Raw genomic sequence first — 162900 nt, 5'->3', positions numbered from 1 at the left:
TCGTCAAGGGGTTGATGGGTTAGACTCTATTTTTGAGTTTAGATTTTCGTAGTAGATGGTGGCGGCGAGGAGCGCCGCCATAGGAGTTTCTTATGCAACTAAAGGGGCAGGTTAATTGAAGAAGGTATGAACGATAAAGAGAAAATCTATTATGAACGAGGAACAGAGGAACTAAAATTAAAAAATATTCGTGCTCATAAACTTGTTCAAGAATTTAACAATAGTGCTATAGAAGATTTCTCAAAAAGAGAAGAAACTATAAAGAATTTGTTTGGTACTGTAGGTGTTGATCCTAGTATTGAACACAATTTCCATTGCGATTTGGGCTACAATATCCACGTTGGCGATAATTTCTATGCTGGCTATAACTGCACTATTTTAGATATGGCAGAAGTTAGGGTTGGTGACAACTGTATGATAGGTCCCAATGTAGGGATATATACGGCTGGTCATTCAATCGAACCCAAGGATAGGAACAAGAGTGGATATGGAATACCAATTATAATTGGAAACGATGTATGGATTGGTGGAAGTTGCATAATCCTGGCTGGAGTCACTATTGGAGATAATTCAATTGTTGCTGCTGGTTCTGTTGTTACAAAAGATGTTCCTGCCAATACAATAGTGGCTGGAAATCCAGCAAAGATACTAAAAAGTATTTAATTTTCCAGTTGTTCTTTGTTGAACTAACGGGGCAGGATAGTTGAAGAAGTGTTTCTGGGTTAAATTGGGAGGAAAAAACTTACTGTTTTAATTCTGTTGTTAAAATAAAAGGTAAATCACGAACAGAGAGATAGATAGCGATAGTCATTTAAATACTCCCATTTTATACAATTAGCCAAAATTTACAGCGTTAGCCTAGCATAGAACGCTATAATTATCTGAATAATTAAACATTATGTTATATTATTTTCTAATTTTTTATATTCTTTGTCCAATGTAAATTAAGCGCCTTCATGTTAATATAAACCAAATTTAAAAAATGTTTAACTAATTAAACAACTATAAGGGGGGCATTTTATGGTAGACCAGGATAAAAGTCTTCAGCAGGGATTAAAGACACGTCATATGAGTATGATTGCTATTGCTGGGGTAATTGGTGCAGGGTTGTTTATTGGAAGTGGCGCTGTTATTAATGCTACTGGGCCGGGGGCGATTATTTCCTACTCTCTTGCCGGTTTAATTGTCATTTTTGTTATGAGAATGCTGGGAGAAATGGCTACTGTTAATCCAACTAGTGGATCCTTTTCTCAGTATGCCTCTGATGCCATTGGAACATGGGCAGGGTTTACGATTGGCTGGCTTTATTGGTTTTTCTGGGTAGTCGTTATTGCCATTGAAGCAATAGCAGGCGCTGCAATCATGCAATATTGGTTTAGCGATATTCCTCTTTGGCTGACTAGCCTAATTCTCACTGTATTATTAACATTGACAAATGTTTTTTCAGTTAAATCATTTGGTGAATTTGAGTACTGGTTTTCCTTAATCAAAGTTGTCAGTATTATTTTATTCCTTCTAGTTGGTTTTTCCTTTATTTTCGGACTTGCACCAGGTACTGGGTCAGTGGGACTAGCCAATCTTACAGGAAATGGCGGATTTATGCCGAATGGCTTTGGATCTGTTCTATTAGGTATAGTAATTGTCATATTTTCCTTTATGGGTACGGAAATTGTAGCTATAGCTGCAGGAGAGTCTTCAAACCCGAGAGAATCTGTCACGAAGGCAACAAATTCTGTAGTTTGGAGAATTCTTGTCTTTTATGTTGGTTCAATAACAGTAGTTGTTACTCTCCTACCATGGAATTCTGCTAGCATTTTAACCAGTCCGTTTGTTGCTGTTTTAGATCATATCGGAGTCCCTGCAGCAGCACAAATTATGAACTTTATCGTTTTAACTGCTGTTTTATCCTGCCTTAACTCTGGCCTTTACACTACTTCTAGAATGCTATACTCATTAGCTCAAAGAGGAGAAGCTCCGAAAAGGTTTATGAAATTAACTAAAAAAGGAGTACCGCGGAATGCTATTCTAGCTGGAACTTTCTTCTCTTATATAGCTGTAGTAATGAATTATTTTTCACCAGACACTGTCTTTTTATTTCTAGTAAACTCTTCCGGAGCCATTGCACTACTTGTGTATTTAGTTATTGCAGTCTCTCAATTGCGGATGCGCCGAAAAATGGAGCGAGAGAATCCCGAAGCTCTTAAACTTAAAATGTGGCTGTATCCTTACTTAACGTATCTTACTATTACCGGAATTTTGTTCATTCTAATATCAATGGCTTTTATCGAGTCTATGAGATCTCAGCTTCTTTTGACAGGATTAATTACAGCCATAATCATAGCATCTTATCTCATATTTAAGCCAAAAGTTGAAACTGAAGTGAGTGAAAAAAATGTTATTAGTGGTATAGAAAGGAATTTATAAATACATTTTCACACACTAGTGTTGCATAAATAATGTAATAAGTCAGTTTAGTTATCTTCCAATCAAGGAAAAACCTTAGAAATAGATTACGATTCAAACATTTAATCGCCGAGACAGCTGAGAAAGAAATAAAAGGTAACTACTTATTCATATAACAAGTGCTTTACTTCAATAAGGGAGTTGCTTTTGCAGCTCTTTTTCTTATGGAGCTAAAGGGGCAGGTTAGTTGAACAAGCTATGAAGATCCAGCTGAATACTTATGGAAAAAGAAGTTTTTGACAGTTATGTGAACTGGTAGGATTAGCGACTAGAAATACAGAATACCTTTTTTATCAAAAGGGGGCATCTTTAATGGAAAAAGAAAACTTACTTGCTGTAAAATGTTCGTGCTGCAAAAAGGAATTGGACGCAATAGACTTGGTCATCATCAATGAAGCACTTCAGCTGACGCATATTCAATGCCCTGATAAAGGAGAAAAAGCAATTATTGATGTAGGATATTTTAATGCTGTATCCCGAAAATACCTGACCTGTACTCGTGAAGAAGCCCCTATAAGTTTTTAGTGGAGCGTAAGTCCATGGCTATAAAATCCTTCTACAACTAACAAGTGTGTAAGCTGAAAATAAAAGCTATCTTTAAGTGAGTTTTTTTACTATAATTACCTTTTATTTAGATTCAGCATGAAATCGTTCCAGGATTTATTTGCATTGTAATAGGTTACGATATTAGTAATTTATCTATTTTAATTTTTATCATGATGAATTAAAGGTTATATATCCGAAATAATAAAATTAAAGTATACCAATTAATCTGTTTCTTTCACATATGGTTGTCTGGCTCCTGTAAGACACAATGTATTCTTTAGGGTATAATTGTCATATGACAGCAGAATCTTATTCCTTTTAGGACATAACTCCATATTAGTTAAATCCCAAATTTAATAAATCGGAGGTATGAATATTGAAAGACAAATTTAAAAAATTAATAAATGATCCAAAAGTTCAAAAGGCAGTAAAAGAAAAGGTAATTCCTTTGGTGAAAAAAGAAATTGAAAAAAGAAAAACAAATAAAACATAATCCTTATGAAGGACCTAGGCTGCACCGAATGGTTTCGATGTGATTAACTACGAACACACGGATGTTTCCGACATTAGAAAGATACCATTTGAAGCCAATTAAAATATAAACACATTATTAACTAACGAGTGTGTTAGTTATTTAGAAGGCCACCAAATTGGTGGCCTTTTGAATGTAAGATTTTTATACAAATCATACATTCAAATTAGAGAAGAAAGTACCCATATGCAACTAACGGGGCAGGATAGTTCTATAAGAGTAGTGTAGTCTCCTAGAGAAGTTACTTTAAAACTACTTTCATATGTGCCATCTTCCCAAAGAGTAATTTTATGACCATCTAGCCGTGCTAAATCTAATCTTTGTCATCATCATGCAATATATGGGGATCGGGGCGTAGAGGCGCTGTCTTCCCTGTTAGTGTCGCGGACGTTACTCCTCTAAAAATACCCGATATAGATTGTGAATTCTGATATGTCTTTGTTTTTTTGGGTGCTTGCGTCATTGTTAACCTCCTAAGTTGTAGTTTTAGTTTTAGCGATACAGTAATATTGTTTACAAGGAGAATGTTAGCTTATTCGATTAATTTCTTTAGGGACATATTCCCTATAAATTAAGAACTGATTTTCGTGGATATTTTGATTAAACTTTATTTTAAAAATACAATAGTTCAAAATTTGATAACAGTACTCTTCTCAGCCGGATTGCTTTTTTAGAGTGTTTCTATGTTTAATCTTTAAAAAATTTTACAGAGATTATTCCCTTTTCCATTTAGGTAAATTTTGGTATTGTGAGGGGGGTGAGGTTTTGGAAAATACAAGAAAATCGAACAAACAAGAAGCAATACCTTTGATATTGACTGTTGTTTTAGTTATAGCTGCATTACTGGTTTTTTTTATCGGCAGATCGGTACCGAATTTAGATTTAAGGATATCCATTTTTTTATTTTTTTTAATTGATATTGGATTTTTAGTGGCTTTGATTTTGGGAACCAAGGCAAAGCAATTTGGTATAAGAGTAATCAGCGTTTTGTCAAATGGCCTATTTTTTATTGCTTTATCTTTTCTTACTTTTGCCCTAGCTTTGGCCTATGGGCTTTCGGGACCATAAAGCAGGTTTAGCCATAATAAATCCAAATGATTAATTTTAGGTGCTTTAGGAGCTGTCTTTAAGGCAGCTTTTTCTAATGCAACTATAGGGGCAGAATAGTAAATAAGATATTAAAAAAATTATTTAATAACCGGAGAATTTATGAAAATAATGACTATTGGCATAATATTGGTTGTTGTTGGATGTAGTATTTTAGGGTGGCTAATTAAAGAAGCCTACAAAAATAATAAGGATGAAAGTACAAAAAATAAGATTCTCTATTTATTTTGGGTAATATTAGGTGTCTTACTAGATACAAGTGGATTAATCATTATCTATGGTCTTATTTTATTAGGAGTTCTTTTAATAGTCTATTACCCACTCTTCAACTAACGGGTGCGTCATTAAGGATAACCAAAACTAATCAAAATATATTATAAAAACTGGATACTAATCACAAGAAAAGAATAAGGGCTGTTAGGTATTTTTTTATCAAACTTATTTTCAAAGCTACACAGGCGGCTATTTCTAACAAACATTAAAGAACTGTCAATAGACCTGTTTTTTTGTACGAAAGAAGGATATTCACCAAGTTTCGACGAATATATCAATATACTTTTTGGAGGTGTTGATATGGCGATTTGTTGTGGAGAGTGTCACGTTGAATTAAAGAGTGATGATTATGTCACATTAGATGAATTTAGCACGATGAGGCACACATATTGCGGTTATGATCTTATTGCCGATCTGATCAAAGACATTGGGACTTATCGAAATATCAAAACAAAGTATTGGTTTTCCCGTGAGCGCACTAAATGAAAATCGGGGAAATCTTGGAGTTAATTAAAACTGATACACCAGCGAATATTGACAAAAAGGCTGATGTTCTTCTTTCAGAAAAATTACTAAGAAAAGCATTGAAAAAAGCTGGTTATGAGTATAGAAATTCAGGCGAAAAAGGCTGGTATTTCGTTGGTGAAGGTGACGAGGAAACGGTACAAGAGCAGCTTATTTATGACTTTGCAACAGCAGGAAAAGCAAAGGAGAACGTTTCAACTAATGTAAATAAAGAACCTATTAACGATACCAACCAACGTTCTAACGTTGGCATAAAACGTGGTAAAGAACTGGTCAAACAAGCGAACGAACAATCAGCACCAACCATAGAACGAACCAACATTATAAGAAAACGTTCTTCATTCGATATGGATGTTGAACTTATGAAGGAACTAAAAATACAAGCAATCATTCATGATAGGACGGTTTATGAACTAGTTGAAAGTGCCGTAAGGCACTATTTAGCTGAATTAAAGGGAAAATGATATGGCTGTGAAATAAAGTCACGATGTTTATAATAAAGTTACACCGTTTTACCCCTTTGGATAATATCCTCTAAAGGGGTGTTTTTATGTCCAAAAGATAAAGTACATCTGAAATTTAAAAATGGATCAAGGGTAATAGAGTTGTTCCGCTAAAGGGCGCGATTCTTTAATAAGAATTACTTTTCTTATAGAACTAACGGGTGCTTTACTTCAATGAGGGAGGTTGGTGAAGCAACCTTTTTGTTATGCAACTAAAGGGGGCAGGTTAGTTTAAATAGCGTACTTTATTCGAACTATGAGGCATATCAAATTATCCACTATGTTACAATTAAATTGGGTGTTTTAATGAAAAACCCACTGTTTTAATAAGGTTCTATATCTTACGTAGCAAGAAACGAATACGAGTTCTCAAATTAATTTTTCTGAAAATCAATAAAATCAAAGCTAAAAAAAAATTACCTTTAAGTTAAAAGTAATAATGGAAATATTTATTATCGTCATAACCACAAATAGAACGGCCAACCATCTTAGGGGGACAAAACACTTGATAGCATTACTATTACTTCTAATTTATATCGTATATAGAATTTATAAATCAAAAAGACCTTTAACAAAGTTTGGACATTTCTATGACAAAGCTTTTTATCTAGAAGAAAAAAAGGAATATGAAAAAGCCCTTGATCTAAGAAAACAAGCATTAGAATTAGATACACTTACTAATCTGGAACGTGCTGAATTAAATTTAGCTAATGCCAGAATGTATTTAAGGTTAGAACAATATAAAAAAGCAACTGACTACTTTGAAATATCATTTGAACTAGCAAAAGAAGAAAAGTTCCCGTTTTCTAAAGGGTTTGATGAGATAGTTGAAGCTTATTTACAGGCAAATCGCAAAGAAGATGCCATTGAATTAGTAAACAAGATGTTAGAAAGACAAAGCTACGATAAGAAATTTAGAAAATTACAATCCATAAAAGAAAAACTAAAATCAGTTTAAAAGAATACCATATTCATTTCCTAATTCAATTAGGGAGGAGCTAAGGCAGCCTTTTTATTATGGAACTAAAGGGGCAGTTTAGTTAAAGAAGTCTAATAAATAAAAGGCACAATTCCTTTTTATTTTATATATAGCAGAGGTATGTTAGAGGTGGTGGTTAAATGAAGGAAGATTACCCACGACAAGGATTAAGAATAAGATGTGAACAAGGCGTCTATCCAGAAGTTAGAAGGGCTTGTCTAGAGTTTGCAAAGTGGTTAAGAAAAGAATTTGAATTTCCCATTCGAGTTGTTGTATATCTAAAAAAAGATTATCAAATTAAAAGCAGGTTCGATAAAGAATTAGTATCGGGTACATTTTTTGGTCCTTTTGACAAAAGTGAAGAACCATATATAAGAATAGCTACTGGTGACTATTTAGAATTATTGGCGGAGAATGGGCAAGATGATGCACTTGCAGCTATTCTTGGTACTATTGCCCACGAGTTGGGACATTATTATCAATGGATTGATGACCTTGAACTTGATGAAGAAGGGGCAGAAAATAATAGTGAATATATGATGGATTTGTATGCTGAGACTAGAGACCATCCGTAAACGATTTAAGCACTTTGTTATTAAGCTAACGGGTGCTTTACTTCAATAAGGGAGTTGCTTTGGCAGCTCTTTTTTCTTATGGAACTATCGGGGCAGGATAGTTCAACAAGGATAATGGGTATTTGTGGTAAAATCTAAAAGGAATGATTGTTTAATTTACAAGGGGTGTTCAAATGAGTGAAGATAAAGAAACTCCTGAAAGAAGAAGAGAAAAATTAAGACAAGAAGAATTAAAAAGTAATCCTTCTAGCAGTGTTCACGGTGGAGGTCTTGCTGATTTAGTTGGTAGCTTAGGTTGGAAAGGTACGGGAATTCTTATTCTTGTAATCATAATTGGCTTTTTTTTTGTATCACTCTTCTTAAAGTAACGGATGCTTTAATTCAATAACAGGGGTTGCTGTGGCAGCCTTTTTTATGGAACTAACGGGGCAGGCTAGTTGGATTGCCTGCCAAAGAATAGGAGTGCTTTGTATTTATGGCAATAACAAAGAAAAGATTTTTCATTAGTTATATAGTAGGTTTCATACTCATGTATATTGCAAGCTCTGGTCTGCAATACTTCAGGGGGCAATCGATAAATTGGTTAGAGAATTTAGCATACGCATTCTGTTTCGTAGCATTTCATTCCCTTTTTAGTTGGTTATGGGGAGATTTTGATAAGAAAAAAGCCGATCACTAATACATAGTTTGTGTTAACTCTACAATAAGTCTTATAGAACTAAAGGGGTGCGTTAGCTTAAGATCGGAGCTGTCTTTAAGGCAGCTTTTTCTTTATGCAACTAACGGGGCAGTTTAGTTTAATAAGGATTCTTTTAATATGGTGAATTTTTTATCTAAAAAGGAAAGAAGCTTACTAATCTAAAAGACGATAATAACACTATTCCAATTTAAAAATAGCCTTCGTGTATATATTTAAAGTTCAATGTTCCTATAACTTCAAAATCATCTTGATGAATTTTCATTAATATTTCTTCAACACCATTTTGTTCATAACCTCTTCTAAATTGTACATTCCACCATTCTTCTTTGGAATTAGATATAACTACACCTATCTGTCCGATTAGTTCTTTTGAGGTAAATCTACAACTTTTCACTACAACTATACTATTTATCATATCTTACTTCCCTCCAATGATATTTCACAGTCCAATAGAAATGATTTAACACTTTTTCTAAATCATTCGTACCTTTTATAATAATATTTTTATAATATTCTTTATACTATGTGAAATCAATTTTTTTAACAAAGCAGATAAGAGAAAACTTCCCATGGAGTATGTAATTGAAAATGGTTGATATCAACGGTCAGGGGTGCTGAGGCAGCCTTTTTCTTATGTTTCTTTGAAATAAAGTTTGATCAAATTGCTACTTATAACCTTGATAAACGAACAAAAAGAAAATGCGTGTTTTGAAGTGACAGACAAGTGCTTTTAGATACAGTAGGCATATCAGAGATAGCAAGCACATATGACATAGCAACACATGATATGTCTTTTTTTCTTATTTCGTACTCTGTTTCAAACAAATGATGTGTTCATTTCAAATATCAAATCGATATTTTTGTTGTTATTTCCTAAAAACACTCTACTATTATAGTAGGAGGTAGCATTTGCCATGAAAAGAATACTAGTGTTTCTAGCTACATTTATGTGTTTGTTATGGATTCTTGCACCATTTGTAAAAGGTCAATTTCAAGAGGAACCAAAAGTCTCGGAAACAAAGGCAGAAAATAAAAAGAAACTTAAACCCGAAAGCGCTTCATCTCACGCTCATACACCTGTTCCGAAACAAAAAGTAACTGCGGCAACCATAGGCGCTGTGGGAGATATTTTGATTCACGATAGGGTGTATATACCCGCCCGCAAGTCAAACGGCTCATATGACTTTAATCCGATGTTCCGATTTGTGAAACTCTATCTGGGAAAAACGGATATTACGGTGGCTAATCAGGAAACGATGATTGGAGGGAAAGAAATAGGGCTTTCCTCATATCCTTCCTTTAATTCACCGGTTGAGGTGGGAGATGCTCTAAAGGAAAACGGGGTTGATCTCGTGACAATCGCCAATAACCATACACTTGACCGAGGAGAAAAGGCCATTTTGAATGCGCTTAACCACTGGAACAGTATTGGGATGCCTTATACAGGAGCTTATCAATCGTCTGAAGACCAGAAGATCATTCGAATATTAAAAAGAAACGATATTACCTTTTCGTTTCTCAGCTATACGTATGGAACGAACGGGATTCCTGTTCCTGAGGGGAAGCCACATCTTGTGAATTTAATTGATACCACGAGAATCCAGAAGGAAGTTAAAGAAGCAGAGAAAGTTTCTGATGTCGTTGTGGTCAGTCTGCATTTCGGCAAAGAGTATGAACGGTTGCCTAATGATGAACAAAAGCTGCTTGCTCAAACGACAGCTAATGCAGGCGCTGATATTATTATTGGCCACCACCCACACGTTTTGCAGCCTGTTTCATGGCTTACAAAACCAAACGGCGAACGGGCATTTGTTGCTTATTCGCTTGGGAATTTCTTATCCGGCCAGCAGGGAGATTACAAAGACATCGGCGGTATTATGCAAATTGGCGTAAAGAAAATCCAAACCGGGGATGATGTGAAAATCGAACTACAAAATCCCAAGTTCCTGCCAACCTGGGTCAACCGGCCATATGAGATCATTCCAATGAAAGCCTTGAGTGATCAGTCTGATAAATATAAAGAAATCCAAAAACATATGAATCAATTCATGCCTGAACTTTCATTTGATTTTTAATAAAGGTACGGTTTTTGGCATTGGGAAAAATTGTTTTACATAATGAAAAAGCCACCGGCTATGTAGCCGGTGGACCGCATATTCCTCCTAATAAGGTAAACACTATTCACCATGTTCCAGCTAAACGGCTTGAACCAACAGACGAACACGACTCATTGACAAAGAACCTATTTCCGTAAAACATACACGAAAAACTGTCATATGAGGTTATTTCTCTTATATCTAAAGTTGAAAAGTTGAAGAGTGGTGGAATTTAGATAAAATAGTCCGTTTTTTAAGAAAAAAGCAAAAACAAGATATTACCCCCTTGTTCAACGAACGGGTGCGTTAGCTGAAGATCAGAGCTGTCTTTAAGGCAGCTTTTTCTTTATGCAACTAAAGGGCAGATTAGTTCAACAAGGAATAATGCATTTGAAATAGAATTTATATAGTACGTAAATTAAGGAAGAAGGTTGAACGATTTTGATTAATACAGTTTTTCATATGTTCTTCTCGGTATAATAGTTTTCTACGCCTTGGAATGGGCAGCTGTTGGTTCAGGTTTTAAGGTACTAATTGGTGGGGCTTTTGGTTTACTTTTATATATAGCTGTTCATTTTAGTAAGAACCAAAAAATAATGAGTGATATGGAAGAGCACTATGACAGGCAATAAATATTATTTCAATACCCTAACAGGTGCCTTACTTTAATAAGGGAGTTGCTTTGGTAGCTCTTTTTCTTATGGAACTAACGGGGCAGGTTAGTGGTAGTAGAAGGTAATCAGGTGTTAATTAGAGAAAAAGGTAGTAATAAATATAAAATTAAATACTTGAGGAGAAAAGGATGGCTCATAATGGGATAGTTTTAGTAGTTAGTGTATCAATATTCAGAGATGATGAAGTCTTAATAATTAGAGAAAATAAACCAACTGCTATTGATAAGTAGAACTTTCCAAGTGGACGCATTGAATATGGTGAAGACATTCTCTATTCAGCTCGTAGGGAGGTAAAAGAGGAAACAGGCTTTGATGTAAAACTTAATGGTACAACGGGTGTATATAATTTTATCAGTAGTACAAACAATCAAGTTATTCTATTTCATTTTACTGGTGAGGTTAATGGTGGTTCATTAAATCTTGAAGAAGATGAAATTTTAGACAGTAGATGGATTAAGGTGAATGACCTTGTAAAATTTGATAATGAAGTACTACGTGAACCCAGGGTACTAAAGCAAATAATAGATAACTTATTAAAAGAGAAGGTACATTCAATTAGTATTTATAATGAACAACTAAGTAAATAATTCTTATTAAGCTAACAGTCCTTTACTTCATTACCAGGAGCTGATCAGCAGCTCCTTTTCTTATGGCACTAACGGGGCAGGTTAATTTAATAAGAAGATAAAAATAAGGAAAATGATTCCAAATGTTATGCTATTATGAAACTAAAACTATTAATAAACTATAAAAATAGTAGGATGTGTAAAATATGGTTGAATATAAAGGTGGTAAAGAATATTGGAACGGAAGTGAGTGTGATTATAATTTTGTATCTCGTACATTAGCAGATAGTTACCCTCAAGATTATGAGCGATATATAAATGAATCAATGGAATTCATAAAAAAACATACAGTTCTCCTCTGCTCGACTTGCCATTATAAGTGGGTACATAATGAAACTCATATATCTACCGCACAATGTCCTTCCTGTAAATCATTGGAGTTAAAAATTATAAGCCTTAATAAGAGTTGAATACGTACTTTTGTAATCGTGCAAGAGTAACAAATCAAGCTGTCATTTTGGCAGCTTGATTTGTTTCACTAACGGGGCAGTTTAGTTTAAGTGCAATATTTCACAAATTAAAAGCTGAGGCGCCTTATAGTACCTCGGCTTTTAATTCAAAATTTTATTTAATGAACACCAGGAATATTATTTTTTTCCCATTCACCAGGATTAGTGTTATCAGGAATCACCTGATTTATAATATCTCGGTAATGCTTTTCTTTATTTGTTATAAATTCTACCATTAACCTAGCTTCCTCTAATTGGGCTAGCGCCGCCTCCTTAGTCTTCAGTATTATTTCATAGCGTTCTAAGATGGACGAATCGCCTTCCGAACATAAATCTACATATTTTTTGATATCTTCAACAGACAATCCGCATTTTTTTAATTTTTTGGCACCTATAAGCCATTTCATGGAGTCTTCATCAAACACACGATTATTATTCTTATCACGCTTTAAATTTGGAACTAATCCCTTATCGGTGTAGTAGCGAACAGTATGTTCGGTCAGTTCAAGTAGTTTAGCCACTTCCTTTACAGTATACATATTTATACCTCCTTAAAAAAATAAAAAAAATAGAAATATCTTGCTTTCGTGCTACACGAAGGTGGTAGGGTTATAATACTTCAAGTTAATGAAATTGTAAATTCCAATAAGGAACTTACTAATGAAAGTGGATAGCAATTGAATTTGAACTTGATATTTAATTTTTAAAAAATGGAGGGAGCTATATTGCATAAAATAATTACTAATTGGAATAGGAGAGGATCTTTTTGTTTAAACGAAATAATTTAATTATATTAATTTTATCTTTGGGGATTTTTGGAATCATGAACACTGAAATGGGTGTAGTCGGCATACTTCCTTTAATTGCTGATCACTATGGGATTTCAGTTACTCGGGCAGGTTTGTTGGTGAGTGTGTTCGCACTTGTGGTGGCAGTATCAGGTCCAATAATGCCAGTACTATTTTCTGGATTTAATCGTAAAAAGGTGATGCTTATTTCATTGGGCATTTTCGTATTGGGTAATATCGTCTCCATATTTGCTTCAAGCTTTAATATTGTTTTGATTGCCCGTGCCATTCCGGCTATTTTCCATCCAGTCTATTGTTCATTGGCGCTGACGATAGCAGCTATGTCGGGTAATCAGGAACAAGCTCGTAAAGCAATTTCTACAGTCATTATGGGAGTCTCTGCAGGAATGGTACTAGGTGTGCCAATCACGACTTTTATTGCAAATGCTACTTCAATTGAAATGTCACTTACATTTTCTGCTGTCGTGAACGTAATTGCATTTTTGGCGACATTGTTGTTTGTCCCTTCCATGCCTGTACAAGAAAAAGTGTCCCACGGAGCACAATTAAGTGTATTAAAAAGGCCTCTTACTTGGTTAGCGATTGTAACAATTATTTTTATGTCTGCTGCCGTGTCTGCGCCAAATAGTTATCTGGCTGAATATTTAGGAGAAGTTACTCATGTTTCCGGTCAAACTTTAAGCATCATGTTATTGTTATTTGGCGTTGCAAGTATCTTAGGAAACCTATTAGCCGGAAAGCTGCTTTCCAAAAATGCGATGAAGACTGCTGTATTTTACCCTATTACAATGGGAGTCATATATGTTATTTGGTACTTCACTGGGGAATCGCTAGTTTCTATGGTAATCATTATGGCACTCTTCGGGATTATGTTTTCCATACAAAATAATATTAATCAATATTGGATTACCTCAGCTGCTCATGAAGCACCGGAGTTAGCAAACGGGTTATTTGTGTCCTGTTCCAATTGGGGAATAAGCAGTGGTACTGCAATTGGAGGGTTATTGTTATCAGGTATGGGAATCAAATACATCTTATGGGGAGGAATACTTTTTCTCATTTTGAGTTTGGTTTCTATTTTGCTTAGAAGTTTCCTTTATAGTGCACGCAGACATTCTGTCAGTAAGGTTATTTAATAAGTAATAAAAGCAGATTATTAGAAAAAATGGGCTATGAGAAGTGTAAATACCAAGCCTTTCTAATAATTTCTGCTCTTATAAATTAATTTAAAAAATGTCAGGAAAAACTGGAACTATGGGGTTCAGTCATGGGGATGGGCCTACCTGGCTCTAGTAAAATCGAACGAATTAAAGAGAACTTAGGCGTAGCTGACGTTTTCCTTACGAAGGAAGAATTTGACCAAATAGAATCTCAGTTGGTAAAAGCACGGGAATAGAACAGATGAAGATATTGCTAAGTTAAGATCTTTAAAATAAATAAAAAATGAAAATTTCATTATTGACTTCGTGTTACTCGAAGGTTATATATTTTATTATTGTTCAAGGATCAAAATTAAATACCCATTATGAGTTATGTAAAGTATGAGGGATTTATTTCAAGGAAAAACAAAGTATAAAAATAGGAGGATTTCATATGCAAAAGGTTATTTTAAATAATGGTGTTGAAATGCCTATACTTGGCTTTGGTGTTTGGCAGATTCCAGATGCAAATGAATGTGAACAGGCAGTTTACGATGCACTCATGGCTGGCTATCGTCTGATTGATACCGCAGCAGCTTATGAAAATGAAGAAGCTGTCGGCAGAGCAATCAAACGTAGTGGCGTGCCAAGAGAGGAAATCTTTATTACAACAAAACTTTGGATTCAGGATGCCGGTTATGAGAGTTCAAAGAAAGCATTCGCAAAATCACTGGAAAGACTGCAATTGGATTATTTGGATTTGTATTTAATTCATCAGCCATTTGGTGATGTATATGGCTCTTGGCGTGCGATGGAGGATTTATACGCACAAGGGAAAATTAGGGCAATCGGAGTGAGTAATTTCGAACCCGATCGTCTAGTAGATTTGATACTCCATAACGAAATAACTCCTGCTGTAAACCAAATAGAAACACATCCTTTCTTCCAACAGCTAGAGTCTGCTCAAGTTATGAAGGAGTATAATGTTCAACATGAGTCATGGGGACCTTTAGCACAAGGTAAAAATAACATTTTTCAGAATGAGGTTTTAGTATCCATAGCTGAAAAATATGAAAAATCAGTTGCTCAGGTGATTTTACGCTGGTTCACACAAAGAGGAGTCGTTGCAATTCCAAAGTCTACTCACAAAGAGAGAATAATTGAAAACTTCAATATCTTTGACTTTGAAATAAGTGGAAAGGATATGAACGCAGTTGCGGCAATAGATACGAAAGAGAGTTTAATTCCTTCGAAAAGAGATCCTAAAGTCGTGAAACGATTTGCGAACTGGATATTTGATATTTAATTCATTTAAAAAAAGTATAAGGAATACTCCAAGATATTAGACAGTTCTTCCCTAAACTTTATTGTAATGTACTGGTACTACTTTGGTTTTAGATAATATAAAAAGGCTCAAGGGAAACTTATTTCATTCTGTTTTATGCCTTGAGCCGAAGGCGGAAGGAATGGGTATAATCATATGAAGGCAATGATGTTAAGAGAAATAGGTGGGCCAAATCAACTGAAACTGGAAGATGTAGAAATGCCTAAGCCTAGTTTGAAAGAGGTCGTTGTGCGATTAAAAGCGGCAGCTCTTAACCGACGGGATTTAATGGTCGTACATGGGCTATATCCTGGTATTAAGCTGCCGTCTATTCTCGGTTCCGACGGTGCAGGAGAAGTTGTTGAGGTTGGAGGCGAAGTCGAGGATGTCTTAATTGGTGACGAAGTGATTATTAATCCTGGTCTAAACTGGGGGAACGATACGAGCAAAAAAAGAGCTGGCTTCACAGTTCTTGGCAATCCAATTGATGGAACTTTTGCCCAATATGTAAAGGTGCAAGTGGAAAATGTCTATTCGAAACCGTCCCATCTATCTTGGGAAGAAGCGGCAGCACTCCCACTTGCTGGTTTAACTGCCTACCGTGCTCTTGTGACGAAAGGTAAAGTGAAAAATGGCGAAACCGTTCTGATACCTGGCGTTGGCGGAGGCGTAGCCACCTATCTCGTTCAGTTTGCAGCAGCACTAGGGGCGGAAGTTTTCGTAACATCCAGCAAAAAAGAAAAGATCGAAAAAGCAAAAAGATTCGGTGCAACCGGAGGTGTTCAATACACATCAGATGATTGGTCGGAGGAACTGGAGAAATTAACGGGCGGTATTGATCTATCCATCGACAGTATTGGTGGCGAAGTGTTCAAAACACTGATATCACTTGGCAAGATTGGTAGCAGAATCGTCAGCTTCGGTGCAACGAGAGGCCCAGTACCGAATCTCCTCCTGCCAAGCATTACTGTAAAAGAAATGTCTCTGATAGGCTCAACGATGGGAAGCCCGCAAGATTTTGCCGAAATGGTGAAACTCGTAGAGGAACACGAAATTCACCCTATATTGGACGAAACTTTTTCGTTGGGGCAGGTATCCGAGGCACTGTTCAGAATGGAAAAGGGAGAAAACTTCGGGAAAATCGTTTTGACCATTCCACAAGATTAACGAATTATCCAGAATATAGATTTGGTATTAGTGAAATATAAACCAAGTGACAAACAAATTATTCTTTAAGAGATAATAAAATGAAAACGTTAGTTCTTATTTTTCACCCAGACTTAACTGCTTCTCGTGCAATAGACCTTTGACGGTAGAAATGGAGAAGCAAGCCAATGTTACTGTTCACCGTGTTTATGAGGCTTACACCGATGAGAAGATTAATGTCGTATCCTAGCGGAGTTTAATAGAGCAACACGATCGTAACATTTTGCAATTTCCTTTCTACTGGTAAAGCACACCTACGTTGTTATAACAATGGTAGGATTAAGTCGTTACCTACGGCTGGGCTTTTGGAAGTAATGGAGAAAAGCGGCATGGAAAAGCATTGCTTATTGCCGTTACAACTGGTGTAGCTAAAGAAGGATATTCACCAGAAGAGGATGTTAAATACACCATCTCAGAGTTGCTGTGACTTCTCCAAGCATCCAATAACTTGATTGGCACACGCTATTTGACACCTTATGTACTATACGGTGTGGCTCAGACGAGGTACAAATCCTTTCCTGGATGGCGGAAGAGGAGAGGGACCGTATACGAAAACGGCAACGTGAAGGAATTGATGTGGCTTTGCAAAATGGTGTGCCCTTCGGTCGGCCGAAAGCTACTGTAGCAGAAGAGTTTAAACAAGTCTATGATTTATGGAAATCCCTGCCGGTATGGAGAGTCTGCTAATTTAAGGTTTTAATAAGTTAAGGAAGCTTCCCGCCCATCTCAAATAAGAAGTTTAAGAGGTGGAATTATCCAATATTAAAAGCCCCGTTTCTCAGTGCCACAAGAGGAATGGGGCTTTTTTAATACCGATTAGCATGCTTCTTATTCTAATCGACCCTTTTTCACCCTGGGTCGCTTCCGGTTTTTTAAACAAGATACTCATATATCGCTAAAAGCATGATCATTTTTTAACGTATTCAAAATATACTTTGTCAGATTTGATGCATCCGTGTTTTTCCAAACTGCCGATATGGAACTTGATAATTCCGAGTTATCGATGTTCAAGGCTTTGACTTGGCGTTTTCCCAACAAACTCACCATATCTTCCGGCATGAGGGCTACGCCTAAGTTATTGGATATTAGATTGGCGATCGTCAGTAATTCAGAGCCTTTACATAACTCTTTAGGTGAAAATCCAGCAGTCAGACAAGCCTTTTCCAAAAGGAATTGAAGGGAGTGTGCCTGGACGGCATCATAATGGATAAAAGGTTCGTCTTTTGCTTCGTATAAATGTATAGCATCTTTTTGGGCTAGTGGATGATCAATGGAGACGACTAATTGTAAAGGGAACCTCATGAATTCAATCATGCTTAATCCTTCATTGGCAATGATGTTACTGTGAATGGGCGTCCGGATGAAACCGATGTGATAATTTTGTTGGTTTAAGAGTTTCACTGCCCTTGAAGATGTTGTTTCATGCACGTAAAATTCTGTCTCCGGGTATTCCCCCACTATCTTTTTCAATAACTTCGGGATATATATACTGGCTGCAGAAGGGACGGTAGCAATCTTCAGTTTAGGCTTGGGGATAGCTTTATTTTCAACTATGTAATTCACTGTTTTCTCAATATCTTCAAAGGAAGGAGCTAGTTTTTTATAGATGTATTCTCCTTCGTCCGTCAATGTAATTTTTCTTGTCGTTCGATTCAATAGTTTAAAGCCTAATTGTTTTTCGAGGGATAAAATCTGTTGGCTAAGTCCGGGCTGGGAAATATGCAGGGTTTTGGAAGCCTCACTGAAACTAAGATGGTTAGAAACCTCTATGAAATAGCGGAGGGATAGGAAATTCAAACAATCACCCACTTCAGTTGGATTTGAAAATACAAGGCTAAAACCGGCTGGTAAAAGAAAGGGTGGACTTTTAATTCCCTCTCTAACAAAAGCTGGAAATAACGATTAAAGGATAGAAATGCTAGGATGTTGATTTTATAACATAGTCTTATAAGTTTATAACAATAATATATTTCTAAATTGGAAGAGTCAATATTATCCTTAAAGAAAGGAAGAAAAGGTAATAAAAGGTAAAATATCCCTATTAAATAGCTGATTTTTCTTGTTTTTAATAGGTGTTATTACACATTTATGCTTGTTGTTTTGATTTATATAAAACTTTTTTATGTATTACTAGTGCCTTTGGAGGGTGTTCCTAATTCTGTTAAAAAAGGGAAAGTGAGGTTGTGGGCAGAATAATAACATTATAATTTTTTGCAGTTGATGAAAACACATGAGGTGGAGTTTTTTTAACAAATTTATAAGTGTTTTTTTTATTGATTATGATTTTGAGGTTAACCGGTATTATCTCGGCAATCGGGAGGGGAGGGGGGGATTTTTGAAGTGAAATATCAAAGAGAGCAGGGAATGTGCCGACTGCTATTATAGCGATCGACCAGCATATTCCCACTTGCAAAAGTAGAGTCATTTGCTCGTATATCCAGTTGGCTTATGTTGAAACCCAATTTGTTTTATTTTGAAAGGAGACTAATTCATGAAATTTTTAAAAAGTTTTATTTTAGTTACTTTCAGTTTCTTTTGTATGATCACACCAGCTTTTGCAAGTGTCCCTGGAGTGGATGGGTCAATGGGAAAGGGAGCAACAAAAGGAATCGTATCAGTTTCCCATCCGTTAGCAGCCGAAGCGGGCATAAAGATATTAAAACAAGGTGGAAACGCAGTCGATGCAGCAGCAGCCATACAATTATCGCTAAATGTGGTTGAACCAATGATGTCTGGAATCGGCGGCGGTGGTTTTATCATGATTTATAATAAAAAGGAAAATAAAATAACGATGATTGAAAATCGCGAAATGGCACCGCAAAATGTTACGCCTGAACTTTTTTTAGATGAAAAGGGAAAGCCTATTCCTTTTAGTAAGCGGCACACATCTGGTAAAGCGGTTGCTGTTCCTGGAACTCTGATGGGTGTAGAGACTTCTCTTGAGAAATATGGAACATTGAAATTATCACAAGTCATAGGACCGGCCATTAAACAAGCTGAACAAGGTGTTAAAGTCAATTGGGCAACAGCACAATATATCGATGAAAATGTAACAAAGCTTAAAAATAACCAAGCGGCTGCAAAGGTTTTTGTACCAGACGGAAAGCCATTGGAAGAGGGAGACACCCTAGTTCAACCAGATTTGGCAAAGACTTTTAAGTTAATAAAAAAACAAGGTTCCAAGGCTTTTTATAAAGGTGAAATCGGGGAAGCCCTTACCAAAGAAGTTCAAAAGCGTGAAGGAACGATGACAACTGAGGATTTGCAAAACTATGAGGTGAAAGAAAGAGAGCCGATTAAATCGGAATATAGGGGATTTGAAGTGGTAGGGGCAGCTTCACCAAGCTCAGGCAGTTTGACCGTTCTACAAATCCTAGAGCTTATGGAAGGATTCGATGTACAAAAGATGGGGGCGAACACACCTGAGTATCTTCATTATCTCACGGAAGCCATGCATCTTGCTTTTGCCGATCGAGCTGCCTATATGGCAGATGAAGATTTTTATGATGTACCTACAAAAGGATTATTGGATGAAGATTATATTAAAGAAAGGCGAAAACTCATCAATCCAAATAGAGCAACAGCTGATGTCAAGGCAGGCGATCCGTGGAAGTATGAGGGCAAAGAACCCACTTCAATGAAGAAGGTAAAAGAGGAGAAAACACCGATCGGTCAAACGACCCATTTTTCTGTAATGGATAAATGGGGAAATATGGTTGCTTATACGACTACAATCGAGCAAGTATTCGGTTCGGGTATCATGGTACCTGATTATGGATTCATGCTAAATAATGAAATGACGGATTTTGATGCAACACCGGGTGGAGTTAACCAGGTGGAACCAGGAAAAAGACCAAGAAGCAGTATGTCCCCGACCTTCGTATTAAAAGATGGCAATCCCTTCATGGCCATTGGTTCACCAGGGGGAGCGACGATAATAGCATCTGTATCTGAAACGATTATGAATGTGTTTGATCATAAAATGTTAATTCAAGATGCCATATTAGCGCCACGTATTTATTCTGCTGGCTATCCGACAGTTAGATGGGAACCTGGAATTGAACAAAATACAAGGTTGGAGTTAATGGCAAAAGGCCATGTTTATGAAGAAAAACCCCAGCATATCGGAAATGTGCAAGCTGTTATTTATGATTATGAAAAAGGGAAAATGTATGGAGGAGCCGATAATACGAGAGAAGGAACTGTTCAAGGAGTGTATAATGTTTCCTATAAATCGAAAAAGCCAAAAGAAATAAAAGAAGAAAAAAAGGGACCGTTTACCTTAAAAGTGAATGGAGCCGTTTATCCTTATACGGCTGAACAAATGAAACTGATAGATGAAAAACCCTATATCCAATCAGACAAATTGTTACTTGGTTTGGGTGCAATTGGAACAGGGGACTTAGAAATATTTAAACCAGATAAAAAATCGTATCTACCTGTGTTAAGAGTAGCGAAATCATTAGGATATAAAGCAAAATGGAACGAAAAAGACAAAGAGGCACTATTGGAAAAAGATCCGGCGGATATTGAAGATCCAGACGATGATGGCAGTGTCACGAATTAATTTTGCCCTGATGAATTTTTGACTGAATTTCCTCCAGCAAGCTGTTAAAAAGGAAGTCGAGGAAAATGGCCAGAGCAATTAAATCAAACATTCCCCTTGTGCGATGTGCATATGGGGAATGTTTTTTTGTCATTACCGCTGGATTTTTTTTAGTCACCGTTCCTAACATCACTCTTAAAAAAGCTATGTATGTCCTCGATTAACCTACATACCGCAGGAGACAGATATCGATCTTTCAAATAGGCCAGGTAAACAGTCCTTTCCAAATAATTCGAATCGATTGCGCGAATTGCAGTATTGGGGGTTGCAGCGGATCTTATATAGTTTTCCGGTAAAATTGTCACCCCAAGCCCTGCTTCCACCAAACTGCAAGCCGTTTCAAGCCTTTCTATTTCGTATAGGATATTAGGAATTACATTTTCATCCTTAAATGCTCTTAAGATATCATCTCTTGTTTGAAATCCAGTTGTACTGATGATCAATTCTTTCTTTGCAATGTCTTGGAAAGTGATGGACTCTTTTTCGTTTAACTCGTCATCTTTATGGATCAAAAGCATGAATCTTTCTTTATAAAGGGGAGTGGACAAAATTTCATCGGTGTTGATGGGCTGGTTTGTGATGGTGAAATGAACATCATACCGATTTAACGAATCGAAAACCTTCTCTTCCCCTAATATTTCCCTGACTTTTAGATGAATATTAGGATAATTGATTTTAAAATTCCTGATTATCTTCGGGAACCAAAATTTGAATGATTCTATGGAACCTATTGATACTGTTCCGCTTCCAACATCCTTCATTTCCTTAAGCTCCACTTGCATATTATCGAATCTTATTAACAGATCAACAGATCTCGTATAAAAAATCCCTCCTGCTTCCGTAAGCTCAAGCCCCCTTGTATTGCGTTCCAAAAGCTGAAAACCAACTTCATTTTCTAATTTCATTATGGCATTACTTAGGGAGGGTTGTGATATATGCAGCATTTTTGCCGCTTTTGAGAAATTCTTTTCCCGGACAATGGTAGTGAAATATCGAAGTTGACGTAGATCCATATATTCTCCTTGCTATAGCTTTAAACTATAGATATATTGATTTTTTGTATTGGTAATTATATATTATCTCATTTATAATTTTAAAAAAAGATATTTCGGAATTTTTTAAATAAAGGAGAAACTATGTATACAAATCCGACTATAAAATATTGGAACGGAAGAATTGATTCCCAATCTGACATGGACAGCTTCAGATACCACCAAAGAGTACGTTTGGCACCGATTTCGGAATTAGCCATCTCTTCCAATGCATCAAGGACCTTTGGGTTGATTGGCTTCAAATGTGATGAAGGCGTCAAAAGGAATAAAGGCAGGATTGGTGCTGCAGAGGGCCCTGATCATATTAGGCAGTCATTGGCGAAATTACCCTGTCATTTACCTTCTCAAACCGAGCTGGTGGATGCTGGTGATGTAATATGTGAAGGTACAGAGATGGAGGACGCCCAATCCCAACTGGGGTCAGCTGTTACCCGTATATTGGAGAGTGAAGCGATTCCTATCATACTTGGGGGAGGGCACGAAACCCTGTATGGCCATTATCTTGGGATTAGGAAATCCATTGGACCAAAGGCTAGATTGGGAATCATTAATATTGACGCTCACTTTGATATGAGGCCTTATGAAAAAGAAAGTTCATCAGGAACGATGTTTAAGCAAATTTTGGACGAAGATAAAAGTTGTGGTTATTTATGTGTCGGAATTCAGAAGCAGGGGAATACGAAGGCACTGTTTGAAACTGCCGAGAGAAGTAAGGTCGACTACATATTGGAAGAAGATTTGTCATTGAACGAAATGGATGAAACTAAGCGGCGGATAAATGAATTCGCTAAGGAATATGACTACATTATTCTTACATTATGTACGGACGTTATTGATTCAGCCTACGCACCTGGGGTAAGTGCTCCATCGCCGTTTGGACTGAATCCGAAATTGGTCCGTGCCATTATCAGGCATATCGTATCGAATGAAAAGATCCTCTCCTTTGATATATCGGAAGTGAATCCTTCGTTGGATGAAAATAATAAAACCGTTACATTGGCAGCACATTTAATAAATGAGGTTTTACTGCATTTTAAATAATGAATGGCTTTCCTAAAATGCCATCTCCGTAATCAATTATCAGTATTGAATCGAAAAACCTTTGACAGCGCTTGACTGTCCATGAATCATTCATGGACAGTCTTTTTTACGCCGCCAATAAAAGGAGTTATGGTCCCGGGCATTGTTCGACTAACCCTTTAAAGTATAAAGGAACCTCCATACTGTCTCTTCATTAGTAGATTAACCATGACTCTGCAAGAGTTCAATACTGATACTTGTGTTTTTTTGGTTTATAATAACAAGCATCTAGCCTTTTGAGGGGGGATTCCATGAATGAATATAAAGTAACGGTAAGGAATGGCAGTACCTTAATTTTGTCGGAAATCATTAAAGCTGAAGATGAAAGAGAAGTCCTTGGCACCCTTTTGATTTCCAGTGAATTATTTAATCAGCCATTTACCGACATCAGGATTTTAGAACGTTGATTTGTACCTTCCTGTTCCATTTGATACACTGTAATAAATCTTAATACGGTAGGCGATATTATGTGTGGACGTTTCACCCTTTTCACTGACATTGAAGATATAAAAGATCGGTTTGGTATTCAGGGATCATTTGATGAGGAATACCAATTCAGCTACAATATTGCTCCCTCCCACTCCGTGCTATCCGTCATTAATGACGGGACAAGGAACCGACTTGGATATCTTCGGTGGGGACTTATTCCTTTCTGGGCAAAAGACGAGAAAGTGGGCTATAAAATGATCAATGCCAGAGCGGAAACCATTGCAGAGAAAACAAGCTTCAAGAATGCGTATAAGAAGAAGAGATGCTTGATAATCGCCGACTCATTTTATGAATGGAAGAAGACACCAGAAAGAAAAATACCGATGCGAATAAAACTGAAGAATCATGCTCCATTTGGAATGGCCGGTATATGGGAATCCTGGAAATCTCCTGAAGGCCTCAGCATCTACTCGTGCTCCGTTATAACAACCGTTCCTAATGAGCTGATGAAAAGCATTCATGATCGTATGCCTGTCATCCTTAAACCAGAAGATGAAAAAGATTGGTTGAATCCTTCAATTAATGATCCTGCATATCTGCAGCAGTATTTAAAGTCATTCGATTCGGAACAAATGGAAGCTTTTGAGGTATCGACTGATGTGAACTCGACTAAAAAAAATTCACCTAACCTAATACAACAAATTTGATGAGAGGTCATTAGACCTCTTTTTATATTAATTCCGTGCCGATTAACTGAACATGTCAAGATTTCTAAATAATCATTAAGAAGTGCATGTGAAATACTTTAAAACTAAACCTTGCGAAAATAGACAAAATGCTGTACTCTTATATTTGCTTTTCAAAACGACTTCGATGTCACTTCACAAACTGAGATGGTTTCAGCAAGTCTCCAGCCTGGTACTTTTCTGGCAGGCATCGTAATATTTGATAAATTATATAAATTTGATCTTCTTATCAAGAGAGACGGAGGGACTGGCCCGAAGATGTCTCGGCAGCGGACTTAATAGGAGTGCTGTGCCAAATCCAGCAGGCTGATTTACGCCTGAAAGATAAGGAGGGTGTTTTTTATAAATTAAAAGACCTCTTCTTGCTGTTTAATAGAAGGGGTCTTTTTTATGCCGACAGTTTTTTAGCCATAGCTCCATGACTGGAGAATCAAATTCAAATTGGTGCTAATTGCGAAAACTGTTAAAAGAATAAAAGCTATGACACATGTCATGGGAAAAATAAAAAGAGGTGTACATCATGAGTGCAAACAATAAAGGGAATCCATGGGCATTGATTCCATTTGTCGTATTTTTAATTTTATTTATAGGGTCCGGAATCGTCACTAAAGATTTTTATTCATTTCCGGTGATTGTAGCCATTTCTATTGCATCAGCAGCTGCATTGGCAATGAACCGGAAAGAAAGTTTAAATCAAAAGGTTGATATTTTCTGTAAAGGTGCCGGTGACGCCAATATTATGTTAATGGTTATCATTTTCCTTTTAGCCGGCGCTTTTGCCGAAGTTGCAAATGGCATGGGGGCAGTTGAATCAACAGTGAATCTTGCTTTAGCCGTTTTTCCGCAAAATCTTTTAATGGTAGGGATATTCATTATCGCTTGTTTTATTTCTCTATCTATGGGGACGAGCATGGGAACGATTGTAGCCCTAGCACCTATCGGGGTGGGAATTAGCGAACAAACCGATATTTCGCTTGCCTTTTCAATGGCGGCCGTTATTGGTGGTGCGATGTTTGGGGATAACCTATCATTCATTTCAGATACGACAATCGCTGCAGTTCGAACACAGGGAACGAAAATGAAGGATAAGTTTAAAGTGAATTTTTTCATCGTTTTACCTGCTGCCATCATAACATGTACTATCCTAGGAATATTAACGATGGGTGAACAAGCCGATATCACCCAAAATTCTTATAATTGGGTGAAGATTCTTCCATACCTTTGCGTATTGATCACTGCATTGGCGGGAGTCAATGTGTTCCTGGTCCTTTCCATCGGAATCGTCTTTGCCGGAATCATCGGCTTGGCTGATGGAAGTTATCAACCGTTGGGTGTCATTCAAAAAGTTGGTGAAGGAATGGCGGGAATGTATGAAATATCCTTCCTTGCCATTTTAATTGCAGGTATGGTTGCTGTAATCAAACATAATGGTGGCATCGATTATCTACTCCAACTCGTAACCCGAAATAGCAAATCAAAAAAAGGGGCGGAATTCAGCATTGCCGGGCTTGTTGGCTTGACGAACCTTTCAACGGCAAATAACACGATTTCGATTATCATTGCTGGGCCACTTGCCAAAAATATCGCTGAAAAGTATGGGATTGATCCGCGTAAATCGGCGAGCTTACTTGACGTTTTTGCCTGTTGTATCCAAGGGTTAATTCCATATGGGGCACAACTGCTTGTTGCAGCAGGGGTAGCAAAGATCTCTCCGATAAGCATCTTGCCGTATTCATATTACCCAATACTGATTGGACTTTGTGGAGTCGTGGCCATCTTGATTGGTTATCCACGTTTTCAGTCGGGAAATGATGAAACGAAGAAACGGACTTCTTAAAATGAGAATAGGAAATGAAAAACACCCTGGATCATTGGATACAGGGTGTTTTCTTTATGGGTGAAATCTTCGCACCATATGTCAGTATCAGTGTTCAAAAAGTAATCAAGGCAGTTTTCAATTTATCTGTTTGGTATTTCTTATGGTAAACAATTTTCAATAACCAAAATAACTGCTTCATTCTGGTCCAAAATGATAATGGTTTTTCGTGCGGCATTTGTCATGAATAGAGGACAACCCCAACTAAACCAGAAAGAATAATTACATAGACTGGGTGCCAGCGTAATTTCATCAGGGCAAATAACGATAATCCAAAAACGAGTAATAAGCTTATCGTATGCCATGAAAAGTTCGGGGCTATCATATGATTGGAAAGTGCTAAACTGATTGCTGCAAAGAGGATTAGACTAGTGACAATGGGTCTTAATCCATAAAACATGGATTGAATAACGGGATAATGATTCAATTTGCTGAAGAAGGTGGCTATAACGGTCACGAATATAATAGCAGGTAGCAAGATTCCGAGAGCGGATGATATGGCTCCAGCTAATCCAGCAGTCGAATAGCCAACGAGAATGGCACTATTGGCTGTGACAGGTCCTGGGGACATCCCGGAAATGGCGATTATATCGGTAAATTGTTGCGTCGTCATCCATCCATTCTGTGAGACTTCCGATTCTATTACGGGAATCATGGCGTATCCGCCTCCGAACGATACAAAGCCGATAATAAAGAAGGTGCTGAACAACTCCCACAATACCATCATTCTATCACACGCTTTCTTGAAAATTAGTTAGACCCTTTTTGATTTGACTATATGCCAGCACCCATGAAAGGTTCGAAATCATTTTCTACTTTTGTCAAATCTTTTCTGTCCAGCTTGACATCGTATCCTAATTTTCTCTTAATGGAGATTGTCACGATACCCACTACAGCTCCTGCTACTATAACTATCACAGGGTGAAGAAAGAAGAGGACTGGAATTCCTGCTAATAAAATACAGAAAGTTGATTTGTCAACAACAGCCGTTTTTCCTATCTTGATAGCCGCATAGGCGATGATGGCTACTATGGAAGCTCTGATCGATATGAATGCGGATTCTATCTTCGGATTATCCTGAATGAAAAAATACAAAATGCCTAGGAGCAGAACAATTAAAAAGGTAGGTAATGAAACACCGATCATGGCTGCCATTGCCCCCCTCATTCCGGCAATTCGATGGCCGATAAAGGTGGCGGAGTTTATGGCGACAGCTCCCGGTACGGACTGAGATAACGCAAAAACATCCGTAACTTCTTCGCTTTTCATCCATTTCCTCTTTTCGACCACTTCTTTTTCGATTAAAGGGATCATCGCAAACCCGCCTCCGAATGTGACAGGTGCTATTTTAAAAAAGGTCCAAAATAAATGGAATAGAGTTTTCCATTGTCCTTTCATTGACATCAGTCACTTCCTTTGCCGCTAAGTTTAAATCTTATTACTAACATATCAAAGAAAAAGGAATGGGTAAATTGCAACAAAATCATCGGGTATAACAAAACGTTATACCCAGAAGATTTATCCGTTTTATAAAGAATGTCGCCAATAATTTAATAGCCTCGCTTATTAAGGGATGTGGCACACTTTTTTCATTTCACCATTTACCATTATGATGCTATCATTTTAATTAACTATTTAAAAACATGGAGGTCGTTTTCTTGAAATTAGAAAATCTAAAAATGTTTTGTTTAGTGGTGGATGAAGGAAGCATAAGCCAGGCAGCGAGGTTAAGTTTCCTATCTCAACCCGCTGTAACCAGACAAATCCATCAACTGGAAAATTATTATAACACTTTGTTATTCGACCGTGAGGAAGGAAGGCTGAGAGTTACAGAGGCAGGAAAGTTGTTATACCCTTTTGCAAAAGCTATTGTAAATGACTTCAACCATTCAAAAGAAGTGATTCAGCAATCCACTGGCAAGTACAATGCAAACCTAATAGTAGGGGCATCCTTGACTATCGGTGAGTATTTGTTACCGAGCTTGCTTGGGAGATTCAAAAAACAACAGCCTGAAATAAAAGTGACATTAACGATAAAAAATACCCCCCGGGTTCTTGAGGATCTTTCAAACGATGTCATTGATTTGGCCTTGGTGGAAGGACTTGTGGAAAACGGCGATTTTATTGTAGACAAGTTCGCAGAGGACGAATTGATATTGGTATGTCCGTCCGATCACCCATGGAAAGACAGAAAAGAAATCCAGCTTGAGGAATTGGGGAATGAAAGGATGATATGGCGTGAATCCATTTCAGGAACACGGCTTATAGTAGAAAACATGTTAAGGGAGCATGGAGTTTTAGAAAAAATAGACAGCTACATGGAGATTGGCAGCACACAAGCGATAAAAAGTGCGGTTGAAGCTGGACTTGGAATCAGCATTTTGCCAAGGTTGACAGTGGCCAGGGAATTGGAGCAAGGCTTTTTGCGGGAAGTGGGTATTTCCAGGATAGATATAACAAGAAATTTATGGCTAGTCAGGAAAAACAATCGTTTTAATAAAATTGGGGTGTCTAAATTTGTTAATTTCCTTCAATAAGAAAGGAAAGGCATTATCTTTTTTATACACTAACCTTTCTTTCATTTAAAAGAGATTTTCAATCGTTTTAGGTTAGACTATTATGGATCGTTTTGTGGTAAATTTAAGGTGAAAGTAATTCTTTTAAGCAGGTGACAAAGTGTTAAAACTATTTTTTGAAAAACCAACTTCGAAAAAACAGGAGTTAAAAAAATTATATTTACTAATACATAAATATGGACCAATTAATAAAAATGAATTAATCGAGATGACAAACATCAAAAAAACAACGTTAGTTCGTATGATAGATGAGCTTTTAAAAAACAATTTAATCAAGGAAAGCGGATTTGAGGAGAAATCAATTGGCCGCCCACCTATATTGTACGATGTGGAACAAGAAAGTAATTTTATCATTGGTATACACATTTCTAGAATGAAGACTAATGTTGTACTGGTGGATTTAAGATACAATCAGATAGACCAAGAGTCGTTTGCCATGACCTCAATCCACACACCAGAATTTGTTATTATGAAAGTGGAAAATATAATTCAGAGATTTATGGAGATGTTCGATATTGATGAGGAAAAACTTTTGGGAATCGGTATTGTCACAACCGGCCCTCTGAATCGGAATGATGGGATTATCTTGAAACCCGAATCGCTTCTCGAAGCAAACTGGGGTAATGTTCACATTGTGAAAATGATACAGGAAAAATTCCCAGTAAGAGTAATACTGGAAAAAAGTTCAAATGCGGCTGCAACAGCTGAGTATCATGCGGCAAATTCTGTACATAAAAACATTCTTTTTTGCGTTAGTGGCGGCTGGGGTATGGATTGCGGAATCATTATGAATGGGGAAATTCTGCAGGAAAATTATGTGAGTACAAACGGCTATGGCCATATGATTATTGATGTGGATGGCAATGTGTGTTCCTGTGGTAAGCGGGGTTGCATTGTTGCATACACATCATTTAAAGGTATATTGAATGAATTGAATAAAGTAAAAGGATTAGTAGGAAACATGAATGATGAGCTTTTTCAGAAAGCATCGCTTAATGATATGATGGAATACTTTCTGCAAGGGGACAAAATAACTGAGGACGTAATAATACGGTCTTCCCAATATTTAGGGATTGGTCTTTCTAATTTAATTAATCTTTTCAATCCTGATTTAGTTATCTTAAATGGGCCGTTTATTTATGACTATAAGGATTATTTTATAAAAGTGATTGAGTATACGAAAAAAAATATTCAGAAAGAAAAAGAGGTGATATTCACACAGGGGAAACTCAAAGAAAACGCGGCAGCTGTAGGCTCAGCCATTTTGATCTTTGATTCATATTTCCTAGATTAAATATAACAGCTCAGAAAAAAGATTGATTTTTTAAAAAATTCAAGATAAAGTAACAATATAGATTATTTAAAACCAAAATGGACTAAAGTTGATGATTAACGTTAGTCCATTATATATATATAGCCACTTTAATCCATTTTGGTCAAAAAGAAAAGAAAGGGAGAGGAATATGAATAACTCAGTAATTATGCTTGGTACAGGAAGTCCTAGATTAAATTCAGAAAGGATACCATCGGCACAACTGTTAATCATGGGCAATTTGCCAATATTGGTTGACTGCGGTGAAGGAGCAACGATGCAATTAGTTAAATCTGGGATTCCTCCGCAGGAGGTGAAGTATGTGTTTTTTACACATCTACATGCTGACCATATTTTGGGATATGCCAACTTCTTAATTAGTGGTTGGGTTGAAGGGAGACGTGAACTGACAATTGTTGGGCCTTTAGGTACAAAAAAGATGCATGAATTGTTATTAGATATGCTAAAAGAAGATATTGCTTATCGCATGTCACTCGGAAGACCTGAAGCAGGAATATACGATGTGAAAATCATTGAAATTGAAGTTCCATCTACTGTCGCTTTAGATTTACCGATTGAAATTACCTGCGCCCGTATGAATCACAATGTCCCGACATTTGCTTACCGGTTTGAAAAAGATGGAAAATCAATTGTTTTTTCTGGTGATACGGCACCTCCGACAGACGGTCTTGCCAAGTTGGCAGAGGGAGCTGACATGATTATTCATGACTCAGCTCTCACATTAATTGAGGGTGATCAAATGGAAAATGCAGAAAAAATATGGGCGAACCTGCAAAAAGAACACTGTACACCTGCACAGGCAGCTTCAACGGCAGAAAAGGCTAAGGTCACTTCATTGGTATTAACTCATTTCTTGCCTAAGATGAACCCTAAGAAAGTACTAGCTGAAGCTGAAAACGTATTCAGTGGTGATATTTTTGTCCCGAATGATTTAGACGTAATCAAGTTTTAATGACTACCAAAAAGTTGGGTGAAACCCAGATTTTAGGAATTTTATAAATTCATCCGACAGAAATTGACTGAATAAAAAGAGTATTTTATTTGTAGTAGGCCTGCACTTAAGTGTTGATTATAAATTTCATCCCGTCCCTTTTAATACAGTGAATTTTTCGTACACATCTATTTGCTCTTCCGAAAATAAAAAAGGTTCATTTGTTTTGTAAGCGCTTTAACCGTGTGCCGACAGAATTTCATAGAGAAAGGTAAAAATCTTGTTAATGGATTTTGTATTTTATAGGAGGGTGAAAAAAATATGCGCTGGTATGTATTAGTATTTTTATTTTTTACCATGGCCATTAACTTTGCAGATAAATCAATCATAGGGTATGCTGCAGAATCTATTATGAGTGAATTTAATCTCACATATACACAGTGGGGGTTAATAGGAAGTAGTTTTTTCTGGCTCTTTTCAATATCTGGCATCTTAGGAGCAGCATGGTCAGATAGAATTGGAACAAAAAAAATTATTGCAGTAATGTTAGCAAGTTGGTCTATTTTACAATTTGGAGCATTTGCCATTGCAGGCCTCCCTATGTTGGTTGCCTATCGTGTTTTGCTTGGTATAGGGGAAGGTCCCTTTGCTCCAACAGCTATAAGTCACGTAAGTAAATGGTTTAAGCCTGAATCAAGAGGTATGGCTATTTCAATTGTAAACGCTGGAAGTATGTTAGGTACCTTAGCATCAGCCCCTATTTTAGTTATGCTTATCGAAAAATTTGGATGGCGTATTGGATTTGCTTCTCTTGGATTACTCAGTGTGGTTTTTCTGATTATTTGGATGCTATTACCTGAAACTCATTCTTTAAAAGTGGATGTAAATCATGTAAAATTAGCTCCACCCAAATTTGCATGGTCAGAGTTCTTTGTCATTTTAAGGTCGCCTACATGCCTATTTACATTATTGGCAGCGTTTTCAGGTGTTTGGTTAACGATGTGGCTGGGACTATGGATGCCTAGTTATCTTACTAAAGTCGTAGAGATGAAACCGATGCAAATGGGATATACCGCATTGATTATTGGAATTGGCTCTGTTATCGTATCAGTTTTTATTTCAACTCTTTCGGATCGTTTATATAAAAAGAATCACAATTTTCGGACATCACGTATATACTTTGCAGGAATTTCATTAATAGTAGCAGGCATGTTTCTTGCTTCCATCACGATTTTTCATTCTCCTATCTGGATAACAATCGCTCTTAGCATGGCTAAAGGCTTTGCTTATACAATTTTAGCGATTAGTCCGCAGGTATTAATGCAGTTGCTGCCTGACCGTTCAGGATTAATGACGAGCCTTGGCACATCGTTTATGAATATAGCAGGGATGATTGGACCTGTTATCACTGGTGTGCTTGTCCAGTCAGCAGGAGAAAACGTATCGCTTGGTTTTGCATATTCCATCTTATTAGCCGCGGGCTTACTTCTAATTTTCGGAATCTTGTTCTCAATCTTCGTTAAACCAGATACAGGGTTATGTTATTCAAATGAATTAATAGATAAAAAAGCAAAAACTTCTACAAGTTAAATAGTTAAAGGTTATACAGTTTATAAAAGCTCTTCTCAATCGAGAGGGGCATTTTTGTATTTGGGTATCCAGCTAACTCACCTTTTTTAGTAATGTATAACTAAATGGGCATTACGAATACACTTTAGAAATTTTCATTTAACAAGAAAAACTATCTCAAAGGGTTCTACTTATATTGCAAACTACATTGCTTAAATAGCCTAACAAACGAATTTCATTATGGAAACAAGCAGTTTATATATAAATAAAATTGAAGTTACTATTAGAAATAGGAAATATACTTAATGGCTAATTAATTATAAAATAAATTCATATTATTCTAAAAATTTCTATAAAAAGAGAAAGTTTACTTCTTCGACAAACGGAATATAGACATGATATCTGCTTATTCAATCGAGAAAGGGGTATGAGATGTCCAAAGTATCTATTATTAAAGGAATTGTTTCCGTTCCCATTGTTTTTGCTATACTCGCAGGATCTACTATTACAAATGCATCATCTGATGAGCCAATGCCAGCAACAAATGCAACTATTTCAGCAAATAAAGCTTTTTATGAACAGTTGAATTTTAAAGACAAGGAAGATTTTAAGGATGCACATAAAGGATTCATTGCACCCTTGAACATGAATCCAATAAAGAATTCAAAAGGTGACGTAGTATGGGATAGTAATCGATATTCATTCATCAAAGAAGATCAGCCGGCAAGTAATACTGTAAACCCTAGCTTGTGGAGGCAGGCACAATTACAAAATATAACAGGCTTATTTAAAGTGGTAGATGGCGTTTATCAAGTTCGGGGCCAGGATTTATCAGTACTTACCATTGTGGAAGGAAAAACTGGATTAATAGTTTTGGATACACTTTCTACAATTGAAACGGCCAAAGCAGCGATGGAGCTTTATTTTGAACATCGACCCAAAAAACCGGTAAGTGCCATTGTTATTAGTCATAGTCATGCGGATCACTTTGGTGGTATAAAAGGCATTGCTCAGTACGCTGAAAATCCAGCTAAGGTGCCCATTATTGTTCCCGAAGGTTTTAACGATGAAGCGCTAAGTGAAAATATTCTTTTAGGTAATATAATGTCTCGCCGTGCAGGTTATATGTTTGGAAATCTTTTACCCGCAAATGATAGAGGGTTTGTTACTTCTGGTATTGGCCCGGGATTAAGTAACGGAACTTTTAGCTATTTACCTCCAACAATGGAAGTAAAGGATGATATTCAAACGGTGGAAATAGACGGAATAGCATTTAAGTTTTTATTGACGCCGGATTCAGAAGCTCCATCAGAGATGCATTATTATATCAAAGATTACAAAACTTTAGTGGTAGCCGAAAACACCGGACACACGTTACATAACATTTATACATTAAGGGGAGCTAAAACCAGGGATACCTTGAAATGGGTGAAAGCACTTGATGAAACAGTCGATCTGTTTGGAAATGAAGATATAGATGCTATGGTTACCGCCCATACATGGCCCATATGGGGAAAAGACCATGTTCTGGAGCAGTTGGAAAGTCAGCGTGATTTGTATAAATATATTCATGACCAAACCATACGATTAGCTAATTTAGGACTCACACCTGATGAAATCGCGGAAAAGTTAAAGCTTCCTGAAAAGTTGGATAAAGTTTGGGCCAATCGGGGGTATTACGGAACATTGAAACACAACGTAAAAGCGGTGTACAACTTTTATTTAGGATATTTCAACGCTAATCCATCCGACTTGGATACTTTACCACAAGAGGAATCGGGCGCTAAATATGTGGAGTATATGGGTGGGGAAAAGAAGGTCATTAAACGGGCAAAACTTGATTATAAAAAAGGGGAATATCGCTGGGTGGCTCAAGTCTTAAAGCATGTAGTCATGGCTAACCCCAAGAATACAGAAGCAAAAAATTTACTGGCTAATGCTTATGAACAATTAGGATACACAGCTGAATCTGCTGTGTGGCGTAATTTCTATCTTACCGGCGCAGATGAGTTAAGGAATGGTGTGGCAGACTCCAAGGGAACTGGCGGAATGATGAGTCTTGATACGCTGCTCAATATGCCAATGGATGATTTCCTGAAATTCTTGTCCATTAAATTAAACGGAACAAAAGCGGAAAATAAAAATATGACATTCAATATTACATTTAAGGATTCGAAAACCAATTACATGATTGATCTAGATAATTCAGTATTGAATTTCAAGAAAGGGAAAATGGCGTCCAACCCTGATGCAGCATTAACAATGGATAGACTAACCTTTTATCAAATTGCTCTAGGACGTGAAGATTTATCCAAGATGGAAGCAGCAGGTAACGTTTCCATTTCCGGTGATAAAGAGCAGTTTGTAGATTTCTTGTCTTTGCTGGATCAATTTCAACCAAAGGTTAATATCGTTACTCCGTGATAATCAACTACTTTATATTCTGTAAACGGGATGAATCGGTGACCAATGTTTGCACCCACGAGTCAAATTTTTAGTCTCGTGGGTTTGAATGTATCAAATAATTTTGTAGGCATCCAGTTTCGTTTTAATAAATTCATTCATTGTTTTTAATGAATGAAACGCTCCTAAAAGTCACAGAACAAAAATCAATCAGTGAAAAGTGAATATTCAAGCTTTGGCATTTTGAAAGAAATTGTAAGCGCTTCCCTTAAGTGGATTCAAAAGTTTTGTGAAATATAAAAAATGGAGTGATGAGGAATGCAGCTGTATGCAAGTAAGAAACGAAAATTAATGATTAGCGGCCTTTTATTTGTTGGAATGATTTTAAGCTTTTTTGATCGCGTTGCCATAAATGTCGGAATTATTCCCATTGCAGATGAGTTTCATCTCAATACGTCCCAGACAGGTTTTTTAATTAGTATATTTTTTGTTAGTTACTCGCTCATGCAACCGCTTGGCGGATGGATGACCGATAAATATGGAGCCAGGGTCATGGTTACTGTTTCTTTGTTTAGTTGGTCTTTGTTCACTGTTATGTCTGGGTTTGCTTGGTCATTTATGTCTTTATTATTCATTCGTTTTCTGTTCGGTTTAGGGGAAGGGCCTTTCTATCCTGCCAGTATGTCCACTATAAGAGATAACTTCCCGGAAGAAGAACGGGGCCGGGCAAATTCATTTTTCCTGTCTGCCCAGAATATTGGCGGGATATTAGGTACCGCTCTTGCCGCTTCGATGGTTGTAGCTTTCGGGTGGCGGGGCATGTTTACCATTGCCGGGATTCTAGGGATATTAATTTCTTTCGGTATTTGGTTCATTCTAAAGCCTCAAGGAACTCAAGAGGTTAAAAAAGACAATCCGAAACAAAAAAAGGTAGCTCTGAAACTATTATTTAAAATCGAAAATATTTGGAAACTTATAACTTTCAAGTTTATCTCAAATATTATCAACTATGGTCTGATCACTTGGATGCCTATATATTTGGTTAAGGAAAAAGGGGTTGATTTAATAGCCGCCGGGGGTTTATTGGCAATCCCTTATGTTTTTGGTTTCTTGATGTTTAATGTAAGCGGATGGCTACTGGATAAGCATATGGCTAACCGGGAGAAGTATCTTGCTGCTGCAGGAGCTTTATTATCCGCAATTTTTCTCTTTTTAATGTCTAACGCCACGTCCATAGCACTTTTCATCACTTATCTCACTCTCAACTCCATAGCACTGTCTTTCTTTGGGACCGTTCTATATACGATTATCATAAAATACTCACCAAAGGAACTTACGGGCTCTGCCTCCGGACTCGTAACTTTTGCTGGTCAAATTGCAGGTGCGGTTTCTCCTTTAGCCCTCGGTTTGATTATCAGTTTGTTTAATGACTCCTATGACGCAGCTTTCCTGTTTTTGGTGATAATGGCGTTGTTGGGTACGGTTGTTGCCGTTTCTATTAAAAATAATCGGGCACAACCGGCTAAAGAATACGAAAAAACAACTACCATTGTATAAAACTGGCACTCTGCTTTTGAGGAGACAGTTCGGGGAGCCTGATTCTTCATCTCTAAAATTGAAAGGGCTTTCTGTTCGAGGTATGATATTGGTAATAGGCTAGAAGGAGAATGAACCATGAATATAGAACAATTGGAATATATCATAAAGGTGGCCGAGGTAAACTCGATTTCCACGGCTTCTGAGAGCCTCCATATCTCTCAATCCGGAATCAGCATGGCCATTACCAGTCTGGAGAAGGAATTAGGTATAAAAATCTTCAAACGGTCACGGTTAGGAACCATACCTACAGAAGACGGAAAGGAAATCATCCAGAAGGCTCTTGAAGTATTAAGCAAATTGGAAGAAATAAGAGACAGTGCGCAAATACATTCAGATACGATGGAAAAAGAGTTACGCCTATCCTCTACACAAGGTTTATTTCTTACGGTTTTGCCTAAATCATTGGCATTATTTAAGAAGAAGTATCCCGAGGTGAAAATCGTGATTGAAGAAAAAGGGGGACAAGAGATAACCGAAGAAGTACTGAATGCTAAGATAGACATCGGGCTCTTGAATATTCCAAAGGTTAAACCAAAAGAAAATGAGTTGGAATTTCAACCTTTAATGGAAGCAAAAGTGATTGTGTCGGTCAGTAAGAATTCCCCTTTAGCCAACCGTAAAAGCATAACCCCACAAGAGCTAATGGACCAAAATCTGGTCGTTTACAATGGACCAAGGATGAAGGCGTTCATCAAAGGTTTTTTTGATCATTACGGTGAGATGAATATTTTGTTTTTCACAAATAATACAGAAATCATCAAAAAAACCGTCGCTGAGGGATTAGCCATTGCCTTTTCCTATGATATTGGAATGAACAGCGACCCTTATTTCCTAAGCGGGGAACTTGTGGCCATTCCTTTGGTTGAGCTAGAAAATAATACAATGGAATTCGGTTATGTTCGCTCTAAGAAGCAGCATTTTTCAAAAGCTGCCAGAGAGTTTATAAAATGTCTCGAATTCTATACTGCTCTTAAATATTAGTTTCCTATGCTGAAGGGAACTAATATTTTTTTGTATTTACATCAATTTTTCTTATGTTTATATCATATTTCATTATTTTACTTAAATATTATTTACCTTTAAAATTAATTTTATAACATTTTAAATATTTGAATAGTTTGATAAAACCAAGATATGAAAGGGGAAACTTATGGTAACAACGCAGGAAGAGAAATTAGAGGTACTTCAAACAAAGTTGCAGGCTTTCATTCAAGATGAATTGCTTCCATATGAACAGGAGCATGGATTGAACGCTGAAGAGGATATACCGATGGAAGCCATAAAATGGGCAAGAAAACGATCCAGGGAATTGGGTTTTTACGGAATTAACCTCCCTGAAAAGTATGGTGGACAAGATGTTAGCTTAAAAGGATTATGCATGTTCAAGGAAGAATTGGCCCGTTCCGGAGCGGTGTTATGGGGGCAGGTTATCGGCGAGATTGGCGGGCCGTTAAGAATTGGTCAAATGTTGGAAAGTTTTACACCGGGGCAAATAGAAAAATATGTGATGCCCGTCGTGAAGGGGGAAGCGAGCTGCTGTTTTGCCCTAACAGAACCAAATGCCGGATCGGACGCCTTTGCTATCGAAACAACTGCCGTTAAAGACGGAAATGATTATATATTGAATGGAAAAAAACATTTTATCAGTGCTGCACCCTATGCTGATTTCGCCATTGTCATGGCGAAAGAATTTCAGGAAGGAGGAAAAGGTAGAATCACTGCTTTCCTAGTAGATAAAAGAACACCCCAACATTCGGGGTTTGAACTAGGAGACATTCAAGTTCCCCTATCAGGTGAGCGCATACATGCTGAATTAAATTTCAATCATTGTCGAGTGCCTGCCGCCAATATAATCGGAGAACCAGGAAAAGGGTTGCTGCTCGGATTGAAGAGAATAAACACAAATCGCGCTTCCCATGCGGCCGGCTTTATCGGAATGGCTCAACACCTTCTCAATTTATCTATTGAACATGCTAAAACGCGAGTCCAACACGGCCGGCCCATTGGTGACTTCCAGGCAATTCAGCATATGCTTGCAGAAATGGCGACGGAAATCTATGCAGCAAAGTGCATGGTCTATGATGTAGTTGAAAAAATTGATCAAGGAAAAGAAGATCGGGCCGGCACGTCCATGGCAAAACTGTTTGCTTCAGAAGTAAATTGCCGTGTGGCTGACAAGGCCATCCAAATCTTTGGCTCCAAAGGCTTGGTAAAAGGTCATCCTGTAGAAAAAATGTACAGGAGTGCACGGATGTATCGGATTCTGAGCGGAACCTCGGAAATTCAAAAAAATACAATTGCCAAAGCATTATTAAAAGGGTAAAACCTTTTTCGAAGGAGGAAAAAATGCATGCTGCATAAGTTGACATTTCAGTCACTGTTGAATAAAGGAATGAAACGGTTCGGCGAACTGCCCGCAATTACCTTGTTGCCAAACGGGGAAACGATAACCTACGACGAGTTATGGAAGAAAACAAACCTTATCTCTTCTTATTTACTTCGCTTAGGTGCAGGAAGGGGTGTCCGCATAGCGACCATCATTCCAAACAGTTTGGAAAGTGTGATGTTTGGTTTGGCCATCCAGCAATGTGGAGCTACCCTAGTGCCATTAAGTGAAAAACTGGGGAAACGAGAAATACAATTCATCCTAAAGGAAGCAAAACCAGAATTGGTCATAATAGCTACAAAGACACACTTTGATACCTTCATTGAGTATTTGGAAGTAATGAAGAAGGAAGATATCCATGTCATTGGGCTTCCTGGCTTTAATATTAATTATCCAGAGGAGTTTGAACGGTTTCAATGGCCCGGTGAAATAAATAATTTAGACTTGCCTTTAGCTGAAGCGGAAGACATTGCCCTTCTGTCATATACAGGCGGGACAACGGGTACACCGAAAGGCGTCATGCATTCCCAGAAGGGACTCGGCGCCGCCATACTTTCTGCCGCTATCGAAGACCCACTTGACGACCGAGACCGAGTATTGCTAAGTACGCCTATTGTGCATTCGGCCGGTTCATTACTTTGGAGATCCCTTGTTTCGGGCGTCCATGTCTATGTGATGTCATCATTCGACGCTGCAGAATTCATACGGGCGATAAAGGATCATGAAATTACGACGACATTCTTGGTACCGACCATGTTATACAGACTGCTTGATCAGACAAAGAAGATGGAATATGATATGAGCTCCATGCGCAATATTTTCTACGGCGCGTCACCAATTTCACAAAAGCGCCTTAAAGAAGCTTTTGAAGTATTCGGGCCCATTATGCGCCAGCAATACGGCATGACAGAATGTAATATTGTCATTACAAGACTATCGAAAAGCGCCCATGTATGGGCTTATCATAACAATTCGGAAATTTTGAAAAGCTGTGGAAAACCGTGCATCCTTACCGAAATTCGACTGATTGATGATGAAGGAAATGATGTAAAACCTTCCGAGCTTGGTGAAATTATCGTAAAATCGCCAGCGATGATGGCAGGCTATTATCAAAGACCTGATCTTACCGAGGAATACATCCGTGATGGATGGTTCTACACTGGTGATATTGGTAAATGGGATGAAAGCGGTTACCTTTATATTGTGGATCGTAAGAAAGATATGATCATTTCAGGCGGGATGAACGTATATTCTTCAGAAGTCGAGAGGGTGGTGAACCTGCACCCTTCTGTTGCATTAAGTGCTTGCATAGGTGTTCCCCATCCAGATTGGGGAGAAGTAGTGTGTGTCGTTGCATCACTGCAAGAAGGGTTGAACTGTACTAGTGAGGAATTAATTGATTTCTGCAAACAAAGAACCTCAAAGTATATGGTTCCTAAAGTTGTCTATTTTCTAGATAAGTTTCCATTAACGCCGATTGGAAAAATTGATAAGAAAGAATTAAGAAAGCTGTTTGCACAAGGTATTTTAACCATCTAGGAGAGACAGAACAAGGATATCATAAAAGACCTAATTTCAACATTGTGACCTACAGAAATCCAGAATATAAGATAAGAGAGGGCAGATGATTGCTAAATAAGCCTCGCACGTTAATCTGTGAGGCTTTTCTATATCCCGGTTGTTTTGAATAGGAATTTTATTAACGTTACAATGAATTTAAATGAAGTGAGGATGAAAGATTATTATCTAAAGGAAATGATATTGAAATATTATATATTTCGATAGATTACACCAATTCATGAATGAAAAAAATAGAGTGTTAGGATATAATATATTATTGTATTGGAGATTCATTACGGAATTTCCTTTTTTTATGGCTTCATTTCCCCCAATGAACAGGGAAATAAATTATAGCTGTATATGTTTTTATAATAATAATTAGAGTAAGTAGAGGGGTTTTTTAATGGAGATCTTAGAAAATTTTATTACTGAGACAAATGATGTGTTATGGTCTTCCATATTGATCATCATGTTGATTGGATTGGGACTTTATTTTTCCGTTCGCACGAAGTTTGTTCAATTCAGGATGGTAGGGGAAATGTTCCGGCTATTGGGCGAAGGGGCCACTGCGGAAAAAAAAGGTGTGACATCCTTTCAGGCATTTTGTATTAGTACGGCTTCCCGGGTAGGAACGGGTAACCTTGCAGGTGTTGCCATAGCGATCACGATGGGCGGCCCTGGAGCCGTTTTCTGGATGTGGTTAATAGCACTGATCGGATCTGCTTCGGCTTTCATTGAAAGTACACTTGCTCAAATCTATAAGGTCAAGGATGGGGATGCATTCCGCGGCGGTCCTGCGTATTATATGGAAAAAGCATTGAATGCCCGCTGGATGGGCATCACTTTCGCTGTGTTGATTTCGCTTACATTTGGACTGGCGTTCAACTCGGTACAAGCCAATACGATTACAAGCGCATTCAACGAATCGTTTGGGATCGAAAAGTGGGTTACGGCAATCATCTTGGCTATTGTCACGGCTGTCATCATTTTTGGCGGGATCAAAATGGTTGCAAAGGTCTCTGAAGTCATCGTTCCTATCATGGCAGGAGCCTATGTGATAGTGGCGTTGATTATCATCATCATGAATATCACCGAGTTACCTGGTGTTTTTGTCCTGATCTTTGAAAGTGCATTTAATGGCATAAAAGAAGTGGCTGGCGGAGTACTGGGAGCTGCCATGATGCAGGGAATCAAGCGCGGCCTATTTTCAAATGAAGCCGGGATGGGTAGTGCACCAAATGCTGGTGCGACGGCAGATGTCAGTCATCCCGTCAAGCAAGGGCTCATTCAGTCACTAGGTGTTTTTGTCGATACGCTCATCATTTGCAGTTCGACTGCCTTCATCATTTTGTTTTCAGGACTTTATACATCGAAGGAAACGGATGGAATCGTCCTTACCCAAAATGCCCTTGGAACGGCATTGGGATCTTGGGCGGGTATTTTCCTTGCCATCATTGTATTGTTATTCGCCTTTAGCTCCATTGTGGGCAACTATTATTATGGAGAGTCGAACATTGGCTTCATCAATGAAAATAAGGTTTGGTTAAACATCTATCGTATTGCAGTCGTAGGTATGGTGATATTCGGTTCACTTGCCTCATTGGATTTTGTTTGGGGACTGGCTGACTTGCTGATGGCCCTTATGGCCATTATCAACCTGATCGCGATAGCATTACTAGGGAAAATTGCATTTGCTGCACTGGCGGATTATCAAAAGCAAAAGAAAAGTGGGAAAAATCCTGTCTTCCATGTGAACAATATTAAAGGTTTGAAGAATGTGGAATGTTGGGGTGACCCGTCCGATAATGTGGATGTGAGGAAGGAAGCCTAAGCTCTAAATAAGCTTGCATGTAAGGTCCTTGAAAGGGGATTTTTCTTGTAAGCTTTTTTTGTGCCTTTTCCCTCCTTTTTTTATCATTATTGAATATTGCTTCAGTTTTTACACAAAATACCTTTGTCTTTAATACTGTTGTCAATGGATGATTGGACAATTTAAAAACTAGGAGTGAAAAAAATGGATAGCAAGCAATCAAAAAATGAATCTTCAGAAATTTCCGGAAGAACATATGATGTCAGTGATTATAAACGGGAAGATGATTTATCTTCTGGACTGGCTACAACCCACGAACAAGTCTCGGATACTTATGCGGAAGGCGAAATAAAAGCAGTCGTTGATGATGTAAACGGAAGAGATATTGAACTTGGAAAAGAAAGAACAGAGGAAGAAAAGTAATAAATAATAAGATTTTTGTTTTTTAGGAACAAGAATTATTGTCTGCCATTTTAAAAATATATCAGTTTTTTGATCCCCTAGCTTTTGGAAAGATGAAACAATAGCTAGGGGATGCTTAATTAAAAAATCCTTTCAGTCTCAAACATTTGAAGCAATTCTTCCTTCGTTCTTGGGTAAAGGTCCCGTACTAAAGGTTCCCTTGATTGAAGTAGGGCTTGAAACATTTCAAAAACCCACGGCTTCTCCAGATGTGCCTGCAGCAAAACGTCTTCATCATGGAAAACGGAGACGGGATCTCCTTGGTATATGACCTTACCAGCGTTCATGACAACGACTTCATCAGCCCATTGATAAGCTAAATTAACATCATGAGTTGATAGGATGATCGTTTTGTCATGGTGGTGGATACTGTCCAGCAGAGCCATGATCTGTCTTGAGAAATAAGGGTCCAATCCAGCGGTAGGCTCATCCAAGAGCCAGACATCAGGTTCCATGGCGAGTACCCCAGCAATGGCGACTCGTTTTTTTTGTCCTAGGCTCAAAAAATGGGTGGGTCTGTCTTTTAGTTCGGTTACTTCCGTTTCAGCCATCGCCCAATTTACTTTCTCCTGGACTGCATTTCTATCCCATCCTAAATTCATCGGTCCAAACGATATATCCTGTTGTACATTAGCGGAAAAAAGCTGCGAGTCGGGATCTTGAAAGACGATCCCGACTTGATTTCGTAATGATAATAATGTTTTACGGTCATATTTCATTTTCTTGCCCTTAAATCTGATTTTTCCTGCCGTAGGTTGTAAAAGACCATTTAAATGGAGGAATAAAGTCGATTTTCCGGCACCATTATTGCCTAATAATGCTATCTTTTTACCATGTTGGATCGTTAGCGAAAGATCGTTTAAAGCGAACGTTCCATCCGCGAATTGATGGGTGAGGCCTTCTATATGAAAAATATGCTCGTCCATTCTTGGGTTGCCTCCAATTTAGAAAAATCCATTAATAAAGATTAAGCTTCCTAGTATTACAATCGCGAAAAGCCAATTGCGTGAGGAATATGTGTAAGTATCCTCGATATAGGAAAGGTTCTCCTGATAGCCTCTTGCGTTCATGGCCATCGTCAAATGTCCAGAGCGCTGCAATACTCCTAAAAATAATGATGAGATTAGTAATCCGAGAGATCGAATGCCTTTCCTTAACGAGCCATACCCCAGTCGTGAAGCTTGTGATTGGTGAATGGCCAAAGCTGTTTCTAAAAAAATAAAAATGAAGCGATAGGTCAATTCTATTAAATCGACCAATAAGGAAGGCACTTTAAGTTTTCGCATCACGGATAGGATGACGGTAATGGGTGTAGTCAAGGTAAGGAAATATAAACAGCTGATGCTGCCTAATACGACAGTGATCAAATCGATCACTGTACCTACGCTGTCATCGCTGATGAATATTTGCCAGTTCCCGACCTTCCAGGACCACCATATATTCGAAATCGAAGTATATTTGCTTGTAAAAGAAAAAAGGATGGTAATTGTACCTGATAGTATAAAGAATCCTGGTAATAGAAGTAATTTAAGATAATAAGAAAGCGGGATTTTTGCCGCAAAAATGATTAAAGCGCTCATCACCGTAAAAGTGATGAGCGAAACGGTCATATCCCTTACCGTTAACGAAAATAGCAAAAGGGAGAGTGCAAAAACCATCTTTTCCAACGGATGTACATCCTTTAGCCCATTGAAATAGGCATATTTATCAATGAGTAACATGCTTCGATTTCTCGGGAATTTCTTGTTTGGTTTGCTTATTCCTTTGTCTCGTTACACCTATGAAATAACCAATGAAACCAGCTCCGATTGCAGCTTGCAGCGCAAATAATAAGCTTTCGGTTTCTGCACCTGGCGGCTCCCAAATACTGTTGAACCATGGCTTGTATTCCGGCTGGATTTTGGTGATGGCTTCCTCAGCTTCGCCATCGGCACCGCCAAATTCCGTTCCTTGTTGGGTGATTAACGGTATGGTAGCAAGAATGACGACCAGGAAAAGCAGCAGTAAACTTTTTTTCATGTTAACGTGCCTCCTTAGATAAAACTCGCAGCAACTTCAATTCGCCTAGATTGTATTTTTTCAAGAAATTCATCACGACGACTGTCAATAACCCCTCACTGATTGCCAAGGGGATTTGGGTCAGGGCAAAAATCCCGGCAAATTTACTGAAAGAGGCCATGAATCCCCCTACCTCGGATGGAAAAGCAAGAGCAAGTTGAACGGAAGTTACTACATAGGTTCCCAAATCTCCAAAAGCAGCAGCCAAGAATACGGCAAGTGAAAAAGACCAACCCAATTTAGTTGCGCCCTTGAAGACGAAGTAAGCAATGAACGGTCCGCAAACGGCCATGGAAAATGCATTGGCCCCTAATGTCGTCAATCCTCCATGAGCCAATAAAACGGCTTGGAATAACAGAACGATGGAGCCAACGACACTCATGGCCAACGGTCCGAATAATATGGAACCCAACCCAACTCCTGTAGGGTGTGAAGAACTTCCCGTAACGGAAGGAATCTTTAAGGCCGATAATATAAATACAAATGCGCCCGAAAGGCCGAGAATCATTTTTGTTTCTGGGTTTTCTCTTACTTTGGACCTAATGGACCGGTAACCCAAGATTAAAAATGGAAGCGTAACTGCCCACCAGAATATAGCCCATTCAATGGGTAAAAAGCCCTCCATGATATGCATGGCCATTGCCCGTTTTGGGACAAAAAGCAGTAAAATGACAAAATAAATGGTTTTCCAATTGGTTCTTTTCATTCTTTCTCCTTTCAACACTTTTAATTTTTCTGATCAATCTTGAGAAGAAAGGCGCGCCCAACATAAAAAGCACTTCTCTCAAAGGAAAGAAGTGCGTAATGAACAGGAATTTTGCAGCATAGACCAACCATGGGCCTTTCTGCCTGATCCGCACACCCATCCTCGTAGGTTGAAACAGTTTCACGCTTCATGGCAGGTCTCCTGGCTTTGGTTCATCATCCCATTACATCCTTCCCATCTCAATTGACAGTGGATTAAAGTTAAAGTAATAGGACTTCCCTTTACAGTGGCGGGACCGCTCCGGATTTTCACCGGCTTCCCTTTTAAGCTGAATTCCGAAAAATTCAACACCATAAAACTTATGTAATTATTTTGAAAAATCTCGTATAGTGTACCATAAAGAAATAATTCCAGCTACACTCTATTTTTTTTTATGACTAAGTTTGTTGCAAGGAAAGGCTTGTGGGCAGGATATTCACTATTAAACTTTTCTAAACAGTCGGAATAAACTATTGAATTTTGATAAAGTTGTTATATGATAGATAAAGTTAGTTAGGAATGTATATCAAAACCAAATATTTCATTTTAAAAGTGCTCTTGCTGTGAATAAGCAAGGGATAATAGGGAAATCGGTGAAAATCCGATGCAGCCCCCGCTACTGTAAACGCTGATGAAATTGTCGATAGCCACTGGCATTGTTGCCGGGAAGGGACAAAGTAAAATGAAGCGTAAGCCAGGAAACCTGCTTTTAAAATTGCATGATACTTTTCGGAGGGAAAGGTAGAGGACTATGACGATTTTGGGAGATTGGGCATTTTTGCCTGGGGCTCCTCATTCATATAGTTTTTTAAACCTTGACTCTTATGTTAAGGTTTTTTATTTTGCCTTTTCCCTGAACGCAGGAGGAAGAAGATGACTACTTGGAACTTAAAGGGTACAAATACACATCTGTTGATTTGTAATGGGAGCAGCTGCATGAAAAAAGGCGGGGAAGAAGTAACCCAAGCGATTCGCGATGAAATTACTTCCAAAGGACTGGATTTGAAAATCCATACAACAAGGACACGCTGTAATGGAAGATGCAAGGATGCCTGCGTTGTGATTGCCTATCCTCAAGGAAACTGGTATCGAGTGGAAACGCCTGATTTCGGTCGGAAAATTGTCAGCCATATTGATGATGGGGAGTTTGTTCCACAAATGATCTACCAATTCAATGATGGGGAAATGACACCTAATCCAGATTTTCCTGCTCATACGGGTATTTCAAAGAACAAAGCGTAAAAGGAGATGTCTTAATGAGTACAAACGGTAAATTATTCGTCGTGGGCTTTGGGCCAGGGAATTTTGAACACATTACCAAACGTGCTGTCGAAGCCCTTCAGGAAAGTGACTACATCATTGGTTATAAAACTTATGTTGAGCTCATTCAGGGACTGCTTACAGATCAAACGATTATTAGTACGGGGATGACTGAAGAGGTATCACGTGCACAGGAAGCAGTGAAACAAGCGGAGCTGGGAAAGAAAGTGGCGGTAATTTCCAGCGGGGATGCCGGAGTTTACGGGATGGCTGGGTTGGTTTATGAAGTATTGATTGAAAAAGGCTGGAAAGAAGAAACTGGAGTGGGCATTGAAGTCATTCCGGGCATTTCTGCAATCAACTCTTGTGCATCTTTACTTGGGGCACCAGTCATGCACGATTCATGTACGATCAGCCTCAGTGATCATTTAACTCCTTGGGAACTGATCGCTAAAAGGGTTGAAGCAGCTGCAATGGCAGACTTTGTCATTGCCCTGTATAATCCGCGCAGCGGCAGGCGGACCAGGCAAATTGTTGAAACACAGAAAATTCTCCTTCGCTACCGTTCGCCCGATACACCTGTCGGGTTGGTGAAAAGTGCATATCGCGATAGGCAGGATATTGTCATAACCAATTTGAAAGATATGTTGAATCACGATATTGGAATGTTGACCACCGTCATTATTGGTAATTCATCCACCTTTTTATATGATGACAAAATCATTACACCAAGAGGCTATCAGAGGAAATATACTTTGAATTCGGAAAAGCAGCCATTGAAGCCGCATCAGCGCCTGCAAAAAGAAGCGGAACCGTGGGCATTAGATCAAGAAGAGGAATCCGTGCAAGAAGCCTTCACCGAATCCGCTGGAGGAGTTGGATTACTTACAAAAGCACCAGAAAAGAAGCCAGATTCCTTTGAAATGGCAATGGAAGCACTGTCAAGAGTCAAGGGTCAAACCGTTCAGCAATCCATTGAGCCAATTGTTCAGCAAAAAATGGAGTCGGTATTCGAACTTGCAGTTAGTCCTGGTGTGGCGAATAAACAATTCACTCCCAAACAAATGATGACACTTGCGGAAGTTGTCGGGGAAAAGGGCACGATGGAATACACGCCAAATCATAAAATCGTATTAAAGATTCCGACAACGAATCCGGAAGTGATTACGGGGAAATTGCAATCAGCAAACTTTCTATTATCGCCGATTGGAGATGTACTGACATTAAAAGCCTGTGATTTCTGTGATGGTGAAAAAACGGAATCCATTCCTTATGCGGATGAAATACATCGGGTGCTTGGCGGAATGAAAATGCCCAAGGAACTTAACATCGGTTTTAATGGGTGCGGGATGGCTTGTTATAGTGCTGTGATGGATGATATCGGGATTGTCTTCCGAAAAGGGAAGTTCGACTTATTTCTTGGAGCTAAACCGGTTGGAAGAACAGCCCATCCAGGTCAGCCGGTTGCGGAAGGCATTGAACCGGAACAGCTTGTTGAACTGATTACGGACATTGTCGCGGAGTATAAGCAAAATGCCCATCCAAATGAGCGGCTTTTTAAATACTTCAAACGTTCGAAAAAGATACAGAATTTTTCTTATCGGGACATCGCTCCCAAAATAAACATAGAGCCTGCGCCTTGTGAAGACTAATCAAGAGGGGGAAAGTAAATGAAAGCAGTTTTGTTCGTAGGACACGGAAGCCGCTTGGCTTCGGGAAATGAAGAAGTCCTTCATTTTATTGAAAATATGATTCCGGCATTGGATGAGCGTTTCCTTGTAGAAACGTGCTTCTTGGAATTTGCGGCACCGAATATATCCAAAGGCATTGATAATTGTGTAAAACGAGGGGCTACTGAAGTTATCGTCATACCGATCATTTTGTTGCATGCAGGACATTCGAAATTACATATCCCAGCTGAAATAGAGGATGGGAAAACCAAGTATCCAGAAGTGAAATTCACATATGGCCAAACGATCGGGGTCCACCATGATGTATTGACAATCCTGACAGACCGGCTTGAGGAAGCGGGATTCGATACAACCTCTGAACAGGCTGAGACAGCAATATTGCTAATTGGCCGAGGTGGCAGTGATGCTGATGCAAATAGTGATATATATAAAATTTCACGATTATTATGGGAAAAATTAAATGTTAAATGGGTCGAAACAGCTTTCATGGGTGTAACGGACCCGCACGTTGACGAAGGTATTGAACGATGCATCCGCTTAGGGGCAAAAAAAGTAGTGATGCTGCCATATTTCCTCTTCACAGGGGTGTTGATGGAAAGAATGGAGGATATGCTAAAAGGCTATCAAGAGCTATATCAAGATCAAGAATTCATTTTGGCGAAGTATTTTGGATATCATCCAACATTACAGAATATTCTGCAAGAACGAGTAATTGAAGCTAGTGAAGGCAGATCAAGCGGGGCACGTGATTTGGAAAACTATCGTAAACATGTCGAGGAACATGGACATGCCCACCATCATCACCATCATGATCACGACCACGATCACCATCACGACCACGACCACGACCACGACCACGACCACCATCACGACCACGATCACGATGGGCAAGTGGTGGGGACGTCCAAATGATTTTGTTTTTGGCGGGTACAAGTGATGCAAGGGAATTAGCGATTGAGATTCAGCAGGTGGGATTCAAGGTTTTGGCAACTGTTGTAACCGGGTCGGCAGCTAAAAGTTTGCAAGATGCAGGCATATCCACCCGGATTGGCCGATTAACTGCAGAGGATATGACATCTTTAATCTCTGAAAAAGGTTTTCAGGCTGTAGTTGATGCAAGTCACCCATTTGCCGAGGAAGCATCCAAGAACGCCCTTAACGGAGCTAAGGCAGCAAATGTCCCTTATATTCGTTATGAGCGTGAAAGTCAACGGTTTCAGAATGATAAATTGATAGTTGTCCGTGATTATGAGGAAGCTGCCAAGCTTGCCGCTGCGAAACGGGGAGTCATCATGCTCACGACCGGAAGTAAAACCCTGGCCGTGTTCGCAAAAGAATTGGTAGGGCTAGAGAATACAAGAGTCATAGCGAGAATGTTACCACGCATGGACAATATGGAGAAATGTGCGCAGCTGGGCATTGAACAAAAAAATATCGTTGCGATTCAAGGGCCATTTTCCAAAGAATTAAATAAAGCTCTATATGAACAGTATGGGGTCACATTGATGATTACGAAAGAAAGTGGCAAGGTCGGTGCGGTTGATGAGAAGTTGGAAGCAGCGTTGGAATGTGGAATAGAGACGATCATGATATCGCGACCGGATGTTGACTATCAAAATGTTCATTCCAGTTTTGATCATGTCATCGACGAGTTGAATAAACAACTAATTGAAAAATAGGAGGAATGCAAGATGGATTTTAAAACGGATTTTAAACCACTAACGGTAGACCCAGACAAAATATATGATTATAGCTTCTCAATCATAGCTGAAGAAATGGGTAATCATGATTTTTCTGAAGATGAATGGAAGATCGTCCGCCGGGTCATTCATGCTTCAGCGGATTTTGAATTGGGAAGAAGTGTCATCATCCATCCAAATGCCATTCAAGCTGGTGTGGAAGCCATTCGCAAAGGTAGACATGTCATTGCAGATGTGCAAATGATCGAGAGCGGTACAGGCAAAAAAAGATTTCAAAAACACGGCGGGGACGTTCATTGCTATATTTCAGATCCGGATGTGATGGTCGAAGCAAAACGTTTGAATACGACAAGGGCGATCATTTCGATGCAAAAAGCCGTTAAGGAAAATGAAGGGGGCATTTATGCCATTGGCAATGCACCTACAGCTTTACTTGAGCTCATTCGTCTTATTAAAGAAGGGATTGCAAAACCGGACTTAATCATTGGAATGCCTGTTGGGTTTGTTTCTGCAGCAGAATCTAAAGAGGAACTCGCTAAGATCACGGAGGTTCCATTCATTACGAATATTGGCCGAAAAGGCGGAAGTACTGTCACTGTTGCAGCATTGAACGCAATTTCCCTTTTAGCTGATAGTTAAAAATCATGGAAAAGAAAGTAAAAAAAGACCCCTCGCAAATGCGTCATGGGTATACGACAGGGGCATGTTCGACTGCCGTGACTAAAGCGGCATTGACTGCATTGATCACGGGGGATGCACTTGAGGAAGCGACGATTTCCTTGCCCATCGGGCGAGATGCCACTTTCACTATTGAGAAATATGATATATCGGAAAATGCTGTTAGTGCCGAAACGATCAAAGATGCCGGAGATGATCCCGATGCCACCCATCTGGCACATATTATCGCAACTGTCAGCTGGTCTGATGCACCTGGGATTATCCTGGATGGAGGGATAGGTGTGGGTCGTGTGACCAAACCCGGGCTTCCTGTCCCTGTAGGAGAAGCGGCCATTAATCCTGTACCGCGCAAAATGATTTTAACCACTGTGAAACAAACATTGGAAGAATTTAAGATCAATAGAGGAGTGAAAGTCGTCATCTCCGTGCCTGCAGGTGAAGAAATAGCGAAAAAAACATTAAATGGCCGTTTGGGGATTGTGGGCGGCATTTCCATTTTAGGAACAAGGGGCACCGTCGTCCCTTTTTCCAGTTCAGCCTATATGGCAAGCATCGTCCAGGCTATCAGTGTCGCCAAAGCGAGTGGGTGCGAGCATCTTGTCTTAACCACTGGCGGGCGCAGTGAAAAGTATGCGATGGGCCTTCTCCAGGATTTACCTGAGGAAGCCTTTATTGAAATGGGTGACTTTGTGGGCTTCTCACTTAAGCAATGTAAGAGGCAGGGAATTAAAAAGGTATCATTGGTCGGTATGATGGGCAAATTTTCCAAAGTGGCCCAAGGTGTGATGATGGTGCATTCAAAAAGTGCCCCGGTCGACTTCGGTTTTCTATCGGAAATAGCCCAGAGCGTCGGAGCTGATGATGATCTTGTTCTTGAAATCAAGAATGCAAACACAGCGTCACAAGTTGGGGACATGATGTCAGCGATAAATAATTTTGATTTTTTTAATAAACTATGTGAATCCTGCTGTCACTCTGCCATTAAGCAAGTGAAGGGCGGAATTGAAATGGAAACGGCGATTTATTCGTTGAAAGGACAATTACTGGGAAGGGCTGTTGGAATTGAGTCAATCGATGAAGTTAATCGGGATAGGGGATAACGGTCAGGAAAGCTTACTGCCCCAATATGCCCAATGGATAGAAGAAAGTGAAGTGCTGGTCGGAGGTGAACGGGTCTTATCGTTTTTTCCGAACTACTCTGGCAAGAAGATTGTCATAAAGGGCGGTATGAACAAGGTGGTGGAACAACTGCAGGATGAAACTCGTCCAACAGTTGTCTTAGCTTCCGGTGACCCATTGTTTTATGGAATGGGAGGCTATCTTTCCAGCAAAATCAACATAGAGGTTTACCCATATTTCAGTTCAATTCAGCTTGCTTTTGCAAAAATGGGTGAAAGCTGGCAAGATGCCTTCCTAGTTAGTGTTCATGGCCGGAGTATGAAAGGTCTGGCCCAAAGGATAGATGGGAAAGCGAAAGTAGCTTTGCTTACTGACATCGAAAATAGTCCAAATCAACTTGCTAAATATCTCATTTCATTCGGAATGACTGAATACCGGGCATTTGTGGCTGAAAATCTTCAAGGAGAAACCGAAGACTCTGGCTGGTATGAACTTGAAGAAATGTTGGAGCGGGAATTCTCCCCGTTGAATGTCGTCATTTTGAAAAGAAAATCAGAAGGTCCAAGCTGGTCCTTGGGGATAGAAGATGAAGAGTTTTCGCAGCGTAAGCCCGACAAAGGACTCATAACCAAAAAGGAAATTCGGGTATTAAGCCTGCATGTGCTGAATCTCAGGAAAAACAGCATCGTTTGGGATGTTGGGACGTGTACGGGCTCAATGGCAATTGAAGCGGCCAAGCTTGCATCCGAAGGCCAAATTTTCGCAATTGAAAAAAATGAGCCTGATTTAGAAAACTGTTATCAAAACCAGCGTAAATTCCGTACAGATATAACGGCAATTCATGGTAAAGCTCCGCAGGGGCTGGAAACTTTTCCGGATCCTGATGCGATTTTCATTGGCGGGACTGGCGGCGAAATGGCAGATCTCATCAATACATGCTGCAAACGGCTTAAAGAAGGCGGCAGGATCGTTCTGAATGCTGCGACGATTGAGAATCTTTACAGGGCTAATGAGGCATTTGCTGAAGCAGGTTTTCACACTTCCATCATGCACGCCCAAATCTCCAGAAGTAAGCCAATATTGGGTATGAACAGATTTGTTCCGCTTAATCCGGTTTATATCATTACTGCACAACGAAAGGAAGACATGAATGAGTAATCTTGGTACATTATATGGCCTTGGCGTGGGCCCGGGCGATCCAGAACTTATTACAGTAAAGGCATTTCGCGTGATCCAGGAATCTCCGGTCATTGCGTATCCAAAAAAAAGAAAAGGGAGTAAAAGCTACGCCCATCGCATTGTTGAAGTTTACATTCGTCCTGAAGAGAAGGATATGCTGGGACTGGTATTTCCGATGACGAAAGATCAAGCGATTTTGGACCGGGAATGGAACGGAACGGTTGAAAAAGTTTGGCAAAAATTAAATGAAGGTAAAGATGTTGCTTTCGTTACGGAAGGCGATCCGCTTTTATATAGTACGTTCATACATATGATGAAATTGATGCAGGAGCTGCATCCCGAAGTCGAAATCAAGACAGTCCCGGGCATTTCTTCTTTTAATGGGTCAGCGTCAAGGCTGGGCATCGCTTTGGCTGATGGTGATGATCATGTTGCGATAGTTCCTGCAAGGGATGACTATGAAGCGATGAAGAAGGCGATCGAAGATCATGATGCCGTGGTGTTCATCAAAGTGGCAAAGGTCATCGATTTAATGATCACCGTTTTAAGAGATTTGGACTTGCTTGAAAAGGCCTCGGTCGTAACCAAAGTCACTTCCGATGAAGAAGTGATTTGGAAAGTGAGTGAATTGGAAGGACTTGAACTGGAATACTTAACATTGATGGTGGTGAGAAAATGAAGATATATATTGTAGGTGCTGGCCCGGGTGACCCGGATTTGATTACTGTAAAAGGATTGAACATTCTCCAAACGGCTGATGTGATTTTATATACGGATTCATTAGTTAATGAAGAATTGATTGCTAAGGCAAAACCCGATGCCGAGGTGCTAAAAACGGCTGGTATGCATTTGGAGGAAATTGTTGGCATCATGGTTGAGCGTGTTAAAGAAGGAAAGATGGTTGCTAGAATCCATACAGGGGATCCTGCCATGTACGGTGCGATCATGGAACAAATTGTCCTTTTGAAGAAAGAGGGTATTGGTTATGAAGTGATCCCTGGGGTAAGTTCGGTATTCGCCTCGGCAGCGGCAATAGGTGCAGAGTTGACTATACCTGATTTAACTCAGACACTCATATTGACGAGGGCTGAAGGGCGTACGCCTGTTCCGGAATTTGAGAAGTTACGTGATTTGGCAAGCCACCACTGTACGATTGCCCTTTTCTTGAGTGCGACCTTGACTAAAAAAATCGTTAAAGAACTCCAGGAAGCCGGTTGGAAGGATGATACTCCGATAGCAGTCATTCAACGGGCAACATGGCCGGACCAAAAAATCGTCCGTACCACGTTAGTGAACTTAGATGATGATATGCGTAGAAATGGTATCCGCAAGCATGCGATGATTTTGGCTGGATGGGCGTTGGACCCTACCATCCATGATAAAGATGAATACCGTTCCAAATTATATGATGCGAGTTTTACCCACGGTTTCAGAAAAGGTGTTAAGCCATGATCATTGAATTGAAAGAAGCGGAACTTGCTCCCATTAAACGGTCTCATACTTATGCGATCGTGGCGATTACAAAGCATGGTGTCGAGCTGGCACGAAAATTACATACCGTTTTTTCGAATTCCGATCTATATTACATGAGCAAGTTTGAAAAAGGGGACGAAGAGCATAAACAGATCCAGCTTTTTTCGGGCAGTGTCCGTATGCTATTACCCGCTTTATTCAAGGAATATAAAGGAATCATATTAATTATTTCACTCGGTGCGGTAGTCAGGATGATTGCACCAATTTTGAAGGATAAGAAAACGGATCCGGGTGTCGTTGTCATTGATGATAAAGGGGAAAATGTCATCAGTGTACTGTCAGGGCATCTGGGAGGAGCGAATGAACTGACTAAGGAAGTTGCTGCAGCCCTTGACGCAAGAGCCATAATCACCACGGCATCGGATGTTCAAAAAACGATTCCTGTCGACTTATTCGGACAGCGCTTCGGCTGGATTTGGGATTCTGCAGAAAAATTGACGCCAGTGAGTGCGTCTGTTGTAAATGAAGAGCTTGTTGCCGTTGTACAGGAATCAGGTGAACGGAATTGGTGGACTTATGAAACGGCATTACCCGAACGCATAATCGTATACCCATCCATTGAAGAAGCGCTTCAAGCAAAGCCGCAAGCAGCGCTGGTCGTAACTCACCGTATTCTTAGCCAGTCGGAAAAGAGGATCCTTGAAAATGGGATCGTATATCGGCCAAAAGTCATTGCTCTCGGTATCGGGTGCAATAGGGGAACAGCGGCAGCTGAAATTGAACAGGTGATTGCAGAAACACTAGCGGAATTATCGTTTTCCTTAAAAAGCGTTAAAGCGATCTGTACAATTTCCTTAAAGAAAGACGAAATCGGCTTGATTGAAGTAGTTGAAAAATACGGCTGGGAATTCGTGCATTATGAACCGGAAGAGCTTAATCAAGCCAAAATCGAAGCGCCATCGGAAACAGTATTTAAATACACGGGTGCATATGGTGTGAGTGAACCGGCTGTGAGGATTTATACTAAAGCTGAACAATTGGAGCTGGTTAAGAAAAAATCGGGTAACGTAACCATTTCAGTTGGGATCATACCTTTTTAAGGAGGGAGAAGCAAATATGTACGATAGAAGATTGGTAATTGCGGGTACCGGAAGCGGTGTCGGTAAAACGACATTGACCATCGGAATCATGGCAGCCCTCCAGAAGAAAGGCTATACTGTCCAAGGGTTCAAATGTGGTCCTGACTATATTGACCCTACTTATCATACAGCGGTTACAGGACGGATTTCACGCAATCTTGACAGTTGGATGTTCGATCATGACACTGTCCGAGAAATTCTTACCAAAGCAGGTACCGGAGCAGATATATCGATCATCGAAGGAGTCATGGGCTTTTTCGATGGCAAAAGTCCTTTATCCAATACAGGATCGACGGCTGAAATCAGCATCATCACGCAAAGCCCTGTCCTGTTGGTAGTCAACTGTGCCAGCATGGCACGGAGTGCAGCTGCAATCGTAAAAGGATTTCAGGCCTTTTCGACCGGTCCGAACATCATTGGTGTAATTGCCAATCAAGTGGGAAGTGCGGGGCATTACAATATTGTCAAATCAGCCATTGAGCAAGAATGCGATGTACCGGTGCTGGGTTATATGAAGCGGGAAATGGATATTGATATTCCAAGCCGTCATTTGGGTTTAATTCCTGCTATTGAACGGGGGGAACTAAATCCGTTTTTCGATAAGCTTGCACAATTAATCATGGAAACGATCGATATCGATCAGTTGTACCGTTTATCCAAGACAAGCTCCGTTTCCAGTGGAAACTCAAATATATTTCAACCCCAAAATGAAAAGAAAGTGTGCATTGCCGTAGCAAAAGATGCTGCCTTCAATTTTTATTATCAGGAAAACCTTGAGTTGCTTGAAGCATTTGGGGCGAACATCAAGTATTTTTCTCCATTAAAAGGGGATGAAGTTCCATTGGAAGCTGATGGTTTATACCTTGGAGGCGGTTTTCCTGAGGAATTTGCAGCTGAACTTTCCGGTAACTTGGGTGCTATTAAATCCATCAGAAGCTCCATTGAAAAAGGGATGCCGACTCTAGCGGAATGCGGCGGTTTCATGTTTTTGAGCAAATCGATTGAAACAACTTCCAAAGAAACGCATCAGATGGCAGGTATTATTCCGGGCAGGATTAAAATGCAAAAAAAACTTGCAGCACTTGGTTATCGAGAAATTACAGGAACTCCAGGCAATTTTTTGATCAATGAAATGGAGCAGGCAAAAGGACATGAATTCCACTACTCGACATTCGAAGCGGATGATGATCTTACACATGCTTATGAAGCCAAAGGCAGATTCGGTTCGAAACAAGAGGGATGTGTATTGGGTAACCTTGTTGCTGGATATACTCACTTTCATTTTGCTTCCAATCCAATACTTGCAAAGAACTGGATCGATGCTTGCTTAAAACAAAAAAACAGATCTATTCATGAAACTATCAACAAGTAAAAGATATTTTTTGAAGATTAAGAGGAGGCGCGAGCATGAAACCGGGAAAAGTTCATTTGGTCGGTGCGGGTCCCGGAGATCCGAAACTGATTACGGTATATGGACTGGAATGTATCCAAAAGGCGGATGTCATTGCATATGACAGGCTTGTCAATCCAGAATTATTAACTTATGCAAAAGAAGATGCAGAACTGGTGTATTGCGGGAAATCACCAGGGAAACATCATCTCATTCAAAATGAAATACATGAACTTTTAGTGGAAAAGGCCTTACAGGGGAAAAACGTCACCCGTCTGAAGGGTGGAGATCCGTTTGTCTTTGGGCGGGGCGGTGAGGAAGCGGAGATACTGGCTGCTAACGGGATTGAATATGATATCGTCCCAGGAATCACGGCGGGAATCGCAGCACCGGCTTATGCGGGCATCCCGGTGACCCACCGTGATCATGCCTCAAGTTATGCCATTGTGACAGGCCATGGCCGTGATTACAAGGGGCAGGATAACTTGAATTGGCAGGCTTTGGCTCAGGGGATCGATACCATCGCCTTTTATATGGGAATAGGTAATATGCCGTTTATCTGTGAAAAATTGATGGAGCATGGCAGGGACGGCAAAACGCCAGTGGCTGTCATTGAATGGGGCACGACAGAAAAACAAAGGACGATTACCGGTACTTTGAGTTCGATTTCTTTGAAGGCTATAAAAGAAGAAATTCAAAATCCATCAATCTTTCTAGTAGGGGATGTCGTCCAATTAAGAGATAAAATCCAATGGTTTGAAAGAGTGATTGAATCAGAGTCCATTATTGAAGGGATTGAGTCGGAATGTCCATCATTCAAGAATTGAAGGAACGCCGGGCAATAAGGAATTACGAAGAAAAAGAAGTGGAAGACCAAAAAATCAGGCAGCTATTGGAAGCGGCTACCTATGCCCCTAACGACCGATTGCGTGAACCTTGGAGTTTTTATGTAATCAAGGGAGAGGCGAAGCACCGTTATGAAAGATTGGCAGAAAGGTATTTACATGAACGCTTCCCGACCAAACCGAAATTGATTGAAAGTTCACTGGAAGTTGTAAAGACGACACCGCTTATCATCGTCGTGACTTCCGATATTTTGCCCGATGATCCGGATTCATCCGAAGACAATGTATTCGCTTCTTGTTGTGCCGTCCATTCGATGTGGCTTGCCGCAAAAGAACTTGGTCTCGGATTCGTTTGGCGCACTAGAGGAGTTGGTCTTGTCAGGGATGAACGCCTGCACGAATTTATCGGTTCACCGGAAAACAAAAAAGTGATCGGCACCATTTTTGTCGGATACCCTAAAGGCGATCAACCGGTTCCTGCTACTAAAAGGACTTCATACATAGATAAAACAGTTTGGCTATGAAGGTAGGTGAGTGAGTGGCACGCAGAGGATTAATGCTTATTTATACAGGAAACGGGAAAGGGAAGACGACTGCCTCATTAGGAGTGACTTTAAGGGCAATCGGCAGAGGAATGAAAGTCAAATACCTTCAGTTCATAAAATCTCCAGAGCGTACATATGGGGAAGCATTGGCTTTAAAAAAATTAGGAGTTGAAATGGAACAGCTAGGTATTGGTTTTACATGGACCAAAACTCCAGAAGAGCATCGCAACGCATTATCGTTAGCTTGGGAAAAGGCGAGACTGGCCCTTAGTGATCCCGGCATTGATTTACTTGTTTTGGATGAGTTGAACAATGCATTGGCGATTTCCAAATTCCCGATTGAAGATGTCTTGCCATTGACTGAAGTCATCGATGCGATTCGAAATCGTCCAGCTCATATGCATGTAGTCATTACCGGCAGGGATGCCAAGCCAGAGCTTATGGAAATGGCCGATTTGGTTTCATCGATTGAGGCGACCAAGCATTATTATGACGAGGGCATCGGCGCTGTCAAAGGATTAGAGTTTTAAGGGGGTGAACGTAATGAAGGCACGATCCATCATGATACAAGGGACGTCATCTGATGTAGGGAAAAGTTTGATTTGTACGGCATTTTGCCGGGTATTTTCCAATAAAGGGTTACGTGTCGTCCCATTCAAATCACAAAACATGGCTTTGAATTCTTATGTAACCTTGGATGGCGGGGAAATCGGACGGGCTCAGGGAGTACAGGCGGAAGCAGCACGGATCACGGCAACGACCGATATGAATCCGATATTACTGAAACCGAAGCAGGATATGGTTTCGGAAGTCATCGTGCACGGAAAGCATTTTCTTGATATGAATGCAAAAAGCTATCGGTCCCAATTTGTCCAGGAAGCCATGCCGATCATCCGTAAATCGGTCGAAAAACTTCAAGAAGACTATGACATCATCGTTCTCGAAGGGGCAGGAAGCCCGGCTGAAATTAACCTTAAGGACCGGGATATCGCGAATATGCGAATGGCGAAACTCACGGATGCGGCAGTCATTTTGGTGGCCGATATTGATCGTGGTGGAGTATTTGCGTCCATCATCGGCACACTTGCTTTATTGGATCAAGATGAACGAGATAGTGTAAAGGGGATCATCATCAATAAATTTCGTGGCATGCGTGAATTGTTGGATGATGGCATTGAATGGGTGGAAAAGGAAACTGGGATTCCGGTTCTAGGGGTGCTGCCCTATCTAGACGTGAATATTGAAGCGGAAGATTCACTTGCTCTCTCCTCCTTACGTTTTAAAAAACCTAAAAAGGCCGAGTTTCCGATCGATGTAGCCGTCTTGAGATTTCCGCGGATCTCCAATTTTACAGATGTGGATCCTTTTTTTGATGAACCCGGAGTAGGTGTCCGCCTAGTAAGCAGTGTCCATGAGTTAGGTAATCCTGATCTGCTTATTTTGCCTGGTACAAAAAACACGATGGAAGATTTAGAATGGTTGAATCGTATGGGGTTGGATCGGGCCATCAATGAACTGCGGAAACAAGGAACGATGATCTTTGGCATATGCGGCGGTTTTCAAATGCTGGGGACTAAACTTTTCGATCCTGATGCGGTCGAAGGTGACGGTGAGAATGCGGAAGGGCTCTCGCTTCTTCCGGTGGAAACCGTTTTTCAAGCAGAAAAGAAAACGGTACAAATGGAAGGTGTCCTTTCTGCCGGGATAATGGAAGGTCAAATGAATCTTAACGGTTTCGAAATACATTTAGGCAGAACGACATTGAAGTCGCAAGTAAGGCCCTTTCTTTTATTGAAGGATGGAAGAGAGGATGGAGCCATTTCCAATGACAACAAGGTAATGGGAACATATCTTCATGGGATATTCCATAATCGCCTGTTCACTAGATTGCTTGTTAACCAAATTCGACGGAACAAGGGGTTGGAAGAAGTGAAGGAAAACGTCCAAAGCGACTCGGAGCGAAGGGAGGAAGCGTACAATCTCTTGGCTTCCCATTTGGAGGAAAACATTGATATGGATACCATCTATCAATGGCTGCAGCTGGAAACTTCAGGAAGTTAATGTTAATCAAAGCCCTTTTATCTTCCGAAAAGATCAATTTGGAGCTGCGATTCCTTTTATTTAGCCATAATAAGTGACAGAGGCATACAAGATATGTTATGTTGTCTTCTCTACATACTTTATACAAAATAAAAGGATGAGGTGTTCATATGAATAAAACAGAATTAGTGAGCAGTGTTGCAGCCCAAGCTGAACTGACAAAAGACGAAGCAAAAAAAGTAGTGGATGCATTGTTTGAAACAATCACGGCTACACTTGCTAAAGAAGAAAAAATCCAATTAGTTGGTTTTGGTACATTTGAAGTGCGTGACCGCGCTGCCCGTACAGGAAGAAACCCGCAAACTGGCGAAGAAATACAAATTGCAGCTAGTAAAGTACCGGCTTTTAAAGCAGGTAAGGAATTAAAAGACGCTGTAAAATAAAAGAGTAACGAAAAAACCTGGCGATGCGATATTCGCCAGGTTTTTTTGTATACTGTCTGATTTTGATTTGCGCTTCGAAGATCAGTAAATGACAGTCATCTTTATATATTAGGTGCCATTTTCAAACGGAGGCGTATAGGGTGTTCTCATGACCAACAATGGAAGAAGCCCACTCCATGAAGCGGTTATGGAACGTAACACAAATGAAAAAAAATTATAGTACTTATTAGTAAGGTTTATACTGTGTCTATGTTAGGCTAAGTAATAACAAGTTTTAAAACCAAAATAAAAGAGGTGAAAGATATGCTGAAGAAAATAATGAAAAAAATCAAACAGCTTTCCCAAGGAAGCAGTGAGCGAAGACATGGTCATTATCGCCGAGGCAGCAGCAGCAGCCGAGGGTATAAAAGGTATCCCATGAGTGGAAGTGACCGCTACAAGAGAAAGGGGCGTGGCAGCAGCAGCTAATTCAATTTCTTTGACTGCAATGCAGCTCGCAGGTCCATTGAGATTTCCTTGATATCTGAATAAGGTTCTTGGATGCTTAATAACCTTTTCAGTATATGCACGGTTTCTTTTTCTAACGAAAGCTCTTCTGTCCAAGGAAGAGCCTTTTTACTTTTGGAAGCGTACGTTGTATAAAGTACATATAGAAGTATTTGCCCCAAGTCGTAAAAATCCTGCCTTTTCTGCTGTAAAATGGATTCTTGTGCCAGATCTGCCGAGTTGAACATTTTAGACAAACCAAAGTCTATCAAAATGGGCTGATGGTTCTTAAGTAAAATATTTGGTATACGTAAATCCTGATGGCAAATGTCATGGCCATGTAGATAAGATACTAAACCGACCAGCTCATCCAGAAAAAGTAGAGACTCTTTCTCATTGAACGTTAATTGATTCAAGAAAATATGGTCTTCCAAATTATCCCCTTCAATGAAATCCATCACAAAATAAACATTTCCGTCATGTGAAAAATTCTCGTGAAATTTGGGGATGTTTTTGTGATTTAACATTCGTAATATGGTCATTTCATTTTCAAACTGTTTGAGCTCTTTTTTGCTGCGCCGTTTACTATTCCGGAGCTGCTTGATCACTATATTCTCATTCTTTTTCAAATTATTGCAAAGGTAGACAAGACCATAGCTTCCTGTACCGATTAAAGTTTTCACCTCGTAACGGTCATTCAAAACCACTCCTTTTTTTAAAGGAATATCCACGAAAAATTGATAGATCTTTCTTAAGGAACGCAAAATTGATACTTCCCTCACCACTTTCATATATTCGAGTCGAAAAAGACCATTATTCATTAAGCTGGAAATATGAATGTCCATGGATAGTTTAACACTGATTTTTGGTAATGCGGTAATGAAAGTCTTTTTTACGATAATTCACAATTAAAACGAGCTATTTAAAAAAATTTCCTTAAATTTCATAATATGAAATTATATGATTTTTAAAATTATTTAGTTTACTATAATGAATTCATAATGAAAGAGTAGGAGGTGATAAGATGGATGGGCGCAAGTTGAGAAATTGCTTTGGTAAATTCCCAACCGGAGTCGCGATAGTGAGCTGGTTTGATGGGAAAGTTCAAAAGGGCATCACTGTGAATTCATTTACCTAGGTTTCCTTGGATCCCCCGCTCGCTTTAGTATCCATTCATAATGAAGCAAAAGCCTGCACTGGCATGAAATATAAATCTTTTACCATTAATATTTTGTCGGATGAACAAGAATCCATTGCAGGGCAATTTGCGTGCAATAAACAGGAAACACTTGAAATTGACTGGGAGAACAAGGGGAATTCTCCAAAAATAAATGGAAGTGTCGCTTGGATGGAATACAAACCATGGAGAGAGTTTGAGGCTGGTGATCATGTATTTTTCTTCGATGAGATCCAGGAGTTACATTTTGAAGATTTGGAAGCGTTTACTTTTTATCGGGGGAAAATGGGGTCTGCTAAACAACTTGTAAAATAAGGGGGTTTCTTATGGGCATTAAAACCGGCGAAGAATATATTAATAGAATTAAATCAAGGAAGCCAGAAGTCTGGCTTGGTGGAAGAGTGGTTGAGGATATTTATAATGAGCCAATTTTTAAGCAGCCGATACAAGAAATTGCAAAGTTGTATGACATTCAACATGACCCGGAATATCAAGATGAAATCACTCACATTTGCAAAGAAACCGGGGAACGTGTCAATAATGCTTTTTTATTCCCGAAGACATCGGAGGATTTGCAAAAAAGAAGTAAATTATTTGAAGTGTATGCAAGGATGACATATGGACTAATGGGGAGAACGCCGGACTTTTTAAATGTCGTGGTCACTTCCATGGCACATAACTCCTGGTTTCTTGATGAATACAACAAAGACTGGTCACAGAACATCAAGGATTATTATGCCTATATTCGTGACAATGATTTATTCTTGACGCATGCAATCATTAATCCTCAAAATGATCGAAGCAAGCAATCTTATGAACAAAAAGAAACATATACCCACTTAGGGACTGTTGAGGAAAAAGAAGAAGGAATACTTGTACGCGGTGCAAAGATGTTAGCAACCCTGGCACCGATTACAGATGAGGTGATTATCTATTCTTTCCCAGGATTCACACCAGGCGATGAACGTCACGCGGTAGCATTTGCACTGCCAATCGATACGCCTGGACTGCGCATAATCTGCCGGGAACCTATGCAGGACGGAACACGCTCGATATTTGACCATCCACTGGCCTCCCGATATGAGGAAATGGATGCCTTGCTTGTATTCAATGATGTACTGGTTCCTTGGAATCGCGTCTTCTTATACAACAATGTGGATGCGGCAAACCGCTTGTATCCAATGACGGGAATTGCTGAACAGCCTGCTCACCAATCAGGAGTGCGTGGATATATTAAACTGGCATTTGCCGTTGAGGTTGCCTGTAAAGTGGCAGACTCCATCGGAGTTGATGGATTCCTGCATGTACAGCGTGATTTGGGTGAACTTGTTCAATCCGTCGAAGTCATCCGTTCATTGCTTCGGGTAGCGGAATATGAATATACGATTAATGATTATGGTGAGGCCCGGCCAAATCCGGATGCATTGGAAACGATTCGCGGCTTCCTTCCGGAGATGTATCCTCGTGCCATCGAAGTTATCCAGACCATTGGAGCTGGCGGGCTGTTGATGTCTCCGACAGGGGCCGACTTTGATAATCCGGAATTGCGCAGTGATATCGATAAATATTATGGAGGACGAAGCGGGGTTTCCGCGGAAGAGCGTGTACGGGTGTTTAAACTGGCTTGGGATTTATGCGGGGAAGCATTTGGACAGCGCCTCCTTCAATACGAACGCTATTACACGGGTGATCCAGTTCGGAAAAGAGCGATTTTTTATAATAAATATAAGAAAAACAAGAACTTTGCCATGGTCGATGAAGTGCTTAACAAACCGATTCAAGTAGCCATCGATGCGGTTAGCCAATAACTTTAATAGTTGAATGGGGAGGGGGCGGCCGTCATGATTTCGTCCGTTGAGAAGCTAATAAAGATACTTGATTTATTCACAAATGAAGAACCCTCACTTGGAAATAAGGAAATAGCCGAAAAATTGAATATGAGTCCAAGCTCATCTCATCATCTAGTGAAAACGATGTGCAAGGATGGGATGCTGATCCAAGGCAAAGATCGAAAGTACCGGCTTGGATGGAAGCTGCTTGAGTGGAGCAGTAGAGCCATGTATCAGCAGGATATTCATTATGAAGCAGGTCCAATTATAAGTAATCTTGTCCTGCAATTTAGTGGTAATTCTCACATCGGTATGTTTCACGAAGGCGAAGTCAGGTTTGTGATGAAAATGTCGTCCCCTCACGCCGAGCATATGACCACATATATAGGAGCAAGAAAACCGGCTCATTGTACGAGCGCCGGGAAAGTATTGCTTGCCTTTAACCCATCCTTTATTCAGCCTACGCTGGCAAAAGGGCTATTGAAGCACTCAACTAACACGATTACTTGCATCAACCAATTTAATGAAGAGTTAAAGGACGTCCGCAAACAAGGATTTGCGATTAGTGATGATGAAAATGATTTTGGGTTATATGGCGTTGCAGCACCCATTAAATCCTATAATGGCCAAGTTATTGCTGCACTTAACCTTGTCGGGGATCGGAATTATATGATTGGGAAAGAAAAAACGAGAATTATTCAGTCGGTGATTCGTTCGGCACAAATGATTTCAAAACAAGTTGGTTATATGTCACTAATATAAATTTTTTGACTATTATGAAAATTAAATGGGAGGTAGTTTATTTATGAAAGGACATGCTCAATCTTCAAAATTACAGGCTAGATCATTAAATCTCATGAAAGTTATAGAAGACAATAAAGATTTATTGAAACCGCCGGTTAATAACAAAGTGCTTTGGGAAGATTCCGAATTCATCGTCATGCTTCTGGGTGGTCCGAATTATCGGCGCGATTTTCATGTAGACCCTTCAGACGAGCTATTTTATCAGATAAAAGGATCCTGCTATGTAGAATGCATCAATCAAAGCGGCGTGCGTGAAGTAGTGGAGGTGAAAGAAGGGGAAATATTTATGCTGCCAGCTGACGTACCACATTCCCCTCACCGTGTACCGGATACTTATGGCATTGTCGTAGAGCGCAAGCGTGCTAAAGATGAGCTAGAAGATCTTGTTTGGTTCTGCGGGAATTGTAACCATGAGATGCTCAAAGCTACGATCCAATTGACGAATATTGAGGTCCAGGTGAAAGAGGCGATTGAGGCTTTCAACGGAAGTAAGGAACTTCGCACCTGTAGTGAATGCGGTCATGTCATGTCAGAAAACGTTGAGGCTTGGAAATGCGAATAGATTTCCATACCCATATTCTTCCGTTGGACCTGCCCGACTTAACCGGAAAATTTGGTCAGGGACGCTGGCCAGTGCTAGAGCGGAAATGTTCTTGCGGGGCAGATATCATGGTAAGCGGAAAGCTGTTCAGGAAAGTGACTGACCAGGTATGGGACCCTGAAAAACGTATTCAGGATATGGATGCGGAAGGAGTCGATATGCAGGTGCTCTCACCTGTGCCAGTGACATTTTCATACTGGGCGCCAATTGACCAGGCGCTATACATGTCCCAGTTCCAGAATGATTTCATTGCCGAGACTGTGAACAGGCATCCAGACAGGTTCATCGGTCTCGGAACTGTACCGCTTCAGGATTTGAAAGTGGCAATTGGGGAAATGGAACGCTGTAAATTTGAGCTAGGCTTGGCGGGAATCGAAATTGGTACTAACGTAAATGGAGAAAACCTGGATTCCCCTGTTTTGTTGGAATTCTTCCAAATGGCCGAAAAGTGGAATGTCCCACTGTTTATCCACCCATGGGAGACAATGGCAAAAGACCGAACGGAACGGCATAACCTCATGTATACAGTGGCGATGCCGAGTGAAACGGCATTGGCGGCAGCAAGCATTTTATGGAGTGGCGTCATGGAAAAGTTTCCGGATCTGAAAATCTGTTTTGCACATGGCGGGGGCTCATTTCCATATATTTTACCGCGGATCGATAAGGGATGGGAAGTATGGCCTGATTTAAGAAAAACATCAATGCAGCCAAGCTACTATGCGCAAAAGTTTTATTTCGATTCACTGAACTATGATACCCGGAATATTCAGTATCTGATTGACCGTTTTGGATATAAGAAAGTGCTGATGGGTTCCGACTATCCATTTTTATTGAGAGAAAATCCCCCAGGCCGGGTGATTGATGACACTCTAATTCTATCAGATGAAGTGAAAGCGGATCTTCTAGGGAGAAATGCATTGAGGTTTTTAAATTTGGAATCACGAGGGGAGAAGCATGGAAAAACAAATAAAAGTACCAGAACAAGTCCTTGAAGAACTTGGAATCATGCTTGAGCCACCAAGGGAAGCGGTCGGCAACTACGTAAGCCACGTCCGGGTGGGAAATTTGATTTTCACATCCGGACAAGGTGTTGATGAATATCACGGCAAGCTTGGCAAAGAGCTGAAGGAAGAGGAAGGGTATCAGGCAGCGAGGCAGTCAATGATTAATCTTTTGAGGGTACTGAAGGAAGAGCTTGGAGAACTATCCAGAGTGAAGAAGGTAATTAAAATTCTCGGAATGGTTAATTCAACAGAAAACTTCACTGGACAGCCCAAAGTATTGAATGGCGCATCAGACCTGCTTGTGGCCGTCTTTGGAGAGAGGGGTAGACATGCTCGGTCAGCAGTGGGAATGGCCCAGCTTCCAAATAATACTGCAATTGAAATTGAAATGATTGTGGAAATACAAGATTGAGGAACTCGAAATAAGCGGGTGTCTCAATAAAGGGAGAGGGATGTTTCATGCAAGCAGCAAAAGATAGTATAAATACAACTAAATCAATAGATTGCCGGCACTTTATTAACGGGGAATTCCTGAATCCAGATCAATCCAAGACTTTTGACAATATCAATCCCGCAACGGAAAAAATGCTTGGATGGGTTGCAGAAGGAGGAAAAGAGGAGGTGAATCAGGCTGTTTCTGCAGCAAGACATGCTCTTAAAGGTCCTTGGAAATCTTTTACCGATAATGAGCGCTCTGCGGTTCTAAGGCGAATCGGCGATATCATTTTGGAAAAGAAAGAAGAACTGACAATGTTGGAAACCCTTGATACAGGGAAACCATATAGCCTTGCACTGGAAATGGACATCAAGCGTTCAGCTCACAATTTCCACTTTTTTGCGGACTATATCACTACACTTGGTAATGAATCCTTCAATCAGGACAACATGGCACTTCATTATTCCATTAGGCGGCCCGTCGGGGTGGTAGGGATGATCAATCCTTGGAATTTACCTTTGCTATTGTTGACATGGAAATTGGCACCATGCCTGGCAGCTGGCAATACAGCGGTTATGAAACCGGCTGAATTGACACCGATGACAGCGACAAAGTTAATGGAAATATGTAAGGAAGCGGGAGTTCCCGATGGAGTTGTCAACCTTGTGCATGGATATGGTGTAAATTCAGCTGGAGCTGCTCTAAGTGAGCATCCGGACGTCGATGCGATAACATTCACAGGGGAAACAAAAACGGGAACGGCGATCATGAAAGCTGCTGCGCCCACGTTGAAAAAAATCTCCTTTGAACTGGGCGGGAAAAATCCAAATATTGTGTTTGCAGACTCGAATCTTGATGAAGTAATCGAAACGACATTGAAATCAAGTTTCATGAACCAAGGTGAAGTTTGTTTATGTGGATCACGAATCTATGTTCAGCAAGGATTGTATGACGAATTCCTTGAAAAGATGGTCGCGCGAACAAAAAAATTAAAAGTCGGGGATCCGTTTGATTCCGAAACGGATGTAGGAGCTGTAATAGGAAAAGAACATTATAAAAAAGTGATGAGTTACATTGACCTGGCGAAAGAAGAAGGAGCGAAAATATTAACTGGAGGAAGAAGAGCCGGACAGTTTGATAAAGGTTTTTTCATTGAGCCGACAATTATTGCCGGAGTTACGCGTGAATCCCGTTGTGTAAGGGAAGAAATTTTTGGTCCTGTGGTAACGGTCATGCCTTTCGAAACGGAAGAAGAAGTACTGGAGCACGCTAATGATACTCATTACGGACTGGGGGCAACGATCTGGACCAACGATTTAAGGAGGGCGCATCGTGTCGCTTCTAAAATAGAGGCGGGCATTATCTGGGTGAATACCTGGTATTTGCGTGATTTGCGCACACCTTTTGGGGGCATGAAGCACAGTGGCATCGGCCGTGAAGGTGGATCGCATAGCTTCGAATTTTACAGTGAATTGTCTAACGTAACGATTAAGTTATAAAGAAGGAGGGAAGCATTCATGAACGTTAGTTTAACAGAATGGTCTGCCAGGTTTTTGAAAGCGGAAAAAACAGGAATTGGGATTTCGGCCCCCACCAGTGAAATTCCGGATTTGGACGTGGAGGATGCCTACCAAATTCAGCTTGAAACCATTCGAAGGAAAATCCAGTCCGGTCTGGAAGTATCAGGTAAGAAAATAGGCTTGACTTCAAAGGCTATGCAGGAGGTTCTGGGAGTGAATGAACCAGATTATGGACATTTACTTGATGGGATGAAAATAGAAAATAATGGATGTATTTCGAGTCTGCGGTTGATCCAACCGAAAGTGGAGGCAGAAGTAGCTTTTATTTTAAAGAAAGATCTACATGGTCCCAATATTACGGTTGAAAATGTAATCGAAGCCACTGATTATGTGGTTGCTTCGATCGAAGTGGTTGATAGCCGGGTGATGGACTGGAAGATTAAACTTCCGGACACTGTGGCGGATAATGCATCATCGGGGCTATATATTCTGGGAGATCGCAAAATTCACTTGAGTGATATCGACCTCCCTACCATTCGAATGAGCCTTTATAAAAATGGCGAATTCATAAACCAAGGAACAGGTGAAGCAGTACTTGGAAATCCAGCAACGTGCGTAGCCTGGCTGGCAAATAAACTGCATGGGTTTAAAGGTTCATTGAGAGCGGGCGAAGTAATTTTGTCCGGTGCGTTATCCGCAGCAATCGAAGCGAAACCAGGTGACCGTTTTTCTGCTGACTTTGGAGAAAAACTTGGAAAGGTTTCGGTTAATTTTGAGTGAAAGGAGCCCAGAGGCCTTGAAAAAACTAAAAGTAGGCATTATTGGATCAGGGAATATCGGCACGGACTTAATGATGAAAATTCATCGGTCGGATGTTCTGGAAATGTCGGTTATGATTGGTATCGACACGGAATCAGAGGGTTTGAAGAAGGCAAGGATGCACGGACATCATGTCATTGAAAATGGCATGGATGGTTTTTTGGAAAGGCCGGAGCTTGCAGACATTTTATTCGATGCCACATCTGCGAAGGCGCATGTTTTTCACTGCAAAGCCTTGAAAAAGATGAACAAGAAGCTGATAGACTTGACGCCTGCCGCAATCGGACCGTTTATCGTTCCTTCCGTGAATTTAAAAGAAAATTTGAATGAGGCGGTCGTTAACATGATTACATGCGGCGGTCAGGCAACAATCCCCATCGTTCATGCGATCAGTCAAGTGGCCCTGGTCGAATATGCCGAGATAATAGCGACAATTTCCAGCAGGAGTGCCGGTACGGGAACCCGTGCCAATATTGATGAATTCACCCAAACGACGGCAAGGGCCTTGGAACAGGTGGGTGGAGCGAAAAAAGGAAAAGCTATCATTCTGCTAAATCCGGCCGAACCGCCACTCATCATGAGGGATACCATTCATTGTCTGCTTCAATCGGATTCCTTTGATGTGGAGGAAATAACAACGTCCATAAATAAGATGGCGGAAAAAGTCTCTGAATATGTTCCAGGATATCGCCTGAAGACAGAGCCGATATTTGATGGGAAACAAATAACGGTCCTTCTTGAAGTGAAAGGGTTAGGGGATTTTCTTCCCGTATATGCAGGCAATTTGGATATAATGACTGCTTCAGCTGTAAAAGTAGGGGAAGAGATCGCTAAAAGCCAATTCGAACAATTTGTTTGAAAAAGGTAATCGGAACTGTAAAGGTGGGGTTCATTTGGATAAAGATGTATTGGTGACTGAAGTTGCATTGCGGGATGGGAGCCATGTAGTGGCACATCAGTTCACCATCGATCAAGTAAAGAACATGACTGGGAAACTTAGTGCAGCAGGTGTCCCTTATATTGAAGTGTCGCATGGAGATGGCCTGGGAGGATCATCCTTACAATATGGTTTTTCAAAAGTGAATGATATTGAATTGGTGGAAGCCGCTGTTGAATCAGCAGGCCAATCGGTTATTTCAGTACTTTTAATCCCTGGAATAGGGACAATCGATCATTTAAGGGAAGCTGCTCAAGTTGGGGCGAAAATGGCGCGGATTGCAACCCACGTAACGGAAGCGGATGTCTCAAAGCAACATCTGGAAGCTGCGAAACATCTCGGTATGGAAGCAATCGGTTTTTTAATGATGTCTCACATGGCATCACCGGAAAAACTTCTTGAACAAGCCATTTTAATGGAATCCTATGGAGCGGATGCTGTGTATGTTGTTGATTCCGCAGGATCTTTCTTGCCCCAAGATGTGAAGAAGCGGATCAGGTTATTAAGATCGAAGCTGAATATCGATATCGGTTTCCATGCTCATAATAACTTATCGCTCGCTGTGGCAAACTCGCTAATAGCAATTGAAGAAGGGGCGAATAGGATCGATGGCAGCATCCGCTGTCTCGGTGCAGGGGCTGGTAATACCCAGACGGAAGTGCTTGTTGCCGTTCTGGATAGGATGGGTATCCGTACCGAAATTGACTTATATAAAATGCTCGATCTTTCGGAGGAAGTTGGAAATACAATCATGCCCAAGCCCCAGGAAATAACAGACTCGAGTTTAATCATGGGTTATAGTGGCGTGTACTCCAGCTTTTTATTGCATGCAAATAAAGCGGCGAAAAAGTATGGAGTTGATGCCCGGGATATTTTGATTGAACTTGGCCGACAAAAAGTGGTTGGGGGTCAGGAAGATACCATAATTGAAGTAGCTGAGCAAATGGCGTTTCAGAAAGGAGGGACTTTAAGATGAAACTAGATCAACTAGCAAAACGGGTAGCCGAATCGCAAAAAAGCGGACGTGAAATGGATAAGCTTACATTATCCAATCCTGAACTAACAGTAAATCAAGCATATGAAATTCAGAAGTTGAGCATAAATGAGACGATCAATGGTGATAACAGATTCATCGGGTGGAAGATGGGCTTGACGAGCAAAGCTAAACAACAGCAAGTAGGGGTAGAGGAAGCAATCTATGGCAGATTGACATCTGCAATGGAACTAACTAAACCAGTATTAAAAGTTGGGGAACTCATTCATCCGAGAGTGGAACCCGAATTTGCTTTCTTGTTCAAGGACGAACTGAAAGGTGCAAATATAACCGCGAAAGATGTCTGGCCGGCTGTAGAATGTGTATTTCTTGCACTAGAAGTTATTGACAGCCGTTACAAAAATTTTTCTTTCACACTTACCGATGTAGTAGCGGATAACGCATCCTCAGCCAAAATCCTGCTTAGCAATCAAGCTTATTCTCCGTACCACACGGACTGGGCTCAAGCAGAAGTTACGCTTTATCAAAATGGTGAAATGCAAAAGAGGGGTCTTGGAGAAGCTGTACTCGATCATCCGATTCACTCGATTGTGGAACTTGTAAAAATGATCAGCCGTGAAGGACTTTCCATTCAGGCTGGAATGATTGTATTGGTAGGCGGAATTACAGATGCCGTTTCCATACAGGCAAACGATGAAATAATAGCGGATTACGGTGAACTAGGGAAACTGACATTACATGTTATATCGTGAAATATGGCAAAGGGGAGGGAATTAATTGCGTGAAGTTAATGCTTCGGAAGTGGTAGGTAATAGTAGATTCGGCCGTTTTCATTTAATGGTCTTTATGTGGTGTTTGTTCGCAATTACCTTCGATGGATTTGATATAGCCATGTACGGAGTTGGTTTACCTTTGATGATGGAGGAATGGAACTTGACTCCCGTCGAAGCTGGAGGAATAGCAAGTTATTCATTGTTCGGAATGATGGTGGGAGCCCTCATATTTGCACCCCTGGCGGATAAAATAGGGAGAAAAAGAGTGCTTGCCATTTGTATATGTTTATTCAGTGTCTTTACATTACTTTCAAGTTTTGCCCCGAATCCTGCCTTTTTCTCGGTTATACGATTTATAGCAGCCTCGGGAATGGGAGGATTAATGCCAAATGTCATCTCCTTAATGGCGGAATACTCTCCCAAAAAGAATAAGGTGTTCATTGTAACCACTATGTACTGTGGTTATTCTATCGGAAGCATACTCGCTTCTTTAATTGGAATGTATGTGATGGAACAAATGAGTTGGAGGGTTTTGTATTGGATTGGGGCCCTTCCTTTACTGGCACTGCCATTCTTCATGAAGCAATTTCCTGAATCGCTTTCCTATAATGTTATTCGGAAACAAGGAGCAAAGCTTGCTGGAATCCTGAATCGCATTGATCCAGGAGGCGACTATAAAGAATCGGACGATTATGAGTTTGCCAAAGTCCAAGAAAGGGCAAAGGGCTTTCCAGTCAAGAAACTTTTTGAAAACAAGCGTACGCTTAGCACATTTGCGTTTTGGGTAGCTGCCTTTAATTGTTTACTTATGGTATACGGACTCAATACATGGTTACCCAAAATCATGCAACAGTCAGGATACGGCCTTTCATCCAGTTTATCTTTCAATCTTATATCGGGAATAGGACAAATTGGCGGATCGATAATTGGGGGGTACTTAGTTGGGAAAATAGGCCATAGAAGAGTACTTGTTTCCTTCTGTGCCATAGGTACGGTCTGTTTTGTAATATTAGGATTGACCTCAAATGTAGTAGCATTATATATTCTGATCGCTATTGGAGGAGCCTGTACAGTTGGCACGTTGAATTTGGCCAATACGTATATATCCGAGTATTATCCGCGGGAGATAAGGACCACGGGTATAGGTTGGGCCTTGGCTTTTGGTAGAATTGGAGCGATTGTTGCCCCTACATTAATAGGATTATTGCTGGCTGCAAATTATTCGCCACAAAATGCATTCATGGCCTTCACAGTCCCGAGCATAATGGCTGCCCTGGCGTTACTTGTTGTGAAAGAGAAGTATGGCAACTATGATAAACCGCTGATCGAGGAAAATATAAAACTAAAAACAACATCGAATGTATAATAGTGTTCTTGATTGCCTATATGTCAGTGGACAGCATGCAGACTGTTCCTTGACATATAGGCAATTTTTGGGAGTGGGAGAATTCACGAGTGAATCGGCCAAACTCACGAGTAAACCGGGTAAACTCGCGAGTAAACTATCTAAACTCACGAGTAAAACCGTCAAATTCATGAGTTAGCCACCCAAATTCACGAAGTAAACCGGCTGAAATTAAGGTAAACCAATCAAATTCATGTGTAACCATCCAAATTCATGAGTAAAACGGCCAAGCTCACTGGTAAACCATCCAAATTCGCGAGTAAAACTACAAACGAACTCCCATTTTATAGTATTTGGTTGGAAAGTTATGTATAGTTAGTATTATATTTAAATTGAATATTCTGATAAAAAGTAAGGAGCGGTGTTATGAGTTTAACAATCACTGATTTGTTCATCGGCCAGGTTGCTAGTATGCAGCGTACATTTAATGAATCTGACGTAAAATTATGTAATGAATTAACAAAAGACTACAGTCCGATTTATCAAGTGAATAAAGAAGCATGGAAAAGTAATTTCAGCAAGCCGGTTGTACCTGGTTTGTTAACGGAAGGCCTTATCACTCAAGTGATCAGTGAAAAACTCCCTGGTAGTGCCTGTATACTTTTACAAAAGGAATTGGTCTTTTATCATCCAGTACATATAGGCGATATGATTTCAGCCGAACTGGAGATCATTGATATTAATTTGAATAGAGATTGGGTTACGCTAAAGGTGACTTGCTTTAATCAGGCAGGAATTGAAGTCATTAAGGGTCAAGTTGTGATCTTTGTTTTAAGTAATCAAGGTATTGGGTGATGTGAATGGAAAATGTTAAAAACGTAATAAGGAATTGGGGATCGATTGAAGTTGATGAAAATGGAAGAATTATAGGCGCCACTGCTGATTTTTATGAATATTTCATGATTATGCCGACTGATTTGATAGGAAAGTCCATTACGAGAGTCATTCACACTTCTTCCAACTTTTCATTGAAAGGTCTTGCCCACAAACATGTGTTTTCTGGTGTGATCAGCGGACACTCATGTTTTATAAGGGTATTTCGACGAGGTTCTGATACCATTTATACCATAATCATCCGCCAAGACGAACTGGAATACAGTGACTTGGTGTATTTTGCCAACTCTTTGGAGAAGAATAAAGCCAAGAAAAATTCCGTGGTTCAAAGTCGATATAGCTTCGAAGAGATTGTTGGAAAGAGTAAGGAGATAGAGAGGGTAAAAGAGCTGGCCGCCAGAATAGCTACAAGCAGTTCTACAGTACTGCTTACGGGGGAAACGGGAACGGGAAAGGAACTTTTTGCCCAAGCGATCCATAGTTTGAGTACAAGAAAAACACAACCCTTCGTACCGGTAAATTGTGCAGCGATTCCAGATGAATTATTTGAATCGGAGATTTTTGGTTATGAAGCAGGCGCATTTAGCGGGGCGAAAAAAGAAGGTAAGCCTGGAAAAATAGAATTAGCCCAAAATGGTACGTTGTTTTTAGATGAGATTTCTGAATTGCCTTATCAGGCGCAAGGAAAGCTTTTACGAGTTTTACAGGAAAGGGAAGTGGAAAGACTAGGCGGAACGGGGACTAAAAATGTTGATATACGTATTATCGCGGCGACGAACAGAGATTTAAGAACCCTTATTCAAGAAGGGAAATTCCGCCAAGATTTATATTATCGACTTTATGTTTTTGAATTGAAAATTCCTTCTTTAAAGGAGCGGCACGAAGATATTCTTCCTCTGGCATATCATTTCATCGAGTATTTCAATAACAAGTTGGGGTCCAATGTGAAAGAAATTGATCCTAAACTCCAAGATTGGCTTATCCAATATGATTGGCCTGGTAACATCCGTGAAATCAAAGCGATAATCGAACGCGGAATGAATATCGTAGATGGAGCGACTCTAACTCTGGATTCTTTATATTTTACACCTAATTTCAAATTGGAGGTTCCCTCATCCATGGATAATTCAATGTCCGGTACATTGGATGAAGTTGTAGGTAATGCTGAAAAATCCGCCATTCAGCGAGCATTAAAAGATTCGGAAGGTGATCGTTCTTTAGCAGCTCAAAAGCTGAAAATTCATGTTGCTAGTTTATATAGGAAGATTGCTAAATACAAATTGAAATAGCAGTATCATCCAATGAAATGTAATCAGGGTAACCATTAGGCACACTTATTAAGTGTGTATTTTTTTTGTGAAGATTCGCAAATTTGATTTGCAGAAATGAGAAAAAATGCAAACATGCGAAAGGTTTTGGAAACTATAGCCAAAATTGTAACGAATTCAAGTTGGCACACAACTTGCAATAATAGTTTGACATGTAAGAGGTTTCATGTTTCGTAGAATGTTCTAAATATGGGTGTCAGATAAATTAGTATTTAATCAAGGGGGTAATGATGTGCTGAATTTTTCTTTTACGGAAGAGCAAGATTATTTTCGCAAAATATTGAAAGAATTTGCGAAGGAAGAGCTGCTTCCACATTATACAAAATGGGATCGCGAAGAGATTACTCCAAAACATTTGTGGAAAAAGCTGGGTGATCTTGGCGTGAATGGTCTTCGGATTCCAGTGGAATATGGCGGAAGCGGTGCGGATTGTGTGACAACGGGGATAGCTGCCGAGGAGATAGGTCGTGGTGATTTCAATCTTACTTACGCGGTGATGTTGAATGCATTAATCGGTGAAATTATCAATAATCACGCTAGCGAGGAACTGAAAAAGGAGTGGCTTCCCAAAATTTCAAGTGGTGAAAAAATTGTCGGCATTGCCATTACGGAGCCATCCGCGGGTACGGATGCGGGTGGGATTAAAACAACAGCTGTACATAAAGGAAATAAGTATGTGCTTAATGGAGAAAAGTCTGGAATTAGTGTAGCTATGTGTGGAGATGCCTTTGTTTTATTTGCAAAGACGGAACCTGAATGGGGAAATCGAGGGATAAGTGCTTTCATGGTTCCTGCCGATATTCCGGGTGTTGAATGTAGAGGGTACACGGACATGGGGAATATCCCCATTGGAAGAGGTTCGATATATTTAACCGATGTCGAGGTTCCGCAAGAGTATATGATCGGTCTTCAAAATAAAGGGTTTTCCCAAGTGATGAATGGGTTCGATTTAAGTCGGCTGTTAATAGGGCTGCAATGTGTGGGCACCGCTTCACAAAGTATCGATGAAACCATTGAATATGTGAAAATCAGACATTCTTTTGGTAAACCGTTGGCGACATATCAAGGGGTCTCTTTCCCCATTGTGACCCACTATACCCAATTAGAACTGGTGAAGTGGCAAGCCTACCGAGGACTTTGGCTGCGTGACCAAGGGCTGAATCATAGTAAAGAATCGGCTTCCGTTAAGTGGCTAGGTCCTAAATATAGTGTAGAAGCTATCCATGAATGTTTACTGTTGAATGGTCATTATGCTTATACGAAGGAAATGCCTCTTGAGCAACGCTTGCGTGATGTGATTGGGTTGGAAATTGGTGATGGTACTGCACAAGCCAATATGATGGTCATTGCAAAGGACATTATAGGAAAGGAGTTCCGTTCTCATTAATCCATTGGACTAGTATTTTTACATTCTGTTGAAACGGAAACTATTACGTAGAAATCGAAATTATTTACAGTCGTATTGGGTACCGATTAAGTTCGTGATTAACGGTGAATTGATGTGATGCAAGGCAAATCACTAAGATAATGAAGGGAATGAAAACGATGGAATTAACAGATGTAATCTATGAAAAAAATGGTGGAATTGCAAAGATAACAATGAACAGACCTAAAGTATACAATGCTTTTCGTGCCAGAACCATTCAGGAATTAATTTGGGCTTTCCGGGACGCTTGGGATGATAATCGTGTTGGTATAGTGATTCTGACTGGAGCTGGTGAGAAGGCATTTTGTGTAGGTGGAGATCAAAAAGAAAAGGGAGAAGAAGGAGGATATAATCATTCGGGTGGCTTAGGTGGTGGAATGGGACTGGAAATCGAAACGCTGCACCAAACGATCCGCAACATTCCTAAGCCGGTCATTGCAGCGGTTAATGGATTTGCCATCGGAGGCGGGCATGTCCTGCATGTCATTTGTGACCTAACCATTGCATCTGACACGGCAAAATTTGGCCAGAGTGGGCCAAAGGTCGGTAGTTATGATGCGGGTTTTGGTTCAGCTTATTTAGCACGAATTGTCGGAGAAAAGAAAGCTAGGGAAATCTGGTATTTATGTGAACAATATTCTGCACAGGAAGCAAAAGAAATGGGACTTGTGAACAAAATCGTCGCCCCGGAACAACTGCACGAGGCAGCAGAAGAATGGGCAAGAAAGATCCTTGATAAGAGTCCTACTGCGTTAAAAATGCTCAAATATTCCTTTAATGCAGATAGTGCCAACATTCAAGGGATTTCTCAACTATCGATGGGCAGTTTAGCGATGTTTTACAATACAAAAGAATCGGAAGAAGGAAAAAACGCCTTCCTAGAAAAGAGGCCAGTAGATTTTAAAAAATTCAGAGGTTGATGAGGGGGATGAAAACTGGTGAAATTGGAGACGATTTTGACTCAGGAATATGTGGGGGAATTTCAAGGCGTTTGGCCAAACCGAACCATCTTGGATTATTTGAATGATGCTATAGTAAAGCATCCAGATAAGATGGCGATTATCGATAAAAAAAGTAGTTTTACTTACAAGCAGCTTGGTAAGTTGGTCGATCGGATCGCTTTGGGTCTCTTGCATATAGGATTGGGTAAGGGGGATGTTGTCTCTTTTCAACTGCCTAACTGGAATGAATTTATAATCTTGCACTATGCTGTTACAAGAATCGGTGCCATTAGCAATCCATTGATACCGATTTATCGAGATAGGGAAATTGGTTATATGGTTGGGATGGCAGAATCTAAAATGATTGTTGTACCAGAGTATTTCCGTGGGTTTTATTACCCTGACATGATTGAAAGACTAAGTCATCAATGGCCATCAATGAAACATATATACGTGATGGGTGACAGTGCGCCGAATGGGATGAAACTGTTCTCCTCTTTAATTGAGGAACCTTGGGAAGACCGGATGGATTCATCCATTTTGGATGAAATCACACATGACCCCAATGATGTGACTGAAATTATCTTTACCTCGGGAACCACAGGGAGTCCAAAAGGAGTTATGCATACACATAATACTCTTTGTATATCAACGAATTATTGGATTGACCACTTACATTTAACATCCGATGATGTTCTTTTCATGGCGTCAACGTTCGCCCATCAAACAGGTTTTGGTTATGGAGTTAGGCTCCCTACACATATTGGAGGAACGGGAGTCTATCAAGACATTTGGAATCCGAGAGAATTTATTGAATGGGTTGAGAGGGAAAAGATAACGTTTACGGCCGGAGCCACTCCTTTTCTGCAAGATACGGTTCAAATGGAGGGGATAGAAAGATATGACCTTAATTCGCTGCGAGTCTTCGTGGCTTTAGGTGCCCCGATTCCCAGGCATTTAGTAAAGGAAGCCATGGAAAAAGTACCGTTCAAGATATTGTCAGGATGGGGGCAAACAGAAGATGGCTTGGTAACCTTGACGAGACTTGAAGATCCAGAAGAAAAACTGACGAATACGGACGGAATTCCGTTTCCGGGAATGGAGCTAAAGGTCGTCGGTTTTGAAGGGGAGACCTGTGCCCCGAATACAGAAGGCTCTTTATTAGTAAGGGGTCCGGCTCTGTTTGTAGGATATTTTAAACGGATTGATGACACTTTAGCTGAGTATAGTGACGGATGGTTCATTACCGGTGATCGAGCATTCATGGATGAAGACGGATATATCCGGATTTCTGGAAGAAACAAAGACATAATCATTCGTGGCGGTGAAAATATTCCAGTCTCTTATGTAGAAAATGTATTGTATGAACACCCGGATATTTCTAGCGCTCAGGTTATTGCAGTTCCAGATTCCCGTCTTCAGGAAAAAGCATGTGCTTGTATCAGCATGAAGGCGGGGAAGAACCCGATCACGATGGATTCCATGCAGCAATTTCTCTCGGAAAAGGGTTTGGCCAAACAATATTGGCCTGAATTTATTGAAATAATGGATGACTTTCCCCGTACGGCAAGCGGGAAAATCCAGAAATTCCGGCTCCGGGAAATGATAAATGAAAAGATAATCGACAATATATAAGCAGTTTAAATAAATCCTTATTGACTAAATGGTGAAAGTGGAGGGGAATATGATGAATAAAAGAATCGCATTTATTACCGGTGCCGGAAGCGGAATTGGCAGAGAGATTGCAAAAAAATTGGCTTCTCGCAATTTTAACATCATCGTGGCTGATATAAATCATAAAAATGCTGAGGAGACGGTTTCTTTAATCGGAAATTCGGGTTTTGAAGCCAGAGCGGTCCATTGTGATGTAACGAAATTAGAAAGTGTTAAAAAAGCCGTTGAAGAATCCGTGAACCATTATCATAGAATAGATATATTGGTTAATAATGCAGGCTGGGATAAGGTGGAACCTTTTTTAAAAAGTGATCCTAGCACTTGGAAAAGGATTATCGATATTAATTTACTTGGGCAGATCCATACTTGCAAGGAAATTTTACCTCTCATGATTGAAAATGGTTACGGAAAGGTAGTAAATATTGCTTCTGATGCCGCTAGAGTAGGATCAAGTGGAGAGGCAGTTTATTCTGCTGCTAAGGGAGGGGTGATTGCTTTCACAAAAACGATAGCAAGAGAAATGGCACGTTACAAACTCAACATCAATTGTATTGCGCCAGGTCCTGCTGATACGCCCCTATTTCAAGAAATAGGCTCTTATAATGAAGGTATAGCAGGCGCCTTGGAAAAAGCGATTCCATTTCGCCGGCTAGCTCAACCAGAGGACATTGCCAGTGCTGTTGCCTATTTCGTTTCGGAAGATGCAGGGTATATTACTGGGCAAACTCTTTCCGTAAATGGTGGATTAACAATGGTTTAATCAATCAGGTTAGGTGGTTATGCTAGAGTGAAAGGCAATTATTAGGTTGAAAACTTTTTCTAATACGTTTGACAATTGGATTTATCGTGTTAATATAAAGGCAAATGAAAATTAAATATACAATTTGTACCACTAGGGGTGCTTTATAGGTAAAAGTTGATTTTACCGCAGAAGCTGAGATTAAAGTATGACTTTAAGACCCTTAGAACCTGATCTGGTTTATACCAGCGTAGGGAAGTGGGGTCTGGAACAATATGATTCTATATTTTTTCAAGTACAACCACTTTCTTTGCGCATAAGAAAGTGGTTTTTTGTTTGCAAAAAAAGGGGTGATAAAAGTTTTTTTCCGTAAGATTCATTGAAAAATACAATTTGGAGGTAATGGGACATGAAGTTTTCAGAGGAAATTCGTCGGGAAGTAGATCACATTTGGGAAGCTAGTTTTAATCACCCGTTTGTTGCAGGAATTGGAGATGGCACATTGCCATTGGAGTGTTTTCGTTTTTATGTCATGCAAGATGCCTATTATTTATCTCATTTTGCCAGGGTTCAAGCTTTAGGAGCAGTCAAAGCTACAGATTTACATACAACAAGCAGGCTTGCCGGCCATGCACAAGGAACATATGAAGCGGAGTTGAGGCTTCATGAGAATTTTTCTGAGAGATTAGGCATTACAAAAGAAGAAAGGGAAACTTTCAAACCTGCCCCAACTGCTTATGCTTATACTTCTCATATGTATCGTGCAGCTTATTCGGGACATTTGGGTGATGTTATTGCAGCTATCTTGCCGTGTTACTGGCTTTATTATGAAATAGGTGAAAAGCTGCAAGGTTGCACACCTGAAGAGCCAATTTATCAAGAATGGATAGCGGCGTACGGAGGAGAGTGGTTCCGCACTTTGGTGGAAGAACAAATTGCGAGGCTTGATGAGATTGCTGAAAAAGTGACGGACGAAGATAAGGAGAGAATGAAAGAACATTTTATCCTTAGCAGCCAATATGAATACTCATTTTGGGAAATGGCTTATCGTTTAGAGACATGGCCTGTGCATCAGGAAACACTGGAAGTATAAAGGAGAATGAAATAATGAAAAAAGGATTGAAATTAACTGATATATTAGTCACGATCGTGATTGCGGTAGCATTTGGAGTCGTTTATATCCTTTGGGGTTCGATTTACTATTCCGTTAAACCATTAGGATTACATCTGGATCAACTTATTTATGGAATGTGGTTTATAGCTGGCCCCGTCGCCTTTTTAATTTTACGGAAACCGGGTGTGGCCCTTTTGGCGGAGATAGCTGCAGCTTCAGGGGAATTCTTTCTAGGTTCTCCTTGGGGACTGACTGTACTGCTATATGGGGTGGTCCAAGGTTTGTTCGCGGAACTGGTGTTCATGGCGTTCAAATATAAAAAATTCAATATGTCGGTGGCCGTTTTAGCTGCGGTAGCTTCATGCCTTGCATCTGTACTAATGGATTTTGCATACGGGGAAATAGGTGCGCTTTCTACTTGGAATCTATCTTTATTCATGATAGCGAGGTTTGTAGGTTCCATTTTCTTTGCAGGTGTGACTGCCTATTATCTAGTTAAAGTCCTGGAAGCAACAGGAGTAACTAATCTTGTTCGTCCGGTTTCAAATAAAGATTATGCAGAACTGGATCAAAAGTAGGTTGAGGGCCATGGAACCAATCATTTCTGTTGAGAAGTTAAGAATGAAATATCCCGGTGATGAATCTTTGATTTTCAAGGACCTATCCTTATCGTTTGATAAAGGAGAAAAGGTACTATTGCTGGGACCATCAGGATGTGGTAAGTCCACTCTTTTGCAAGTGTTAAGCGGATTGATTCCGAATTCCATCGAAGTACCGATGAAAGCGGAGAAATTGAAATGCCCTTCTTCATGGGGATATGTTTTTCAAGACCCTGATAGTCAGTTTTGCATGCCATTTGCCGATGAGGAAATCGCCTTCGTCCTTGAGAATCTTTCCGTCCCTAAAGATGAAATGAAAGGGAAAATCCAAAATCATCTCAGTAAAGTAGGATTGAACCTAGGCCATACAAGTATAGGAACATTATCAGGCGGGATGAAACAACGTCTGGCAATCGCTTCAGTATTGGCCCTTGAACCAGAAGTGATATTTTTGGATGAACCGACCGCCATGCTTGATCCGGAAGGAACAAAAGAAATCTGGGACTTGTTGAAGGAAGTTGGACGAGACAAAACGGTTATAATCGTCGAGCATAAAATTGACCATGTTTTAGAATTCATCGATCGAATCGTGCTTTTTAATGATGACGGTCAAATCATGGCTGATGGTCCAAGGGACACCATTCTTTCACGATATAAAAATGAAATGAAAGAATATGGAATATGGTTTCCAGGTGTTTGGGATGAATATATACAGAAGCATGCACCCATACGGGAACATCAATTTACAAAAGGTTCACCCCTTATGCATGTGCAAGGCTTTAGCGGTTTTCGGAATAAAGAGAAAAAAATCAAGGTTGAAGAGCTGAAGGTCCATTCAGGGGAATGGATTGTAATCAGGGGAGAAAATGGCGCGGGGAAGAGTACTCTTTTGCATGCACTGATGCAGTTCATAAAAACGAATGGTAAGTATGAATTAATGGGGACCCCCATTAAAAGGGTGAAAAACCCAACGGAGGATATGACGTTTGTCTTTCAAAATCCTGAGTTTCAGTTCGTTGCAAATACTGTATATGAAGAGATTGCCTATTCATTGCGAATTGACAAAAGGCCGCAACAAGAAATAGATGAGAGAGTCCACTCATTGCTTAAAGTGTTTCGCCTTGAGGCACATCGGGATAAACATCCGTTTCAATTATCGATGGGTCAAAAGCGTCGCTTAAGCGTAGCTGCTTCAATCGTAATAGACAAAAAAATCATTCTCCTTGATGAGCCGACCTTTGGCCAAGATTCGAAAAATACCTTTGCATTACTGGAATGGTTTGAGGAATATCGAAGGCGCGGAATAACAGTGATCATGGTAACTCATGACGATCATATTTCAAAAAACTTTGCAACCAGGATCTGGACGGTTAAGGACGGAAACGTAATAAGTGATGAAAATATTGCGCAATCAGGATTAGTGGAGACCAAAGTTAAAAGGAGTGTCATGTAAATGAATGATACAAATGCAGAAACATGGCTCCATGGAATTAATCCAAGCCTTAAACTTGGTGTACTGATTGTGTTATGCATCGTGGCGTTATTCATTCATGACCTGAATTATATGATGAATATTACCATTGGCGTATTACTTTTATTTTTATTTTTTACCGGGCATTCGATAAAACACATCTTACTTATGTCGATTCCCTTTTGTTTCATTTTTATATCCACCTCTTCCGCAATGATATTATTCGGGCAAGGTAAGACGCTCTGGTTTGAGTGGGGCCTGATATCGGTAACGGAAGAAAGTTTTATGAGGGGATTACTGGTAGGCTTTCGAGCTTTGTTCTTTGCGGCCCTTGGTTTAACTTTTTCCTTAACGACGAGACCAGTGAACTTGTTTTATTCGTTAATGCAGCAAGTTAAGCTTAAACCGAAATATGCCTATAGTTTCATGGCGGCATTAAGGCTGATTCCCATCATGATGGAGGAGTTCCAAACGATACGAAACGCGATGAAGGTACGCGGTTTCGAAAGGGGAAAAGGGATAAGATCGGTATATTTTAAAATGAAAGCCTATTCCATCCCATTGTTATCCGGAAGCATCAGACGTGCTCACCGAATCGCGGTTGCGATGGAGGCAAAGCGATTTACAGACACTCGGGATCGAACATACTATTATGAATTTGGGTTTTCAAAAAAGGATCATGGTTTCATTTTGTATTTTATCATCCTGCTGTTGGCCGGCTTTTATCTATCGATTCAATTCCCGTTAGTATCTATTTGATTTTATGAGATTGTAATTTTACTAGTTAGGGGTTCTTAGTATGAATGCACATGAATTGCATATTATTTCTACTGGGAAACAGTCAATTGAAAAGTTTGTTGAGATCGCTTCGAACATTCAGGAACATGTTGATTTCTTTTATCTAAGGGAAAAGCAAATGAGTGCATCGGAACTCTATCGAGCAGTGACCCTATTACATGATAATAAGATTCCGCTTTCTAAGATCGTCATTAATGACCGGGTGGATGTAGCCTGGGTACACAAAGTATTTGGTGTGCAATTGGCATTTCATAGTTTAGATGCGGGAGTCGTAAAAGGAGCATTTCCAGGGATGAATGTTGGCTGTTCGATCCATTCCATGGATGAAGCGAAAGCTGCATTCAGCAAAGGAGCCAATTACGCGATTTATGGACATGTTTTTGAAACCGATTCAAAAATCGGACTTCCTCCTAAGGGAGTTAAGGAGCTTCATGAAATCACAAGAAATGTCAATCTTCCGATAATTGCGATAGGCGGAATAACACCTTTCAATTGCCAAGTCGTGCTGGATGCGGGGGCACGCGGAATTGCCGTCATGTCAGGTGTGCTTGAATCTGAAAATCCGATTAAAGCCGTTAAAGAATATTCGAAGTCTTTGGGAAAGGAGACATAAGATGAATTCCATATATGATGCAATCATTGTTGGGGGAGGAGTAATAGGTGGATCCATCGCTTTTCAATTAGCCAAACGAGGTAAAAAGGTCCTCTTATTGGAAAAAGATCGACTCGCCAGTAAAGCATCCAGTGCTGCAGCTGGGATGTTAGGGGCACAATCCGAGTTGGATGCTGATAACCCGCTTTTTACATTGGCAAGCCAAAGCAGGGGGATGTTTCCTGCACTGGCGGAAGAATTAAAAGATATAAGTGGAGTAGACATCGAATTTGTGAACAAGGGCATGTTTAAGGTGGCGCTAACGAATGATCAGGTAGCCGAGTTGAAGAACATGATCAATGTCCAGCAAGAAGCGGGACTTGAGGCTGAATGGCTATCGACTGCCGAAATAAGAAAAACGGAACCGCTTCTATCGGATGAGATTAAGGGGGCCATGTTCATTCCGAAGGATGGACAAGTTTCAGCCACTAGGCTGTCGCTCGCATTTACTGAATCTGCAGCTGCCCTTGGTGTAGACATAAAGGAGTTTGTTCATGTCTCTGATTTAGTTACGGAAAACGGATGTGTGACAGGAGTGGTCACGAACATAGGTGGATTTTCAAGTGAAAATGTCATCGTGGCAGGTGGGGCTTGGAGTGCTTTCCTCCTTGAAAAAACAGGGATGAGACTCGACAGTTATCCAGTAAAGGGTGAGTGCTTTTCCGTCCTGACCGATCGTCCATTGCTTGAAAAGACAATCTTCTCACATGGCTGTTATCTTGTGCCCAAAGTTGGTGGAAGAATCATTGTCGGAGCAACGGTTAAAGCGAACACTTTCGATCAAAAGGTAAGTCTTGACGGGATTTCTGAGTTAATAGAAAAGGCAACGCAATTGCTTCCGGCGATTAAAGGAACCGAATTGGAAAAGACATGGGCAGGGATACGCCCCCAAACTGGGGACGGCTTGCCGTACTTTGGTGAACATCCAGCATGCAAAGGACTTTTCATTGCAACGGGGCACTACAGGAATGGCATCCTGCTTTCTCCAATTACAGGTGTACTTATAGCTGATCTTTTAGAAAGGAAGATAAATGCCGAATGGTCCGCTTTTCGACTGGATCGTTCGATACAGACTCTTTTTTCTTAATGGAGGTGGATGAATTGGAATTGATTATTAACGGGGAAAAAATACGGATTCCTGCTGATGAATCAACAGTTACAGGGCTTTTGCAACACTTTGATTTACACCAAAAAGTGGTGATCGTTGAATTGAATGATGAAATATTAGCAAAAGAAAGTCTAAGTGAAACACTTTTGTCAAATGGAGACAAGGTAGAGATTGTACATTTTGTAGGAGGCGGATGATATGTTAAAGATAGGTTCTTATGAATTTTCTTCAAGATTGTTATTAGGTACGGGAAAGTATCCAAACTTCGATGTTCAAAAGCAATCAGTGGAGGTTTCGGAGACGGAAATATTAACATTTGCGGTCCGGAGAATGAATATTTTTGAAGCCAGTCAGCCCAATTTTTTAGAAAAGCTTGATTTGAAAAAATACACACTCCTTCCCAATACAGCAGGAGCTAAAACTGCCAAAGAGGCAGTGCGCATAGCCCATCTTGCAAAGGCATCTGGCTTATGTGACATGATTAAGGTAGAAGTCATTGGCTGTCAAAAAACACTGCTGCCTGATCCGATTGAAACCTTGAAAGCTGCTGAAGAATTAGTGAAACTGGGATTCACCGTATTACCCTATACTTCTGATGACGTGTTGCTCGCCAAGCGCCTGGAAGAAGTGGGGTGCCATGCTATTATGCCTGGCGCTTCACCAATTGGCTCTGGTCAGGGCATTATAAATCCGCTGAACTTACGATTCATCATGGAACAATCTGAGGTTCCTGTAATTGTCGATGCAGGGATTGGAACGCCTTCCGATGCGGCAATCGCCATGGAATTGGGGGCGGATGGCGTATTGCTTAACACTGCTGTTTCCGGCGCAAAAGACCCCGTAAAAATGGCGAAAGCAATGAAACTTGCCATTGAGGCAGGTCGATTAGGGTATGAAGCAGGAAGAATCGCAAAAAATGATTACGCGATAGCAAGCAGCCCAGTTGAAGGGTTGAGCATTGGATGAATGAACGTTATTCACGTCAAGAACTTTTTGGACCTATAGGGGAAGAAGGGCAATTGAAAATTCGCAAAAAACACGTTTTGGTGATTGGAGCGGGTGCTCTCGGTACGGGAAGTGCGGAAGGTCTTGTACGGGCAGGAATTGGGAAACTCACCATTGTGGACAGAGATTATGTAGAGTGGAGCAACCTTCAAAGACAACAGCTTTATTGTGAAGATGATGCACAAAAAAGAATACCGAAAGCAGTGGCAGCAAAGAATCGTTTGAATGCGCTAAATTCGGACGTTATCGTAAAATCGCATGTGATGGATGTTTCGGTTGATGAATTGGCGAAGCTTGTTGAAGGTGTGGATTTAATATTGGATGCCACAGATAATTTCGATACGAGGATGCTTATAAACGATACTGCGCAAAAATATCATATACCTTGGATTTACGGGGCCTGTGTAGGGAGTTATGGGATTAGTTACACGGTGATCCCAGAGGCGACACCATGTTTGAATTGTTTGCTGGAAACGGTTCCAATCGGAGGACTGACATGTGATACGGCGGGAATCATCAGCCCTGCTGTTCAAACGGTCGTTGCCCATCAACTGGCGGAAGCATTGAAAATCCTTGTGGAAGATTTTGAATCACTAAGAAACAAAATCGTTTCATTTGATCTTTGGAAAAATGAACATTCATCCATAAATGTAGCGAAATTAAAAAAAGATTCTTGTTTGTCATGCGGGTCAAATCGAACATATCCCCATCTCTCCTATTCAAATCGAACGAAAACAGCCGTTTTATGCGGAAGGGATTCTGTCCAGATTCGGCCGGCGCTGAATCTTGAAAGAGACTTAGCGGAAATCGAAAAAAATCTTCTCGCACAAGGCGGTAAGATCGTCAGGAATCCTTATTTACTTTCATTTACGATCGGAACCCACCGGTTGGTCGTTTTTAAAGATGGGCGGGCGTTGATTCATGGAACAAAAGATATTGCTGAAGCAAAAACGTTATATCATCGTTATATTGGCTGATCTGTAATAATGGAATGACAAAGACTTAAAACGTTAAAATCAGTGGCCCATATAATAGGAAGGAATCAAAAATTCTTTTTGTGTCTTATTTGCTTCACAAATAAAAAAACGAAAGCGGTGTCTGCCTTTACCGGGCGGCACCGCTTTGTATTGGAACGATTATTTAAGCAGCCTACATATCATGACTGCTATTATGCTTCTGACGGGTGTGCTGTCTGTTTTTCACCTTATGAGAACCGCTTAACGGTGCAGGTTGACCGGGGTTATTTCCTTTAGGTGCATTTTTTCGAATATCTTTACCATCGTTTTTGTTCATGTGCGATCCCTCCTATCTCTTAAGATAATCAGTCCGTGAAATTTTATTCACATACATATATTTGCAAACCTCGTACATGCTATGGATGGACACTAATTAAGGAGCTGAACCAAATGCAGGATAAACAAGATAAGCGAAGGACTTTCCAGGAAGCCCAGCAAAGTTATCAACAAGTATTTGATGTTTACTCATCCATTGAGAAGAACGCACCGAACTACGGAACGGAATTGAAACATGTGAAGCAGGAAGTGAACGAGGCCTATCAGCAAATACAATCTGCTTTAGTCACCGCTTCCGAACATCAGAAAGAACAATTGAAAAAATTCGAACAGGATATTCAAGCAATCGTCAATGAGGTCAATTCAGAGGACTATTGAGTGACAGGTTCCATCATCGTGAGTATTTCGCGTTTCACTTATGCGTTTCCTGATTTTAGAATGGAATAGGCTTTTTGAAAAATGCAGTACATCTGCCATTTCAAAAAGCCTATCCTTTTAAAGCCTAGAAATGAGGGAAATCATTGGTTTTTCTTTCTTTTTTTATTATTTTGCCTTTGCATTTCCGATAATGGCGGTTCATTTCCCAGTTCATCATTGTATCCTGCTCCATTACCTTGCGCTTTTGCAGCATTCATACCTGGTATAACATGATTTGCCTTTTGTTTTGTCATTTCGACACCTCCACCCATAGAATGTGATAATGTTGAATGATTATGTATGAAGTGCTAATATGTTTTGCTGGAATAATTTATCAGGCTACAAATTGGGGTGTTTTCATTAATATGCATATGAGCAAGGCTTCCTAAATGCACTTTAATATGTGGGGAATTTTTTTCTATAAGTGAAACTTATCAAAAACAATAACTTTCTTGTTATTTACTTATACTCATTTCTATATTAGTATTAAGTTGAAGGAAGAGTTAGGGTGGGAGAAGAGAGAGAAAATTCGACAAACTAACTTTTTTACTTATATTTATAGTAAACATGGTTTCAGTGAACCAGGTTTTACTTTTATGTGCAGAATAAGTTCTGACAGTTTAATAGGGGGTAATATTCATGACGAAAAATGACGTATACCAAGCGCGTAAGTCCTTTGAGATTGATGGGCAACGCTACAACTTTTACAGCTTAGACGCTATTGAAAAAGCAGGGGATGGCAAAGTATCACGCCTTCCATATTCCATTAAAGTATTACTTGAAGCGGTACTTCGCCAAGTGGACGGAAGAGTAATCACAAAAGAACACGTTGCGAACCTTGCTAAATGGGGAACAAGCGAGCAACAAGATATAGATGTTCCGTTCAAGCCATCACGTGTAATCCTACAAGATTTCACTGGTGTTCCAGTTGTTGTTGACTTAGCTTCTTTACGTAATGCTTTCGCAGCACTTGGCGGAGATCCTGACAAAATCAACCCGGAAATCCCGGTTGACCTTGTAATTGACCACTCTGTACAAGTTGATAAAGCAGGTACAATGGATTCCCTTGATGCCAATATGGATCTTGAATTCGAACGTAATGCAGAGCGTTACCAGTTCCTAAGCTGGGCTCAAAAATCATTCAACAACTATCGTGCAGTTCCACCGGCAACTGGTATCGTTCACCAAGTTAACCTAGAGTACCTTGCAAACGTGGTTCATGCTGTTGAAACTCCAAACGGCGACTTCGAAGTATTCCCTGATTCTGTTTTCGGTACAGATTCACATACTACAATGATCAACGGTATTGGTGTTCTTGGTTGGGGAGTCGGCGGTATCGAAGCAGAAGCAGGCATGCTTGGACAGCCTTCTTACTTCCCAGTTCCAAAAGTGGTTGGTGTAAAACTGACTGGCGAACTTCCTAAAGGTACAACGGCTACTGACCTTGCATTGAAAGTAACACAAGTTCTTCGTGCACACGGCGTAGTTGGTAAATTCGTTGAGTTCTACGGCCCAGGAGTAGGATACCTTCCACTTGCTGACCGTGCAACAATCGCTAACATGGCTCCAGAATACGGTGCTACAGTTGGTTTCTTCCCTGTTGATGCAGAAGCGATCGATTACATGCGCTTAACAGGCCGTGATGAAAAACAAATTAAAGTGGTTGAATCATACTGCAAAGAAAATGGATTGTTCTACTCTCCTGAAAACGAAGATCCAGCATACAATGATGTTGTGGAAATCGACCTTTCAGCAATTGAACCAAACCTTTCAGGCCCTAAACGCCCGCAAGATTTGATTCCACTTTCTCAAATGAAACAATCTTTCCATGACGCTATCAATGCACCTATGGGTAACCAAGGTTTTGGCATGGACAATTCTGAATTGGATAAAGAAGTAACTGTTAAATTTGCCGATGGTAAAGAAACGGTAATGAAAACAGGTGCGATTGCAATTGCTGCAATCACAAGCTGTACGAACACTTCTAACCCATATGTAATGCTTGGAGCGGGTCTTATTGCTAAAAAAGCAGTTGAAAAAGGCTTGTCTGTTCCAGATTATGTAAAAACATCATTGGCACCAGGTTCTAAAGTTGTTACTGGTTACCTTCGTGATGCTGGTCTTCAACCTTACCTTGACCAATTAGGATTCAACGTAGTTGGTTACGGTTGTACGACATGTATCGGTAACTCAGGTCCATTGGCTGACGAAATCGAAGCAGCTGTTGCTGAAGCAGATCTTCTGGTAACATCAGTACTTTCAGGTAACCGTAACTTTGAAGGGCGTATTCACCCACTTGTGAAAGCAAATTATCTAGCTTCGCCTACTTTGGTTGTAGCTTATGCTCTTGCTGGAACTGTGGACTTTGATCTAAACAACGATTCACTTGGTAAAGACAAAGATGGTAACGATGTATACCTTGCTGACATCTGGCCTTCACAAGAAGAAGTCAACGCTGCTGTTAAATCAACAGTTACACCTGAGTTATTCCGTAAAGAATACGAAACTGTATTCAACGATAACAAACGTTGGAACGAAATCCAAACTAGCAACGAAGCGATTTATGCTTTCGATTCTAAATCAACATACATTCAAAATCCTCCATTCTTTGAAGGATTATCACCAGAACCTGGTTCAGTTAACCCACTTTCCGGTTTGCGTGTAGTTGGTAAATTCGGTGACTCAGTTACAACTGACCACATTTCTCCTGCAGGTGCAATCGGTAAAGATACACCAGCTGGTATCTACCTTCGTGAAAACGGTGTGAAACCGCGTGACTTTAACTCTTACGGTTCTCGTCGTGGTAACCATGAAGCGATGATGCGCGGAACGTTCGCAAACATCCGTATCCGTAACCAAGTTGCTCCAGGTACAGAAGGTGGATTCACAACTTACTGGCCAACAGGCGATGTAATGGCTATCTATGATGCTTGTATGAAATACAAAGCTGATGGAACAGGTCTTGCAGTCATCGCTGGTAAAGACTATGGTATGGGAAGCTCTCGTGACTGGGCTGCGAAAGGTACTAACCTTCTTGGCATCAAAACAGTCATCGCTGAAAGCTTTGAACGTATTCACCGTTCTAACCTTGCATTGATGGGTGTTCTTCCACTTCAATTCAAAGAAGGCGAAAACGCTGAAACGCTTGGATTGACTGGTAAAGAAGCGATCGCTGTTAAAATCGATGAAACAGTTAAACCTCGTGATATCGTAACAGTTACAGCTACTGATGAAGCTGGAAACGTAAAAGAATTTGATGTGCTTGTTCGTTTCGATTCCGAAATCGAAATCGACTACTACCGTCACGGTGGTATCCTTCAAATGGTATTACGTAATAAATTAAAAGGCTAATTTCAGCTTTTAGGAAGCGGTAAACCTACTTTTTAGGTTTACCGCTTTTTTTGTGTCAAGTTTTTGAAACAAAGCGATATCATGATATGATTTGAAGGAATTAGACTTTTCCGGATGTCCTTTTATTGTTAAGATGGAATAGGGAAGTTGTTCTATTTCTGGAAATGGACTAATATTTTTATTGTAAGGGGACTAGGAGGACGAGTATGCTTAAAAAAATTATTGCTTCGGTGGCCTTACTGTCACTTATTACGGTAGCGATCGTGCAGGCAATGGATAATGAACCGAAGGGAAATGAGGAAAAAGATGCTTTGGGCGGATTGAAAATTGGAGCTAAAGCACCGAATTTCTCCCTGAACACTTTGGATGGGAAACAAGTTGAATTATCTGATTATAAGGGTAAAAAGGTAATGTTGAATTTTTGGGCAACTTGGTGTCCACCTTGCAAGAAGGAAATGCCGGATATGGAGGAATATGCACAGCAAGCTGGTGATGATGTCGTCGTTCTAGCCGTCAATATTGACCCCGAAAACGATGTACAAGCATTTGTAGAGGAAAATGGAATTACTTTTACAATTCCGCTGGATAGTCAAAGTGCCAAGAATCCAGTGAATGAGCGTTACAAGATTCTTAGCATACCAACAACTTACTTCATCGACAAAGAAGGCATTATCAGGAATAAGGTAATTTCAGCCATGCAACTTAAAGATATGGAACGAAATATAAATAGTATGCAGTAGGGGAAGCTTTATGAAGTACCATCATTTGAAGAAATTAGCGTCACTAGGCAGACGGTCGGCGGTAAGGGAGCGTATATTCTTAAAAACAACGGGAACGTTTTTTCTGAACAAAAAGGTTGGTCAATTGGCTTTTCACCGAAATTTGACTGCAATAAAACGGAACCTTTATGAGGTTCCGTTTTATTGTGTGTTAACAAAGTTGTCAAATTTTAATCGAAAAATCAAAAAATTTAAAAAAATATGGTTAATGTTTGTGAAAAAAGGGTTAAAGTATAGAGAGTGGAGAAATGGAATTTTATCGGATGAAAAATCTGATAATTATGACAATTTTAGGGATGGAAACCATATAGTCATAATTTTACGTTAATTTGGCAATACTGAATAGTATATTAAAATAAGTAGGTGAAAAGCATGAAAAAAAGAAAAAGGACATTTGAAGAATTAATTAAAGAAAACAAAAGGGAATTATTGATGGACGTTAAACAAATGGAAAGACTTGAGGAACGTCTTGAAAAAAAACATATGCAAAAGGCTGAATAATTTTTGCAAATATATTAAAAAGAGCCAGTGCCATGAAGGTCCCTTCAAAGTGCTGGCTCTTTTTTCATGGCTTTTTCAAAAACTGGCATTCATGAAATTCCTCTTTTTTATCCATGATAAGAGAAGGAGGCGATAGAATGGGTAATCCAAAAAAAGATTCCAAACACTTTAGACCGAGCCATCTAGGGACACAACCAATAGCAGCGGGTGGGAATAACGGTAAGAAAATGCAGGACAAATCTGGGAAACATCCTCAGGTCATTCAAACTAAAGGCGAGTAATCCTTAATAAAAAGTCGTAATAATATTATGTAAACAAAAAAACATGAGGTGAAAATTAATGGGCTCTTATAAACACAATCAGGATAACCGTTTGGATAATGTTGAAAAAATACAGGATGCAATTCAAAATACAGAAGAAAACATAAACGCTGCAAATGAAACCTTATCATTCTCTTCAGGGGAGGAAAAACAGGCAATTGAGGCCAAAAATGACCGAAGAAGAAAGAGCATTGAAGGAATGAAGGAAGAAATGCAAGATGAGCAAGAAGCACGGGAAAGCGGTTATAGTAACGATAATATGTAAATAACCGGGTAAAGGGGAGAAAGAGGCGAGCAATCTTTCTCCCCTTTATTTAGGGTTCATGGAAGGGAAGGAGTCCTTGATTAAGTCAGCTTAACTGAAATTTTCACAATTGTTATGGTAAAATGTTTAATGCAATAGAAATGAAAGTGGGGAAACAAAATGTTCATAGCTGAAAACGAAATTGAAGTGCGGTATGCAGAGACAGATCAAATGGGTGTTGTTTACCATGCGAATTATTTGATATGGATGGAACTGGGCAGGACAAAATTGATAAATGATTTAGGATTTCATTATGCTGATATGGAAGCGGATGGCATCATCTCACCTGTTATGGATATTCAGGCTTCGTATAAAACCCCTGTTAGATATGGTGATAAGGTAAAAGTTAAAACCTGGATTGAAAAGTATGATGGCTTACGGGTCATTTATGGGTATGAGATCGTTAATGGGAAAAATGAAGTGGCGGCTACAGGTCATTCTTCCCACGTTTGCGTTAAAAAGGAGAGCTTCCGCCCGATATCCATTAAACGCAAGTATCCTGAATGGCATGAGGCCTACGAGAAAAATAAAAAGCAGGATGAATTGGTTTAATTATATTTAATGAGGTGATCAAGAAATGGCTTTTGGGATTAAACGGGGAGACATAGCAGCCTGGAAGCAGAAAATCGATCAAGGCCAAATAGCTTTTTTAACTCATTATTGGCTGGATGACCGATTTCCTGGTTGCAAGACGGTTACAAAAGTGGGATGCAATGATTTACGGCGTTTATCGGAGTGGGGTAAGAAATACGGGCTTAAAAAAGAGTGGATTCACCACAGGAAGGATGGCTATTCCCATTTCGATCTTTTAGGGGATAAGCAAGCGGAAATTTTAAGGGCGGAACATATAAAAGAGCGCCTGCTCGATTGAAGAAGAAAAAACAGCAGTTAACACCGCTGCTTTATTTTCAAGCACTTTTTTCATAGTGGAATTCTGGTTCAGTCAGTTTTTCATTAAAATTAATAAGTAAATCGTGACCATCAAAGTACCATAAATCTTTTTCTTCTACATAAAAGTTAATCTCATTCATAGTTGTTACTGCTGCTGCAGCTTCAGGTTCTTCTTGCATGATACCTAATGAAAAGCCGCTTTGGACGGTACTATGCCCGCCATATCTTACATAAAAGCGTAAATGAGAGCCTTCTTGAAGCCCCAGCTCATCAATATACCACTTAGCTGCTTGATCGGAAATGGTCAGTTTCATACTAATTCTCCTTCCTAAAGGTTCGTTATTTAAGTATAAAGTAATTATGAAGTAGATGCGAATAATGTGCGTTTAAGAAAGGATATAACCATGGATATTATCTATAATATATGTTTTATAACTCGAAAAAGATTCAATGAAGTCGAAGTGTTGATGCTATTTCGCCAAAAAAATCCGAATAGGCATAAATGGAATGGGATAGGCGGGAAAATAGAACAAGGTGAAACCATCGATGAATCGATGGAGCGCGAAATTCTTGAAGAAACTGGTTTGAAGGTAAAGGGGTTGGCCTTTCGAGGAATTGTGACATGGAATCAAACAGGTGGAATGTATGTTTACCGGGCTGAAGATGCAGGGGGAGGGCTTACTGCCTGTAATGAAGGGGAACTTGCCTGGAAGCCATTTAAATGGGTTATGGAGGCAAATGAGGTTGTGTCCAACATAAAGTATTATCTAAAGGATATATTACTGGATGAACCGCCAATGGAATTTTCCTGTATCTATGAAAATGAACAATTAATTTCAGTCAAAAAGAAGCCTATGCCTGATTTGGCAAAAGAATTGACTTTTAATTGAAAACCGCCGATGTGCGGTTTTTTTTGCTTATATTGGTTTTTTTTTAGTAAGGTTCTAAAATTTTTTAATGTGATAATCTATGCAAAAACACAGCTGTTAAAAGGGGGTACGGAAATGGCGTTGCTTTCATTATTGGCTCAAAAGGATATGAAGATGATCGAACGGAAGCTCAAGCAGTTAAGTGAAGGGGTTGTTTACATTATATACAAGGCAGGTTATTTCCAGCTTTAAACAGGCTGGAGGAGAAAGGGTATATAAATATTTACTGGACTGAAAAGGAAATATTAGTATATACGACGAAATTGAGTGCCCTCCGTAAGGTCGTTTCGCACATATATGTGTATACACAAAAATAGCTGCAGATTCCTGCAGCTATTTAGTATTTTCTTTTTCTTTTGCTTCAGCCTCGGCAAGCTTTCTCAGCAAGACGGGTGTAGGCATATGCATGATTTGCTCTAAAGGCAAGTTTAGTGACTTGGACAACTTTAGTGCGGTTTCCGGTGATATTTGCAATGGCTTCATGGCACTTTCTCCTATCGATAGTTAATGGCTAGTTCCAGTGTAGCTTCTGTTCTACAATTATTCAATCCTTACTTGACCATTTATTCCGTAAACGAAATCCATACTGTTCTTTTGGTAGGAAGTTAATGTAGAGGTATTTTAGGTCCTTTTACCTTGTTGGAAGAATTGAATATAGTCCAAATGATTCATTTTGGGAGATGGTCCTCCCTGCTTCCGACGGGATTTCTCGTGTCCCGCCGTACTCAGGATCCACTCAGGAGGGAACGAAGTTTCAACTACAGGGTTTTTACCTTCTTCGACGGACCTTTCCAGATCGCTTCATTTACCCCGTTCCTTTGTAACTCCATGTTGAGTGTCCTACAACCCCAAGAGGCAAGCCTCTTGGTTTGGGCTAATTCCGTTTCGCTCGCCGCTACTCAGGAAATCGCGTTTGCTTTCTCTTCCTCCGGGTATTTGTATCGCAGGTAAACCGATTCACTTTCAATGAAATGGATACAGCTGAAATGCAATCGTGCAAACAACAAATGAATATATGAAAGCTGTTGTTGATTCTGTCCTAAGGGTCAAGGAAATGGTTCAAACAGGAGAGAAAGAATTGGAGTTAACAGAAATTCTTTTATGAAATAATCGGGGTTATCAAAGGGAATATAACCGATTCTGCAGAAATGGAAATTCAGGGATTAGTGTCAATCATCCAGGAAATCGGAAACCATACTAAAAGGTTTCAAAGCATGGCCGGTATCCTACGGCTAATGAATTGCAGAATGGAAAATAGGCCCATGCATACGGGCCTATTTTCACTTGGATATGCGTTCTTACAACCACTTTACCTTCGGTTCAGTTTTATCTTTAATCCGCTTGATGTTTGCGCGATGCCGGTAAAAAATGAAGATCGTTATTATACTGATTACAATAATGAGTGCAGGATCATCATTATGAAAAACTAAACTGTAGATGAGAGCAAGTAGACAAGCAATCATGGATGAAAGCGAGACATATTTGGATATGTATAAGGATATAAAGAAAATGATGACGGCAAAGACAAAAAACCATGGTTCATAAGCAAGAATGACACCAGCAGAAGTTGCCACCGCTTTTCCGCCCCGAAAGTTTGCAAAAATGGGAAACATATGACCGATGACCGCAATAACTCCGGCTAGCAATAAATGCATGTCCACTCCTAGCATATACGGCAGGAAAGTTGCTAGGGTACCCTTAAGTATATCCATGATAGTAACGGTTAGCCCTGCCTTGACACCAAGTGTCCTGAAGGTATTTGTCCCGCCCAGATTTTTACTGCCATGCTCCCGGATGTCGATTTTGTAAAATGTTTTACCAATTATTAAACCGGAAGGAATCGAGCCGATCAGGTATGCAGCCAGTATAGTGATAAATGTAAGCATTCTATTACCCTTTCTTTTAAGAAAAATCTTCTTTTTTTATCACGTTTAAGGGGCGATTGTTCCCTTTTTCAAAAATAAACGTGTAGAAATAGCTAAAAACAGCCTTAAAATACCTGTTAAGCTTCTCTTATTGTAACATTTTCGTGACAAAATGGTACGGCTGTCCAAAAAAAATCCACTAAAAAAATGAATTTTCCTTGATGAACTTACATCTTTTGATATACGTTAAATTCATGAAGGGTGAAAGGTTTAGCCTTCCTTATTTTCGTCAATATAAAAGAAGGATGCCTCCTTGTATAAATTGTTACAATACGTGGTAGTCTGTATGAACATAAGAAAGTTAAGTGAGTCATGCCTTTTCGAAACTTTTTCTTTCTTGTATAATGGTTTTTCTTAATAATGGTAATAAACAGCTTTTGTCTGTAAATACCTTTGTTAGGAATACTCTTTAGTCAAATATTACATTTTATTATAAAGGGGATTGAAAAGAATGATAGAAAATCCAAGCAGGGAAGAAATGGGAAAGATGTTGAAAAAATCGAAGCGCATCGCTGTCGTTGGTTTATCTAATAACCCTGAGCGTACTTCTTATATGGTATCGAAGGCCATGCAGGATAGCGGATATGAAATCATCCCGGTAAACCCTGCCATATCTGAAGTGCTAGGTGTCAAGGCAGTTAAAGCCCTGAAAGATATTGAAGGGCACGTCGATATCGTCAATGTTTTCCGCCGTTCAGAGTTCCTTCCGGAGATAGCCAAGGAATTTGCAGAAATCGATGCAGATATCTTTTGGGCGCAGCTAGGGGTGGAAAATGAAGAAGCCTATAATTTTTTAAAAGAAAAAGGATATACTGTCATCATGAATCGATGCATAAAAGTCGAACACGCCCTTACCAAGTAAATTGAAGAGCGGATCTTCCGTTCTTTTTTTTAGGCATCGCTGCATCTAAACCGGGGAAAAACTAAAAGGCAGCCATAGCGGGCATTGAGCGGTAGAAAAGAAAGGCCATTAAAGCTTAATTTGATTAAAAAAATAAAAGTATATTTGCCAAATGAAAATTTACCGCTACAATTAGAATGGTAGCTATGATACGTTTTGTTCCACACAAATGTGCAAACGCTAATAAAAAGGACAAAAAAATAGAACACTTGTTCTTTGTTCAGGAAAGTATTATACTTTTTATATGATATTAACGTATTAATGGATTTGTTAAGCTAGTGAGTCATTTCATTGCAGTATGATTTGGCCCGGAAATTGTGTTTAGTAAGGAAAGGGGAATTTCTGTGGCAAAGAAAGTAAAAACAATCGAGTACAATGATGATGCAATTCAGGTACTGGAAGGACTCGAAGCGGTCAGAAAACGTCCCGGTATGTATATCGGCAGTACTGATGCACGCGGACTTCATCATTTAGTGTATGAGATTGTAGATAACTCCGTAGATGAGGCTTTAGCTGGATATGGAGACCAAATAAGTGTGAAAATACATAAAGATAACAGTGTAAGTGTGTCTGATAAAGGGCGCGGAATGCCTATTGGCATGCATAAATTAGGTAAACCGACGCCTGAAGTCATTTTGACGATTCTTCATGCTGGAGGTAAATTTGGGCAAGGCGGATATAAAACGAGTGGAGGCCTTCATGGAGTAGGTGCTTCGGTCGTTAACGCGTTGTCTGAATGGCTTGTCGTGACGATCAAACGGGACGGGTTCATTTACGAACAACGTTTTTTCAATGGCGGAAAGCCAGAAACCACACTGGAGAAAATTGGTAAAACCAATCAAGCTGGGACCAAAATCCACTTCAAGCCCGATCCAAAAATATTTTCGGTGACGACTTTTAATTATGATATCCTATGTGAGCGTCTTCGCGAATCGGCTTTTCTTTTAAAAGGCATGAAGATAGAATTGACGGATGAGCGTAACGACCATAATGAAATTTTTTACTATGAAAATGGAATTGAAGCGTTTGTTGATTATTTAAATGAAGAAAAAGAGACCCTTCATAGTGTAGTCAGCTTGGAAGGGGAACAAAATGGGATAGAAGTCGAACTCGCCTTTCAATTTAACGATGGTTATTCAGAAAATATTTTAAGCTTTGTAAATAACGTTCGTACAAAAGACGGTGGCACCCATGAGATTGGTGCAAAAACGGCCATGACAAGGGCATTTAATGATTATGCCAGAAAAATGGGGCTATTAAAGGAAAAAGATAAAAACCTCGAAGGTACCGATATACGTGAAGGCTTGTCTTCAATCATTTCAGTACGTATCCCTGAAGAACTTCTTCAATTCGAAGGACAAACCAAGAGCAAGCTAGGAACCAGTGAAGCCCGTTCTGCAGTTGATTCCATCGTATCAGAGCACTTAGCCTACTTTTTTGAAGAAGATCCGACCACGAGTACCCTATTGGTTAAAAAAGCGATTAAAGCGTTCCAAGCAAGGGAAGCGGCACGCAAAGCTCGTGAAGACGCAAGAAGCGGGAAGAAACGGAAAAAATCCGATGCCATCCTTTCTGGGAAATTAACACCAGCTCAATCGAAAAATCCCGAACGGAATGAATTGTATCTTGTGGAAGGAGACTCTGCTGGGGGATCCGCTAAACAAGGGCGGGATCGCCGTTTCCAAGCAGTACTGCCATTACGGGGTAAAGTTATCAATACGGAAAAGGCAAAACTGGCGGATATTTTTAAAAACGAGGAAATAAATACGATCATCCATGCCATCGGCGGAGGTGTCGGGGCGGAGTTCAACACGCCGGACACTAACTATGATAAAGTGATCATCATGACTGATGCCGATACGGATGGGGCACATATCCAAGTGCTGCTGCTGACTTTCTTTTATCGCTATATGAAGCCGTTAATAGAGTCAGGAAAGGTTTACATTGCCTTGCCCCCTTTATATAAAGTGAGCAAAGGGACCGGGAAAAAAGAAGTCATTGAATATGCTTGGAGTGACGAAGAACTTCAGGGAGCGATAGACAAGGTGGGGAAAGGCTATATGATTCAGCGCTATAAAGGGCTGGGTGAGATGAATGCCGACCAATTATGGGATACCACCATGAACCCGGAAACAAGGACATTGATACGTGTGAAGATCGATGATGGTGCCCGTGCAGAAAGACGTGTGACAACGTTGATGGGAGATAAGGTTGAACCGCGTCGTAAGTGGATTGAAGCCAATGTCGCTTTTGGTCTCGAAGAGGAATCGAATATTTTGGATAATGAAAATATGTCGATTGAAGAGGAGGTCATTAACGATGGTATTTGAAGAAACGTTTAGAGATTTGCCGCTTGAAGAGGTAATTGGTGACCGCTTCGGGCGTTATAGTAAATATATTATCCAAGATCGGGCACTTCCAGATGCTAGGGACGGTTTAAAACCGGTGCAGCGCAGGATATTGTATGCGATGCATGTCGAAGGAAATACTCAGGAAAAGGGATTTAGGAAATCCGCAAAAACTGTCGGTAATGTAATTGGTAACTATCACCCTCACGGTGATTCATCCGTTTATGAGGCAATGGTTCGGATGAGCCAAGACTGGAAGCTGCGGAAGGTCATGGTCCAAATGCACGGAAACAATGGCAGTATCGATGGTGATCCGCCTGCTGCGATGCGTTATACGGAAGCAAGGCTTTCATCGATCGCCTCCGAGATGCTCCGGGATATTGAAAAAAGGACGGTCGATTTCGTACCGAACTTTGATGATACTTCAGAAGAGCCCATTGTATTGCCTGCAATGTTCCCTAACCTGCTTGTAAACGGCTCTACAGGAATTTCAGCCGGCTATGCCACTGAAATACCGCCACATCAACTTGGTGAGGTCATTGATGCTGCCATTATGCGAATCGATAAGCCGGAAGCGACAGTCGCTGATTTAATGACGGTCATTAAAGGTCCGGATTTTCCTACTGGCGGTATCATTCAAGGAATTGAAGGCATTCGTAAGGCCTATGAAACAGGTAAAGGAAAAATAATCATTCGCGGGTTGGCGGATGTGGAAACGATTCGGGGCGGCAAACAGCAAATCGTCATCACTGAAATCCCATATGAAGTCAATAAAGCAAACCTTGTTAAGAAAATGGATGAGTTCCGTCTAGACCGGAAAGTGGAAGGCATCGCCGAAGTAAGGGATGAAACCGACCGTACAGGACTGCGGATTGTCATTGAACTGAAAAAAGAAGCAGATGCAAATGGAGTCCTGCATTATTTATACAAAAATTCCGATCTCCAAATCGCATACAATTTCAATATGGTTGCGATATATAAAAAACGGCCAACATTGATGAGCCTGCCTAAAATGCTCGATGCATATATCGAACACCGTAAAGAGGTAATCGTGAACCGTTCACGTTATGAGTTGCAAAAGGCACATGACAGGGCACATATCGTTGATGGTTTAGTGAAGGCTTTATCCATATTAGATGAAGTCATCGCTGTCATCCGGGCATCTAAAGACAAACGGAATGCTAAAGATAACCTCATTGCTAAATTCGCTTTTACAGAAGCGCAAGCTGAAGCCATTGTCTCCTTGCAGTTATATAGGCTGACAAATACGGATATTACAGCACTTGAAGCAGAGGCGGCGGAATTGAAGAACAAAATTGAGGAATTGACAAAGATTCTTGGCAGTGAAAAAGCTCTTCTACAAGTAATTAAAAAAGAACTTCGATTCATTAAAAAGGGCTTTGATGACGGACGGCGTTCCAAAATCGAAAAAGAAATTGAAGAAATCAAAATCAATCTTGAAGTCTTGATAGCGAGTGAAGACGTGATGGTTACCGTGACGAAAGAAGGCTATGTCAAACGGACATCGTTACGATCTTATGCAGCATCAGGAGGTCTTGATTTTGGCATGAAGGATTCCGATCGCCTGCTCCAGAGGCTGGAGATGAATACAACAGATGTCCTATTGCTGTTCACATCCAAAGGGAACTACCTCTATTGTCCAGTTCATCAGCTTCCTGATATTCGCTGGAAGGAAACCGGACAGCATATCGCGAACATCATTCCGATCGACAGGGAAGAACAAATCATAAAAGCGATTCCTATCAAAGATTTTACCATGCCGGAATTCTTAGTGTTCATCACGAAAAATGGTATGGTGAAAAAGACAGAATTAGCTTCCTATAAAGCCCAGCGTCATTCAAAACCTCTGGTTGGTGTCAATTTAAAAGGTGACGATGAACTGGTTGATGTCCACCATACCGATGGACAGGCTGACCTTTTCCTAGTCACTCATAACGGATACGGTTTATGGTTTGATGAAGAAGAAGTAAGTGTTGTCGGTGTTCGGGCAGCAGGAGTCAAAGGGATTAATTTGAAAGAAGATGACTATGTCATTGGCGGAAAGGTTTTGGCCAAGGATAGTAAAGAATCGATCTTTATCGTTACACAGCGCGGGGCCATAAAGAAAATGAAATTAACCGAGTTTGAAAAAACGAGCAGGGCAAAACGCGGTGTCGTGGTCTTGAGGGAATTGAAATCGAATCCTCATAGGGTCATTGGTTTCGATATTATTAACAAAACAGACAGTCTATTCATTCTTTCTGAAAAGGGAACGATTGAAACGATTCATGCCGCTTCATTAAAAAATCATGATCGATATACGAATGGCTCATTTGTTTTTGATGAAACAGTTAGCGGAAAAGCGAAAGAATTATGGAAAATATCATTGGAAGATGACTCCGCCATAGAGCAGTGAATCATTTTTTGAACGGGATGCTGATCTTATCAGCATCCCGTTTATTTTTCTATAAATGACTAGTTATATCCTTCCGGAAAATAATCCCCACCTGCCCCGCACTACAAGTTGAGTCCTTTTACGAAGGTAATCACTCAATTCAAAAATGACTTATTAAGTCAAATTTAAATCATAGTATTATGAACCTTATATTATTAAGAGGACAGCTAATAATTCAATTTTGAATTTTACCATTAATTGAATCTATGTAACATAACGATTTATTTTTGGCACACTCCTTGCATATTGTTTAGTATGACTTCTTTATTTTTTTGAATGAAGAAAGGGGAGAACCAATGGATAGACCCTGGAAAAAGCATATCCCGCAAGGAAATCCAATTGAGATTGATATTCCTGAAATGTCTTTGACAGAACTATTTTATCAATCAGTCGAACAGTATTCGAATAAAACAGCGGTTACGTTCATGGAGCAAAGGTATACATATTCAGAGTTGGGGATGTTAGTGAAAAGATGTGCACGCGTGCTTGCTGATGAAGGTATTGGAAAGGGAGATCGTGTGGCTCTTATGCTTCCCAATTGTCCACAATATCCAATTGGTTTTTTTGGAACCCTTTTGAATGGAGCCATTGTTGTCCAAATCAACCCAATGTATAAGGCGAACGAATTAATACATGTCCTGAAAGACTCAGGTGCAAGGCACATCATTGTGCTCGACGATTTATTGCCAATAGTTGAAGCAGTTATAGCTGAAACCGATGTTGAAAAGGTGTTGAGCGTGTCGCTGGAAACCGGCAAATGTGAAATGACAAAAAAACTACTATCTGTAAATGAGGCGGATTTCACTGTGGAGATTGAACCTGCCGAAGATGTCGCAGTTCTCCAATATACAGGAGGAACGACAGGGCGTTCTAAAGGGGCGATGCTAACCCATCGTAATATTGTTGCTAATACGCTGCAAAGTGCAGCCACTTCAAGAATCAATACTCAAAAGGGGAAGGAAAAGGTACTTGGCGTTTCCCCATTATTTCATGTTTACGGCATGACTTCCGGGATGAACCTGACGTTTTATAATGGCGGGGAATTAATTCTTGTATCCCGGTTTCAGGTGCCGGAGATCGTCGAAATTATCAATAATCTTAAACCGACTATTTTTCCAGGGGTACCGACGATGTATATTGCTTTATTACAATATTACCAGTCCCATCCATTTGATTTGGATACATTGAAATCTTGCGTTTCGGGTTCGTCACCATTGCCATTGAATGTACTGTCAAGATTCAACGAATTGAGTGGAACAAAGATTGCAGAGGGTTATGGACTGTCCGAGGCGTCACCAGTCACGCACCGGAATCCAGTTAGTGGCCTGCAAAAACCCGGAAGTATCGGGATTCCTATACAAAATACCGATGCCGCGATCATTGACAGTATTACAGGAGAGCCAGCCCTTTTGGTTGATACACCAGGTGAATTGGTCATAAAGGGTCCACAGGTAATGAAAGGCTATTGGGGTATGCCTGAAGAGACGCGGCAGACGATTCAAAACGGATGGCTGCATACCGGTGATATTGCCAAGATGGATGAAGATGGCTTCTTTTACATTGTGGGACGGAAGAAAGAGATGATCATCGCAGGCGGTTTCAATATTTATCCAATTGAAATTGAAGATATACTATACAGCCATCCTAAGGTACTGGAAGCTGCCGTCTTTGGCGTTCCCGATCAATATCGCGGTGAAACGGTACATGCTGCGGTAGTTCTAAAACCAAATGAAAGAATAACTGAAAACGAATTGAAGGATTATTGCCGAAAGCAGCTCGCTGCCTTTAAAGTTCCAAAAGCAATCACATTTGAAAGTGAACTTCCAAAGACGGCGGTCGGTAAAATCTTAAAACGCAAACTTCAAGAAAAACATATCGCTTATTCGGATAAAAGATGAAAGCGTTAACAATAATTCGCAGATAAAGGGGAATGCAAATGGACTTTCGCTTAGATGAAGACATCTTGCTATTAAAAGAAAATATACGCCAGTTTATCGAAGAGCAAATCGATCCATTTTCCATGCAGATAGAGGATGAAGATCATATCCCGGAATCCATAATAAATTTATCGAAGGAAATCGGGCTATTCGGACTTAGTATCCCGGAAAGGTATGGCGGGCTTGGTATCGGGATGGTGGGAAAATGTGCTTTATATGAGGAAATCGGCAAAACCCATAATGGATATACCACTCTGATTGGGGCCCACACCGGTATAGGGACGGTAGGGATAGTTGAAATGGGCAACGAAATGCAAAAGGAAAAGTATCTACCAGATATGGCAAGCGGTAATAGAATTGGCGCTTTTGCTTTAACTGAGCCTGCAGCTGGGTCCCATGCAACGAATCTCAAAATGACGGCAGTCAAAAATGGCGATAAATATATTCTAAATGGGACCAAGCATTATATAACGAATGCAGATGTAGCAGATATTTTTACAGTTATGGCCGTAACGGACAAAGATAAAGGGGCGAAAGGAATCACCTCATTCATAGTAGAAAAGGATTTTCCGGGTTTTAGAGTTGGTAGCCTGGAAAGGAAGATGGGTCTTCGAGGCTCACATTCGGCCGAATTGGTTTTTGAAGATTGCGAGGTTCCTGCCGAAAATGTACTGGGAGATGTTGGCCAAGGGTATGTAAATGCATTGAAGATTCTTGCAAATGGCCGCGCAGGCCTTGCTGCCCGTAATTTGGGGTCCTGTCAATACCTGCTCGACCTATCTACTAAATATGCCATAGAACGTGAACAATTCCATGTCCCGATCATTGATCATCAGGCCGTATCCCATATGATTGCCGAGATGGCAATGGAAATAGAGGCACTTCGCTCATTCACATACCGGGTTGCATGGATGGTCGATCAGAAAGAAAAAATCATTAAAGAAGCGGCAATGCTTAAGTTGTATGGTTCGGAAGTATATAATCGTGTCGCTGATAAGGCCGTTCAGATTCATGGCGGAATGGGATACATGAAGGATTATCCGGTTGAACGTTTCTATCGGGATGCCCGAATCACCAGAATATATGAAGGCACGTCCGAAATCCAAAAAAATATCATTACCGGACAATTGAAGAGAAAATATCAAAACTAGTCTAATTGGAAAGCGGAGGGGTTAAGATGGATTTACGACTATCGGATGAACAAAAAATGGTACAAAAAACAATACGCAAGTTCGTGGAAAATGAATTGATTCCCTTGGAAAATGAAGTGCTTCGCAATGAAATGGTAGGAAAACCTAGTTTACCAGAGGGGACATTGAAAGAATTACAGGAAAAAGCAAAAAAGGCTGGTTTTTGGGGCATCAATACCCCGGAGGAATATGGCGGGGCAGACCTAGGACAGCTTATGATGGCAATTGTCTTGATGGAAGTATCAAAAACGTTTGTACCATTCAGCTTTGGAGGTTCGGCTGATAACATACTTTATTATGCAAATGAAGAACAGAAACAGAAATATCTTATCCCTACGATTAACGGTGAGAAAAAGTCCTGTTTTGCCATGACGGAGCCGGGGGCTGGGTCCGATACGCGAAATATTAAAATGACGGCAGTAAAAGAAGGGAACGAATGGGTGCTTAACGGTGAAAAAACTTTCATTACCGGAGGAAATGATGCCGATTTCGTCATGGTCATTGCTGTAACCGACAAAGAACGTCATCAAGCAACCGGAACGGAAGGGGTAACCTGTTTCATTGTTGACCGTGATATGGGATGGAGATCAGAGTATATCAATACAATGGGAGAATGGGGACCGGCCGGTTTAGTTTTTGATAATGTCAGGGTACCCGAAGAAAACATCTTAGGGGAAGTGCATGGAGGTTATAAACTAGGCCTGGAATGGATTGGGTTTGCAAGATGGATCGTGGGCGCACGCGCTGTCGGTTCTGCAGAAAGATTGCTGCAAATGGCTATAGATTACGCGAAAGAACGAGTCACATTCGGTAAACCGATCGCGGAGCGCCAGGCCATTCAATGGCAGATAGCTGATTCGGCCGTAGAGATCGATGCTGCAAGATGGCTTGTATTGAATGCGGCTTTTACACTTGATAACGGAGAAGACAATCGCCATTTAGCTTCAATGGCTAAACTTTATGGTGCCAATATGGGGAATCGGGTCGTTGATCGTGTATTGCAGATACACGGAGGCATGGGCTATACGAAGGAGCTTCCCATCGAGCGTTGGTACCGCGAGGCTAGGCTTTGGAGGATTTATGATGGTACGGATGAAATACAGCGTATGATCATTTCCCGAAATTTGATTAAGGGGCATGTGAAGTTAGGACAATTCTTATAATAGATTGGAGGAAACGATTATGACAGGGAGATTTTCAGGGAAAACGGCTTTAGTTACAGGTGGAAGCAGGGGAATTGGCCGGGCGATCGTCGAACTATTTGCCAGTGAAGGCGCAAACGTGGCGATTATTGATATCAACGAAGAGGTTTTGACATCCACAGGAAATGAATTAAGGGATAAGGGTTATACCATTTTTACCAAAGTGGCCAATGTGGTCAATTCCGAAGAGGTGGAAGCATCCATAAAAGAAATAACCGATACATTCGGATCGCTTGATATTCTCGTGAATAATGCTGGGGTCATCCGAGATAATCTACTTTTCAAAATGACCGATTCAGATTGGCAGACGGTAATGGATGTGCATTTAAAAGGTACTTTCAATGCAGTACGTGCCGCCCAGAAGCATATGGTTGCGAATAAATACGGAAGAATCATCAATATATCATCCACTTCGGCCTTAGGGAACCGCGGTCAAGCTAATTATTCAGCTGCTAAAGCCGGGCTTCAGGGGTTAACAAAAACACTGGCGATTGAGCTTGGCAAATACGGGATAACGGCTAATTCGGTCGCACCAGGTTTTATCGAAACCGAAATGACGAAAGAAACAGCTAGACGGGTTGGTGTGAGTTTTGAGCAATTCATCCAGGATAGGGCAAACAGTATTCCGGTTGCAAGAAGCGGTTTGCCAAGTGATATCGCGCATGCTGTTGCATTCTTTGCCGATGAAGCCTCCTCATTCATTAGTGGACAGGTTTTATATGTTGCGGGCGGTCCAAAAAATTAAGGGAAAAGGCGGGATGTTATGTTCAACGAAAGTATTGGAAAACGATCCACCCCCGTTAAAAATATAGTTGAACGGGGAGCCGTTAAGAAATTCGCATTATCGATTGGTGATCCCCACCCGATTTTCATTGAAGAAGAAATTGGCAGGCAATCAAGGTACGGAACGAATATAGCTCCACCAACTTTCCCAAGGGTGTTTGATTTTGGGACGATCGAAAGTTTAAATCTCCCGAATAAAGGATTGATTCATGGTGAGCAGATATATCGCTATAACAGGCCGCTGATGGTAGGGGAAGAAATCACTTGTTATACGGAAGTGAAAGACTATTATGAGAAAAAAGGGAAACAAGGGGAAATGGGATTTCTAGCCTTTAAAAACTATGGGATGGATGCAAATGGGGAAATTGTCTTCACTGCTGAACAGCTTGTCATTTTAAATGAAACGATCAGAAGGATGGTGATGAGTAAGTGACGACATTAACCGAACTTCATATTGGTGACTCGTTACATTCAATCGAGCTTCCGCCTGTAACGCGAATGGACCTCATTAAATATGCCGGCGCATCAGGTGATTTCAATCCCATTCATACGATTGATGAGGAAGCAAAAAATGCTGGTCTTCCCGGTATCATCGCACATGGAATGTGGACGATGGGAAACCTCGCAAAGCTTTTCAGTAATCTTTATGAAACTGGATTTATCGAAGAATACAAGATTCGCTTCAAAGGAATGGTTTTCTTGAATGATGTCATAACTCTTCATGCGGATCTAAAAGAAAAAAATGGGAATAGATTTTTTTTCAATGTAGCGGCCACTAACCAGTCAGGTAAGGAAGCGATCAGTGGAGAAGTTATTTTTAAGACTTACTGAGGGCAAGTAGTGATGAAAATTATTTCATCACTTCCAGTTTGTCTACAAAAGGGAGTTTGGAATGGACTCATCCCGAACGATGAATTTAAAACAAGGTTTTTACTGTTTTATGAAACTTTCACTAGAGTGAAGAAATTTGCGACACTCCTGCCGAATAACTGGCTAGCCAAGACCCCACAGACGCTTGCGTTGATGAGGCTTGGCAGACAGTCGGCGGAAAGGGAGTGGATCTCTGAAATCAACTCGAATTTTTTTATGGAGAAAACTGTAGGCAAACTGATCTTCTATTAATTTGTCTAAAGTCTGTAGTGATGAAAATTATTTCATCACTACTTTTTTTAGGAGCGAAATTCGACAATTTTAAAGGAGTTTCGAAATTTATCCAGAATTGTACTTAAAAAGAATTCTTTTTGCGGCGGTGAATAGTAATGAATCAAGTGAAACAGGATTCTCAGATTAATTTGCTCAAAGAGTGGACCTTTCCTGCACTAGTCGTGGATTCTGCAAATCGGATAAAGGATTGGGGCATATATTTTAATCAATCGTTAAGTCAGAATGGTAATAATACACTAACTGAACAATTTGATGAGTGGCAATTTCTCGATAATAAAAGGCTTGCAGCTGCGAGGTTGCATGATAAACGGTATTTATTTTTATTAATGAAACAAATGGATACTGACAATATTCTATATATAGGCAGTGAAACAGAATTTTTGGACGATTTATTGATTGATGCTCATGAAACGGATAAATTGAATCGAGCACTGGATGCCATTATCGAAAATTCCTATGATGGGATATACATCACCGATCAAGATGGAGTCACGCTTTATACCAATTCGGCCATTGAACGGATCACTGGCATACCAAAAGAGTATTATATCGGCAAATCGGTGGACCAATTAATTAAACGCGGCATCTTGAATGCTTCGGTGACGCATAAGGTAGTGAAACTGAGACGGACGGTATCGGTCGTACAGGATAATTTTGAGGGAAAGGAAACATTGATTACAGGAAGTCCCGTTTTTAATGCCGAAGGGGAGATAGAGCAAGTCGTTACGAATATAAGGGATTTATCTGATTTAAATGAACTGATGCATGAGTTGACGAAAGTTAATGAGCTGAATAATCAATATAAGCAGGAAATTGAGAAACTGCGGAAGATAACAAGCAAGGATGGAGTCGTATTTGTCAGTGATAAAATGAAAATGATCTATGAGATTGCTGAAAGAATATCGGATATTGATGCGACCGTACTCATTCTGGGGGAAACGGGTGTTGGAAAGGATGTCCTTGCCCGTAATATTTATAATCGGAGCATCCGATCTAAAAAAGGGGATTTCATCAAAATAAATTGTGGGGCAATTCCCGCTGATTTATTGGAATCCGAGCTCTTTGGATATGAAGGAGGGGCATTTACCGGAGCCAATCAAAAAGGCAAACCAGGGATGTTTGAGCTAGCAGAGAGTGGGATCTTATTCTTGGATGAAGTCGGTGAGCTTCCCTTGCAACTTCAAGTGAAGCTGCTTCGGGCCCTTCAGGAAAGGGAGATTCAAAGAATCGGAGGTACAAAGCCAAAGAAAATCGATGTTCGGATAATAGCAGCCACGAACCGAAATTTATCGGAGATGGTCAAATCGGGTGATTTTCGCGAAGACCTCTTTTACAGGCTGAATGTCATTCCGATTACAATTCCTCCTCTAAGGGAAAGAAGAGAGGATATCTTGGCATTGACTGACTTATTTTTAACAAAGGCAAACGAACAATATAAATTCTCAAAAGAAATAGATTCGCGGTTGAAGGAATATTTTTATCAACATGATTGGCCAGGAAATGTCCGTGAATTGATTAATATAGTGGAGAGGCTCGTTGTGCTGACGGATAATCAAATATTATCGATTAACGACCTTCCGGAAGAATATCAGCCGGAAAACCGGAATCAGCAGAACCTCAATGCTGCCCTAACTTTAAAAGAAGCGGTGGAAAGGGCCGAAAAGGAAATCTTGACGAAAGCGGCTCAAACCTACCAAACTACATATGAAATCGCGGAAGCCCTTGATTCCAGTCAGGCTACAATAGTGAGGAAACTTAAAAAATACCGATTAAAGGTCAGTGGAAAAGAATAGGTAAGCATGAACAGAACAGCACCTCCATTGTTGGATATTATTCAACGATGGAGATGCTGTTTTTTTGACTGAAATTTCTAATGATATTTACACTTTTTGAGGGATAACGCGCTTTATTACCTGCTATTGCAGGAAATGATTGCTGTTGTGAAGGTATTTTTGGAGCCTTTTCATATTATGTCTTTATTCATTGATTCAGAAATGATTTTTTTCAGTCAATAGTGAATGAAGGACATCCCATATGGAATCGATACTTTTGATTTTTACAATTCAATAATGAATTCATTGACTGGTGAATAGTCTTATTGACGGTGATTTAATGTTTGGCACGGCACTTGCATTTATTAACAGGAATAACTAACAGGAATAACAGGTAACACGAAATTAATCTATGGAATGATCCTCCTCTAGAAGGTGCGGGGTGAAAGGGGTGAACGAACCACACGATTACCATGGGGTTAGCCTTTATTAAAGAGAAGATGGAATCATTTGCTATCCCTAATAACAGCATTTGCTTGTCAGCATACCACTTAATCCTTGAATAGAGTCAATATGAAACTATGCTGATTTTTGATGATATCCAATTGAATTAAGTGGTCATAAGAAATGAAAGCGCTAACAACTAATTCGGTTTTTTCCGCTGCACCCTAAGTTATATCTGATGGTGGTGAGTATAGGGAAATAAAGCTTGAAGTTGAGCCTGTGGGGAAATAAGTGAAAGTGTTTCTCGTTGCAGATGTGTGCTTTCAAAATATGGACAGGATTGTGGGCCAGGGAATGAGCAGCAAAGTGAAGTTCATTAATTTTCAAGGAGGAATTAAATGGAAATTTTGATCCAGCAGCTTTTTAATGGTTTGACGATTGGCAGCGTATATAGTCTTGTTGCCCTGGGATTGACGCTAGTATATGGAATTTTGCATATCCCGAACTTTGCCCACGGTGCCCTATATATGTTGGGTGGATATATCACATTGTCAATGATGACATTATATGGGGTCAATTACTGGATTGCCATGTTCGTATCCATTATCGTTGTTGGTTTGTTGGGAGTCCTTTTGGAACGTTTCGTGTTCCGCCTGTTAAGGGAGGCACCTCCATTGCACGATAAGATTGCAGCAATCGGAATTCTCCTTTTTCTTGAAGCTTTTGCCCAATTTGTCTGGGGTGCCGACTTCCATACAATGACCTCTCCATACGGCCAAGTGGTCAATATCATGGGCCTGACATTCACACTTCAGCGATTATTGATCATCGTGTCAGCTATCGCGGTGATGGTTTTACTTTACCTTTTCCTTAAGAAAACTTATGCCGGTTCAACGATAATAGCGATGTCCCAAAGCCGTGAAGGGGCGTCATTGGTGGGAATCAACATTAATAAAGTCGCGATGCTTACCTTCATGATATCGGGTGGATTGGCAGCGATCGCTTCATCCCTTGCATCACCGATTAACCTTGTTTTTCCAGGCATGGGGCATTTAGTCATCCTAAAAGCATTCGTCATTATCATCTTGGGAGGGATGGGGAGCATCCCGGGGGCAATCGTAGGCGGATATATCCTAGGTTTCAGTGAGAGCTTGGGCGCAACTTATATTTCAAATGATTATAAAGACATCATTGCATTCATTCTTTTAGTCGTAATATTAACCGTGAAACCAACAGGTCTTTTTGCCAAGGGGGAGAGGTAGCGTGAAGATATTAACGAAAAGAAATGTGATTATCGCACTTATCATCTTTGCTTTTTCATTCCCCTTTATCGCGCAAAACGACTATTATCTCCATATGCTGACACTTTCGTTCATCTGGGCGATAGCTGTTTATGGAATCAATTTATTATCAGGCTATACTGGATATCTCTCGCTTGCACATGCTGGATTTTTTGCGATTGGAGCATATTCACTAGGCCTGCTGACGGTAAAAGCGGGAATGAACTTTTGGCTGGCGCTTATAGCGGCATGTTTGATCACATGTACAATTGGGTTTTTGATCGGTTTGATCGCGCTGAGGACAAAGGAACACTTTTTCGCGATTTATACACTATGTGTGGGTTACATCATATATCTGGTCATCGATAAATGGGAGGGACTTACAGAGGGGGTAAGGGGATTGATAGGTATCCCTGCTCCTGGGAATATAGGGCCGATCACATTCGATACTGCAGCATCCCAATATTATCTAGTCCTCATTTTCCTGCTTGCAGTGATCTTAATCGTGTATCGAATTATACGCTCGTTGACCGGCAGGACGTATATGGCCATCAGGAACAGCGAGGACCTTGCACAAACGATTGGTATATCCACAATGAAGAATAAGTTAACCGCATTTGTCCTATCCACATTCTTTGCAGGATTGGCAGGCGCCTTGTATGCTTCATTCATTCGTTTCATTGGACCTGATATCGGTTCAACTGCCATAATGTTCGATCTATTGATGTATTTATTGGTTGGTGGAATCGGGACACTTTCAGGTCCGTTGGTAGGAACATTATTGTTAGTAATCCTTTCGCAGAATTTGCAATTCCTTCAAGAATATCGAATGTTGATATTCGGGCCATTGCTTACGGTGATCATTATCTTTTATCCGCGCGGAATCGCAGGGGCCTTCTTTGATTGGCAAAGAAAGCGAAAAGATAATGAGCTGTCCGGGGTGAGGAGCGAAATGCACATAAAAGCTGAGGAGGGATGAATTTGCTAATCGAAACTAAGAATTTGACAAAGCGGTTTGGAGGATTGGCGGCCGTCAATAATGTGGATTTTACGATTGAAAAGGGTAGAATCAATGCAATAATCGGGCCAAATGGTGCAGGAAAATCAACTTTTTTCAACTTGATCAGCGGCTTTCATCGACCAACTTCTGGGACGGTCCTTTTTAAAGGGATTGATATCACCAAACTTCCTGCCAATGAAATAGCGGGGCTCGGAATTTCAAGAACCTTTCAAACGACAAGCCTTTTTGATCAATCGACCGTATTGGATAATGTCATTGTCGGGCATAGACTGCGAACCAAATCCAATCTGGTGGATGCCATTCTAAGAACAAAACGATTAAAACGGGAGGAAGCGGCGTGCAGGGATAAGGCTTTGGAGGTACTTGATATTGTTGGATTGACGGAATCGGCTGACAGAATGGTCTCCAGCATCTCCCAGGAAGAAAAGAAACGGACAGCCATTGCCCTTGCCCTTGCGACGGAACCGGAAATTATCTTTCTTGATGAACCTGCTGCGGGAATCAACCCGGATGAAACGGAAGGCTTGACAGAACTGATTAAAAAATTGAATCGATCGGGACTGACCGTTTGTTTAATCGAGCACAAAATGCATATGATCATGAACTTGGCAGATCACATCATGGTCCTTAATTACGGGGAAAAAATCGCCGAGGGCACACCTAAGGAAATCCGCGGAAATGAAGCGGTGATTAAAGCCTATTTGGGAGGTAGTGCCAGTGCTTAAGTTAACCGATGTCGCCGTGAATTATGGGAGTTTCACTGCGATAAAACATGTGAATATCGAAGTTGCCAAGGGAGAGATCGTTGTCTTGTTAGGAGCGAATGGGGCAGGAAAAAGCACGACTTTTCGTTCCATAAGCGGAATCAGTAAGCTGTCCAAGGGGGAAATTCATTTTCTGGGCATGCCGATAGGGGGCCGTGCCCCGGATAAGAATGTTCGGGAAGGAATCGTCCAGTGTGCCGAAGGGCGTAAACTGTTTCCACAGATGACCGTTTCGGAAAATCTGAGGATGGGTGCCTATGTGCATCGAAAGAAGAAAACGGAGATCAAGGATTCCTTGGAATACGTCTATCACTTATTCCCGATTTTAAAAGAAAAGCATCATGATGAAGCGGGAAGCCTGAGCGGAGGCCAACAGCAAATGCTCGCAATTGGAAGAGCTTTGATGTCAAAACCGAAATTGTTGATGCTTGATGAGCCTTCGGTGGGACTCGCTCCGCTTATTGTTGAACAAATGTTTCGGGTCATTGAAGAAATAAACCGCGAAGGAATCACGGTCCTCCTAGCTGAACAAAACGCGAATGCTGCTCTCGGCATTGCAGATAAAGGATATGTTTTTGAAAATGGGGAAATTGTCGTTCAAGGGACAGCAAGTGAGTTATTAGCCAATGATGAAGTAAGGAAAGCGTATATTGGGGCCTGAAAAAATCGAATGGGGGATTTTTATGAAAAAACTGAAAGTATTATTTATCTTTCTCCTGCTAATGATCACTGCGTTGACCGGGTGCAATAAAGGGGATAGCCCTGTGTCTAGCAGTGGCAGTAAAGGAAAAAGTGAAAATGTCGTTAACATCGGTTTTAGCGGTCCTTTAAGCGGGGCAGCAGCCTTATATGGGAAACGGACATTGAATGGTGTCGAAATGGCCGTCAATGAAATTAACGATGCTGGCGGGTTTGAAGTAGATGGTAAGAAATACACGCTGAATTTAGTATCGTTGGATGATAAATACTTACCTAATGAAACAGGGTCGAATGCTAAACGATTAATTCAGGAATATGATACGCCGATCATTTTCACTCCTCATAGCGGAGGTGTGCTGGCACTCCAGGTTTTTAATGAACAAGAGGAATTCATCATTGGTGCATATACGAGTGAGCCGGCTGTGACGGAGAGCGGAAATTCTTTAACCGTTCGGATTCCACCGAATTACGAAGGATATATCGAACCTTTTACAACATATGCAATGGAACATTTCGGCAAGAAGATTGCGGCTTTGCCAACATCTTCGCAATACGGGAAAGACTGGACGGAAGCCGTGCTCCCGCATTGGGAAAAGCAAGGCGGAAAAGTCGTTTATAATTCCTCGATTGATTTCGCCAAAGAAACTGATTTTTTTACGATTGTCACCAATGCCTTGAAAAAAGATCCTGATGTGCTATTTATCGGTGGTGCTTCGGAACCTACGGCAAAAGTAGCGAAGCAAGCTCGGGAACTAGGATTTAAGGGCGGTTTCATCATCATGGATCAAGCAAAGCTGGATCAAATGAAGCCGATTGCAGGGTCATATGAAACATTGGAAGGCTCGATTGGCGTTCTGCCGCTGATGGATTCAGATGAAGAAGCAGTGCCTGCTTTCGTTGAGAAATATCAAAAGAATTATAAGGAAGATCCAAGCTCCGAAGTAGGATTGAATTATATCGCCATGTATGCGTTTGTGGAGGCGATGAAATCTGCAGGCAGCGTTGATGATGCCAAGGCCATCCGTAAACATATGCAAGATGGACTTTCAAATATAGGGCCAGATCAAAAAATATACGATATTCCTTCGATTGATGAAAATGGAGGATTTGCATCAACTATTGTCGTCGGTGCAGTAGAGAACGGGAAAGTAGTCCCTGTCCGTTAAGGGTAAAGGGATGCAGATGTTCCGGATAGTATACTAGTTAAGCTTTTTGTTAATTCGTGTATCGTTCCTGATAATAGGAACGGTACACGTTTTTTTATTGTTGAAAAAATCTACATCCAAAAATAGTAGACTCCTAAAGCGGCCATAGATTCATATTTAATTTAATAAGGAGTTCGCCGGCATTTGGGTTTGAGGAAAGAAAAATGCTAATTAACAAATTTTACAAAAATATCTTGTATCCGAGTAATGAAAACGCTATCATTGAATATAATATGAAATATAATTTCATTTTTTTCTATTAAAAAATGAAATTATATTTAAGTGATTGATAATAGGGGGATTTAATTGTCTATGGAGGAACATTTGCGTTCATTAACGACTGAATTACGGAACGAAAAGACGATGAATATCGACAGTGCAAATACGATCGAAATCATTTCTGCAATCAATAAGGAAGATTTTAAAGTGGCAGCAGCGGTTCAGGCGGTATTGCCAAAGATTGAAACGGTGGTTGAATGGGCTTGCGAATCGTTAAAAAAAGGAGGGAGACTCATATACATCGGGGCAGGAACGAGCGGAAGACTCGGTGTTCTGGATGCCGTGGAATGTCCCCCGACTTTCAGCACACCGCCTGATAGGGTGCTGGGAATAATCGCAGGAGGGGAAAAGGCGTTTGTTCGGGCTGTTGAAGGAGCAGAGGATAAAGAAGAGTTTGGGGAATGTGATCTGATTGACGTGGAACTTACAGCAAATGATACGGTTATTGGCATCGCGGCAAGCGGCCGAACCCCTTATGTGAGGGGCGCTTTACGTTATGCAAGAAAAGTTGGGGCTAAAGCGGTGGCATTATCATGCAATGAAAACGCGAGCATCACCGAAGCAGCTGATATAGGGATCGAAGTGGTGGTCGGACCGGAAGTGTTAACAGGATCCACGAGAATGAAAGCGGCAACCGCACATAAAATGGTACTCAATATGATCTCAACGGCAACCATGATCCGGTTGGGAAAAGTCTATGAAAATCTGATGGTCGATGTTAATGTCAGTAATCTAAAATTGAAGGAGCGCGCAATAAGCATCATAGAAACTGTAACGAATGCTGATTATGATCAAGCTTTGAATACGCTTGAAAAGGCAAACAATCAAGTTAAACCAGCGATTGTCATGATAAAAACGGCAACAGATTATGAAAAAGCGATGGAGTTGCTGGAGAATGCGGATGGAGATGTCAGAAAAGCCATCTCGATCAATGAAGATTAAGGGGGGAAGCAATGGCTACAGGAGGATTATCCATCATACAGACAATGTTGAGCAAGCTGCCGCAATCTGAACAAAAACTAGCAGAATATATTCTACAGAATCCTCATGAAGTTGTGAACAGCACTGTACAGGAATTAAGTACGTCCGCCCAAACAAGCGGGGCTGCCGTTATTAGGTTGTGTAAATCGCTTGGAATAAAAGGGTTTCAAGATTTGAAAATAAGGATTGCTGGAGATTTGATGAAGACCGTTGAACAGGGTTACCGGGATATCGAGCCTTCCGAATCACTGTATCGGATTGTGGAGAAAACAACGAGTAATTCGATTCAGACCATTAGGGACACATCTGAAATAATCGATCACGATAATCTCAAACAGGCGATCAAACTGATGCTGAATGCTAAAACCGTCCACTTTTGCGGAGTGGGTGCTTCGAATATAGTTGCTGCTGACGCCCAGCAAAAATTACTTCGCGTTAATAAAGGGGCAACGGCTTTTACAGATATGCATTTAGTTGCAACCCTGATAGCAAATGCTGATGAAAATGACATCGTTTTTGCCATTTCATTTTCAGGGGAAACACCTGAAGTTGTCAATATATTGAAGCTGGCAAAAGAACGTGGGGTCAAGACAATCGGGCTGACTCATTATGGCCAAACAACGGTATCATCTTTGTGTGACGCCACACTGTATACATCCCATTCGAATGAGGCACCTTTTCGAAGTGCAGCAACATCCTCACGATTGGCGCAATTATATATGATCGACATTTTGTTTTTGGGGATGGCTTCAGAACAATATGAAGAGACTGTCCAATATATTGATAACACCAGGTCTGCCATTAAATCGATGACAAAGCGATATAAATGATTGATACGAGATTTGACAAAGGGGGCTTTTGAATGGGTAAGGGGGATAAGTACGCCAGTTTAGCAGAAGAGTTATTGGGGAAATTAGGCGGGGCTTCTAATGTTGCCGATGCTGCACATTGTATGACCAGACTCAGGGTACTGCCAATCGATCGTTCGAAAGTAAATATGGAAGATATAAAAAATATGGAAGGCGTTTTTGGCGTCATTGAAGAGGAAACGATACAAATCGTCCTCGGGCCAGGCGTGGTGAACAAGGTTCATACAGAATTTGAAAAGCTTCTGGAGGAATCTTCTGGCGATTTGAGCTTAAAGGAAGTAGCCTCGAAGAATAAATCAGAGATTGATAGGAAAAACGCAAAACCGTTTAAACTTTTTTTACGCAGGATTGCAAGTATTTTCATCCCTTTAATTCCCGCCTTAGTGGCATCAGGTTTGATTACCGGTATTACAAAAGCAATCGTTCAAGCGGGCTGGCTTGCAGCAGAATCGCAATTAGCCATCATTTTAACCGTTATCGGATCGGGGCTGTTTGCCTACTTGGGGATTTTGGTTGGGACCAATGCAGCAAAAGAATACGGTGGATCACCTGCACTTGGTGCATTAGCAGGTATCTTGGTCATAAACCCGGCCGTCGGCGACATTTCATTGTTCGGTGAAAATTTGCTCCCTGGCCGCGGTGGGTTGATAGGAGTCCTCTTTGCAGCTATTTTCATAGCCTTGGTGGAAAAACAGGTCAGGAAATTCATTCCTCAATCACTGGATATCATTTTGACGCCAACCATCGCTTTACTCATTACTGGGATTGTCACTTACATTGTATTTATGCCGGTAGGAGGGTTTTTATCGGATGCCATTACGACTGGGTTATTGAATGTTTTGGATTTCGGCGGTGTCGTAGCTGGATTCGTGCTTGGTGCGGCCTTCCTCCCTCTTGTCATTACTGGTTTACATCAAGGATTAACGCCTGTCCATCTGGAATTGATCAATTCGATTGGTGATGATCCACTGCTACCCATTTTGGCGATGGGTGGAGCGGGCCAAGTTGGAGCGGCATTTGCCATCTATATGAAAACGAAGAAAGCAAGTTTGAAGCGAGCTATCGGAGGAGGCCTTCCTTCCGGGATGCTAGGTATTGGTGAACCCCTTATATTTGGAGTGACCCTGCCATTAGGCAGGCCTTTCTTAACTGCTTGTTTAGGAGCAGGAGTAGGTGGAGCATTCCAGGCTCAATTCGGAATCGCAACGTCGTCCATCGGTGTGTCCGGACTGCCGCTTACCTTTTTAGTTCATCCAAACCAAATCGGACTGTTTCTCGCTGGGTTGTTCATTTCCTATATAGCAGGATTTATTTTTACGTATTTGTTTGGATTCAAAGATGAAATGGCAGTTGAATTCAAGTGATCGGAATCTCTTTTTATCTACAAGACCCGCATGCAGAAAAACAAATCATCCATGCTGCTAACCTGGGAGTGAAGAGAGCATTTACCTCGCTTCATATTCCTGAAGAAAAGGGTGATCTCGTGAAGAGGATGATCACGCTTTTAAAGCTTTCAGAGGTCTATGGAATGGAAATCCATGCAGATGTCTCATTAAAAACGCTTGATCATTTGGGGATTAGCAAATTTACGGATTTATGGCCATTAGGTATTAAAGGTATTCGCCTTGATGATGGGTTTAATAAAGAAATGGTCATATCTTTATCTAAGGTGTTTTCACTCTCACTAAATGCAAGTACGTTGAGTGAAGAAGAGCTTTTAGCCGTGCTTGGGGGCGGTGTGGAAACGGAAAGTCTGATAGCTTGGCACAACTTTTATCCAAGGCCTGAAACGGGCCTTGAGGAAGGGTTCTTTCATGAACAAAATCGAATGTTCAAGAAATACGGCATACCGATCTTTGCTTTCATCCCGGGTGCAGGAAGTAAACGCGGTCCTCTTCATGAGGGTCTTCCAACACTCGAAAAACACAGATTGGTGAATCCTTACGCTGCCGGTATTGAGATGATTCAGCATGTGGAAGGAGTTTACGTTGGAGATCAAGGAACGGAGAATAATCTGCTTGAGAAACTAACCGCCTATAAAAATCTAAATATTCTAACTGTTAGAGTGGAATCCCGAATTTTGCAAAGCGGTCAGTATAAATTGAGGCCAGATGTTTCTCAAGATGTTTTCCGGCTGCAGAATACCCGGGTCACAGCAAATGTTGAGCCGAGTAATACAGTCGCACGCAGCCTTGGGTCCATAACGATGGACAATGATGCTTACGGAAGATATCGGGGAGAGGTCCAAATTTGCAAGAGGGACCTAGGGGCAAATCACCGAGTTAATGGATAGGTCGAGTTATAGAAGAAGATATTCCCTTGCTGTCCCTTCTAAAGCCTGGTCAAATGGTAAACCTTATAATTGAGTGACCAATTGAATCGATTATATAGGGGGTAAATGGATATATTTCATAATGGCTTGTTAAAAGAGGCGGCTGCTGGGTTTCCAATGCTGCCTTGATTTCTTTATAGGATCTATATAGTTCATTTCCATTCATTTTTACCCCTTCTTGAAAGTGGACATGGAATTGTTGCTAACGGAACTAAAAAGTATACAAGGGAGGAAGCCTAAATGATAAAAAGGATATGTGCCCCTACTGGAATCGCATTATTCTTTGTTCTATCCATTTTGGGAGGGAATGCGACAGCAAGGGGATCAGAGAATGAAAAATCTGAATCTGATATTCAGGAAATCGTAGAAAACATGACAATCGATGAAAAAGTCGGTCAAATGCTAATGCCGGATTTTCGTAATTGGCAAAAACAAGGAGAAGTGAAGGCGACCGGGTTTATTGAAATGAACCCAGAAGTTGAAAGCATCATCAAAAAATATCATCTGGGCGGTGTGATTCTGTTTGCTGAGAATGTAGTCGATACCGAACAAACGGTTCGGCTAACAGATGGATTGCAGAAGGCAAGCCAGGATCTGCCGCTGTTCATAACGATCGATCAGGAAGGAGGTATCGTTACTCGCCTTCAAACTGGAACGAACCTTCCTGGTAATATGGCACTTGGTGCAGCCAGAAATGAGAGGTACGCTTATCAATCTGGAGAAATCATTGGCAAGGAACTGTCGTCACTTGGCATAAATGTCAATTTCGGGCCGTCTGTCGATGTCAATAATAATCCCGGAAATCCTGTTATTGGCGTTCGTTCCTTCAGTTCTGATCCGGAACTTGTATCAAAGCTTGGCATTCAGATGATAAAAGGATTGCAAAATCAGAACATGATAGCGACGACCAAGCATTTCCCCGGCCATGGAGATACAGCAGTCGATAGTCATTATGGTCTCCCCCTTGTTTCTCATGATAAAGAACGTTTGCGTTCCATCGAGTTGGTTCCTTTCCAAAGGGCAATCAATGCTGGAGTTGATATGATGATGACAGCACACGTTCAATTTCCTGCATTCGATGACACTAAGTATATCAGTAAAAAAGACGGTCAAGAAATTATGGTTCCTGCAACGTTGTCACAAAAGGTCATCACGGGTCTATTACGTGAAGAAATGGGCTTTGACGGTGTTGTGGTTACTGATGCTTTGAATATGAATGCCATCGCGGACAACTTCGGACAGGAAGAAGCTGTGGTCCTTGCCTTGAAATCTGGCGTTGATATTGCACTGATGCCTGCTCAGGTTAATTCGCTTCAAATGGAAAAGAATTTAACCTCTGTATTCAATGCAGTGAAAGCAGCAGTGGAAAGTGGGGAAATTCCCCTAGGTCAAGTCAATCAATCTGTAACGAGGATACTTGAACTGAAAGTGAAGAAAGGGATATTAAACACTGATGATGCTCCGATCGATAAAAAAATCGAAACCGCGCTTAAAGTGGTCGGAAATGAAGATCATTTGAAAAAAGAAAGGAAAATAGCGGAAGATGCCATCACTCTATTGAAAAATGAAGACAAAACATTGCCTTTCAAACCCAAGAAAAATGATGAAGTTTTAATTCTAGCTCCTTTTGATGACCAAGTTGAATCCATGTCCAGGAGCATCAGCGAATTAGCTGATAAAAAGAAAATCAAGAAAGTCCAAATAACGGGTATTAGTTTTTCAGGAAAGTCATTTTCAAATCAAGTGGCCAGACTCATTGATGAATCGGACTTTGTCATAACCGGTTCCTATATTGTCAAAAACGATCCGGCTGTCAATGACGGAGTGATAGATGATAGCATTCAAGATTCGTCGAAGTGGGCAACAGCCTTCCCTAGGGCGGTCATGAATCATGCTAAGAAGAAAGATAAAGAATTTGTTTTAATGAGTTTAAGAAACCCGTATGACGTTGCAAACTTTGAGGAAGCGAAAGCGGTTCTTGCTGTTTACGGATTCAAAGGGTATTCGAATGGACGTTATAGACAGCCAAATATCCCGGCAGGCATCTCGACCATTTTTGGTGAATCAAAACCTAAAGGCACGTTGCCAGTCGATATACCATCAGTAACCAAGCCCGATCAAAGCCTTTATAAATTTGGATATGGATTAGATATTAAATCTGGAAGACCCATTAAAAAATAGGGAGGGAAGCAATTTGAAAAGAATGATAACCCTATTTATCATTTGCCTGTTGACTTTCGGCATCGTTTCTTCAAAAAGTGTAACCGCTGTTAAAGAGAAGAAAAAACAAAAGGTCAGTCCCGGTATTGAAGTTCTTTTAAAAGAAGAAAAGAACGTGTTAAGCGGAAAGAAAGTCGGATTGATTACGAATCCAACTGGGATCGATTCTAAATTAACCAGCATCGTCGATCTACTTAATGATGATCCGGATATTAATTTGACAGCGTTGTTTGGTCCTGAACATGGAGTGCGTGGAGATGCACAAGCTGGTGCAAGCGTTGAATATTATATTGATGAAAAAACAGGGTTGCCCGTTTATAGCCTATATGGCAAAACGAAAAAACCGACGCCTGAAATGTTAAAGGATGTTGAGGTCCTTGTTTTTGATATCCAGGATGTCGGAACACGCTATTACACTTATATCTACACGATGGCTTATGCGATGGAAGCAGCAAAAGAAAATGATATCCCATTTATCGTGCTGGACCGGCCCAACCCTCAAGGCGGGGAGTCGGTAGAAGGGCCTGTACTTGAACCAGAATTCTCATCGTTTGTTGGTTTGTACCCAATACCTCTAAAGCATGGGATGACTGTTGGGGAACTCGCGACTTTGTTCAATAAGGAATTTAAAATTGGTGCAGATCTAAAGGTCATCAAGATGAAAGGCTGGAAGCGAGATATGGATTATGACGATACTGGTCTCCCTTTTGTCTTGCCGTCACCGAATATGCCGACAGTTTCCACTACGTTCGTATATCCGGCTACAGGCTTGATCGAGGGAACGAATGTCTCGGAAGGCAGAGGAACGACTAAACCATTCGAGTTGATTGGTGCTCCTTATATAAACGGTGAAGAGCTTGCTGATAAATTAAATGCATTAAGGTTACCTGGCGTAAAATTCAGGGCAGCCTCCTTTACACCTACATTTTCAAAACATGCAGGTAAACTTAGCCACGGAGTGGAAATTTATATAACGGATAGAGAGCAATTCAAAGCTGTCCCTACCGGACTTCACATAATCAAGACCATTCAGGATCTATATCCTGGAGATTTCGAATTCCTTGCAGCCAACAATTTCAATTTATTGATTGGCAATGGATGGGTAATGTCAAGAATTGAAGAAGGTTCATCAGTAAATGAAATCATGAAAGAATATCAAGTAAAGCAGGATGCTTTTAAAAAGGTTCGCAAAAATTACTTGCTCTATAAATAAGTGAAAAAAGAAAAGTCCGGTTGGACTTTTCTTTTTTTGATGAACTTTCGAAGGAAGAGAAAATCGCTAAGACTTTATTCCTGAATAAAGCCAAATTTATAATTGAAATGCAGTTCTAAAATGGAAGGAACCGTTGTCTAATAGAATATGGGGTTTGCCCTAAATCAGTACTCGTCAGGAGGAAAGCGGGATGAAAAAATATCTTCAAAAAATTGGGCGTTCCTTGATGCTGCCAGTAGCCGTATTGCCGGCAGCCGCCATATTAATGGGGATCGGTTATTGGATAGACCCAGCAGGATGGGGAGCGGGAAGTCCATTAGCGGCTTTCTTAATTAAAGCGGGTTCTTCGATCATTGATAATATGGCTATCTTGTTTGCTGTTGGAGTGGCGTTGGGGATGTCGAAAGGGAAAGATGGAGCCGCAGCTTTGAGCGGTCTGGTAGCCTATCTAGTCGTAACGACATTGCTTTCCACGGACTCGGTAGCGATGCTGCAAGGAATTGATGCAAAAGATGTAAATCCAGCATTTGTGAAAATAGAAAATGCATTTGTCGGAATCCTCTCGGGCCTTATAGCGGCAGCAATGTATAATCGGTTCAGTAAGGTCGAGCTGCCGGATGCACTCGCTTTCTTTAGCGGTAAACGCCTTGTCCCGATCCTTACTGCGGTTGTCATGTTACTCGTTTCTCTTATATTATTCTTCGTATGGCCACTCATCTACTCCTGGTTAGTTATATTTGGGGAAGGAATAAGTGAATTAGGTGCAGCTGGAGCAGGACTCTATGGATTTTTCAATCGGCTTTTGATACCAACAGGTTTACATCATGCGTTAAACTCCGTATTCTGGTTCGATGTAATAGGACTTAACGATATCGGTAAATTCTGGGCTGGAACAGGAATAAAAGGAACCACGGGCATGTATCAAGCCGGATTCTTTCCCGTCATGATGTTCGGTTTACCGGCTGCTGCTCTTGCCATGTACCATTCAGCAAAATCACGGAAGAAAAAACAAGTGGCCTCATTAATGCTCGCAGCTGGTTTCGCTTCATTTTTCACAGGCGTTACTGAACCGTTGGAATTTGCTTTCATGTTTGTTGCACCAGCCCTATTTGTTGTGCATGCCTTATTAACAGGGATATCGTTAGCTATTGCTGCGACTTTCCAATGGACAGCAGGGTTCGGTTTTAGTGCTGGATTCATTGACTTTGTTTTAAGTTCAAGATTGCCATTGGCAAATGAACCTTATATGCTGCTTCTTCAAGGACTGGCTTTTGCTGTCATTTACTATTTCTTATTCCGATTCTTGATAAAAAGGTTCAATTTAATGACTCCAGGCAGAGAAGATGATACAGAAGATGAGCTTGATGGTGGAGGAGTGATTGCGGAAGCAGACAGCAGTCATGGCGGGAATGATGAGAGTAAATTCTTTGGAATGGCTTCCGCTATTTATGAAGGTTTAGGCGGAGACGCTAACGTAATATCTGTAGATAACTGCGTTACCCGATTAAGGGTTGAGGTGGAGAGCATGGGAGCTGTCGATCAGAATAAAATCAAATCAACAGGGGTTGCTGGAATCAATATCGTGGGTCCCCAAAGTATTCAAGTAATCGTTGGGACACAAGTACAATTCATAGCTGATGAAATTGAAAAGATCCGGCGGCAATAGCTGATACACTAAAAGTCTACGATCAGGATTATATTTTCTGATCGTAGAGATTTTTATGATAAAGTACTGGTTTTAAACGCGCAAAAGATATATCTTTATTAACTCTGCTCTTAAAATAGAATAAAACGAATCAATGTTCTATAATATATAAGGGTATTGAATGAAGGATTTGCCATGAAGCTTGGAGAACTATTAATGAAGCTCTTCCGCCAATCATTTGAATAAATAGGATATCAGCGGTAATGAAGGCTGTATACATACACGTCAATCTATAAAATACGATCATAAAGTGTACCAAGTTTTGAGCAAGGGATATCTTTTGCATTTTTCAAACGTTTAGAATGGGGAGGTTCCGGTCTTGTATAAACAAAAAACCAAAGAAACTGACAGTAGTGTCATTGAGTTCATTGAGAACGTCGATAATCCAAAAAAGCGTGAAGATGCATATGAATTGTTGGATGTTTTCACCACAACGACAGGTTATGAGGCAAAGATGTGGGGACCGAGCATCATTGGGTTCGGTATCTATCATTATAAATATGAATCAGGTCACGAAGGAGATGCCCCTCTGGTAGGCTTTTCCCCTCGAAAAGCAAAAATCAGTTTATATTTTTCTCCAGGGGATAAAAAAAGGGAAGAATTATTACAGGCATTTGGAAAACACACTTCCGGAAAAGGGTGTGTGTACATCAATAAAGTGGCAGATATCGATGTTAATGTATTGAAAGAATTGATTAATCAGTCTGTCAAGTTTTTGAGAGATAAGTACCCGGACAATGAAATATAATAGAATGTATGATCAATTTATAATTGTTTAAGAGGAACAAGAAAGCGAGTGGGAACGAAAATGAGAAAAATTAAAGTGGGCATAGTTGGGTACGGATTGTCAGGAGCAACATTTCACGCTCCATTACTAGGTGTTTTAGGGGAGTTTCAAATAACGAAAGTTGTCAGCTCCAAGAAGGAAAAAGTCCAAAAAGATCTGAAAGATGTGGAAGTGGTAAGCAGCTTAGATGAAATTCTTGAAGACGCGTCCATTGATTTGGCTGTTATTACGACACCGAGTGGTTTGCATTATGAAATGGCCAAGCAATGCTTGTTAGCCGGGAAGCATGTCATCCTTGAAAAGCCGATGGTAGTGGAAGCATGGGAGGCAGAGGAGCTAATTAAGATTGCCGAGGAAAAGAATCTGCTATTAAGTGTCTATCATAACCGGAGATGGGATAATGACTTTTTGACCGTGAAAAAACTTATGGATGATGGAGTGCTTGGGGAAATCAATACATACCAAGTCCATTATGATCGATACAGGCCTGTGGTCAGGGATAGATGGAGGGAAAAACCGGGCCCGGGATCAGGCATGCTTTATGATTTAGGATCACATCTCATCGATCAAGCACTGCATTTGTTTGGATTGCCGCAATTCGTTTGGGCAGATGTATTTTCCCAAAAAGAAAATGCAGAAACGGATGATTATTTCCATGTGATATTAGGATATGAAAAGCTGAGAGTCATCTTGCATTCAGGCTCCATCGTTCCGAATAATGGACCGCGGTATCAGGTGCATGGAAGTAAAGGATCATTTATCAAGTACGGTCTTGATTGCCAAGAGGCTGCCCTAAGTGAAGGGAAAAAACCGATGGATGACTCTTGGGGTGCAGATGATCCCGAATTCTATGGTAAGCTGGTTACGGTTGAAGGAGAAAATGAGATACATGAAACCATTGAAACACTGCATGGTTCTTATTTAACGTATTATCAGGCAGTTGCCGATAGTATATTGAGCGGGAAAAAAGCTCCAGTCACTGCCCAAGAAGGGTTATCGGTCATTAAAATCATTGATGCGGCTTTTGAAAGCAGTAAAGGTAAGAAAGCCATTTATATTAAATGAAATTCAATTTCCCCTTATAACAATATGAATGGAGAAAACTGAATGTTAAGCGGCCTTATTTTCAGAAATAAGGCCGCTTTTTATTTTGGTCAATGCATGATTTCCCGGTTTATTTTGTAAATCAAAACTCCTGAATTCGATTGTTACGCAAGGTTTAGAGCTGTTTCCGCATGAAATAGGAGTAAAAACATGAGAGGTTGAGTGTTTACTCGTGAATTTGTGCCATTTACTCGTGAATTTGGAGCAAATACTCGTGAAATTCATACATTTACTCGTGAATTATCCCCTTTTACTCGTGAATTCAAATTTCACACAAGATTTAGAGCTGTTTCCGCATGAAATAGGAGCGAATACTTGAGAGATTGAAGTATTTGAACTGGTGGATATACTGTTTTGGAGGATTTAAATTGATAAAATCATAATGAAAACCCCCGAATGGCGGCTGCTACTCGGGGGTTTCGTTAAGGTATAAAACTTGAAATGTCTTTTAAGCTCTAGGATAATGCCTTTGCATGAAGAGATCGCTTTTGCCAAGCCATGGTAATCAGCAAAGTAATGAATAAGAGGATAAGGCCCAACATGAACGGATAGGTAATGTGGACATCATACATCATTCCGGCAAGAGTAGGTCCGAGCACATTTCCGATGCTCATATATGCATTATTCATACCCATTGCAAAGCCCTGCTCATTTCCTGCCATCTTGGAAATCAGTGTGTTAAGAACTGGACGTAAGATGGAGGTGGAAAGGAAGATGACCAGTGAAATTAAAAAGAAAATCAGGTAACTTGAAGCAAAAAGTGATAGGAGGAAACCGATGGCTGCAACACTGATAAAGATATTCAGCACATTCACTTCCCCGAAACGGTGTACAATCCGGTCGACGACAAACAGTTGTACAATTACACTGACGATACCGGTGGCTGTAACCATGACGGCGATGTCCTTAGGGCTTGAATTGAATTGATTATCAAGATAAAGACCAATGACAGATTCATATGCCATTAAGCCAAAGCTCATTACTAGAGTAATGATGAGTGGGATGAAATAGGGCATTTTCACGGATAGGGCAATCTTCCGAACCATCGTTTCGGTTTTTGCATCCATGGGTTGAGTAACCTGTGCCGTTTCGCTTTCTTTTAAAACAAAAATTGAAAATACCACAGCTGATAGGGATACCAGCGCAGAAATCAAAAAGGGAAACTTCAAGCCAAAGTCAGCTAAAAAACCTCCAATTCCTGGACCGACTACAATTCCCAGTGACATGGCGGCAGATACTAAACTATTTCCTTTAGCGCGTTGATCAAATGTGGTGATATCGGCTACATAAGCAAAAATTGCGGGTATAAGCAAAGCTGCCCCGATCCCGCCAATGATGCGTGAAGCATATAATAACCAAATGGAATTGACTGCATAAAAAATAAACATGGATAATGTCAAACCGACCAATCCATAAATAATCATTTTTCTGCGCCCAAATTGGTCAGTCCATTTTCCGGCAATTGGTGAAAAGATAAGTTGTGCACCTGCGAAAATGGCAATCATTAGGCCAGCGGCGGTTCCTCCTTGATTAATGGAGGCAAGGTATGCTGGTAAAATGGGAATGATGATACCGAAACTTCCTATTGCTATAAACATATTGATCATGAGGATAATGATCTTTTTGCGTTGTTCTGCTGACATGGACAGCCTCTCTCTCTCTTTAAAAATCAATAACCAATTTAATTCGCATGGTTAATTTTTTGATACGTTAATTATGTTATAGTTTTAGATAGATAGTGTCAATAAGAAAGGATTGTCAAACATGCATTCAAGTGAATTGTATAATTTACATCTAGAAATCAAGGAATTAAGCAGCCTCTCACAGGAATTGGTGGAACCGTTATTGGTTAAATATGATTTAACTTCTGTACAGTACCGCGCATTGCAATTAATTGTCTTGACTGAATCCATAGCAGTTAAGGATGTTTCGAATCATTTAAAAATCAAACCTGCAGCAGGAACTGCACTAATTGACCGGCTTGAACGGAAGAAGTTGATTGAGAGGGTACACAGTGAGGATGATCGGCGGTTCGTTTTTATCCAATCCACCGAAAGTGGAAGGAAAACCTATCATTCCATAAATAAGTGTTTTGCCCAAATCTTTCGTGACTTTTACGGAGTCCTAAATGAAGAGGAAACGCAACGGCTCAAACAAATCGTCGGTAAACTTACCGAACATGCATCATCTTGCATAGAGAATAAAATATAGTCTTCCTGACGTGTATAGTTTCCATTATAATAGAAAGAAGAGGGACATAATATTTTCTAAAGCAGTGAATTCCACTGTTTTTAGGGGGTTAATTATCAGAATAATTAAAAAATATTTATCCAAGTCAGTCCCTAGGTATAACGTTATTCAATGATTCTTAAGAAATCCATTAAAGAAGATATGACTTTTGGAAAATGAATCTGTATCAAAAAGGTTAAGAAATTTTTTTCTCAATGACTCATCATGACGAACCAGGCAGAGGAAGTGTGCTGTAAGCAGAGAATCTCAAAAGAAGGAGATGGTAAAATGTTTTCCCCATTAACCCCAATGGATTGGAAGCGCAGGGCCGTAAAATATTATCCTCATAAAGTGGCAGTCATCGATGAAGAGAAAGAGTTTACATACAAGGAATTCGGGCAGCGGACAGATCAACTTTCCAAAGCACTGTATTCTTCGGGAATTGAAAAAGGCGACCATATTGCAGTAATGTTGCCAAATACGCATTATATGTTGGAATGTTTTTATGGCATTTGTCAAATGGGAGCGGTTATGGTTCCTTTGAATTATAGACTTGCTGCAGAGGATTTGGAATATATCATCAAGCATAGCGATTCAAAAATGTTGATTGTCGATGAAGAGTTCACCGCTCCAATCGAAAAGATCCTTACTAGACTTTCCTTGGAAAAAATCATTATCGTCCATGTTGAAGGACATGAAACCACTTTACCTGGAATAGACTATGAAAATTTCATTTTGCATGCAATTGATGAAGCACTGCCAGAGGTTACAATCGATGAAAATCAACTTTTGACTATAAATTATACGAGTGGAACGACTTCAAAACCAAAAGGGGTAATGTTAACCCATCGCGGGAATTACATGAACGCCGCTAATTTCATTTATCACCTTGGAGTGAATCATGACGATGTATACTTACATACCCTGCCAATGTTTCACGCTAATGGCTGGGGAGGTGTATGGTCGGTAACGGCTACTGGCGGGACTCATGTATGTTTAAGGAAAGTCGATCCCCCTCTTATCCTCCAATTATTCGCCCATCATAATATTACATTATTATGCGGGGCACCTACTGTCGTCAATATGCTAGTGAATGATCCTAAAGCAAAAGAAACAAATATCAAAGTGCGCCCAAGGATGGCAACAGCAGGTGCACCTCCAGCAGCAGCGCTTATACAAAAGGCACAAGAAATCCTTGGCTTGAATATGATTCACGTATATGGATTAACAGAAACTTCCCCTTTCATCCTTTATAACGAGTGGAAGAATGAGTTTGAAGCTAAATCGGCGGACGAACAGGCAATAATAAAGGCAAGACAAGGAATTGAATTGGTTTTCAATGGGGAAACGATGGTAGTCAATCAAGATGGGAAAGAAGTCGCTTGGGATGGAAAGGAACTGGGGGAAATCATTACTCGCGGCAATGTTGTAATGGAAGGATATTATAAGGATCCGGAAAAGACGGCCGAAGCAATTAGGGATGGCTGGTTTCATACAGGAGATCTGGCAGTGACCTATCCTGATGGATATATTGAAATACAGGACAGGGCTAAGGATTTAATCATTTCAGGGGGAGAAAATATTTCTTCAACAGAGGTGGAAGGGGTAATGTATAAACATCCAGATGTTTTGGAGGCGGCGGTCATTGCCATCCCAGACGAAAAGTGGGGAGAAACGCCCAAGGCAATCATTGTGCTGCACCCCAATGCGGAAGTGACGGAAAATGAGATCATAACCTTTTGCCGCTCTAAAATGGCTCACTTTAAAGCACCCACAACAGTTGAATTCGTAGAGTCTTTACCGAAAACGGCAACAGGTAAGCTACAAAAATACCGTTTGAGGGAAATCCATTGGAAAGGAACTAAAAAGGTAAATTAAAGGCTTTCATTATAGGAACGGGACAATAGTAAAGGTTGTCATAATAAATTGATACCAAATTAAGTACGGCAAATAACAAGACCAAGAATGCTTTTAAAATAGCATTCTTGGTCTTTATTGTTTTGGAAAGCACCATTTCCTCCGTATTACGTGGGAACCAGGTAGAGTAATTAACGAAGGCTTCCCAATGAAAGGTTTGACTTAGTGCAATAAGTATCCGTTATTTTAGATAAACTTGTTTTTTAACCATTAGCATCGACTGATAGATGATAAGCGTGTTTTACCGGAAAAATAAACTGCTATTAAACTATAGGACTGCCAGCGAGTGTGATGCCAGTGCAGTATATGGGGAGTCAAATATGTAAACTAAGGAAAAAATTTTAAAACAGGTTAAAAGCATTATTTCTGGATAATTAGAGTAGAGGCTTACATCAATCGTTATTTTGTAAAGAATAGCACGGTAAATTTTAAAAAAACTAAATGAGATCACACTATAAGGAAGAAACTAATGAGCACATAGAAAATAAGTGATAATCCATTAAAAATTCTGTAAATTTAAATCAAACATTATAACGTTATATTGATTAGTTCAACAAAATATGATAATCTATTTTTGTAAAGAGAAATGAAATGAATTCTTACACAATTCAGTGTAACCGTATACAAAGTACTTGCAATCGATAGGATGTACCGAAAAGGATGAGGGAAATGACAGATACGTTAGTTCTGAAGAATGTAAAGATGTTAGAGGGAAATGCAGCGGATATCATACTGGAAAATGGAATGATTAAAGAAATCGCACTTCCCGGAACTGCAACAGGGGATAAGATAATTGATTATGATCAAAAAGTTTTTGTTTCCAGCGGGTGGATTGATATGCATGTACATGCTTTCCCGGAATTCGATCCTTATGGTGATGAGGTTGATGAGATTGGATATAAAACTGGTGTAACAACGGTCATTGATGCGGGAAGCACGGGGGCAGATAGGATAGCTGATCTCGTTAACAGCTGTGAAAATTCCAAAACGAATGTTTTCGCCTTTCTGAATATTTCACGGATTGGCTTGAAAAGGATTGATGAGTTATCGGATATTTCATGGCTGGACGAAGAGGAATTAAGGAAGGCAATTTCCAAGTACGGGGATTTTGTCGTTGGACTTAAAGCGAGAATAAGTAAAAGCGTGGTTGGCCCAAATGGTGTCGAGCCATTAAAAATCGCTAGGAAGTTCTCGGCTGAAAGTGGTTTACCATTAATGGTCCATATCGGTTCAGGGCCGCCTGATATTAAAGAAGTCCTTGAATTACTTGAGGAAAAGGACATTATTACACATTTTTTAAATGGTAAAGCGAATAATTTATTTGATGAAAGAGAAGAGCCGCTTCCTGAGTTAAGTAAGGCGATTGAACGTGGTGTCCATTTGGATGTAGGTCATGGAACGGCAAGCTTTTCATTTAAAACTGCAGAAATGGCGAAAAAGCGGGGAATACGCTTTAATACGATCAGTACTGATATATATCGGAAAAACAGAGAGAATGGGCCAGTTTTTAATATGGCTAATGTGCTTACAAAATTTTTGTATCTGGGTTATCCATTAAAGGAAGTAATAGATGCCGTTACGGTCAATGCAGCAGCTTGGTTGCATAAACCCGAGCTTGGCAGGATTTCAGCAGGGGATACTGCGAACTTGACCTTATTCTCGATCAAGAATGAGCCGACCCTTTTAATCGATTCCGAAGGAGAAAAAAGGATGGCAGAAAAAAGAGTTGTCGTAAAAGGAGTGGTTATAAATGGAGAATTCATTGAATGCTAAATACGGTTTGAAAAGAGTCATAAATGCAAGCGGAAGAATGAGCATACTGGGGGTTTCTGCCCCAACTGACACAGTGATGGACGCGATGAAAAAAGGTGGGCAAAATTATGTTGAGATTTCTGATTTAGTCGATAAGTCAGGCCAGCATATAGCGAATTTGCTTCATTCCGAAGCAGCTGTCGTCGTAAACTCAGCATCGAGTGGAATTGCGCTTTCAGTAGCTGCGATCGTTACGGAAGGAAATAGAAGGAAAAGCGAAAGGCTTCATCAAGATCTCATACAAAAGAATGAAATCATCATGCTTAAAGGCCATAACGTTCAGTATGGTGCACCGGTTGAAACCATGATTTACCTAGGTGGCGGAAAATTGGTTGAAGTTGGGTATGCAAACGAAGGGAAGGCAGAACATATTGCGGATGCCATAAATGAAAATACTTCTGCCATTTTATACGTGAAATCGCATCATGCCGTTCAGAAAAATATGATATCGGTCGAAGAAGCATGGGAAGTGGCCAAAACGAATAATATCCCTCTGATTGTCGATGCAGCAGCGGAGGAGGATTTGGAAAAATATGTTCAATTCTCCGACTTGGCCATTTATAGTGGATCAAAAGCTATTGAAGGACCCACATCCGGTATCGTTGCTGGCAGAAAAAAATATATCGAATGGGTAAAGGTTCAATTGCACTGTATCGGAAGGAGCATGAAGGTTGGAAAGGAAACTACCTTTGGGCTGCTTCAGGCATTGGATGAGTATTTCGTCAAGACGGATAATAGCGAAAAAGAAAAAGCTAGTTTACAAGTTCTCACATCACTTGAATCCATTGAGGGCGTAAAAGTAACGATAGTTCAGGATGAAGCCGGCCGTGCCATATATAGAGCACGTATTTCCATTGATCCTTTAATAACGGAAACAACGGCGAAGGAAGTGAACGAGCAGCTCAGAAATGGGGATATCGCCATTTACACACGTGATTATGGGATACGGCAGGGCTTTTTCGATATAGATCCGCGTCCATTGCAAGGTGATGATATACATGTCATTGAAGCACAATTAAGCACCATATTAGGAGGAAAACAAGGATGACAAACATAAACAAACGGTTTTTGAATGATCGTGTAGCCTTAAATGTACTTGCAAATAGTGTAGAAAATGCAGTGGAAGTCTTTGAAGCAGCGGAAGGCCATGTATTGGTTGGTGTACTCTCAAAGGATTATCCAACTGTTGAAGCTGGTGTTACAGCAATGAAAGAATATGGGAAAGCCATTGATGAGGCCGTTTCAATAGGATTGGGCGCGGGCGATAATAGACAGGCAGCGGTTGTCGCAGAAATAGCAAAATACTATCCAGGCAGTCATATTAACCAGGTTTTTCCTGCTGTTGGTGCTACGAGGGCCAATTTAGGCGATAAGGACAGTTGGATAAATTCACTTGTTTCTCCAACTGGGAAAGTGGGTTATGTGAATATCTCCACTGGTCCAGAAAGTGCAGGTGCAAGTGAAACTGCCATTGTGCCTATCAAAGCTGCCATTGCGCTGGTTCGCGATATGGGAGGAAATGCTCTGAAATACTTCCCGATGAAAGGCCTGAAGCATGAAGATGAATATCGTGCTGTGGCAAAAGCTTGTGGTGAAGAGGGATTTGCCTTGGAACCAACAGGTGGAATCGATTTAAATAATTTCGAGACTATACTAGAAATCGCGTTAGAAGCAAAAGTGCCTAAAGTCATTCCCCACGTATATTCTTCCATCATCGATGAAGAGACTGGAAAAACGAATGGGGAGGATGTACGGAAATTATTGGCCATAACAAAAAAATTGGTTGAAAAATATGCCTAAAAGGATTGTGGCATTCGGGGAAGTAATGATGCGTTTGCAGGTACCAGGACATGAATTGCTATCACAGGCCAACACTCTGCAATACTCCTTTTCAGGCACGGGGGTAAACGTTGCTTCTGCGATGACAAAGCTCGGACATGATGGGTATCTTGTGACAAAGTTACCGGATAATCCCCTTGGGGATTCCGCGATTTCATCTTTGCAGCGCTTAGGAATTGGAAGGAACTTCATCTCTAGAGGTGGCAAATACTTGGGGATGTACTTTTTGGAAAATGGTTTTGGACAGCGGGCGAGCCGTGTCACATATTCCAATCGACTGGAAAGCAGTTTTAATACAGCCTCCTTATCCGATTATGACATGGATATGATTTCGGAAAGTACGGATATCATCCATTTTTGCGGAATCACGCTTGCAATGGCGGAAAATGTACGGGAAAGTATGAAGGTGCTGGCTAGAAAAGTTAAAGAAAAAGGCGGTACAGTCTGTTTCGATTGCAACTACCGGCCCTCTTTATGGGAGGGAGGTTATGCTGACGCAAAGCCTCATTATGAAGAAATGCTTGCTTTGGCTGATATCGTCATGATGAATGAGAAAGACGCCCTATATATTTTAGGAATGAAGTCTGAAGGTTCCACAAGGGAAGAACAGCTAATCGAGTTGATCCCTGAGGTGGCAAAGAAATTCAATATTCAGTCGATAGCAGGGACACACCGTTCAATCAACAGTGATAATAGCCATACATTGAGGGGGTATATATACAAGGAAGAAACATTTTACTTTTCCGATATCCTATCATTTTCCGTATATGATAGAATAGGTTCAGGCGATGCTTACACCAGCGGAATCTTACATGGCGAATTACGAGGGTATTCCCCTGAAAGGACAGTTCGGTTTGCGGCTGTTTCAGGAATGCTGGCATGTACTGTCGTTGGGGATACTCCTTTGGCAACCGAAAAGGAGATACTCTCGGCAATGGAAGGTAAAATGGAAGATATTAAGAGATAAAAGGCAGGAGATTAGGAATGAATGTGAACAGAAAAAATGGACCGATGTATTTACAGATAAAAGAAATATTAAAGGATCGTATTTTACATGGGGTTTATGCCATCGACACAAACATTCCCTCCGAGCCTCTTTTGGAAGAAGAATTTAACGTAAGTAAGGTCACTGTCCGTAATGCAATCAAAGAACTCGTGCAAGAGGGGTATGTTGAAAAGAAAAGCGGCAAAGGCACTAAGGTCATAGCTAATGGTTCGATTGTCAAGCTTTCCAAAGGAAAGCGTTTCACAGAGCTGTTGGTGGAGGAAGGGCACTCCATTTTAAAAAAGGTGTTAAACATAAGTCATGTTGACCTTTCTTCGGACACTAAGTTGCATTCTTTATTTGGTGACCATTGCATAAGTATCGAACGGATATATATATTGGACAATGAACCTTATATTTACTTTACACATTATGTTTCACTCGATATGAACGAAGAAGATATGAAAGAGGTCCAGATCAATTCTTTGTACCGCTTTTTGGAAGATCAAAACGTCAAACTTGAAACATTCAGAGATGAGTTTGCCGTTGCTATCGCTCCGGATCACATTTGCGAAACACTGAAAATCGAAAACAATAGTCCTGTATTAAAAAGGATTCGGATTTCCAGTGATGGGGACGGAAATGTTATGGAATACAGTGAAGGGTATTACAACACGGCTAAACAGAACTACATTGTGACATATAATGAGCCGGTACAATAATCCAATTATTGTATCAGGCTGATTGTAAGCGATTTCAATAGGGTGGGGAGAACATATGGATCTATATTTATTAGGAATCACGCTGATAGCTATCGTAATTGTTATTTTGGGGGTATCATGGTGGAAATGGCATGCATTCATTAGCTTGACTGTAGCCAGTTTATTTTTAGCGGTTTTTTCTGGACTGCCGATGGACAAGATTGTCGGAGCATATGAAACGGGCGTCGGAGCGGTCCTTGGTCACCTTATTGGAATATTGGCTTTAGGGACCATCTTAGGAAAGATGATGTCCGACTCTGGAGCCGGTATGCAGGTTGCTGACTTTTTCATTAATAAATTCGGCGTGAAGAACCTGCCTTGGGCCATGCTTTTATCTGGTTTCATCATAGGCATTCCGGTATTTTTCGAGGTTGGTTTAGTAATATTGCTGCCTTTGGTCATTTCCATTCGGAAATCAACCAAAGTGAACATCTTGTTAATTGGTATTCCAGTACTTGCTGGTTTATCGATCGTACATGGGCTGGTACCTCCGCATCCGGGAGCCATGACAGCTATTGGAATCTATAATGCAAACATGGGACACGTACTTCTGTACTCATTGATCATCGCATTCCCGACTGCTGTAATTGCCGGACCTCTATTCGCAAAATGGGTTCAAAAACGGGTTATTCCTGTTGGTGAACCGGAATTGATCCGGGTGGTAACAAAGTCAAGTGGTTTACCAGGGACTGGGGTTTCGTTCTTCATCATCCTTTTGCCTGTATTGTTGATGGTTTTAACTGTCTTGGCTCCTTATTTGCCGCTACCGGGTTCCGTTGAAAAATTCTTATTGTTTATCGGCAGTCCGGTGATTGCCCTATTAATCTCCTGTTTTGCTGCTTACTACTTCTTGGGCTACAGACAGGGAATGGACAAATCACTAATTAAAAAGTTGACGGAAGAATGCCTATTGCCATTAGCCTCGATAATCCTTATTATCGGTGCTGGCGGAGGATTCAAGCAAATTTTAATTGATAGTGGCGTAGGGACTGCGATCGCTTCCATGTCTGAAGAAATTTCTTTATCCCCTATCGTTCTTGCATTCCTTGTGGCTGGATTGATTCGGATTGCCACAGGTTCTGCAACCGTCGCTTTGACCACGGCAGCTGGGATTGTTTCACCGGTCGTTGCCAATATGACGGGTGTTAATCTAGAATTGCTCGTAATTGCCACGGGAGCAGGCTCACTTATGTTCTCCCATGTTAATGACGCAGGTTTCTGGTTGGTAAAAGAATATATGGGACTAACCGTTAAAGAAACTTTCAAAACATGGACAGTCATGGAAACATTACTTTCCTTCGTGGCATTCGGTTTGGTTTTAATTTTCGATATATTCATTTAATTAAAGAAAATTTCTCAATGTCTGAATAAGTAACATTTACCTCCGTGAACTGTCTTGGGGTGACAGATCACGGAGGCTTTTAATTAGTCATGGAACATGACCGGTTTTACTCTTAACGATAGGTCATTGCAGAAACCAGAAACAAAATTCATTCACAATCGGAAGTAGTTAGACTATTGACAAGGGTGCAGTTTCATCCAGGAGACGTTTGTTTGGCTCCTCGAAGATATAAGTCCTGACAGAGACTTCTATATTGGAAGATTGACAGCTTCCCGTTTACATATTCATTCTGAATATAATCCAATAATTCATTGGCATGGTTAGGCTTTTGACGTTTTTCCTGAATATAATGGAGAATTAAAACTTCTATATTCACACACTCACCTTACTTGACAAGTATTTTTTTCCATTAACAATATAACATGGGCATTCAAAAAAATATCATTTTTTGAATATTTTAACTATCGACATATTTATACAAATAAAGGGATGATTCGGAATAGCGGTGGGAAATTTTATCGGGAAATGCAAAAAAGAGGTGATATGTTACCGACTTACTTTTAATTCGGCACAAGGAAAAACCCCTGATAATTCAAGGGTTGGATTATTAATTTAGGTGATAAGACTGATTTTACAAGGACTTCATGCTTGTATCTTTTGTACATGTATAGGTGATAAGCGCAGTTCTGCGGATTCTCTCTTAATGGAGAATAAATAAGCTGCCAAACCTAAGATGGCTGTAAAAATCAGCATGGCGATTGATGAACTGAAGTCCCCGCCAGACAAGTCACGAAGCCATCCCATGATATAGCTCGAAAAGCCGCCCATGATATTCGTGAAGCCAATTAGACCAGCGGCTCGTCCTGCCGTTTCAGGTGTTGAGTATTTTACCATGAGCATATTGCTTAGATGGAACACACCGCCTTGACATCCCATTGCCAGTCCCATACAAAGTCCGGCCAAAATAGGGTTGGGAATGAAGACAGCTACAGTCAAAAAGACAGCCGTCAATGAAAATAGAATCGTGGCCATCAAACTTGGCCGTCTGGTTTTGTCTGCCAGAAAACCGCATGCCAAGACAAAGCCTAAAGCGAATAGCCAGGAAAGTGAAGTGATGCTCGACATACCTTCCTTTTCGAATCCTTTTGCTTCAATTAGATATGTAGGAAGCCAAATGCTGATTCCGAAAAATAAGAAGGAGCATACGAGCATGCCGAACCAAACGATCCAGAAACGATAATCTTGGGCGAAACTTTTGTTCTCGGAGGGGGCGGTTTCTTTAATTTCATCATCCGTTTGGCGAATGAAAGCCAATTCCTCCTTACTTATACGGGGGTGCTCTTCTGGTGTATTCCTTGTCATAAAGATGAACATCGGGATATTTATAAATAAGTTGAAAGCTGCAAGCATAAAGAAAGCTGCTTGCCAGTGGAGTAAAGATATTAAGAGCACCAAAACCACGGCTCCCATTGCCGGTCCTAAATAGTTTCCGGTAAGCCAAGATGCCTGGGCCCTCCCCAATTCGCGTTTATTAAACCAGTTAGAAATGAGTTTTCCGGAAACCGGAATCATCATCCCTTCACCAAAACCAAGAATGACCCTGCTTATTAAAAATATTTCATATGAATTTGCCAGGCCTGACATAATCATCGTGAGTGTCCAAACGAATAAACCGGCGATGGCTGTTTTTCGGGCACCTAATTTATCAATGATGAAGCCCCAAAAAAGATTTGACACTCCATAGGCAATGGTGAATACAAAAGATAGAAGACCGATCTTTGCATTTTTGTCATCGCCTGTTATACCGAGTGCATGCAAGAATTCAGGATCTGTTTGAATGATGGAAATGCCAACCTTATCAATTTGTCCGAAAAACCAAAAGAAAAAAATTGGAACGGCAATATAAAACCATCTTTTTTGCCCTTTTAACATAATATCATCTCCTTGTCGCTTTTTAGCATTCCTTAAAACACTTACCATTGAGAATAAGTGAATTACGGTTTTCCCTTTATAAAGGTACTAGTTTTGATTTTTCATTTAAGAGCTTTCCCGCCTTTCTTTATAATTTTGATAGATAAAAAGTCGCGGAAATGTTTTGTAAGGAAAACAAAGTTTTACTTTCTTAACGATAAATTAAAAAAAATTGATTGTCAATTTAATATTTAGACAATTTTTTATCTTTGGAATAAACAAACTTATAAGCGCTTTCAATTAAAACGAACTCTGTTTCATCCTATTGAGTAGATGGACACTATCAAGCAAGGACATAAAAAAGGAAGTATTTAAAATCTTTTGTGTCAAAAAAACTAATTAATATCAAATTATTAAAAATTCTGACTTGTTGATATTGAATTTAAAATCAGGAAAATCTATAATTCATTTATATTGTTTTGTATATGAAATACTTAATATGGAAAATATCATGATTTTGCAGAAAGTATCGATGTATTAAAATTCTATATTTGTTTCCACTTGTAATATTGGTTATATTTGGTTGTATCGAGCTTTTCTATCGATACGTCAATTAAGCTAGGCCTTCCAAATAGTTTTATATATGTAAATATGCTTTAATTGACACATATACACTATTCAATTTAAACATGAAGAGTAAAGGGTAGAAGGGAAGCCAATTAGAAGAATGCCCGATTCATTATCTGAAAAAAGGGGAGTAAAAGCGTTTGTTATCCTGCATTGTTTGAGAAACAAGGAGATACCAGCTCTGTCATTCGATGGTCGGCTATCGCTCTCGATTTTACTAGCCGTTTTCCTGAAGTGGTGAAGGCGTTGATCATATCTGATACGACTCATGGGGCAGCTTTTGCTAGTATGGAAGAAAGTAAACGGAAATTTCTGAATAGAATATAATCCGTCGATACGTGAATTAGATGAGCACGCAAAGCAGAGGCAGTGCACTACCGGCGCCCATGTTTTTGTCTAGTTAGGAAGCGAAACGCATCTGGCTGCAATTACTTCCGTCAGGATACCGGTCATTTTCTTGCTCCTTATCAAATTTAAACCAAGTGGACATCCTATCTTCAATATTTGTCCGCCTTTGGTCTTGAGTGGTGAACTGATAGGGAGTACGTTGATTCCGAGTTTTTCATTGTTCAGAAGTTCGGCCATTTATGTTATCAGCAGGATCCAGGTGTGTTCAATCATCATGGTGCGGATTTTACAGACAAAGGTATGCAACCATTGAAGTATGCATCAAAAATCATTCACCAAATGAACTTCCAGAAAAAAATGTACATATACTGCAAGTTCTTCTTTCTAGGTATGAAGAAAGCTTTAAGGAAAGTGAATATTCTGGAGAAAATGAGATTTATTCACAACAGGGGGGAATACTCGAATGGCAAGCGAAGAAAAAGAGAAAGAGAAATATAGTGCTAATTCATTGGTTAGAGGATTGGAAATCATTAAGCTCTTTAATGAAGTACAGCCGAGTTTGTCTCTTTCAGAAATTGCAAAACAACTGGGAGTAAGCAGAACGGTACCATATCGTTTATTATTCACATTACAAAATATCGGTTATTTGTCTCAGGATGAACATACCAAACGTTATAGTTTAACGCCAAAGGTTCTTGAATTGGGATTCAGCTATTTGAATAGCTTGAAATTCCAGGAAATTGTCCAACCATATATGGAGAACTTGCGTGATGAAATCGGAGCCTCCTGCCATCTATCCATTTTGGATGGACAGGAAGTCGTTTATGTTGGAAGTGCCCCAATCAGAGGTGTATCCGCTGTCAATGTGAACATAGGTTTGCGGCTGCCGGCACATGCATTGGCCAATGGAAAATTACTTTTGGCATATCAACCGAAAGAAATGCTAATGCAAATGTTCAAAATCTCAAACCTGACTCCTTATACAGACAAAACACTCACCGCGCCGGGTGAATTTCAAAAACAGCTGGATTCGATTCGGCAGAATGGATATTCGATGACAAGCGGGGAATTCCACCCTGGCATCCGTTCTGTTGCGGCTCCGATTTTTGACAGGACTGGGAAAGTATTGGCTGCCTTGAATGTCGTGGCAACTGAGTCAGCTTACCAGGAGGATTTCATCGATAAAATTGCCTTGCCGAAACTTTTGGAAGTTTCTCGGCAGTTATCCGTTTATATGGGATATAGTGGGGTTAAGCCGTATCAACACGAGGATGTTTGAACATACTTGAGTCCCAATCTATTAATAAGTTAATAACCTCTTTCGAAAGTGTGGATCTCCCAATAGGGTATCCACACTTTTTTGTGTTTAAGGAAAGACGTTTATCCCCAAGGGCTGAGCGTTCGGATTATAAAAATAGTTTTAAATATTCTAAAAATTAATTGACAATGAAGCGGTTTCATTTTAGACTTAATTCATAGACAAAACAATGTTTTGCTTATGAAACATGATGCGAATTAGAAACAACCAATAAGGGAGGAATTTTAAAATGACAAAAGAAGCTTTTTCAGTAAAGGATTTTGAAAAAAAATATGTTGCCCGATTGAAAGACCGTTCGCTTGATTGGGATGTCTTGAAGTTCCAAGAAGAAATCGATCCCGCATATAAACGCGCACAGATGAGATATATCGGACGTGGTGCCACTGCCAATAACGATACGAATGTAATTAAAGGTGAACATTTCACATTAAGTACAATGGTGCTTCCTCCGGGATGTATCGGTCCTTTGCACCTTCACGACGATGTTGAAGAAGTGTTTTTCATTCTTGAGGGTGAAGTCACGGCATTAATTCAAGAGGACAGCTACAGTGAAGTGCATGAAATTAAATTAAGTGCGAGAGACTGCATCAGCAGCCCACCGGGGGTTTATCGGGGAATTAGGAATGACGGGGATGTAGAAGCGCGCATGCTCGTGATGTTAGGGGCAGTTAAGCCTAACTTACCGACATATCCTGAAGGCAGTGAACTGGAAGAACTGCGTAAACAACGCTCTAAAGAAAGAGAAGCCATCATTAAAGACTGATCATTTAGCCGAAAAGGGCACCTGCATTATGAAAATTAATGAGGCGCCCTTTTCGATTAGATTGTTAAATATGGCCCATGCAAATTATCTAAAGGGCAATCTAAATTATGGGAGGTATAAAAAATGCTTGGGATTACTCATTTACGACATATAAGCATGATAACTCCGAATTTCGACGATCAAGCAGAGTTTTATGAAAAGGTTTGGGGTCTGGATAGGGTGGATGTTCCGGAAGAGGAGAATACGGTTTATTTCCGCGGGGCCGGACCGGAACATCATATTCTAAGCCTTCACAAGGGAGAAAAACGAGGATTGCACCATATAGCCTTTGGCATGGTCGATAAAAATGCGGTGGACCGTGCAGCGGGGATATTACAATCGAAGGGCGTTCGAATTATTGAACAGCCTGGATATTTGGATGAAGCAGGTGCTGGTTATGGCCTGAGGTTTATTGATCCGGAAAACCGCGTGATTGAGCTTTCGGCTTGGGTGGAAGTGCAAACGTCTATTTGGAGCAAGAAAAATGTTGATCCAGTGAAATTGAATCATGTTGTAATGAACACGAAGAACTTAGATATGATCGTTGAGTTTTATACGGATGTACTTGGTTTTAAAGTTACTGATTGGAGTGAGCACCAAATGTCATTCCTACGGTGCAACAGGAAACATCACTCCATTGCCTTCAATCAAGATGAGCATGCTTCAGTTAATCATATCGCATACGAAGTCGATTCCGTGGATGAACTGATGCGGGGAATAAGCAATGTGCGAAAAGCGGGCTTGTCAGAACTTTGGGGACCTGGACGTCATGGGCCAGGAGACAATATTTTCTGTTATTTTCAAGACCCAGGCGGTTTTGTTATGGAGTATACATGTTACCTGGAAACGATCGAAGATGAATCTGAGTGGAGAGCACGTGTATGGAAACGGGTTCCGCATTTAATGGATCAGTGGGGGATTGCAGGGCCGCCGAAACCTGAAGCCCGCAAAGCAATGGGAGGAGATCCTGATCCGGGCTGGGTTGATTCTCAGATAGATGATTCAGTCATGGCGGAAAAATGAGGAGGATTTTGATTTCCTCCCATTATTCTTGCACGTAGTTTGCTACTTGTATATTAAAGGACAGTGTTTAAGGAAAATGGCTTTGAAAAGGAGTGACGAGAGTGGATTTAGGATTGCAAGGAAAAGTGGCTGTCATTATGGGCGGCACGTCGGGCGTGGGATTAAAAACAGCAGAAATGTTTCTAGCTGAAGGAGCAAAAGTGGCTATATGCGGCAGAAGTGCAGAGCGTATGGAAAGTGCACAAACTCAATTGCTCGCATTTGGTGAAAAGGCAGATATTTTTGCATCAACATGTGATGTCACCTCAAAATCGGATGTGGATTCCTTCATTAATGGTACCGCTGAGAGGTTTGGCGGAATCGATATATTGGTGAATGCAGCCGGTCAAAGCGTGATGGGTCACTTTTTTGACATAACGGATGAGCAGTGGGAAGAACAGATTCAGTTAAAGTTCTTTGCCATCATACATGCCGTTCGTGCTACGCATCCTCATTTAGTGAAAAGGGGAGGCGGGCGTATTATTAATATTAATGCAACGCTTGCTAAAGAACCTGAACGTCATATGGTAGCGACTGCAGCAGCAAGGGCTGGTCTCCTTAATTTAAGCAAAACCTTGTCCCAGGAATTGGCCTTTGACAATATATTGGTTAATTCAGTGAGTCTTGGATTGATCCGGACGGATCAATGGGAGCGAAGAAGATTGAAAAATGCGCCTGATATGGACCCAGAAGAGTATTACCGAGACCTTGCGAAAAAACGGAATATCCCTCTTGGTCGTGTAGGGGAAGCGGAAGAAGTGGCCAGTGTCATTGTTTTCCTTGCTTCAGACAAAGCAAGTTATGTAGCGGGTTCGACGATTGAGACTGCAGGAGCGATCGGAAAGGCACTATAAATACTAAAAAAGGTAGGATAACGCGATGAAAATACAAGAAGAAATAGAGTTTACGACCGCCGATGCCATCGTAAAGGAGCTGGTTCTAGCAGGTGTGGAAGCTGCTTTCGGGATTGTCAGCATTCACAATATGCCCATCTATGATGCAATTCTTAGAGATGGGAGCATCAAACTCATTTGTTCACGCGGCGAGAGCGGTGCAGTCAACATGGCTGATGGATATGCCCGCGCAACTGGGAAATTGGGTGTAGTGATTACGAGTACCGGTACAGGGGCAGGAAATGCTGCTGGTTCACTGGTGGAAGCATGGGCAGCAGGCGTCCCCCTTCTTCATCTTACTGGTGAGGTGGCTTCTTCTTATCTTGGTACAGGCAAAGGATACATACATGAGTGTAAAGATCAGCTTTCAATGATGAGCGGAGCTTGTAAAAATGCAGTGAGGCTTAGAAACCCTGACCAATCTGCAGCAGTGGTAAGGAAGGCGATCCAAGAAGCGTTAACTGCACCAACGGGTCCGGTTACATTGGAAATCCCCATTGACTTTCAATCGGCGATCATAGAAGATCTTTCACTCGAAGGGCTGCGGGCTTCAACTTCTGAAACAAATTCATTGCCATTTATTCCTGAACAAGCCGTGCAAAAAATGGTAGGTGCACGCCGTCCTGTAATATGGGCTGGTGGTGGAGTCATCAGTGCCAATGCTTCGCAAGAGCTGCAAAAATTAGCGGAACTCCTTGGTGCAGCGGTTATAACCAGTCAGTCAGGAAAAGGCTCGATTCCAGAAAACCATGAACAATGCATCGGACATTTTGCAGCATATGAAACGACAAAAGAGTTTTTAAGAAATGCAGATTTATTGATTAGCATCGGTGTAAGGTTTAGGGGGAATGAAACATCCAACTGGAAAGTGCCGGTCCCACAAGAACATATAGCGATCGATGCGGATTGGCAGGCCATTAACCGTAACTATAAAGCCACGTTAGGATTGGTCGGTGATGCAAAAGATATGTTAGCTGCCATCATTCAAAAGCTCGAAGAACAATCAGTTCAGGCTGAGCCTTCTTATTTAAAAGAAGTTCTTTCGCTTAGAAATGAAGTGCGCGCTCAACTCAGGGAAACGCTTGGACCTTTTGAGCAATTTGTAGATGGCATGAGGGAGATATTACCAGACGATACCATTTTAGTTCGTGATGTAACCGTACAGGCAAACGTTTGGGGCAGCCGTTTATTTGAAATCTATGAACCGAGAACATCCATTCATGCATCAGGCGGCGGAATTGGTCAGGGTCTTCCTACAGCTATCGGTGCCCAAATGGGGTGTCCGGATAAAACCGTCGTACTTATGGCTGGAGACGGTGGGTTTATGGTGAATGTCGGGGAAATGGTCACGGCATCCGAAGAAAACTTACCAGTTATCATCGTATTGTTCGATGATTCAGGCTATGGGGTTCTTCGCAATATTCAATCAGCTGCATATGGTCGGCAGGTAGCCGTGGATTTATTGAGTCCTGATTTTGTGAAATTGGCTGAGTCCATGCATTTTGATGCTGTCCGTATTGGTTCTGGAGATGAATTCATATCCGAACTGAAAAAGGCAAAGGAAAGACGTAAACCTTCAATGATCGTTGTTGATATGGAAGCTGTGGGGCCTATGGCCAAGCCATTTGGCGGACCGCCAGGAGCTGCGGAAGCGTTCAAGCCAAAAAAACTATAAGGAGGATTGAAAATGATTTCGACATACCCATTTGTTTCAGGAAAATACCTAGTTAATGGAGAATGGAAAGAATCGGCGGATAAAGTCGATGTAGTAAATCCAGCTTATACATCGGAAGTAGTTGGCCAGGTGGCTAAATGCTCTGAAGAAATCGTGAATGACGCGATTGAAGCAGCAGAAAATGCTTTTGAAACGTGGTCTCGCTCTGATATTGGGGAACGGGCTAACCGGATGAACAATGCGGCAGAAGAACTCTCAAAAGTAATCGAGGAAAATGTTACAGTTTTTGTACGTGAAAATGGCAAAACACTTGTTGAAGCTAAAAAGGATTTACTGCGCTGTGTGGAAGTCATGAAGGGCTGTGCAGCAGAATTACTTGATTGGTGGAAGCCTGAAGTGCTCCCTGGAAATCAAAAAGTCCAGATCCGAAGAAGGGCAAGAGGTGTCACGGCAATTATCACACCGTGGAACTCTCCAATGATATTAACCTTTAAAAGGGTCATACCTGCTGTTTTGGCAGGCAATGCCGTTGTCGTAAAACCTGCAACGAATTGCCCGTTAACGATAATGACTTGTTTAAAAGTAGTTGCTGAACATTTTCCTCCAGGAGTCATCAATATAATCTCCGGATCAGGAAAAGCAATCGGCGACAAACTATGTTCCGATTCACGCGTACGGACATTGGCGTTTGTCGGAAGTACGGAAACCGGAAAAGATATCATGCAGAAATCAGCTGGAAATCTGCAAAAAGTATATATGGAACTTGGCGGAAATGATCCTGCCATCATTTTGGAAGATGCCAATATGGATGAAGCCGCTATCAAACGTTTGAGGATGGGGATTTTACGAGCGGCGGGTCAGGTCTGTTCTGCAGTAAAAAGAGTGTACGTCCAAGAATCACGTTATGATGAGGTTGTGGAAAAGCTGACCAAAGAATTTAGCCGGATGGTAATTGGTGATGGAATTCAGCCTGACGTGACTATGGGTCCATTGAATAATAAAGCACAATATGACTTTGTGAATGGTTTAATCGAACGTACCGCTAAATCAGGAGGAAATATAATCACGACTGGCATTCAGCTGAATCCTGAGACTTGGGATAAAGGTTATTATATGCTTCCTTCCATTATTACTGGTGTCGATCAGCAGAGCGAATTGGTTCGGGTAGAACAATTTGGACCCATCATTCCAATTTTACCTTTCAATGATATTGATGAAGCTGTAAAATTAGCGAATGATAGTGAGTTTGCGCTGCGTGCATCTGTTTGGACCGAGAATGAAGATATCGCTGTCGAAATGGCTGATCGCCTCGAAGCTGGTGCGGTTTTCCATAATAATCATACCGTTTTCAGCGACTTGGCTCTGGATTTCCCTGGCTTAAAAGAAAGTGGTGTTTCGCGGGAAACAAGACATTGCGGTTTGGAATTCTTTGCGGACTCGTACGGGTTTGCTGATTGAGGAAGGATGAAACTACATGAAATTAGGTTTAATCGGGTGCGGTAATATCGGGAAATTTTTGCTTCAGGCCATTAATAACGACGGGCTACTTCCAGGTGGGAAAATCGTTGCGATTTATGCCCGCCGTGAAGAAATCGGGGCACAACTAGCTGAAGAATTCAGGACACAGCCATTTAGAGATGTCGATGAACTCCTTAAATCCGATGTAGATTTAGTCATAGAGGCTGCAACGATTGAAGCAGCTGAAGAGTATGCATTGAAAGTGCTTAAAAGCGGGAAGGATCTCTTGCTGAGCAGTATTGGCGTGATGGCGAATCCTGCCTTTGAAGAACAATCAAATCAGGTTTGTAAAATGAATAACGTGAATATTCTCCTTCCGTCTGGTGCGATTGGAGGTCTCGATATACTTAAGTCTGCAAAAGCGGTGAATGGCCTTGAATCTGTTTGCCTCACCACTAGAAAACCGCCAAACGCATTGCCTGCAGGTTCTACAGTGACTGAAGAAACGGTATTATTTGAAGGATCTGCTGCAGATGCGATCAAACAGTTTCCGAGAAACATTAATGTTGCGATTGTGCTGTCCATGGCTGGTCTTGGATCTGAGAAGACGAAAGTGAAAATCATTGCCGATCCAAATGTGTTAAAAAACAATCACCTGATAGAAGCGTCAGGTTCGTTCGGGAAACTGAAACTGGAAGTGGAAAATGATCCGATGCCAAATAATCCGAAAACGAGTTATCTAGCGGCATTAAGTGTTTTGGCTACTCTGCAAAATAAGGAAAAGAGCGTTCAAATTGGGTAAAGACTTATGATTTAAAGCTTGGAAGGGAGAGAAAAAGTATGCTTAAAACTGATAAATCCTTAGAAGAAATGTCGAAACAGCAAGTTATTAACTATCTGACCGAAACGGTTAAACCAGAGGAAGGCGCTATACCTGCATACCTCCTTGGAGACCCAAAGGTTTATGATATAGAACATGAAAAAGTGTTTTTGAAAACATGGGTTTTTATAGGTCATGATTCTGAAGTACCCAACAAAGGAGACTTCATGACCCGTGAACTGGCTGGCTACTCGCTCATCATCACTCGTGATGCTGAAGGGGAAATCAGGGCGTTTTATAATATGTGCACACATCGCGGAATGAAACTATGCCGTGCAGATAAAGGGAACAAGTCATTATTTACGTGTCCCTACCATGGGTTTAATTTCAAAAACACTGGTGAGCTTGTAGGGGTGCCATTACAAAAGGACATATATGGGGGCAATCTTGACCGGGCGGAAATGGGCCTTCACAAAGTGAAGCTTGAATCCTATAAAGGTCTTTTATTTGGAACTTGGAATGAAGATGCAGAGCCGCTTGAAGAGTTTCTTGGAGACATTAAATGGTATTTGGATATACTCGTAGGTCGAGCAGAAATGGAAGTAATCGGGGTCCCGCAAAGATTCGTTGTCAATTCAAACTGGAAGGTTGGTTCCGATAACTTTGTTGGTGATTCCTATCATACGATGGTCACACACGGATCCATTGCCAAACTGGGCATGGTGCCCAATGCTACCTATTCAAAGCGTGGTTTTCAAATCCATACGGATAACGGGCATGGACTGAACTTAGGGACACCTAACCCAGACTTCGCTTTCCCGGAAGAATTGAAAGATGAATTTAAAACTAATTTGTCTGAAGAACAATATGGAGTGTTATCAAACTTAAAGAATATGATTGGGAACGTTTTCCCCAACTTATCATTTTTAATATCCCATACAAAAATCAAAGACCAATTCATATCCAACACTTCAATTAGGATGTGGCGGCCAATCGGTCACAATAAAATGGAAGTGATCGCTTGGATGCTCGTGGAAAAGAACGCTACCCAAGATTGGAAAGATAGATCAAGAGATTCATTTATATTGACCTTTAGCCCATCAGGTATTTTCGAACAGGATGATACGGAAGTGTTTACGGATATTACTGAAGCAGCCCAAGGCCCAATGCCTTTCCTAAAGAATTTAACCTACAATTATACAATGGGGCTTCATCGTGAACCGGTTGATTTTATAGGACCTGGTGTTGCTTATGATGATAAATTCACTGAAGCGAGCCAAAGGAATTTTTACAAGTACTGGCTTGAATTAATGACGAAATGATAAGCGAGAGGGGGAACGGAAATGAATGTGGAGAAAATGTTGCTCAAATGTGAATTTGAACAGTGGCTGTATGATGAAGCTCAACTATTGGATGATATTGAATTTGATGATTGGTTTGATTTAATGCACTCTAGCTTGCGTTATCAAATGCCTGTACGTGTAAATAAAGAAGGTGTGGAACGCCCGGATTATTCAACGGAAATGTTTACTTTTAATGATGATATTGAGCTGCTTAAACTGCGCGTGGATCGTTTGAAAACGGATTATGCTTGGGCGGAAATACCGCCGTCAAGAACACGGCGTTTTGTCTCTAATGTACGTGTTAAAGACTATGTTGAAGGTGAAAAGGCAGTCGTCAAGAGCTATCTGCTTATCTATCGAAGCCGCAGCACGGATATTCAACATGATTTAATTTCGGGGGAACGAAATGATGAATTCATTTTCGAAGAAGGTAAATGGAAACTTTCCAAAAGGATATTCATTGTTGATCAATCAACGATAAATACCAGAAATCTTGCTATCTTCGTATAATATTGACTTGGATAAAAAGAGATAACGAGGAGGCTGGTTTCAATGGCAATGGCGTTAAAGGATAAAGTAGTGTTGATTACCGGGGGCAATTCAGGTATCGGAGAGGCTGTCACTAGACGTTTTATACAAGAAGGGGCAAAAGTCAGCATCATCGGACGCTCGATCGAAACGCTAAAGAAAATGAAAGACGAATTTGGTGAAGAGATTCTCATTAACCAAGGCGATGTAAGCAAATATGAAGACAATGAGAGAGCTGTACAGGCCACAGTTGAGCAATTTGGAAAGCTGGACGTTTTCGTTGCTAATGCAGGTGTCTTTGATGGATTTGCTAAATTCGCCGACGTAACTCCCGATGCACTTTCCGAAGCATATGATTTTCTGATTGATATTAACGTTAAAGGATCTTTCTTCGGTGCTAAAGCCGCTCTTGAAGAATTGCAAAAATCGAATGGCAATATTATTTTCACCGTATCCGGTGCCAGTTTTTATCCGGATGGCGGCGGGGTGTGGTACACGGCAAGCAAGCATGCCCAAATAGGGCTGATGCGCCAACTTGCCTTTGAACTCGCTCCTAACATTAGGGTGAATGCTGTAGCGCCTGGTGGCACTCTGACAGCATTATCGGTCATTCCTCCCCTACGTCCATTCGTTAAAATAGTCGATAATGAAACGAAGGCAAACAGCATTAAAAAAAGAAACCCTCTTCAGCTTGCACAGATGCCCGAAGATCATGTAGCTGCATATGTCCTGTTAGCATCGGACGCAGCGCGTGCAATTACCGGCGAAGTCATCTCCAGTGATGGAGGATTGTCAGTTCGCGGTCTGGGTTGAGTTCATTACAAAATAAACTATGGGAAGAAGGTTTATAAGGATGGCTGAATCACTATTGGGCAATAGGAATATTAATCAACTCGCATTTGTTGTAAAAGATATTGAGGCTGCAAATATAGCTTTCACAAGACTGCTGGGGATAAAGAAGGCAGAACCATTTCTAACCGGTGACAGTTCTGTTTCGAAAGTCACTTTTAGAGGTGTACCAACGGAATCACAATCCAAACTGGCTTTTCTGAATACACCAACCGTCCAATTTGAACTAATAGAACCCGATAAAAATCCAGGAACGATGCGTGAGTTCCTGGATGAAGTAGGTGAAGGGATCCACCATATAGCTATTGATGTAGACTCTATCCAAAAGAGGCTGCCAATCATGGAGAATAGCGGATATCCAGCTTTGCAAACGGGTGAATTCACTTCAAGTGACGGCCGATATGTATATGTGGATACACTGGATGATCACAAAACATTAGTTGAACTGCTTGAAAGTGCAGAGCCAAGGAAAACGGCATGGGAGAAACCGGAAGATGCAAGCGTTCAGCCGCTATTAGGGACTAACAAAGTGGAACAGCTTGCCTTAGTTGTAAACGACCTGGATGCGGCTGCAGATGCATATTGTAAGTTGTTGGGGATTGAAAAACCTTCCATCATTCATTCTGGTTCAACCGATATTACAAACGTGATCTACAAAGGGAAGCCCACTGAAGGAAAATCAAAATATATGTTCATCGATACCCCGTTAATTCAAATTGAATTGATCGAACCGGGAGAATCACCTAGTACGTGGAAAGATCATCTTGAAACATATGGTGAGGGCGTTCACCATATCTCTTTTGTCGTTAAAGACATGGAGGATAAAATGAAGATGTTAGAAGAAATGGGCTATCCGGTCATACAGACAGGTAACTTTTTTAACGGAAAAGGCCGATATGCCTATATGGATACAACATCGACCTATAAAGTAATTATTGAATTGTTAGAACGTTTTGATGAGTAAACAAGTAATTATGGAACATCAAGAGGTTTCCGGATACAAATGTCAGAGTGCATGGAACTTACATATTTAGGAATAATGAACTCCAGTGGTCATTAATCGAAAACCTAGCCATTTTCCCTCCTAATCAACTGATTAACTTACTGGACTAGTGAAACCGTAAAAAGCATATACAAGGCAATGGGCAGGAAGGGGACTTCAACCATGGCCTTGTACGGTTGGCAAAATATTGACAAATTTAACAAAAAAACAGAAAAAAATAATTGACAAATAATTCAGAATATAAATATTATTAAAGGTAGTTATTGGCTTGAAAATTTTTTAAGCTAGGGTGTATACATGTATGCAGGTGAAAATGTCATTTTTTCTAGGGAGCAAGAGGTTAAAAAAATTTGTAAAATTGGGGGCTGGAAAAATGGAGATATCCGGAAAAATAAACTTTGATTATAGCGCAGAAGTGATTTGGGAAGCCATGCATAATCCGGAATTGCTCAAGAATGCCATTCCAGGATGTCAAGACCTTTCATTGGTTGCAGCTGGCGAATATGATGTTGAACTTAAGCTTGGTGTTGCAGCTGTAAAAGGTGACTACACGGGAAAGGTGAAATTGAAGGATTTGGAAGTGCCTTATCAGTATATTTTAAATGCTGAAGGCAGCGGGAAGCCAGGTTTTGTTTCTGCTGAAATGGACTGTAAAATCATTCCTGATGGTGATGGTTGTCAATTGATTTGGGAATGCAACGCAGATATTGGTGGAATGATCGCTGGTGTGGGAAGCAGGGTTATTGGTGGTATTGCAAAATTCATGGCAGGTAAATTCTTTAAAGATATGGAGAAACAGTTAAAAACTCATCAAAGAATTTAATGCCGGTCATTCAAACCATTTAAACGGTGTATCACGAATGGAGGGGTTCCTATCAAACCAGCTAAGTTTAATTACCTTCGGCCTTCGAGTTTGGAAGAAGCTGTGCACTATTTATCAGAATACGGGGAAGATGCGAAGATTTTATCCGGCGGACAAAGTTTGATCCCATTATTGAATATGAGACTTTCAACGCCAAAGTACCTTATTGATATAGGCAGGGCTGAGGGGTTGAGCTATATACAAGAAGAAGGTGAATCACTGGTCATCGGTGCTTTGACGAAACACAGGGAAATTGAAAAATCCGAGTTGGTTAAGAAGAAGTGTCCATTGTTATCGGAAGCGATACGGTGGGTAGGCCATGAACAAATACGCAATCGGGGAACTGTTGGTGGCAGTATCGCCCATGGTGATCCATCTGCGGAGCTACCATGCGTTTTAACCGCTTTAAGAGGAGAAGTAGTCATCGCCGATGTAAACGGCGAAGAAATAGTAAGCCCTGAAGAGTTCTTCCTTACCTATATGCTTACATCCTTACAGCCGGATCAATTGGTTAAAGAGATTCGGTTCCCGATATTAAAGCCGACTAGTGGATCGGCATTTGTTGAAGTGGCCAGAAGGCATGGGGATTTTGGTTTGGTCGAGGTGGCTGCAGTAGTTGATCTAAGTGAAAATGGAAGTTTTTCTGAGGTTAAATTAGCCATAGGTGGCGTGAATTCCGTTCCTACAGCTTTAGGGGATGTGGAAAGGCTTTTGGTTGGAAAGGAACCGACTGAGGAGATTTATAAGGATGCGAGTGTTTTAACAATGGAGATAATCGAACCTGAATCCGATCTCCATGGTACAGCTGAATATAGAAGGGAACTATCTGGTACGATGGTCATCCGGGCCTTAAAGCAAGCGACCATTCGTGCACAAGGGGGCAGGGTGATGTGATGGATGGAGTGAAGATAAATCTAAAAGTAAACGGACTAGCTATATCGAGGGAAGTAGACTCTAGATTGCTATTATCGGATTTTATCAGGGAGAGCCTGTTCCTTACTGGAACACATATTGGCTGTGAACATGGAGTTTGCGGAGCTTGTACAATCCATGTTAACGGTGATCCAGTCCGCTCATGTTTAATGCTTGCAGTCCAAGCGGATGGATGTGAAGTCAAGACGGTGGAGTCACTTATCCAGGAGAATGGGAAGCTTAATCACCTACAGCAAGCATTTTCGGATAATCATGCCCTGCAATGCGGGTTTTGTACACCGGGCTTTTTGATGACTGTTTCAAGGCTCCTGGAAGAAAATTTGAATCCAGGTGAAGAAGAAATAAGAAAATGCATTTCAGGAAATTTATGTCGATGCACCGGTTACTCCAACATTATTAAAGCTGTGAAGCAGGCTGCGCAAACTGTGTCCAATTAAGGAGGGAGCAGGCATGACAAAATACGTTGGCCAAAGTGTTAAGCGGAGGGAAGATTATCGTTTGGTTACAGGTACAGGGCAATTCGTTGGAGATATCCGAATGACAAATATGGTTGAAGCGGTCTTTGTCCGAAGCACACATGCACATGCCGCAATCAAAGGGATTGATATCTCCGAAGCCCAGGCATTGGAAGGGGTGCATGCCATTCTCACAGCAATGGATATAGATGGAATCATAAAGCCTCTTGTCCAATTTGAATCACATTGTGCTTTGCCTCCCAATCTAGCGGAAGCGATCAATCCCACTATCCATTATTGTTATGAAGATGTCTTGGCAAAGAATAAGGTGATGTATGTAGGGCAACCCATTGCAGTTGTCGTTGCAGATAACAGGTATGTGGCCGAAGATGCAGCAGATTTAATAAAAGTGGAATATGAAACGTTACCGGTGGTTGTCGATCCATTCAAGTCTTTGGAAAAAGGCGCACCATTGATTCAAGAGCATTTACAGAATAACGTCCAGTCAGACTTCCATCTTACGACTGGAAATGCTGTACAGTCGCTTAATGATGCAGATCATATTCTCAAGGCAAGAATCCAAACGCCTAGAGTTTCTTCCAACCCGCTCGAAACGAGGGGGGTCGTTTCCACCTATGAAAACCGTACAGATCAATTTCATGTTTATTCTTCCACTCAACTTCCTTTTGAGGTTAGAACATATATTGCTAGATCATTGGATTTGGTTGAACAGCAAATCAGGGTGACCGCACCTGACGTAGGTGGTGGTTTCGGCCCAAAAGGTGGGGTTCATCCAGAAGAAATCCTAGTTCCATATCTTTCGAAGTTATTGAAGAGACCTGTCAAGTGGATTGAAGACCGTCTAGAACATATGACAAGTTCCCGCCATTCACGGGATCAAATCCATGATGTTGAGGTTGCTTATAACTTGGATGGAACTATTTTGGGAATTAAAGATCACTTCATTATAGATAGTGGTGCTGTAAATTATTTTGGATTAACATGTGCCTACAATAGTGCCTACCATTTAAGGGGAGCATACAAGATTCCAAACTATGATGTTACTTGCCAGATTGTCTTAACGAATAAAACACCGAATGTTCCATTCCGGGGGGCAGGAAGACCAGAGGTCGTTTTCGTAATGGATCGAATTATCGATATGGTCGCTAGAAGGTTGAAAAAAGATCCAGTGGAAGTAATGCGAAAGAACATGATTCAAGCGGAGGATATGCCTTATGACCAAGGGATATTGGTTAAAGATGGTGCAAAGCTGATTTACGATAGCGGGGACTATCCGGCCGCATTGGATCAAGGTTTGAAAATGGTTGATTACGAAGGATTTAGAGAGCAGCAAAAAGAGTTGAAGAAGCAAGGAAAGCTAGTCGGTGTCGGCATTTCCACTTATGTTGAAGGAACTGGTGCTGGTCCATTCGAAAGCGCCTATGTCACGATTGATGGTAGCGGTCAGGTCGTGGCATACCTTGGATCATCTCCGCAAGGGCAGGGTCACGAAACGGTATTCTCCCAAATCTGTGCGGATGAATTAATGCTTAGCCCAAATGATATTACCATAAGGGTCGGAGATACAATGAACTTGGCCTTTGGGGCCGGAACATACGCAAGCCGGAGTGCAGTGAATGCTGGATCGGCCATCCAAATTGCTTCAGCGAAATTAAGGGGAAAAGTATTGGCCGTCGCAGCTGCCATGCTTGAAGTTGAATCCTCTGATATACAAATGGAAAATGGCAAAGCCTTTGTTAAGAACAACCCTGAAAAATGTGTGACCTATAAGGAAATTGCTAAAGCGGCACGTCCAGGAAACAGATGCAAGGTGCCTGTTGGAATGGAGCCAGGCCTGCAAGTCACACATTACTTCGTTCCGCCCACTGTTACTTTTTCATCGTCCGTCCACATAGCCTTGGTGGAAGTGGATAAGGAAACAGGTATTGTCGAGTTGAAAGGTTATAGTGTGGTTCATGACGCAGGAAAGGTCATCAATCCAATGATCGTGGATGGTCAAGTGCAGGGTGGCATTGCCCAGGGAGTTGGTGCAGCTCTATATGAAGAAGTCGTTTACGATGAGAAAGGCCAACTTTTGACCGGATCTTATATGGATTATTTATTGCCGACTTCCATGGAAATCCCGACTGTAGAAAAGTCCCATCAAGAATTTCTCTCTACCAGAAATCCACTTGGCATCAAGGGAGTAGGTGAAGGTGGAGCCATTTCCCCGCCTGCAGCCATTGCGAATGCGGTTGTTGATGCGCTCGATCCTTTAGAAATCACGATCAATCAATTACCCATTAGCCCAAGTAAACTCCGTAATTGGATTAAGGAAGCGGAAAGGAAAAAGTTCAAAATCGAAATAAGTTAATAAATTCGTTTTTAGCAGTTCAGAATTCATTGTTGATGGATTATACCCTATACCATGACAGAACGACAGACGAGCATGAAAATGGAAAGTGTAAATAGGGGATTACACTAGTTACGAAAATTTTCATGATAATAGGGGCTGATTTGTTTGAATAATTTAAATCCACAACTGCATGATCCATCGGGCAAAATGACGAATACCCGTTGGTTCTTCACGGCTTTTCCTTTGCTCGTTCTTTTCACTGTTTCCATGATGGATAAGGCAAATATTAATATTTTGCTTGCCAACAAGCCTTTTCTGACTGATTTGGGCATTGATGGTAATTTAGTGAAAGGAACCCTTAGCAGCATATTTTTAGTGACTTATGCTTTTGGTCAATTGGCTTGGGGCTTCATCGTTGATAAGATAGGTGCACTGCGCAGCGGTTTCATTGGCATCGCTCTGTGGGCATTTGCGATGGTTTTAGGTGGAATGGCCGATTCCATCAGTGCGATTTTATGGTCCAGGGCCATACTGGGAATCGGTGAAGGAGTCCTGTATCCAATGGCATTGAAATTGACCTCAAGCTGGTTCCCACAGAATGAGCAAGCAAAGGCACAGACAACTTGGTATAACGGAAATGCGATAGGACCGGTTCTTGGGCTTCCGCTAATAGCAATCATAGCCTCCACATACGGCTGGCGGGAAAGCTACTTCATCCTTGCGGCATTATCTGTAGTTTGTTTGATTTTATTCTTGATCATGACAAGAGATAATCCGGCTAAGCATTATGCGGTTAATTCAATGGAATTAAACTATATTCAAAGTAATCAAAAAGTGGGGGGAACTCCAACAACAGCAAGTAAAGATAACGTTAAAGCGGTTCTTGCAAGTCCGATGTTCTGGATCTTAACGATTGTTTATTCTTCCATTTCCATTGCCTATTATGGGATTTCGACCTTTTTACCAAGTTATTTGACAGAAGAAAAAGGGATTGCTTTTGTAAATTCCGCTGTAATTAATGCCGGTGGATTTGCATTAGCCATTGTTGTACAAGTGCTGGCTGGGTTTCTTTCCGATCGATTCATGAAGAGGGCGATTTTTGTAGGCGGGGCAAGTGGGCTTATCATCATTTTCATGCTTTTCTCCCTTTTCACTGCTAACAGCACAGTTGCTGCCGTCTTGAGCATTTTATTGATTGGTCTTTTGTTTATGCCAGCTGCGCTGACCATGACCATGCTTCACCGTGTCGCATCACCCGAGGTAATGGGGAGCATCAGTGGGATTTTCGGCTGTGTATCTTATTTAATCGCAGCTCTTGGACCCATGGTTGTCGGTTTATTCAGTCAAATGAGCGGTTCATATAATGGCGGGTTTATTGCCCTTTTATGTTTTGTTGCCCTCTCCCTTTTCTTAAGTGTTTTCTTAGTCAGAAAAGGATATTAGTGCTCTGATTTTAATCATTGAAAATGAATGATGGGAAGCGAGACAAATACGGCATTTTCCATTTGTCTCCCTTTTTCTGCTTCCTAATATGTGAATACCAGATTTAGAGGAGGGGGTTAAGGATGTCAAGGTTACAAGAATTAAAAGACGTGTTGGAAAATATAAGTTCCGCATGGGAGCGGCACGAAAAAGCAGCAATGGTCATGCAGATAGGTGTCAAGGGTTCAGCATATAGACTTCCAGGTGCAAAAATGATGATGGCATCGGACGGCCGTATGTTTGGCACGATAAGTGGCGGATGTTTGGAAAGCGATTTATATGGCTGGGCGGAAAAAGCTTTGGAAACTAACACTTGCGTTACACACCAATATGACTTGAGCGAGAATGAAATTTGGGGGTTGGGAATAGGTTGCAAGGGTAAATTGGATATATTTATCCTCCCTATTGAGCCAGATGACGAATTTTGGATGATGACAAATCAAATTGTCCAGAAAGGTCAGAAATTCACCATGATATTGGATGTATCCTCCGGTAAAGGTTTAATCGTCGATAAATATGGTAACCTCATTGGAAATCATGGAAGTGTGCCATATGAAGTCGTTGAAAAAGCAAGGATGGTAATGGATACACAAACTCGGGCAGAATTGGTGAATCTGGAGGGAAAACGATATCTAATCGATGCTATTAAGCCCAGTGAACAATTGATTATTGCCGGGGCTGGCATAGATGCTGTTCCAGTTGTCGAATTGGCAGCAAAAGCTGGGTTTTCCGTAACGGTATTGGATTCACGGAAAGATTTCAATAATGATCGCTTGTTTCCATTGGCTTCTAATTTGCAAAAATGCCCAGATGAAATAGTACCTTCTGAATTTACTGGATCTTGGTGGGTAGTCATGAATCATATCCAGTCATTAGATGAGAAAACCCTTCAAGTGGCTTTGAAAAGTGACCCACGATATATTGGGGTGCTTGGCCCAATCTCCCGTACAACGGAAATGCTTAATACAATTGGAGAAGGCTTCAACAGCGGTCCAATCCACTCACCAATTGGTTTGGATATCGGTGCTGAAACGATGGAAGAAGTTGCACTAAGTATTGTGTCGGAATTGATGTCTATTAGAAATGGAAGATTTCCTGCACCTTTGCATGGCAAAGTGAAGATTCATGCCTGAAATAGGAGCGATCATACTTGCGGCAGGCATGTCGATCCGAATGGGTGAACCAAAACTGTTACTTCCTTTGCGGGGCCAACCTCTATTTCGTCATGCCATTGATTCAATCCTTGGAAGCACCATGCAGCCCATCCATTTGGTTGCCGGAAAATATATAGAAGAAATCCGTCAACATAGTGAAGACTATCCAGAATTGAAGATTATTCATAATCCGTATTATGCAGATGGAATGTCCACATCTCTAAAACTTGGAGTTCAATCCATCAATGAACATGTGGATGCAGTCATGATCTTCCTTGCGGATCAGCCCCTTATTTCCCGTGACATCATACAATCTTTAATAGATAAATATATTGAGTGTAAAGATGAAGGAGTGCGGATCGTTCGACCAAAATATAAAGGGGAGGCAGGACATCCGATACTAGTGGATGCAGTATTACTCAATGAATTCCATTCAATAAATGGTGATCAAGGTGGTAAAAGCATCATCAAAAAATATGATGCGGTGACAGAGACCGTTTCTTTTGACAATTCGATGTGGGGATTTGACATTGACACGCCTGAAGATTTCCAAAAAGTGAAATTGCATTTGGATTCATGATGCTAAACAGTTGATATGAAATAAATGATCCTGAATGGAATACTAAGTTCGGCTGAATAAAATATTGGAAGGTTTGAAAAAGCAGCAGAACGGCCGGAAAAAGAGGGGAAAGGCCGATATAATCCCCGAATCGTTCGAATGCTGCCTTGAAGAGTTATATATTAAAAGGGTTCCTACAATTGCGGACTGAATACTCGCAATTAGGCACCCTTTAATGTTAATTTTATTCGGAAACACGTTTTATGTAATCAAGGTAATAATCATAGTTTTTTTGGATATGGATCGTATTGACCCTTATTGCTTTTTCTACATCTTTGTCACGAATGGCCTGGATTAGCTGTAAGTGCTCGTTGTTTCGTTCCTCATACCAAGATTTATCAACCATTGTAACATCCTCATTACGGGCCGATAAAAAGGAAATTCGAAAAGAAAGCCATAATGAATCCGTAGTCTTTTGGAGAAAGGTATT

Annotated in this window: 157 protein-coding genes, 2 pseudogenes, 4 riboswitches and 1 other annotated feature (1 of these 164 cut by a window edge); of the genes and pseudogenes, 136 read left to right on the top strand and 23 right to left on the bottom strand. The window is 40.6% G+C overall.

The window, feature by feature from the left end:
* The first annotated feature begins 126 nt into the window (after positions 1 to 126).
* The 9 genes from BW986_RS24170 to BW986_RS24125 all read left to right on the top strand — a co-directional run bounded on the left by BW986_RS24170 (position 127) and on the right by BW986_RS24125 (position 7871).
* On the top strand, positions 127 to 663 hold the full coding sequence (locus BW986_RS24170; protein ID WP_076371572.1) for a sugar O-acetyltransferase: 537 nt from the start codon (positions 127 to 129) through the stop codon (positions 661 to 663).
* 357 nt (positions 664 to 1020) lie between these two features.
* The gene (gene gabP, locus BW986_RS24165) at positions 1021 to 2424 is read left to right on the top strand and encodes a GABA permease (RefSeq protein ID WP_076371570.1); all 1404 of its coding nucleotides are present in this window, start codon (positions 1021 to 1023) and stop codon (positions 2422 to 2424) included.
* A 351-nt stretch (positions 2425 to 2775) separates the two neighbouring features.
* A complete protein-coding gene (locus tag BW986_RS24160; RefSeq protein ID WP_076371568.1) occupies positions 2776 to 2988 on the top strand; it encodes a hypothetical protein in 213 nt (70 codons plus the stop codon).
* A 1318-nt stretch (positions 2989 to 4306) separates the two neighbouring features.
* On the top strand, positions 4307 to 4609 hold the full coding sequence (locus BW986_RS24155; RefSeq protein WP_076371566.1) for a hypothetical protein: 303 nt from the start codon (positions 4307 to 4309) through the stop codon (positions 4607 to 4609).
* Positions 4610 to 5221: 612 nt separating this feature from the next.
* Positions 5222 to 5407 (top strand): hypothetical protein, encoded by a 186-nt coding sequence (locus tag BW986_RS24145; protein WP_063236568.1) that lies wholly within the window; start codon positions 5222 to 5224, stop codon positions 5405 to 5407.
* Positions 5404 to 5910 carry a hypothetical protein gene (locus tag BW986_RS24140; protein ID WP_076371562.1) on the top strand — a complete coding sequence of 169 codons (507 nt, stop codon included), beginning with the start codon at positions 5404 to 5406 and terminating at the stop codon, positions 5908 to 5910. Before BW986_RS24145 ends, BW986_RS24140 begins: the two co-directional genes overlap by 4 nt.
* Positions 5911 to 6454: 544 nt before the next feature.
* The gene (locus BW986_RS24135) at positions 6455 to 6907 is read left to right on the top strand and encodes a tetratricopeptide repeat protein (protein WP_076371560.1); all 453 of its coding nucleotides are present in this window, start codon (positions 6455 to 6457) and stop codon (positions 6905 to 6907) included.
* Between the two features lie 161 nt (positions 6908 to 7068).
* Positions 7069 to 7503, top strand: coding sequence for a hypothetical protein (locus BW986_RS24130; protein WP_076371558.1), 435 nt, complete (start codon positions 7069 to 7071; stop codon positions 7501 to 7503).
* Positions 7504 to 7676: 173 nt separating this feature from the next.
* Complete coding sequence (locus BW986_RS24125; protein ID WP_076371556.1) at positions 7677 to 7871, top strand: DUF6366 family protein; 195 nt, start codon at positions 7677 to 7679, stop codon at positions 7869 to 7871.
* 519 nt (positions 7872 to 8390) lie between these two features.
* On the opposite strand, the gene BW986_RS24115 is transcribed toward BW986_RS24125, so the two are convergent.
* The gene (locus BW986_RS24115) at positions 8391 to 8618 is read right to left on the bottom strand and encodes a hypothetical protein (RefSeq protein ID WP_076371552.1); all 228 of its coding nucleotides are present in this window, start codon (positions 8616 to 8618) and stop codon (positions 8391 to 8393) included.
* Between the two features lie 499 nt (positions 8619 to 9117).
* Here BW986_RS24115 and BW986_RS24110 point away from each other — a divergent pair, with 499 nt between their 5' ends.
* The 3 genes and pseudogenes from BW986_RS24110 to BW986_RS24100 all read left to right on the top strand — a co-directional run bounded on the left by BW986_RS24110 (position 9118) and on the right by BW986_RS24100 (position 12009).
* Positions 9118 to 10278, top strand: coding sequence for a CapA family protein (locus tag BW986_RS24110; protein WP_076371550.1), 1161 nt, complete (start codon positions 9118 to 9120; stop codon positions 10276 to 10278).
* An 823-nt stretch (positions 10279 to 11101) separates the two neighbouring features.
* Positions 11102 to 11560, top strand: a pseudogene (locus BW986_RS24105) (NUDIX hydrolase).
* 185 nt (positions 11561 to 11745) lie between these two features.
* Positions 11746 to 12009 (top strand): hypothetical protein, encoded by a 264-nt coding sequence (locus tag BW986_RS24100; RefSeq protein ID WP_076371548.1) that lies wholly within the window; start codon positions 11746 to 11748, stop codon positions 12007 to 12009.
* A gap of 158 nt (positions 12010 to 12167) precedes the next feature.
* Here the strand turns inward: BW986_RS24100 and BW986_RS24095 are convergent, their stop codons facing one another.
* A complete protein-coding gene (locus BW986_RS24095; RefSeq protein WP_076371546.1) occupies positions 12168 to 12587 on the bottom strand; it encodes a MerR family transcriptional regulator in 420 nt (139 codons plus the stop codon).
* Positions 12588 to 12814: 227 nt separating this feature from the next.
* Here BW986_RS24095 and BW986_RS24090 point away from each other — a divergent pair, with 227 nt between their 5' ends.
* From BW986_RS24090 to BW986_RS24080, 4 genes are all read left to right on the top strand, one after another.
* Positions 12815 to 13993, top strand: coding sequence for an MFS transporter (locus BW986_RS24090; RefSeq protein WP_076371544.1), 1179 nt, complete (start codon positions 12815 to 12817; stop codon positions 13991 to 13993).
* 131 nt (positions 13994 to 14124) lie between these two features.
* Positions 14125 to 14253, top strand: a complete 129-nt coding sequence (locus BW986_RS30930; RefSeq protein WP_260320958.1) for a hypothetical protein — start codon at positions 14125 to 14127, stop codon at positions 14251 to 14253.
* A 197-nt stretch (positions 14254 to 14450) separates the two neighbouring features.
* Positions 14451 to 15302, top strand: coding sequence for an aldo/keto reductase (locus BW986_RS24085; protein WP_076371542.1), 852 nt, complete (start codon positions 14451 to 14453; stop codon positions 15300 to 15302).
* Between the two features lie 174 nt (positions 15303 to 15476).
* A complete protein-coding gene (locus BW986_RS24080) occupies positions 15477 to 16487 on the top strand; it encodes a zinc-binding dehydrogenase (RefSeq protein WP_076371540.1) in 1011 nt (336 codons plus the stop codon).
* Between the two features lie 330 nt (positions 16488 to 16817).
* On the opposite strand, the gene BW986_RS30415 is transcribed toward BW986_RS24080, so the two are convergent.
* Positions 16818 to 16985, bottom strand: a complete 168-nt coding sequence (locus tag BW986_RS30415; protein ID WP_179086155.1) for a hypothetical protein — start codon at positions 16983 to 16985, stop codon at positions 16818 to 16820.
* Positions 16986 to 17030: 45 nt separating this feature from the next.
* On the opposite strand from BW986_RS30415, the pseudogene BW986_RS30925 reads away from it, so the two are divergent.
* Positions 17031 to 17189, top strand: a pseudogene (locus BW986_RS30925) (recombinase family protein); the annotation flags it as partial.
* A 222-nt stretch (positions 17190 to 17411) separates the two neighbouring features.
* Here BW986_RS30925 and BW986_RS24070 read toward each other — a convergent pair.
* A complete protein-coding gene (locus BW986_RS24070; RefSeq protein WP_076371538.1) occupies positions 17412 to 18323 on the bottom strand; it encodes a LysR family transcriptional regulator in 912 nt (303 codons plus the stop codon).
* A 694-nt stretch (positions 18324 to 19017) separates the two neighbouring features.
* On the opposite strand from BW986_RS24070, the gene ggt reads away from it, so the two are divergent.
* Positions 19018 to 21093, top strand: a complete 2076-nt coding sequence (gene ggt / locus BW986_RS24060) for a gamma-glutamyltransferase (RefSeq protein ID WP_076371534.1) — start codon at positions 19018 to 19020, stop codon at positions 21091 to 21093.
* Positions 21094 to 21242: 149 nt separating this feature from the next.
* Here the strand turns inward: ggt and BW986_RS24050 are convergent, their stop codons facing one another.
* The gene (locus BW986_RS24050; protein WP_076371530.1) at positions 21243 to 22145 is read right to left on the bottom strand and encodes a LysR family transcriptional regulator; all 903 of its coding nucleotides are present in this window, start codon (positions 22143 to 22145) and stop codon (positions 21243 to 21245) included.
* Between the two features lie 123 nt (positions 22146 to 22268).
* Here BW986_RS24050 and hutG point away from each other — a divergent pair, with 123 nt between their 5' ends.
* From hutG to BW986_RS24035, 4 genes are all read left to right on the top strand, one after another.
* The gene (hutG, locus tag BW986_RS24045) at positions 22269 to 23225 is read left to right on the top strand and encodes a formimidoylglutamase (RefSeq protein WP_076371528.1); all 957 of its coding nucleotides are present in this window, start codon (positions 22269 to 22271) and stop codon (positions 23223 to 23225) included.
* 290 nt (positions 23226 to 23515) lie between these two features.
* A complete protein-coding gene (locus tag BW986_RS30410; RefSeq protein WP_153246094.1) occupies positions 23516 to 23671 on the top strand; it encodes a hypothetical protein in 156 nt (51 codons plus the stop codon).
* Between the two features lie 60 nt (positions 23672 to 23731).
* A complete protein-coding gene (locus tag BW986_RS24040) occupies positions 23732 to 24400 on the top strand; it encodes an SOS response-associated peptidase (RefSeq protein WP_076371526.1) in 669 nt (222 codons plus the stop codon).
* A 262-nt stretch (positions 24401 to 24662) separates the two neighbouring features.
* Positions 24663 to 24770: riboswitch (SAM riboswitch) on the top strand.
* Positions 24771 to 24959: 189 nt separating this feature from the next.
* Entirely contained in the window at positions 24960 to 26276 is a 1317-nt protein-coding gene (locus tag BW986_RS24035; protein WP_076371524.1) for a Na+/H+ antiporter NhaC family protein, read from the top strand.
* Between the two features lie 220 nt (positions 26277 to 26496).
* Here the strand turns inward: BW986_RS24035 and BW986_RS24030 are convergent, their stop codons facing one another.
* Both BW986_RS24030 and BW986_RS24025 read right to left on the bottom strand, forming a co-directional pair.
* The gene (locus BW986_RS24030) at positions 26497 to 27042 is read right to left on the bottom strand and encodes a chromate transporter (protein ID WP_260320957.1); all 546 of its coding nucleotides are present in this window, start codon (positions 27040 to 27042) and stop codon (positions 26497 to 26499) included.
* 47 nt (positions 27043 to 27089) lie between these two features.
* Positions 27090 to 27719: a chromate transporter gene (locus BW986_RS24025; protein WP_260320956.1), complete on the bottom strand. Its 630-nt coding sequence runs from the start codon at positions 27717 to 27719 to the stop codon at positions 27090 to 27092.
* Between the two features lie 254 nt (positions 27720 to 27973).
* On the opposite strand from BW986_RS24025, the gene BW986_RS24020 reads away from it, so the two are divergent.
* The 11 genes from BW986_RS24020 (at position 27974) to BW986_RS23970 (ending at position 42905) form a co-directional block, all read left to right on the top strand.
* Positions 27974 to 28852 carry a LysR family transcriptional regulator gene (locus BW986_RS24020; protein WP_076371522.1) on the top strand — a complete coding sequence of 293 codons (879 nt, stop codon included), beginning with the start codon at positions 27974 to 27976 and terminating at the stop codon, positions 28850 to 28852.
* 139 nt (positions 28853 to 28991) lie between these two features.
* Complete coding sequence (locus BW986_RS24015) at positions 28992 to 30185, top strand: ROK family transcriptional regulator (protein ID WP_076371520.1); 1194 nt, start codon at positions 28992 to 28994, stop codon at positions 30183 to 30185.
* A gap of 169 nt (positions 30186 to 30354) precedes the next feature.
* Positions 30355 to 31176 (top strand): MBL fold metallo-hydrolase, encoded by an 822-nt coding sequence (locus BW986_RS24010; RefSeq protein WP_076371518.1) that lies wholly within the window; start codon positions 30355 to 30357, stop codon positions 31174 to 31176.
* Positions 31177 to 31476: 300 nt separating this feature from the next.
* Complete coding sequence (locus BW986_RS24005) at positions 31477 to 32745, top strand: MFS transporter (RefSeq protein ID WP_076371516.1); 1269 nt, start codon at positions 31477 to 31479, stop codon at positions 32743 to 32745.
* 411 nt (positions 32746 to 33156) lie between these two features.
* Positions 33157 to 35148: an alkyl/aryl-sulfatase gene (locus tag BW986_RS24000; RefSeq protein ID WP_076371514.1), complete on the top strand. Its 1992-nt coding sequence runs from the start codon at positions 33157 to 33159 to the stop codon at positions 35146 to 35148.
* A gap of 297 nt (positions 35149 to 35445) precedes the next feature.
* On the top strand, positions 35446 to 36684 hold the full coding sequence (locus BW986_RS23995; protein ID WP_076371512.1) for an MFS transporter: 1239 nt from the start codon (positions 35446 to 35448) through the stop codon (positions 36682 to 36684).
* A gap of 117 nt (positions 36685 to 36801) precedes the next feature.
* Entirely contained in the window at positions 36802 to 37707 is a 906-nt protein-coding gene (locus tag BW986_RS23990; protein WP_076371510.1) for a LysR family transcriptional regulator, read from the top strand.
* Between the two features lie 169 nt (positions 37708 to 37876).
* On the top strand, positions 37877 to 39049 hold the full coding sequence (locus BW986_RS23985) for an acyl-CoA dehydrogenase family protein (protein WP_076371508.1): 1173 nt from the start codon (positions 37877 to 37879) through the stop codon (positions 39047 to 39049).
* 27 nt (positions 39050 to 39076) lie between these two features.
* Entirely contained in the window at positions 39077 to 40651 is a 1575-nt protein-coding gene (locus BW986_RS23980; protein ID WP_076371506.1) for a class I adenylate-forming enzyme family protein, read from the top strand.
* A 424-nt stretch (positions 40652 to 41075) separates the two neighbouring features.
* Positions 41076 to 42503 carry an alanine/glycine:cation symporter family protein gene (locus BW986_RS23975; protein WP_076371504.1) on the top strand — a complete coding sequence of 476 codons (1428 nt, stop codon included), beginning with the start codon at positions 41076 to 41078 and terminating at the stop codon, positions 42501 to 42503.
* Between the two features lie 183 nt (positions 42504 to 42686).
* Positions 42687 to 42905, top strand: coding sequence for a YozQ family protein (locus BW986_RS23970; RefSeq protein WP_076371502.1), 219 nt, complete (start codon positions 42687 to 42689; stop codon positions 42903 to 42905).
* A 119-nt stretch (positions 42906 to 43024) separates the two neighbouring features.
* Here the strand turns inward: BW986_RS23970 and BW986_RS23965 are convergent, their stop codons facing one another.
* The 5 genes from BW986_RS23965 to BW986_RS30405 all read right to left on the bottom strand — a co-directional run bounded on the left by BW986_RS23965 (position 43025) and on the right by BW986_RS30405 (position 45899).
* The gene (locus BW986_RS23965) at positions 43025 to 43870 is read right to left on the bottom strand and encodes an energy-coupling factor ABC transporter ATP-binding protein (protein WP_076371500.1); all 846 of its coding nucleotides are present in this window, start codon (positions 43868 to 43870) and stop codon (positions 43025 to 43027) included.
* Positions 43871 to 43888: 18 nt separating this feature from the next.
* A complete protein-coding gene (cbiQ, locus tag BW986_RS23960; RefSeq protein WP_076371498.1) occupies positions 43889 to 44665 on the bottom strand; it encodes a cobalt ECF transporter T component CbiQ in 777 nt (258 codons plus the stop codon).
* The gene (locus tag BW986_RS23955; protein WP_076371496.1) at positions 44652 to 44963 is read right to left on the bottom strand and encodes an energy-coupling factor ABC transporter substrate-binding protein; all 312 of its coding nucleotides are present in this window, start codon (positions 44961 to 44963) and stop codon (positions 44652 to 44654) included. The genes cbiQ and BW986_RS23955 overlap by 14 nt, the downstream gene beginning before the upstream one ends.
* 1 nt (position 44964) lies before the next feature.
* On the bottom strand, positions 44965 to 45708 hold the full coding sequence (locus BW986_RS23950) for an energy-coupling factor ABC transporter permease (protein WP_076371494.1): 744 nt from the start codon (positions 45706 to 45708) through the stop codon (positions 44965 to 44967).
* Between the two features lie 20 nt (positions 45709 to 45728).
* Positions 45729 to 45899 carry a hypothetical protein gene (locus tag BW986_RS30405; protein ID WP_179086154.1) on the bottom strand — a complete coding sequence of 57 codons (171 nt, stop codon included), beginning with the start codon at positions 45897 to 45899 and terminating at the stop codon, positions 45729 to 45731.
* Positions 45883 to 46078: riboswitch (cobalamin riboswitch) on the bottom strand. (Overlaps the previous gene by 17 nt.)
* Before the next feature lie 202 nt (positions 46079 to 46280).
* Positions 46281 to 46472: riboswitch (cobalamin riboswitch) on the top strand.
* Positions 46473 to 46620: 148 nt separating this feature from the next.
* On the opposite strand from BW986_RS30405, the gene BW986_RS23945 reads away from it, so the two are divergent.
* The 16 genes from BW986_RS23945 (at position 46621) to BW986_RS23870 (ending at position 61249) form a co-directional block, all read left to right on the top strand.
* Positions 46621 to 46989 carry a (2Fe-2S) ferredoxin domain-containing protein gene (locus tag BW986_RS23945; RefSeq protein ID WP_076371492.1) on the top strand — a complete coding sequence of 123 codons (369 nt, stop codon included), beginning with the start codon at positions 46621 to 46623 and terminating at the stop codon, positions 46987 to 46989.
* Between the two features lie 14 nt (positions 46990 to 47003).
* Entirely contained in the window at positions 47004 to 48659 is a 1656-nt protein-coding gene (cobJ, locus tag BW986_RS23940; RefSeq protein WP_076371490.1) for a precorrin-3B C(17)-methyltransferase, read from the top strand.
* A gap of 18 nt (positions 48660 to 48677) precedes the next feature.
* On the top strand, positions 48678 to 49610 hold the full coding sequence (locus BW986_RS23935; protein WP_076371488.1) for a sirohydrochlorin chelatase: 933 nt from the start codon (positions 48678 to 48680) through the stop codon (positions 49608 to 49610).
* Positions 49607 to 50377 carry a precorrin-6A reductase gene (gene cobK, locus BW986_RS23930; RefSeq protein ID WP_076371486.1) on the top strand — a complete coding sequence of 257 codons (771 nt, stop codon included), beginning with the start codon at positions 49607 to 49609 and terminating at the stop codon, positions 50375 to 50377. Before BW986_RS23935 ends, cobK begins: the two co-directional genes overlap by 4 nt.
* A 12-nt stretch (positions 50378 to 50389) precedes the next feature.
* Positions 50390 to 51037 (top strand): precorrin-8X methylmutase, encoded by a 648-nt coding sequence (locus BW986_RS23925; protein ID WP_034312499.1) that lies wholly within the window; start codon positions 50390 to 50392, stop codon positions 51035 to 51037.
* Between the two features lie 5 nt (positions 51038 to 51042).
* Entirely contained in the window at positions 51043 to 52176 is a 1134-nt protein-coding gene (locus BW986_RS23920) for a cobalt-precorrin-5B (C(1))-methyltransferase (protein ID WP_076371484.1), read from the top strand.
* Complete coding sequence (locus BW986_RS23915) at positions 52139 to 53353, top strand: bifunctional cobalt-precorrin-7 (C(5))-methyltransferase/cobalt-precorrin-6B (C(15))-methyltransferase (protein WP_076371600.1); 1215 nt, start codon at positions 52139 to 52141, stop codon at positions 53351 to 53353. The genes BW986_RS23920 and BW986_RS23915 overlap by 38 nt, the downstream gene beginning before the upstream one ends.
* Complete coding sequence (cobI, locus tag BW986_RS23910; RefSeq protein WP_076371482.1) at positions 53346 to 54053, top strand: precorrin-2 C(20)-methyltransferase; 708 nt, start codon at positions 53346 to 53348, stop codon at positions 54051 to 54053. The genes BW986_RS23915 and cobI overlap by 8 nt, the downstream gene beginning before the upstream one ends.
* Entirely contained in the window at positions 54050 to 54826 is a 777-nt protein-coding gene (cobM, locus tag BW986_RS23905; protein ID WP_076371480.1) for a precorrin-4 C(11)-methyltransferase, read from the top strand. Before cobI ends, cobM begins: the two co-directional genes overlap by 4 nt.
* A complete protein-coding gene (locus BW986_RS23900; RefSeq protein WP_076371478.1) occupies positions 54823 to 55947 on the top strand; it encodes a cobalt-precorrin 5A hydrolase in 1125 nt (374 codons plus the stop codon). Before cobM ends, BW986_RS23900 begins: the two co-directional genes overlap by 4 nt.
* A 16-nt stretch (positions 55948 to 55963) precedes the next feature.
* On the top strand, positions 55964 to 57358 hold the full coding sequence (locus BW986_RS23895; RefSeq protein ID WP_076371476.1) for a cobyrinic acid a,c-diamide synthase CobB: 1395 nt from the start codon (positions 55964 to 55966) through the stop codon (positions 57356 to 57358).
* Between the two features lie 35 nt (positions 57359 to 57393).
* Complete coding sequence (gene cobA, locus BW986_RS23890; RefSeq protein WP_076371474.1) at positions 57394 to 58203, top strand: uroporphyrinogen-III C-methyltransferase; 810 nt, start codon at positions 57394 to 57396, stop codon at positions 58201 to 58203.
* Positions 58182 to 58745: a nitroreductase family protein gene (locus BW986_RS23885; protein ID WP_076371472.1), complete on the top strand. Its 564-nt coding sequence runs from the start codon at positions 58182 to 58184 to the stop codon at positions 58743 to 58745. Before cobA ends, BW986_RS23885 begins: the two co-directional genes overlap by 22 nt.
* A gap of 14 nt (positions 58746 to 58759) precedes the next feature.
* Entirely contained in the window at positions 58760 to 59296 is a 537-nt protein-coding gene (locus BW986_RS23880; RefSeq protein WP_076371470.1) for a cob(I)yrinic acid a,c-diamide adenosyltransferase, read from the top strand.
* Positions 59297 to 59309: 13 nt separating this feature from the next.
* Entirely contained in the window at positions 59310 to 60827 is a 1518-nt protein-coding gene (locus BW986_RS23875; protein ID WP_076371468.1) for a cobyric acid synthase, read from the top strand.
* Between the two features lie 149 nt (positions 60828 to 60976).
* The gene (locus BW986_RS23870) at positions 60977 to 61249 is read left to right on the top strand and encodes an HU family DNA-binding protein (protein ID WP_076371466.1); all 273 of its coding nucleotides are present in this window, start codon (positions 60977 to 60979) and stop codon (positions 61247 to 61249) included.
* A gap of 464 nt (positions 61250 to 61713) precedes the next feature.
* Here BW986_RS23870 and BW986_RS23865 read toward each other — a convergent pair whose 3' ends face one another.
* Positions 61714 to 62499: a protein kinase domain-containing protein gene (locus tag BW986_RS23865; RefSeq protein WP_260320948.1), complete on the bottom strand. Its 786-nt coding sequence runs from the start codon at positions 62497 to 62499 to the stop codon at positions 61714 to 61716.
* A gap of 380 nt (positions 62500 to 62879) precedes the next feature.
* On the opposite strand from BW986_RS23865, the gene BW986_RS23860 reads away from it, so the two are divergent.
* From BW986_RS23860 to BW986_RS23730, 27 genes are all read left to right on the top strand, one after another.
* Positions 62880 to 63227, top strand: a complete 348-nt coding sequence (locus tag BW986_RS23860) for a flavin reductase family protein (protein WP_081395765.1) — start codon at positions 62880 to 62882, stop codon at positions 63225 to 63227.
* 11 nt (positions 63228 to 63238) lie between these two features.
* Positions 63239 to 64720 carry a 4-hydroxyphenylacetate 3-hydroxylase family protein gene (locus BW986_RS23855; protein ID WP_076371464.1) on the top strand — a complete coding sequence of 494 codons (1482 nt, stop codon included), beginning with the start codon at positions 63239 to 63241 and terminating at the stop codon, positions 64718 to 64720.
* A 33-nt stretch (positions 64721 to 64753) separates the two neighbouring features.
* On the top strand, positions 64754 to 65503 hold the full coding sequence (locus BW986_RS23850; RefSeq protein ID WP_076371462.1) for an IclR family transcriptional regulator: 750 nt from the start codon (positions 64754 to 64756) through the stop codon (positions 65501 to 65503).
* A gap of 43 nt (positions 65504 to 65546) precedes the next feature.
* Positions 65547 to 66107 (top strand): 3-hydroxyanthranilate 3,4-dioxygenase, encoded by a 561-nt coding sequence (locus BW986_RS23845; RefSeq protein WP_076371460.1) that lies wholly within the window; start codon positions 65547 to 65549, stop codon positions 66105 to 66107.
* Positions 66098 to 67138 (top strand): amidohydrolase family protein, encoded by a 1041-nt coding sequence (locus BW986_RS23840; protein WP_179086153.1) that lies wholly within the window; start codon positions 66098 to 66100, stop codon positions 67136 to 67138. The genes BW986_RS23845 and BW986_RS23840 overlap by 10 nt, the downstream gene beginning before the upstream one ends.
* Entirely contained in the window at positions 67101 to 67562 is a 462-nt protein-coding gene (locus tag BW986_RS23835; RefSeq protein WP_076371456.1) for a RidA family protein, read from the top strand. Before BW986_RS23840 ends, BW986_RS23835 begins: the two co-directional genes overlap by 38 nt.
* 47 nt (positions 67563 to 67609) lie before the next feature.
* On the top strand, positions 67610 to 69085 hold the full coding sequence (locus BW986_RS23830; protein WP_076371454.1) for an aldehyde dehydrogenase: 1476 nt from the start codon (positions 67610 to 67612) through the stop codon (positions 69083 to 69085).
* Positions 69086 to 69103: 18 nt separating this feature from the next.
* Complete coding sequence (locus BW986_RS23825) at positions 69104 to 69886, top strand: 2-keto-4-pentenoate hydratase (RefSeq protein ID WP_076371452.1); 783 nt, start codon at positions 69104 to 69106, stop codon at positions 69884 to 69886.
* 16 nt (positions 69887 to 69902) lie between these two features.
* Positions 69903 to 70784 (top strand): acetaldehyde dehydrogenase (acetylating), encoded by an 882-nt coding sequence (locus BW986_RS23820; protein WP_076371596.1) that lies wholly within the window; start codon positions 69903 to 69905, stop codon positions 70782 to 70784.
* A gap of 34 nt (positions 70785 to 70818) precedes the next feature.
* Entirely contained in the window at positions 70819 to 71838 is a 1020-nt protein-coding gene (gene dmpG, locus BW986_RS23815; RefSeq protein ID WP_076371594.1) for a 4-hydroxy-2-oxovalerate aldolase, read from the top strand.
* Positions 71835 to 72608, top strand: a complete 774-nt coding sequence (locus BW986_RS23810; protein ID WP_076371450.1) for a 2-keto-4-pentenoate hydratase — start codon at positions 71835 to 71837, stop codon at positions 72606 to 72608. Before dmpG ends, BW986_RS23810 begins: the two co-directional genes overlap by 4 nt.
* Before the next feature lie 25 nt (positions 72609 to 72633).
* On the top strand, positions 72634 to 73995 hold the full coding sequence (locus tag BW986_RS23805) for an MFS transporter (protein WP_076371448.1): 1362 nt from the start codon (positions 72634 to 72636) through the stop codon (positions 73993 to 73995).
* 405 nt (positions 73996 to 74400) lie between these two features.
* Positions 74401 to 74829, top strand: coding sequence for a MaoC/PaaZ C-terminal domain-containing protein (locus tag BW986_RS23800; RefSeq protein ID WP_076371446.1), 429 nt, complete (start codon positions 74401 to 74403; stop codon positions 74827 to 74829).
* 5 nt (positions 74830 to 74834) lie between these two features.
* On the top strand, positions 74835 to 76157 hold the full coding sequence (locus tag BW986_RS23795; RefSeq protein ID WP_076371444.1) for a sigma-54 interaction domain-containing protein: 1323 nt from the start codon (positions 74835 to 74837) through the stop codon (positions 76155 to 76157).
* 271 nt (positions 76158 to 76428) lie between these two features.
* Positions 76429 to 77583 (top strand): acyl-CoA dehydrogenase family protein, encoded by a 1155-nt coding sequence (locus BW986_RS23790; RefSeq protein WP_260320945.1) that lies wholly within the window; start codon positions 76429 to 76431, stop codon positions 77581 to 77583.
* A 158-nt stretch (positions 77584 to 77741) separates the two neighbouring features.
* Positions 77742 to 78542 (top strand): 1,4-dihydroxy-2-naphthoyl-CoA synthase, encoded by an 801-nt coding sequence (gene menB / locus BW986_RS23785; RefSeq protein ID WP_076371442.1) that lies wholly within the window; start codon positions 77742 to 77744, stop codon positions 78540 to 78542.
* 18 nt (positions 78543 to 78560) lie between these two features.
* Entirely contained in the window at positions 78561 to 80198 is a 1638-nt protein-coding gene (locus BW986_RS23780) for an AMP-binding protein (protein WP_076371440.1), read from the top strand.
* A gap of 49 nt (positions 80199 to 80247) precedes the next feature.
* Positions 80248 to 80997, top strand: a complete 750-nt coding sequence (locus BW986_RS23775; RefSeq protein ID WP_076371438.1) for an SDR family NAD(P)-dependent oxidoreductase — start codon at positions 80248 to 80250, stop codon at positions 80995 to 80997.
* 124 nt (positions 80998 to 81121) lie between these two features.
* A riboswitch (TPP riboswitch) is annotated at positions 81122 to 81250 on the top strand.
* Between the two features lie 135 nt (positions 81251 to 81385).
* On the top strand, positions 81386 to 82069 hold the full coding sequence (tenA, locus tag BW986_RS23770) for a thiaminase II (RefSeq protein WP_076371436.1): 684 nt from the start codon (positions 81386 to 81388) through the stop codon (positions 82067 to 82069).
* Between the two features lie 14 nt (positions 82070 to 82083).
* On the top strand, positions 82084 to 82668 hold the full coding sequence (locus BW986_RS23765) for an ECF transporter S component (protein WP_076371434.1): 585 nt from the start codon (positions 82084 to 82086) through the stop codon (positions 82666 to 82668).
* Positions 82669 to 82678: 10 nt separating this feature from the next.
* A complete protein-coding gene (locus tag BW986_RS23760; RefSeq protein WP_076371590.1) occupies positions 82679 to 84142 on the top strand; it encodes an ABC transporter ATP-binding protein in 1464 nt (487 codons plus the stop codon).
* Positions 84143 to 84919: an energy-coupling factor transporter transmembrane component T family protein gene (locus BW986_RS23755; protein ID WP_076371432.1), complete on the top strand. Its 777-nt coding sequence runs from the start codon at positions 84143 to 84145 to the stop codon at positions 84917 to 84919.
* A 40-nt stretch (positions 84920 to 84959) separates the two neighbouring features.
* On the top strand, positions 84960 to 85571 hold the full coding sequence (gene tenI, locus BW986_RS23750; protein ID WP_076371430.1) for a thiazole tautomerase TenI: 612 nt from the start codon (positions 84960 to 84962) through the stop codon (positions 85569 to 85571).
* A 1-nt stretch (position 85572) separates the two neighbouring features.
* Positions 85573 to 86697, top strand: a complete 1125-nt coding sequence (gene thiO / locus BW986_RS23745) for a glycine oxidase ThiO (RefSeq protein WP_076371428.1) — start codon at positions 85573 to 85575, stop codon at positions 86695 to 86697.
* A gap of 14 nt (positions 86698 to 86711) precedes the next feature.
* Positions 86712 to 86915, top strand: coding sequence for a sulfur carrier protein ThiS (gene thiS, locus BW986_RS23740; protein WP_076371426.1), 204 nt, complete (start codon positions 86712 to 86714; stop codon positions 86913 to 86915).
* 1 nt (position 86916) lies between these two features.
* Positions 86917 to 87684 (top strand): thiazole synthase, encoded by a 768-nt coding sequence (locus tag BW986_RS23735; protein WP_076371424.1) that lies wholly within the window; start codon positions 86917 to 86919, stop codon positions 87682 to 87684.
* Positions 87681 to 88700: a thiazole biosynthesis adenylyltransferase ThiF gene (locus BW986_RS23730; protein ID WP_076371422.1), complete on the top strand. Its 1020-nt coding sequence runs from the start codon at positions 87681 to 87683 to the stop codon at positions 88698 to 88700. Before BW986_RS23735 ends, BW986_RS23730 begins: the two co-directional genes overlap by 4 nt.
* Before the next feature lie 172 nt (positions 88701 to 88872).
* Here the strand turns inward: BW986_RS23730 and BW986_RS23725 are convergent, their stop codons facing one another.
* The gene (locus tag BW986_RS23725) at positions 88873 to 89016 is read right to left on the bottom strand and encodes a small acid-soluble spore protein P (RefSeq protein WP_063233544.1); all 144 of its coding nucleotides are present in this window, start codon (positions 89014 to 89016) and stop codon (positions 88873 to 88875) included.
* A 113-nt stretch (positions 89017 to 89129) separates the two neighbouring features.
* Here BW986_RS23725 and BW986_RS23720 point away from each other — a divergent pair, with 113 nt between their 5' ends.
* Positions 89130 to 89393, top strand: coding sequence for a hypothetical protein (locus BW986_RS23720; protein WP_063593346.1), 264 nt, complete (start codon positions 89130 to 89132; stop codon positions 89391 to 89393).
* A 140-nt stretch (positions 89394 to 89533) separates the two neighbouring features.
* On the opposite strand, the gene sspO is transcribed toward BW986_RS23720, so the two are convergent.
* Positions 89534 to 89686 carry a small acid-soluble spore protein SspO gene (sspO, locus tag BW986_RS23715; RefSeq protein ID WP_034312428.1) on the bottom strand — a complete coding sequence of 51 codons (153 nt, stop codon included), beginning with the start codon at positions 89684 to 89686 and terminating at the stop codon, positions 89534 to 89536.
* Positions 89687 to 90071: 385 nt separating this feature from the next.
* Between sspO and acnA the strand changes: the two genes are divergently transcribed.
* The 7 genes from acnA to BW986_RS23675 all read left to right on the top strand — a co-directional run bounded on the left by acnA (position 90072) and on the right by BW986_RS23675 (position 95558).
* Positions 90072 to 92783, top strand: a complete 2712-nt coding sequence (gene acnA, locus BW986_RS23710; RefSeq protein WP_076371420.1) for an aconitate hydratase AcnA — start codon at positions 90072 to 90074, stop codon at positions 92781 to 92783.
* A gap of 206 nt (positions 92784 to 92989) precedes the next feature.
* Positions 92990 to 93523 (top strand): TlpA disulfide reductase family protein, encoded by a 534-nt coding sequence (locus BW986_RS23705; RefSeq protein WP_076371418.1) that lies wholly within the window; start codon positions 92990 to 92992, stop codon positions 93521 to 93523.
* Between the two features lie 411 nt (positions 93524 to 93934).
* Positions 93935 to 94063, top strand: a complete 129-nt coding sequence (locus tag BW986_RS23695) for an FbpB family small basic protein (RefSeq protein ID WP_072272906.1) — start codon at positions 93935 to 93937, stop codon at positions 94061 to 94063.
* 137 nt (positions 94064 to 94200) lie between these two features.
* Entirely contained in the window at positions 94201 to 94344 is a 144-nt protein-coding gene (locus BW986_RS23690) for an acid-soluble spore protein N (RefSeq protein WP_057275900.1), read from the top strand.
* 58 nt (positions 94345 to 94402) lie between these two features.
* Positions 94403 to 94648, top strand: a complete 246-nt coding sequence (gene tlp / locus BW986_RS23685) for a small acid-soluble spore protein Tlp (protein WP_076371414.1) — start codon at positions 94403 to 94405, stop codon at positions 94646 to 94648.
* A gap of 159 nt (positions 94649 to 94807) precedes the next feature.
* Positions 94808 to 95239, top strand: a complete 432-nt coding sequence (locus BW986_RS23680; protein ID WP_076371412.1) for an acyl-CoA thioesterase — start codon at positions 94808 to 94810, stop codon at positions 95237 to 95239.
* Between the two features lie 25 nt (positions 95240 to 95264).
* On the top strand, positions 95265 to 95558 hold the full coding sequence (locus tag BW986_RS23675) for a hypothetical protein (RefSeq protein WP_076371410.1): 294 nt from the start codon (positions 95265 to 95267) through the stop codon (positions 95556 to 95558).
* 37 nt (positions 95559 to 95595) lie between these two features.
* On the opposite strand, the gene BW986_RS23670 is transcribed toward BW986_RS23675, so the two are convergent.
* Positions 95596 to 95892, bottom strand: coding sequence for a HesB/YadR/YfhF family protein (locus BW986_RS23670; RefSeq protein WP_076371408.1), 297 nt, complete (start codon positions 95890 to 95892; stop codon positions 95596 to 95598).
* Between the two features lie 90 nt (positions 95893 to 95982).
* On the opposite strand from BW986_RS23670, the gene BW986_RS23665 reads away from it, so the two are divergent.
* On the top strand, positions 95983 to 96468 hold the full coding sequence (locus tag BW986_RS23665; RefSeq protein ID WP_076371406.1) for an NUDIX hydrolase: 486 nt from the start codon (positions 95983 to 95985) through the stop codon (positions 96466 to 96468).
* Between the two features lie 372 nt (positions 96469 to 96840).
* On the opposite strand, the gene BW986_RS23660 is transcribed toward BW986_RS23665, so the two are convergent.
* Positions 96841 to 96990 (bottom strand): YycC family protein, encoded by a 150-nt coding sequence (locus tag BW986_RS23660; protein ID WP_069981711.1) that lies wholly within the window; start codon positions 96988 to 96990, stop codon positions 96841 to 96843.
* Between the two features lie 175 nt (positions 96991 to 97165).
* Positions 97166 to 97483 (bottom strand) — a sequence feature (23S ribosomal RNA rRNA prediction is too short).
* Positions 97484 to 97805: 322 nt separating this feature from the next.
* On the bottom strand, positions 97806 to 98393 hold the full coding sequence (gene plsY / locus BW986_RS23655; RefSeq protein WP_076371404.1) for a glycerol-3-phosphate 1-O-acyltransferase PlsY: 588 nt from the start codon (positions 98391 to 98393) through the stop codon (positions 97806 to 97808).
* 490 nt (positions 98394 to 98883) lie between these two features.
* Between plsY and BW986_RS23650 the strand changes: the two genes are divergently transcribed.
* The 20 genes from BW986_RS23650 to BW986_RS23555 all read left to right on the top strand — a co-directional run bounded on the left by BW986_RS23650 (position 98884) and on the right by BW986_RS23555 (position 122019).
* Positions 98884 to 99294, top strand: a complete 411-nt coding sequence (locus BW986_RS23650) for a CoA-binding protein (RefSeq protein WP_076371402.1) — start codon at positions 98884 to 98886, stop codon at positions 99292 to 99294.
* A gap of 383 nt (positions 99295 to 99677) precedes the next feature.
* A complete protein-coding gene (parE, locus tag BW986_RS23645) occupies positions 99678 to 101663 on the top strand; it encodes a DNA topoisomerase IV subunit B (RefSeq protein WP_076371400.1) in 1986 nt (661 codons plus the stop codon).
* Positions 101653 to 104097 carry a DNA topoisomerase IV subunit A gene (gene parC, locus BW986_RS23640; RefSeq protein ID WP_076371398.1) on the top strand — a complete coding sequence of 815 codons (2445 nt, stop codon included), beginning with the start codon at positions 101653 to 101655 and terminating at the stop codon, positions 104095 to 104097. Before parE ends, parC begins: the two co-directional genes overlap by 11 nt.
* A gap of 335 nt (positions 104098 to 104432) precedes the next feature.
* Entirely contained in the window at positions 104433 to 106034 is a 1602-nt protein-coding gene (locus tag BW986_RS23635; RefSeq protein WP_076371396.1) for a long-chain-fatty-acid--CoA ligase, read from the top strand.
* Between the two features lie 38 nt (positions 106035 to 106072).
* Entirely contained in the window at positions 106073 to 107224 is a 1152-nt protein-coding gene (locus tag BW986_RS23630) for an acyl-CoA dehydrogenase family protein (protein ID WP_076371394.1), read from the top strand.
* A gap of 26 nt (positions 107225 to 107250) precedes the next feature.
* Positions 107251 to 108426, top strand: coding sequence for an acyl-CoA dehydrogenase family protein (locus tag BW986_RS23625; protein WP_076371392.1), 1176 nt, complete (start codon positions 107251 to 107253; stop codon positions 108424 to 108426).
* 19 nt (positions 108427 to 108445) lie between these two features.
* Entirely contained in the window at positions 108446 to 109210 is a 765-nt protein-coding gene (locus tag BW986_RS23620) for an SDR family oxidoreductase (protein ID WP_076371390.1), read from the top strand.
* Between the two features lie 18 nt (positions 109211 to 109228).
* Positions 109229 to 109681 (top strand): MaoC family dehydratase N-terminal domain-containing protein, encoded by a 453-nt coding sequence (locus tag BW986_RS23615; RefSeq protein ID WP_076371388.1) that lies wholly within the window; start codon positions 109229 to 109231, stop codon positions 109679 to 109681.
* Positions 109678 to 110079, top strand: coding sequence for a MaoC/PaaZ C-terminal domain-containing protein (locus BW986_RS23610; RefSeq protein WP_076371386.1), 402 nt, complete (start codon positions 109678 to 109680; stop codon positions 110077 to 110079). Before BW986_RS23615 ends, BW986_RS23610 begins: the two co-directional genes overlap by 4 nt.
* 9 nt (positions 110080 to 110088) lie before the next feature.
* Entirely contained in the window at positions 110089 to 110370 is a 282-nt protein-coding gene (locus BW986_RS23605; RefSeq protein WP_142244721.1) for a hypothetical protein, read from the top strand.
* Positions 110371 to 110507: 137 nt separating this feature from the next.
* On the top strand, positions 110508 to 112205 hold the full coding sequence (locus BW986_RS23600; RefSeq protein WP_076371382.1) for a sigma-54 interaction domain-containing protein: 1698 nt from the start codon (positions 110508 to 110510) through the stop codon (positions 112203 to 112205).
* A gap of 821 nt (positions 112206 to 113026) precedes the next feature.
* On the top strand, positions 113027 to 113890 hold the full coding sequence (locus tag BW986_RS23595; protein ID WP_076371380.1) for a branched-chain amino acid ABC transporter permease: 864 nt from the start codon (positions 113027 to 113029) through the stop codon (positions 113888 to 113890).
* Position 113891: 1 nt separating this feature from the next.
* A complete protein-coding gene (locus BW986_RS23590; RefSeq protein ID WP_076371378.1) occupies positions 113892 to 114887 on the top strand; it encodes a branched-chain amino acid ABC transporter permease in 996 nt (331 codons plus the stop codon).
* 2 nt (positions 114888 to 114889) lie between these two features.
* Positions 114890 to 115654, top strand: coding sequence for an ABC transporter ATP-binding protein (locus tag BW986_RS23585; protein WP_076371376.1), 765 nt, complete (start codon positions 114890 to 114892; stop codon positions 115652 to 115654).
* Complete coding sequence (locus BW986_RS23580; RefSeq protein ID WP_076371374.1) at positions 115647 to 116354, top strand: ABC transporter ATP-binding protein; 708 nt, start codon at positions 115647 to 115649, stop codon at positions 116352 to 116354. Before BW986_RS23585 ends, BW986_RS23580 begins: the two co-directional genes overlap by 8 nt.
* 22 nt (positions 116355 to 116376) lie before the next feature.
* The gene (locus BW986_RS23575) at positions 116377 to 117558 is read left to right on the top strand and encodes an ABC transporter substrate-binding protein (protein WP_076371588.1); all 1182 of its coding nucleotides are present in this window, start codon (positions 116377 to 116379) and stop codon (positions 117556 to 117558) included.
* Positions 117559 to 117903: 345 nt separating this feature from the next.
* Positions 117904 to 118818 (top strand): N-acetylmuramic acid 6-phosphate etherase, encoded by a 915-nt coding sequence (gene murQ / locus BW986_RS23570; RefSeq protein ID WP_076371372.1) that lies wholly within the window; start codon positions 117904 to 117906, stop codon positions 118816 to 118818.
* Positions 118819 to 118829: 11 nt separating this feature from the next.
* Positions 118830 to 119687 carry a MurR/RpiR family transcriptional regulator gene (locus tag BW986_RS23565; RefSeq protein WP_076371370.1) on the top strand — a complete coding sequence of 286 codons (858 nt, stop codon included), beginning with the start codon at positions 118830 to 118832 and terminating at the stop codon, positions 119685 to 119687.
* Between the two features lie 32 nt (positions 119688 to 119719).
* Positions 119720 to 121090 carry a PTS transporter subunit EIIC gene (locus BW986_RS23560; protein ID WP_076371368.1) on the top strand — a complete coding sequence of 457 codons (1371 nt, stop codon included), beginning with the start codon at positions 119720 to 119722 and terminating at the stop codon, positions 121088 to 121090.
* Positions 121087 to 122019 carry a MupG family TIM beta-alpha barrel fold protein gene (locus tag BW986_RS23555; RefSeq protein WP_260320943.1) on the top strand — a complete coding sequence of 311 codons (933 nt, stop codon included), beginning with the start codon at positions 121087 to 121089 and terminating at the stop codon, positions 122017 to 122019. The genes BW986_RS23560 and BW986_RS23555 overlap by 4 nt, the downstream gene beginning before the upstream one ends.
* Positions 122020 to 122068: 49 nt before the next feature.
* Here the strand turns inward: BW986_RS23555 and BW986_RS30400 are convergent, their stop codons facing one another.
* On the bottom strand, positions 122069 to 122224 hold the full coding sequence (locus tag BW986_RS30400) for a hypothetical protein (protein WP_179086150.1): 156 nt from the start codon (positions 122222 to 122224) through the stop codon (positions 122069 to 122071).
* A 74-nt stretch (positions 122225 to 122298) separates the two neighbouring features.
* Here BW986_RS30400 and BW986_RS23550 point away from each other — a divergent pair, with 74 nt between their 5' ends.
* From BW986_RS23550 to BW986_RS23530, 5 genes are all read left to right on the top strand, one after another.
* The gene (locus BW986_RS23550; protein ID WP_076371366.1) at positions 122299 to 124239 is read left to right on the top strand and encodes a glycoside hydrolase family 3 protein; all 1941 of its coding nucleotides are present in this window, start codon (positions 122299 to 122301) and stop codon (positions 124237 to 124239) included.
* A gap of 13 nt (positions 124240 to 124252) precedes the next feature.
* The gene (locus tag BW986_RS23545; RefSeq protein WP_076371364.1) at positions 124253 to 125491 is read left to right on the top strand and encodes an exo-beta-N-acetylmuramidase NamZ family protein; all 1239 of its coding nucleotides are present in this window, start codon (positions 124253 to 124255) and stop codon (positions 125489 to 125491) included.
* A 190-nt stretch (positions 125492 to 125681) separates the two neighbouring features.
* Positions 125682 to 127157 carry an N-acetylglucosamine-specific PTS transporter subunit IIBC gene (nagE, locus tag BW986_RS23540; protein WP_076371362.1) on the top strand — a complete coding sequence of 492 codons (1476 nt, stop codon included), beginning with the start codon at positions 125682 to 125684 and terminating at the stop codon, positions 127155 to 127157.
* A 358-nt stretch (positions 127158 to 127515) separates the two neighbouring features.
* On the top strand, positions 127516 to 127944 hold the full coding sequence (locus BW986_RS23535; RefSeq protein WP_076371360.1) for a DUF1801 domain-containing protein: 429 nt from the start codon (positions 127516 to 127518) through the stop codon (positions 127942 to 127944).
* A 60-nt stretch (positions 127945 to 128004) separates the two neighbouring features.
* Entirely contained in the window at positions 128005 to 129048 is a 1044-nt protein-coding gene (locus BW986_RS23530; RefSeq protein WP_076371586.1) for an oxidoreductase, read from the top strand.
* A 494-nt stretch (positions 129049 to 129542) separates the two neighbouring features.
* On the opposite strand, the gene BW986_RS23525 is transcribed toward BW986_RS23530, so the two are convergent.
* The gene (locus tag BW986_RS23525; RefSeq protein ID WP_076371358.1) at positions 129543 to 130730 is read right to left on the bottom strand and encodes an MFS transporter; all 1188 of its coding nucleotides are present in this window, start codon (positions 130728 to 130730) and stop codon (positions 129543 to 129545) included.
* 121 nt (positions 130731 to 130851) lie between these two features.
* Here BW986_RS23525 and BW986_RS23520 point away from each other — a divergent pair, with 121 nt between their 5' ends.
* The 8 genes from BW986_RS23520 to BW986_RS23485 all read left to right on the top strand — a co-directional run bounded on the left by BW986_RS23520 (position 130852) and on the right by BW986_RS23485 (position 139972).
* Complete coding sequence (locus BW986_RS23520; RefSeq protein WP_076371356.1) at positions 130852 to 131298, top strand: MarR family winged helix-turn-helix transcriptional regulator; 447 nt, start codon at positions 130852 to 130854, stop codon at positions 131296 to 131298.
* Positions 131299 to 131604: 306 nt separating this feature from the next.
* Positions 131605 to 133194 carry a long-chain-fatty-acid--CoA ligase gene (locus BW986_RS23515; RefSeq protein WP_076371354.1) on the top strand — a complete coding sequence of 530 codons (1590 nt, stop codon included), beginning with the start codon at positions 131605 to 131607 and terminating at the stop codon, positions 133192 to 133194.
* Positions 133195 to 133902: 708 nt separating this feature from the next.
* Entirely contained in the window at positions 133903 to 135006 is a 1104-nt protein-coding gene (locus tag BW986_RS23510; protein ID WP_076371584.1) for an amidohydrolase/deacetylase family metallohydrolase, read from the top strand.
* On the top strand, positions 134984 to 136093 hold the full coding sequence (locus BW986_RS23505; protein ID WP_076371352.1) for a DgaE family pyridoxal phosphate-dependent ammonia lyase: 1110 nt from the start codon (positions 134984 to 134986) through the stop codon (positions 136091 to 136093). The genes BW986_RS23510 and BW986_RS23505 overlap by 23 nt, the downstream gene beginning before the upstream one ends.
* Positions 136090 to 136845 carry a 2-dehydro-3-deoxy-phosphogluconate aldolase gene (dagF, locus tag BW986_RS23500; RefSeq protein WP_076371350.1) on the top strand — a complete coding sequence of 252 codons (756 nt, stop codon included), beginning with the start codon at positions 136090 to 136092 and terminating at the stop codon, positions 136843 to 136845. Before BW986_RS23505 ends, dagF begins: the two co-directional genes overlap by 4 nt.
* Positions 136838 to 137851, top strand: a complete 1014-nt coding sequence (locus BW986_RS23495; RefSeq protein WP_076371582.1) for a sugar kinase — start codon at positions 136838 to 136840, stop codon at positions 137849 to 137851. The genes dagF and BW986_RS23495 overlap by 8 nt, the downstream gene beginning before the upstream one ends.
* Before the next feature lie 17 nt (positions 137852 to 137868).
* On the top strand, positions 137869 to 138591 hold the full coding sequence (locus BW986_RS23490) for a GntR family transcriptional regulator (RefSeq protein ID WP_076371348.1): 723 nt from the start codon (positions 137869 to 137871) through the stop codon (positions 138589 to 138591).
* Between the two features lie 55 nt (positions 138592 to 138646).
* Positions 138647 to 139972 (top strand): GntT/GntP/DsdX family permease, encoded by a 1326-nt coding sequence (locus BW986_RS23485; protein WP_076371346.1) that lies wholly within the window; start codon positions 138647 to 138649, stop codon positions 139970 to 139972.
* A 193-nt stretch (positions 139973 to 140165) separates the two neighbouring features.
* Here the strand turns inward: BW986_RS23485 and yppF are convergent, their stop codons facing one another.
* Together yppF and BW986_RS23475 are read right to left on the bottom strand one after the other, a co-directional pair.
* On the bottom strand, positions 140166 to 140348 hold the full coding sequence (gene yppF / locus BW986_RS23480) for a YppF family protein (RefSeq protein WP_076371344.1): 183 nt from the start codon (positions 140346 to 140348) through the stop codon (positions 140166 to 140168).
* A gap of 266 nt (positions 140349 to 140614) precedes the next feature.
* On the bottom strand, positions 140615 to 141904 hold the full coding sequence (locus tag BW986_RS23475) for an MFS transporter (RefSeq protein WP_076371342.1): 1290 nt from the start codon (positions 141902 to 141904) through the stop codon (positions 140615 to 140617).
* A 1417-nt stretch (positions 141905 to 143321) separates the two neighbouring features.
* Here BW986_RS23475 and BW986_RS23465 point away from each other — a divergent pair.
* The 18 genes from BW986_RS23465 (at position 143322) to BW986_RS23380 (ending at position 162431) form a co-directional block, all read left to right on the top strand.
* A complete protein-coding gene (locus BW986_RS23465) occupies positions 143322 to 144137 on the top strand; it encodes an IclR family transcriptional regulator (protein ID WP_076371338.1) in 816 nt (271 codons plus the stop codon).
* Between the two features lie 268 nt (positions 144138 to 144405).
* Positions 144406 to 144939 (top strand): cupin domain-containing protein, encoded by a 534-nt coding sequence (locus BW986_RS23460; RefSeq protein WP_076371336.1) that lies wholly within the window; start codon positions 144406 to 144408, stop codon positions 144937 to 144939.
* Positions 144940 to 145062: 123 nt separating this feature from the next.
* The gene (locus BW986_RS23455) at positions 145063 to 146001 is read left to right on the top strand and encodes a VOC family protein (RefSeq protein ID WP_076371334.1); all 939 of its coding nucleotides are present in this window, start codon (positions 145063 to 145065) and stop codon (positions 145999 to 146001) included.
* A gap of 101 nt (positions 146002 to 146102) precedes the next feature.
* Entirely contained in the window at positions 146103 to 146894 is a 792-nt protein-coding gene (locus tag BW986_RS23450; protein WP_076371332.1) for an SDR family oxidoreductase, read from the top strand.
* Between the two features lie 25 nt (positions 146895 to 146919).
* A complete protein-coding gene (locus tag BW986_RS23445; protein WP_076371330.1) occupies positions 146920 to 148608 on the top strand; it encodes a thiamine pyrophosphate-binding protein in 1689 nt (562 codons plus the stop codon).
* A gap of 12 nt (positions 148609 to 148620) precedes the next feature.
* Positions 148621 to 150066 carry an aldehyde dehydrogenase family protein gene (locus BW986_RS23440; protein WP_076371328.1) on the top strand — a complete coding sequence of 482 codons (1446 nt, stop codon included), beginning with the start codon at positions 148621 to 148623 and terminating at the stop codon, positions 150064 to 150066.
* A 16-nt stretch (positions 150067 to 150082) separates the two neighbouring features.
* Entirely contained in the window at positions 150083 to 150868 is a 786-nt protein-coding gene (gene nadX / locus BW986_RS23435) for an aspartate dehydrogenase (RefSeq protein ID WP_076371326.1), read from the top strand.
* Positions 150869 to 150906: 38 nt separating this feature from the next.
* Positions 150907 to 152208, top strand: coding sequence for an aromatic ring-hydroxylating oxygenase subunit alpha (locus tag BW986_RS23430; RefSeq protein WP_076371324.1), 1302 nt, complete (start codon positions 150907 to 150909; stop codon positions 152206 to 152208).
* A gap of 21 nt (positions 152209 to 152229) precedes the next feature.
* The gene (locus tag BW986_RS23425) at positions 152230 to 152739 is read left to right on the top strand and encodes an aromatic-ring-hydroxylating dioxygenase subunit beta (RefSeq protein ID WP_076371322.1); all 510 of its coding nucleotides are present in this window, start codon (positions 152230 to 152232) and stop codon (positions 152737 to 152739) included.
* Positions 152740 to 152781: 42 nt separating this feature from the next.
* Entirely contained in the window at positions 152782 to 153570 is a 789-nt protein-coding gene (locus BW986_RS23420) for an SDR family NAD(P)-dependent oxidoreductase (protein WP_260320940.1), read from the top strand.
* Positions 153571 to 153610: 40 nt separating this feature from the next.
* Complete coding sequence (locus tag BW986_RS23415) at positions 153611 to 154570, top strand: VOC family protein (RefSeq protein WP_076371320.1); 960 nt, start codon at positions 153611 to 153613, stop codon at positions 154568 to 154570.
* A 412-nt stretch (positions 154571 to 154982) separates the two neighbouring features.
* Entirely contained in the window at positions 154983 to 155432 is a 450-nt protein-coding gene (locus tag BW986_RS23410; protein ID WP_179086152.1) for an SRPBCC family protein, read from the top strand.
* Between the two features lie 30 nt (positions 155433 to 155462).
* On the top strand, positions 155463 to 156365 hold the full coding sequence (locus BW986_RS23405) for an FAD binding domain-containing protein (RefSeq protein ID WP_311316573.1): 903 nt from the start codon (positions 155463 to 155465) through the stop codon (positions 156363 to 156365).
* Positions 156365 to 156841 (top strand): (2Fe-2S)-binding protein, encoded by a 477-nt coding sequence (locus BW986_RS23400; RefSeq protein WP_076371314.1) that lies wholly within the window; start codon positions 156365 to 156367, stop codon positions 156839 to 156841. The genes BW986_RS23405 and BW986_RS23400 overlap by 1 nt, the downstream gene beginning before the upstream one ends.
* 13 nt (positions 156842 to 156854) lie before the next feature.
* Complete coding sequence (locus tag BW986_RS23395; protein ID WP_076371312.1) at positions 156855 to 159233, top strand: xanthine dehydrogenase family protein molybdopterin-binding subunit; 2379 nt, start codon at positions 156855 to 156857, stop codon at positions 159231 to 159233.
* 147 nt (positions 159234 to 159380) lie between these two features.
* Entirely contained in the window at positions 159381 to 160658 is a 1278-nt protein-coding gene (locus BW986_RS23390; RefSeq protein ID WP_076371310.1) for an MFS transporter, read from the top strand.
* Positions 160659 to 160780: 122 nt separating this feature from the next.
* Positions 160781 to 161830, top strand: a complete 1050-nt coding sequence (locus BW986_RS23385; protein ID WP_076371308.1) for an XdhC family protein — start codon at positions 160781 to 160783, stop codon at positions 161828 to 161830.
* On the top strand, positions 161823 to 162431 hold the full coding sequence (locus BW986_RS23380) for a nucleotidyltransferase family protein (protein WP_076371306.1): 609 nt from the start codon (positions 161823 to 161825) through the stop codon (positions 162429 to 162431). Before BW986_RS23385 ends, BW986_RS23380 begins: the two co-directional genes overlap by 8 nt.
* Before the next feature lie 223 nt (positions 162432 to 162654).
* On the opposite strand, the gene BW986_RS23375 is transcribed toward BW986_RS23380, so the two are convergent.
* Positions 162655 to 162900, bottom strand: partial view of a GntR family transcriptional regulator gene (locus BW986_RS23375; RefSeq protein WP_076371304.1) — the final stretch only. Its footprint extends 468 nt past the window's final position; only the last 246 of its 714 coding nucleotides appear in the window; its start codon lies beyond the right edge, outside the window; it ends in the stop codon at positions 162655 to 162657.

The organism is Peribacillus simplex, from assembly GCF_900156045.1.
GTDB lineage: Bacteria > Bacillota > Bacilli > Bacillales > DSM-1321 > Peribacillus > Peribacillus simplex_D.
This window is presented reverse-complemented; position numbering and strand designations above follow the sequence as displayed.

Coding starts and splice junctions, on each gene's coding strand:
- BW986_RS24170 (WP_076371572.1), top strand. CDS start 127: ATGAACGATAAAGAGAAAATCTATTATGAACGAGGAACAGAGGAACTA.
- gabP (WP_076371570.1), top strand. CDS start 1,021: ATGGTAGACCAGGATAAAAGTCTTCAGCAGGGATTAAAGACACGTCAT.
- BW986_RS24160 (WP_076371568.1), top strand. CDS start 2,776: ATGGAAAAAGAAAACTTACTTGCTGTAAAATGTTCGTGCTGCAAAAAG.
- BW986_RS24145 (WP_063236568.1), top strand. CDS start 5,222: ATGGCGATTTGTTGTGGAGAGTGTCACGTTGAATTAAAGAGTGATGAT.
- BW986_RS24140 (WP_076371562.1), top strand. CDS start 5,404: ATGAAAATCGGGGAAATCTTGGAGTTAATTAAAACTGATACACCAGCG.
- BW986_RS24130 (WP_076371558.1), top strand. CDS start 7,069: ATGAAGGAAGATTACCCACGACAAGGATTAAGAATAAGATGTGAACAA.
- BW986_RS24125 (WP_076371556.1), top strand. CDS start 7,677: ATGAGTGAAGATAAAGAAACTCCTGAAAGAAGAAGAGAAAAATTAAGA.
- BW986_RS24115 (WP_076371552.1), bottom strand. CDS start 8,618: ATGATAAATAGTATAGTTGTAGTGAAAAGTTGTAGATTTACCTCAAAA.
- BW986_RS24110 (WP_076371550.1), top strand. CDS start 9,118: ATGAAAAGAATACTAGTGTTTCTAGCTACATTTATGTGTTTGTTATGG.
- BW986_RS24100 (WP_076371548.1), top strand. CDS start 11,746: ATGGTTGAATATAAAGGTGGTAAAGAATATTGGAACGGAAGTGAGTGT.
- BW986_RS24095 (WP_076371546.1), bottom strand. CDS start 12,587: ATGTATACTGTAAAGGAAGTGGCTAAACTACTTGAACTGACCGAACAT.
- BW986_RS30930 (WP_260320958.1), top strand. CDS start 14,125: ATGGGGATGGGCCTACCTGGCTCTAGTAAAATCGAACGAATTAAAGAG.
- BW986_RS24085 (WP_076371542.1), top strand. CDS start 14,451: ATGCAAAAGGTTATTTTAAATAATGGTGTTGAAATGCCTATACTTGGC.
- BW986_RS24080 (WP_076371540.1), top strand. CDS start 15,477: ATGAAGGCAATGATGTTAAGAGAAATAGGTGGGCCAAATCAACTGAAA.
- ggt (WP_076371534.1), top strand. CDS start 19,018: ATGAAATTTTTAAAAAGTTTTATTTTAGTTACTTTCAGTTTCTTTTGT.
- BW986_RS24050 (WP_076371530.1), bottom strand. CDS start 22,145: ATGGATCTACGTCAACTTCGATATTTCACTACCATTGTCCGGGAAAAG.
- hutG (WP_076371528.1), top strand. CDS start 22,269: ATGTATACAAATCCGACTATAAAATATTGGAACGGAAGAATTGATTCC.
- BW986_RS30410 (WP_153246094.1), top strand. CDS start 23,516: ATGAATGAATATAAAGTAACGGTAAGGAATGGCAGTACCTTAATTTTG.
- BW986_RS24040 (WP_076371526.1), top strand. CDS start 23,732: ATGTGTGGACGTTTCACCCTTTTCACTGACATTGAAGATATAAAAGAT.
- BW986_RS24035 (WP_076371524.1), top strand. CDS start 24,960: ATGAGTGCAAACAATAAAGGGAATCCATGGGCATTGATTCCATTTGTC.
- BW986_RS24030 (WP_260320957.1), bottom strand. CDS start 27,042: ATGATGGTATTGTGGGAGTTGTTCAGCACCTTCTTTATTATCGGCTTT.
- BW986_RS24025 (WP_260320956.1), bottom strand. CDS start 27,719: ATGTCAATGAAAGGACAATGGAAAACTCTATTCCATTTATTTTGGACC.
- BW986_RS24010 (WP_076371518.1), top strand. CDS start 30,355: ATGAATAACTCAGTAATTATGCTTGGTACAGGAAGTCCTAGATTAAAT.
- BW986_RS24005 (WP_076371516.1), top strand. CDS start 31,477: ATGCGCTGGTATGTATTAGTATTTTTATTTTTTACCATGGCCATTAAC.
- BW986_RS24000 (WP_076371514.1), top strand. CDS start 33,157: ATGTCCAAAGTATCTATTATTAAAGGAATTGTTTCCGTTCCCATTGTT.
- BW986_RS23995 (WP_076371512.1), top strand. CDS start 35,446: ATGCAGCTGTATGCAAGTAAGAAACGAAAATTAATGATTAGCGGCCTT.
- BW986_RS23990 (WP_076371510.1), top strand. CDS start 36,802: ATGAATATAGAACAATTGGAATATATCATAAAGGTGGCCGAGGTAAAC.
- BW986_RS23985 (WP_076371508.1), top strand. CDS start 37,877: ATGGTAACAACGCAGGAAGAGAAATTAGAGGTACTTCAAACAAAGTTG.
- BW986_RS23980 (WP_076371506.1), top strand. CDS start 39,077: ATGCTGCATAAGTTGACATTTCAGTCACTGTTGAATAAAGGAATGAAA.
- BW986_RS23975 (WP_076371504.1), top strand. CDS start 41,076: ATGGAGATCTTAGAAAATTTTATTACTGAGACAAATGATGTGTTATGG.
- BW986_RS23970 (WP_076371502.1), top strand. CDS start 42,687: ATGGATAGCAAGCAATCAAAAAATGAATCTTCAGAAATTTCCGGAAGA.
- BW986_RS23965 (WP_076371500.1), bottom strand. CDS start 43,870: ATGGACGAGCATATTTTTCATATAGAAGGCCTCACCCATCAATTCGCG.
- cbiQ (WP_076371498.1), bottom strand. CDS start 44,665: ATGTTACTCATTGATAAATATGCCTATTTCAATGGGCTAAAGGATGTA.
- BW986_RS23955 (WP_076371496.1), bottom strand. CDS start 44,963: ATGAAAAAAAGTTTACTGCTGCTTTTCCTGGTCGTCATTCTTGCTACC.
- BW986_RS23950 (WP_076371494.1), bottom strand. CDS start 45,708: ATGAAAAGAACCAATTGGAAAACCATTTATTTTGTCATTTTACTGCTT.
- BW986_RS30405 (WP_179086154.1), bottom strand. CDS start 45,899: ATGAAGCGTGAAACTGTTTCAACCTACGAGGATGGGTGTGCGGATCAG.
- BW986_RS23945 (WP_076371492.1), top strand. CDS start 46,621: ATGACTACTTGGAACTTAAAGGGTACAAATACACATCTGTTGATTTGT.
- cobJ (WP_076371490.1), top strand. CDS start 47,004: ATGAGTACAAACGGTAAATTATTCGTCGTGGGCTTTGGGCCAGGGAAT.
- BW986_RS23935 (WP_076371488.1), top strand. CDS start 48,678: ATGAAAGCAGTTTTGTTCGTAGGACACGGAAGCCGCTTGGCTTCGGGA.
- cobK (WP_076371486.1), top strand. CDS start 49,607: ATGATTTTGTTTTTGGCGGGTACAAGTGATGCAAGGGAATTAGCGATT.
- BW986_RS23925 (WP_034312499.1), top strand. CDS start 50,390: ATGGATTTTAAAACGGATTTTAAACCACTAACGGTAGACCCAGACAAA.
- BW986_RS23920 (WP_076371484.1), top strand. CDS start 51,043: ATGGAAAAGAAAGTAAAAAAAGACCCCTCGCAAATGCGTCATGGGTAT.
- cobI (WP_076371482.1), top strand. CDS start 53,346: ATGAGTAATCTTGGTACATTATATGGCCTTGGCGTGGGCCCGGGCGAT.
- cobM (WP_076371480.1), top strand. CDS start 54,050: ATGAAGATATATATTGTAGGTGCTGGCCCGGGTGACCCGGATTTGATT.
- BW986_RS23900 (WP_076371478.1), top strand. CDS start 54,823: ATGATCATTGAATTGAAAGAAGCGGAACTTGCTCCCATTAAACGGTCT.
- BW986_RS23895 (WP_076371476.1), top strand. CDS start 55,964: ATGTACGATAGAAGATTGGTAATTGCGGGTACCGGAAGCGGTGTCGGT.
- cobA (WP_076371474.1), top strand. CDS start 57,394: ATGAAACCGGGAAAAGTTCATTTGGTCGGTGCGGGTCCCGGAGATCCG.
- BW986_RS23885 (WP_076371472.1), top strand. CDS start 58,182: ATGTCCATCATTCAAGAATTGAAGGAACGCCGGGCAATAAGGAATTAC.
- BW986_RS23875 (WP_076371468.1), top strand. CDS start 59,310: ATGAAGGCACGATCCATCATGATACAAGGGACGTCATCTGATGTAGGG.
- BW986_RS23870 (WP_076371466.1), top strand. CDS start 60,977: ATGAATAAAACAGAATTAGTGAGCAGTGTTGCAGCCCAAGCTGAACTG.
- BW986_RS23855 (WP_076371464.1), top strand. CDS start 63,239: ATGGGCATTAAAACCGGCGAAGAATATATTAATAGAATTAAATCAAGG.
- BW986_RS23850 (WP_076371462.1), top strand. CDS start 64,754: ATGATTTCGTCCGTTGAGAAGCTAATAAAGATACTTGATTTATTCACA.
- BW986_RS23845 (WP_076371460.1), top strand. CDS start 65,547: ATGAAAGGACATGCTCAATCTTCAAAATTACAGGCTAGATCATTAAAT.
- BW986_RS23840 (WP_179086153.1), top strand. CDS start 66,098: ATGCGAATAGATTTCCATACCCATATTCTTCCGTTGGACCTGCCCGAC.
- BW986_RS23835 (WP_076371456.1), top strand. CDS start 67,101: ATGGAAAAACAAATAAAAGTACCAGAACAAGTCCTTGAAGAACTTGGA.
- BW986_RS23830 (WP_076371454.1), top strand. CDS start 67,610: ATGCAAGCAGCAAAAGATAGTATAAATACAACTAAATCAATAGATTGC.
- BW986_RS23825 (WP_076371452.1), top strand. CDS start 69,104: ATGAACGTTAGTTTAACAGAATGGTCTGCCAGGTTTTTGAAAGCGGAA.
- BW986_RS23810 (WP_076371450.1), top strand. CDS start 71,835: ATGAAACTAGATCAACTAGCAAAACGGGTAGCCGAATCGCAAAAAAGC.
- BW986_RS23800 (WP_076371446.1), top strand. CDS start 74,401: ATGAGTTTAACAATCACTGATTTGTTCATCGGCCAGGTTGCTAGTATG.
- BW986_RS23795 (WP_076371444.1), top strand. CDS start 74,835: ATGGAAAATGTTAAAAACGTAATAAGGAATTGGGGATCGATTGAAGTT.
- menB (WP_076371442.1), top strand. CDS start 77,742: ATGGAATTAACAGATGTAATCTATGAAAAAAATGGTGGAATTGCAAAG.
- BW986_RS23775 (WP_076371438.1), top strand. CDS start 80,248: ATGATGAATAAAAGAATCGCATTTATTACCGGTGCCGGAAGCGGAATT.
- tenA (WP_076371436.1), top strand. CDS start 81,386: ATGAAGTTTTCAGAGGAAATTCGTCGGGAAGTAGATCACATTTGGGAA.
- BW986_RS23765 (WP_076371434.1), top strand. CDS start 82,084: ATGAAAAAAGGATTGAAATTAACTGATATATTAGTCACGATCGTGATT.
- BW986_RS23760 (WP_076371590.1), top strand. CDS start 82,679: ATGGAACCAATCATTTCTGTTGAGAAGTTAAGAATGAAATATCCCGGT.
- BW986_RS23755 (WP_076371432.1), top strand. CDS start 84,143: ATGAATGATACAAATGCAGAAACATGGCTCCATGGAATTAATCCAAGC.
- tenI (WP_076371430.1), top strand. CDS start 84,960: ATGAATGCACATGAATTGCATATTATTTCTACTGGGAAACAGTCAATT.
- thiO (WP_076371428.1), top strand. CDS start 85,573: ATGAATTCCATATATGATGCAATCATTGTTGGGGGAGGAGTAATAGGT.
- BW986_RS23735 (WP_076371424.1), top strand. CDS start 86,917: ATGTTAAAGATAGGTTCTTATGAATTTTCTTCAAGATTGTTATTAGGT.
- BW986_RS23730 (WP_076371422.1), top strand. CDS start 87,681: ATGAATGAACGTTATTCACGTCAAGAACTTTTTGGACCTATAGGGGAA.
- BW986_RS23725 (WP_063233544.1), bottom strand. CDS start 89,016: ATGAACAAAAACGATGGTAAAGATATTCGAAAAAATGCACCTAAAGGA.
- BW986_RS23720 (WP_063593346.1), top strand. CDS start 89,130: ATGCAGGATAAACAAGATAAGCGAAGGACTTTCCAGGAAGCCCAGCAA.
- sspO (WP_034312428.1), bottom strand. CDS start 89,686: ATGACAAAACAAAAGGCAAATCATGTTATACCAGGTATGAATGCTGCA.
- acnA (WP_076371420.1), top strand. CDS start 90,072: ATGACGAAAAATGACGTATACCAAGCGCGTAAGTCCTTTGAGATTGAT.
- BW986_RS23705 (WP_076371418.1), top strand. CDS start 92,990: ATGCTTAAAAAAATTATTGCTTCGGTGGCCTTACTGTCACTTATTACG.
- BW986_RS23695 (WP_072272906.1), top strand. CDS start 93,935: ATGAAAAAAAGAAAAAGGACATTTGAAGAATTAATTAAAGAAAACAAA.
- BW986_RS23690 (WP_057275900.1), top strand. CDS start 94,201: ATGGGTAATCCAAAAAAAGATTCCAAACACTTTAGACCGAGCCATCTA.
- tlp (WP_076371414.1), top strand. CDS start 94,403: ATGGGCTCTTATAAACACAATCAGGATAACCGTTTGGATAATGTTGAA.
- BW986_RS23680 (WP_076371412.1), top strand. CDS start 94,808: ATGTTCATAGCTGAAAACGAAATTGAAGTGCGGTATGCAGAGACAGAT.
- BW986_RS23675 (WP_076371410.1), top strand. CDS start 95,265: ATGGCTTTTGGGATTAAACGGGGAGACATAGCAGCCTGGAAGCAGAAA.
- BW986_RS23670 (WP_076371408.1), bottom strand. CDS start 95,892: ATGAAACTGACCATTTCCGATCAAGCAGCTAAGTGGTATATTGATGAG.
- BW986_RS23665 (WP_076371406.1), top strand. CDS start 95,983: ATGGATATTATCTATAATATATGTTTTATAACTCGAAAAAGATTCAAT.
- BW986_RS23660 (WP_069981711.1), bottom strand. CDS start 96,990: ATGAAGCCATTGCAAATATCACCGGAAACCGCACTAAAGTTGTCCAAG.
- plsY (WP_076371404.1), bottom strand. CDS start 98,393: ATGCTTACATTTATCACTATACTGGCTGCATACCTGATCGGCTCGATT.
- BW986_RS23650 (WP_076371402.1), top strand. CDS start 98,884: ATGATAGAAAATCCAAGCAGGGAAGAAATGGGAAAGATGTTGAAAAAA.
- parC (WP_076371398.1), top strand. CDS start 101,653: ATGGTATTTGAAGAAACGTTTAGAGATTTGCCGCTTGAAGAGGTAATT.
- BW986_RS23635 (WP_076371396.1), top strand. CDS start 104,433: ATGGATAGACCCTGGAAAAAGCATATCCCGCAAGGAAATCCAATTGAG.
- BW986_RS23630 (WP_076371394.1), top strand. CDS start 106,073: ATGGACTTTCGCTTAGATGAAGACATCTTGCTATTAAAAGAAAATATA.
- BW986_RS23625 (WP_076371392.1), top strand. CDS start 107,251: ATGGATTTACGACTATCGGATGAACAAAAAATGGTACAAAAAACAATA.
- BW986_RS23620 (WP_076371390.1), top strand. CDS start 108,446: ATGACAGGGAGATTTTCAGGGAAAACGGCTTTAGTTACAGGTGGAAGC.
- BW986_RS23615 (WP_076371388.1), top strand. CDS start 109,229: ATGTTCAACGAAAGTATTGGAAAACGATCCACCCCCGTTAAAAATATA.
- BW986_RS23600 (WP_076371382.1), top strand. CDS start 110,508: ATGAATCAAGTGAAACAGGATTCTCAGATTAATTTGCTCAAAGAGTGG.
- BW986_RS23595 (WP_076371380.1), top strand. CDS start 113,027: ATGGAAATTTTGATCCAGCAGCTTTTTAATGGTTTGACGATTGGCAGC.
- BW986_RS23575 (WP_076371588.1), top strand. CDS start 116,377: ATGAAAAAACTGAAAGTATTATTTATCTTTCTCCTGCTAATGATCACT.
- BW986_RS23565 (WP_076371370.1), top strand. CDS start 118,830: ATGGCTACAGGAGGATTATCCATCATACAGACAATGTTGAGCAAGCTG.
- BW986_RS23560 (WP_076371368.1), top strand. CDS start 119,720: ATGGGTAAGGGGGATAAGTACGCCAGTTTAGCAGAAGAGTTATTGGGG.
- BW986_RS30400 (WP_179086150.1), bottom strand. CDS start 122,224: ATGAATGGAAATGAACTATATAGATCCTATAAAGAAATCAAGGCAGCA.
- BW986_RS23550 (WP_076371366.1), top strand. CDS start 122,299: ATGATAAAAAGGATATGTGCCCCTACTGGAATCGCATTATTCTTTGTT.
- nagE (WP_076371362.1), top strand. CDS start 125,682: ATGAAAAAATATCTTCAAAAAATTGGGCGTTCCTTGATGCTGCCAGTA.
- BW986_RS23530 (WP_076371586.1), top strand. CDS start 128,005: ATGAGAAAAATTAAAGTGGGCATAGTTGGGTACGGATTGTCAGGAGCA.
- BW986_RS23525 (WP_076371358.1), bottom strand. CDS start 130,730: ATGTCAGCAGAACAACGCAAAAAGATCATTATCCTCATGATCAATATG.
- BW986_RS23520 (WP_076371356.1), top strand. CDS start 130,852: ATGCATTCAAGTGAATTGTATAATTTACATCTAGAAATCAAGGAATTA.
- BW986_RS23515 (WP_076371354.1), top strand. CDS start 131,605: ATGTTTTCCCCATTAACCCCAATGGATTGGAAGCGCAGGGCCGTAAAA.
- BW986_RS23510 (WP_076371584.1), top strand. CDS start 133,903: ATGACAGATACGTTAGTTCTGAAGAATGTAAAGATGTTAGAGGGAAAT.
- BW986_RS23505 (WP_076371352.1), top strand. CDS start 134,984: ATGGAGAATTCATTGAATGCTAAATACGGTTTGAAAAGAGTCATAAAT.
- dagF (WP_076371350.1), top strand. CDS start 136,090: ATGACAAACATAAACAAACGGTTTTTGAATGATCGTGTAGCCTTAAAT.
- BW986_RS23495 (WP_076371582.1), top strand. CDS start 136,838: ATGCCTAAAAGGATTGTGGCATTCGGGGAAGTAATGATGCGTTTGCAG.
- BW986_RS23490 (WP_076371348.1), top strand. CDS start 137,869: ATGAATGTGAACAGAAAAAATGGACCGATGTATTTACAGATAAAAGAA.
- BW986_RS23485 (WP_076371346.1), top strand. CDS start 138,647: ATGGATCTATATTTATTAGGAATCACGCTGATAGCTATCGTAATTGTT.
- BW986_RS23475 (WP_076371342.1), bottom strand. CDS start 141,904: ATGTTAAAAGGGCAAAAAAGATGGTTTTATATTGCCGTTCCAATTTTT.
- BW986_RS23465 (WP_076371338.1), top strand. CDS start 143,322: ATGGCAAGCGAAGAAAAAGAGAAAGAGAAATATAGTGCTAATTCATTG.
- BW986_RS23460 (WP_076371336.1), top strand. CDS start 144,406: ATGACAAAAGAAGCTTTTTCAGTAAAGGATTTTGAAAAAAAATATGTT.
- BW986_RS23455 (WP_076371334.1), top strand. CDS start 145,063: ATGCTTGGGATTACTCATTTACGACATATAAGCATGATAACTCCGAAT.
- BW986_RS23445 (WP_076371330.1), top strand. CDS start 146,920: ATGAAAATACAAGAAGAAATAGAGTTTACGACCGCCGATGCCATCGTA.
- BW986_RS23440 (WP_076371328.1), top strand. CDS start 148,621: ATGATTTCGACATACCCATTTGTTTCAGGAAAATACCTAGTTAATGGA.
- nadX (WP_076371326.1), top strand. CDS start 150,083: ATGAAATTAGGTTTAATCGGGTGCGGTAATATCGGGAAATTTTTGCTT.
- BW986_RS23430 (WP_076371324.1), top strand. CDS start 150,907: ATGCTTAAAACTGATAAATCCTTAGAAGAAATGTCGAAACAGCAAGTT.
- BW986_RS23425 (WP_076371322.1), top strand. CDS start 152,230: ATGAATGTGGAGAAAATGTTGCTCAAATGTGAATTTGAACAGTGGCTG.
- BW986_RS23420 (WP_260320940.1), top strand. CDS start 152,782: ATGGCAATGGCGTTAAAGGATAAAGTAGTGTTGATTACCGGGGGCAAT.
- BW986_RS23415 (WP_076371320.1), top strand. CDS start 153,611: ATGGCTGAATCACTATTGGGCAATAGGAATATTAATCAACTCGCATTT.
- BW986_RS23410 (WP_179086152.1), top strand. CDS start 154,983: ATGGAGATATCCGGAAAAATAAACTTTGATTATAGCGCAGAAGTGATT.
- BW986_RS23400 (WP_076371314.1), top strand. CDS start 156,365: ATGGATGGAGTGAAGATAAATCTAAAAGTAAACGGACTAGCTATATCG.
- BW986_RS23395 (WP_076371312.1), top strand. CDS start 156,855: ATGACAAAATACGTTGGCCAAAGTGTTAAGCGGAGGGAAGATTATCGT.
- BW986_RS23385 (WP_076371308.1), top strand. CDS start 160,781: ATGTCAAGGTTACAAGAATTAAAAGACGTGTTGGAAAATATAAGTTCC.
- BW986_RS23380 (WP_076371306.1), top strand. CDS start 161,823: ATGCCTGAAATAGGAGCGATCATACTTGCGGCAGGCATGTCGATCCGA.